The following is a 230686-nucleotide window of genomic DNA, read 5'->3' as shown; positions in this document are numbered from 1 at the left end:
ACTCGCTACAGGCCCTGATCGACTGCATCGGCATCGAAAACGCCTACCAGCTGACCTGCGCCTTTGGCGGCAGGCCCAAGTACATCCCCAAGCACCGCGAGCGTACCAAGCTTGCCGACGTGCTGCCGGCCGATGCGCTCGATGCGCTGATCAAGCGCTTTGCCGGGGTCGCCCTGGAGATCCCCAAGGCTGACCACTTCCTGCGCCAGCTGCGCAACCAGCAAATCCAGAAGGAGAGCGCCAACGGCTTGTCCCGCAGCCTGTTGGCCAACAAGTACGGCCTGAGCCTGCGCCAGATCGGCAACATTCGGCGCCAGGAGCCTTGCGCTCGCTGATGCCACTGCACCGTGGCCGCCATTGGCGGCTTCCTTACCCCACTAGAAAGAGCATCCCGATATGTCGATAGACAACAGCCTTATTGGCTCGGTCATCAACGCCCTGCCGATGGACCGCATGATCGCCGGCCCTCTGCAGGCCATGGTCCAGGCGCAGGTAACCGCCAGCAAATCGTACGCCGACTTCCTGATGCAGGTGTGCGTCCAGGATGGCAAGGCGGTCGCCATCCAGTTCGACTACGACGAAACCATCGTCGATGAACAGGGCGAATACAAAGGCGTGGTCAGCAAGACCATGAAAGTGCCGCTGCTGGCTGCCATTACGCACCCGAACATTTCGATTGAAGAGGGCAACGTAGAGTTCGAACTGGTAATCAACCAGATGTCGGAGGATACATCCAGCAAGGACATGAACGCAGAAGCGACCGGCTCACTGGGCTGGGGGCCGTTCAAGCTGAACGTGAAAGGCAGCGTCAGCCACAAGTCCACGCAAACCCGCAAGACGGATACACGCGCCCGCTATGCCTTCAACACCACCCTGAAGCGCCAGGAGCCGCCCGAAGCGATGATGAGGGTGATCGAGTTCCTGACTGACGCGGCGACAAAGCCAACCGTTGTCAGAACCGCCGCACTGGAAAGCCCGGACGAGATTTCCCAGGCAGATACCCTGAAAGGGCCAAAACCGGAAGGCCCACCGGTGCCGTGAGACGTTTGAGTGCCCCATCCACCCCTCCTGCCCGCATCGGGAGGGGCACCACCTGGCTTGAGGAGTCGAATCGTTGCAAAAGCCCCCCGCCCCCATGACCTCCATCGACCTGCGCGAAATCACCCGTGGCCTGCAAGAAGCCGCCAGCGCCACCAACAGCTTGATTGCACAGCAATACATCAACCTGTTCGACCAGTTTTTCGAGTGCGACACCGAGGCGTTGGGCGCTCCCATGAAGGCCAAGATGGTCGAAGTGGCAATGGACGGCCAGCACATCATGCGCGTTCCCCTGTTTGCGTTGGTGTCGCCCAAAGGCCTGGCCCTGGAGCGTATGCAGGTCGACTTGTCGGTGCGGGTCAAAGGTACTGAAGCGCAGCAGGCCCTGCTGACGGCAGGCGAGAACAAGGCCGCCAGCTTCAAGGTCACCATCGGCGGCCAGGGCCGTCAGGGTGACAGCCGTGACCCTGACGAAGTGCAGATACGCATGCAGTTCCAGGCCAGCGAACCACCCGAAGCCCTGAACCGGCTGATCGAGGAATACACCAGCCTGATTGTCCCGGTACGTGCTCCCGCTGCCCCACCCTCGTCCGACACCAATGAGTTCATCGAGGCAGCCACCGTCCGCTGACGACCGCCCCGTCCCCCTTCAGAAGTCGCGTTTGTAGAAGATGTCCAAAGAGCTGGCCAACCCGCTGGCGGCTTCCAGGTACACCTTTTTGCTCAGTTTGTAGCGCAACGCAATGGTGTTTGCAGGCTCGAACACGCCCACGCCGTAACGCAGGCTCAACTTCTCGGTCAGATTGCCGCTGGCAACCACGCTGGTTGTGTTGCCAGAACCCTCGGTATCCAGCTGGAAATCGTCAATCCCAAGGCTCGAAGCCAGGCTGCCGGTAATGCCGGCGCTACCGGCCAGGCCCAAGCCCAAGGCCGCTTCGGCGAGCATGTTGTTGTCTTCGCCGGACGTGCCCAACGGTCGGCCCAACACCAGGTATGAAAGCGCTTGCTCCTGGCTCATGGCCGGTTCCGAGAACACTTTGGTGGTCGGCTGCTCGGCACTGCCGCTCAGGCGGATACCGGCAATGACATCGTCAACCTTGCGGATGGCTTCGATATCCAGATACGGCTGGTCAATCGGGCCGGCGAACAACAGCCGCGCCCGGCGGATGGTCAAGCGCTGGCCGTAGGCACGGTAGCGTCCATCTGCCAGGCTCAGCTCACCACGGGTGTCGAGGTTATCGCCGATGTGTACATGGCCAAGCAGGTTGGCGGTGAGGCCAAAGCCGCTGAACGACAGCTTGTCGCGGCCCACTTCGACGTCAATGTCCATGGCCATCGCCAAGGGCGGTTTGCCCTCTTCTGTCTGGTGGCCGACGATGACTGTGTCATCCGACACTTTGACGGTAGACGGGGGTAACTCGCGAACAGTGATCTTGCCCTTGGGCACCTGTACCTTGCCGGTAACCGCCAGCTTGTCGTCGATCAGGCGCAGGGTCAGGTCCGGGGCAACTTCCAGCGTGGCATAAGGCTCGACCGTGACCGGCAGTTGCTGGCCTTGCAAGCGCACGTCCATGCCCAGTGCCTGGCCCCAGGTGAGGTTGCCGCTCAACTGGCCACGCCCTGCCTCGCCACTGCGCCAGTTGCCGTCAAGCTGCACGCGCTCGCCGGCAATCAGCGCCTGCAATGACAGGTCCTGAAGGCTGGCCGGAAGTTCGGCGCCGCTGACTTCGCCACCACTGAGCATCAGGTTGCCGTTGACCTGCGGCGCCAGCAACGTACCGGAAAGCCGGCCACTGCCATTGAGCTGCCCGGCCAGCCGCTCGACCATCGGCACGAACGGCCGGGCTACCGACAGGTCCAGCCCGGCCAGGCGGAAATCACCCGACAACGGCTTGTTCTTGCCCAGCGGGTCGAGCCGGGCCGTGACGTTCAACTCACCCAGGCGCTCGCCGCGAAACGCCAGGCGCGTATCGATACGCCGTGGTGCCAGTGTGCTGTCCAGGCGCAGGGCCTGATAAGGGAAGTCGATCCAGCGATCTTTATCCTTCACACGCAGAGTGCCGCCACTGGCATCGACCACGACCGTACCCTTGGGGCCACTGGCCGGGATGTCCAGGTTGACATCAGCATTGAGCAGGCCTTGCCAGGCGAAGTCCTTCGGCAGCCATTGGGCCAGGCTGTCCAGCGGGAACTGCTTGAGGTGGTAGCGCAGACGCGGCTCGGGGGCCAGGCGCTGGTCATCACCACACAGGCTGGCCTGGCCGGAGCGCCAGCAATGGGCACCGAAATCCAGCTGCCCACTGGCCAGGCGCTGAAGCCGTGCCGGCGCCTGCAACTGCCAGTCCTGGCCACCGGCCTGAATACGCCCACTGGCCAGGCGCCCTCGCCAGTCACCCTTGCTCAACTGGCCATCCAGCCCAAGGTCGAGCTTGAGTTGCGGGCCGTCCAGCGCCAGGGTCAAGGCTTGCTGGCGAATGTCACCTTTGCCGTTGGCCTGCAGCGTGCCCAAGGCGGTGTCGCCCAGCTGGATGCCTGTGGCCTTGAGTTCGATTACACCGCGCTGGGCGTTGTCCAGCCGGGCCTCCAGGCCCAGCTGCTGCAGGCGGTTTTCGGCCTGGGCCAACCGTTGGCCCTGCAGAGTCAGCGTACCTTGCGGGGCCTGCAAGGTGCCGGCGACATCAAGCCGGCCCTTGACCTGGCCTTGCAGCCTTGGCCACAACTGGCCCAGGCGCGGCAAATCGAGGTCGATTCGCCCGGCCAGGCGCTGCTGCAGGCTGCCACTGCCGTTGATACGGTTGTCACCCAGCTGGATAGCCAGTACACCGAGCGTCCAGCTATGCCCTGCCCCCTGCGCCTCGGCCTTGAGCACTGCCGGCTGGCCACGCAGACGGCCTTTCAGGTCAAGTTGCGCGTCAAGGGTGAGCGCCTCGCCTTTCAGCTCGCCTTTGCTGCGTAGGGGCCCTGCCAGCGTGCCCGGCAGTTCGGCCAGCCAGTAGGCAGGGTCGAGCGCCGAAAGCTGCAAGTCGACATCCCAGGCCAGTGTGTCGGCAAAACGCACGGCGACACGCCCGGCAGCCTTGCCCTGCCCGGCGGTCAGCGCCAGCTGCGGCAACTTCACCTGGCTCAGGTCGCCTTCGAACGGGCTGGCCACGCTGAATGCACCCGCAGGGCCGTCAAGGTCGCCCTTGAAGCTACCCTTATAGTTGCCATCGCGATAATGCACTTGGGTATTGAAGGCCTTGAGCGTAACCTGGGGCGGCGTCTCCAATGGATACAGGCGCAACCACGGGAAGTCCTGCCAGTCCAGTTGCGCATCGGCGCTCAAACCTTGCTGCCAGTCGGCCGTGGCTTGCAGCTTGAGCCGTTGGGTGTCGCTGGCGGTCAGATCCAGGGCATCGACCCTGGCACCTTTACTGTCGACCAGGCCGGACAAGGCCAAGGCGATCGGCGACTGTTCAGCCGGCAGGCTGGCCGTACCCGACAGCAGATACCCCTTGAGCAAGTCGCCTTTTGCATCGAGCTTGAGCTGGTTCAACTGCAAAGTGTCAGGCAACGCGCCCGCTGGTTTGAATGCCTCGGAACGGATCTGCAAGGTCGCTGGCAGGTGCTCGGCCAACGCCTGCAACTGCCCGTTCAACGTGGCGTCGAGGTAACCGCTGCTGGTGCCTGCCAGCTTCAGGGTCTTCTGCAAATCACCCGTGGCGGTCAGCGCCAGCTGCCAGGGTTTGCCCTCTACGGCCGGTAATTGCAGTTGAGCCTGCAGTTGCAGCGGCCAGTCACCCTCGGGCTGCAGGTCACCCTGCACGGTCAGTTTCAGGTCATCGCGCTGCAGGTGCAGGCTGTCGATGCGCATGCCGGTGCTGGTCCAGTGCGCCGCCAGTTGCAAGTCGCCCAGCAGGTCACTGCCGTCCAGCCGCAGTTGGCCGACCTTGACCTCACCCAGTTCGATGGCCAACGGCAAGCGCAGCGCAGGCAGCTGCAGCGGGCCGCTGTCGGCCGGCTCGGCACTGGGTGCAAAGGCCATGTCGATACGCTGCGCCTGCAACTGGTCAATGCACAAGGTGGAACGCATCAGGCACGCAGGCGACCAGGCCAACAGCGGTGCCTGTACCTCTACTGTGCTGCCACCATCGGCCCAGCGCAGCCTGCTGGCCTGCCAACTGCCCGCCAGGCGCCCCTGAAAATCGGTCACTTCAAGCCCGGGCACCTTGCCCAGCACCCAGCGGCTGCCAGCCTCGGTGCCCACCAGCAGACCCAGTGCCAGGCCCAGGCTCGCGACAACCCCGAACAGGCCCAGCAGAATGTATTTGGTCACACGTTTCAAAGCTCAGGCCCCATGGAAAAGTGCAGGCGAATGCCCCCTTCGTCATCCAGCGCCTTGGCCAGGTCCAGGCGCAGCGGCCCGACCGGCGACACCCAGCGCACACCAAAGCCCACCCCGGTCTTGAGGCTGGGCAACTCCAGGTTGTTGAACGAGTTGCCTTGGTCAACGAACGTTGCAAGCCGCCACTTCTCGGTCAGCGAATACTGGTACTCGACACTGCCGGCCACCAGGTAGCGCCCGCCAATACGGTCACCGTCGCTGTTCTTGGGCGACAGGGTCTGGTAGTCGTAGCCACGCACGCTCTGGTCACCACCGGCGAAGAAGCGCAACGATGGCGGGATGTTGTTCTTGAAGCCATTGGTCGCACTGCCGCCGAACTGTACGCGACCGAGCAAGCGGTGGTTGTGGCCGAGCGTGGTCAGGCCCTTGAGCAGCACGTTGCCGTGCAACAGGTTGGTATCGGAAACCAGCCCTTCCTTGGCCGCCTGTACATCGAACTGCAGGCGGTAGCCGTTATGCGGGTCGATACGGTTGTCACTGCGCAGGAAGGAATAGCTGACGCCCGGCATCAGCAAGTTGCTCAGCCCGGAGTCGTCACCCAGCCGATACTCCTCGCGCTGGTACTTGAGCGATATCACCCGCTGCCAGCCACTGGGCAGCTTGCTGTGCCACTCGGGGCCGACCGTCAACAGTTTGCTGAGGGTGTCGGTACCGGCAATTTCCTCGTTCTGGTAGCCACCCGCGAAGCGCAGCTTGTCGGTCAGGGGCGGGTCGAGGGGAATGTCGTACCACAGGCCGACGTTCTGCCGCGGCGCCGACAGCTCGGTTTCCCAGCCGTAGCTGTGGCCCTGTGGGTTAACCCAGTGGCGAGTCCAGTTGGCCTTGCCGCGTGGCCCGACGTCGGTCGAGAAGCCCAAACCCAGGCCCATGGTGCGGGGTTTGCGGGTTTCCAGGCGCACATCCACAGGGACTTCATCGCCCACCGCGGCGGTGGGTGCTGCATCCACGCGCACACCTTCAAAATAGCCGCTCGACTGCAAGTCATTGTTCAGTTCGGCGATCAGCTCAGAATCGTAGGGAGTCCCCGGTTTGAACGACACCATGCGGTGCAGCAGGTCGTCGTCCAGTGGCGTGTCGCCACCGAAGGTGACGGCCCCCAGGCGATAACGCGGGCCACTTTGGTAGACCAGTTCGATATCGGCCACGCCGGCCTGCGGGTCGACCGCCAGGCGCTGGCGGGTAAAGCGGCCGCTGAAGAAGCCGTAGCGTGATGCCTGGTTCTGGATCAGGCGCTTGGCATCCTCGTAGTGGCCATGGTTGAGTTGTTCCCCGGCACGCAACGCCTTGCTGTCGGGAACGCGGAAGGCCTTCATTTCGCTGGCCGGGCCGTCGATGCGCACGGTCACGTTACGCAGGCGAATCGGCTCGCCGGGGCTAATGCGGATGATCAGTTGTGGGGAATGGTCAGCGTCACTGGCGGGCTTGACCTCGGTATCGATCTGCGCCTGATAGTAGCCAAGTGCCTGCGCCGCTTTGCGCGCCTGCTCCTCTGCCCCGCGACTGAAGCGTAAAAGCGCTTCTTCATCGCGGTCACCCAAAGTGCCTATATAGCCTTCGACATTGGCCTTGAGCGCCTTGTTGGCCGGTTTTACCTTCACCAGCAACTCGCTCTGGCCCCATGCTGCGAAACTGGCGGCCCAGAAAACCAGGCCCCAGGTCAATCTTCCTGAATACGTCATGCGGCGAATGCTACCAGAGCCAGGCGCTCAAGTGAGCCGCCTGGCAGCCTGTTCAGGCAAAAGCGGAATTTGAAGAGACCGGATTCGGATGGAAGAACACCCTTTCCCGGATGGGGCCTACAGCCACCTCGCCAATTTCCTCATAACCCTGACGCTGGTAAAACGCCAGGTAATGCTCGTTGCCGGTGTCCAGCACCACACCCTGGGTGCCAGGGTCGTCCGCGCACCAGTCGTGCACAGCTTGTAATAATTGCTCACCGTAGTGCTTGCCCTGGAACTGCGGGTGTACGCCCAACAACGGCAGTACATGCACCTGGTCAGTGGGCAGGCAGGTAGCCAGCGCGGCCTGATAGTCCATGTAGCGCCGGGTGCAGCGCGGGCCCGTACCCAGGATCATGCGCAGGCGCCAGGCCCAGCTGTCGGCCACGCCCAGCCGGCGCAGCGGCGGCACGATCAGTGCCAGGGCGATCAGGCGGTCCTCCACCAGCAGGCCGATGGCAGGCAGTTGCAGGTAGAAATGCTGGCGCACCCATTCGCGCACCATCACCCGAAGACGCCGCTCATACCCTGGGCGCTGGGCCTCGAAAATATAGGCAAAGGTGGGTTCATGGCGGTAGGCGTTGTACAGCAGCGAACGCGCCTCGCGGCTGTAACCATCATCGAGCAGGCAGACACGGGCCGGGGCGGCGTTGGTATCGGGCATTGCGGGCAGACCTCCTGGAATGGGCATACTGTGCCTTGGAGGTGCCCCTGCGCGCTTCGTTCACCCCCACCAGCACGTTAGCAGCAGGTTCGCCTGGCCGCCACGCTGGTGATGACGGGCGATGTCGGCTAGCATCGCGCCTTTTACCGGGATTATCTTTCCATGAAGATCGTCTGTTTCAACATCAACGGCCTGCGGGCCCGCCCGCACCAGCTGGCGGCGCTGATCGAAAAGCACCAGCCGGACGTGATCGGCCTGCAGGAAACCAAGGTCAGCGACGATCAGTTCCCGCTGGCCGACGTGCAGGCACTGGGTTACCACGTGCACTACCATGGCCAGAAAGGCCACTACGGCGTGGCCCTGCTGTCGCGCCAGGCACCGCTTAGCGTGCACAAAGGCTTTTCAACCGATGAAGAAGACGCCCAGCGCCGCTTTATCTGGGGCACCTTCACCGATGCCGATGGCAACCCGATCACCATCATGAATGGCTATTTCCCCCAGGGCGAAAGCCGCGACCACCCCACCAAGTTCCCGGCCAAGCAGCGCTTCTACAGCGACCTGCAGGCACTGCTGGAGGGCCAGTTCCGCAACGACCAGCCGCTGCTGGTGATGGGCGACATGAACATTTCGCCGCAGGACTGCGATATCGGCATCGGCCCGGACAACGCCAAGCGCTGGCTGAAGACCGGCAAGTGCAGCTTCCTGCCGGAAGAGCGTGAGTGGATGGAGCGGTTGAAAGGCTGGGGGCTGGTCGACAGCTTCCGTCACCTTTACCCGGATGTCACCGACCGCTTCAGCTGGTTCGACTACCGCAGCCGTGGTTTCGAGGACGATCCCAAGCGTGGGCTGCGCATCGACCTGATCATGGCCTCGCAGCAGCTGGTGCCACGAATCAAGGCAGCGGGCGTGGACTATGAACTGCGCGGGATGGAAAAGCCGTCGGACCATGCGCCGATCTGGCTGGAGCTGGGCTGATCGTCGGGACTATTGTGAGCTTGCCTTGAGGTTTGCGGTGCTTGCGATATCGAGCGCCGCGCGGGCGGCGCTCGATCTCACAAACACTACAAGACCCAGTTCTCACCACTCACAACCCCAGCCGCAACACCTCCCCCACCCCCGCCCCGCGCACATCGTCCGCCGCGCTGACCAGGGCAAAGTTGTAAGCCCCATGCGACCAATACCTCGCCTCCAGCTGCCCATCGACCCGCTGCCCGTCCGGCATGCGCCGATAAAGCTCGCCCGGTGAACGCAGGAACAGGCTGATGCGCTGGCCTTTGCCATCTTCAAACACCAGCAGTGCCGCCGGCCCTTGCTCGTTGCTGAGCAAGCGAGCGCCTACCGGTTTGAAGCCATAGCCCGCCAGATCCGGCAATTGACCCACGCGGCTGAAGTGCCGACCCAGCCAGTCGCGCAACTGCCCCGGGTCGCTGGCCTGGATATCCAGCGCCTGGCTGCCGGCAAACAAGCGGTGTGCCTGGACGGCATCGGCCATGGGCAGCTCGACCCGCGCCAGGGTGGCATCGCGCACTTGCCAGCCGCCCAGCCCTCCCACACCCAATGCCAGCATCACCACCGCCGCCGTCGCCCAACGCCGATGACGACGCTGGCGCAATTGCCGCCGCAACTGCCCAACGTCCAGTTGCGCGGCCCCGGGCATTTCGCCAAACCCGGCCAACGCGGTACGCAACCGACGGGCATCGGCACGCCAGCCCTCCACCCGCTCCGCAGCCTGTGGGTTGGCCGCCAGCCAGGCGTGCACCTCGGCCCGGCGCACAGGCCCAAGGCGCTCATCGACGTAAGCGTGCAATTCGTCTTCGCTGGGGATCAGGCGCGTCATTTCAGTCTCCGCAAGGCCGGGGGCTGCGGGTTGCCCTCGGTCAGTTCGCGCAAGGCATTGCGCGCGCGCGACAGGCGCGACATCACAGTGCCGATGGGGATGCCCAAGGCCTGGGCGGCCTCCTTGTAACTCAAACCTTCGATGCTGACCAGCAACAACAGGGCGCGCTGCTCTGCCGACAGCCGGGCAAACGCCTGCAGGTCGGCCTGGGCCAGGACGATGGCTTCGAGGTTGTCGCCAACCGGCTCCTCGTCACGCTCGGCGCGGCCGAACCAGGACAACCAGCGCGCATGCAGGCGCTCGCGGCGCTTACCGTCGAGAAACTGCCGATAAAGAATGGTGAACAGCCAGGCGCGCAGCGCATCAGCATCGCGTTGCTGGTCACGCCGGCTCAAGGCCCGCTCGACCGTGGCCTGCACCAGGTCGTCGGCGCTGCCCGGCTCGCGGGTCAGCCACACGGCAAAGCGGCGCAGGCGGGCCAGCAGCTCGCGCCACTGGTGGTCGTCCAGATCGTGCATGGCAAAGTCCCGGCCTTTGAAGTTGTCAGTGTAAAAGGCAGACGCCTGGCAGCAAATTCTATTCCCGCCGATGGAATAAGTTTTTCCCTGAGCCGTCGTACCGGCACATTCCCCCAACCGGACGATGACCATGAACTCACCCTTGCACGGCCCGGCCAAAGCGTTGCGCCTGGCTGCCATCGGCGCCGTGATGCTGGCCACAGGCGCCGGCTTTGCCTATGCCGCCGGCTGGCTCGGCGAAAGCCGGCTGACGCCGCAGCGCATCATCGACACCTTCGAAGCCCAGGCCGGGCATTACCCAGGCTACCGCAAGAACCACGCAAAAGGCCTGTGCGTCAGCGGCTACTTCCAGGCCAGCGGGCAAGCCGCCAAGCTGTCCACGGCGCGAGCATTCAGTCAGTCCCGGGTGCCGGTGATCGGCCGTTTCGCCATCGGCGGCGCCAATCCATTTGCCCCGGACACCGGCATTCCGGTACGTAGCCTGGCGATTCAGCTGAGCACCGACGACGGCCAGGTCTGGCGCACCGGCATGAATAACCCGCCAGTGCTGGCGGTCAGCACCCCACAAGCGTTCTACGAGCAAGTGCTGGCAAGCGCACCAGATCCGACCACCCACAAGCCGGACCCCGCCAGGCTACAGGCGTTCTTCGCTGCCCACCCGGAAAGCGCGGCGTTTCGCCGATGGGCGGCCAGCTACAAGCCCAGCGACAGCTTCGCCAGCACGCAATACCACAGCATCAATGCCTTCCGCCTGATCGACTCGGCCGGGGTGGCCCACCCGGTGCGCTGGCAGCTCGAGCCACAAGCCGCGTTTGCCGCGTTGCCTGCCCAAGTAGATGACAAGCAGTTCCTGCAACACGACCTGCAGCAGCGCTTGGCGCAAGCCCCGCTGCGCTGGACGCTGCGCCTGGTGCTGGCCGACCCGGGCGATGCAGTGGACGATCCTGCCCGCCCCTGGCCCACCGAGCGGCGCAGCGTAGACGCCGGCACCCTGGTGCTGGAGCACGTCGATGCCCCGGAACAAGGGGCCTGCCGTGATCTCAACTTCGACCCGCTGATTTTGCCGCACGGCATCGAGGCGTCAGGCGACCCGATTCTCGCCGCCCGCTCCGCCGCCTATTCGGAATCGTTCAATCGCCGCAGCCGTGAATCGCTCAGCACCGGAGCCCAGCCATGAGACCCAAAGCCTTCCACCCGTTCGCCCGTTTGCTGCACTGGTTGATGGCCGTGCTGATCCTGGCCATGTTGTTCATCGGCGTAAGCATGGTCGCCGACCTGTCACCGCACCACCCCGTACTGATCAGCCTGCACAAGGCCACCGGCCTGGCCCTGCTGGTACTGGTCGTGCTGCGCATCGCTGTACGCCTGGCCGTGCCTCACCCGCCGCTGCCGCAGGCGCTGCCGACACTGCAGCGCCGGGCCGCCGGGGCCTCGCACCTGTTGCTCTATGCCCTGATGCTGGCCATGCCGTTGCTGGGCTGGGCCATGCTGTCGGCCGGCGACTACCCTCGCCCGTTGGGCTTGCCCGCCATCGCCCCGCACAACCTGCAGTTGTATGCCGTGCTGCGCCAGGCCCATGGCTGGGCTGGCTACCTGCTGTTCGCCACGGTGCTGGTGCATGTGGCGGCGGCTTTGATGCACGCATGGGTGCGCCGCGACGGCGTGTTGCGTAGCATGTGGCCTGGCCCCCTGCGTCGCAGCGACTGACCGGCAGCAGCCCAGGGGTTCGACAAACGATAACCGTTCTTAATAAGATCGGCTTCACTTGCCGCACTACCCTGGACTGCCCATGAACGTCGCAAAGGATTCTGCAACCTTTCTACCTGCCAGCACGCTGGACTTGCGTCCACTGCTGCTGGCCAACATGGCCTGTACCATGTCGATGATGGCCTTCGTCGCCCTGATCGGCCCGATCGCCCGCCAACTCGGCATGGCCACCTGGCAGGCCGGCGCCGCCGTAACGGTGGCCGGCGTGGTCTGGGTGCTGCTGGCCCGGCCCTGGGGCCGGGCTTCAGACCGCCTGGGCCGCCGGCGCATTCTGTTGCTGGGCACTGCCGGGTTCACCCTGGCGTACTGGCTGTTGTGCCTGTTCGTCGAAGGCGCACTGCGCTTCATGCCGGGGGCAACCCTGGCCTTCTTCGGCCTGATGGTCGCGCGCGGCTGTATCGGCGCTTTCTATGCCGCCATCCCGGTAGGCTGCAACGCACTGATCGCCGACCATGTCGAGCCGCAGCGGCGCGCGCGCGCCATGGCCTCGCTAGGGGCGGCCAACGCCGTCGGCCTGGTGGTGGGGCCAGCGCTGGCTGCGCTACTGGCGCGGCATAGCCTTAGCCTGCCATTCCATATCATGTCACTGCTGCCGGCCAGCGCCTTCCTTGTGCTGCTGTTCGCCCTCAAGCCGCAGGCCCTGCCCCACAGCCACGCCCCCAGCCCGGTGCGGTTAGGCGACCCGCGCCTGCGCCGGCCCTTGCTGGTGGCGTTCAGCGCCATGCTCAGTGTCACCGTGTCGCAGATCGTCGTCGGTTTCTTCGCCCTCGACCGCCTGCACCTGGTCCCGGCAGAAGCGGCCCAGGCCGCCGGCATCGCGCTGACTACCGTAGGCGTGGCGCTGATGCTGTCGCAGATACTGCTGCGCAAGCTGGAATGGCCGCCGCTGAAAATGATCCGGGTAGGCGCCACGGTTTCGGCCATAGGCTTTGCCTGCGGCTCGCTCGCGGCTACCGCACCTTGGCTATGGGCGTGCTACTTCGTCGCGGCAGCCGGCATGGGCTTTGTCTTCCCGTCGTTCTCAGCGCTGGCGGCCAATGCCATGCAGGCGTCTGAACAAGGTGCTACAGCCGGCTCCATTGGCGCGGCACAAGGCATGGGCGCCGTGATCGGGCCGCTGGCCGGTACCTTGGTGTATGCGCTCGATCCGCGCTTGCCATTCCTGGCCGTGGCCGTGCTGTTGTTGCTGGTCGGGTTGTGGCCGATGCCGCGTGAACAGCGGCTTTGACAAGCACAGCGCGCAAGCGAGCAGAGTGTGTTTTAATGCGCATCGCTCATTATTATTGACACCTCTGATTACAAGGCGGCTATGGACACGGGGACGCGACTCAAACTGGTGCGTGAACGCAACAACCTCTCCCAACGGGAACTGGCCCGTCGCAGCGGGCTGACCAATTCGACGATCTCGCAGATCGAGCAGAATCGCGTCAGCCCTTCGGTCAGCTCCCTGAAAAAACTGCTTGAAGGCATTCCCATGAGCCTGGCGGAGTTTTTCAGCTTTGACGAGCCGGTGCGTGAAGAGCGCTACGTGTTCCGGGGTGGCGAACAGCCCGACCTGGGCCGCAACGGCCTGCGCATGTTGCTGGTCGGTGCAAGTGTCGAAGGCCGACAGATGCGCATGCTGCGCGAACTGTATGCCCCCGGCGCCGACTCGGGCGAGCCGATCGTGCATGCCGAGGGCGAAGAATGTGGCCTGGTCACTCGCGGCACCGTGGAGCTGTGGGTCGATGGCCAGGTCAGCGTCCTCAACTCGGGCGATGGCTACTACATTCCCACTACCCTGCCGCACAGTTTCAAGAACATTGGCCCGGACGAGGCCGAGATCATCAGCGCAAACACCCCGGCGAATTTCTGACCTTGCCGCAACGGGCCTCGCTGAACACGCGCGACATTTATCAATGCCTGCGCAACGCAGCCTTGGGCGTGCACACACTTGAAGTGTGTGCACGCCACGCTGATAGCCTGGTCGATGTGAGCATTCAAGGTTGGCGATTGATGTTGGCCCTGGATGCCGAAGGCCTTGCACACTGCGTCCACTGCCATACCCCGGGCGGCCAGCAAGCCGGGCTAGAAGATTGGCAGCGCTACGGCACCAACCTGGTCGACCTGCTCAGCCTCCGGGAGCTGACTTGCCTGCAATAGGGCCGGCGATCTCACGCAAAACCTTGCTCTCGCAGCCAGTGCCGCACCATCACTCGCTGTTCATCCAGAAGACCTGGCAACACTACCTCAAGTGCTTGCCCGCCATGTAGCCTCTGCACGATAGGCGCCAACTCCACCCCCTGCAAATGCCAAACCCCCAACGGCTGATCCGCCGTCACTACCACCTCAGCCTCATCCACCCACCCGTCACGCAATACAGGCCGCCGCTCGACCCGCACTGCGCTCCAATCTGCAGGCGCATGCAACGGCTGCGCATCCGGCCAACCTTGCCGCCGAGCCCAGAACGGCTGCCCTGCACGCCCCTGCTCCTGCCCATAGAAATCCCGCCCGATCCGGGCAAAGCGCAAGAACAGCTGCTCGACCCGCTGCTGGTGAAACTGCCGCGCCAATGCAGCCCGCTCGGGTTTGCGCAACAAGGTGTTGATCACGACCGGCGCCTGTAACGCCGAAGACAGTGACTGGAAAATCCCGTTCCCCGACAGCGGGTCAACGGCCATCGCCGCATCGCCGACCCGAATCCAGTCCTGCCCGACACATTCGCCGGCCAGAATTGCAGTGCTGCTGCGTGCATGCACCTGTGCCGGAACCCGCGCCCGGGCATCGAACAACTCGGCAACCAGCGCGCTGCAGGCTCGCCGCGCCACGCAGTAATCCCCCAAGGCAGCCTTGCCCGGCAGCCCGGCCGCGTCAAGGGTGACTTGCCAGTAACAGCGGCCATCCTCCAACCGCGCCATCCACGCCCAGCCATCCTCCAGGCTTTCCACCGCCGACGCAGGCGCCCCCGGGCTACCCTGCCACACATTGAGCAGGCTGACCGTTTCCGGTCCACGCAGCCGGTCCGGTGCCAGTGGTGCCTGACGGCCTCGGGCTTCGACGAGGAAGTCAGCCATCAGCACCTGCCCATCATCCAGGCGTACGTGATGACTGCCCTCGTGCACAACCTCGCGCACCCGCCCTTCGACCACACTCACGCCGGCACGCTGAAGGCCGTCGCGTAGCGCCCGGTCAAAACGCTGTCGATCCAGCAAGAACTCCTGGTTCATTTGCAGGTGCTGGCCATTCCAGTGCACCTGCCGGGTAGCCGGCATGGCCGCCCGGCTCAAGGCCCCGCCAAGGCCTGCATGGCGCAAGCCCTCCAGCACCCGCTGCGAAACCCCTTCAACTGCCGCGAAACGGCGCCACTCCGACACCACCGTCACTGAGTAGCCCAGCCGGCGCAGGCCGATGGCCGTGGCAGCACCCGCTGGGCCAGCACCCAGCACCACAATCCGCGGTTCAGGCATGGCCAACACCTCGTCGCTCGGGGCCGGTATACGCCGCATTGCTGCGCAGCCTGTCATAAACCTGCTGGCGATCCATGCCCGGTTCGTCACGCAACAACGCTGCAATCCTCCCGCTCAAGGCCGCGCAGCCCAGGCTCGCGCCCGCCCTGCCGCCCATGCCCACGTAACCGCCAAAGTCCGCCTGCCGGGTACCCAGCCACGACCACTCGCCCGGAGCGCAGCGGGCATCGCCGGTCACCCGAATCACCCCGCTGTAGCTGGCCGGATACACCGCCCCGCCTTGCGCCGGGCTGGATGCGCACAACAGCACACCCGCTGCCAACGCTTCGGCGCAAGCCTGGTGCAGCACAGGGCGGTCCTGCTGCAGGCCAAGGCTAAGGTTGACCAAGGTAGCCCCCGCCTCCACCAGCCACAGCAGCGCGGCCGCCACCTGCAAGGCACTGGTACTGGCCTGGGCACTGAACACCTGGGCCACCAACAGCGGCACCGGCCCAGCCTCACGCTGCACACCGGCAAGCACCGCGCTGCCATGCCCCAACTGGTCGGGCAGCACCTCTCCTTCACGCAACTGGCCGTCTTCCAGCCAGAAACGGCGCGCAGCCAGCAAACCGTTGGCCTGCTCCGGCGAGCAGCCGCTGTCGATGATGCCAACACGCACGTCAGTGCGCATGTTTGATTGCCTCCTGCGCCAGCACCTGCAACTGGCCATCATGCAGTTGCAAGTGCAGGTCGGCATCGGCCAGTGTCGAAGCTCGGTGGCTGATCAGGATGCGCGTGCGGCCAGCGAAAAGCTGGTCGATGGCCGCGATCACTTCGCGCTCGGTGGCTTCGTCCACTGCTGACGTTGCTTCGTCCAGTACCAATATCGCCGGGGCCTGCAACACTGCGCGGGCGATGGCGATGCGTTGTTTCTGCCCGCCGGACAACTGCTGGCCACGTTCGCCCAGCAGGCCGTCCAAGCCCAGTGGCAGGCTTTCGACCAGGCTGTCCAGCCGCGCCAGGCGCACGACCCGTTCCAGCTCTGCACGGCTGGCTTCAGGTACGCCGTAGGCCAGGTTCTGCGCCAAGGTGCCACGGAACAGCACGATGTCCTGGCTGACCACCGCAATGCGCCGGCGCAGCGCGGCCAGGTCCAGGTCACGCAGGTCAGTCCCATCCAGCAGGATACGCCCGGCGTCCGGGTCGTAGAAGCGCTGCAACAGGTCGATCAGGGTCGACTTCCCCACCCCCGAGGCACCGCTGATGGCCACCTTCAGCCCGCCCGGCACACACACCTGCACGTTCTTCAATACCGCACCTTGGCGCCCTTCATGAGCAAAATTCAGGCCTTCAAGGCGCAGCTCACCGGGGCCATCGGGCATCGGTTTCGGGTTGCTCGCCGGGCGCACGGCCACAACCTCCTGCTTCAGTTCCATCACCCGCCCCAGGCTCACGGCCATGCGCTGGACCGCTACGTACAGGCCCAGCAGGCTCTGCACCGGCCCTACTGCCATGCCCATGTAGGTGGAAAAAGCGATCAGCGCGCCCAACTGCCAAGTACCCTGGATCACCCACCAGCCGCCGACCAGGAACGCACAAGCGCGGCACCAGGAGGTGAGCGTACCGGGGATGGCCTGGGTGAAGAACTCGGTCACCTGCACGTTCAGCAACTGGCGCATGTAGCCTTGCCCAAGCTGGTCCAGGCGCCCTGCCTCGCGGCCTTGCTGCCCGGACGCCTGAATGAACTTCATCGCCGGCAAGGTCTCGACCAGGAACGACGACACATCCGCCGAACGCTCACGCAGGTTGCGCACTTCGCGCTCCACCTTGCGCCGCATCCAGCGCAGCCACAGCACTTCGATCGGTACCAACAGCGCCAACAGCAACGACAGTTGCCACGACAGCATCAGCATCAGCGCCACCGCGCCCACCAGGCCGATTACCGCCGACACCGCCGAGAACAGTGAGTCCACGGCAAAGCGCTGGATCTCCGCCACGTCGCCGTCCAGCCGCGAAAGGATGTCGCCCATGCGCCGCCGCCCGTAGAACGTTGGCGACAATTGTTGCAGGTGGCGGTAAAGGTCATCGCGCAGGGCGAACAGAATGCGCCCCGACAGGCGCGTGTGCAGGTAGCGGTTGACCCCGGCCAGCACCGTGCCCAGCAGGCCTGCGCCGATCATGATCGCCGCCATGTGCCAGAGGGTCTGGTAATTCTTGGCCAGCAGCCCCTCGTCGATCAGCATCTTGACCAGCCAGGGCTGCGCCAACGCCAGCAGCGAGGCGCCCAGCGACAGGCCCAGCAACAGGCCGATGGCGCGCCGGTGCGGGCGCACGAAACCATACAGCCAGGCCAATGCCTGGCGCATGAGTACAGGGTCGCTGGACTCCACCAGCCTTGCGAACAGGGGGCCCATGGTTCAGCCGCGCAACTGTTTGAGCTTGCGGTACAGCGTCGCCCGGCTGATCCCCAGCGCCTCGGCCGCAGCCGAAACGTTGCCTTGGTGGCGCGCCAGCGCGCTGCGGATCTGCTCCAGCTCGTTGTCCTTGAGGCTACCAGAGGGCGCGGTGCTGCTGGCCAGTTCGTCCAGCAGGCAATCGGTAAGGTGATCCAGGGTCAGTACCTGCTCGCCGTTCTCGCGCATGGCCAACGCCGTGCGCACCACCATCTCCAGCTGGCGGATGTTGCCCGGCCAGTCGAAGCCTTCCAGCAAGGCAGCCAATGCCGGGTCCAGCGTAACGCCACGGGCATCGGACTTGTCCAGCAACCCCTGAATGATCGCGGCCAGGTCATCCCGCTCGCGCAGGGCCGGCAAGCGCAGCGACACGCCGTTAACCCGGTAGTACAGGTCTTCGCGGAAGTGTTGCTCTTGTACCAGGCGCTTGAGATCACGGTGAGTGGCGCAGATCAGCGCCACATCGATGTCCTGTTCGTCGCCCGCCCCCAACGGCGCCACCCGGCGCTCCTGCAATACCCGTAACAGGCGCGCTTGCAAGGCCAGCGGCATGTCGCCGATTTCGTCCAGGAACAGCGTGCCGCCATGGGCCTGCATCAACCGCCCGACCATGCCGCCCCGGCGGGAACCGGTGAAGGCGCCCTCGCGGTAGCCGAACAGTTCTGACTCGATCAAGCCTTCGGGGATGGCTGCGCAGTTGACGGCCACAAACGGTTTGTCGGCGCGCGGGCTGGCCTGGTGCAAGGCCCGGGCGACCACTTCCTTGCCGGTACCGGTCTCGCCCAGCAGCAGCACTGGCAGGCCATTGCCCAGCCCCTGTCGGGCCATGCGCAGGTTGCGCGCCAGGCGCGGGTCGCCACCCGCCAATGCGTCGAGTGCGGGCGACTGCTTGCCCAGCGTCGGTTTGCTTGCCGGCGCGCTGCCATTGACCCGGCCATGCCGTGGCAGCTGCAAGGCGCGGAAGTAGAACTCGCCCTTGGCCGTCTGCACACTGCTCACCCCGCCCTGCCACAGGCGTGCAATAAACGCTGGTGAACGCTCGCCCAGCAGGTCTGCGCTGCGCCGGCCGATCAGTTCATGGCGTGGCATCTGCAACAGCTGGCAGGCACCGTCGTTGGCTGCCAGTACTTCACCGTCCAGGCTCAGTGCCAGCAGGCCGTGCCAGGCGCTGTTGAGGTATTGCGGGCGACTGTGGAAGGCCAGCACCAGTTGCTCGGGGTGGCACAGACCGAACATGCGGCTTTCGATGTTGCCGGCGGCCAGCATCAGCGTTGTCAGGCTGTCCTGTGGCTGCGCCATTACCCCTTCGCGGGTGATGTCGAGCACACCGATCACCTCGCCACGCGGGTCGCGCAGGGGCACCGATGTGCAGGAGAACGGGCTCAGGCGGTCGAGGTAGTGCTCGCCGCAGTTGATCAGCGTTGGCCGGCCTTCAACCACGGCCGTGCCGATGGCATTGGTGCCACGCAGCGATTCGCTCCAGCAACTGCCCGGGTGCAGATCACGCAGGCCCTCGCGGCCGAGCACGTGGGTCTGGCCTTCGATGGCCAGCACATTGGCCTTGGCATCGCCAAGGATGACGATGCCAGACTTGCCCTGGCGTGCGACCAGGTAGTCCAGTTCGGGGGTAACGGCGTCGACCAGCAACCGGTTGCGCTCCAGCAGCATGCGCAGGTCATGGCCCTGCTCCAGGCCCAGGCCGACTTGCTCGCCTTGCAGGCAATCCAGGCCATGGCCCAGGCTGCGGCGCCAGGACGCGTCAATCTCGTCGCGCAGCATGCCCAGCGGCAGCTCGCCCTCGCTGGCCAGCTTCAGGCGTGCCTGTCGGGATTCGTGCAGCGGGTCTTGGGCGTTTGTTATGAGTTGTCGCGCCATTTTCTACTCCGGCTGTACCCCGCGAAGGTGGCGGGGAACGGGCTTGGGAATTTTCCGCAGTGTGCGGGAGAAATCCCTGGCCGTCATCAGGCTGCGGTAGAAGGTGGCATATGGTGACGTTTACGTAAAGGGATGAAGCCGCGTGGGCTATTACGTTGCCTGCACCGGCCTCTTCGCGGGTAAACCCGCTCAATAGGAGCGGGTTTACCCGCGAAGAGGCCTCCAAACCCGATCACGGCTGCTGATTCTGGCTCAGGTACTTGTCCACCGTCGCCTTACCCTCCCCCACATCCCCCGCCACCTGCCACAACCGCCGCTCGATCCCCTGTGCCAGCAAATGCCCCACCGCCGCCTCGATCGCCGACAGCACGCACAGCTGCGCCGGTTCGTTGGTGGTGTACCCCACCTCGGCCTCCAGCAGCTTCTTGAACTCGATGAACTTGAACACCCCGGCACTGCGGCCAACCGAGTAGATGGTCTTGCTGGTCATCACATTGGCCAGCACCTGCCCGGTGCGCACGTCCACCGCACGCAGGTTGACGGTTACCTGGTCCACCCGGTATTCGCGTGAGATGTCTATCCCCAGGTAACGGGCGCCCTCGCCGCCGCTGCGCACGTTGGTGTCGTAGGCGATGATGCCGCCCTCCAGCATCAGGTTGGCGGCCTGCAGCGGTGGCAGCTCGCCCATGATGTTTTCCGGTACATCCGGTTTTTTCTGCGAAGCACGGATGATCTTGCGCTCGGTCAGCAGGTTCTGCAGCCCTTCACGCTCCAGCACCACGAACCAGCCGCTGGCGCTCAGGGCGTCCATCAGCATGCTGGCTGCGCCCTGGGTGACACTGGTGGAGAACGAGCTGGCCGGGGTGGGCTTGTACTGGCCGGTCTGGTCGCGGAAGCCGTACACCACGGCCATCAGCCGGCCTTTGGGCCGTGGCATGTTGATCAGGTCGTAGTAGGTCGAGGCGCGCGGCGTCAGGGTCGGGGTTTCCGAGTCCTGTTCAGCCGACATGGGTTCGCGCAGGCTGCAACCACTTTGCAGGCCCAGGGCGGTGAGGATCAGCAGCGTGCTCAGCAGACGTTTCATGGTGTTCTCTCCCCAACATAAAAGCCCTTCCCTCTCAGGGGTTCAGGCCGCTGACCTCAATGATCGAAATTTCTCCTGTGGCGCGATCGGTGACCTTGATACTCAAGGCCCCGGAATCGTCGATGACGTCGATGAGAAACGCATCGGTCGCCATGCTGCCGGTGCTGCCATTGCTGATGTTGTCCAGCAACTGCGACAACATCCGCGACTCCAGCTGGTTGCTGAAACGCTCCAGGGCCGTGGTGCCGGTAAAGGCCGAGGCACGGTCCTTGAGGTCGGGGTCGTCGTAGTCGTTCTGCGCCTGGGCGTTGTTCAGCAGCCAGGTGCCGTTGAGCGGGTTGCCGCCAAAGGCCGGGTTGACCGGGGTGTACACCAGCTCGGTGGCCTGGGCAGCACAGGCGCTGGCCAGCAGGCAGGCGGCGATGCAGCGGGGTATGCGGTGGTTCATAGCTCGTCCCTCTCCAAGTCGGTGGTGTCCTGTAGCAGGCGTTGCAGCTTGCGTTGAATGATCTGCTGCTTGACCAGGTCGGCGGCTGCAACGGCCTCGTCTTTGAGCTCGGTGGTGTTCGGGGGCAGGAAGCGGCGGTACATGACCTCACGTTCGAACTCCACGGTGACCAGGCTGCCCCAGCGCGCATCCGGGCGTTCGCGTACCACCAGGTTGAAGTCCAGGCGGCTGGTGGCCCGCAGGCGGTCGGCGAAGTAGTAGTAAAAGTCGTGGCCGATGTGCGAGATGGTGTTGTCGACGATGAAGCCCTGCATCTCGTCCTCGCTCGAGGCCTTGGCCGAAGTGGCCAACACCAGCAGCATGCTCAGGCAGAGTGCGGCCAGGGTATTCATGGCGTGTCTCCCGGGCCGCTGTGGGTTTGCACACCATCGGCGCCTTCGCTGAAGGCCTGCTCGGCGACGAACTGCCAGTCGCTGTAGTGTTCCAGCCCTTCGAAACCGGTCCACTCGGCGCTGAAGCCACTGCGCTTGAACGGGGTGGCGTCCGAGCGGCTGTGCACTCCCGTGATGCGGCCGTCGATCGAGCGCAGCAGGCCCCACTCGTCGCTGTTGGTAATGGGGTCGGGGTACAGCCTGCGAATGTGCCGCTTGGCCTGCGGAAAGCGGTTGTCCTGCAGCAAGTCGACCAGGTCTTGCGGGTACTGGGCCAGGCCCGGCGAGGCGCGGTAGTAGCTGCGCAGGGCCTGGGCGTACTGGCTGCCCACCCACAGCAGTTGGCGTTCACGGTCGCGCTGGGCGGCGCTGGCCCAGAGCGTGCCGGTGGCGGCCAAGGCCACACTGCTGACTGCAATCAGCAAGAGCACGCCCAGGTAGGTAAAGCCGCCGTTGGCCTTACCATTCAGCGAAGAGGCTGCCATCGCGCGCCCTCCCTGTGGCACCGCTCTTGATATCGCCCACGCCGCCAGCCACGCCTTCAGGCGGTGGCACCAGCTGCCAGGCGTCGCTGCGCTCGGTGATCGGGTCGACCGGGGTGTTGCGCAGGTAGCGCTGTTCTACCAACTGCTCCAGCGAATCCGGGTAATGGCCGGTGTCGCCGTAGTAGTGGTCCAGCGCCTCGCGCAGCACCGCCAGGCTCTGGCGCAGGGTGGCCTCGCGGGAGCTTTCCAGGCTGTTGAAGTAGCGCGGCATGGCGATGGTCAGCAGCGTGGCGATGATTGCCATCACCACCAGCAGCTCGATCAGGGTGAAGCCTTTGCTGCGTTTCATGGCTGTCACCATTGCCCGTAAGGGATGTTGTTGAGGCCTTTGCCGCGGGCCTTGGAGTACACATCGAACACATCTTCGCCTTCGCGGGGGTTGTCGGGGCTGCTGTCGTATGCGCGCAGCCCCCAAGCGCCTTCGTCCCTGTCCTTGGCCGCCACCAGCGGGTCGTGCGGGATGCGCCGCAGGAAGTAGAACTTCGCGCCCTTGGCACTGCGCACGTCACGCACGCCGTCAACCAGCACCTGCAGGTTTGGCGGGTAACCACTGGCGTCCAGGCGCTTCTCGATGTAGCCCGCGTCAAAAGCCCGCTTGTACGCGTCGATGGCATCGCGAATCTGGTACAGCGCTTCACGCAGTTGCTGCTCCTTGCCGCGGCGCACCACGGTTTCGGTCAGCGGCGCGGCCATGCTGGCCAGCAGCCCGAGCAGTGCCAGGGTCAGCACCACCTCGATCAGGCTGAAACCCTGCATGCGGCGCTGCGCTTTCATGGGCGTGGGCTCCCGTTGGCCGGGACGACCGCCATCTGGCTGTCCACCACTGGCGCGTCGGTGGTCGGCGCATTGCCGGGTACGTCCATGGGTGGCAGCGGTGCCATCTGGCGTACCTGCATGGCCGACTCGGTACCGGTGGAAAATTCCATGTCCGACGGGCTCTGGTAGGGCAGGTTGCGCACAATGCGGGGGGTAATGGCCAGCACCAGCTCGCTTTTGCTCATGTCGTCCTTGTTGCTGCCGAACAGCCGGCCCAGGCCCGGGATATCGCCGAGCCCCGGGATCTTGTTGCCGCTGGCGTTGTGGTCGTTGCGCACCAGGCCGGCCAGTACCTGGGTCTCGCCATCGTGCAGGCGCAGGCTGGTCTGGGCGTTACGGGTGTCGACCTGGACCGGGATGGTGCCTTGGCGGGTGGCCTCCAGCGGGGTAGCGTTGCTCACTTCCAGCGCCACCTTGATCGCCACCTCGTTGTTCAGGTGCACGGTGGGCTGTACTTCGAGCTTCAGGCCGACGTCCAGGTAGGTGACGCTTTCGGTGATCACCGGGCCCTGAGTGGACGGTACCGAGGTGGCGCTGATGATCGGTACGCGCTGGCCAATGTGGATACGTGCCTGCTCGCGGTTGCTGACGCGGATCACCGGGCTGGCCAGGGTGTTGATGTCCTTGTCCTGGGCGTTGATCTTGGCCTGCGGCGCCGGCGAAATGCTGATGCGGCTGGAATCGATGCCACGCAACTGGTCGAGCACGCTCACCGGCTTGCCATCGTTGCTCAACACGCCGAAGGTATTGGGCCATTGCAGGCCGAGGTCGAGGATGCGCGAGGTGGCCACTTCCATCACCTCCACTTCCAGCACCACCTCGGGGTTCGACTGGTCCTGCGACTGCAGCAGCTTCTCGGCCATGCGCACGGCGTCCGGGGTGTCGCGCATGGTCAGGGTGTTGAGGCGCTCGTCAACGAACACGTCGCGGGTCTTGAGCATGGTCTTGACCATGTTCAGCGCGGTGTTGGCATCGATACTGGTCAGGTAGAAGGTGCGCATGACCAGTTCCTGGTAGTCCTTGGTCTTTTGCGGCGAGTCGGGGTACACCATCACGGTGTTGTCGTTGACGATCTTCTGGCGCAGCTGGTTCTGCTCCAGCAGCAGCGCCACGGCATCCTCGATGCGCACCTCACGCACGAAGATGGTGGCCTTCATGTCCGGGCGCATGTCCTTGTCGAAGATGAAGTTGATGCCAGCGACCTGGGACAGCACTTCGAAGATGGTCTTCAGGTTGGCATCGCGAAATTCCAGGGTGACTGGCCGCTCCAGCTTGCTGCGCAGCTGCGGGTACGGCTGTGCGGTGCGCGCCTGGACGTTCTCGATGTCGCTGCGCAGGGTAATGCCCTTCTGGTTTTGCGGGTCCAGGCGCAGCACTTCACGCATGTAGCGCTCGGCGCCAAACAGGTCGCCCTGGCGCAACGCCGCCTGGCCCAAGGCCACGCGCTCGTCGAGGGTGCGGATCAGCTCCAGCTGGCGGATGCCTTCCTGGGCGCGGCGGTTGTTCGGTTCCAGGGTCAGCACCCGACCGTAGCCCATGCGGGCATTGGCAAAGTCATGGCGGATACGGTCGGCATCGGCCTGGGTGATCAGCGCCTCGACTGCGGCCTGCCGGCTATGGGCCAAGGCGATGTTCAGCTCGGTGTCGCGCGGGTCATCGCGCAAGGCCTCTTCCAGGCGGGCGATGCCGGCTTCGTACTGGCCCTCCTTCATCAACTGGTCGCTGTCCTTGCGTACCGCACTGGAACCGCAACCGGCTATGGCCACGCACAACGCCAAAAGCAGGAACGGAGCAGGCTTGCACAGCTTTGACGACTTCATGGTGCGCTCCCTACAGACAAAGTCTGCGACTGATGCAAAGGCAGGTAGACCAGGCTCAGCTCTTCGGCCGATACCCGATCGAGGCGGTAGGTGTCTTCGATCACGTCGCCCTGGCGCACGACGTAGAGTTTTTCGCCGCTCTGCAAAAAGATTTGCAGGTCGTCGTTGGTCCCCATGCGGCCGATGAACTGGAACGGCAGCTCAGGGGCGGTCGGGGCTGCCGCCACGACCGGCGCGGCGACCACAGGTTGTTCGGTGACGGTGGCCACGGCCTGGGGTTTGGTCCACTGCTGCTTAGGGAACAGGTCTCTGGAGGCCTGTTCCGGCCCTTTCGCGGCTAAAGCCGCGCCCACAGGTTCGGCGGCGCCCACAGTCCCTGTGGGAACGGGTTTACCCGAGAAGGCCGCGACGCCGTCGTCCTGGCCAAACCAGTGTCCCGGTGCCCAGGCCAACGCCGCGCTCACCCCGAGGAAGCCGGCCCAGATGACTGCACGTAGTGTGTTCATCACGACCTCGACAGATAAAGGGTCATGCGCAGGCGGGCATTCAGCTCGCTATCGCCGATACGTTTGCGTTGCAGCTCGAGGTCCTCCAGCACCAGGGTCGGCAGTTGCTTGAGCAGGCCCTTGAGAAAACCACGAATCTGCGGGTAGCTACCACGCACCGGCAGCACGATCTGGTAGCGCGCCAGCTGGGTCTTGGGGTCGATGCCCAAGGCATACTCGCCACGGGCCAGGCTGATGTGCTCGGCACTGGCCAGGTGGTAGAGGCGCTCGATCAGCTCGCTGGCCTGGGGCTGGCCCGGCAGCTGCTGGCGCAGGCTGTCGAGCGCCTGCTGCTCGGGCTTGACGGCGATTTTCAGCTCGCCACGCTTGACCCGCTCCACCTGTACGCTGGCATCCGCCTCGGTTGCACGCAGCTCGCGCACGTTCTGCCACTGCGGCAGCACCCCGGCGCACCCCACGCCCAAGGCCAGCAGGCCTACCGCCACCGCCGCCAAGCCGACCGGGCCAACGCGACGCAGACGCTCCTGGAGGATCAGGCTGTTCAGCTCAAGGGCGCGCATGGCCGGTCTCCCAGGTGGCGGTGAGGGTGAAGCGCACCGGGTGCTCAGGCTGCGCGGCCAACACCTCGTGGTTGAGCAGCGACACATCGCTGAGCTCGTCGCTGGCTTCCAGGCGCTGGTGGTACTGCAGCATCGCCTCAAGGTTGCGTGCCTCGGCGGCAATGCGGACCTGGCCCTTGCGTGCGTCCGGGGTCAGGCCCAGTAGTGCGACATCGTCCTGCGGCATGGCTTCGAGCATGGCGAACAACTGCTGCCACGGGCGTTGCAATTGCTGCGACACACTGCGCATCTGCGCCAGGCGCTCGGCCTGCTCACGGCTGGCAGCCGTGCTTTGCGCAGCGGCAGTGGCCGGGCGGCGCCCCAGTTGCAGCTCCAGACTGTGCACGCTGTCTTCCAGCTCGACCTGCTCGTTCTGCAAGGTGTACTGAAGCAGTACCAGGCCTGCGACCAGGGCACTGCCCAAGGCCAGCAGCGACCAGGCCAACGGGCCGCTGCGCCGGGGTTGGAATTCCAGTTCGAGGCGGCGCATGTCAGGCCACCGCCCGCCACATGGCGCACAACGGGTCGGCTTCGCTGGCCGGCTGGCACAGCTGCACCGCCGCCAGTTGCGGCACGTCGCCCCGGCCTGGGGCATGCAGGTACACCCGGGGCAGGTGCTCGCCATACAGCTCGCAGGTGCGCTCGATCAGCGCTTGCAGGGCTTGGTCACTGTCAGCGCAACCTTGCGCCAGCACTTGCTGCCAGGCGCCACCCGCAGCCAGCAGCAGCACGCTGCGGCGCGGCTCGGCCAGCACGAACAGGAAGTCACCCTGCGCCAGTTGTGACGAGCAGCGGTTGTAGGCGGCCATCAGGTACGGTTGCACCGAGCGCAGGCTCAGGCGACTTTCCCGGCCCAGCCCCTGCAACCGTTGCAGCAGGGCATCAGGCAGCGCCGTGGCGATGCGGGCGGCACCGGCAGGCTCGGGCGACAACACGATGCGCCAGTCGTCCAGCGGCTGCCCGTAGAGGTTTTCGAAGCAGGCCCGGGCATAGGCGTCCAGCTCGCGTGGATGGCCGATGGCGTCACTCCAGGGCACCAAGCAGAAGCGGCTGTAGCGGGCCGACAGCAGCACCCGCAGTTGAGCGCCACGTACAGCATGCTCGGCCAGCAGCGCGGCCAATGCGTCGACGGCAGCTTCCCAGGCCGGTTGGGCGCCGTCGCAGCTGAACTCGCGGCTGCCCAGCCACTGGTGTTGGTGTTTGTGCCAGCAACCCAAGCCGACACCCTCGGCGCCGAGCACGGCGCAGAAACGATCAGATGAATGTGACACGGTTGATCTCCTCGAGGGTGGTGCGGCCATCGCGGACCAGGTCCAGGGCCGAAGCGCGCAGCAGGCGCAGGCCGCGCTGGCAGGCGAGTGTCTTGATTTGCGACAGGGGGCGGCGCTCGACGATCATCTGGCGCAGGTCGTCGTCCAGGTGCAGCAGTTCGGCGATGGCGCTGCGGCCGCGGTAGCCACTGCCACGGCACTGGCCACAGCCCTGCACGCGGACGAACTTCCAGCCGGCCACGCCTTCGCGGGTCAGGCCCGAGCCATACAGGGTATCGTCATCGTGTTCGCAGGGCGTGGCGCAGTGCGGGCAGGCCAGGCGGATCAGGCGCTGGGCCAGCACGGCGTTCAGCGCGGAAACGAAGCTGTAGGGGTCGACCTGCATCTGGCTGAAGCGGCCAATCACATCGAACACGTTGTTGGCGTGGATGGTGGTGAAAACCAGGTGGCCGGTGAGTGCCGACTGCACAGCGATCTGGGCAGTGTCCGGGTCGCGGATTTCACCCACCAGTATCTTGTCCGGGTCGTGGCGCAGGATCGAGCGCAGGCCACGGGCGAAGGTCAGGCCCTTCTTTTCGTTCACCGGAATCTGCAACACGCCGGGCAACTGGTACTCGACCGGGTCTTCGATGGTGATGATCTTGTCCACACCGTGGTTGATCTCGCTGATCATGGCGTACAGGGTGGTGGTCTTGCCGCTCCCGGTGGGGCCGGTGACCAGGATCATGCCGTAGGGTTCGGCGGCCAGCCGGCGCAGGGCGCGCAGGGTCTCGTCGGCAAAGCCCAGGGCCTGCAACTGCACGCCGCTGACCCGGTCGGACAAGTCCTGCTTGTCGAGCACCCGCAGCACGGCGTCTTCGCCAAAGATGCTGGGCATGATCGATACGCGGAAGTCGATTTGCCGGTCACCCACGGCGACCTTGAAGCGGCCGTCCTGGGGGACGCGCTTTTCACCGATGTCCAGTTCGGCCATGACCTTGATGCGCGAGATCACCTGGTCGGCAAACGCGCTGCCACTGGCCTTGCCAGCGCCGTTGAGCACACCGTCGATGCGGTACTTGATGGTCAGGCCCTGGCCGGTCATGCTCAGGTGGATGTCGCTGGCGTGCAGCTTCAGGGCGTCGTACAGGGTGGAGTTGACCAGCTTGACCACGCGGCTCTGGTCTTCGCTGATGCTGGCCAGCGACAGGCGTTGCAGCGGGTCGCCTTCGCTGCTGGCCTCGGCGTCATGGTCGAGGGCATCGACGGCGTGGAAGCTTTCTTCGTGGCGGGCCAGGAAGGTGGCCAGTTCGGCGGCGTGGGCCAGGTAGAGTGGCGCGCCTTGCAGCACATCGTCGATCCAGGCCAGGCGGGCGGGGTCGAAGGGGTCGGCGAACACGCCCAGCAGTTGGCCGCCCTGCTCGATCAGCACGAATTCGCGTTTCAGGCACTGGGCCAGGGCCACCTTGTCGAAGCGCGGGGTGCTGGCCAGCAGGCTGTGGCTGTCCAGCACCGGGTAGTGCAGGGTCAGGCCGAGGCGCTGGGTGAAGGTGGCCGGGGTGTCGCAGGCCAGGCGTTCCAGGCAGTTGAGCAGGCGCTCGTCGCTGGCTTGCAGGCGGGCCTGGGCCAGCAGGTCGCGGGGGTAGGCTGAGACTGTTGCATCACGTGCTTGCGGCATGGCCTGCGACTCCGCTCAGGGGCGCGTCGCAGGCTGGCTCGGCCAGGGGTGCGGGCGCCGCTATTCCCCTGCGAGCAGTTGTTCGTCGTCGGGCCCTGGGGGCTTGGCGCCATTACGGCGGCGGTCGGCCAACACCCAGCTTCCATCGTACAACTGCAGGGGGAACGATTCGTTCCTGTTCTGGCGTCGTTCGACGAACCCTTCAGCCGGGTTGTCCGTGGCCCTGCGCCGGCGCTCGATGCCCATCAGGTCGAAGATCGCACGCGCCAGCTCCACCAATGGGAACGGCTTGAACAGGACATGGCTCACACCGAGTTCGGCGGCCCGCTCACGCACTTCGACAGTGGGGTGGGCGGTGATCAGCACGAAGTGGCACTGCCTGTTCTTGCGTACGGCCTCCAGAACCTGAAAACCCTCCATATCGGGCAAGCGGTAATCCAGCACGATCACTTGCGGTGCCAGGCTTGCAGCCTGTTGGATACCACTGGCACCGTCGTGGGCAACATGAGCTTCCAGGCCTTGCGCCTGCAGGTACGCTTGCAGGTTTTGCGCAAGGGTCTGTTCGTCATCGACTACCAATACTCTGTTCACCAAGGTCGACTCCCAAGTACTGCCCGGTTACCCGGTCTGCGAAGTGCGCCCTTGTACAGGCTTGAGCAGGCTTCGTGCCAGGCGTGAATAGTCATGTTGCACCGCTGTAAGTGTCTGATTTGCCAAGGGTGCCGGCCAACACCCGAAACGCGCCGGGCAGGCACACCCGCCCGGTTCCCCACATGCGGGGGAACTGATAGCACATTGCCAAACCTTAATTCCCCAGCATTGGGGGAAACGCCATCAGGGGCCTCAGTCTGCAACCTCCACGTTGGCGGCGTCGCGCAAACGTTGGCGCACGGACCGGCGCGCATCGGCCTCTCGCTTGCCGATAAGCGCCGCCCTGGCCAAGACCAGGCCCTGTTCACGTATGACCGAAGGGTTATCACTTTGGTTCTGCGCTCCTTGCAGTGTTTCCCGGTTGGCAGCATAGAAAGCCTCCACTTCGACCTGGCTCGGCGCGTCGACTGCACTGAGCTGGGCATACACCTGCTGGGCCGCCATGTCTTGCCGGGTGTACTCAGTGTACTGTGCCCTATCGAAACCCGCCTCCGCCAGACGCCGCTCGAAAATTGCCGGGCTGCCGAACGCCGCTTCGACCTCGCCCACATGCGCCGACACCTGCGCGTCACTGATGGCGATGCCTTGGCGCCGGGCTTCCTGCCATAGCAGCTCTTTGTCGATCAGCTCGTCCAGCGCTTGATCGCGCAGGCGCTTGTACAGGCCCGGGTTGCGAATGCTGGTCAACGCACGGCCCTGGGCGGTCAGGTATTCGCTGAAGTAACGCTCCAGGCGCGTCACGCCGATTTCCACGCCATTGACCCGCGCCGCAGGCACATCGGCCCAGCTCGCCTTGGCCAGCACCAACAGCAGGCACAGCAACACGATACGCATGGCAGCCTCCGCTCAAGGGGTATCCGGCACCGGCCGGTACGGGGTAACCGAGGTGAAACGCGGCCCAGGTAGCGCCACTGCTACCACATGGGCGCCCGCCATGCCCTGGCGGCGGCCTGGGCCAAAGCCCAAGGCGGGGGTCAGGCCGGTGGCCACATCGTGCAGGCCTTCCAGCGCGGCAATCAGTTGCTCGCGGCTGGCGTCACGGCCTATCTGCTTCAGCGCGTCGCTCAGCAACCGTAGCGCGCACAGGGTGTTGACCTGCAACGATGCCTGGCGTGGGTCGAGGCCCTGGCGCTGCTGCAGGCCGGCCAAGGTCGCCAACCCCTGCTCGGTCCAGTCTTCCGGCACATAGGGATAGGCCAGGAACACCCGTTGCGACCACTGCTCGGGCAAGCGCGCCATCGCACCGGCCACCTGGCTGGAGGCGGCGAACAGGTAGGGCTGACGGCCTGCCGCCTGCAACGCGGCGGCCAATTCGGCAAAGGCCTGGGCACGGCCAAGGAAGACGATGCCCCGCCCGTCCACGGCCTGGCCGTCGAAGGCTTGGATGGCAGGCGTCCAGCCTTGCTGCTGCAGGCGCTCGCGAACCTGTTCAGCCAATACGGCCTGCTCGTTGCCGGCATACACCACACGCAGGTCACCCGGGGCCAGGCCCAGCGCAGCACGGGCATGGGCGGCCAGGCTAAGCAATTGCACGGGCAGGCCGGGCAGCGGGTCGAAGATCTGTGGGCTGCCGCCGCTGCGTGGGGTGCTGCCGATCAGGGGCACATTCTGTGGCGCCAGCAAGGTTGCCAGGCGTTGGTCGAGCATGGGTGCCAGGGGCGAGATCAACGCGAACACGCGCGCCTGCTGCAGCAACTGCTGCAAGGCTTGCTCGGCGCTGGCGGGGTCTAAGCCCGGATCAAGCACGACCAGCTCCAGGCGGCGCCCGTGTATGCCGCCTTGCTGGTTGAGTTGAGCCATGCCGTCTTCCAGCACCGCACGCACCACCTGCCCGGCTTCGGCCAAGGGGCCGCTCGCGGGCAGCAAGGTGCCCAAGCGCAACACGCCCTCCTCTACACCGGGGTCGCGTTCCTCGGCCAGGCGCTTGAGGTAGGCGGTGAGGTTGCGCTGGTCGGCCAGGGTCAGCTCGAAGCGTGGCATGGCCGGGTCCAGGCGGTTGCCGGCCGGGTCCACGCCATGCTGAATGGCCCGGGCCAGGCTGCTGTCGGTATAAGCCGGGTAGCTGCGGCCGTTGGCCTCGCGCGTGCCTTGGCCGAGTGCCAGGCGTTGCCAGTCGAGGCTGGGCGGGCGCACCCCACCTTCCGCGCGACCACGGCCGTCGTTGCCGTGGCAACTGGCACAGGGCAACACGCTGGCGGGCACCGTCATGTCGCTGGCTCCAACCCGGGCTTGCAGTTGGGCGTCACTGCTGGAGACGCCCTCGCGGAAGAGGCGTTTGCCAGCAAGCTCGTGGTCGGTCAGGTCCAGCGCAAAGGCCGAAGTACCGCATGCCAAACCAATAAGCAAAACCGCCCAGGTCTTCATCATGCTCACCGGCCTGCCAGTGGCTGGGTCAGCAGCTGCATGCGCTGGGCAATGGCCATGGCTGGCGCATCCGGGCGAATCTTGCTCCAGCGTTTGCCCGCTACATCACCGGCAATCAACTGCGTCGAATGCTGCTCGGGGCTGGGCAGGAACTGGCCGATACGCCCGAGCACCAGGTCGACATTGGCCTTGTCACCGGTCAGGAACAACCAGTTCGGCCCATCCACCCCCTGTTTCTCGGCAAACGCCTTGAGCGCCTGCGGGGTATCGTTCAGCGGGTCGCTGCTGATCGAGACGAAGGTCACCTGGCTGGCCAGCTGCGGCCCCATGGCTTCGCGCACTTCACGCAGTTTGCGGGTGATCAGCGGGCAGGCGTCGGTACAGTGGGTGAAGATCACGTTGAGCATCACTACCTTGTCCTTGAGCACATCGCTGTAAAAGCGCAGTTGGCGGCCGTTCTGGTCCTTCAGCACGGTGTCGGTGAACCAGGCCTGGGCATCGCGGGTGCCGCCGCCGCTGGTCATCGCCTGGGGCGCCGGCTGTGGCGCTGGCGCCCCAGGCGCATGGCCCTCGTGGGCGAACGCCACCGAGGCGAGGATCCACAGGCAGCCGCCCAGTACCAGCCAGTCGAACGCGCGCATGCCAGCGCGGCGGGAAGTGACAGTGCTCATGGTTGCACCTCGTGATGGTCGGCGATGGCCGTGCTCTTGGCATGCACCCGGCGGGCGCTGAGGCGGTTGATTTCTTCGATCAGTACCGCCGGGTCGGTGAAGCCGTAATAACGCGTCCAGTGCCCGCTACGCCCGTCACCGACCAGAATCAGCGGCGGATGCTGGCTGAGGTCGGCGCTGAAGCTGCCCAGGCCCTTGAGGGTTTCGGTGATGGCGTACGGGGTGCCGGTCAGCCAGCTCCAGCCTGGCCCCTTCTGGAAGGCCTTGGCGTAATCTTGCAGGCGCTTGGCGTCGTCACGCTGCGGGTCCACGCTGATCGACACCATGTGGATTTCCTCGCCTATCCGGCCACCCAGTTGTTGCTGGACCTTGCCCATGATCGACGACACCACCGGGCACACCGTGGTGCAGCTGGTGTAGATGAAGCCCATGACCACCAGGTGGTCGCCTACCAGGTCTTTCTCCAGCCGTACCGGCATGCCGTCCTGGTTCAGCAGCGAAACGTCGGCAAAGCGCACGCTGGTCTTTTCCTGGCTCGCCGCCGGAGGCTGCTCGGCATGGCCTTTGTGATCGTGTCCGGCGTGGGCAAGGGCCAGGTTGCTGGCCAGTGCCAGGCTCAGGGCCAACAGTGTGAAAGCATGCTGGGTGTTCATCGCACATTCCTCACATCAGTCTGGGAAGCGTTGGTCGCTGCAGCCGGCAGGACGCGCAGGCTGGTGTAGTTTTCTTCGGCAAACTTGCGCCCCAGCGAGGGCGACTGCACATGCAGGTACCAAGCGCCAGCCTCGGGCAGGGCCAGGGCCGCCTGGTACACGCCCTCGCCCACCTCCTGCAGTTGCAGGTTGCGTGGCATCGACGACGGTGCCAGGAAGTAGCGCAAGCTCAAGTCGTTCAGGCCCAGGCGTGGCTGGCCGTCGTCACCGACGATGCGCACGCGCGCGTTGATGGCGCTGTGCTGCGACATCGGCTGGTCCAGGCCAATGAACTCGGCGTGCGCGCCCTTGCGCTTGCGGGTATTGGGGGCTTCGGCCACGTCGGTACTGAAGCAGTGGATGATTTGCGGCTGGTTGAGCAGGAAGGCCACGTCGAACTTGCCGGCGGCGGGCAACTTCACCGTCGAGCCGTACACCCCAGGCGCCACCTCACGCAGGCTGCGGTCGACGACGAGGGCGGCGCGGGCCTGGTGGCCACGGTTGTTGTAACCGGACATCGGCGCGTTCATGCCTTCGGCGTAGAAGTAGGTGGTGTTGTCCACCGGGTTGACCACGAACACCGAATTGTCGTCACGCGATACCGACAACCCCTGGGCCAGCGGCAGGTCACCGGCCTGGCGCGGCGCCGCTGGGCCGGCCTCGAAGCTCTGGACAATGGGCGAGCGCCCCTCACCGAGGCTGGACAGGTTGATCATGGTCACCTTCGGCGAAGCCAGGCCACGGACGTAGGCATAGCCCTTGGTGAAGGTGAGCTGGTACGGTTCGGCCGCCACCGGGATGTGGTGGATCAGCTTGTCGGTACTGGCGTCGATCACCAGCGCCTGGTTTTCCAGGGTGTTGAGCACGATGCCGTAACGGCCATCGCTGCTGAAGCGCATGGGGCCCAGGCCCTGCTCGGCCTTGACCGTATGGCGCAACTGGTGGCTACGGGCATCGAACACCCGCACACTGCCCTCCTCGCCATCGACCACGTACACCGCCTGGGACAGCGCCGAATAGCTGACCGACAGCGGGTGCGGGCCCACCTTGATGGTTGTGGCCAGGCGCATTTCCGGGATATCGATCACGCTCAGGGTGCCACTGTCACGGTTGCTGACGTAGGCAAAGCGCGAGTCGGCGCTGAAGGCGATTTCATGGTGCCCGGTGCCGGTGTTGAAGCTTTTCAGGGTGGTGCGCCCCGGTACGTCGATCACCGTAACCCCACCCTTGGCCGGGTCACGGCTGTTGTTGCCCACCCACAGCCGGTGCTGATCGGGTTGCAGGGCCACACGCAACGGCTGGTCCCCAGCGTCCAGATCGGCCACGCGGGTAAAGGTCTCGGTATCGATCACCGCCACCTTGCCGCGCTCGGGGATCGACACGAATACCTGCTTATCGTCGCTGGTGGCCGCCCAGTCCATGGGGCGCCCGGGCAGGTCGATGCGCGCCATGGTGCTGGTCACGCCGCCCACCGAGACGGTGGGGTCGATCACCGTCAGGCTGGCGTCGTTGTTCAGCATCAACAGGAAGTAGCTGTTCAGGTCGAGCAGCGGTCGGGCACCGATGCTGCTCTTGAGAAACAGCGCAACCCGCGCCTTGCAGCTCTGGTCACGGTCGCCCACCGGGGCCGACTGCGCCGGGTCGATCCACGCCCCCGGCGCCATGCCCGATAGCGGTTGGCCACTGGCCTGGTCGCTGAGTTTGAAGCGGATGTTGGCGAAGCCGCCTTCCTTCAGCTCGCCCCCGGCCAGCGACCGGGCCTCGAACTCAACGGTTACGCCATCACGAATGAGCCGGTGCGGCGCCTGCGGTTCGGCAGTTTCCTGCAACAGCTCGCGAGGATCGCACCAGAGCTTTTCATACGCCACGCCCAGGCCGATCAGCACCACGCCCAGCACTACCCCCAAGTAAGCAGGGCGAGTCTTCTTGTTCATGCTCGCGCTCCCCTTCCGTCACTGCGCCGGGGCCGTAGCCGGCGGCGCTTCGTTGGTCACTCGCAAAATCCCCCACAGCCCCGAGAGGTTGCCGTAGGCGGCGTAGTCGCGGAACAGGTAGTCACCCGCCACCGCGTTGGCACCGCCGGCACTGGGCAGCATGAAGCTGAAGTGTGCCGCTGGCAGTACGCTTTCCTGGGCGCCGATGTACATGGCCATCGGGTTGTAGCCGAAACGCACCGAGCCGATGCCGGGCAGGCTCATCGGGTAGCCATCCGCGTCACTCTTTTCGGCCTGGTAGTTGTGCAACGGCCACAGGTGCCCATCGAGCTGGTAGGTGATACCGCGGCTGCCACCACTGGGCATCAGCACATGGCTGCGCACAGGCTGGCCGGGCTTGGCATACAGCACCGGGGTTTGCGGGTCACCGCCGACCAGGGCGTTGCTGTAGGCCATGTGCGCGTTCGACACATCGGCGAAGCCAAAGCCATCGGCATGGCCGAAGGGGGCATCCGGTGCCAGGCCAAAGCGCAGCCACAGCGGTTCGGTCTTGTAGTTCATGGCCATGTTGCCGTTGTCTTTCGGGTCGCCCGGCACGCCATTGCCTTCGGTGGCGATGCCTTCGACCGGGCGGCCGTCAGCCCAGCGCATGTTCATCGAGCGCTGCCACACCGTGACGAGGTCGCGGTAGTCGGGCTGGCCGGTGACCTTGACCGTGGCCTGGGCCCGGCTGGCGGTGTCCTCGGTCCAGGTTGCGGTTTGCGGCAGGATGCTCATGGCGCCCACCAGGCCTTTCTGCGGCTGCTTGATGAAGTCTGACGGCGCCAGGTTCAGGCCACCGAACTCGATGGCGGTGGTGTTGATGTTGTCGACCGTGCGGCCCAGTTGCAGCACCGGCTTGCCTTCGCGCTCCAGGTGCCCGGCGTAGTACTGGTACACCCGGCTTGGGTAGGCCCCACTGTTGCCCGCCCGGGGTGGCACGGTTTGCACCGGGTTGGCGCCCACGTTGACACCGTCGGACTTGGTGATGTCGTAGGCCAGCAACTGGGCATGCAGGCCCACATGGCTGGAAGGCCGCATCAGGTTGTTGTTGAAAGCGGTGGAGCCTTCGCTGTCGAAGCGGTCACGCTTGACCACGTTCTGCATCACGGCAGTACTGGGCAGGTCTGGCATGACCGACGGCAGGCGGTTCTCAAGGGTGATGCTGATGCAGTCGCCAGCGTTGGCGCGCAGCACCAGCGGCTCCACTGGCACACCAGCCTTGAGCTTGCCGGTGGTGGCGTCCAGGTCGGCCTTGCGCACGTACAGCACGGCGGTCGGGTCATGCAGCGGTGCGCTGTGGCCGCCGACGGTGAAGGTGGTGCCATCCTCTTCGTCCACCACCGTGACCTGCGGGATGCTGGTCTTGCGGCTGTTGAACACCAGGGTGCCGCCATTGGCTTTTAGTGGCCCGCCGACATGCTGGCCCGCGCCGGCCGGGTCGTTGATGCTGACACCGTTGCGGTTTTCGAGGATGTCGTTGGCCAGGGCCGCGACAATCTCGTAGCTGCGTTTGACCGTGGTGCGGGTACCGATGCCGTTGGGGTTGGCTGTGGTTTTCGGGCAAATGCCCTCAAAGTTCACGGTATTGCGCATGGCCACTGGCTGGGTGTTGTTCGGCAGCGGGAACAGGTCGGCGCGTTGAGCGGTGTAGTTGCGCATCACCCCCCAGATACCGTTCCAGTAGCCTTCCAGGGCGGCGTCCATGGAGTACAGGTAATCACCATTGGTAGCGGCGGAACTGGAAATCATCGACACCGGTGCCATGAAGCCCATCTGTTCGGAGATACCGATCATCTGCGAGGCCTTCCAGCCCGAGTTGGAACTGTTACCGAAGCCCGAGCCATTCTGCAGCCACTTCACACCGTGCAGGGTGACGTTGTGCTCCTCTTCGTGGCCACCGGCGTGCAGGCGCAGGCGCACGTTGTCGCCAGAGTAGGTGCGCAGCATGGGTGTGAACGGGTCGCCCGGCTCGCTGCCGGCCTTGTTGATGTGCGGTGGGAACAGCGTGGTCCCGCCGGTTGGGCCAACGGCCGAGGTGATTGCCGACGGCGCCATGTTCATGGCCGGGATTGCACGGTCGGTACGGCTTTGCAAGGCGTAGCTCAGGTCGCCGGCCAGGCCGTCCGCCTGCATGCCGCGTTTGCCGTCGGGGCCGACCTTGTTCGGGTCGAACACGCGCAGGGCCAGCGGCTCGTTGCGGTAGTTGACGACGAACATGCCCGGGTCATCCACCGAAATCGCCTGTGGGCAAGGCCGGCTTGGGCAGCCAGGGGCCAGGCCACCGCGGGACTCGACCACCGATTCCAGCAGGTTGGATGCCTTCTGCCGGACCGGCGGGTTGATGGCATAGCGGAAGCTGTCGGCCGTGGCCGGGTAGGACTGGCCATTGGGGATGCCGTCTGGGCCTGCGCCCACATACACGCCGGCTTCATAGGCATGCTGGAAGTCGCTGTACTCCAGGAAGAACTCACGGTAGCTGTCGTTCTTGCCGTCGCCATCGTGGTCGCCGGTCTTGATCACCGCCTGCCACGAAGTCGGCCCGCCGTCCTGGCGTGTGGCCGGGTTGTACAGTTGTTCGCCGGTTTCGGCATGGTACCAGGTGGAGCCGGCAGGCTCGGCCAGCACGGTGGCATACAGCCCGAGCTGCTGGTGGGTCGATGGGCCGAGGTGGTCGTGGGTAAAGATGGTGCCCAGGCCACGGTCGACGTTGTTCACGTTTACCAGCGGGTCCGCAAACCAACGCTGCATGGCCGTGCGCGCGCCCAGCCAGTCAGCCCGGCCAAAGCGGCCGAAGTACGGGTGCTGCTTGGCTTTCGGGCAGGCAGCAGTGCCGTCGCGGCTGTCGCCTTCGGTGCAACCGTTGTAGGCACGAATGGCATGCACACGTTCCACCACGCTGCCGGGCGAGAGAATGCCGTCTTCGTAGTTCCAGCCGTTGGCCGAGCCGTCAGCGGCGGTCAGGTCCCACTTGGGCAGGTGAATGTGCTGGCCGATCACGTCGGTGGGGGTACGCACCTGGTAGTCGTCCATTTCGTAGTACGACGGGATCAGGTTGGTGTGGGTGTACATGGTGCAGTCAAACGTGTTCATGCGCATCACCAGCGGCTCTGGCGGGCGCTGCTTGGTGATCACCGGCCAGGCGTCTTCCCACAGCGCCAGAATGCGCGCCTGCGGGAAGTGGTAGCCAACCTTGTTGTACACCGCGTCGAACTGGATGTTGGCGCCTTTGTAGATGCGCGGCCGATCGGCGGTGAAGGTGGACGAACCCCGGAAGTTCATGCCGGTGAGGCTCTCGCCGCTGACGTACTCGCCTACCCCTGAGGTTTGGGTCAGGCGTTTGCCACGGTCATCCATGCAAGGCTCGTAGAACGGCGCACCGGCCGTGGGCAAGGCACCGTTGGTGCGGAACGCCTTGGCAACGGGTTGGCTGCCGGGCACCAGGGCAAAGCTTGGGTGCTCGGCCTTGGCGTGGAACTGCATGGCGGCCTGCTCGACATCGGTGCCTTCTTCAGGCAGGTAGATGGGCTTGGCCTTGTGCACCACCTTGGAGAAGTCCAGCTTGGTGGTGGTGGTCACCGCTTCGCCGCCTGCAGACACGCCGTCCAGCGCATGCCGGCCCAGGCCGCCATCCCAGCCATCGACCTGGTTGGGGTCCAGGTTTGCCCACAGGGCTTTGCCGCTGTCTTTCAGCTGCCGGGCCAGGGCCGGGTCGAGCATGTCCAGTGGCGGGGTTGGCGGGCGGTTGCCCACGCTGCTCTCCATGCCGCCGATCCAGAACGGGTAGCCCGGGTTTTTCAGGGTGCCATCAGCGTTGCGGTTGGCATCGGTGCGGTCGACCAGTGCCAGCGAACCCACGGCCTTGCGCGCTGGCATTTCGTTGGCGTGATCGTCGTCGCCCTCTTCTTCGTCGTCATCGTCATTGGCAGCGACCAGTTCTTCGGACAGCTTGGGCACCACCACCACCTTGCCCGGCATCGGCGCCATGGCCTTGCCAGGCAGCGGCACGATGGCGGGGATCGGCGTACCGGCAACGATTTCGCCATCAGGCAATGCCCGGGCGCCAACGGCTGGCTTGCCGCTGCGCAGGGCGAACGGCGTACTGTGGAAGCCATTTTCGCCCTGGCCGCTCACTTCCAGCCGGGTGCCTTCTTCGAACACGTCATGTACCCGCCACATGGCCCACATGCCTTGGGCGAAGTGCGGGTAGAAGTGGCAGTGGTAAATCGCATCGCCCGCCACGCGGTTGCGGTTGCCCGAGCCGCCGTTGGCGATTTCGTAGGTGTAGCCGATGCCAGGGCCGATGCCTTGGGCGTCAATGTAGTCGGAGTTGTCGTCGTTGGGGTTGAACAGCCACTGGTGGCCGTGCAGGTGGAAGATGTGCTGTTCGTGGCCATTGTGGGTGTTGCGGAACTTGGTGAAGTCGCCAATGTAACTGTGGTGCACGTTGGCGGGTTCTGCCGGGTACAGGGCCATGTTGGCCTTGACGCCCACGGCGCTGGCCGGCGGCGTTTCGCCTGGGCGAATGTTTTCAAGGCCGACGTTGGCTGGCACGTCCACGAGGGTGCCGATATCGCCTACGGTGTGGGCACTGAGGAAAAACTCCTCGTACGCGCACGACAGGCAATCATGCATCGGCCCCACGCCCAGGCGGTTGGCGACCACTTCAGCGCCCATACCGCCAGAGCCGTAGTTGATCATGAACGAGTCGCGGGTCGGCTCCAGCACATGGCCCATCACCGGGTCCGCCCAATAGCCCGGGAAGGCTTGGGTGGCAGCCACTTCATCGGCAAACTGCGAGGCGAAGTCGCGGAACGCTTCAAGCCGGTTGGGCAGTGCCGGGTTGCGCTTGTTGACGCTTTCCAGCGGGTAGGTCGAGCGCGGGAAGCTGCCGTCGGGGTTCGGCCCCATGACGATGGCGTCGGTTTCACTGTTGAGGATTTCATTGCCGTCGACCATGGCAATGATCGGCTTGCCTGCTTTGCCCTCGGTGAGCCACGGTTCGGCCTGCGGGTAGCGGGCCTGGTAGTCGATCACCGGCTGGCCGGTGGCGGTACGGCCGGTGGTGGCCAGGCGCATTTCTTCTTCGGTCAGGGTGTTGCGGTAGGTTCGCCCACCTTTGGGTACCACCACCACCTGGCCGAACAGGCCGTTGGCAACGTTGCCCGCCCCGCCCTGGCCACCAAAGGTGGCGCCTTGGCTGGTGGCCGCAAAAGCCCCCTCGCGCTCAGCGTACAGGGTGTAACTGCGGGTATTGCCGGGCGACACCAGGAAGTTGCCATTGCGGCCCGTGTTGGCGGCGATGTCGCCAATGCTGTTGACCGCCTGCATGCCGTTCACCTGGAAGCCGACATGCCGGTCATTGACTTGCTCGTCGGCAACGAAATGTTCACCGCCTTCGTTTTCGACCTCGGTTTCCGGGCCTTCCTCCTCGCCTTCGGCCTCGTTTTCTTCGGGGTCGATACCGTGTTTGTTGGGGTTGGCCTGGTACGCCAGCAGGTTGGTCAGGTTGACCGTGAGGCAGTCACCGGCGGCCACCCGCAGCACGATCGGCCTTGGGCGCTTGTCCGGGCGCAAGGTGACCTTGCCCGGGACAGCGGCCCCGCCCTTGCTGAGAGGGACCTGCTTGTCGTCCACCACATCTTCACGAAGGGCGAACATCATGCCGTTGGCATTTTGCGCGCCAAGGCGGTTGAACATCAGTGGCTGGTCCAGCGCCACCACATTGGCGACCAAGGTGCGCTGGCACTGCACGGCCGCCTCGCTGGTCGTTTCCCAGCCGAGCAGGGCCAGAACGAGTGATGACAGAAGGGGGCCTTTGCGTGGCGTAGACATGCTGCACCTCCGGGGCACGGGGACTCTGCGGAGGTGTGGAGCAAGGTGTGTGCCAGAAGAATATTTATATTCTTTTCAGTTAGTTACGGTAGCAACCGAAACAGATTGGGGAGGATCACCCGGCAGCATTCCCCCGAAGTGGGGGTACCTCGCTGGATTTCTTGAAGACGACGTGATCACTGTGGGAACGGGCATGCCCGAATTCCCAAACCGCCGCACCTTCGACCAGGAAATGCTTAACCCGCTCTCTATCTCTGCGCCACAGGTTGTCCCCGCTCATTGGGCCTCTGCGTCAGACGGTGCAGTACGGGATTCACGGTCGATGTCCGCTGGCCATTCAACCTTTGGTGCCAGGCAATGCATGTGGCTCAGGCCATCGTCGTCGTTCCAGTCGCGGGGTGGGTGCACGAATTTGGGCAGGGCTTCAGGGCCTTGTTGCATGAACAGACGGGCAATGGCCCAGTAGGCCTCGCCCTGACGCAGGGTATGCGTGAAGAAGACACGGTCAATGACTTCGTTTGTCTCAGGATTACGGACTGACAGCATGACGTTTTCGATCAGGCCTCCGTGGCCGGGGGCGTAGATACGGTAGACCTCGGCAGTGACGTCGTCCCAGTTATGGGCGACGGGTCGGACGCCCCAGCGTTTGCGACTGAAAATGAATATGCGGTCGTACCTGAACTCGTAGATGTAGATTTTTCTACGTAGGCGATTGAAACGAATGGGTTCGTCTCTGGGAAAGACAAAATCCTGCTTTATGTAAGGGATGAGTACCCATAGAGCTAACGGTGGACCGAGTATAAACAACACATTCTCTAACCAGTCGCGCTGCCAGCCATAAACCAACAAACTCCAGTACAAAAATAGTGTCATTCCGACCCCAAAGCACAAACTCGGGATCCCCACTAGCGCTGAAAAACCTCGAAGACTTATGGTTTTTCTTGGCAGCTCGAGGTAAACATCATTAATATAATTAGGCGAAGGGTTGACCTTCTCTACCCAGCAGAGGCCATCTGGTGCCTTTCCCGTTGGAGGCAGATCATAGCTCCAACCTATAGCACGCTCCCATAAAACCTTGGGCTTAAGCGTCATTCATTCATCTCCCGAGAGCAAACTTCAATATAGGCGTCCGGCAAATTGCGGTCGGGCCAATACATAATCAGCAGAGTGGCGGCGAGCAAGCTGTGGGTCCCAATCATAGGAACCAGGGGCACAACCCCAGAAATTTCAAGCTGAACACTGCCGTCTTCGACGGCATAGGGTCTCTGGTTTTCATCAATGGAAAAATCACTCGCATAGTCCGGGTGGCGCGGGGGTGAAAATTTAGAAAATGACGATGATGGTGAAAGTGATTTCGTTGCGTGTGCCAGGTAATCGCCCGAGGCAATAGTCTCTCCACCTACGAAATCCGGAAACGTTCCATCACCGAAACGATGCGCTATCAGTTTCAAGCGATAGGCGGACTTCGCTTTAGTAAACCTGGGTAATGCGGCGAGAAACCTGAGCTGCTGCACCGTGTTCAAGCTGACCAAACCTCCTATCTTGGGGAGGGTAGGGTCCGTAGCCAAACTCGACTCAAAGTGTAGCTTTGCCTGAACGCCCAACGTTGCAGCATTGAGCTCAGCGAAGGCTATGTCTGAAAATTCCGGAGCATTCCAGTGTATGGAAGGGGTTTCATTAGCAAGCCCAAAATAGCATCTACGCACCCAGCGCTCGAGATCAGTTGAATCATTGGGTTCCGCTCGCTTGCTCAACTCATAAGCAATCAAAGTTAATGTGACTGCAAGGCCCAACGGACCAAATACGAAAGGTTTGAAAACTGTAACTGCAAATGCCACGGCACCCAAACCATAAGCAAAAGCCACAACAACATATTTCTTAGCAGCTAGAGTATCACCGGCGGCCATAGTTCGCTTGATTGCCAAAATCGCTTGTACCGTGTCAAAAACCCCTGCAACTGCACTCAATACCGCACCAATTTTTATTATGGCCTCTCCAGTGATAGCAGCTCCTTCAGCCCATGGCCTACGTATGGCGCTGGCGCTGGAGCGCATTACGAGCCCAATCAACTCAATCTGTCCGCCCAATATTCCTAATTGGGACCCATGCAATGCGAGCTTGGCCTCATGCGCCTTGGGCCCAATCTCGGTTTCTGCTTTATCCTGGTTTCTGCTCAGGCTGTCGTGTTGCAAATACAACCCGCCTATCGCGAGCAATACTTCCCAACTGCCTGCCACACCCCGCAAGCCGCTAAAGCCAGTTCGCACCAACTGCGCCGCCTGCTGCGAAGTAATGCGCACTTCCTCCAACACCTTGCGCGCATTCGCCTCCAGCGTCCCCGCCGCCACCGAGATATCCACCAAGGCAATCTGTGCCGCACTGCTCGCCTGGGTCACCTTCATGCTGGCTCCCTCAAGCAGCCGACCACGCACCTCTTCAGCCGTACCCTCCACCCACACCGTTACGCTGATCATGGTGTGGGTAAACCGTGGATCAAGCACGGCCAGGCTCATCAGCCCGTGCTGCATGATCGGCCGCACCTTGTTCCAGGCCTTGGTTGAATAGAGGTCGAAGTCTTCGACATTGCGATGCATCCGATCCCTGGGTCGGTGAACACCGGTGGTCCGTCGCCGGTCATGGGCTCCAGCGACGGCACCTTCTGCGCCGCCCACTCCCGGTGCGTGGCGCGAATGACTTGCAGGATCTGCGACGTCTGCAGCTGGTAGGCCCGCATGGGGTCTTCGCGCCAGACCTGGCGCTTCACCACCCAGTTCAAGCGCTGATGGTTGAACTCCTGAATAAAACCCACGGTATCGTCCAGCACCACCGCCAGCACACCCTTCTCCAGCGTGTGCCGGTTCATCGCGTTGACCAGGTATCCCTTCAGGGCAAACCTTCGCAACCAGCGGGTGTGGAAGCCATGCGCACTGTCGAATGGCGAACACCCATGCTGCGCGTACTCGAACACTTCCTTGTCGACCCGCAGGTTGTCGGGCGTCATGGCGATGCCCAGCAACTCGGGGTTGTTGCGCGCCTGAGTCAGGTCCAGCCCTTCGAAGCGATGGGCAGGCGCCTGGCCCTTCTTGTAGGCATTCAACACGCTGACCGGCCAAGGGTCGCTGGAGAAGGCCAGCCAGGCGCTGCCATAGCGGTCGGTGTCGATATTGAGGAAGGACGAAGGAATGTCGTGGTTTTCATTCACGCATTTTTCGGGCAGTGATGCGGGGAGGCCCTCCGACGGCTCGTAGGGGTTGAAGCGGCGCAGGTGGCCCTGCTCGCTCACTTCGTAGGCATGCCAGACCTGCTGGTCGAGCAGCACGTACAGGTAGCCCATGCGCAAGGTGCGCACCCCTAGCTTCGCCGAGACATGCAGGCTGCCGGCCACGGTGCTGAGGCCCTGCGGGCGTGTGTCCGGCACCAGGGCGCGGCGCAGGGGCAGGATCGGCAGGCCTTGGCGTTCACAGGCCATGCACTGGTCGGAAGGGAGCCCGGCTTCGGCTGTCGCAATGGCGATACGTTGACTAAGGGTCATGAGCGCCTCCCGATTTTTCGAAGGGAATCGATCAGGCAGCCCCAGTTCGCCTCGAAATAGAGAGCAAGCAACGGAGAGGTATTGGTTGGGCCGGGCATGAAGTGGTCCTTGTCTTCCAGCAGGCTGAAGACACGAACACTATCGGGGAATCAATTCTTCAAGGAGTCTGGGGCTTCCTAAACAGCTGTAGGATCTGTCTCTTCGAAAAATTACCAGACATTTCCTGGGCAATTGATAAATACTGGCCTCGTGCAGTGGCCGTCAGCAAGTTACACCCCCTTTGGGAGCAACTGTCTTGCACAAAACCTGTAAGCTGGCGCGATCGCTGTGGGAGGGTCGTACCCGCTTCCCAAGCGATCGCGCCAGCTTCCTTCAGCCGACCAGACCGCGTATGCAGAAGTACAGGATCGAAGGCCCCATCAGGCACCCCAACCCCGTATGGAAGGTGGCCGTCAACGCCCCATACGGCACCAACCGCCGATCCGTCGCCGCCAGCCCCGCCGTCACCCCCGACACGGTCCCCGCCAAACCACCAAACACCATCGCCGAACGCGGGTTGTCCAGCGCCAACAGGCGCGCCGACACAGGTGTGAACACCATCACCAGGATCGCCTTGATCAGCCCGGTAGCGATCGAAAGCGCCATCACATCCGAGCTCGCACCGAGCGCCGCCCCGGTCACCGGCCCGACGATGTAAGTCACCGCGCCCGCACCGATGGTGGTCATGCTCACGGCATCGCGGTAGCCGAAGGCATAGGCCACCGCCGCGCCGACAATGAATGGCAGCACTGTGCCCAACAGCAGCGCGACTGCGCCAATCATGCCGGCTTTGCGCGCTTCGGTGGCCTGCACCTCGAAGGCCGTGGCAACGATGGCGAAGTCGCGCAGCATGGCCCCGCCCATCAGGCCGATACCGGAGAACAGCGCCATGTCGGCCAGGCCCTTCTGCCCTCCGGTGACAGTGCCACCTACCCAGGCCAGCACCAGGCCGATGACGATGGCGATGGCCGAGCCATGCACCCGGCCGAAGGTGAGGTATTTAGACAGCAACACCGACAACCACATGATGGCGCCCACCACGGCAAAAGCGGTGATCAGGCCGTTGTGTTCGAGGGCATTTTCAATGATCGGCCACATGTTCAACGACCTCCTGCAGGGGCAACCTGCGCCTGGGTTTCGGGGCTGGGCTCAAGCGCGGGCAGTGGCTCACCCCGGTGGCTGCGGCTGATCAGGGCGATGGTCAAGCCGCACACCAATACCGCACCTACCGCGGCCAGCAGCGCAACCGGCCCACCGTGCAGGGCGGTGACCACGTTCTGCTGGGCAGCCATGGCCACCACGACCGGGATGTACATCGCACCCCAGAAGCCCACCCCGAATTCACATTCCTTGCTCATGCCGCCGTTGCGGTGCATGTACAGCCGTGCGCAGATCAGCAGGATCATGGCAATGCCGACCCCGCCCACATTGGATTTGACGCCCAGCAGCACGCCCAGGAAGTCGCCGACGATAACGCCGGCCAGCGTGCAGACCGCCAGCAGTGCCACACCATAGATGATCATTGTTGTTGTCCTCAGGTAGTGTCGAAGTTGCTTGTTGTTGTTCTTCGCCATCCGCAAACCCGCCATCATCGGTCGCCGGCCACCTCCTGGCGCAACAGCGCATCCAGGGTGTCCCAACGGGTACCCTCCACCGCCACCACCCTGCCCTGTTCGAACACGGGCCGGGCCAGCCCCCCGAGCACGCTGCCGGGTGGCATTTCAAGGTGCAGGCGCACGCCGCGTTCATAGGCGTTGCGCAACGTAGCACGCCAGTCGACCACCCTTGCCATGTTGCCGGCCAGGTCGTCGCGCAGGTGCTGCGGGTCGAACACCGGTCGTGCGCTGCTGCCGCTGAGGTAGGTAATGCGTGGCCGCTGAAGCTCGACCGACGCGAATGCACTGGCCAATTGCGCAGCCGGGCCGTCGAGCAACCGGCAATGCGACGGCACGCTGACCGCCAAGCGCCTTGCCACACCTTGGCCCAGGCGACGAGCCTTGGCCGCCACCTCAGCCATCGCCGTATCGCTACCGGCAATCACAATCTGCTTATCACTGTTGAGGTTGGCGACGTATACCTCACCGCCCACCTCAATCAGCAGGCGCTCGACACTGGCCAGGTCCAGGCCACTGAGCGCGGTCATGCCGTAACCTTGCGGATAAGCACCTTGCATCAGCTCGCCACGCAAGGCGACCAGGCGCACGGCATCGGCAAAGCCCAAGGCGCCCGCCACGACCGCTGCCGGATAAGCACCAATCGACAAGCCCGCCACATAATCCGGTGCCGGGCTGCGTTGCATCAGCCAGCGCGCCCAGGCCACGCCGCTCAGCAGCAGGCACAGCTGCACGGCGCGGGTGTTTTGCAGGGCTTGCTGGCTGTCCATCTCAAGCACCTGCTGGCCGAGGACATCGCTGGCCTCTTCCAGCAGTTGCCCGCAACCTTCAGGCAGGCGTTGCAGCATGCCCACCTGCTGGGCACCTTGGCCGGGGAAGGCGAACAGGCTGCTCATGCGGCACGCTCCATCACGGCCCAAGGGTCGCTGACCAGACGCGGGCCGTGGGGCGACTTGAGCAGCACGCGCAGGGCAAAGCTCGCCCACTCGCGCAGGGCAACCGCACCCGACGGGGTTTCCAGTTGCACATCGATACGGCACGGCGCGCAGTCGAGAATATCCAGCAGCTCCCGCGCCTGGGCGCGGGCCAGCGGTCGTGGCGTGCGCAGCAGCAGGTCCAGGTCACTGCCGGCGTGCACCACTTCCATACCGGTCGCAAGCTGGTACCCCACCCCACCCGTCGGCCCCCAGGCCAAGCCACGGGCCTGCAATACCGGGGTGACCGAAGCCAGTGCCTGCAATGCAGGCCATGGGCTTTGCCCATGCACGCGCAGGGCTTCAGGGCCTTGCTGACGCTGGATATCGGTCAGGCGCATCAAGGCACCCAACCGCTGCGCCCGGCCGTGACCGCGAAGCCCCACCGCCACCCAGCCCGCTTCACAGGTGGCACGGCGCACCACCACCGGCTGACCGCTTGCCAACACCTCCAGCGCCCACTGAGGCGCGTCCGTGGGCAAACCCGACACGGGCATCCCCCACAGCAGGTCGTGCGGCCTTGGCGCGTTCATCTCAAGCGCCCTGCCACTGGCGGCGCAGCTGTTCACGTACCTGACGCGAGGCACTGCGGTTTTCACCCGCCAGCCGCGACGACAGGTCGGTCGAACTGCCAATGTCGCGCACGGCTTCGGTCAGGCAGGCACGTACTTGGGCAATGTCGGCGCTGCTCGGGGCTTCGGCGTTGTCCACGGTCAAGCGGCGCCACAGCAGGCCCAGCGAGGCATAATTATCCAGGTCGTAGGCCATGGGCGGCACTTCGGCGGCCAGGGCCTCCAGTTGCTCGACGCTGCGCAGGGTAATCCGCGCCGCCGCCGCCTTGCCCATGGCGTGCACCATCACCCCGGCATCGTCCAGAGCGATCAAACGCTGGGCCTGATAGCCATGAGCCAGGAAGGCACCGGACATGGCCTTGCCAACCAGCAAGCCGATCACCGGGTGCCCGGCCAGCCGCGCCTGGGCATAGGCCTGCACGGCACCGGCCAAGGCCTGGTGGATACCCAAGGCCTCCTCACGGCGGCCATAGGCCTGGCTGGGTACATCGATCACCGCGACAATGGCCCGCTTCTGTCCGTTGCGGTCAGCCGCCACCGCCTCGCTCACGGCCTTGGCCAGGCCCCAGCCTTCCAGCAGACCGACCTCGCCCGAGCGTGCGCGGGGGAACGGGTTTTCAGCATCAGGCACCACGGCGATGAAGCGCACCAGGCGGTTGTCCAGTTCGCCGTCGATCACCAGCAACGATGCGGGATAGCCCGGCAAGGCTTGCCCGCCGGCCAGGCCCGACAGCCAGTTCAAGGCACGGTTCATTGGGCTTCTCCTTGATAAAGGGCGCGTACGGCAGCGGCATCCAGTTGCGGGCAGTCATCCCCCAGCCGGGCCAGCCTGTCCAGGAACCAGGCATGCTGGCTGGCGCGATCTCTGGAAGGTGCGTCCAGCAATTGCAGCAAGCGTTCGCGCAGCGCGTCGATGTCGTCGGCCACATAGCCGTCCACCAATCCGCTGGCATGGCGCTGCTCACCACCGCTCAGGCTCCAGATGAAGGGGCGATCCTTGGCGTCGTACTCGCCAATGCCGGCTTCCTGCTCGATCACTTGCGGGCCGTTGAGGCCCAGGCGGGCTTCGCGGGTGACCAGCAAGTGGCTGCACAGGCCGGCGGCGATGGACATGCCGCCAAAGCAGCCGACCGAACCTGCGATCACGCCGATCACAGGTTGCCAAGCCCGCAGTTCGACAATAGCGGCCTGAATCTCGGCAATGGCTGCCAGGCCCAGGTTGGCCTCTTGCAGGCGCACCCCGCCCGTTTCCAGTAGCAACACGGCGCACGTGGGGATGCCGTTGCGGTTGTCTTCGATGGCCAGCTCCAGCGCACCGGCGATCTTTGCACCGCCCACCTCACCCATGCTGCCACCCTGGAAGCCACCTTCGATGGCAGCAACCACAGCATTGCGCCCGTTCAGCCGACCTTTGGCGATCACCACGCCATCATCAGCCTGGGGCACGATGCCTTGGCGCGGCAGCCAGGGTGACATCAGCCGGTCGAACGGCCCCAGCAGTTCACGGAAGCTGCCCGGATCGAGCATGGCGCGCGCACGTTGGCGGGCGCCCAGTTCGACAAAGCTGCGGCTCTGCAGCAAGCGTTCGGTGTCAGTCATGGGCAATCTCCTCGAAGCCTTGCTCAAGGCGTAGGCGCACCACACCAGGGGTGGCGCCAAAGTCATGGATGTCGATGTTCACAGCCGGCCAGGCGCGACCCTCGAACAGGCGCTGGAACAGTTGCGCCCAGCGGGCAGCGCTGCCGTTGACCGAGGTGACCACCTGGATCTGCAGGCTGCCGGCAGTGCCAGGTTCGATCAGCACCTCCAGATCGCCGGAGCTGACGCAGCCCACCAGCGTGCGGCCACGGCCCGGTTCAGCGGCGGGGAATTGAAAATTCAGGGTCTCCATGTCACAGGCTCCCGGCTTTATCGAGGAACAGGCAGGCGGCCAGCAAATCGGCGGCGCCGCCCGGTGAGGCGTTCAGGTGCAGCAGGTGCTGGTCCAGCTCGCGCAGTTGCCGGCGCCCGGCCAAGGTGGCGCTGCCGCCTTCGGCCAGTACGGCCAGCGCGCCTTGCTGCACGGTGGCCAGACCGGATGGACCGCTGCGCCAGAGCACGCAGGTGTCGCTGAGTACGGCCATGATCGCCAGCAGCGCGTCGAGCCGGGCGTGCTGCTCACTGGCACCGGCGGCGCGGCTACGTTGCAGTTGTGGCAGGCCGTGGCCGATGACGGCGGGGAAGCCTTGTTGCGCCTGCTCGCGGGCGCCGCCGGTGCCGTAGCGGCGGCGGACCTGCTGGCCGTGGCTGTCTTTCGGGACCATGGCCGGGTCGTCCAGCAAGGCGAGGCGCCCGGCGCGGACGGCAAGGGTGTTGGCGTTCGCAAGGGGATCGAGGGCCGTGACCGCTACCAGCAGGCCGAGGGCCCAGATTGCGCCGCGATGGGTGTTTACCCCCCCGGTGGTGGCGAGCATGGCGACCTCGCCTTCACGACCGAGCTGACCGAGCGAGGCACGCAGGGGTTGGCAGATTTCACCGAAGGATTGCGCGGCTTCGGCCATTTGGCGCAGGCAGGGCCACAGTGACAGCGCCGAAGCGTGCATCAGAGGCAGCGACATGTCGGGGTGGGCGCCGTTGCTGCGGCGGTCCACCAGGCCGGGTTTGGGGGACAGGTCGGCTTCGTCGATCAGGGCTTCTACGGCCAGGTCGGCCAGGTGGTCATGCAGCGGGATTTGGGTTGCCTGGGCTGGCCTCTTCGCGGGCATGCCCGCTCCCACAGGGATCGCACCAGTATCAAGTTCAGCAGTGACCCTGTGGGAGCGAGCGTGCTCGCGAAGCTGCACATGCGGTTGCAAGTCGTGTGCATTCATCACCAGCTCCTGAACCGTGCAGGCGGGTTGTAGAGGCCGCCGGACCACTCGACCAGGTCGGCGATGCTGCGCGCGGCCAGCAGTTCGCGGCTGGCGTCGGTGCGCTGGATGCCGAGGTCTTCGGGCAAGGCGATCAGGCCCTGTTGGCGCATGCGCAAGGTATCTTTCGGGTCATGCCGCAGGCCGATGGCGGTGACCCCGGCCACGGCGGCGATCATCTGCTGGCGTTCTTCCAGGCTGCGGGCCTTGTACAGGTAGGCAATGCCCTCCTCGGTCAGCAAGTGGGTGACGTCGTCGCCATAGATCATTACCGGTGCCAACGGCATCCCCGCCTTCTTGGCCACTTCCACGGCATCGAGGGTTTCCACGAAGGTAGGCTTGCCGCCTTCCTGATAGGTCTCGACCATTTGCACCACCAGCTTGCGGCCGCGTTCGAGCATGGTGTCCGGCACCGTCATGTCGAGCCAGGCCGGGGTAGCGTGGCGTCGGCCGCGCGGGTCGTGGCCCATGTTCGGTGCACCGCCAAAACCGGCCAGGCGGCCGCGGGTGACGGTGGAGGAATGGCCATCGCCATCCACCTGCAAGGTGGCGCCGATGAACAGGTCGACAGCGTACTGCCCCGCCAGCTGGCACATCATGCGGTTGGAGCGCATCGAGCCATCGCGGCCTGTGAAGAACACGTCCGGGCGTTGGGCGATGTAATCCTCCATGCCCAGCTCGGTGCCGAAGCAATGCACGCTTTGGACCCAGCCGGCCTCGATAGCCGGAATCAAGGTTGGGTGCGGGTTGAGCGTCCAGTTGCGGCAAATCTTGCCCTTCAGGCCCAGCGACTCGCCGTAGGTGGGCAGGATCAGTTCGATGGCGGCGGTGTTGAAGCCAATGCCATGGTTCAGCGACTGCACCTGGTGTTTTTCGTAAATGCCACGAATGGCCATCATCGCCATCAGCACATGCACCGGCTTGATATGGCGCGGGTCGCGGGTGAACAGCGGTTCTATGTAGAAGGGCTGGTCGGCGACCACCACGAAATCGACCCAGGAGGCCGGGATGTCCACCCGTGGCAGGTCGTCCACGCGGTCCACCAACTGGTTGACCTGGGCAATGACGATGCCGTCGCTGAAGGCGGCCGGCTCTACCAGTGCCGGCGTGTCTTCGGTGCTGGGGCCGGTGTACAGGTTACCGTCACGGTCGGCCATGAAGCCGGCCACCAGGGTGACGTTGGGAATCAGGTCGACCAGCAGCCGCGAGTAAAGCTCGATGTAGGTGTGGATGGCGCCGACCTCGAGCAGGCCATCTTCCAGCAATTGGCCGATGCGCAGGCTCTGCGGGCCGGCAAAGGAAAAGTCGAGCTTGCGGGCGATACCGCGTTCGAACAGGTCCAGGTGCTCGGCGCGGCTAACGCTGGGCATGATCATGTGCAGGTCGTGCAGGCGCCCGGGGTCGACCTTGGCCAGCGAGCGTGAGAGGAAGTCTGCCTGCTTCTGGTTGTTACCTTCCAGCACCACCCGGTCACCGGGCGCCAGCAACAGTTCCAAGGCTTCGACCATACGTTCGGTGGGCAGCACCACGCCGTCGGCGAGGTGGCGTACCCGATCGAGGCGGCGCTGCTTTTCGGCACGCCGCCGCGACCATTGCGGCGGTGGATTCTGCGTTATTGTCATGGTGACTCCACGGGTTCGCTGTCGTGGGGTCACCATAGGGCTGTGCTGCCTGACGGATCAATCAAGCTAACGGCGGGTTTGTTACGCTCAGATTAATGATTTGCCTGGCTGGGGGACTGGCTAGCAGCAAAAATGCACGATGCCCCTGCATAATTGTCGATTGTGCAAGGCAAATTCGCATGACAGGATCCTGCGATCCTCCAGCGAACTCCAGACTTCACTTGGAAAATCAATAACAAAGCAGGGAGAACGCAATGACTGCGCACGCTCAAGCCTCGGTAACCGAGCATGTACTGGCCGAGGTCCGTAACCAGATCGGCCACCTGACTCTGAACCGCCCCGCCGGCCTCAATGCCCTGACCCTGGATATGGTCCGTAGCCTGCGCCAGCACCTGGACCAGTGGGCCGAAGACCCGCACGTGCGCGCGGTGGTGCTGCGCGGCGAAGGCCCAAAGGGCTTCTGTGCCGGTGGTGACATCCGCTCGCTGCACGACAGCTTCAAAGCTGGCGACACGCTGCATGAAACCTTCTTCGTCGAAGAATACGCCCTCGACCTGGTCATCCACCGCTACCGCAAGCCGGTGCTGGTGCTGATGGACGGGTTTACCCTGGGTGGCGGCATGGGCCTGGCCCAGGGCTGCGACCTGCGCGTGGTTACCGAGCGCAGCCGTCTGGGCATGCCCGAAGTCGGCATCGGTTATTTCCCGGATGTGGGTGGCAGCTACTTCCTGTCGCGTATCCCTGGCGAGCTGGGCACCTACCTGGGCGTCAGCGGCGCACAAATCCAGGCGGCCGACGCGTTGTACTGCGGCCTGGCCGACTGGTACCTGGCCAGCGACCAACTCGCCGCCCTTGACCAAGGCCTGGACCAGCTGAGCTTTGGCGACAACCCGCTCAAGGACCTGCAAAACCTGCTGGCCAGGCTGGGCACGCAGGTGCTGGACGATGCGCCACTGGAAAAACTGCGCCCGGCCATCGACCACTTCTTCGCCCAGCCTACCGTGCAGGCCATCGTCGAGCAGCTGCGTGCCGTCAGCATCGCCGACAGCCATGCCTGGGCCGTCGCCACTGCCGACCAGCTGGAAAGCCGCTCGCCGCTGGCCATGGCGGTTACGCTGGAGATGCTGCGCCGTGGCCGCCACCTGGGCCTGGACGACTGCTTCGCCATGGAACTGCACCTGGACCGTCAGTGGTTCCGGCACGGCGACATCATTGAAGGCGTGCGCGCGCTGATCATCGACAAGGACAAGCAGCCCCGCTGGAACCCGCCGACCCTGGCCGCGCTGCAGCAACAGCGGGTCGACCAATTCTTCGAAGGCCTGTGAGCCCGGGAGTACACAGATGCAAGACCTGGAACTGAGCGAAGAACAAATCATGATCCGCGACATGGCCCGGGACTTTGCCCGTGGCGAGATCGCCCCGCATGCCCAGGCCTGGGAAAAGGCCGGCTGGATCGATGATGGCGTGGTGCGCAAAATGGGCGAACTGGGCCTGCTGGGCATGGTGGTGCCAGAGGACTTCGGTGGCAGTTACACCGACTACGTGGCCTACGCCCTGGCCGTGGAAGAAATTGCCGCAGGCTGCGGCGCCACCGGGGCGATGATGAGCATTCATAACTCGGTAGGCTGCGGCCCGCTGCTGGCTTACGGTACTGCCGACCAGCAACAGCAATGGCTGCCCCGCCTGGCCAGTGGCGAAGTGATCGGCTGCTTCTGCCTGACCGAACCGCAAGCAGGTTCCGAGGCACACAACCTGCGCACTCGCGCCGAGCTGGTCGATGGCGAGTGGGTCATCAATGGCGCCAAGCAGTTCGTCAGCAATGCCCGCCGCGCCGGCCTGGCCATCGTCTTCGCAGTCACCGACCCGGAGCTGGGCAAGAAAGGTTTGTCGGCGTTCCTGGTGCCCACCGACAACCCGGGGTTCAAGGTTGACCGCAGCGAGCACAAGATGGGCATCCGTGCCTCGGATACCTGCGCAGTTACCTTCGACAACTGTCGCATTCCTGCCGCCAATATCCTGGGCGAGCGTGGCAAGGGCCTGGCCATCGCCCTGTCCAACCTGGAAGGCGGCCGTATCGGTATCGCCGCCCAGGCCTTGGGCATCGCCCGCGCCGCGTTCGAAGCGGCACTGGTGTACTCACGTGACCGCGTGCAGTTCGGCAAGCCGATCAACGAACACCAGAGCATCGCCAACCTGCTGGCCGACATGCAGGTGCAGGTGAACGCCGCACGCTTGCTGATCCTGCATGCCGCCCGCCTGCGCAGCGCCGGCAAGCCGTGCCTGTCGGAGGCATCACAGGCCAAGCTGTTCGCGTCCGAAATGGCCGAGCGGGTGTGCTCGATGGCGATCCAGGTGCATGGTGGGTATGGCTACCTGGAGGACTACCCGGTGGAGCGCTACTACCGGGATGCGCGGATTACGCAGATTTATGAAGGGTCGAGCGAGATTCAGCGCATGCTGATTGCGCGGGAGTTGAAGCACTATCCCCTGTAATTGAACTGCAACAGGCCCTTTGTGGGAGCGGGCGTGCCCGCGAAGCAGGCGATGCGGTGGATGGCACCGGCTTCGTCGGTGTTCGCGGGCACGCCCGCTCCCACAGGATTGGCGAGTGGCTCAAGAAAGCGTCAGTCGCCTACCGCCAATACCGCGCATCATCCACCACCTTCGCATGCCCTTCGAACAGCGCCGGCAGTTGCTCCTTGAGGTAGTCGATCCAGGTCCGCACCTTGGCATCCAGGTAATGCCGTGACGGGTACATCGCATACAGCGCACTTTCGCGCAGGCGGTACGGCGCCAGCAGCCGGCACAAGCGCCCCTGCTCGATGGCCTGGCTGGCGGTATAGAACGGCAGCAGGCCGATCCCCATGCCCAGCTCACTGGCCACCAGCATGGCATCGGCCACATTGGTGGAAAAATTGTCACGCGGTGCGATCACGCACTGATCCACACCCTGGGGGAATACCCAGTCGCCTTCATACATGGGATAAGCCATGCGCAGGCAGCGATGCGCATGCAGGTCCTCGGGGCGTTCAGGCACGCCATGTCGCTCCAGATAGCTGGGTGCTGCGCAGGGGATACTGAAGATATCGCCAAGCGGTACAGCGATCAGCTGTGAGTCCGGCAGCGCACCGTCCACGGTGATCACCACGTCATGGCCTTCGGCCAACGGGTCAGGGTTGCGCTGGGACAGCGTCAGCTCGATCACCACTTCCGGGCACAACGCGTTGTAGCCGGCCACCAGCGGCATCAGCAACAGCCCAAGGCCGTGCGGGCAATGCAAACGCAGGTGGCCGCGAGGCGTGAGGTGCGCGCCACGCGCCTCACCCACCGCTTCTTCGGTCAGCAGCATGATCTGACGCGCCCGCTCCAGAAACCGCTCGCCGGCCTCGCTCATGCGCAGGCGCCGGGTGGTGCGGTGCAGCAGGCGGGTCTGCAGCTGGTTTTCCAGCTCGGCAACAATGCGCGAAACCTGCGCCGCAGAGATGTCCAGGGCATTGGCGGCTGCAGCGAAGCTGCCGCATTCCACCACACGGGCGAAGGTACGCATGGCATGCAGCATGTCCATGACAGTGTGCTCCTTGTTCAGTCTTATTCTTGCGTTACAGGCAGGAATCTATCACGACTTAGCCCATTTATTGTGGATCACCAATGAATACATCATTAGCCATACATTGAACACAAGGAGCCTGTCATGAAACGTTCGATCGCTGTAATTGCCGTTGCCGCTGCCCTCAGCACGTTCGGTGCCTTCGCCGATAGCGCCAAAAACCAGCCTGTGAGCAGCAATTACGAGTACGGCATGCCGCTGGATGTGGCCAAAGTGATCTCCATCACCCCGGCCAGCAATGCCGCCGACTGCCAGGTTGGCACGGCGCACATGGTGTACGTCGACCATCAAGGCCAGAAACACGAAGTGGACTACCGCGAAATGGGCAACTGCTCGCAGCAGTGAGTCAGGCCAGCACCTGGGTGATCCAGCCCACCTGCCGATTGAAGTCGTCGATCTTTACCTGAGGCACCGCATCGCGGGCACGTTCGAAGTTGGCCAGGGTTTGCTGCTTCTGTTTCAGCATACGCCGCCACTTCACCCGAAATGCCTCGCTTTTCTCCTGCAACAGCACCGGGCCGAAGTACAGCTGTTCAGCGGTGTACGCAGCCTCGCCGGGCTCGGCAACGATGATTTCGTAGTCGAAGCGGTTTTCGCGCAGCAGTTCTTCGTTGACGATACGGTAACCGTTACCCGCCAGCCACTCGCGCAGCTCGCGCTCAGCGCCATTGGGCTGCAACACCAGGCGCATGACGCCAGCAAGGCGCTGCTTGCCGGCCTGCAGAATGTCGCACATGGTGTCGCCCCCCATGCCGCAGATGCTGATCACCGAAATACGGTCGTTTGCCTCCACTGCGGCCAGGCCATCGGCCAGGCGCACGGTGATGCAGTCTTCCAGGCCGTTCCTGCGCACGTTGCGCTGGGCCGAGGCGAACGGCGTTTGCGCCACCTCCCCCGCTACCCCGGCCTCGATCACACCCCGCAGCATCAAGGCCACCGGCAGGTAGCCGTGGTCCGAGCCAATGTCGGCCAGGCGCGCGCCCTGTGGTACATGGGCAGCCACGCGCTCCAGGCGCCTGGACAAAGTCTGTTCGTTCACCGTAAACCCCCGGTTTTGCAATGGGCGCGATTCTGACGGTGAACGCCGCGCATTTCAAACACCGGGGTACCCTCGACCCGCCCGCCCTGCTCGCGTAGGCTTGCCGCTTTCCTTCCGTTGCAAGGCAAGACACCATGGCTAACGCAGAAATCATCTACACCCCGGACCCGGACGCCGAGTCGATTTCGTCCGACGTCGCCGAATACAACGGCGTACTGGTCACCACCCAGATCCCGACCCACGCCGATGGCAGCCTGGAACTGGGCGGTATCGTCGAACAAAGCGAATGCACCCTGCAGGCGCTGAAAGTGGCGCTGGAGAAAGCCGGCAGCGGCATGGACCGCGTGCTGCACCTGACCATCTACCTGACCGACATGGCCGACCGTGCCGCGTTCAACGAGGTGTATCAGCGTTTCTTCAGCAAGCCCTGGCCGGTGCGTGCCGCCGTGGGTGTCGCATCCCTGGCGTTCGAAGGTATGCGCGTTGAAGTGACCGCAATGGCCGCCAAGCGCTGATATACCTGTAAGGGCCCTATCGCCGGCTTGCCGGCGATAGGGCCGGTACAAGCAATACACCTCCCGGCACCCCGATGATGCCGCCAGCCCGTTTCGCCGCTACAATGCCCGCCTAAACCGTGACAGCCCGAAAATATAACGACATGTCCCTTCCAAAGAATCACCTGGAACTGCTCAGCCCTGCCCGTGACGTGGCCATCGCCCGTGAAGCGATCCTGCACGGCGCTGATGCCATCTACATCGGCGGCCCGAGCTTTGGCGCGCGCCATAACGCCTGCAACGAAGTCAGCGATATCGCCGAACTGGTCGAGTTCGCCCATCGCTACCACGCACGCGTGTTCACCACCATCAACACCATCCTCCACGACAACGAGCTGGAGCCGGCGCGCAAGCTGATCCACCAGCTGTACGACGCCGGTGTCGACGCACTGATCGTGCAGGACCTGGGGGTGATGGAGCTGGACATTCCGCCGATCGAGCTGCACGCCAGTACGCAGACCGACATCCGTACCCTGGAGCGGGCCAAGTTTCTCGACCAGGCCGGTTTCTCGCAACTGGTACTGGCCCGTGAGCTGAACCTGCAGCAAATCCGCGCCATTGCCGCCGAAACCGACGCCGCCATCGAGTTCTTCATCCACGGCGCGCTGTGCGTGGCCTTCTCCGGCCAGTGCAACATTTCCCACGCGCAAACCGGCCGCAGCGCCAACCGGGGCGATTGCTCACAGGCCTGCCGCCTGCCGTACACCCTGAAAGATGACCAAGGCCGCGTGGTGGCGTTCGAAAAACACCTGCTGTCGATGAAGGACAACAACCAGACTGCCAACCTGGCCGACCTGGTCGATGCTGGCGTGCGCTCGTTCAAGATCGAGGGCCGCTACAAGGACATGGGTTATGTGAAGAACATCACGGCCCACTACCGCAAAGAGCTCGACGCCATCCTCGAAGGCCGCCCGGCTTATGCCCGTGCATCCAGCGGCCGCACCGAGCACTTCTTCCTGCCCGACCCGGACAAGACCTTCCACCGTGGCAGTACCGACTACTTCGTCACCGACCGCAAAGTCGACATCGGCGCCTTCGACTCGCCAACCTTCACCGGCCTGCCGGTGGGCGTGGTGGAAAAGGTGGGCAAGCGTGACATGCAAGTGGTTACCGACGTACCGCTGACCAACGGCGACGGCCTCAACGTGTTGGTCAAGCGCGAAGTGGTGGGCTTCCGTGCCAACATCGCCGAGCCTCGCGGCGAATTCGTGGAAGACGGCCACACGCGCTACCGCTACCGTGTCGAGCCCAACGAAATGCCTGAGGGCCTCTACAAGCTGCGGCCCAACCACCCGCTGTCGCGCAACCTCGACCACAACTGGCAGCAGGCCCTGCAACGCACCTCGTCCGAGCGCCGGGTTGGCGTGGAGTGGCACGCGGTACTGCGCGAGCAGCGCCTGATGCTGACCCTGAGCAGCGAAGAAGGCGTGAGCGTGCAGGTGGCCCTGGATGGCCCGTTCGGCGTGGCCAACAAACCGCAGCAGGCACTGGACCAGTTGCATGACCTGCTCGGCCAGCTGGGTACCACGATGTACCACGCCGACAGCATCCAGCTGGACGCCCCGCAGGCGTACTTCATCCCAAACTCGCAGCTCAAGGCCCTGCGCCGCGAAGCCATCGAGGCACTGACCGAAGCGCGTATCAAGGCGCACCCGCGTGGCGCGCGCAAGGCCGAGACGACGCCGCCACCGGTGTACCCCGAGTCGCACCTGTCGTTCCTGGCCAACGTGTACAACCAGAAGGCCCGAGACTTCTACCACCGCCACGGCGTGCAACTGATCGACGCGGCCTACGAGGCCCATGAAGAGCACGGCGAAGTGCCGGTGATGATCACCAAGCATTGCCTGCGCTTCTCCTTCAACCTGTGCCCCAAGCAGGCCAAGGGCGTGACCGGCGTGCGCACCAAGGTGGCCCCCATGCAGCTGATCCAGGGTGACGAAGTGCTGACCCTGAAGTTCGACTGCAAACCGTGCGAAATGCATGTGATCGGCAAGATGAAGAGCCACATCATCGACCTGCCGACCCCAGGCAGCGCGGTGGCCCAGGTGGTGGGGCACATCAGCCCGGAAGACCTGCTGAAAACCATCCCGCGCGGGCCGCATTGATCTTCAATCTGTACGGGCCTCCTCGCGGCTTAAGCCGCTCCCACAGGGAAATCACAGCATTCGAAGCGGTGAAAATCCCTGTAGGAGCGGCTTAAGCCGCGAACACCGGCGTAGCCGGTGCCAGCCAACAAAATCCTCGGTTCCAATCAGCGAATCTGATGCTTGTGCAGCAGCCGGTAAAACGTCGGCCGTGAAATCCCCAGCACCTTGGCCGCCACACTCAGGTTGTCACTGTGCCGGTTCAGCACGTCGCACAGTGCCTGGTGCTCGGCCCGGTGCTTGTACTCTTCCAGCGTACCCAGCGGCTGTTGCTCCTGGTCGAGCAGCTGCAGCCCCAGGTCCTGCGCCTCGATCTGCCGCCCTTCGGCCAGCACCAGGCCACGGCGCACGCGGTTGGCCAGCTCGCGCACATTGCCCGGCCAGTCATGCCGACCCATCGCCGCCAAGGCATGGTCGCTGAACGAGCGCGGCCGGCGCCCGGTTTCCAGGCTGTAGAAATGAGCAAAGTGGCTGGCCAGCATCGAGAGGTCGCCATGCCGGTCGCGCAACGGCGCGGTCACTACCTGCAACACATTCAGGCGGTAATACAGGTCTTCGCGAAATCGCCCTTGCTCGATGGCCCGTTCCAGGTCCACGTGGGTGGCGGCTAGCACACGCACATCCACCGGGATTGGCTGGCTACCGCCCACCCGCTCAATGTGCTTTTCCTGCAGAAAGCGCAGCAGGTTGGCCTGCAACTCCAACGGCAAGTCACCGATTTCATCAAGAAACAACGTGCCCCCATGGGCCGCTTCGATGCGCCCGGCCTTGCGCTGGTGCGCACCGGTGAAGGCGCCCTTCTCATGGCCGAACAGTTCGGACTGGATCAGGTGCTCGGGAATAGCCCCGCAGTTGATGGCAACGAAGGGCTGCTCGCTGCGTTGCGACTGGCGGTGCAGGGTGCGCGCCACCAGCTCCTTGCCGGTACCGCTTTCGCCTCGGATCAGCACCGGCGACTCGGTGGGCGCCAGTTTGCCCAGCAACTTGCGCAACTCACGGATGGGCCGGCTTTCACCGAGCAGTTCGTGGGTGGCTTCATCCACCTTCACCGCCCCTTTGCCACGCAAGCGCGCCATGCCGAACGCCCGGCCAAGGGTGACCTGTACGCGGGAGACGTCGAATGGCAGGGTGTGGAAGTCGAAGAACCATTCACAGACAAAATCGCCGACGGCAGGCATGCGCAGTTGTTCGGCACTGAGCACGGCAATCCATTCGGTATTGCTGCGTTTGATCATGTCCTTGACTGCATCAGGGTGCCTGAGGTGCGAAGCCTGCAAGCGCAGCAGGCCTACATCACAAGGGTGGTCCAGCGCCCCGCCGAGCGCGCAGGTGTCTACATCCCAGCCTGCGCTGCGCAGGCCCGGTAACAATCGGTGGCAGTCGTCGCAGGGGTCGACGATAAGCAAACGGCGTTGGGCGGCAAGCTGTTGCATAACCGATCCTTGGCGCCAGTTTTTGGTTTTATGAAGTAAAACAGCAAGTTGTGGCGCCCGTTTAACAGTAGCAACGAAGTTGACGGTTCCCAGTACCGTCTGTCTGCCGACGCATTTTTTTACAAAGCATCACGGGAATTTTCGCGTTTTATCGACATCACATGGCGGCGCAGGCAAGAACGGATTCGGCCCTGACAAAAAATTTTACATCCATTGTGTGACTTGCCGCCGGACAACGAGCATCAGTACACATAACCCCGCGCTGCACTTCGCGATGATTGAGGCGACTTTGAAGCAACGCGGACTTAACTTCGCTGTTTGGGACCATAGAGAGACCGAACCATGAATGCCCCGCTCCGTGTCAACGAAGCACTGCTGATTGCCGACCACGCCTTCGAACCTTTCCAGTGCGTAGCCTGGGATGCACCCAACGGTACTGGTGAACTGAGCCTGGCAGTGATCGACCGGACCAGCACCCGCATCGGCAGCAAACAAGTGTCTTCGCGCATCTATTCCGACCCGGCCCAATGGGCCAGCCTGATCGAGGAAGTGCGCGCCGAACTGTGCGAAAAAGGGTACGACCTGCAACCGTGGTCGATGCCGAAGTAATAACGCCCGGCAATCAAGTGCGTGCAACGTCACGCACTTGATTGCATGCAAAGTTGCTGTTCTGGCAACTTTTTCTATGGCGACATAGTGTCGCGCCAATCAGTCCAAGATTTTGAAGTGCTGCAAGTGCTGGTAATCGGCCTGCAATTGCTCAGCCAGACGCTGTGCGCGCCCAAGACGAACGGGGGCAAGTTCCATATCCACCAATAACGTTGCACAAGGCATGGGCTGCACGGCGTTGCAGTGCTGCAGGCGACCGTCGGTAAAGACCAGGCAGCGCATGGCTTCAGTCGGATGGGCGCGCTGGCGCGCCAGAAGCCAGTGCCGAGCCTGTTCCAACGCGGCGATCAGCGGCGTACCGCCACCGGCACCCAAGGCTTGCAGCCAGGGCTGCAAGGCCGCCGAGGCCTTCAGGCCGTGGCGTTGCCATTGTGGCGTTTGCCCGCTGGCGGTGAGCAGGGCCAACCGGGCGCGCTGGCGGTAAGCCTGGTCGAACAGGGCTGCCAGCAGCCCTTTGGTTTGCGCCAGCGCCTGATGACGACGGGTGGAGGCCGAGGCATCGACAATCACCAGCCACAGCTCTGCGGGCCTGGCTTGGCGCTGCTGCCAGCACAGGTCCTGGAGCAACCGTGGCCGCCCCTTGAGCAAAGTCGGCAGCCAGGCCACCCGACCGGTCGCCGCACTGCGTGCCCGGCCACGGCTGGCCCCGCCCTGCTTGCCCGCGCCAGGTCTGGCATCCGCCCCTTTGGCAGGTGGCTGGCGAATGCTCAGGGCTTTTTTGCCCAGTTCGGCACCTCGCGGCGGGCACCGCTGGCCACCGGCTGCGCCGGCAACGCCCCCCAGTCACCCTGCCCGCCCTGTTCGCCAGGGTGACTGGCACCCGGCTGATCGGGCTGCGGCGGTGCCGACGGCGCAGGGGCCTGGGGCGCCACTTGGCGACGATGGCGCAAGGCAAACTCGGCCACCGCGTCGACATCCGCCTCTTCAATAGCCGCCCCCCCGCGCCAGGCGCAGTGGGCGCGTGCAGCGCGCAGCCACACCAGGTCGGCGCGCAGGCCGTCGACGCCAGCGGCATAGCAGCGCTCGGTGATCCACGACAGCGCCTGGTCGTCCAGCGCTATGCCGGTCAAGGCCCGGCGCGCCGCCTGGCAGCGTTCGCGCAACTGCGCCTGGGCCGCAGCCCAGTGGGCACAGAAGGCGTACGGGTCGCTGTCGAAGGCCAGACGACGCCGAATGATCTGCTGACGCGCCTCAGGCTCGGGCGAACCTTCCAGGGCCACGTTGAGGCCAAAACGGTCGAGCAGTTGCGGGCGCAGCTCGCCTTCCTCCGGGTTCATGGTGCCGATCAGTACGAAACGGGCACTGTGCCGGTGCGAGATGCCGTCACGCTCGATACGGTTGGTGCCACTGGCCGCCACGTCGAGCAACAGGTCGACCAGGGTGTCGGGCAGCAGGTTGACCTCATCGACATACAGCACGCCACCGTCAGCCTGGGCCAGCACGCCCGGGGAGAACTGCGCCTTGCCCTGCCCCAGCGCCGCGCTCAGGTCCAGGGTGCCGACCAGCCGTTCCTCGCTGGCACCCAGCGGCAGGGTGACGAATGGCCCCTCGCCCAGCAGGTCGGCCAGGCCACGGGCCAGCGTACTCTTGGCCATGCCGCGCGGCCCTTCGATCAGCACACCGCCGATTTTCGGGTCGATGGCCGTCAGGCACAGCGCCAGCTTCAGGTCGTCGGCACCGACCACCGCGGCCAGCGGAAATTGTACGGGTTCACTCATTTCAAGCCTGTTCCTCGCCGTCGAGCAATTGCGCCTCAAGGGCCTCTCGGTAGTCGCCTGGTGCCTGCCACAGCCCGCGCTGCTGGGCCTCCAGCAGGCGCTCGGTCAGGTCGCGCAGGGCCTCGGGGTTGTGCTCGCGCATGAAGTCGCGGGTCGCCGGGTCGAGCACGTAGGCATCGGCGAGCCCCTGGTAATGATGGTCGTCGATCAGGTGCGTGGTGGCGTCGAAGGCGAACAGGTTGTCGACCGTCGCCGCCATCTCGAAGGCGCCTTTGTAACCGTGGCGCTTCACCCCGTCGATCCACTTGGGGTTCAGCGCACGGGCGCGGATAACCCGGTTCAACTCTTCCTTGAGGGTACGGATGCGCGGCCGGTCGGCCTGGCTGTGGTCGCCGTGGTAGCTGGCCACGGTAGCACCGGACAGGGTTTCCGATGCGGCCAGCATGCCGCCCTGAAACTGGTAGTAATCGTTGGAGTCGAGCAAATCGTGCTCGTGGTTGTCCTGGTTCTGCAGCACCGCCTGCACCTTGGCCAGACGCTGGGCGAACTGGGCGCGGGCCGGGGTGCCTTCGTCACGGGCGCCGTAAGCGTAACCGCCGTGGTTGAGGTACACCTCGGCCAGGTCGTCGCGGCTGTGCCACAGGCGCCCGTCGATGGCGTTCTGCACTCCGGCGCCGTAGGCGCCAGGCTTTGCCCCGAACACCCGCCAGCCCGCCTGGCGCGAAGCCTGCTCGGCGTCCACGCCTTGCGCTTGCAGCGTGGCACGCTCGCTGCGTACACGGGCGGCCAAAGGGTTGAGGTCGTCGGGTTCATCCAGCGCAGCGACGGCCTGCACCGCCGCATCGAACAGGCGGATAAGGTTACCGAAGGCATCGCGGAAAAAGCCCGAAACGCGCAACGTCACATCCACCCGAGGGCGGTCGAGCAGGCTCAACGGCAGGATTTCGAAGTCGTCGACACGCTGGCTGCCAGTGGCCCACACCGGCCGCACGCCCATCAATGCCATGGCCTGGGCGATGTCGTCGCCGCCCGTGCGCATGGTCGCCGTGCCCCACACCGACAGGCCGAGCTGGCGCAGGTGGTCGCCGTGGTCCTGCAGGTGCCGCTCAAGGATCAGGTTGGCCGAGGCGAAGCCCAGGCGCCAGGCCGTGGTAGTGGGCAGGTTGCGCACGTCCACGGTGTAGAAGTTGCGGCCGGTGGGCAGCACGTCGAGGCGCCCACGGCTCGGCGCACCGCTGGGGCCTGCGGGCACGAAGCGCCCGGCCAGCGCTGCCAGCAGGCCATTCATTTCGGCTGCACCGCACGCGTCCAGGCTAGGCGCTACCGCTTCGCGCAAGGCCTGCACCACATCGTGCACAGGCTGCCATTCGTTCTGCTCGGGTAGCGGCACCGTGCCGGCCAAGGCCTGACCGATCACCTGAAGTGCCAACAGCTCAAGGCGCTCGCGGGTATCTCCACAGGTGCGCCACGGTTCGCTGCTCATGGCCTGCAATTGCGCTGGGCGTGCGCCCTGCCAAGGCTGCCCAAGCTCACAATCGAGCGGATCGAAGCCCGGCACCAAGGCCTTGGCCAGGGCACGCAACAAGCTGGCATTGCCGCCGCGCCCGTCGCCCCGTTCAACCCGCAACAGCGCCAACAGGGTATCCAGCCGCAAGCGGCCTTCGGGCGACTGGCCGAACACGTGCAGGCCATCGCGAATCTGCGATTCCTTCAGATCGCACAGGTAGGTGTCCAGGCGCGGCAGCCATATGGCGGCATCGTCCAGCTGCCCTTCCAGCTGCAGCTCGCGGTCGATGTGGTTGGCCTTGACCAACTCCAGGATGTCGCGCTGCAACTCGCGGGCACGCCGTGGGTCGAGCATCTGCGCTTCATAGAACTCGTCGGCCAGCTGTTCCAGGTGGCGCAACGGGCCATAGGTCTCGGCGCGGGTCAGCGGCGGCATCAGGTGGTCGATGATCACCGCCTGGGTACGGCGTTTGGCCTGGGCGCCCTCGCCAGGGTCATTGACGATGAACGGGTAGATGTTCGGCAGCGGGCCGAGCAAGGCGTCTGGCCAGCACTGCGCCGACAAGCCGACGCCCTTGCCGGGCAGCCATTCGAGGTTGCCGTGCTTGCCGACGTGGATCACTGCATCGGCCGCAAAGGCATGGCGTAGCCAGAAGTGAAACGCCAGGTAGCCATGCGGCGGCACCAGGTCGGGGTCGTGGTAGACCGCGCTCGGGTCTACCTGGTAGCCCCGGGCCGGCTGAATGCCGACAAAGGTCAGGCCATAACGCAGGCCGGCCACCATCAGCCGTCCGCTGCGGTACATCGGGTCCTGCTCGGGCGGCCCCCAGCGGTCCAGCACGGCCTGGCGGTTGGCGTCGGGCAGGCGCTCGAAGGCGGCCTGGTAGTCGGCCAGGCTCAGACTTTGGGCGCAGGGGCGCAGGTCCAGGTGGTCGAGGTCGTTGGTTACGCCGCCAAGCAGTTGGTGGATCAGTTGTGTGCCGCTGCCCGGCAATTCGGCCAGCGGATAGCCCTCGGCCTGCAGTGCCTTGAGAATGTTCAAGGCAGCGGCAGGAGTGTCCAGGCCGACGCCATTGCCAATGCGACCATCGCGGGTTGGGTAGTTGGCCAGCACCAGGGCCACGCGCTTCTGCGCATTGGGCAGGCGCGCCAGTTCAACCCAGCGGCGGGCCAGCTCGGCAACGAAGTCCATGCGTTCGGGGTGGGCGCGGTAGCACACCACATCGGACTGGCTGCGCTCGCTGCGCCAGGCCATGTCCTTGAAACTGACCGGCCGGGTGATAATGCGCCCGTCCAGCTCAGGCAAGGCAATGTGCATGGCCAGATCGCGCGCGCCCAGCCCCTGTTCGCTGGCTTCCCAGCCAGGCTGGTTGTCCTGTGCGCAGATGGCCTGCAATACCGGGATGTCGCGGCGGAACGGGCGCAGGTTGGGGCGTTCGGGGCTGGACAGGGCAAAGCCTGTGGTATTGACCAGCACTTCGGCGCCGACCTCGTCCAGCCAGGCTTCGACCTGCTCCAGGCAGGCGCTTTCCTTGAGGCTGGCCACCGCGATCGGTAACGGGTTCAGCCCGGCAGCCTGCAGGCGCTGGCAGAACACGTCGATGAATGCGGTGTTGGCCGCCTGCAAGTGCGAGCGATAAAACAGCAGCGGCGCTACCGGGTGCTCGGGGTGCCAATGCGGGTACCAGTCTTCCAGCGTGGTGCTGCCCTTGGCCGGGTGATACACCGCCGTGCGCGGCAAGGGCTGCGGCTCCTCCCAGGCATAGTCACGGCCCAGCCACTGGCTGGCCAGGCAGTTGAACAGGTTGATGGCGTTGGCCTTGCCGCCTTGGCGCAAGTAGTGCCAGAGGCGCTCGGCCTGCTCGCCACCGACAGTACCCAGGGAGGTCAGCTCCGGGTCCGGGCGGTCATCGCCCGGCACCATAATCAGCTGCACGCCACGGGCGGCCAGCTCGACCAGTTGCTCGACGCCATAGCGCCAGTAACCGACACCGCCGTGCAGCGACACCAGGATGACTTTGGCATGGCGCAGCACCTGGTCGATATACAGGTCGACCGACGCGTGGTTTTGCACCTGCATCGGGTTGGCCAGACGCAGGCTGGGGAAGTCGTCTGGCAATTGCTCGGCGGTATCGGCGAGCAGTGCCAGGTGCGAATCGCCGCTGCAGAGAATCACCAGCTCGGCGGGGGTCTGGCCGAGGTCGGCAATGCTGTCATCCGGCACGAAGCCGCCGGGCTGGGTCCGCAGCAGGTGCATGGGTCAGGCGCCCAGGGCCTGGCGCAGGCGCGCTTCCAGCTGGGCAGCGTCAAGGTCCTGGCCAATCAGCACCAAGCGGGTAATGCGCGGCTCGTCAGCACGCCAGGCGCGGTCGAAGTGTTTGTCGAAACGGGTACCCACGCCTTGCACCAGCAGGCGCATCGGCTTGCCCGGGATGGCGGCGAAGCCTTTGGCGCGCAGGATGCCGAACTCCACCACCAGCTGGGTCAGGGCATCGAGCAACAGGCTTTCGTCGGCTTCTGGCAGGTCGATGGAGATGGAGTCGAAGGCATCGTGGTCATGATCATCATGGTCGTCACCGTCGTGGTGCGAGTCATGGTGGGTACGGCGGCCATCGATGTGCGCCTCGGACTCGGCGCCCACGCCCAGCAGCACCTCCAGCGGCAGCTTGCCGCTGCTGGCTTCGATCACCTTGACGGCTGGCGGAAGCTCTTCGGCCACTTCGGCACGGACCTTGGCCAGGCCTTCGGCGTCGATCAGGTCAGCCTTGTTCAGTACCACCAGGTCGGCGCTGGCCAGTTGGTCGGCGAACAGTTCGTGCAGGGGCGATTCGTGGTCCAGGTTAGGGTCGAGCTTGCGCTGGGCATCGACCTGGTCCGGGTAGGCAGCGAAAGTACCGGCCGCCACGGCCGGGCTGTCGACTACGGTGATGACCGCATCGACGGTGCAGGCATTGCGGATTTCCGGCCACTGGAAGGCTTGCACCAGCGGTTTGGGCAGGGCCAGGCCGCTGGTTTCGATCAGGATGTGGTCCAGGTCGCCACGGCGTGCCACCAGCTCGCGCATCACCGGGAAGAATTCTTCCTGCACGGTGCAGCACAGGCAGCCGTTGGCCAACTCGTAGACACGGCCACTGGCTTCTTCTTCGGTGCAGCCGATGCTGCACTGCTTGAGGATTTCGCCGTCGATCCCCAGTTCGCCGAATTCGTTGACGATGACCGCAATGCGACGGCCCTGGGCGTTGTCGAGCATGTGGCGCAGCAAGGTGGTCTTGCCCGAGCCGAGGAAGCCGGTGACGATGGTGACGGGGAGCTTGGCCAGTGTTTTCATGTCGCAGTGCCCTTGGCAGTGTGGCGCGGGCATGCAGGACGACAGCCACGGGCCAGGCCGGCCGGGCTTGTTCGCCACCGGATCACCCCGCCCGGTTTAAAGTCGAAAACGTGACGAGGCAGGTCTCCTGGCTCGCACCGTTCCATAGGCCTGACAAACAGCAGGCGGTGGCGGGATGACGCCTTCCCGCGCGCGGGCGCAGTGGCTGTGTCGATCCGTTATCGGTGCTTACAGTTGCGGGGGCAGCCGCGGCTTGTACCGCGTTCCCGTCTTAGCTTCGGCGTGGCCGAAGAACCTCGAAGTGGCAAGGCTACGCAGTGGTTGGCGGGTGGTCAACCGTTGCGCAGCGCTGGCTGACCACAAGGCACCCAAGTGCGTTACAGTGGCGCCTTCATCCACGGTCAAGGACGCCCCATGCAGCTCGCCCCCGCCATACCGGTACTGCGCATCTTCTCGGTCGACAAGGCCAAGGCGTTCTACCTCGATTTCCTCGGTTTCAGCGTGGACCGGGGCCTGCAGATGCAGGTGTATGACCCGTTTGGCAACCGCCTGCGCTTTTGCCAGCAGATCGATGACGAGGCCAACCCTTGAAAGCGTTGGGCAAGCGCGATATGGCCCGGCTGGAGCGGGAACTGGTGGCGTGCCTGACCGAAGCCTGCGAAACCGCCAAGGCGGAAATCGTCGGTTTCAGCTGGCTTACCCACCGGCTCGACCCCGAGGATTTTCCGGGCAGCCTGCGCATTACATGGGTGTTCGAGCAAGAGGCCGACAAAACCGCTGCCGTGGCAGGCCAGGCGAAGGCGCGTATGCTGGCACTGACCAGCCAGGCGTTGGAGCAGGCCGGCATCCCGCTAGACCACCCGGCTTGGCATGTGCGTTTCGACAGTGAAGAGGCCTGCGCACACGGCCAAGGTGGCGACTGGGCCACGCGCTTGCAGAAGCAGCGCTGAAGCCAGCTGGCGGGCGGTGCTTTACCCGCCCCTGCCAGTCCGTTAGGCTTCACGTTCCCCTGCTACGAGGTGTTCGTTCAATGCGCCACTGATGCCGCCGTCCCCTTCGACGGCCAGTCTTCAGCCTCCGGTTCGCTCCGGAGATGTCGCGGCATTTGTGGAGTTGTGCATGACGAACACGTCAATCCTGACGCTGGACAGCGTCTCCCTGACCTTGCCTGATGGCAGGCAGCTGTTTACCGACCTCAACGAAACCTTTGATCGCCGCCGCACTGGCCTGGTCGGGCGCAATGGTGTGGGCAAGAGTTTGCTCGGTCAGATTCTGGCCGGCCAGCGCGAACCGAGCAGCGGCCATTGTCGACGCCTTGGCCGTATTCACCTGCTGAACCAGCAGGTGATCGAACAGAGCGCCACGGTTGCCGACCTGGCCCAGGCCGGCACGCTTTTCGCAGCGCTGGAGCGTATCGAGCAAGGCGGCATCGCCCCCCAGGATTTCGACACCGTTGGCGAGCGCTGGGATATCCGCGAGCAATTGCAGGCGCACCTGCAGCGCCACGGTCTGGGCCAACTCGGCTGGCACCAGCCCGCCAACAGCCTGAGCGGTGGCCAGGCCATGCGCGTGGCGCTGATTGGCGCGTGGCTGAGCAATGCCGACTACCTGATTCTCGACGAACCCAGCAATCACCTGGACAGCGAAGCCCGCGCCCAGCTGCTGGGCATGATCGAAGCCTGGGACCGGGGCCTGCTGGTGATCAGCCACGACCGCAGCCTGCTGGCGCACATGGTGCGTATCGTCGAGCTGTCCGGCCTGGGGTTGCAGGCCTATGGCGGCAATTACAGCTTCTATACAGAGCAAAAGGTCAGCCAGACGACCCAGGCCCAGCAGCAACTCGCCCGATTGAAGCAGGCGCAGCAACGCCAGGCCCGTGAACTGCAACGCCAGCGCGAAGACCTGGAGCGCCATCAGGCCCGGGCCGGGCGCCAGGCCAGGCACGCCAATCAGGCCAAAATTCTGGTCGATCGCCAGCACGAGCGCAGCCAGGCCACGGCGGGCAAGCAGCGCCGCGACCACGGCGAAGCCCGGCAGGCCCTGCATGATCAAGTCCGCGATGCCGCGCGCAAGGTCGAGCAGGACACAGCCATTACCTTGCATGCCCCCACACCTCAGCGCCATGCAGGCCGCGAAGTGCTGGCCCTCCAGGCGCTTCGCCTGCCCCGTGGCACCCGCAAACCGCTCGACCTGCGCGTATGCCTGGGCCAGCGGGTGGGTTTGGTCGGGGCCAATGGCAGCGGCAAGTCCACCCTGCTCAGGCTGCTGAACGGGGAATTACCGGCATCGCCTGACAACGTGCGCCTCACGGGCGAGACGGCCCTGCTCGACCAGCATTGCAGCACGCTATGCGGCCACAGCAGTGTGCTCGACCACCTGGGCAGGGCCAACCCGGCAATGGCCCAGGGTGAATTACGCAGCCGCCTGGCGCAGCTTGGGCTGGATGCGGCCCGTATCGAACTGCCCAGCAGCCTGCTCAGCGGCGGAGAACGGATGAAGGCGGCACTGGCCGCCGTGTTGTACCGCGAACGGCCGCTCGACCTGTTACTGCTGGACGAACCCGGTAACCACCTGGACCTGCCGTCACTGGCCGCACTGGAGCGCATGCTCGGGCAGTTCGGCGGGGCGCTCATGGTGGCATCCCATGATGCAGTACTGCTGCAAAACCTGGCGCTGGATGAGTACCTGCAGTTGTAGATACCGAAAAAAATGCATCGCAGGCTATCAATTCGTGACTGGCCGTTCCCGATCTGCCACGGATGTATTATGGTGGCGTGGTGCGCATATAACAGCAGCCCGAGCGATCGGGCACTTGCAAGACAATGAGGGTGTCATGAGCAACGAAAGCATTAATTGGGACAAGCTGGGTTTCGACTACATCAAGACCGACAAACGCTACCTGTCCGTATGGCGCAATGGCGAGTGGGACAAAGGCACCCTGACCGAAGACAACGTACTGCACATCAGTGAGGGCTCTACTGCCCTGCACTATGGCCAGCAGTGCTTCGAGGGCCTGAAGGCCTACCGTTGCAAGGACGGCTCGATCAACCTGTTCCGCCCGGACCAGAACGCCGCCCGCATGCAGCGCAGCTGCGCCCGCCTGCTGATGCCGCACGTGCCCACCGATGTGTTCATCGAAGCGTGCAAGCAAGTGGTCAAGGCCAACGAAAAGTTCGTGCCACCGCACGGCAAAGGCGCCCTCTACCTGCGCCCGTTCGTGATCGGCACCGGTGACAACATTGGCGTGCGCACCGCCCCCGAGTTCATCTTCTCGGTATTCGCCATCCCGGTTGGCTCGTACTTCAAGGGCGGCATGAAGCCGCACAACTTCCAGATCTCCAGCTTCGACCGCGCCGCCCCACAAGGCACCGGTGCGGCCAAGGTCGGTGGCAACTACGCCGCCAGCCTGCAGCCAGGCGCTGAAGCCAAGAAGGCCAACTTCGCCGACGCCATCTACCTCGACCCGCTGACCCACACCAAGATCGAAGAAGTCGGTTCGGCCAACTTCTTCGGCATCACCGCCAACAACGAGTTCGTGACCCCGAAATCGGCCTCGGTGCTGCCAGGCATCACCCGCCTGTCGCTGATGGAGCTGGCACAATCGCGCCTGGGCCTGACCGTGATCGAAGGTGATGTCGAAATCAACAAGCTGGACCGCTTCATTGAAGCCGGCGCTTGCGGTACTGCGGCGGTGATCACCCCGATCGGCGGTATCGAGTACAACGGCAAGCTGCACGTGTTCCACGACCTGGAAAAGGTCGGCCCGGTTACCCAGAAGCTCTACAACGAGCTGACCGGTATCCAGAGCGGTGACGTTGAAGCACCGGCAGGCTGGATCGTCAAAGTCGCCTGAGGCGCTTTAGCGGTATGAGAAACGGGGCATGCCAGCAATGGCATGCCCCGTTTTTTGTAACTTATGATCGGCGACAATTTGCTGCGGGGAGCCGTCCTCAGGAAGCATGAACCCTGCCATCCACGCCGCCTGTCTACTGGACCGATTCGGGCTCCAGGTTCGCAGGCTTGAAGCCCAAGCTGCGCATCAGATCACGTGCCGCCTCAAAAAACATCTGCCTGAGGCTTTCGGCATATTGTTCCGTCAAACGACTCGCAGGCCCTGAAATGACAAGGGCGCCCATCAACTCGTGCTGCGCACCGTAGATGGGCAGAGCCATCGAAGCAGCATGCGGGTCGGTTGCGCCTTTGGAGTAGTAGGGTTTGTGCAAGGCAATGCCGATCTGATAGGGCGCGCGCAAAGCCTGCGCCCCCGCTGCTTCGTCCATCGGGCGCATGTCACCAGGTTGCAGGTTCAGGCGCAGTGAGTGCGAGGAATTGACCCGGTACTGACACATCCGATACGCACCGTGACGCACATAGAAGGACGCCGTTTCACCCGACTGTTCAGCCAGGTGATGCAAACGTGGCATCACGTGCCGTTCGAGGTCGAGTGTCTCCTGATACACAGCGTTCAAACGCATCACTTCACTGGCCAGCTGATAGCGTCCATCGGCCATACGCGTAATGAACCCATGGTTTTCCAGAGACACCATCAAACGCATGATGGTGCTCTTGATGAGCCCGGTACGCTCAACCAGCTCGACCAGGCTCAGCGCAGAATCGCCTATCCGAAAAGCGGTCAATACGGTCAAAACACGGTCTGCCGATGCCACACCATTCACCGCTGGACGCGGCCGCGCTTTCACCATTTGCAAAACCTCACACGATTGAGGCCCTCCATTCAGCACGAGGGCAGAAAAATCCCATTATCCGACAACGGTCGGCCCCCGCCAACGTCGCATTTACTGTGGCCAGGTAAAAATGCCCCGGCCACTGGCGTTCTGGCGCTGTACGTTCGCTCCTGAGGGTCGCCACCGAATCAGGCAGTACACCTGACCCGCAGTGATGGGCATGGTGCAACATGCTGGGCAACTCCGGTCACTGGACCAGCTCAGAACAGCGGCAGGGTGTAGTTGATGATCAGACGGTTCTGGTCGCCATTGCGCGCTGCCTCGCTGTGCGACTCGCCGTTGCGCCAGGCCACGCCAAGCCCCTTGAAAGTGCCGCCCTGGATCACGTAGTCCAGCGAGAAATCGCGCTCCCATTCCGACTGTTCGGCGCCGCCAACGGTCTGGATATGGTCGCCTTTCAAATACATCACCGAAGCCTTCAGCCCCGGTATGCCCATGGCAGTGAAGTCGTAGCCGTACTGGGCAAACCCGGTACGCTCACCGGCCCGCGTGAAGCTGAGCAGCATCTTGTCGGTCCACAGATACAGGCTGCTGCCGCCAGCACCCTTGTCGATCGAACCCTGGTTGATCTGCACGAAGTTGCTATCGTCGGAAACGCTCTGATAACCCAGGGTCAGCGAATGGCCTCGCAGGCGATAGGTTAACGCCGCACTCCATAGATCATTATTGATTTCGCCATCGCTGCCACTGGTGTAACCACCGACGGTGTATCCCTGGTTACGCCCCGAAGCACTGCCGTTGGCGCCATCCGAACGGGTGCGGAAATAGCGCAGGTCAGTCGTCAACGAGCTGTCATCAGTCAACACCAGTGTGTGATTGAGACCGGCGAACTGTTGCAGGTAATAGTCTTCGAGCTGACCGGCGTAATACTGCATCAGCAGCGAATCGGTGGCGCGATAGTCAGCACCGACAAAGTTGAAACGGTCACTCTCCTGCGTGCCGCCGCTTACGGCCATGCCCGTGAGGTCGGTCGAAGCCCGGCCCCTGGCGCGATTGAGCGCGCCGCCGATCAGCGTGAAGTGATCGATGTCCTTCGATTGCAGGTGCACACCTTGAAAGCTCTGCGGTAGCAACCTGCCATCAGAGGCCACCAGCACCGGCAGCTTGGGCATCAGTTGCCCCACTCGCAGCTCGGTCTGACTCATTTTCATCTTGGCGGTGACACCGGCGCTGCTCCAGTGGTCAGCGGCACCATCGCCATCGGACGGAATCATGCTGCCGCCCTGATGCCGCCCCCTGCCGCTGTCCAGCGTCAGGCCCAGCATGGCCGTGGCGTCCACGCCAAAGCCAACTGCACCCTCGGAATAGCCGGAGCGCACGTCCAGCAGAAAGCCTTGCGCCCACTCCTCGGTTTTGGAGGGCTGGGCCGTGCCGTCACGGTTATCGCTGTGGAAGTAGAAATTGCGCATCGAAAGATTCGCGTGGCTGTCACTGATCAGGTCGGCTTGGGCAGACAGGCCTATGACACTGCCGCCAGTTGCCAGTGCAATGCGGCAGATTGAAGGGAAGGATTTCAAGAAACAGACTCCAAGGGATCGCTATTATTATTTTGAAACATCATTTCTTTTTTATGGAGTCATATTACCTCCGCATCGTCAATAGGTGCCGCCATTCAGCGCATAAATTAAGGAATGCGCGTAAAATTCGCTTCACGCCCTCGTCCGATTGTGGTTTATTTCGCAACGACGTTGCATTAAAACAATAGAAACAATCGGACGCCCTGGCGTCCCCTGGCCCTACAGGAGCACCCATGAGCTTCTTTGCTGCCCCGCCTATCGTCGAAACCACGGTTTTCACCCGCCTGCCCGAGCATTTTCGCGACCCGCGCCCGACGGCCTGGGCCAATGCCAATCGCCAAGGCCGCGCCATCGATTCGTTCCTCGAGGGCCCTTCGCTTGATCGCCAAGGCCGCCTGTACGTAACGGACATCCCCTACGGGCGCATCTTCCGCATCTCGCCTCAGGGCGAATGGGAACTGGTGTGCCAGTACGATGGGTGGCCGAACGGCCTGAAGATTCACCAGGACGGGCGCATCTTCATCACCGACTACAAGCGCGGGATCATGCTGCTCGACCCACAGACCGGCGCCATCGAAGCGTTACTCGACTCGGCCGGCTCGGAAGGTTTCAAAGGCGTCAACGACCTGGTTTTCGCGCCCAATGGCGACTTGTATTTCACCGACCAGGGCCAGACCGGCCTGCAGGATGCCAGCGGCCGTGTCTACAAGCTCGACGCCGCCGGTAACCTGACCTGCCTGCTGGGTACCATCCCCAGCCCCAATGGCATCGTTTACGACCCGCACCTCAATCACCTACTGGTGGCAGTGACCCGCGCCCAGCAGATCTGGCGCATCCCGCTGGGCAATGGCTCGATCGTCGGCAAGGTCGGCGTTTTCGCCCAGCTGCATGGCGGGCTGGGCGGGCCCGACGGCCTGGCCCTCGATGCGCAGAGCAACTTGTACATCGCCCATACCGGTTTCGGCTCGGTATGGAAGCTGTCGAAAGTCGCTGAGCCACTGCAGCGCATCGTCTCCTGCGCCGGCATCAGCAACACCAACCTGGCCTTCGGCGGCGCCGATGGGCAGACCTTGTACATCACCGAATCCGAAACCGGCAGCATTCTGCAGGTTCGCACCACTGCGCCAGGGCTGCCGATGTATTCCCATAGCTGATCCGGCCCCTGTCAGGGCACACAACAACTACAAAAGAGTGACGACATGAACCACGAAAACCTCTCCGCCCAGGCGCCGCTGAGCGACGCCGAGGGTGAACGCCTCATGCGCCGCATCCTGTGGCGCCTGCTGCCGTTCATTTTCTGCTGCTACGTGATCAGCTATCTGGACCGCACCAACGTCGGCTTCGCCGCCCTGAGCATGAACCAGGACCTGGGCCTGACCGCGACGATGTTCGGCTGGGCGGCCGGCCTGTTCTTCTTTGGCTACTTTATTTTCGAGCTGCCCAGCAACCTTTTGCTGCAACGCTTCGGCGCACGGGTGTGGATCGCCCGGATCATGATCACCTGGGGCCTGCTGTCGATGGCCACGGCGTTTGCCACCGGGCCGGTCAGCTTCAGCATCCTGCGTTTCCTGCTGGGCATCGCCGAAGCCGGCTTCACCCCGGGCATCTACCTGTTCTTCACCTACTGGTTCCCGGGCAAATGGCGCGCCAAGGCAACCGCCGCTTTCCTGCTGGGTATCCCTACCGCCAACATCATTGGCTCTCCGCTGTCGGGCTGGCTGATGCAGCAGCACGGTGTGCTGGGCTTGAAGAACTGGCAGCTGCTGCTGGTGACCGAAGCCCTGCCCGCCGTGCTGCTGGGCATCGCCTGCCTGTGGGTGCTGGTTGATACCCCGGCCAAGGCCAAATGGCTGACCAACCGGGAAAAAACCTGGCTGACCGACAAAATCACCAAAGAGCAGTCGGCAATCGGCGCCTCCCACGGCAACACCCTACGGGCCGCCCTGACCAACCCCAAGGTATTCACACTCGCTGCGGTCAACTTCTGCTGCATCGTCGGCTCAATCGGTATCGGCATGTGGCTGCCGCAGATCATCAAAGGCCTGGGCATTCCCGGTGGCACACTGGGCTTCGTAGTTGCCCTGCCCTATGTACTGGGCGCGGTTTCCATGACGCTGTGGGCCCGCCTGGCCAACCGCAGTGAACATCGCCTGCCCTATGTGGTGAGTGCGCTTGGCATGGCCGCGGTGGCGCTGGTGGCCTCTGCACTGATCGCTGACCCCATCATGAAAATCGGCGCATTGTGCATCGCGGTGGCGAGCATCCTGTCATTCCAGGCGACCTTCTGGGCCATCCCGTCGAGCTTCCTAACCGGCCGCGCAGCAGCAGGCGGCCTGGCAATGATCGTGTCGATCGGAAACCTTGGCGGCTTCACCGGCCCGTTCATGATCGGCCTGATCAAAGACGCCTCAAACAGCTTCACTCTGCCGTTCTTTGCGGTGGCGTCAATCTTGATGATAGGCACCTGCCTGATGCTCTGGCTGGGCGACCCGGCCAAGCAGCAGACACCTCAAGGTCAACGTCAAACCGTCTGACCTATCAGCTGCGGCGCCGCATGCCGTACTGACCCAACAACCCCACCACCAATACCCCGCCGGCGATCCCCAAGGTCGCCGGCGCACCCCACCGGGCCGCGATCAGGCCCGCCGCCATGCCGCCCAAGGCCTCGAAGCCAAAACGCATGGCTATATAGAAAGCAATCACACGGCCACGCAAATGGTTTGGCGCGCCGCTTTGCAGCTGCATATTGGTACTGACGTTGCTCAGGGTGATGCCAAAACCCAACACGCCCAGTGCCAATAGGGCCAAGGGCAGCGCCCCTGCCATCCACAGCCCCACCAAGGCGACTGCGCACAGCACCGCGCCGCTATCAGTGAACTGTCGCAGGCGAGGCAATGCACCGCCAACTGCCAGCACCAAGGTTGCCAGAAACGCACCTGCACCCGCCGCACCCCACAACCAGCCAAGCACCCTGGCATCGCCAGCAAACACCGCTCTGGCCAGGATCGGCAGCAGTGCCGCATAGCAGGACGCCAGCAGGTTGACCATGATTACATTGACCAGCAATTGGCGCACATTGCGCGTCTGCCACATGTACGCCAGCCCTTCGCGAAACACTTGCGCAGTGGAACCGCTGGCCTTGGGGCCGGCCGTGCCGCGCACTTTGATCAGCCCCCCAAGCAAGGCCAGGAAAGCAGCTGCTGTAAGGGTGAAACAGGCTGCCTCACCCGCCAGGGCAATGAGCGCGCCAGCCAGCGGAGGCCCAACGAAGCGCGCGGCATTGATCAACATGGCATTGAGCACCAGCGCATTTGGCAGGTCGGCCGGATCGTCGACGAAACTGCCGATCAGCGCCTGGCGAAGGGGGGTTTCCAGGGCATTGAGCAGGCCCAGCAACAATGCCATGCCAGCGATGATCGGACCATCGACCCAGTCGCGCCAGGTCGCAACCGCGAGCACGAGCGACTGCACGATCAGGATCAGTTGCACAACGATCAGCAACCGACGCTTGTCATGCCGGTCGATCCAGGCACCCGCCAATGGGCCGATGAGCAGTTGCGGCGCCAGCGAAAGAAAGGTGATCAGCCCCAGCAGCACGGCGGAGCCGGTCAGGTGATAGGCCAGCCAGGCCAATGCAACCTGCTGCACCCACTTACCCAGAGTGGAAACACCCTGGCCGGCGAAATAGATCTGAAAGTTGCGATGAGCAAGCGCCCGCACTGCGGCGGGCCAGCGTTTGCGATGCGGTGACGACGAATCGGACAAGTCTGCGAATCCTCAATAGACCCGCGACCGACACCGACCCGGCAGCCGCTGCGCACCCCATCGCAAGGTGCGCAGCGCATGCTGGATCAGCCCGGCAGCAGGCAGCCTTTCTTTTTCAATGACTCCAGGACCCAGGAACGGTCGTTGGTGCCTTGGGCAATTTTTTCCATCTGTGCAGTTTCGGCAGTGTGCTTGGCGGTGGCGCCTGCATATACCTCAGCGACGTGGTCGTAAGGCACGCACAGCAGGCCATCGTCATCCCCGATCACCAGGTCACCCGGCTCGATTACCATACCATCAATGGCAATTGGCACATTGATCTCGCCTGGGCCGTCCTTGTAAGGGCCACGGTGCGATACGCCTGCAGCGAACAACGGGAAGTCGCCCGCGCCAATGTTGGCCGCATCGCGGATGGCGCCGTTGATGACGATACCCGCCAGGCCACGCCTGACAGCGTAGGCCACCATCATTTCACCGATCAGTGCGTTGGTCAGGTCGCCGCCGGCATCTACCACGATCACGTCGCCCGGCTGAGCTATGTCGATCGCGTAGTGCAGCATGAGGTTGTCACCTGGACGGGCTTTGACGGTCAAGGCCGGGCCGCACAGCACGCCTTCGCGGTGCATGGGGCGCAGGCGGGCGCCACCGGCAGTCATGCGGTTCATCGAGTCGCTGACGTTAGCGACTGGAACCTCACGGTAACGTGCAACCCATTCATCGCCGACTTTACGTGCGCGCTCAAGCACTTGGAAGCCAATGCTCATGTGACATACCTCTCTTGGTGTTATTCGATGTCATCGGTCACTGCCGAATCTGTTTTTTAGAATGTCATTTCATTAGAACCATGGCAATGAATTTTTTCGCCTTGATAATCAGGTTTTAGAGATGCATTGTTTTATTTTCTTGCAACGGCATTTCATTATGATAGGGTTTAGACCATTGCCGCAGTGGCGCGGCAGAGTCCCCCCCCGAACTGCCCCTGACAAGAACAAGGTATCTACATGTCACGTACCATTCTGCTGACCGGCCCCGCGCTTGCCGCCGAGGCTATGAACCTGGCCGCCGAACAGGGCGTCAAAATCGTCCCGACTACGCCCTACCTGCCGGCCGAAGAGCTGGAGGCCATCATTCGTGCCGAGCAACCCGATGCCATCGTGGTCCGCCAGGGCAAACTGACCCGCGCCATGATCGAGGCTTCCGACAACCTGAAAGTGATCGCAAAGCACGGCGTGGGCTACAACACCATCGATATCCAGGCCGCCGCGGACCGCAGCATCCCGGTCTCGATCGCCGTAGGCGCCAATGCCCAGTCGGTAGCCGAGCTTGCCTTCGCCCTGATGTTCAGCGTGGCCCGCCAAACCGCACTGCTCGATGCACGCATGCGTGACGGGCATTGGGACAAGACCTCGGCCAACGGCATTGAGCTGTCGGGCAAAACCCTGGGCCTGATTGGCCTGGGCTCGATCGGCGGCATCCTCATGGACCTGGTCTCGCCACTGCGCATGAAGGTCAAGGTGTTCGACCCCTACCTCAAGCACCTGCCAGATCGCCCGCACGTTGAACGTGAGGAGGATTTCGATCGCCTGCTGGCTGAAAGCGATATCATTAGCCTGCATTGCCCGCTGACCGAGACGAATCACAACCTGATCGGCGCTGACCAGCTCGAGCGCATGCGCCCAGGCGCCATCCTGATCAACACCGCCCGTGGCGAGTTGATCGACACCAACGCCTTGGTGAAAGCGCTCAGCGAACGCCGCATCGCCGGTGCCGGCCTGGACACCTTCAACCCCGAGCCGCCCCCTGCCGACAGCCCGCTGTGGGGCCTGCCGACGTTGGTCGCCACGCCGCATGTCGGTGCCAACACCACCGAGGCCCGCGACCGTGTAGCCCTGGTAGCGCTGAAACAGATTCTCGATGTCTGGGCTGGCAATGCTCTGGACCCGCGTTGCGTGGTCAACCGCCACCTGTTCGCCAACTGATCACCCCACGCTTCGCGCGCCGGCCTGGTAAAAAGCGGCGCGCTCAGGACGCATCACTCCAGAAAAAAAACAATTGGAGAGCACCATGACTTCAGCAACATCCCTGCCGGATGAACTCGAACGCAGCACCATGCGCCGTGTCGCCTGGCGCCTGCTGCCATTCCTGATCGTCTGCTACCTGATCGCGATCATCGATCGCGGCAACATCGGCATGGCCTCCCTGCAGATGAACGAGGACCTGCAGCTCACGGCCAAGATTTTCGGCTTTGCCAGCAGCCTTTTCTTCTTTGCCTACTTTCTGGTCGAAGTGCCCAGCAACCTCGCCATGCAACGCTACGGCGCACGTATCTGGATCGCCCGCATCATGATCACCTGGGGGCTGATCTCGGCAGGCACTGCATTCGTCCAAGGCGCCAACTCCCTGTACGTGATGCGTTTTCTGCTCGGTGCTGCCGAGGCAGGGTTCTTCCCGGGTGTACTGTTGTACCTCACCTACTGGTTGCCCTCGGCCTACCGTGCACGGATGGTGGCGCTGTTCATGGTGGCGATTCCTGCCGCCAACTTCATCGGTTCACCGCTGTCGGGCCTGCTGCTGAGTCTGGATGGCTGGATGGGCATGCGCGGCTGGCACTGGCTGTTCATTCTCGAAGGCATCCCTGCCGTCCTGCTGGGCATCGCCTGCCTGTTCGTCCTCACCGATCGCCCCGAGCAGGCCAAGTGGCTGACCGACGAGCAGCGCGGCTGGCTCATCCAGCGCCTGGCTGATGAAGCCGCGAAAAAGACCGCCATCGGCCATATCTCCCTGTGGAAGCTACTGCGCCACAAAGACATCTGGGTGCTGGCACTGATCTACTCGGGCGCTTCCGCCGCCGGCAGCACCATGAGCGTATGGGCTCCGCAGCTGCTCAAAACCTTCGGCCTGAGTGCCATGGAAATTGGCCTGGTCAACGCCATCCCTTACGGCATCGCCTCGGTACTGATGATCATCTGGGGCCGCAGCTCCGACCGTACCGGGGAGCGTCGCTGGCACACCGCGATGACCATGCTGCTGATCGCAGCAGGCTTGCTGATGACCTTGTTCACGTCGTCCCTGCCGGCAACGGTCTTGATGCTGACCATGGTCCTGGTGGGCGCCTACTCGATGAAAGGACCGTTCTGGGCACTGGTGTCGGGCTGGCTATCTTCCTCTACCGCTGCAGCGGGGCTGGCAGCCGTGGGCGCCATGGCCAACCTGATCGGCGGAGGCCTGATGGTCAATGCCTACGGCGCTATTCACGATGCCACCGGCAGCTACTCCCTGGCACTGATGCCGTTGGCCGCGCTGTGCACCGTGGCCGGTGTCGCAGTGCTGTTGATTGGCCGCAAGCGCCAGCGCCAGCAAGCTGAAGCAAGCGGCGCCGTCAGCGCAAAATAAGCTGCACAAGCCGCACTTCGATGCCCACTTTCCTGCCACAGGAATGTGGGCATCGTCATTTGGCAGCAAAAAAAGAGGACATCTAACGTCGCGTGCCACGTTTCTTTGCTCATGAAAGCTTGCGCAGTCCCTTGCTGGGGCGGGCTTGTGTCGCAAAAAGGCCGCGTCGGGGAATATTCACACAATGCTGCGTTGCATCAGCAGGTGCCGGGCTTTGTCGAAGGCCCAGTTGTACAGCACGGTGTAGGGCAGGATGATCACGAAGAAGCCCAGTTCCACCATGAACGCCTGCAGCAGCGAGATATCCAGCATCCATGCCGCCACCGGCAAGCACCACACCACCAGCCCGGCCTCGAAGCCCAGACCGTGTACAAAACGCGCACTGGCCTTCCAGTGGATACGCTCGGTGTGTACCCAGCGATCGACCAGCGCGTTGTAGACCATGTTCCACAGCATGGCGATCACCGACAGGGTGACTGCCAATGCTCCCGCCGTCGCCAGCGATTTGCCCATTACCCAGGACAACAACGGCGCGCACAACAACACCGCGAACACTTCGTAACCCACGGCGTGAACCAGGCGTTCGGTGAAAGACACGTTTTTCATTGCAAAATCCATCCATTGCGTAAGTCGTGCTTTCCATTTTCTTTGGTAAAACTGATACTCGCGACATAGCAACCATCGGTTTTATCAATACCATGCGCTATTCACCCGAAGCTCTGGTTGCCTTTGTCGAAGCCGCGTCGCTGGGTTCGTTTTCCGCAGCGGCGCGCAAATTGCGCAAAAGCCAGTCCACCGTCAGCATTGCCATTGCCAATTTCGAGGCGGATATCGGCTGCCCGCTGTTCGACCGGGGTGGCCGCCACCCCACGCTGAATGAGGCGGGTCGACAGGTGCTGAGCCATGTGGAGGCCATTCTCGATGCCAGCGCCCAGCTCGATGCCTTGGCGGTGCGGCTGGCGGAGAACGTGGAGCCGCTGGTGTCGGTAGTGATGTCGGACAGCTACAGCGTCACCTTCCAGGGCGCGGTAATGGCCCGCTTCGCCCAGCAGTACCCGCATACCGAGCTGCGTTGCGGCCCGGCGGAGGACGCTGATGTGATCGACATGGTCCAGCAGGGCCTGGCGCATGTCGGCATCCTTGCCACTCAACCCGGCTACCCCGCCGACGTTGCCGTTGCCCGCTTGCCCGAACAGGCGGAGTTTGGTGTGTACGTGGCCAGCGGGCACCCGCTGGCGGGCCTTGGGAAGGTGCAAACGCAACACCTCGAAAACGCCCGGCAGCTGTACATCAAGACCTATGCCCCCAGCCTGCATCACGGCCGTGGTCAGGCTTGGTCGGCACCGGATTACCTCACGTTGCTGGAGTTCGCCGTGCGCGGGTTTGGCTGGGCCGAGCTGCCGAGGGCGCTGGTGGCACGGTTTGGCACTGAGTTGGTGGAGTTGCAGCTAGCGGGTTACCCGCGCCGGGTGGATATGGATGTGGCCTGGTCGAGCCGACGGGCGTTGGGACCGGCGGGGCAATGGCTGGTACGGCAGATGCTGGGGCGGTAGACCTCCTTTACGCCCCTTGTGCACCAAAACGCAAGATCCAGTACACCCAGCGACAAGCCTTCCCCCCACCCTCCCCCGTAGCCTGTCACCACGCGCCGCCCCGCTGCGGCACGCACCCAAAGTACAAGAACAAACGTTGGTGACCTATGCAGACAGTAGATCCGATCACCCTTGCGGTTGTCCGGGGTGCGCTGGAAACAGCGCAACGCGAAATGACCCTGACCCTGGAAAAGACCGGCCGGTCCAGTGTGTTCAACCTGGCCCACGACTATTCCAACTCGCTGTTCGACCACCTGCCGGAAATGATCCTGCAGGGCCAGGACATCCCCATTCACCTGGGCTCGCTGATCCCGGCCATGAAGTGCGTGGCCGAATTCTTTGGCGACAACATCGCCGAGGGCGATGTGATCTACCACAACGACCCGGCCTACAAGGGCAGCCATATTCTCGACTGCTGCATGTACAAACCGGTGTACTACCAGGGCGAGCTGGTGTTCTGGACCGTGTGCAAGGGCCACCTGACCGACATCGGCGGCCCGGTGCCCGCCGGCTACAACCCCGATGCCAAGGAGATCTACGCCGAGGGCCTGCGCATTCCACCCGTCAAGCTGTGGGAAAAAGGCAAACGCCGCGAAGACGTGATCAACTTCATGCTCACCAACATGCGCGCACGCCCCTATCAGGAAGGCGACCTCAATGCCCAGTACGGCGCCTGCAAAGTGGGCGAGCGGCACTTGCTGGAGCTGCTCGACAAGTACGGCGTGGCCCAGGTGCGTGCCTGCATCGCCGAGCTGAAGAACATGGCCGACCGGCACATGCGCGCGCTGTTGCGCGACGTGCCGGACGGTGATTACAGCGGCACCGCCGTGCTCGAAGATGCCGGCCACGGCCTGGGCGAGCTGGCCATCACCGCCCATGTGCAGATTCGCGGTGACCAGGCCCATGTGCGCATCGACAGCCCGCCACAAGTGCCCTACTTCATCAACTCCTACGAGGGCAACTCGGTGTCAGGCGTGTACTTGGGGCTGATGATGTTCGCTCAGGTAGCGCCGCCCTACAACGAAGGCCTGTACCGCTGCGTCACGGTCGATGTCGGGCCCAAGGGTACCCTGTGCAACGCCGAAGAACCGGCGCCCCACGTCAACTGCACCACCACGCCGATGGAAACCCTGGCCGATGCCGTGCGTACTGCGCTGGAGCAAGCCTCGCCACAACGGGTTACGGCCTCCTGGGGGCATACCAGCGGTATCAACATCGCCGGCCATGACCCGCGCAATGGCAACAGCGAGTATGTGACCATGGTGCTGGCCTCGATCATTGCCGGTGCCGGAGCCAACAAGGTGATGGATGGCTGGCACGCGTGCGGCCCGCTGTGCTGTTTCGGCGCGCTGATGAGTGGCGACATCGAGCTGCTGGAACATGCCTACCCGGTGCTCATCCACCGCTACAGCCTGATGGCCGACAGTGGCGGCGCTGGCGAATTCCGCGGTGGTTCGGGCACCCGGCTGGAGATCGAACCACTGGACCACGCCATGACCGTGGTCGGCTTCGGTGAAGGCCGGCAACTGCCCACCGCCGGTGCCGCCGGGGCACGCAATGCGCTGCTGGAGCCCAAGCTGGGCCGGCTGATCCACCGCCACGCCGATGGCAGCGAAGACCACTACACGCAAAACCCGATGCTCACCCTGCAGCCCGGTGAGCGAATCATCAACATCAACCCCGGTGGCGGTGGCTACGGCGACCCGCTGCGCCGGCCGATTGCCGCAGTCCTGCAAGACTTGCGCAACGGCCTGGTCTCGCCCCAGGGTGCAGCCCTGGAATACGGCGTGGTCGTCGATGCCGATGGCCAGCTCGATGAACCCGCAACCCGCCTTGCCCGCGCCCCGCACTGACCGGAGACCCATCATGCGCAACCAATATCGCCTGGGCATCGACGCCGGCGGCACCTTCACCGATTTCATCCTGGCCGACCGCAACGGCGGCGTGCAGCTGTTCAAGGCCCCGTCCACACCGCAGGACGGCACCCTGGCCATTCGTGCCGGTCTGGCGCAGATCGCCGACGCCACCGGCCGCAGCCCGGCCGAGCTGATCGCCAACTGTGACCTGTGCATCAACGGCACCACCGTAGCGCTCAATGCACTGATCGAGCGTACCGGGGTCAAGGTGGGCCTGCTGTGCACCGAGGGCCATGAAGACAGCCTGGAAATCCGCCTGGGGCACAAGGAAGAAGGCCATCGCTACGACGCCCACTACCCGCCGGCGCACATGCTCGCCCCCCGCCACCTGCGCCGCCCGATTGGTGGCCGCATCCTCGGCGATGGCCGTGAACACAGCCCGCTGGACGAACGCGCCATCCACGCCGCCATCGATTACTTCCGCGCCGAAGGCGTAGAGGCCGTGGCCATTTCCTTCCTGTGGTCGGTGCGCAACCCCAGCCACGAGCAGCGTGCCGCCGAGTTGGTGCGGGCAGCCCTGCCCGGGGTATTCGTCTGCACGGGCTGCGAGGTGTTTCCGCAAATTCGTGAGTACACCCGCACCTCCACCACGGTGGTCAACGCCTACCTCAGCCCGGTGATGGCGCGCTATGTGGCGCGCATCGACAGCCTGTTCCACGAGCTTGGCGTGCAACAACCGGTGCGTTACTTCCAGTCCAACGGTGGCCTGGCGCCCGGGCACCTGATGCGTGAGCGCGCGGTCAATGCCATCAACTCCGGCCCCGCCTCGGCGCCCCAGGCCGGGCTGGCGGTGGCACGGCCGTTCGGTATCGACAACGTCATTACCGTGGACATGGGGGGCACCTCATTCGACATCACCCTGACCAACGCCGGGCGCACCAATTTCAGCAAGGATGTGGACTTCCTGCGCCAGCGCATAGGCGTGCCGATGATCCAGGTGGAGACGCTGGGTGCTGGCGGCGGCTCCATCGCCCACCTGGACGAGTTCGGCATGCTGCAGGTCGGCCCGCGCAGCGCCGGTGCCATGCCGGGGCCCGTGTGCTACGGCAAAGGCGGCAGTGAGCCCACGGTAACCGACGCCAACCTGGCGCTGGGTTACCTCCCGGATGGTGCATTGTTGGGCGGCAGCATCCGCCTGAACCGCCAGGCGGCGCTGGATGCCATACGCAGCAAGATCGCCGAGCCACTGGGCATCAGCGTGGAGCGGGCGGCGTTCGGCATCACCACATTGGTGAACCTGAACATGGTCAACGGTATTCGCCGCGTGTCCATCGAACGCGGCCATGACCCGCGCGACTTCGCCCTGATTGGCGCAGGCGGTGCGGCGGGCATGCACGTGGTGCGCCTGGCCGAGGAAATCGGCATGCAGACCGTGCTGATCCCCAAGGTGGCCTCGGGCCTGTGTGCTTTCGGCCAGATCCTGTCCGATGTACGTTACGACCAGCTCACCAGCCTGTCGATGCGCCTGGACACCGGGCACGTGAACCTGGAGCAACTCAACCAGGCCCTGGCCGAACTGCGCCAGCAAGGCCTGGCCAACTTGCGCGAAGACGGCTTTGGCGACCAGGCCAGCAGTTGCCACTACACCCTGGAAATGCGCTACCAGGGGCAGATCCATGAATGCAGCGTGGAGCTGGCGCAGCATGCCCTGGATGAAGCAGGCCTGGCGGCGCTGATCAGCCGCTTCCACAGCCGCCACCAGACCCTGTACTCGTACAGCGAACCCGACAGCCCGGTGGAACTGGTGAACCTGGAGTGCTCGGTGATCGGCCACCTGCCGCGCCCACCGCAACCTGAGTTGCAGGGCCCGGCCGAACCGCCGGCAGCCACCCCGCAAAGCGTCCGGCCGATGCTGTTCAGCGCCGACGGCGCGTGGCAACCCACGCCCGTGTTCAACGGCAATCGCCTGTTGCCGGGGCAGACCGTGCAGGGCCCCTGCGTGATCGAGGAAGACACCACCAACATCGTCTTGCCGCCAGGCTGGCAGGCGCGCCTGGAGCCCTCGGCCACCTACCGGGTGACACGCGGGGCTTGATCAAACGGTCGGCGTGCGCCGATCATGGGCCTGAAAGCCGCCTGGCAACCTTGCGTTGCCGGGCGTTTTGCACAATAACAAGAGCTGCTTGAGTAGCTTGCCTGCAGTTCCTTTTTTCAATGCTGCCCTCTTTGAAAAAGGACCCACCATGCCCACAGAACTCTCGACCCACGGCTGGGCACAGCCGGAGCGCCAGACGCGCTGGGCCGAAGCCATCAGTGACACCTATTTCCCATTGAGCCTGCAGTTTGCCGCCGAGCAGCCGTTCAATGGCCACCTGCAGCGCTGGAGCACGCCCAGCACGCCGCTCAGCCTGTCGCGCCTGCGCTCCAGCCCGCTGGGCTACTCGCGCAGCAAGGCGCACATCGGCCAGGACCATGAAGCGTTCTACCTGGTGACCGTGCCGCACAGCAGCGAGGTGTACTTCGAACAGGACGGCCACCCGATCAGTTGTCGCCCGGGTGGTTTCATCGTCGAGCGCGGCGACGCCCCCTACCGCTTCCATTACGGTACACAGAACGACCTGTGGGTGCTCAAACTGCCTGAGCAGGCTCTGAAGGCCAACTTGCTGGGGCACAAACGCTATACCCGGCATTGCTTCGATGCCAGCCAGGGCCTGGGGCGCATCTTCGTCGAACAGCTGGACCTGTGCGCCCGCCATTTCGATGCCAGCCCCGTGGCTGCCCGGCATTTGCTGCTGGAGCAGGCCTCGGCCACCCTGTTGCTGGCCCTGCAACAGGACGAACGCGTACTGGGCAGTGAAGGCAGCAACCTCAGCACCCTGCACCTCACCCGGGTGGAGCAGTACGTGCTGCACCATCTGGGCGACCCCGAACTCACGCCACAAAACATCGCCAGCGCTTGCGGGCTGTCGTTGCGTTACCTGCACAAGCTGTTCGCGATCACGCCCTATACCCTTGGCGAGTGGGTGCGCCTGCAACGCCTGGAGGCTGTTCACCGGCAACTGCGCGACCCGTATTGCCACCTGACCATTGGCGAACTGGCGTTTCGCTGGGGCTTTGCCGATCAGGCACAGTTCACCCGCGCGTTTCGCCAGCAATATGGGTGCACGGCACGGGAGGTCAGGGCTGCGCGTACGCACTGAACGGTGCAAGCGGCGGTCACTGCGCGACCGGGATCAGTCTTCGGCCGCCACGTCCACCACCTGCCAACTGTCATCCGGATCGAAGCGTTTCATCGCCTTGGCCAGCCTGTCGCCCTGTGGCCCGAGGTCTTTTTCGAACACCTGGCCGTCATGGCTGATCATGAAGCTCATCACACCGGTATCATCGTACCTGGCCGGCCAGGCGACCATGGCGAAACCACGGCTCATCTGGTTGCCTATCAGGTAGCTGTAGGCGCCGCCAGGGGCGGAGGGGCCTTGTGCATCGAGAATGCGGAAGTGGTAGCCGTACCAGTCATCACCGACCACATGTTGGCCGAACAGCGGGCCCAACGGGCTTACCTCGCCGTCGCCATCCTCGTCCCAGTACAGCCCGTCATGTTTGCCGGGCTCGCTGAAGATTTTCCGCGCGTACTCCAGCGCACCGTTGCCGTTGTGGTCCTCGGTGGCGTAGTCCATTTGCGCATCGTGATAAGCCAGCAGCGACTGCAACACACCCAGTTCGTTGCGGCCGATGCGCCGGGCGCGAATTTCGGCGCTGCCGGCCTTGAGGTCGAACCGCCACCCCTGGCTGCTTTTGGTCAAAGGAATGGGCAAGGTCCAGTGATCGCTGCCCACCGCCAGAATGGCCTTGCCCTCGCCCGTCATGTCGATGGTGTGCTGCGCACGGTACTGCGCCAGGAAGGTGTCCACGTCGCTGCGTTGCACACCGCCGCGCGGTATGTAAGTGCGCCAGTCATCGCCCAGCAAATGGGCCAGGCGGGCTTCATCCGGTTTTTCCGCGCCCAGTGCCGTAACGAAGGACTCCACAGCCTTCTCCGGCGTTGGAAAGGTTTCTTGAGCAGCCGCCAGGCAGGACCAGACCAGGCTTACAATGAACAGCAACCCTGCAAAAGCTGGACGGTTCATCGACGGCCACCTCCGCCGCGACGCATGGGCGCACTGGGTCGGGAGATCGGGTGTCCGGCGGCACGTGAGGTGTTCGGGCGCTGAGCGAAGGACTGGCTGGTGCGACCACGGTTAGCCTGCAGGTTGGTACGCGAAGGCGAGCGTACGCCGTCAAACGCATTGTTACGTGCCCGGCCGGCGGTATTGGCGGGTCGGTTCTGGGCCACTTGCCGGCCTTGGGCTGTGCGGGGTTCCTGCCGACGCTCGGCGCCCCTCGGGTTGTCGACACGCGATTGCATACGGTTACCCGCTGCGTTGCCCGTCTGCGCCTCGCGCATTTGCTGACGCGCCTGGCGATTGCTGGTGGCGGGCCGTTCGATACCGGCCCGGTCCATCGAAGCCCTGGCCTTGTCGCGCGCCTGGGCACGCTGTGCGTCGTCGCCACGGAAGGCCGTGCGCTGGGTGGCACCGTCCAGCTGGCGGCCATACTGCTGGCGGCTGCGGGCGTCACGGTAAGGCACGCCATCGCGGTTGGCCGTGTTGTGCTGCCATTTGTTCTGGTTGTTGGTGATGCGGTTGTTGGCGTTGATGTTGTTGTAACGGTTGACGTCGATATCGATGTCATTGTTGCCCCAGTCACAGTCACCCCAGAGCGAAGCCACGATTGCCACGCCGGTCCCGAAGGCCAGGCCGGCCACCAATGCGGAGCCGGGGTAGTACATCGGCGGTGGCGGGTAGTACACCGGCGGCGAGGCCGGATAGGCCCAGGTGCCATACACCGTGGTCGGGTTGTAGCTGGGCACGTACACCACCTGCGGGTCGGCCGGCTGGATGACGATGGTGGACGGCGCGCTGCTGGCCGCCTGTGTCGACGGGGCGGCCTGCACGGTCACGTTCTGGTACTGGTTGCTTTGCAGGTTGCCGGCAGCCTGTGCCTGGTGGCGCAAGCGCTGCACGGCGCCCATGACATCGTCGGGCTGCGCCAGGAAGGCGTCACCCAGGCGCTGCACCCACACCGGGTCCTGGCCGAGGGTCGCCAGCAGCTGCGGGAAAGCCACCAGCGCTTGCACACTCGGGTCCCAGGGCTGCTTCGCCACTTGTTTGACAGCGTCGTCACCCGAGGCTTTGGGGTTGGCCTTGGACCAGGTCACGGCTTCACTCACCTGCCCCGGGTAAGTGGCCGCCATCAAGACCTGGGCCAGCAGCGCATCGGGGTACAAGGCAACCGGCGCCAGCATCTGGTCCAGTTGCTCCTGGGTGAACACCGGGTCCTTGGCCGTGACCGTGTCAGCTTGCGGGGCTGGGTCGGGCGCGGGTACGTCTTGCGCCAGCGCCGGGCCGGGTGCCGCGTGCAGGCACAGAAGCGCCGACAGCAAAGCAAACAATGGCATACGCATCGCTTTTCCCCATGAGGTCAGACCGCGTGGGTTAAGGGTAGCAATGACGATGCTTTTAACCAGAAGTGGCGCGCAAACTTTTCGCGCTCCAAGGAGGATGAGCTGCTACTTCTGGTTCTATAGCCCAACGTGGGCGGTGAGGGGCTGCTCACCCCCCTAAAGCAATGATCGCCAGGATCAACAACGCCCCGACGCCCGCCAGTACCACACCGGTCAATTGGGTGCGGCCACCGGAGTAGCGTGCCAGCAGCCAGCCCGCCAGGTAAAGCATGGCCAGGGCGACAAGGTGCGACACACGGATCGCTGTGGCGGTGGTGTCGATCAGCAGGAACGGGATGACCATCGGGAACGTCGCCAGCACCACCAGCAGGAACGTGGCCATGGCGGCTTTGAAATCATCCAGGCCCAGTCGTGGCGGCATCGGCCGGGCGACATCGCGCAGCATGCGCGCACGCAGCATTTCCAGCCCGTCTTCATCCAGTGCCAGGCTGACGCGTTCGGGCAGCGCATCGCTAATCAATTTGCGCCCTTGGCTGCTTGGCGCAGCCTGCAGGCGGGTCAACAAGGTACGGCTGCGGGTGCGCTCGGTCCAGGTGCATAACAAGTAGATGACCGCATCGGCCAGGCCCCAGGCCAGGTTGCAGCCGAACGCGGCAACCAACATCAGCCGGGCATCTTCGCGCCCTGACGTAGCAACACTCAGCGAGCCAATGAAAGTCATGGCCATCAGCAAGCCGAAGATGACTTCAGTAATGCGGTCGATCGGCTCCAGAACGCCCCATTTACGCGGTTGTTCATCTCGGCCCATCACGCCTCCCCTCCGTCGATAGTCACTATCGAGAATGGCAATTTCTACCAGGCACCGTGGCCGAATAACCTTGCTCCATCGACTCGCCGCCCACGACCCTGGCCCCTGGAGCTACCCCAATGAACACCTTGGCTCGCCTGCTGACCGCCACGTTTGCCGTTTTATCCATCGCTGTCATCAGCGGCTGTGCCAGCCACCCTGAATTGCGCCCGTATACAGCCGAAGAAACTCGCCAACTGCAGTTGGAATCGTTGCAGCGCCGCGGCCTTTCCCTGGACGACTACGAGCAGCAACGGCGGGTGATTCAGCGTGCCGGCAACCTGCCAGTGGTCACCGAAGCCGCCGATGCAGACCGTTCGACCAAAGGCTGAGTAGTGCAGGCTGCGGTTCCCTGCGCCCACACGCGCAGGTATGCTCTACCGCTCAACCGCAAGCCTTCCAGGACGGAGACCATGACCAGGCCCCTTCTGTTGCTGAGCGCTGTACTGCTGTTTAGCCCTGTTCTACTGGCCCAGCAGATCAAACGCGAACTGGGCAGCTTCGACTTCACACTCGGCACCACGCCCTCGCGCACCATGGCCCAAGGCCTTATCTCACCCAGTGCCGTCGGCGCCTTCCATGGTGGGCTGGACTTAAGCCACCCCAATGGCTGGTACCTGGGCCAGTACGCGCCCAGCATGGGCGTTGCCCCCAACTCGACCCTGCGCCTGGACAGCTACCTGGGCTACAAGCACCATTTCGACAGCACCTTGGGCTACGAGATGGGGTTGATCCATTATAGTCAGCCGAATATCGCAGGGCCCGACAGTTATGCCCTGTACGGTGGCATCTCGGTGTTCGGCAGCCGCTTCGGCGGCGCGTTGCGCGATAACCCCGACAACCGCACCGGCACGCTGTTCGCCGATTTTGGCCAATTGCCGCTGTTCGATGTCGACCTGACCGTAAAGCTTGCCCACCACCAACTGGGTACGCCGTTCACCATTGGCGACGGCAGCCAGGTGAATGCCTTTTCCGATTGGTCGCTGGAGCTGTCGCGGCCCTGGCTTGGCATCGACCTGAACCTGGTCTACAGCAACTCCAACCTCAGTGGCGGCGGTTGCGATGCGTATTCGGGCATGAACACCTATTGCGACAGCGTGGTCACGCTCAAGGCACAGCGCAGTTTCTTCTAGCGCTGTGGCGCCAGCGCCAAGGCTATGCCGCCCAGCACCACCACCACGCACGCAATCAGCAAGCGCAGCGTCAACGTCTCACCAATCAGAGCAACACCGCCCAGAGCGGCAATCACGGGCACACCGAGTCGCAAGGTTGCAGCCCAACGTTCGCTGGCGCGTCATTGCAGTGCTGCCACAGCCTCGATTTCCACCAGCATGCCGTCCAGTGCCAGTCGTGGCACCGGGATCAGGGTGCAGGTCGGTTTCATATGCGGCCCCCATGCCCTGTCAGCCTCCGCTACCCATTGGCGCAGGCGCGCTTCGGAATGTTCGACAATCAGCAAGGTCAGCTTGAACACCTGGGCCAGGCCAGCGCCTTTCGATGCCAACGCCAGCTCCAGGTTGGCCAGCGCCTGGCGGGCCTGTTCGGCGAACAGGGGCGACAGCTGGCCATCGCTGCCCTCCCCGCCTTGGCCGGCGATGAACAACAGCCGGCTGTCGGCGCGTACCTCGGCGACGTGGGAATAGGCATTGCCACTGGGATCGTACAGGCCCTCAGGGTTGCTCGACTGGAACACGGCTGGATGGGTCACGACATGCCCTCGCTCGGATGGAAGAGTGGCGGAGTATCGGACCTCAAGTAAACTCTAGGTCAAGCGCAGCGTAGGACGTTTCGCACAGAAGGCGAACTTATGTGAACCACGCGTCTGTTTGCGCGGCGCTCGTCACGCGCTAGATTCCCAGACCCGGCACGGAGGCCTGTATCCAACAAGGAAAAGCGCATGAGTAATTTTGATTTCCAGCTGGCCTATACCATCAAGCCGCACACCGCACGCGATGATGGCGACGCCGCCTTGGCACGCGTACATATAAGGGAAAATCTCGGCCTGGGCACCGTTGAGCACATTGAAACCACCTTGCTGGGAACGGTCGAACTCAAGGGTTCCACCCTCGCAGAGCGCAAGCTCGAGGCTGAGAAACTGATTCACGAATACATTCATAAAGCGCTCAAGCAGCTGCGTGTGCTGTCGACCGTGAAGTTCTACGGCTGCCTGATGGTGAACGGGCTAGGCCCCGCCATACGCTTCGACATCCTGCCCAAGTGAGCCTCGCCGGCATCAGGCGCCCCTGCGCCTGATGCCGGCCACCGTCACTTTTCCTGCAATACCGCCCTGCCCTTCACCACCCGGGGCCCGCGCCATGCCCAGAACAGCAACCCGGGGAATGGCGCGTACACCACGAACACGACCCACAGCATCTTGCGTTCGGCGCGCCGATCACTGCCGATGATGTGCCAGATCGCCCAGACCTCCAGCAGGATGACGAAGGCCGCGACGATGATCCAGATCGTTCCGATTTCCATGAGCGCTCTCCCATTTGGCATGTAATGGGTTGGGTTTCAGCAAGCGCCGAGGGTTCAGATTGTTTTGTCTGGCGCCAGGGCAGCCCATTCAGTGCGGTGCTTTTTCCAGCGCCGACTTCAGCGCCGCCGCATCGGTAAACGCCCGCTGGCCCACCAGCACTCCCTGCTCCAGTTGCAACCACTGTACCAGGCCATCCTGCCCGGAATAGCGGCTGGCCACGCGCCCTTCACGGTCAAGCAGCACGCGGTAGTTGTATGCGCGCATGGCGGGGATGGCGAACAGCTGGCTGATGATCGCCGGCATGCGCTGGATGTCGGCAACGAACACGGCATGACGCGCCTCGAGGTAGCCCTTGGGCTGCTCGGCCAGCGCAGCCTTTACCATCTTTGCGCCGTCCATGTCGCGCGCTACCAGCAGGATCTGCGTGCCAGTATCAAGGCTGTAGGCGTGGTCATACTGGTCAAGCAGCGTGAACGGTGCCAGCTTGTCGCCCGGCTCCAGGGCATTGGCCAGCAACGGTAACAGGCTGCACAACAGGGCAATGGCGTACTTCATCAAGGATGTCCTCGGTAACAGGGGGCGGCATGGCGGCGAAGGGCCAAGCCAGGCAGGTTGCCTGAACACGACCTGAAATACGACACACCCACCCGGGAGATTGTCTTTCCCCCAGCCAGCCGCCACACTCTGCGGGCCAGCCAGGAAGCGGAGACCAGAGTGCCCACGCCACGACAGTTCAGCAAGAAGACCGGTACCAGCAACATGCTGCGGCTGAAATCCACCAGCGCCAATGCCCAGGCCCCGTACAGGGTCGACTTCGTCCTGCTTGAACATTTCTCGATGGCCAGCTTTACCGTTGCCATGGATGTGCTGGTCACCGCCAACCTGCTGCGCGCGGACAGTTTCCGGTTCACCCCGCTGTCGATGGATGGCGACCGGGTGCTCAGCGACCTGGGACTGGAGCTGGTGGCCACCGAGCTGTCCGCCGAGGCGCTGAAGGAGCTGGACTTGCTGGTGATCTGCGGCGGCCTGCGCACGCCCCTGAAGTACCCGGAACTCGACCGCCTGCTGGACGACTGCGCGGCCCACGGCATGGCCCTGGGTGGCCTGTGGAACGGCGCCTGGTTCCTTGGCCGCGCCGGGGTGCTGGACGACTACGGTTGCAGCATCCACCCCGAACAGCGCGCCAGCCTGTCCGAACGCAGCCCGCAAACGCGCATCACCCCGGCCAGTTTTACCCTCGACCGAGACCGCCTCAGCGCCGCCAGCCCCAATGGCGCCATGGAGCTGATGCTGGGCCTGGTGCGCCGGCTGTATGGAGATGGCCTGGCCGAAGGCGTGGAGGAAATCCTGTCATTCTCCGGAGCGCGTTACCGTCAGGTTGGGCCGGGGGCGAAGAAGTCCATGAGCCTGCACCTGCGCACCATCGTCGAACTGATGGAAAACAACCTGGAGGAAACCCTCAGCCTCGACCAGCTGGCCGCCTACAGCGGGCGCTCGCGACGGCAGATCGACCGGCTGTTCCAGGCCCAGCTGGGCACATCACCGCGGCGTTACTACATGGAGCTGCGCATCACCAAAAGCCGCCGCCTGCTGCAGTACTCCGACCTGTCGGTGATGGAAGTGGCAGTGGCCTGCGGGTTTGTTTCGGTGTCGCATTTCAGCAAGTGCTATGCAGCCTACTTCGGCTACCCACCTTCGCGGGAACAGCGGCTGGGCGAGTGAGCGCCGTTCAGGCGCGTATGTAACGCAGCACGGCGTCACAGATCATGGCTTTGTGGCGCAGCTTGATCTCGTCATCTAACAGGTCGATCTGGAAGATCTCGCCAAAGGTGTGGCGGTTCGACACCCGGTAGAAGCAGAACGAGCTCATCAGCATGTGCAGGTCGATCACTTCGATGCCGCCACGGAAAACCCCTTCCTGCACACCACGGCGCAGGGTGTTGCCCAACGCTTCGAGCACCAGGCTGCTCATTTCACGAATGGCCGGCGACTGCTTGACGTACTCGCCATAGTGGATGTTTTCAGTGCAGATGATGCGCACGAAATCGACGTTGCGATCGTGGTGATCGAAGGTGAACTCCACCAGACGACGAATCGCCTGCTCAGCCGGCAGCGACTCCAGGTCCAGGCTTTGCTCGGTCTTGCGGATGTCGCCATACAGCTTGATCAGGCACTCGCAGTACAACTGCTCCTTGCTGCCAAAGTAGTAGTAGATCATGCGCTTGGAGGTGGCAGTGCGTTCGGCGATGGCGTCGACGCGGGCGCCGGCCAGCCCTTGCTGGACGAACTCGTTGATGGCCGCCTGGAGGATATCCTCGCGCGTTTTCTCGGGGTTGTTCTTGCGCGTTCTGCGCCCCCCTTCGGTTTCAGGCTGGCCGAGGCCAACTACGGAATCACTCATACCCACTCACAGGCTATTTATTGGAATGAGGGGATTATCCGTGAGCGCGGCCATGCAGGGAAGCGCGCTGTTGGTCGGGTAGCCATAAAGCCTCACGGGTGGCTGGCCGTGAAGTCATTCACGGCAAGCCGCTGGCATCACTCGCGCTGGGCAGTATCGCGCTCCAGCGGCGGGGTCAGGTGCAGCACGCGATTGCGCCCGCCTTCGGCCAGCAAGTAACCGCCTTTGCCATCCGCCACGATCGACTGTGGCGCCTTGAGGAAGGTCAGCACGGTGTGCTGAACGCCATCGGCGTCAACACGCAGTAGCCGGGCACGGTGGGTGTTGTCTTCGCTGATCCACAGGCCGCGCTGGTCACAGTACAGGAACGTCGGGTTGCGCAGGCCTTCGACCACCACCGGGTCGCTGCCATCGTCGGACAAGGCGCGGACCTTGCCATTGGCCTTTTCGGTGTACAGCAAACGGCCTGCGCAGCGGGTGAGCCCTTCGGTTTCGATCAGGCCGGAACGCAGCACATCGAGCTGGCGGCTGTTCCAGTCGTAACGCATCAAGCGACCATTGCCTTTGCGGTCTTCGATGGCATACAGGTGGTCGCCGTCATTCCACAAGCCTTGCACGCTGTCGCCGTCGAAAAGGGGGGTCACCTGGCCATCGCGGGCCAGGCTGACAGGTGCCCGGCCGCCCTCCTGACTGAACACCCACCCCCCGTGAGCCGCCACCATGCCGTCGGGCTTGGACAGGTTGTCGACCACCACGACGCGGTCGCCGGTCGCGGTGATCTTGAGGATGCTGCCACGGCCATCATCCAGCTCGCGGCTGACCAGCAGGCTGCCATCGGCTTGCGGCAGCAGCGAGGCGGCTTTGGTCACATCGCGGTGCAGTACCTCGACATCCCAGCCTGAGGCTGCCTGAACCGGGTAAAAGCTCTGCCAGGCGAAAAAGCCCAAGGTGGCGCTAATCAGGCCGGTGGTGGCAGTCAGGGCGATGCGGGTGCTGCGCTTGCGCAGGATGTGCGGCATGTAGGGGCTCCTCGGGATTGCCGCGATGCTAACAAGCGAATGTGAAAAAAATGTCGAAGGTTGCAGAGCATTACAAAGAAACAAAAGGATATAAAAATAACTAAACATTCTAACAAACAGGAATATAAAAATTGAAAGCCAAACGCCACCTCCTTAGGCTGGGCACATCGTTTCCCACTCGGTTTCAAGGAGCAAACCCATGCCAACCCGTGCTTTCTCTCCCCTGCGCCGGCTGCTGATCGGCGGCCTGCTGGCCAGTGTCGCCAGCGCCCTGCTGCCTTGGTCCGAAGCTCTGGCCGACGATGCCAAGACCCTGCGCATCGGCTACCAGAAGTTCAACAGCATCAACATCCTCAAAGGCAGCGGCGCCCTGGAAAAAGCGCTGGCACCCCAAGGTGTAACCGTAAGCTGGCACGAATTTGCCGCCGGCCCGCAGTTGCTCGAAGCGTTGAGCACGGGCGCCATCGACCTGGGTCATGCCGCCGATGCACCGTCCGTGTTCGCCCAGGCCGCCGGTAAACCGGTGGTGTACCTGGCCGCCGAACAACCCTACCCGCGCGGCATCGGCCTGGTAGTGCGCGAGCAGGACCACCTGGCCAGCGTGCAAGACCTGAAAGGCAAGCGCGTGGCCACCGGCCGCGGCTGGAACGCCCAGTACCTGCTGGCCGTAGCGCTGGAGCAAGCTGGCCTTACCTACAAGGACATCACCCCCGCCTACGTCAACAACGCCGCCGACGCCGTGGCTGCCCTGCAGTCCGGCAGTGTCCAGGCCGTCACCCTGTGGGACCCGTTCCTCGCCGCAGCAGAAAGCCAGCCTGGCCTGAAGAACCTGCGTGACGGCAGCGGCCTGTCCAACAACCGGACGTTCTACCTGTCCACCGCCAGCTATGCCGATCAGCACCGTGCACTGCTGAAAACCTTCTTCAGCGAACTGCGCAAGGTCAGCCAGTGGGCCAACGCCAAGCCTGCCGAGGTTGCCGCGCTACTGGCGCCGCAACTGGGCATCAGCGCCAACGTGCTGGAAGTGGCCAGCGAACGGCGTAACTACAATGCCGTGGCCATCACCCCGCAGATCATTGCCGAACAACAGAAACTGGCCGATACCTTCCAGGGCCTGGGCCTGATTCCACGCAAGCTGCAGGTGGCCGACGCGGTCTACCCGGCTTCCGTGTTGCCTTGAGCGGAGCGCAGCCACCATGCCCCGCCCGATCCGCTTCAACGCCTTCAGCATGAACGCCGCCAGCCACCAGTCCCCCGGCCTGTGGCGTCACCCGCGCAACACCAGCGTGGCATTCAACCGCCTGAGCTACTGGACCGACCTGGCTCGCCTGCTCGAGCGCGGCCTGTTCGACGCCGTGTTCATCGCCGATGTCCTGGGCATCTACGATGTCTACCAAGGCGGGCCCGACGCCGCCTTGCGCGGCGGTGTGCAGGTGCCGGTCAACGACCCACTGCTGCTGGTACCGGCCATGGCCGGGGTCACCGAGCACCTCGGTTTCGGCGTTACCTTTTCGCTGACCTACGAACACCCCTACCCCTTCGCCCGGCGCATGTCCACGCTCGACCACCTGAGCAATGGCCGGGTTGGCTGGAACATCGTCACCGGCTACCTCGACAGCGCCGCACGCAACCTCGGCCTGGCGCGCCAGCTGGGCCACGACCAGCGCTACGACCTTGCCGAAGAGTACCTGCAGGTGCTGTACAAACTATGGGAAAAAAGCTGGGACGACGACGCCGTGCTGCTGGAACGTGACAGTGGGCGCTATATCGAACCTTCGCGGGTGCACCCTATCAACCATGTGGGCGAGCACTTCCAGGTGCCCGGCATGCACCTGTGCCAGCCCTCGCCCCAACGCACGCCGGTGCTGTTCCAGGCCGGCGCTTCGGCACGTGGCCAGCAGTTCGCCGCGCAGCATGCCGAATGCGTGTTCATCAGCGGCCCGACGCCCACGGTATTGCGCCGCTACGCCGACGGCATCCGCCAGGCCAGCGAGGCCGCCGGGCGGGGGCGTGATGAGGTGCTGATCTACGCCCAGGCGCTGTTGATCGTCGCCCCCACCCGGGAAGAAGCCGAGGCCCGCTTCGCCGAATACCGTCGCTACGTCGACCTGGACGCTGCCCTGGCACTGCTGTCGGGCTGGACCGGCATCGACTTTGCCGGCCTCGACCCCGACGCGCCGATCGAGTATGTCGAAAACGATGCCGGTCGCGCCGCCCTGGCCGCGTTCACCGCCGCCGACCCCAAGCGCCGCTGGACCGTGCGCGAGGCCGCCGAATTCGTTGGCCTGGGTGGTCGCGGGCCGGTGCTGGTCGGCTCAGCCAGCGAGGTCGCCGACCAGTTGGAAAACTGGCTGGACCAGACCGGCATCGACGGCTTCAACCTGACCTATGCCGTGCAACCGGACGACCTTACCCATGTCGTCGATTTGCTGGTGCCAGAACTGCAACGCCGTGGCCGCTACCCTTCGCGCTACACCGAGGGCACCCTGCGCCACAAGCTGTTCGGCCAAGGCGACCAGTTGCCGGCACAGCACATTGGGCGTCAGGTTGACATTCAGCGATCAAATACCGGGTATTCCAACATTTAATTTGTGGATGCCACGCGCTCGACCCTATTCTGTCGCCACATCCCCTGCGCCGCACCGGCCGGTGCGGTTCACGGCATGGGGAGAGAACAACAAGTCGAGACCGTCCATGTCGAACCATTCGTACTTCGCCCCCCACGGTGGGCACCCGGCTCAAACCGAGCTGCTGACTGACCGTGCCATGTTCACCGAAGCCTATGCCGTTATCCCTAAAGGCGTGATGCGTGACATCGTCACCAGCCACCTGCCGTTCTGGGACAAGATGCGCATGTGGGTCATTGCCCGCCCACTGACCGGTTTTGCCGAGACCTTCTCCCAGTACATCGTCGAAGTGGCCCCGGAAGGCGGCAGCGAGCGCCCAGAGCTGGACCCGAACGCCGAAGCCGTGGTGTTTATCGTCGAAGGCGAGCTGGACATCACCGTCGAAGGCAAGCATCACACCTTGGTACCGGGCGGCTACGCCTTCCTGGCCCCGGGCGCCGAGTGGAGCCTGCGCAACAACAGCAAGTCCAACGTCACCTTCCACTGGCTGCGCAAGCACTACCAGAAGGTTGAAGGCCTGGACGTACCTGAGTCGTTCGTTACCCACCGCGACAACGCCACCGTCATCGAAATGCCGGGCACCGAAGGCCGCTGGGTCACCACCCGCTTCGTCGACATGGCCGACATGCGCCACGACATGCACGTGAACATCGTCACCTTCCAGCCGGGCGGCGTCATCCCGTTCGCGGAAACCCACGTGATGGAACACGGCCTGTACGTGCTGGAAGGCAAGGCAGTGTACCGCCTGAACCAGGACTGGGTCGAAGTGGAAGCCGGCGACTTCATGTGGCTGCGCGCCTTCTGCCCGCAAGCCTGCTACGCCGGCGGCCCAGGCAAGTTCAGCTACCTGCTGTACAAGGACGTGAACCGTCATGTGCATTTGACGCTGAACCCTAAGCGCTAAGCTCAGGCTGATGCTCTAAGCCCGCCAATCTGGCGGGCTTTCTGTTTGCCGCGCATACTGAAACACCCATCCCCCGCACGGTACCGGCCATGCCCCGCTGCCTGCTGCTTACCCTCCTGTTGCTCTGCACCCCTGCCCTGGCCGCCGATGCCTGGACCCTCGCCTACGACCGCGAGGGCATCCGCGTGTACCTCAGTGGCGTGCCCGACTCGCCCTACCAGCAGTTTCGTGGTGTGAGCACCATGAAAGCCAGCGTGCGCACGCTCACCGACCTGCAGGAGAACCTGCGGGTGGCCTGCAAGTGGCTATATGCCTGTGACCAGATGCGCCTGCTGGATGTGGACGGTGCCAATACCTGGGTGTACCTGACCACCAACCTGCCCTGGCCGACCATGCCACGGGACATTGTGTTGAAGGTGAGCAGCGAACGCCTGGATGACGGTACGCTGTTGCGGCACCTGAGCGCTGAGCCCGACAGGATTCCCAAGGTTGACGGGTTGATCCGTGTGCAGCGCCTGAGTGGTGAGTGGCGAATGAAACCGTTGGGTGATCGGTTGACCGAAGTGACGTACCAGTTGCAAGCCGACCCGGCCGGAGATGTGCCGGGCTGGCTTGCCAATCGGTTCGTGGTGGATGCGCCGTTGGTGACGTTGCGTACGTTGCGGGCTGTTGCCGAGCGCCAGCCCTGAGATGTCACCTAGCCTGAGCGAGCCCTTGTAGGAGCGCGTTAACGCTTGAGCACTCGGCCCTCTTCCGGCGCAGTGCTTTACGCGTTGCACGTTTGATGCATCGTCAACCTCTTATTCTTTTTTTCTGTAAAACTTCCACGCCCCACAGCGCACCAACAAGTGGGTGCCAAGGTGCAGGTTTCATGTCATTTAAATGATGAGAGCGCAGGCAGTAACAAAAAATCAAACTAACGCCCGATGCAACTTCGCAGCGGACTTTCTTAGTGTTTGAACGCACCTTCAGAACGTGCGCCTGAAACCGTCCCGCGAAAGCCGTTTCATTCTGCCATCGGCCCAGGTCAAGCGGAACGCTACAGAATGCACACCGGCAAAGGGATTTTTTGCAGAGTGAAAAGCTTGGGTGACAGTTTGCGCAATGCGCCTGTCAAAAGGCCTGACCCAGCGGTCACATCTTGTAGGTCGAGAGCAGGATGCTGGTCTCGGTATTCTCGATGTGCGGGATTGACCGAATGGTGTTGAGCGCCCGGTCGAAGGCTTCGAGGGTGTCGGCGCGCAGCTCTGCCATCAGGTCCCAGCGGCCATTGGTGGTATGGATGGCCACCACGTTGGGATGCCCGCGCAGCGCGTGCTTGACCTCTGCAGCGTGGTGGCCACTGATGCCGATGCTGGTGATTGCCCGCACGCCCTGCTCCAGCGCGTCGGAGCGCAGGCGTACTGTGTAGCCAATGATCACGCCCTGCTCTTCGAGCCGGGTAATGCGGTTTTGCACGGTTGCCCTGGCCACCTTGAGCTTCTTCGCCAGGGTCAACACAGGGGTACGTGAATTGTCCCGCAACAGCGCAATCAGTTCCCGATCGATCGTATCCATAACGCCTGCCAATAATCAGATTGCTACTTGGGGGTGGCAGATTGTCTAGAAAGCTGATGAAACTGGCAACCTGCATTCTTCCGATTGACGCAACCTTTCATCAAAATGTTCATGCCACTCCAACAATCTTAAGCGTGCCGCCTGCCGTGATCAGGGCGACCGCGCAATAACAAGGTGCAAGAGCATGACGTATTTCATTGATGTTCCAACCATGTCGGACTTGGTACATGACATTGGCGTAGCGCCGTTCATAGGCGAACTGGCTGAGGCCATCCGCGAAGACTTCAAACGCTGGCAGGAGTTTGACAAGTCTGCGCGTGTTGCCAGCCATTCGGAAGTGGGTGTTATCGAATTGATGCCAGTTGCCGACAACAGCCGCTATGCCTTCAAATACGTTAACGGCCACCCGGCCAATACTGCCCGTGACCTGCATACGGTAATGGCCTTTGGCGTGCTGGCCGATGTCGACACCGGCTACCCGGTGTTGCTGTCCGAACTGACCATCGCCACCGCCTTGCGCACCGCCGCCACCTCGTTGATGGCCGCGCAGGCCCTGGCTCGGCCGAACGCGCGCAAGATGGCGCTGATCGGCAACGGCGCACAAAGCGAATTCCAGGCGCTGGCCTTCCATAAGCACCTGGGCATCGAAGAAATCGTTGCGTACGACACCGACCCGCTGGCCACCGCCAAGCTGATTGCCAACCTCAAGGAATACAGCGGCCTCACGATCCGCCGGGCCGGCTCGGTAGCCGAAGCCGTGAAAGGCGCGGATATCATCACCACTGTTACCGCCGACAAGGCCTACGCGACCATTATCACCCCCGACATGCTCGAACCCGGCATGCACCTGAATGCCGTGGGTGGCGACTGCCCGGGCAAGACCGAGCTGCACGCTGATGTACTGCGCAAGGCCCGCGTGTTCGTCGAGTACGAACCACAAACCCGTGTTGAAGGCGACATCCAGCAACTGCCGGCGGACTTCCCTGTCGTCGACCTGTGGCGTGTCCTGCGCGGCGAAACCGAGGGGCGCCAGAGTGACAGCCAGGTCACCGTATTCGATTCGGTGGGCTTCGCCCTGGAGGATTACACCGTACTACGGTACGTACTACAGCAAGCTGAAAAACGCGGCATGGGCTCGAAGATCGACCTGGTGCCGTGGGTGGAAGACGACCCGAAAGACCTGTTCAGCCACACCCGTGGCCGCGCCGGCAAAAACCGCATCCGACGCGTTGCCTAACCCAGACTCGGTATTCCCCAACAACGGGTTCTCCACCCACCCCGGAGGGCACATCGTGATTTACTCAGCAGATCTGTCAGTTTGCCGGTAACGCCATCGAGCTGGCCGGGCGTGACGGGCGTATTGTGGCGCTATCACGCAAGGCCGTCGACAGGATGATCGCGGGCATTCACCTGTCGCCGAGAATGGCTGCGGCCTGACCACTGACGCGGTCGGTGTAGGAGCGCCATGTCGTCAGACACGCTATATCCCACCGCCCGCCAGCAGTTGCGTCATCACCTCGGCCAACGCCTTGACCATCACATCCGCCGTCGGCCGATGCACGATGACGATTTCATAACTGTCGACCTCCGGCAGCCCCTGCCCCAACCCCAGCACCCGATGCTCGCCAGTGGCCGCCCTTGGCGGTAGCAGGCTGACGCCCATGCCATCGGCCACTGCCGCCTGGATACCACTGAGACTGGAACTGGTGAAACTGATGCGCCAGCGCCGCCCCATGCCTTCGATGGCGTTGATCATGTCCTCGCGGTACAGCCCACGCGGCGGGAAGGTCACCAAAGGGATCGGGTCCAGCTCGAAGGCGGGGGTGCGCGCACTGTCGATCCATTGCAGGCGCTCGGGCCAGCAGGCCACGCCCTCGCGGGTGTTGCGCCGCTGCTTGAGCAACACCAAGTCGAGCTCACCGTTGTCGTAGGCCTGGCTGAGGTCGCGGCACAGACCACTGGTCACTTCCAGCTTCACCTGCGGGTGCAGGCGGCTGAAGGCCGACAGCGCATTGGTGGTGCGCCCGCCAACGAAGTCCTCGGGCACACCAAGGCGCACGGTGGTGCCCACCATCGCCCCGGCCAGGGCTTCGAGCATCTGGTCGTTCAAGGCCAGCATGTGCCGGGCGTAGCCGAGCAAGGTTTGCCCGGCATCGGTGGGCAGCACATCGCGGTTGCCCCGCACCAGCAAACGGTGGCCGACCATGTCTTCCAGGCGGCGTACCTTCTGGCTGATGGTCGACTGTGTCGAGTGCAGGCGAGCGGCAGCGGTGGTGAAGCTGCCGCAATCGGCCACCACCACAATGGCGCGTAGCAGGTCGAGGTCGAACAGCGCCCTATTCGATTTCACGCTAATGGACATCTGGGTATTCAACTACTGAATGGCAAGACTGCGTTCTATCACGGCTAGTCGCCAAGGGCCACACCTTCACGCCGCGGGTCAGCCCCGCCCGACCAACCCTCGCCACTGCGCTGGATGATCTGCATACCGCTGGTCATGGTCATGGGCGTTACCTCGTGCCCCCAGGCTGCCAACTGCCGGATCAGCGCCGGGCTGCTCAGCCCCGCTTCCACCTCGGTGCCAGCATTGCGGCTGCCAAAGTTGGGCAAGCCTGCGGCCTGTTGCGGATCGAGCTGCCAATCCAGCAAGCCAACCAACGCCTTGTTCACATAGCCGATGATCTGCGAGCCGCCCGGTGACCCCAGGCTGGCCACCAGATCGCCCGATGCTCGCGAGAACACCAGCGTTGGTGCCATGGCCGACAGCGGCCGCTTGCCCGGCTGTACCCGGTTGGCCACGGGTTTGCCGTGCTCCTGCGCAATGAACGAGAAGTCAGTGAGGTGGTTGTTGAGCAGGAAGCCCTTGACCATCAGGTGCGAGCCGAACGCCGCCTCCACCGAGGTGGTCATGGCCAGGGCCTGGCCGCTGTCATCCACCGCGCTGAGGTGCGAGGTGGAAATGCGCAATGGCGAGCGATCCGGGGCCAGGGCCAAGTCGGCGCCCTGGGGTTGGCCCGGGCGAGCCCGCTTCATGCTGTGTTCGCCAATCTGCGCTGCACGGCTGGCCAGGTAGTTGGCGTCGGTAAGCGCCTTGACCGGGACCGGCACGTAATCGCTGTCGGCCAGGTACTGTGCGCGGTCGGCATAGGCCAAACGCTCAGCCTCGGCGATCAGGTGCACGGCCAGCGGTGATGCCTCCAGGCCAGCCGGGGATGCATTCGCAAGCGGGCGCAACACTGCCAGATCGCGCTGCGGCGTGGCGCGTTGTACGGCTTCGAGAATGCCCAGGGTCTGCAACACCGTCACCCCGCCCGAGGACGGCGGCGGCATGCCGCAGATGCGCCAGACCTTATAGGGGCCGCACACGGGCTCGCGCTCTTTGGCCTGGTACTGCTGCAAGTCCTGCAACGAGAGGTAACCGGCATTGGCATGGCTGCGCACCGTGGCCACGATGGCTTCGGCAATCTCGCCGGTATAGAACGCGTCAGGGCCTTGCGCGGCAATCTGATCGAAGGCCTGCGCAAGCTCGGGGTTGCGCAGGATCGCTCCCACCGCCAGCGGCCTGCCCTGCTCATCCAGGAAGTAGCGGGCCATGGACGGTGACCGGGCAATGAACGGGTCAGCGGACAACAAGGTGTGAAGGCGCTCGGACACCGGGAAACCGTTGCGTGCCAGCGCGATGGCCGGCGCGAACAGATCGCGCCAGGGCAGCTTGCCGTGCTGATCGTGTGCCAGTTTCAAAGCACGCAGAACACCCGGCACGCCCACCGAGCGCCCGCCAATCTGCGCCGCCCTGAATGGCATCGGTGTGCCGTCGGCTTGCAGGAACAACGTTTGCGTCACAGCCGCCGGTGCGGCCTCGCGGCCATCGAACGCCTGCACGCGCTTCCCGTCCCAATAGAGGATGAATGCCCCGCCGCCAATACCGCTGGATTGCGGCTCGACCAAGGTCAGCACCATCTGCATCGCAATGGCCGCATCGATGGCGCTGCCACCGGCACGCAACATTGCCCGCCCCGCTTCGCTGGCCAACGGGTTGGCTGCAGCAACCATATGGCGGCTGGCCTGCACGGGCTGCAAGCCTGTGCGGTAGCCAGAGGCCAGCTCGGGAGGTGCGGGCAGCACCTGGTCGGCACAGGCCAGGCCACTGGCGGCTACCAGGCAAAGGGCGCTGATCAGGGGTGGAAAGAAGTACATCGGCATGCTTCCTGCGAACTTCAAAAGCCCCGAAGATACCCTGTCGTACCCCTGAAAAAAACTAAGCCACTTCCTCGAACGGCAAGCCCACGTAGTTCTCGGCAATGTTCACCAGCCCGGCTGGCGACGTCAGGAAGTACTCGCGGTCGGCCTCTTGCATCTTCTGGTCCCAGGCGTCTTTGTGGCTGCCGAAGTCGTGCAACAACTGGGTCATGAACCAGCTGAAGCGCTCGCCTTTCCACACCCGGCGCAGGGCCAGCGGGGAGTATTGCTGCAGCAGGTCGGTGCGCCCTTCGCGGTAAACCTTGACCAGAATGCGATACAGGTAATTCACGTCCGACGCTGCCAGGTTCAAGCCCTTGGCACCGGTAGGCGGGACGATGTGCGCCGCGTCACCCACCAGGAACAGGTGACCATACTGCATCGGTTCTACCACCAGGCTGCGCAGCGGGGCGATGCTTTTTTCCAAAGCCGGGCCTGTGACCAGGTCAGCCGCTACGTCGGCGGGCAAACGGGCTTTCAGCTCGTTCCAGAAACGCTCGTCCGACCACGCTTCGACCCGGTCCTGCAAAGGTACCTGCAGGTAGTAGCGGCTGCGTGTTTGCGAGCGCTGGCTACACAACGCGAAACCACGCTCGTGGTGGGCATAGATCAACTCGTGATTGACCGGCGGCGTGTCCGAAAGCAGGCCCAGCCAGCCAAACGGATAGACCCGCTCGTACTGCTTCAACACACCTTCGGGAATGCTCTGGCGCGATACACCGTGGAAGCCGTCACACCCGGCGATGTAGTCGCAATCCACCCGGTGCAACTGGCCGTCCTTCTCAAACGTGAGGTAGGGCTTTTCGCCCTTCAGCTCATGTGGCTGGACATTGCTGGCGGAATAGATGATCGGCGCGCCACTGGCTTCACGGGCCTGCATCAAGTCACGGGTGACTTCGGTCTGGCCGTATACCATGACGGTCTTGCCGCCGGTCAGGGCTTTCAGGTCCAGGCGTTGGCGGCGCCCGCCGACCAGCAACTCGACCCCTTCGTGCACCAGGCCCTCACGGTCCATGCGCTCGGCCACACCGGCTTCGCGCAGCAGGTCGACAGTGCCTTGCTCCAACACCCCGGCACGGATGCGGCCAAGTACGTATTCAGGCGTCTGGCGCTCGACGATGACGTTATCGATGCCGGCCTTGTGCAGCAGTTGGCCCAGCAGCAGGCCAGACGGACCTGCACCAATAATTGCAACCTGAGTTTTCATTGTTGTTGTCTCTGTTCGGACGATGCCGGCCCTGGACTGGCAGTGGGGCGGCATCTGCTGTTAGGGTTTGCCCTTGCATTTTTACTGGCAAAAAATGCTACCGAAGTGTGCTATTCCATCTAAAACCTGCACTTTTATAAAAAACGTTCGATTAACGGACAGGCTACCCCTGATGAAATCCACCCTCCCCGGCGTTCCGTTGTTCAAGCTGTATGGCGAAAACCAGGCCTGGCCCGGCACCGACCTGCTGCACTGCGAATCGATCCCTGCGCGCAGCCGCCTGCACCACTGGGAGATCAAGCCACACCAGCATGCCGAGCTGTTCCAGTTGCTGTATGTACAGCGCGGCCAGGCCCAGGTGGAGATCGAAGGGTTGCGCAGCGCCATCGGCGAAGCGGCGATCCAGGTGGTGCCGCCGATGACCGTGCATGGCTTTCGCTTCAGCGCCGATATCCAGGGCTATGTGCTCACCTTCGGCACCGCGCTGGTGGCGAACCTGGAACAGCGCCTGGGCATGCCGCTGGCGGTGCTGGCGCAACCTGCGTGCTACCCGCTTGGGCATGACCGTGTGCACCTGCGCAGCCTGATCGACACCTTGCAGCAGGAGTACCAGGGCAATGCCCCGGCGCGTGCGGCCATGCTTGAAGCGCTGGTGACCGCGCTGATGGTGTGGATCAACCGCCGCCAGCAACTGGGGCAGGCACCGCGTAACCGCGACGAACGCGACCGGCAGTTACTGGGGCAGTACCTGCGGCTGGTCGAGGCGCATTACCGCGAGCATCTGTCAGTAGAGGCCTTTGCCGCACGGTTGAACGTTCCAAGCCTGCAACTGAACCAGCTGTGCAGGGCTTTGAGCGGGCAGACTGCGTTGCAGGTGGTGCACCAACGGTTGCTGCTGGAGGCGCGGCGTAACCTGATTTATACGCGGATGAGTATCGGGCAGTTGTCGGATAGCCTCGGATTCACCGACCCGACGTACTTTGCCCGGTGGTTCAAGCGGTTGACCGGGGAGACCCCTAACGGGTACCGACGCGCGGCGCAGCCGGACTGATTGCGGCAGGCTGCTTGACGTATACGTCAACCTGCCCTCAGGATACCCGCATACCCCACGCCGAGCCCCAGCATGAGCACCCAGACCTACAGCATCTCCGACCTGTCCCGCGAGCTGGACATCACCACCCGGGCCATCCGCTTCTATGAAGAGCAGGGCCTGTTGAGCCCCGAACGCCGTGGCCTGGAGAGAATCTATTCGGCCCGCGACAAGGTCAGCCTCAAGCTCATCCTGCGCGGCAAGCGCATCGGCTTTTCACTGGCCGAGTGCCGCGAGCTGATCGAGCTGTACGACCCCACCAGCGGCAACCTCAAGCAGCTCAACAGCATGCTGGCAAAAATCGCCGAGCGCCGCGCCCAGCTGGAGCAGCAGATGCTCGATATCCACCAGATGCAACTGGAACTGGACACCGCCCAGGAGCGTTGCGAACAAGCCCTGGCCGCCACCCTGAACAACAAAGACAACCGTTGAACCCCACAGGAAACCCGCCATGTCCTTGCCCCAACACGTCCGCCTGGTCGAAGTCGGCCCCCGCGACGGCCTGCAGAACGAAGCCCAGCCCATCAGCGTTGCCGACAAGGTGCGCCTGGTCAACGACCTTACCGAAGCGGGCCTTGCCTATATAGAAGTGGGCAGCTTCGTCTCGCCCAAGTGGGTGCCGCAAATGGCCGGCTCTGCCGAGGTGTTCGCCGGTATCGACCAGCGCCCCGGTGTTACTTATGCAGCGCTGGCACCCAACCTGCGCGGTTTCGAGGACGCGCTGGCTGCCGGGGTGAAGGAAGTGGCAGTGTTCGCGGCCGCCTCCGAAGCGTTTTCGCAGCGCAACATCAACTGCTCTATCAGCGACAGCCTCAAGCGCTTCGAGCCGATCATGGAAGCTGCGCGCAACCACGGTGTACGCGTGCGTGGCTATGTGTCATGCGTACTCGGCTGCCCTTATGAAGGCAAGGTCAGCGCTGAACAGGTGGCCCCGGTGGCCCACGCACTGCACGACATGGGCTGCTACGAAGTATCGCTGGGTGACACCATCGGCACCGGCACTGCCGGCGATACCCGGCGCCTGTTCGAGGTGGTCTCTGCCCAGGTGCCGCGCGAGCAACTGGCCGGGCACTTCCACGACACCTATGGCCAGGCCCTGGCCAACGTCTATGCCAGCCTGCTCGAAGGCATCAGCGTATTCGACAGCTCGGTGGCCGGGCTGGGCGGCTGCCCTTACGCCAAAGGGGCTACCGGCAACATCGCCAGCGAAGATGTGGTGTACCTGCTGCAAGGGCTGGGCATTGAAACCGGCATCGACCTCGACCGGCTGATCGCCGCCGGCCAACGCATCAGTAGCGTGCTGGGCCGCGGCAATGGGTCGCGGGTAGCGCGGGCGCGCAGCGCGCAGTAAGTCATACGGGTGTCACACAGGTGTGGGTGAAGTGTTACCGACCCCACATTTCACAGCAAAAAATCGGGTAACAGGGAAACAAATCGGCAGAATCTCAGGCCAAGCACTTTTGACGAAAACCGCTAAGCCACTGATTTTAAAAGACTTTCAAAAGTTGGCACGCACCCTGCTATATCTTTGGTACAAGAACAAAAAAAATGTGACACCCAATAAAAACAACAGGTAACGGCTCTGACATAACAAGAACAACACGGCAGAGGCGTAGCAAGCAGATTTTTTTGGAGTAGACACGCTTTTCAGGGGTACGCCCCGCGGTCTGGCACAGAACAATAAAACTACCTCAAGGTAGCGGCAGCCAGGTTCGGATCAGCCATGATGAAAGCAGGTCAGCGCTCAAAAAAATACGTTTGCTCTTGACCCCGCATGGGGGTCGCCCGCAACACCAGGACAGGCTGACAAAAACAACAAAAGGCCGGTCCCAATAATAAAAAAAGAGCAAGCAACAACGCTTTGAGGGGAGCTTCGGCTCCCCTCAGTGCTTCCCGCCCTCCTCCTTTCTTCTCCTTTCAGCCCCCTGATGCAGCAACCCGCCTTGCATTGTGGTCCACCCTGTAACCCTACAAGGAGGACAACGCCATGCCCGTTGAAATCGACGAAAACACCCGCCGCTGCACCCTGATCGGCGAGAACCTGCGCATCGAAGGCGATGGCCCTGCTATCGAAATCGTCACCGACGAACACCTGCGCATGTCAGTGGCACTGCTGGCAGGCCAGCGCGTCCCCATTACCGAAGCCGAGGCCGATGCGTTGACCGTAGCGGGTGCGGTGGATAGCCGCAGGCATCTGAAGGCCAGCGTGCCAGGCTCGGTAATTTAAGGCCTGGCGGTCGAAGCCGGGTAATCTGATATGGTTTTTATCGCAAAATCTGAGCCTGTGCTGATAACAGCCTCAGGGCCATAGTGCTCATGCCTGATCGAGGCCTGATGAGCACCGAGCCATGAACAATAGAATCCCTTTCACAGAGATCGCCCCCACCCCAGCCAGCCCCCGACCGCGACACACCGACAGCGGCATTCACACCCGCAGCTTCAGCGGGCTGTACCGCAACCTGCGCATCGGCTTTGCCGGTGCCCTGTTCGTGCTGTTCTTCGGCACCGCCTGGCTGAACTGGAACGGACGCCAGGCCGTGTTGTGGGACCTGGCCAACAGCAAATTCCACATCTTTGGCGCGACCTTCTGGCCACAGGACTTCATCCTGTTGTCAGCGCTGCTGATCATTTGCGCCTTCGGCCTGTTCGCCATCACCGTGTACGCCGGCCGCGTGTGGTGTGGCTACAGCTGCCCGCAGAGCACCTGGACGTGGCTGTTCATGTGGTGCGAAAAGGTCACCGAAGGTGACCGCAACCAGCGCATCAAACTGGCCGCCGCGCCCTGGAGCCTGAACAAACTGGGGCGCCGCACCCTGAAACACAGCCTGTGGCTGGTCATCGGTCTCCTCACTGGGCTGACCTTCGTCGGCTATTTCACACCGATTCGCCCTCTGGCCGCAGAACTGTTCACCTTGCAACTGGGCGGCGTGGCGCTGTTCTGGGTGCTGTTCTTCACCGCCGCCACTTACATCAATGCCGGCCTGCTGCGTGAAGCGGTGTGCCTGCACATTTGCCCGTATGCGCGCTTCCAGAGTGTGATGTTCGACAAGGACACCCTGGCCGTCGCCTATGACCCACGGCGCGGTGAGGCCCGTGGCCCGCGCAAGAAGGGCAGCGACGTCCAGGCCCAAGGCCTGGGCGACTGCATCGACTGCACGCTGTGTGTGCAGGTGTGCCCCACCGGCATTGATATCCGCGATGGCTTGCAAATGGCCTGCATCGGTTGCGCAGCGTGCATCGACGCCTGCGACGGGGTGATGGACAAGATGGGTTACGCTCGCGGGCTGATTGGCTACAAGTCCGAACACAGCCTGCAGGGCGGAACTACTCACTGGCTGCGCCCACGCCTGCTCGGCTATGCCGCTGCGCTGGTGGTGATGATCGCGGCGCTGGTGGTGGCCTTGCAACTGCGCCCGATGGTGTCGCTGGATGTGATCAAGGACCGTGGCCTGTTCCGTGAAAATGCCTTGGGCCAGATCGAGAACATCTACCTGCTCAAGGTCATCAACAAGACCGAGCGCACCCAGCACTATGCGTTGCGCCTGCTGGACGCCGACGGCTTCACCTTGCAGGGCAACACCGCGTTGGTCATCCCGGCGGGCGAAATGAGTGAACTGCCGGTGTCGGTGGCGATGCTCGCCGAGCGCCCGACCAGCAGCTCGCAAACACTCAGCTTCGAAATCAGCGAGCGTGACGACCCCGCCATCCGCAGCGTGGCCCACAGCCGCTTCGTCGCCCCCATGAACCGTTGATCCCTTACACTGACGCCACCTTGCCTGCCAGGCTTCGACAGAAGGCCAGAATGAAACGCTACGAACGCTTTGCCGACGACATTGCCGAACTGATCCGCTCCGGGGTACTGGGCCCCGGCCAGCGCGTGCCCTCGGTGCGCTACGCCAGCCAGACCCACGGGGTCAGCCCTTCTACCGTTTTCCAGGCCTATTACCTGCTGGAGCGGCGCGGGCTGATCCGCGCCCGGCCGCGCTCGGGGTATTTTGTCAACGCCCACGCCCCACGCCAGTTCAGCGAACCTCAAGCGCTGCAGCCGGTCAGCGAGTCTACCGATGTCGACGTCAGCGCCTTGGTGTTTTCGATCCTCGACTCGATCAAGGACCCCAACACCATACCGTTCGGTTCGGCCTTCCCCAGCCCCGAACTGTTCCCGCTGCAACGCCTGTCGCGCTCGCTGGCCAGCGCCAGCCGCAGCATGGACCCGCGCATGGTGGTCACCGACCTGTCGCCCGGCAACCCGCAACTACGCCGGCAGATTGCCCTGCGCTACATGGTTGGCGGGCTGATGCTGCCCATGGAAGAACTGCTGATCACCAACGGCGCACTGGAGGCCCTGAACCTGTGCCTGCAGGCAGTGACTCAGCCCGGCGACCTGGTAGCCATCGAGGCCCCGGCCTTCTATGCCTGCCTGCAGGTACTGGAGCGGCTCAAGCTCAAGGCGGTGGAAATCCCGGTGCACCCGCGCGAAGGCATGGACCTGGGCGTGCTGGCACAAACCCTGGAGAAGCACCCGGTCAAGGCCGTGTGGTGCATGACCAACTTCCAGAACCCGGTGGGCGCCAGCATGCCGGAAGCCAAGAAACAGGCCCTGGTGGAGTTGCTGGCGCGCCATGAGGTGCCGTTGATCGAAGACGACGTGTACGCCGAGCTGTACTACTCGCAACAGGCGCCCAAACCGGCCAAGGCCTTCGACACCCAGGGCCTGGTGATGCACTGCGGCTCGTTCGCCAAAAGCCTGGCACCGGGCTACCGCATCGGCTGGGTCGCGGCCGGGCGCTTTGCGCAGAAGATCGAACGGCTGAAACTGATGACCTCGCTGTGTGCCTCGATGCCGGCCCAGGCGGCAATTGCCGACTACCTGCAGCACGGCGGCTACGACCGCCACCTGCGCAAGCTGCGTTACGCGCTGGAAGGCCAGCAGGCCAACATGCTGGCGGCCATCGCTCGCCACTTTCCGGCGCAGACGCGGGTCAGCCAGCCTTCCGGTGGCTACTTCCTGTGGCTGGAACTGCCCGAACAAATGGACGCCCTCAAGCTGTTCCATATGGCCTTGGCGCAAGGCATCAGCATCGCCCCCGGGCCGATTTTCTCGCCCACCCGGCGCTTCGGCAATTGCATCCGCCTGAACTACGGAAGCCCTTGGCATGACGGCGCCGAACGGGCCATGGAAACCCTCGGGCGGATCATCCGCTCCTTCTGACCATCGAGCACCCGGCGGCCGAACGACGGCTGCCGGGCATCGCCCGCCAACTGTACTGACCCGCTATTCGCATGCAGATGAACACGCTAAAGTCAGAGCCTCCCCTTTTGTCGGACGTCGGCATGCCCTCCCGCGACCTGCGCTCACTGCGCCAACACGTCGAAGCCCTTCAGCGGCAGAACGCGCAACTGGAATCCCAGCTTGCCAGCCTCCAGGACCACGATCAGAACTTCTACCGTTCGTTGTTCGACACCATGGACGAAGGCTTCTGCATCATCGAGTTCTTCGACGGCCCGCACGGCCCGCTCAGTGATTACGTGCATGTACTGGCCAACGCGGCCTACGCCAAGCACGCCGGCATCCCCAACGTGGTCGGGCAAAAGCTGCGCGAGATGGTGCCCGATGAAGCCGATGACTGGGTAGCCCGCTATGGCGCAGTGCTGCGCACTGGCGAGCCCCTGCATTTCGAGCAGGAACTGGTCGCTACCGGCCGTGTGCTGTCCGTTACCACCTTCCGCGTGGAGCCTGCCGAGAAACGCCAGGTAGCGGTGTTGTTCAAGGACGTTACCGAACGCCGTCGGGCAGAGCAGGCCCTGCAACGCCTGAACGAAGAATTGGAGCAACGGGTAAGCGCTGCACTGGCAGAGCGACGACTGTTCGCCGAGCTGGTCGACCACAGCGTGGTCAATGTGCATGTGGTCGACAAAGACATGCGTTGGCTGGCCATCAATCGCCAGGCGAAACATGACTTTCAACGGTTGTTCGGGCGTACGCCTGAAACTGGCGATTACTTGCCAGACCTGATCGACGATGAGCCAAACGTTCGGACATTGAGCTTGTCCATGTGGCAGCGTGCCTTGGCAGGCGAGCAATTCGTCGAGATCGGGACATTCGGCAAGGCGCCCGAGCAATACCATTACGAACTGCGTTTCAATGCCTTGCGCGACCAGGATGGCGAAATACAAGGCGCTTTTCTGTTCGCCTATGACATCAGCGAGCGCGTACAGGAGCAGAAGCGCCTGGCCAAAGCCGAGGAAGCCCTGCGCCAGGCGCAGAAGATGGAAGCCGTGGGCCAGCTCAGTGGTGGCATCGCCCACGATTTCAACAACCTGCTGGGCGGTATTCTGGGCGCGCAAGAGCTGATGCGCCAACGCCTGAACCAGTCACGCTTCGACGCCATCGAGCCATTGCTGGAGCTCTCCAGCGGCTCGGCTCAACGGGCTTCTTCGCTGGTGCACCGTTTGCTGGCGTTCTCACGCCAGCAGACCCTGCAGCCCTGCTCAACGCAAGTGGCAACATTGGTGGCTGGCATGGAAGAGCTGTTACGCCGCACCATTGGCCCGGCCATCACCCTGAGCAGCCGGTTTGCCTGCGAGCTATGGCCAACGTTCATCGACCCACCCCAACTGGAAAGCGCCCTGCTCAACGTGTGCATCAACGCGCGCGACGCCATGCCAGGGGGCGGCGTTATCGATATCGTCGGCGACAACCTGCTGCTTGACGCGGTACAGGCCCAGGCGCTGGAACTGCCCGCCGGCGAATACGTGCGGCTGAGCATCATCGACAACGGCAAGGGCATGTCGGCGGAGGTGGCCAAGCGTGCCGTAGACCCCTTCTTCACCACCAAGCCCATGGGCCAGGGCACTGGCCTGGGTTTGTCGATGACTTACGGGTTCGTGCGCCAATCGGGTGGGCAACTGCGCGTACTTTCGACGCTGGGTGAAGGCACGCGCATCGAGCTGCTTTTGCCCCGCCACTATGAGCAACCCAAGCCGCCTGCCCCCAAACCGCAGCGCAAGGTACTGGAAAAAGAGAGTGCAGTGGCGCGGCGTATCCTGTTGATCGAAGATCAGACGGCCTTGCGCCTGGTGGTTTGCGAAGTGCTGGAAGAGCTGGGTTACCGGGTTGATGCATTCGAGGACGGCCCAACTGCCTTGGCCTACCTGCAAAACGGCGAACGGCCAGACCTGTTACTGAGCGATATCGGCTTGCCCGGCGGCCTGAATGGCCGCCAGGTGGCTGAGCGCTGCCGCGAGCGCTACCCGGACCTCAAGGTGCTGTTCATCACCGGCTACGATGAAAGCGCGGCGCTCAGTGACGGCCAGTTGCTACAAGGCACGCTGGTGCTGACCAAGCCGTTTGAACTGGAGGTGCTGGCCGAGCGGGTCCGCACCCTGCTTGAGGATTGACGGGCGCGCTCAGCGCCCGCCACCCAGGTCGATGAAGCTGCCCGTGGAGTAGGATGCCTTGTCAGACAGCAACCAGAGAATGGCTTCGGCCACTTCTTCAGGGCGCCCGCCCCGGCCCATGGGCAAGCCGGGTTTCAGCTTGCTGACGCGGTCCGGATCACCGGACAGCGCATGGAAGCCGGTGTGAATGTAGCCCGGGCGAACGCCATTGACCCGCACGCCCTCGCCAGCCACCTCTTTGGACAGACCAATGGTGAAGGTATCGAGTGCGCCCTTGGAGGCGGCATAGTCGACATATTCGTTGGGCGAACCCAGGCGTGCAGCCACCGATGACACGTTGACGATGGCCCCGCCCTGCCCGCCATGCCGACGTGCCATGCGCAGCAGGGCGTGCTTGGCGCAGAGCATGGGGCCGACGACATTGGTTTTCATGACCTTGAGCAGGCGAAACTCGGACATATTTTCCACCCGGCTTTGCTGGCCGATGGTGCCGGCGTTGTTGACCAATGCGGTGACCGGGCCGAGTTCATCATCAACGCGCTGGAACAGCTGGATGATTTCATCCTCGACGCTGACGTCGGCGCGCACGGCAATGGCCTCGGCGCCCAAGGCGCGGACCTGGCCCAGGATATCTTCGGCGGCCTGCTCGTCGGTGTGGTAGTTGATGCAGATGCGGTAGCCCTGACGGGCGGCCAGCAACGCCGTGGCGGCGCCGATGCCACGGCTGCCGCCGGTGATGACGATGACTTTTTCCATGGATCTGCCATTCGTTCCGGGGAGGGAGAGCCGACAATAGGCGAAATAGCTGTGCGTGGGAATGACCAAGGTCAGGTCAACCCACTCCTATGTTCGCAGCCGTCTTCGGCACCAAGCACTAGAAAGCGAAGCCCTGCCCCAACTCGCTCTCCATCCACTCCAGAAACCGCCGCACTCGCGGGAAGCTGGAATGAGCCCTTGGGAAAACGAGATGGTGCGCTGCCACAGGGACTCGCAACGCATCGGGTGCGACTTCGACCAGCGCGCCAGAGAGAAGATACTTGTGAGCGAGAATTGAACTTTCGAGCGCGAAACCAAGGCCGTGGCTCGCGGCCTCCAAGGTCATGTAAGAGCGGTCAAAACTCAATGCATAAGGTTTCTCAGGGCGCTCCAACCCATGTTGAGCGAACCATTGCGGCCATTTGAGCAGGGTGGCCTCAGACAGAATAAGGTCTTGGCTCAGCAGGTCGCGTGGATGTGAGACAGCACGCTTGGCAAGCAGGCCCGGTGACGCCAGAACAGTGAACGTCTCATCGCGTATCGTGCGGACTTCATAACTTGGCCAGTTCGGTGTGCCGTGGCGGATATCAACATCAATCTTGTCCCGGCTGAAGTGCAAGGACTCGTACGAACAGGAGAGGTTGATCTGGATATCAGGATGCGCCAGTCGAAACGCCTCCAGCCTCGGCATGATCCACAAAAGACCAAAACTGGGTGACGAGTGCAGCCGCAGGCAATCAAGGCTGACGTCGCTCGCTGCACGCTCGGTGGCAATTGCCAGGCTATGGAGCACACCCGAAATTTCTTTCAAGTACTGCTCGCCTACCGGTGTAAGCCTCACACCGCGAGCCTCTCGAATGAACAACTGGCGACCGATCATTCCCTCTAGATTGGCGAGTTGATGGCTGACAGCTGAAGGCGTCAAGTCGAGTGTCTCGGCAGCGCGCGCTACATTGCCGAAACGTGCGGTCTGTTCAAAGCACTGAATTGCCCTCAACGGTGGAATGACGGGTATCGCATCGGCAGTGACTTTCATGCATCGGCTTCCGCTGTAGATATTGACCTTGCTTGGAAGACGCATTCAATCATTGGCCATCGCGCAATGCGAGCCATGAATTTTCTTCAGCAACGAGTGATTTTTACCTTATTGCTCGGCCTGCACCTGAAGAACAAGCTGCGCCTATCGATTCAGGTGAATCGAACCCATAAAAATAATCAGAGGTTTCACTCATGCTTCTTCAAGGAAAAGTCGCCATCATCACAGGCGCAGCATCGGCACGTGGTATCGGACGAGCCACTGCCACCACGTTCGCACAACAGGGTGCCCGCGTGGTTATCCTGGACCTGGATGAATCCGCCGCTCGCGACGCTGCCGCCGCGCTTGGCGAAGGGCATCTGGGGCTCGCTGCCAACGTCGCCGACGAAGCTCAAGTGCAGCATGCCGTAGCGCAAATCATTGAGCACTTCGGCCGTATCGACGTGCTGGTCAACAACGCAGGCATCACTCAACCGTTGAAGATTCTGGACATCAAGCACAGCGACTATGACAAAGTGCTGGACGTAAGCCTGCGCGGCACATTGCTGATGTCGCAGGCAGTGATCCCGCACATGCGCCAACAGCAATCCGGCAGCATCATTTGCATGTCGTCGGTATCGGCGCAGCGCGGCGGTGGCATCTTCGGTGGCCCACACTACAGCGCAGCGAAAGCCGGCGTGCTGGGGCTGGGTAAAGCCATGGCCCGTGAGCTGGGCCCTGACAACGTGCGGGTAAACTCGATTGCACCCGGCCTGATCCACACCGACATCACAGGCGGCCTGATGCAGGACGAGCGCCGCCACGCGATCATCGATGGCATCCCGCTGGGTCGCCTGGGTGAAGCACAGGACGTTGCCAACGCTGCGCTGTTTCTGGCCAGCGACCTGTCCTCCTACCTGACAGGCATTACCCTGGATGTGAACGGCGGCATGTTGATCCACTGATGACCGGCCGGATGTAGTTGCGCTGGCCTGTCGGCTGGCGCTGTTCTGAATCGACGTTACAGCCGTTAGCTGTCAATAAAAACAAGAGATCAGACCATCATGACAACCCTGTCTCTGGAGGCGGTCGTCAGCGTCCGCGCCAACGCGTATCGCAAAACTGCCTGGCGATTGATGCCGTTCCTGATGCTGTGCTACCTGTGTGCTTATCTGGACCGCGTCAACGTTGGCTTCGCCAAGCTGCAAATGATGAACGACCTGTCATTGAGCGAGGCCGTCTACGGCCTTGGTGCGGGCATGTTCTTCCTGGGTTATTTTCTCTGCGAGGTGCCCAGCAACCTGATCCTGCATCGGGTTGGCGCTCGGCGTTGGATCGCTCGTATCATGATTTCCTGGGGCATCATCTCTGCCCTGTTCGCCTTCGTCGAAACGGCCTGGCAGTTCTATGCGTTGCGCTTTTTGCTCGGCATTGCCGAAGCGGGCTTGGCACCAGGGCTGTTGCTGTACCTGACCTACTGGTTTCCCTCCTACCGCCGCGCAAGAATGACGGTGCTGTGGTTCGTGGCGATCCCCCTGTCGGGCATGGTTGGGGGGCCGATCTCCGGCTGGATCATGAACAGCTTTGCAGGCTTCCATGGCTGGGCCGGCTGGCAGTGGATGTTCGTTCTCGAAGCCATTCCGACTGTCATCGTTGGCCTGTTGGTGCTGGCCTATCTGAAGGACGGCGTGCATCAGGCAACCTGGCTCACGGATGATGAAAAGGCGCTGGTCAACAAAGAGTTGGCCGAAGACAACAGCTGCAAGGTCACCCACGCCTCACCTCGTGAGTTCATCCGGGATCGCCGCTTGTGGCTGCTGGCGTGCATCTACTTCTGTGTCGTGATGGGCCAGTACGCTATCACCTTCTGGCTGCCGACACTGGTGCGCAACGCAGGCGTATCCGACCCCTTGCACATCGGCCTTCTGACCAGCCTGCCGTACATCTGTGCAATTGCTGCCATGTTGCTCATGGGCCGCAGTGGCGACAAACACCGCGAGCGCCGCTGGCACCTCGTCGTACCGATGATCGCCGGTGCAATCGGCCTGACGCTGGCAACACTGATGGGCGGCAACCTGTTGCTTTCGATACTGAGCCTGTGCCTGGCGGCTTCAGGCGTGCTGTCGGCTTCCTCGCTGTTCTGGATGCTGCCCACCACGCTGCTGGGCGGCGTGTCGGCGGCGGCCGGTATTGCCGGAATCAACAGCTTCGCCAACCTCGCCGGGTTCTGCTCGCCTTACCTGATCGGCTGGATTACGACCACAACCGGGTCCAGTGCCATCGGCATGTACCTCATCACCGCCGTACTGCTGGTAGGTGCCTGCCTGGTGTTGCGCATCCCTGCCGCTTCGGTCAATCGCTGAGTTAATTGGAGTTTCCCGAATGACTGCTCAACCCTCACCCACCACACTGGCGGCGCTGACAGAGCGCGCCTACAACATTCGTCACCATGCCCTGCGCATGGGCCAGGTTCAGGGCCAGGGCTATGTCGGCCAGGCGCTAGGCGCGGCCGATCTGCTTGCGGTGTCTTACTTTCACGCACTGCGCTACCAGCCTCATAACCCGGAATGGGAACAGCGTGATCGCTTCTATCTATCCATTGGTCACTACGCGATAGCCTTGTACGCGGCGTTGATCGAAGCCGAAGTTATCCCGCTCGAAGAGCTGGAAACCTACGGCTCCGACGACAGCCGCTTGCCGATGTCGGGCATGGCGGCCTACACACCGGGAATGGAAATCACCGGCGGCTCTTTGGGCCACGGGCTGGGCATCGCGGTCGGCGCTTGCCTGGGCCTCAAGCGCAAGAAGTCGGATTCATTCGTCTACAACCTGTTGTCCGACGGAGAGTTGAACGAGGGTTCGACCTGGGAGGCAGCGATGTCGGCCTCGCACTGGAAGCTCGACAACCTGATCGCAATCATCGACGTCAACAACCAACAGGCTGACGGCCACTCAAGCGAAGTACTGGCTTTTGAACCCATCGTGGATCGCTGGCAGGCCTTCGGCTGGTTCACGCAGCGTGTAGACGGCAATGATCTGCAAGCGCTGGTCACCGCATTCGACGCTGCCCGACAACACCAAGGGGAGCAACCAAGAGTGATCATCTGCGACACCAAGATGGGCAAGGGCGTGGACTTCCTGGAGGGTCGCGAGAAAACTCACTTCATCCGCGTTGATGAACACGAATGGGATCTGGCGCTTGAAAACCTTCAGCTCGGGAGCAGCAAATGAGTAGTGTAAATAACCCGGCAACGGGCAAAAAACGTTTGACCACTTCGGCGATGATTGCCTCGATCGCTTCTGAAGGTCAGACGACACGCCCTGCGCCGTTTGGGCATGCACTGGCGACACTGGCCGAGCAACGTCAGGACATCGTCGGGCTGTCTGCAGACCTCTCGAAGTACACAGACCTGCACATCTTCGCCAAGGCCCACCCGGATCGTTTCTATCAGATGGGCATGGCCGAACAGTTGCTGATGAGCGCAGCTGCCGGTATGGCCCGGGAAGGCTTCACGCCGTTCGCGACCACCTATGCGGTATTCGCCTCACGCCGCGCGTACGACTTCATCTGCATGGCGATTGCAGAGGAAAACCTCAACGTCAAGATCGTATGCGGCCTGCCAGGGCTGACTACCGGCTACGGCCCGAGCCACCAGGCGACGGACGACCTTGCGATCTTCCGCGCCATGCCAAATCTGATGATCGTAGACCCCTGCGATGCGCTGGAAATCGAACAAGCCGTTCCAGCGATTGCAGCGCACCAAGGGCCAGTGTACATGCGCCTGCTCCGGGGCAATGTGCCAGTAGTGCTTGACGAATACGGCTACAAGTTTGAAATCGGCAAAGCCAAGAACCTGCGCACGGGCAACGATGTACTGATCATTTCCACAGGCCTGATGACCATGCGCGCCCTCGAAGCTGCCGAGAAACTGAAGGCGGATGGTGTCGACGTTGCGGTGCTGCACGTACCGACCGTCAAGCCGCTGGACGAGCAAACGATTCTGGCTGAAGCGCGCAAACCCGGACGCCTGGTGGTCACGGCAGAAAACGCTTCGATCATTGGCGGCTTGGGTGAAGCTGTGGCCGGGTTGTTGATGCGCAATAGCGTAACGCCGACATTCCGCCAGATCGCGCTGCCAGATGCCTTCCTGGATGCCGGCGCTTTGCCGACTTTGCACGACCGCTATGGCATCTCAACGCAAGCCGTCAGCGCTCAAATCAAGGCTTGGCTTTAAAAGTAGGCCTGACACGGCCACAGCACTGGGGGTAACCCAGGGTTGTGGCCGTGATACTGCGGCTTCAATGCCCTGCCGAAGCCGGTCCCGCCTTGGCGATGAACGGTGGCTTGGCAAACCACACCAGCAAGATCAACCCGGCAAACACCCAGGTCATCAAGGTGAAGTAATCCACCGTCGACATCATGTACGCCTGCCCGTTGAGTATCTGCTCCAGCTGCGCATAGCTTTGCGGGTTGGCCCCGCCCAACTGCTCAAGCGTATGACGCGTTGCCGGGTCGAACTGGCTGATATTCTCGCTCAGGTAAGCATGGTGCTGATCCGCCCGACGAATCCAGATCCAGGTCGTCAACGACGCGGCAAAACTCCCCCCCAGCGTACGCAGGAAGGTCGCCAGCCCCGACCCGTCAGCGATCTGGTGCGGCGGCAGATCAGACAGCAGGATGCTCAAGGTCGGCATGAAGAACAGCGCCACACCAATACCCATGAACAACTGCACCAGGGCCACATGCTGGAAGTCCACCTCACTGGTGAAGCCCGCACGCATATAGCAGCTGGTACCGATCGCCAGGAACGCCAGCCCCGCCAGCACCCGCAGGTCGAACCGGTGCGCATACTTGCCCACGAACGGCGACATGATCACCGGCAGCAAGCCGATTGGCGCCACCGCCAGGCCCGCCCAGGTCGCGGTGTAGCCCATCTGCGTCTGCAACCATTGCGGCAGGATCAGGTTGATGCCGAAGAACCCCGCATACCCCCCGACCAGCACAAGGGTGCCAACCCGGAAGTTGCGGTGCACGAACAGGCGCAAGTTCACCACAGGGTGGCGGTCGGTCAGTTCCCAGATCACGAACACGGCCAGAAACACCACCGAAATCAGGCTGCCGACGATGATGAACGAAGACTCGAACCAATCCAGGTCATTGCCTTTGTCCAACACCACCTGCAACGCGCCGACACCGATGATCAACGTGAGCAAACCGATGTAATCCATCGGCTGGCGGCTGGTGACCACAGGCCACGAACGCATCTGCTGACGCACGACGGCGGCGGCGAACAGGCCGATGGGCACGTTGATGAAGAAGATCCATGGCCAACTGTAGCTGTCGGTAATCCAGCCCCCCAGAATCGGCCCGGCAATCGGCGCCACCACCGTGACCATCGCCAGCAGCGCCAACGCCATCCCCCGCTTGGCCGGGGGGTACACGGCAATCAGCAAAGTCTGGGTCATCGGGTACAACGGCCCGGCAACCACCCCTTGCAACACGCGAAAGCCGACCAGCTCCGGCATCGACTGGGCGATACCGCACAGGAACGAGGCCAGCACGAACAGCAGCGTGGCCCAGATGAACAGTTTCACTTCACCAAACCGCCGGCTCAGCCAGCCGGTCAGCGGCAAGGCGATGGCGTTGCTCACCGCGAACGACGTGATGACCCAGGTGCCCTGCTCGTAACTCACCCCCAGGTTGCCGGAAATGGTCGGCAACGCCACGTTGGCGATGGTGGTGTCGAGCACCTGCATGAACGTCGCCAGCGACAGGCCGATGGTGGTCAGCAGCAGGCTCGGCGGCGTGAACTGGGCAGCGGCGTTGTTGCTCATCGCTGGGCCGTCTTGCCGGTTGCGCTGTTTTCGTGAATCAGCCGGGCAATCAGGTCGTCTGCCTCGACCAGTTGGCGGTCGTACACCTGGGTGGTGTAGCTGGCCTGCTGCGGCGGCTGCTGGGCCAGGGCCGGGCCACTCTGGTCGTGCAGGTCGACTTCCACCACCGTGGACAGGCCGATGCGCAACGGGTGGTCCTTGAGCTGGTCAGGACTGAGGTGAATACGCACCGGCACCCGCTGCACGATCTTGATCCAGTTGCCAGTGGCGTTTTGTGCAGGCAACAGCGCGAATGCGCTACCGGTACCGGCCCCCAGGCTGTCCACCGTGCCGCTGTACTTGACCTCGCTGCCGTACAGGTCGGCGCTGATCTGCACCGGCTGGCCGATGCGCATGTCACGCAGCTGGGTTTCCTTGAAGTTGGCATCGATCCACACCTGGTCCAGCGGGATCACCGCCATGGTCGCAGTGCCCGGTTGCAGGCGCTGGCCCAATTGCACGGTGCGCTTGGCAACGTAGCCGGTTACCGGTGCCACCAAGGTGGTACGGGCATGATCGAGGTAGGCCTGACGCAGGTCGGCAGCAGCAGCCATCACCTCGGGATGCGAAGACACCACGGTGTCATCGACCAGCGCGCTGCTGGTGCTGAGTTGCTGGCGGGCACTGTTGACAGCAGCCTGTGCCACACTCAGGTCGTCGCGGGCATGAGACAGCTCTTCTGCGGCAATGGCACCGCTGTCGGCGAGCACCTTGCGCCGGTTGAAGTCCTGCTGTGCCTTGCGCAATTCGGCCTGGCGGGTTTCCAGCTGAGCCTTGAGCGAGTCGACGTTGCTGTACAGCCCGCGTACCTGCCGCACACTGCGCGCCAGCTTGGCCTCGGCGGACTGCAAGGCCACCTCGCTGTCGGCCGGGTCGAATTGCAGCAACACCTGGCCGGCGTGGACCAGGTCGCCGTCATCGGCACCAATGCTGGTGACGGTGCCGGTGACCAGCGGGGTGATCTCCACCACGTTGCCGTTGACGTAGGCATCGTCGGTGCTTTCGTGCCAGCGCCCGACCAGGCTGTACCAGGCCCAGGTGCCGATACCGGTAAGGATCAGCAACAACACCAGGCCAAGCAGCCAGGCCTTGCGCTTGCGCGACGGCTCGGGCGCGGCGGAGGGAGTCGGGGTGTCTGCGGGAGTGGCCATGACAATACCTTGAATAATTCGTGACAGGGTTCAACGGTCGCCAAAACGGCGGATCGTCAACGGGTCGCCAGCACTGAGCAGCACCTTGGCCAGCAGGCCTTCCAGGGCCTTGAGCTCGTCAGGTGCCAGCACGCCGCACAACTCGTTCATGGCGGCGGCGCCAATTTCCGGCAGGCGGTCGGCCAGGCGCTGGCCGTCGGCGGTGAGCGCCAGGCGCACCTGGCGGCGGTCGTCGGCGCAGCGGTTGCGCACGATCAGGTCCTTCTGTTCGAGGCGGTCGAGCATGCGGGTCATCGAACCGCTGTCCAGGCCTAGGTAGCGGCAAAGCTCGGCCGGGGTGTCTACCTGGTACTGGGTGACGATGATCAGCACCTTGAACTGCGCGGCGGTGACGCCCTCTGATTCAAGGTGCCAGTCGAGAATGCGATCCTTCAGGATCGCTGCGCGGCCGAGCAACATGCCGATGGCGCAGGTCTGGAAGTTTTCGGGGGAAAAATGGGCCATCGGGGGATTGCTCGGGTAATTGTGTGAAAATATTACTGCCTAGGCAGTGAATGTCAAAGCCTTGATTAGGTAGCTATGCAAAATTTCATATTTCTGGCTGAAATGCCGCTTCTGTTGGGGGGCGCCAAGGCGGCTAGCGCGCTCGCAAGCCCAATGCCTCCACAGCCCCGCAGGCAATCGCCATACCCACCAGTTCTGCCAGGCTGCCCGCCTGCAAACGCTTCATCACCCGCCCCCGGTACAGGTCCACGGTCTTTACGCTGATGCCCAGTTGCTCGGCAATCTCTCGGTTGTTCAACCCCTGGGCCAGCGGCACGAACACATCACGCTCACGCGGCGTCAGGCCGTCGATACGCACCTGCACCTGAGCCAATGCCTGATCGCCCTGCCGCGCACGCGTGGCATGCTCCAGCGCGGCCTGCACGCTGTCGAGCAGCAACTGGTCGTTGTAAGGCTTTTCGATGAAGTCGCAGGCGCCAGCCTTGAACGCGCGCACCACGATCGGCACATCGGCATGGCCACTGACGAAGATCACCGGCAGCGCCAGGCCGCGCTCGCGCATCGCCTGCTGTACCGCAAGCCCGCCCAGCCCCGGCATGCGCACATCCAGCAGCACACAGGCAGGCCCATCGTCGACGCAGGCATCGAGAAATGCCTGCCCACTGGCAAACGGCAACGCCTGCAAACCCACCGACTCCAGCAGCCACACCGTCGAGTCGCGCATCCCTTGGTCGTCATCGACCACATACACCTTCGCTTGCACCCTCAACTCCCCCTTATCCCCTGCTGACCGCCAGGCGGCAGCACAATACCAGACCGCCGTTGTCACCCGCCCGCGCCCACAGGCTGCCACCAAAGCCTTCGATCAGGCTGCGGCTCATGCTCAAACCCAGTCCCAGGCCGTCGGCCTTGCTGGTGGTGAACGGCGTGAATATTTCGTCCAGGCGCTCGGGGTCCACACCCGGGCCCTGGTCAGCCACCTCCACCAGCACGCCGTCGCCATCACGCACAGCGCCGAGCAGGATACGTGACGGCCGCTCGCCCTGCTGCTCGCGGTTGGCATCGATGGCATTGCGCAACAGGTTGAGCAGGACCTGTTCCAGCAACACCCGGTCGGCGTACACCAAGGGCAGTTGCGTACTCATGCGCAGCTCCACCGTCACTTGGTCGCGCGCGGCCTCCCAAGCGCACAAGCGCATGGCCTCCTCGGCGACCTCGGTCACGTCCAGCGCCTGCAGGTTTCGTGGCCCCTTGCGCAGGAAAGCGCGCAAGCGGCGGATCACTTCAGCGGCGTGGGTGGCCTGTTCGCTGATGCGTTGCAACCCCTGCCCTACACGCTCACGGGCCTGCGGGTCGCGCTCGATGCTCGACAGGTAGCGCAAGCTGGCGTTGGCGTAATTGACCACCGCAGCCAACGGCTGATTGATCTCGTGGGCAATGCCCGAGGCCAGTTCGCCGAGGGTGGCCAGCCGGGCACTGTGCGCCAGGCTTTCCTGGGCTTCGATGCGCAAGGTGATGTCGCGGGACACGCTGACCACCTCCACCACCGTGCCGGTGTAGGTTTCGCGGATGGCCCGGCTGGCGATTTCGAACCAACGGTAACCGCCCGCAGCCTGGCGTACCCGGCAGGTCATGGTGTGGTAGCCATCCTGGTCCAGCGCCGCTGCCGCCTGGCGCAGCACCTGGCGCCGCTCGCGTGGGTGCAGCAGGCTGTGCACGGGCATGCCGCGTAGTTGCTCGGGCCACAACCCGAGCAGGCGGAATGCGGCCGGAGAAGCATCGAGAAAGCGGCCATCGGGGCTGTGCCGGGAGATCAGGTCGGTGGTGTTCTCGATGATCAGCCGATACAAGCGCCGTGCGCGGCTGGCCTCTCGCGCCCCCTGGCGCTCTTCGCTGGCGTCACGGCAGCGCCCTAGCACCTGCTGCCCCTGGTCATCAGGAATGAACGTCCACAGCACGATGCGCTCACCCACCTGCACCTCGACATCGGCAATCGCCCGATGCTGGCGCAGGCAGGCACGTACCAGCGCGGCGCAGTTGGCCGGCAGCCAGCTGGCCAACCCCGGGCCTGCATCTACCCAGGCTTGCAGCGCGGGGTTGAGCGCCAGCGGCCTGGCGTCATCGGCCAGCAGCAGGCTGGGTTGAGGGTCCTTGGCGAGCAAGGGATAAGCGGTCTTGTCCACGGTAGGCGGCTCGTTGTTATAGTAGTTTTACTATATTGCTATAGTCGATATTCCTACTACCATAGCGGTTCGCGTAAAACTGCGACAGAGGAAGGCGGCCTACCGTACGCCTCCCCGCACCCTGAACAGAGCTAACAATCAGCCACCGGGGGCCAAGCGCACAGGCTGCGCATGCCTCCCTTACAGGATTACCGCATGTCGATCTATGCCCAGGGCCTGATGCCCGCTGCCGTCAACCATGTCGCCCTCACCCCGCTGAGTTTCATCGAACGCACCGCTGCGGTATACGGCCAGTATCCAGCCGTGATTCACGGCGCCATCCGCCGTAACTGGCAAGACACCTACCAACGCTGCCGCCGCCTGGCCAGTGCCCTGGTGGGCCGCGGCATCGGCCGTGGCGACACCGTGGCAGTGATGCTGCCCAACACCCCGGCCATGCTCGAAGCCCACTTTGGCGTGCCCATGACCGGTGCCGTGCTCAATACCCTGAACGTACGCCTGGACGCCGAGGCCATCGCCTTCATGCTGCAACACGGCGAGGCCAAGGTGCTGATTACCGACCGCGAGTTCCATGCGGTGATTGAAGCCGCCCTGGCGCTGCTCGAACATCCGCCATTGGTAGTGGACGTGGATGACCCCGAGTACGGTGAAGGCCGTGCGGTCAGCGAACTGGACTACGAGGCCCTGCTCGCCGAGGGCGACCCGGAATATGCCTGGGAGTGGCCGGATGACGAGTGGCAGGCCATTTCGCTCAACTACACCTCCGGCACCACCGGCAACCCAAAGGGCGTGGTCTACCATCACCGCGGCGCCTACCTGAACGCCTTGGGTAACCAGATGACCTGGGCCATGGGGCATCGCCCGGTGTACCTGTGGACCTTGCCGATGTTCCACTGCAACGGCTGGTGCTACCCCTGGACCATCACCGCCCTGGCCGGCACGCATGTTTTCCTGCGCCGGGTCGACCCGCAGAAGATTCTTAACCTTATCCGCGAACACCGGGTCAGCCACCTGTGCGGCGCACCGATCGTGCTCAACGCCTTGGTCAACATGCCGGAAGCCGCCAAGGCCGCCATCGAGCACCCGGTACAGGCCATGGTGGCCGGCGCCGCACCACCGGCCAAGGTGATCGGTGCCGTGGAAGAAATGGGTATCCAGGTCACCCACACCTACGGCCTGACCGAAGTCTACGGCCCGGTGACCGTGTGTGCCTGGCATGACGCGTGGGACGAACTGACGCTGGAAGAACGCGCGCGCATCAAGTCACGCCAAGGTGTGCGTTACCCGACCCTCGACGGCCTGATGGTCGCCGACCCGCAAACCCTCGAGCCGGTGCCGCGCGATGGCAACACGCTGGGCGAGATTTTCATGCGCGGCAACACGGTGATGAAGGGCTACCTGAAAAACCCCGAGGCCACCGCCGAAGCCTTCCGTGGCGGCTGGTTCCACACCGGCGACCTGGCCGTGTGGCATGCGGACGGTTATGTGGAGATCAAGGACCGGCTCAAGGACATCATCATTTCCGGTGGCGAGAACATTTCCACCATCGAGGTCGAGGACGCCCTGTACAAACACCCGGCGGTGCTCGAGGCCGCCGTGGTGGCGCGCCCGGATGAAAAATGGGGAGAAACCCCATGCGCCTTCGTAGCCCTGAAGCCTGGCAGGGAAGACACCCGCGAAGCCGACATCACCAGCTGGTGCCGCGAGCACCTGGCCGGGTTCAAGGTGCCCAAGACCGTGGTGTTTGGCGAGCTGCCCAAAACCTCCACCGGCAAGATCCAGAAGTACGTGCTGCGCGACCGGGCCAAAGCCCTCTGATCCCGTAGCGGCCTATTCGCGGGCATGCCCGCGAAGAGGCCGCACCTGATTTCTCCCCTTCAAGAGCCAACGATGACTACCTATTCAGCCCCACTGCGCGACATGCGCTTCGTCCTGCATGACGTATTCAACGCCCCGGCCCTGTGGGCCCGCCTGCCCGCCCTGGCCGAGCGCATCGACGCCGACACCGCCGACGCCATCCTCGAAGAAGCCGCCAAAGTCACCGGCCAGCTGATCGCTCCGCTCAGCCGCAACGGCGACGAACAAGGCGTGCACTTCGAAGCAGGCCAGGTCACCACACCAGACGGTTTCCGCGAAGCCTGGCACACCTACCGCGAAGGCGGCTGGGTCGGCTTGGGCGGCAACCCGGCGTATGGCGGCATGGGCATGCCGAAAATGCTGGGCGTGCTGTTCGAAGAAATGCTCTACGCCGCCGATTGCAGCTTCAGCCTGTATTCGGCCTTGAGTGCTGGCAGCTGCCTGGCCATCGATGCCCACGCCAGCGAAACGCTCAAGGCCACTTACTTGCCGCCCCTGTACGAAGGCCGCTGGGCGGGCACCATGTGCCTCACCGAACCCCATGCCGGCACCGATCTGGGGCTGATCCGCACGCGTGCCGAACCCCAGGCCGATGGCAGCTATCACATCAGTGGCAGCAAGATTTTCATTACCGGTGGCGAGCAGGACCTGACCGAGAACATCGTCCACCTGGTCCTGGCCAAGCTGCCGGATGCACCTGCTGGCGCCAAAGGCATCTCGCTGTTTCTGGTGCCCAAGTACCTGGTCGAGGCCGACGGCAGCCTGGGCGCACGCAACGCCGCCCATTGCGGCTCGATCGAGCACAAGATGGGCATCAAGGCATCGGCCACCTGTGTGATGAACTTCGATGGCGCCATCGGTTACCTGGTGGGCGAGCCGAACAAGGGCCTGGCAGCCATGTTCACCATGATGAACTACGAGCGCCTGTCCATCGGTATCCAGGGCATCGGCTGCGCCGAAGCCTCTTACCAAAGCGCCGCCCGTTACGCCAACGAGCGCCTGCAAAGCCGCGCCGCCAGCGGCCCGCAGGCGCAGGACAAGGCGGCCGATCCCATCATCCACCACGGCGATGTCCGGCGCATGCTGCTGACCATGCGCACCCTCACCGAAGGTGGCCGGGCGTTTGCCGCCTACGTGGGCCAGCAGCTGGACCTGGCCCGTTACGCTGAAGACACCGGCGAACGCGAACATGCCCAGCGCCTGGTGGCACTGTTGACGCCAGTGGCCAAGGCGTTCTTCACCGACAACGGTCTGGAAAGCTGCGTGCTTGGCCAGCAGGTGTATGGCGGCCATGGTTATATCCGCGAGTGGGGGCAAGAGCAGCGGGTGCGTGACGTGCGCATTGCGCAGATTTATGAGGGTACCAACGGTATTCAGGCCCTGGACCTGCTCGGCCGCAAGGTACTGGCCGACGGCGGCCAGGCGCTGGCCAGCTTTGCCGCCGAAGTGCGGAGTTTCAGCGTGGATGCCCCATTGCACCGCGAAGCCCTGCAGGCAAGCCTGGCGCGGTTGGAGGCGACCAGTGGGTGGCTGCGGGCACGTGTCGGCGAGGATGCCAATCTGGTCAGCTCGGTGGCGGTAGAGTACCTGCAGCTGTTCGGGCTGACGGCATATGCCTACATGTGGGCGCGGATGGCCGCGGCGGCGTTGGCCAGGCAGGACGAGGACGCTGACTTTTACGGTGCCAAGCTGGCGTGTGCGGCGTTCTTCTTCCAACGTATTTTGCCGCGCGGGTTGGGGCTTGAGGCCAGTATTCGGGCCGGTAGTGACAGCCTTTATGGGCTGGAGGCGGCGCAATTCTGATAGGACGTTGGGGGCGCTTTGCGCCCCTTGTGTCGCGATGGGCTGCGCAGCAGCCCCAAGGATCTCAGCCTGCATTTACTTGCGCGAAGGGTTCTCAAACGCTGAAAAACCGTTGCAAATCCGACGAAAAAACGGCACAACTGATAGTCATTCGCCATTACATCGGTTCTCGGGAGCCCTCTGGCAAGGGTAGAATGCGCAAAACCCGGAGCCGCAATGAACCACGACCGCCTCAATCCCAGCCCAGACGATGCCATCACCGACGCTGCCGCGCATTGGTGCATGCGCCTGCACGCCGAAGACTGCACGGCTGGCGAGCGCGAGGCTTTTGCCCGCTGGCTGGCGGCAGATCCGCGGCATGCCGAGGAATACGAGGCAATGCTGGAAATCTGGCAAACCGCCGACCTGTTGCCACGCACCGCCACTGTCGTCGAGTTCAACCCGCCAGCCCCACATGCCGCGCGTTCACGCAGCTGGCGCCCGCTGGCGTCTGCCGCAGCCATCGCCCTGGCGGTACTGCCGCTGGCCGGTTGGGTGGGCTGGGAACAAGGTTGGCTGCCCAACCACTACCAGCACTTCGAAGCCAGTGACCGCATGCAGACCGTGGAGCTGAGCGACGGCAGCACGGTGCAGCTCAACCTCAATACCGAGCTCACCTACCTCAACTACAAGGACCAGCGCCAGGTCACGCTCAAGCGCGGCGAGGCATTCTTCAAGGTTCAGCACGACAGCAACCACCCGTTCATCGTGCACGCCGGTCGCGGCCAGACACGGGTCACCGGCACCCAGTTCAACGTGTGGAAGTACCAGGACCAGGTCAAGGTCACGCTGGTGGAAGGCTCGGTACTGGTGTCCAGCGATGGCAGCACCGGCGGCTATCGCCTTGGGCCTGGCATGCAGGCCAGCTACCACCAGGGCGATTTCGAGCCCCAACTGGAGCAGAGCGACGACTACGGCAACAGCCTGGCCTGGCGCAGCGGCAAGCTGGTGCTCGACAACCTGAGCCTGGAACAGGCGCTGCCGGTGATCAACCGCTACCTCGACGCGCCGCTGCTGCTGGCCGATGCCAGCACCGGTCGCATCCGCATCAGCGGCATTTACAACACCCGTGAAGTGGGCCGCCTGGTCAACAACCTGCCCAAGGTGCTGCCGGTCTACCTGACCCGCAGCAAGGACGGCAGCACCGTGCTCAACCGCATCTCGCCGCCGCCCGACAAGGGCTGACGCCCTCCCCGCCTTACAAGGTCATCGCAGCCAACCAGCCGAACGCCAGCAACGGCAGGTTGTAGTGGATGAAGGTCGGCACCACGGTGTCCCAGATATGGTGATGCTGGCCGTCGACGTTCAGGCCCGAGGTTGGGCCCAGGGTCGAGTCCGAAGCCGGCGAGCCCGCATCTCCCAAGGCACCGGCAGTACCAACGATGCACACCGTGGCTACCGGGTCGAAGCCCAGTTGCACGCACAGCGGCACGAAGATCGCGGCCAGGATCGGCACAGTGGAGAACGACGAGCCGATACCCATGGTCACCAGCAGGCCCACCAGCAGCATCAGCAAGGCGCCGATGCCTTTGCTGTGGTCGATCCACTGGGCCGAGGTTTCCACCAGGCTTTTAACCTCACCGGTAGCCTTCATCACATCGGCAAACCCCGAGGCGGCAATCATGATGAAGCCGATCATGGCCATCATCTTCATACCCTCGGTGAACAGGTCATCGGTGTCCTTCCATTTGACGATGCCCGACAGCGAGAAAATCAGGAAGCCGACCATGGCCCCGATGATCATCGAATCCAGCAACAACTGGACGATGAACGCTGCGGCAATTGCCAGCCCGGCCACCAGCAGTGTCAGCGGGTTGTACTGCACGCTCACCTGTTCCACCTGCTCGATGCGGGCCAGGTCGTAGTCACGCTTCTTTCGGTAGCTGATGAAGACCGCCAGCAACAGGCCTGCGAGCATGCCTGCCGCCGGGATGGCCATGGCCTGGGTCACATTGACGCCACTCACATCGACACCGGCATGGGCAACGTTGGCCAGCAGGATTTCGTTGAGGAAGATGTTGCCAAACCCCACCGGCAGGAACATGTACGGGGTAATCAGACCGAAGGTGATGACGCAGGCGATCAGCCGACGGTCGATGCGCAAACGGGTCAGCACATACAAAAGCGGCGGCACCAGCAGCGGGATGAAGGCAATGTGGATGGGCAGGATATTCTGCGACGACACCGCCACCACCAGCATCAGGCCAATCATCAGCCATTTGACCTTGCCGCCATTGGCGTGGCCCTGGCGATCGATCATGGCCAGTGCACGGTCAGCCAAGGCATGGGCCAGGCCGGACTTGGCGATGGCCACGGCAAAAGCGCCCAACAGTGCATAGGACAAGGCCACCGTGGCACCCCCGCCCAGGCCGCCGTTGAAGGCCTTGAGCGTGCCTTCGACGCCCAGGCCGCCCACCAGCCCACCGACCAGGGCGCCAATGATCAGGGCGATGACCACGTGCACGCGGGACAGGCTGAGTATCAGCATGATGCCGACCGCGGCGATCACTGCATTCATGGTTGGCTTACCTCATTACGACAGAAAAAAGCGCGAACTCTGAAGCAGTGGGCGGCAGATGTCAAAAGCGCCATGTTGCGGCGCATTAGCAACTCCTAAAGGATCACGCTCCCACAGGGGGTCGCAAGCGACCTCAACAATTAAATTGAACGTTTGAATAAAGAAAAAACGGCGCCCGCCGACACAGTCGCTAGCCACACTCTTATTACAAGGGATCCGACCCCATGCCTTTGCGACAACTTTCCATCCAGTGGAAAATCACCCTGCTCGCCGGTCTCTGCCTGGCCGGCATCGTCACCTTGCTCGTTGGCCTGTCGCTGTACCGCATGGACCACAGCTCGGACCTGGTCAAGGCCAGCAGCATGCAGATGCTGACCGAGGCGGCGCAATCGCGCATCGAGTCGCAGGGTGAGGTGCAAGCCCTGAATATCCGCCGCCAGTTCATGGACGCCTACCAGTACGGTGCCGGCTTCGCCCGCCAGGTGCTGTTCCTGCGTGAGCAGGCGGAAAAACGCTATCTAGATGCCTTCGACCTGCGCGAGGACATGACCCGCCAAGTGCGCGCCGCGCTGCAGGCCAACCCCGACCTGCTTGGCCTCTCGCTGGTGTTCGAACCCAACGCACTGGACAACAAGGACAGCCTGTTTGCCGGCAAGGCGGAGCTGGGCAGCAACGAAACCGGGCGTTTTGCCCTGTACTGGTCGCAACCGCGCGCCGGCCAGCTGACCGCCATGGCGCTGCCCGAGCATGACATGGCCAACACCGAGATCGGCCCCAGCGGCCAGCCGGCCAACACCTGGTGGGTGTGCCCGCGCACCACCGGCAAGGTGTGCGTCGTGGAGCCTTACTTTTACGACATCAATGGCCAGCAGGTGCTGATGACCAGCATCGTCTTCCCGCTGGCGGTCAACGGCAAGATCATTGCCACCCTGTCCATCGACATCAACCTCAACAGCCTCCAGGCCCTCAGCCAGGACGCCAGCCGCAGCCTGTACGAAGGCCGCACCACGGTCGGCATCCTCAGCCCGGTCGGCCTGCTGGCCGGCTACAGCGCCGATGCCAGCAAGCTGGCCCAGCGCTTCGATCAGGTGGACCCGACCAACGGCGCCGAACTGGTGCGCAAGCTGGCCGATGGCAAGATGACCATCCTGCACGACCAACAGCGCCTGAAAGTGCTGGCCGCGTTCCGACCGATCCCCGACGCCCAACCTTGGGGCGTGCTGCTGGATGTACCGGAAAACGCCCTGACAGGGCCAGCCGAAAAACTGAAGCAGGAACTGGACACGCTGAATACCAGCGGCACCTTGCTTGAGCTGGGCCTGGGTTTGGCTGCAGCCATTGCCGGCCTGCTGATGGTGTGGCTGATGGCCCGTGGCGTTACCCGGCCCATCCTTGGCGTGGCCGCCATGCTCAAGGACATTGCCAGTGGTGAGGGCGACCTGACCCGGCGCCTGGCCTACCAGAAACAGGACGAACTGGGCGAACTGGCCGGCTGGTTCAACCGCTTCCTCGACAAGCTGCAGCCGACCATCGCCGAGGTCAAACGCTCGGTGCAGGCCGCCCGAGGTACCGCCGACCAGTCCTCGGCCATTGCCAGTGAAACCAGCGCCGGCATGGAACAGCAGTACCGCCAGGTCGACCAGGTGGCCACCGCCTCGCACGAAATGAGCGCCACCGCCCAGGACGTGGCCCGCAGCGCGGCCCAGGCCGCGCAGGCTGCCCGTGATGCCGACCAGGCCACCCGTGAAGGCCTGGCGGTGATCGACCACACCACCACCAGCATCGATGCCCTGGCCGCCAACATGAGCGACGCCATGGCCGAGGTCCAGGGCCTGGCGCAAAACAGCGAGAAGATCGGCTCGGTGCTGGAGGTGATCCGCTCGATTGCCGAGCAGACCAACCTGCTGGCCCTCAACGCGGCCATCGAGGCTGCCCGCGCCGGTGAAGCCGGCCGTGGCTTTGCCGTGGTGGCCGATGAAGTGCGCAACCTGGCCCGGCGTACCCAGGAGTCGGTGGAAGAAACCCGCCAGGTGATCGAAGCCTTGCAGGCAGGCACCCGCGAAGTGGTCGACGCCATGGACAACAGCCATCGCCAGGCCCAGGGCGGCGTCGAGCAGGTTGGCCAGGCCGTGACGGCATTGCAGCGTATCGGCCAGGCGGTGACCGTGATTACCGACATGAACCTGCAGATCGCCTCGGCCGCCGAAGAGCAAAGCGCGGTGGCTGAAGAAATCAACAGCAATGTGGCGACGATCCGCGACGTCACGGAGTCGCTGTCGGGCCAGGCCAACGAGTCGGCGCGGGTCAGCCAGTCGCTGAACAGCCTGGCCAACCAGCAGCAGGCGCTGATGGACCAGTTCCGCGTCTGAGGCAGATAGGGCCGCCTCGTGCGGCCCTGAATACCGCTCAAACCTCGTCGTCTACACTTGCCTGCACCCAAGGCGCGGCAAACGACGAGGTCTGGATGAAGAAGCTTTCAACACTGCTGGCCGGCCTGCTGCTGGCCGTAGGCCTGGCAAGTACTGACAGTGCCGCTTCGGCAGAACAACGCCCACCCATCCATTTTGGTGCCATCGGCTGGGAAAGCGGCGCCCTCACTACCGAAATCCTGCGGCTGATCGTGGAACGCGGTTATGGCTACCCTACAGACACCCTGCCCGGCAGCACGGTCAGCATGGAGGTGGCCCTGGCCCGCAACGACCTGCAAGTGATCGCCGAAGAGTGGGCCGGACGCAGCCCGGCGTGGGTCAAAGCCGAGCAGGCAGGCCAGGTATTCGCACTGGGTGATACGGTGAAGAACGCCGAAGAAGGCTGGTGGGTGCCTGCGTATGTGATCGAGGGCGACGCCGCTCGCAAACTGAAGCCCATGGCGCCCGAATTGCGCCATGTCGACGACCTCAAGCGTTACCCGCAGGTATTTCGTGACCCCGAGTCGCCCGACAAAGGTCGCTTCCTGAACAGCCCCACTGGCTGGACATCGGAAACGGTCAACAGCCAGAAGCTCAAGGCATACGGCCTGGACAACCTGTACACCAACTTCCGCAGTGGCTCCGGTGCTGCGATGGATGCCGAAATCGGCTCAGCCATCCGCCGTGGCCAGCCGGTGTTGTTCTACTACTGGAACCCGACCCCATTGATGGGGCGCTACAAGCTCATACGGCTTGAAGAACCACCGTTCGATGCCCAGGCCTGGGCCACCCTCACCGATGCCAGCAACCCCAACCCGCAGGGCAGCCGTTCGCTGCCGGCAAAGTTGTCGATTGGTGTGTCCAAAGCCTTCCGTGAAGGCTACCCGGACCTGGTGACGGTGTTCGAACAGGTCGACTTGCCGATCGACCGGCTCAACAAGGCGCTGGCCGACATGAGCGAAAAACGCACGCCGCCGCGCGATGCCGCCCTCGCCTTCCTGCGTGACAACCGTGACGTCTGGAAGGCCTGGCTACCCAGTGAAGTCGCCGCCAGGGTCGAGGGCAGCCTGTGAGCAACGGCTTCCCGCAAGCCTTGCAGTTTTCCTTTGCCGACAGCGTCAACCGGTTGGTCGATTGGCTGGTGCTGAACTACGGCGATCATTTGCGTAGTGTTTCCGACCAGTTGCTGCAACTGCTGGTAGGCCTGGAAAACCTGCTGCGCCTGTTGCCGTGGTGGCTGTTGTTGCTGCTGGTAGGCGTGCTGGCCTGGCACGCCAGCCGAAGCCTGCTGCGCAGTGCGGTACTGGTGTCGCTGCTGGCCCTGATCGGCATGCTCGGGCTGTGGGACAAACTGCTGCAAACCTTGGCCTTGGTGCTGGTGAGTACCGGCCTGTGCGTGCTGGTGGGCGTGCCGCTGGGCATTCTGCTGGCTGCCCGGCCACTGGCGAAGCGGCTGTTGTTGCCGGTGCTGGATGTGATGCAGACGCTGCCTGCTTTCGTTTACCTGATCCCGGTGCTGATGCTGTTCGGCCTGGGCAAGGTGCCCGCCGTGTTTGCCACACTGATCTACGCCCTGCCGCCGTTGGTGCGATTGACCGAACTGGGCCTGAGCCAGATCGACCCCTCGCTGCTACAGGCCGCGCACGGTCTGGGGGCCAGCCGCTGGCAACGCTTGCGGCGCATTGCCCTTCCGCTGGCGCTGCCGAGCATCATGGCCGGGCTGAACCAGTCGGTAATGATGGCCCTGTCAATGGTGGTGATGGCTTCGATGATCGGCGCCCGCGGGTTGGGTGAGGATGTACTGATGGGGATCCAGACGCTGAATGTGGGGCAAGGTGTGGAGGCCGGGCTGGCAATTGTCGCGTTGGCCATGGTGATTGACCGGATCAGCCAGGCGTACGGGCGCAACGGGCACTGAAGAGTGTTGCCGGCGATAGGGCCGGGCCTGACAATGCAGCTCTGTCAGCTTGAAACCGGACCTCATCCGCATGTCCCTCAAAGCCCTGCGCACCCTGGTAACCATCGCCCGCCATGGCACCTTCGCCCGCGCCGCCGACCTGCTCAGCCTCACACCTTCGGCAGTGAGCCTGCACATCAAAACCCTTGAAGACGAATTGCAGGTGACCTTGTTCGACCGCAGCCGTCGGCAGGTGGTACTGACCGAGGCCGGCCAGTTGGCCGTGGCGCGTGCCGAAACCATCCTGGGCGCCTATGACGAACTGGCCGACGCCCTGGCCAGTGGCCCTGGCCTGCGTGGCCGCCTGCGCCTGGGGGCCATCCACACGGTGCTGGCGCGGCGCCTGCCCAAGGCGCTGGTCTGGATCAAGACCCACCATCCGCAATTGCATATCAGCGTGGCGTCGGGGATGTCGGCGGAACTGGCGCGGCGCGTGGAGGACGGCGAACTCGATGCAGCGATCACCACCGAGCCGGTCAGCCCCTACCCGCAAAGCCTGGACTTCACACCGTTGTTCGAGGACCGCTTCTGGGCCATCGCCAGCCCGGAACTGGCCGGGCACGGTGTAGCCGAGTTGCTGGCCAGCCAACCGTTCCTGCGCTTCGACAAACGCGCCTGGGCCGGGCGGCAGATCGAGCAGGAACTGCGCCGCCAGCATCTGCAGGTGAGCGAGCAAATGGAGCTGGACAGCCAGGAGGCCCTGGCGCGCATGGCCGTGATGGGCCTGGGCGTGGCGATCATCCCCATGGCGGATGACGACCTGCAACGCCTGCCGCCCGCCACCTGCCTGCCGTTTGGCGAACCGCAACTGACCCGGCGGGTGGTGTTGCTGGAGCATGAGAAAAGCCAGCGGCGGCATTTAAGTGCGGTGCTGAAGACGGCCTTGGAAGCGTGAGCGCCAACGGGCGCCGTCGCCTCAACAATGCATTTTTTCTCAACAGTCAGTGCAGAAAACAACGTTTTTACAAACCCTTTCTCACCCGTAGTCTGTGCGCGTACCCGACCACGGAACGTCGAACATGCTCCCGTTGCTGCTGACCACCCTGCTACCGATCATCCTGCTGATTGCCCTGGGCACCTTCCTGCGCCTTCGCGGCTTTTTGGCCGAAAGCTTCTGGCCGGGTGCCGAACGCCTGAGCTACTACGTATTGCTTCCCTCGTTGTTCCTGCACGGCCTGGCCACGGCTAACCTCGACGGCGTGCCAGTGCTGGGGATGGTCGGTGCGCTGATGCTGTCGACCCTGGCCGGGGCGCTGCTACTGGTGCTGTACCAAGGCGCTGTGAGCCACGATGGCGCCGATTTCACGTCGGTCTTCCAGGGCGGTATCCGCTTCAACAACTACATTGGCGCCACACTGGCCGCCGGCATCTACGGCAGCGCCGGCATCGCCCTGGCCGCAGTGGCCAATGCCGCCATCGTGCCCTTGGTCAACCTACTGTGCGTGCTGGTGTTTGCCCGCTTCAGCGCCCGCCACAGTTCACCGGCCACGGTGCTGAGGGCGATTTTCGCCAACCCGTTGATCGTCGGTTGCGCGGGCGGCTTACTGCTGCGGGTGACGGGGCTGGGCCTGCCGCCCGGCATCGAACCCACGGTCAAGGCGCTGGGCCAGGCCGCCCTGCCGATGGGCCTGCTGTGCGTTGGCGCGGCACTGGGTGGCGCCAGCCTGGGCCAGCAGGTGCGACCGTTGATGGCCGCCTCGGCGTTCAAGTTCCTGGTCATGCCGCTGACCACCTGGGGCTTGTGCCGCCTGGTTGGCCTGAGTGGCCAGGCAGCGGTCGTGGCGGTGCTGTTCCAGGCCCTGCCTACCGCCTCTTCGTCCTACGTGATGGCCCGGCAAATGGGTGGCAACGCCCCGCTGATGGCCACCATCATTGCCCTGCAGACAGTGGCCGCCGCAGCCACCCTGCCTTTGGTACTAATGCTTACGCTTGGCTAGACTTGTATCAGCCCCTCTTTCGGAAGCTTGCCCATGCGCCTTGCCTGGATCCTGATCGGCTTGACCTCGGCCCTGCTCGCAGGCCCCTTGCACGCAGCCGACACCGCCATGGCCGCAGTGGCTGAAGACAAGGCCGAAGTGCTTGAAGAAAAGGTGGTGGAAGACGCCCCTCCTCCCAAGAAAGCAGAAAAACTGACCCCAGGTGAAGCCCAGGCGGTCGATCCCGCCGGCCAGGCACCGCTGGACGACAGCATCACCTGCCTGGCCCGCACCATCTACTGGGAAGCCAAGGGCGCCGACGCCGAAGACATGTCGGCTGTGGCCAGTGTGGTGCTCAACCGCCTGGGCCACGATGGCTTCCCCGATACCATCTGCGGCGTGGTCAAACAGGGCGTGGAAACCAAGGCGTGCCAGTTTTCCTGGTGGTGCGACGGGCGCCCGGACCAGGTCGAGGAAGCGCAACGCTACGGTGTGGCCAAGGAAATCGCGCGCAAGGCGCTTAACCAACAGTTGAAAGACCCCACCGGCGGCGCCCTGTACTTCCACGACCGCACCGTGCATCCCGACTGGGCCAAGACCTACCGCAAGACGGCGCAGACCACGCATTTCCTGTTCTATAAGCCGAATCAGGCGTTGGCCCGTTGATGCGGTACCGAGCAATCAGAAACCGATGCTACCTGAAAACTTGACCAGCCGTGGGTCACCCTGGGCTACCTGGGAGGTTGGGAACAGTTGGGGTTTGAGGATTGTTTCTAGCCAATGTTACGAATGATTACCAAGTAATCGCACTTTTGTGCCGACCAGTGGTCTACTCCCTCTTTTGCCGCCCGCAACGATTGCCGGCGTTTCATTGCTTTGCACCCGCCAGGGGCCAAAAGCCCCGGGCTTGTGTAGGATGAGCAGCGCATACCACGACGCTGCCAGTCATAGGGAGATCCACATGCGCGTCCTGTCATCCGTTGCCGCCTTGTCGCTGGGCCTTGTCGTATCGACCGGGGCACTGGCTGTCACCGGCGAAGAGGCGCAACTGATCGATTCGATCAATGTCTACCGCAGCCAGGCCCAGCCCTGCGGTGGCGAGGCGTCGCTGGAGCTGCCGCCGCTCAACAGCGACACCCGCCTGGCGCTGTCGCCAGAAGGCACCCGTGACCTGCAGCAGGCCATGACCCGCGCCGCCTACCCCATGGTCAACGTTCAGGCCATCAGCCTGTCGGGGCCACGCGATGCGCGCGCTGCCATGCACGCCATCGAAGAAAGCTTTTGCCAGGTGGTGCTCGACCCGCAGTTCGTCGATATCGGCGTCAGCCAGGAGGGCCGCGACTGGCGCATCGTACTGGCCCGCCCACTGCTCAGCGGCCGCCTGGGTGACTGGCAGGCCGAAGGGCAGAAGGTGCTGCAGGAAATCAACGCCGCGCGCAAGGTGCCGCGCCAATGCGGTGGCCACCCCTTCGCCGCCGCCCCCGCCCTGAGCTGGAGCACGGCACTGGCCGGCGTCGCCGCCAGCCACACACGGGCCATGGCCAACCAGAACTTCTTCGACCACATCGACAAGGAAGGCCGTACCCCGGGTGACCGGGCGGAACTGGCGGGTTACCTGTATCAGCAGATTGGAGAGAACATTGCGGCCGGGCGTGATACCGCGCACAAGGTAGTCGAAGGCTGGCTGCAGAGCCCTGGGCATTGCGCCACGCTGATGAACCCGGACTTCCGTGAATTGGGTGCGGCTTATGCGGTGGACCCTAAGAGTGATGCAGGGATCTACTGGACGGGTTTGTTCGGGACACCGCAGTAAGCGCTTCCACAAGGATGTGCACCGAGTTTCATCCTGGATGATTGCCTGCTCGCAACGCCAAGGCCGTACACCCAAATCGCCGCCGCACGCATTTACCCAGGTAACTGGCATCGCCCAGCCCTACTTCATCGGCAATCTGCGCCAGGCTGTGGCTGGAATTGAGCAAGCGCCAGCGCGCCTGCTGCAAGCGCATCTCCAGCCACCAGGCCTTGGCGCTCATGCCATGGCTGGCCTGAAACTGGCGGTCGAGCTGACGCCGGCTGATGCCCAGTTCAGCCGCCAGTTGCTCCAATGCCAGCGGCGTAGCCAGGTGATGGCGCATCAAAGCTTGTGCCCGCTGCACCTGCCGCCCCTGCCCGGCGGCCAGTTCAAGCGAGCGTAGCGCATGGCGGCTGTCGCGGGTTTCGTCCACCAGCATGTCGGCCAGCCCTTTGAGCGCCCGGGTTCGCCCGCAGGCCTGTGACAACAACGCCACCGCCAGGTCGATAGCCGCCGTACCACCTGCGCAGGTGATACGGCTGCCGTCGATGCAATACAGCTGCTCACGCAACACCTGCAACTGCGGGAATGCTGCACGAAACTCGGCTTCGTGGCGCCAGTGCACCACCACCTTGTGCCCTTGCAACAGCCCGCAGGCAGCCAGCAGGAAGGCGCCGTTGTCGACCCCTACCAGCTTGACCCCGGCTTTGCCGGCCCGCCTGAGCAAGGCCTGGTAGCGCGGCGCCAACGCGGCAGTGGCCATGGCATTGCGCCCGCCGAACACGACCAGATAGTCGAAACGGGTCAGATCGACCTGGTCGGCATCGGCCTCGACCTGCACCACCGCGCCACTGCTCGATGGCACCGGGTCGAGGCTGAGCCCTGCCACGGTCCAGCTGCAGTAGCGCTGCTGACTGTAGTCTTCGTCATCGGCGCTGAAGCGCAACTTGTCGAGAAAGGCGCCGAACGGCAACAGGGCAAAATCCGGTAACGGCAGGATCAGCAAACGGATATCAGGCAGCATGGTGTTGCGTCCAGAAACGACTGTTCAATGTCTAGATACTACCCTTCATGGGCGCAGTTCGCGCCATAAACTGGCCCCCTCCACACCAACAAGGCACTTGCGCAAATGGCACTCGACACCTGGCTCATTTACCTGCTGGCCAGCATTGGCCTGTCACTGACCCCAGGCCCCAACAGCTTGCTGGCCCTGACCCATGGTGCCCTGTACGGCGCCCGGCGAACGTTGTTCACGATCGTTGGCGGGGTGTTCGGCTTCAGCGCCCTCATCGCCCTGGCGATGTTTGGCCTCAGTGCCTTGCTGCAAACCTCGGCCTCGGTGCTGAGTGTGTTGAAATGGGTGGGGGGTGCTTATCTGGTCTGGTTGGGTATCCAGCTGTGGCGCAGCCCGGGGCTGCACCTGGAACTGAACGAGCGCAGCGCTCGGCTTGGCAATGCCGGCCTGTTCCGCCAAGGCCTGTTGTCGGCCATGGCCAACCCCAAGGTGCTGCTGTTCTATGGGGCCTTTCTGCCGCAGTTCATCGACCCGCAACGCGGCTTGATGCTGCAGTTCGTGGTGATGGCAACGACCTTCGCCAGCGTCGAGTTCCTGGTCGAGTACCTGCTGGCGCGGTTGGCATTTCGTATTCGGCCTTGGCTGGCCAAGGGGGGGAAGGGTTTCAACCGTTGCTGCGGCAGCCTGTTTGCCCTGATCGGTGTGGCGCTGCCGCTTGGCCGATGACGCCCCTTGTCAGTTGCCCCGGGCCTTGAACAGGAACACCAGCAATGCGAGGCAGGGCAAGCCTGCGCCCACCAGTGCCACCCCCTGCCAGCCGAGCTGGCTGAACAGCGCACTGGCTACCGCCGAACCCAGTGCCCCGCCCAGGAAGATGCTGGTCATGTACACCGCGTTCAACCGCCCCCGGCTGGCCGGGTCCAGGGCATACACTTCGCGCTGGCCAATGACCATGTTCATCTGCACCGCAAAATCCAGCAGCACACCGGTAAGCCCCAGGCCAATCACGCTGTAACCCGGCGCCGTCAGCCCCAGCAACAAGGCCGCCGGTGCCAGCAGCAGGGCCAGCAGCGAGCCGGCCCGAGCGTGCCCGGCATCGGCCAGGCGGCCAGCCAAGGGCGCGGCAACGGCCCCCACCGCCCCCACCAGGGCAAACACGGCAATCTGGCTCTGCGACAGGCCATGCTCACCCGCCAACGCCATCGGCACGGCTGTCCAGTACAGGCTGAACGCTGCAAACATCAGTGCCTGGTACAACGAGCGTTGGCGCAGCAGCGGATAACGGCGCAGCAGGGTAAGCAGCGACAGCATCAGCCCGGCATAGCTGGCCTTGTGCGCAGGCCGACGCTGCGGCAGGGTCAGCGCCAGCAGCAGGATGATCGCCAGCATCACCCCGGCGGCGCCAATGAACACGGCGCGCCAGCCGAAGTGGTCGGCCACCAGGCTGGACAACGGCCGCGCCAGCAGGATACCCAGCAACAGGCCGCCCATGATGTTGCCCACTACCCGGCCACGCTGCGCCTCTGGCGCCAAGTGCGCTGCCAGTGGAATGAGCATCTGCACCGCCACTGAGCTGAACCCGATCAACAGCGCATAGCCCAGGAACAGCTGGCCCTGGCCGCTGCTGCTGGTGCCCGCCAACAGCAGGCTGACGCAAGCCAGCACAGCGGTGCCGACCATCAACCGGCGGTTTTCCAAGAGGTCGGCCAGCGGCACCAGCAACAGCAGGCCCAGGGCGTAACCCAACTGGGTGAGAGACACGATCAGGCTGGCATGTTCGGTGGACAGCCCAAGGTCCGGTGCGATCAAGCCGACAATGGGCTGGGCGTAATAGATGTTGGCAACGATTGCGCCACAGCAGAACGCCAGCAGCACGACCAGGGCCCGGCTCAGGCCGGTGGCTGCGGGCTGCGCGGCGGCAAGGGAGGGATTCATGCGAGGTTCCTCGGCAAGGAGTGGAGTATGCCGGCTACCTTACCCAGACGTCTCAGTGCAGAGAATCCGCTGCTGGCGCAACGCGGCTTTGCACACCGCGCAATGCCGCGCCTACCGCTCCATCAACGCTGCGCAAAAGTCGATGAACGCATTCACCCGCCGCGAGCCACGGTGGTTGGGCAGGTACAGGGCGTTGATGCTGTTGTTGGCCATGCCTGGGCTGACCTGCCAGTCGGGCAACACCCGCTGCAAACGCCCGGCCTGCACATCCTCGTGTACCAGCCAATCGGCCAGCAGTGCGATGCCGCTGCCCGCCAGCGCGGTTTCACGCAACATGTCGGCATTGGCGCTGCGCAACGGCCCGGTTACGTTCAGCTCCAGGCTGTCCTGCCCGCGCGCCAGGCGCCAGGGCCGTGCCTTTTGCCCATAACGGAAGCGCAGGCAGGCGTGCTCCAACAGTTGCCGGGGGTGATGCAGCGGGTCACGCCCGGCCAGGTATGCCGGGCTGGCCACCAGCCACCGCTCGAAGCGGCCAAGTTGGCGACACACCAGTTCGTCATTGGGCGAGGGGTCGCCCAGGCGAATCGACAGGTCATAACGGCCGTCCAGCAGGTCATCCAGCCGGTCGCTGAGGTCGATATCCAGCTCCAACGCCGGGTGCCGCGCCAGAAACGGCCCCAGGTGCGGGGCGATGACCCGCCTGCCGAACTCCACCGGCAGGCACAGCCTCAAGACACCGACAGGCTCCTCGCCACGGTCGGCAACACTGGCATCGGCCTCGTCCAGCGCCTCGAAAATGCTGCGGGCCCGCTCATAGTACCGGGCTCCGGCCTCGGTCAGGCTGACCTGGCGCGTCGAGCGATTGAGCAACGAAGCACCCACGGCCGTTTCCAGGGCATCAACCAGGCGGGTTACCGACGACGTCGCCAACCCAAGCCTGCGTGCAGCCGCAGAAAAGCCCTGAGCATCGACGGTAGCTACGAACATTTTCATCGCCAGGAGTTTGTCCATCTGCTGCACGTCTTCCAAAACTCAGAAAGTTCTTACAAACCGCAGGGCGGGTCAAGAAACGCGCTACGCGGCGATAGCGTCCATAGTGGAACAACTCCCATTCAAGCGAGGCTTCCCATGACACCCGGTAACCTGCTGACTGCCCTGCCACCGTGCGACCCTACCAGCGCCGAATGTATCGATGAACTGCTCAGCCGCCCAGGCCTGCGCGTGGAGCGTATCGTCTCCAGCGGCCAGGCCAGCCCGCCCGGGTTCTGGTACGACCAGGCCGAAGGCGAGTGGATCGTGCTGCTCAGTGGTGCTGCCGGCCTGCGTTTCGAACATGAGCAGCACACCCGCCTGCTGAAGCCGGGCGATTGCCTGGACATCCCGCCGCACTACCGCCACCGCGTGGAGTGGACTGCACCCGGAATGGCGACTGTCTGGCTCGCCGTTTTTTACAGCAGCAGCGTGCCTTGGCCGGTGTGACTATGGCCAAACGCCAACTCGACCAACGTATGAATACAAAATTATTAGCCAACCTGAACATATCGTTTAATGCATTTTTAAGCACATGTTCTAGAATTTTAGCCACATCTTCGCAAACTCAGCCCTGCGACAATCAGCCTCACAAAATTATGTACCAACTTGTTAATTAGCAAGCTAAGGGCTTAGACTGCGCACATTCCACCTGCTGAGATCCCTGGCATGAAAGAAACACCGCGCGCCTCTGGCGCCACAAACATCCTCCTGGTTGGCCTGGGCGTGATCATCGCCCTGCTCGGCCTCCTCCTTGCTGCTGGCGGCGTCAAGCTGGCCGGCCTGGGCGGTTCCTGGTACTTCCTGATCGGCGGCCTGGCCATGGCCATCGCCGGTGTGCTGATTGCCCGGCGCAAGCAGGCCGGTGCCTGGCTGTACGCGGCATTCCTGGTGGGTACCGCCGCCTGGGCGCTGATCGACGCCGGCCTGGTGTTCTGGCCGCTGTTCTCGCGCCTGTTCATGTTCGGCGCAATCGGCATGGTCGTAGCGTTGGTCTACCCGCTGCTGGCGCGTGCCAACGGCGCCAGCGCCGGCCGTGGTGCCTACGGCGTTGCCGGGGTGATGGCCGTGGTGCTGGTGATCGCCGCCGGCAACATGTTCGTTGCCCACCCAAGCGTTGCCCCCACTGGCAACGGCCCGGGCATGACCCCGGTCGAAGATGGCAAGCAGCAGAAAGACTGGGCCCACTACGGCAACACCGAAGGTGGCAGCCGCTTCGCCGCGCTGGACCAGATCAACCGCGACAACGTCAACAAGCTGAAAGTGGCCTGGACCTACCGCACCGGTGACGTGGCCATCAGTGACGGCAACGGTGCCGAAGACCAGCTGACCCCGCTGCAGATCGGCAACAAGGTGTTCATCTGCACCCCGCACAACAACCTGATCGCCCTGGATGCCGACACCGGCAAAGAGCTGTGGAAGAACGCAATCAACGCCCAGTCCAAGGTCTGGCAGCGTTGCCGTGGCATGGCATACTTCGATGCCACGGTCGCCATCGCCCAGCCGACCCAGCCGAACAGCTCGCCGATCACGGTGGCAAGCGTGCCGGCCGGTGCCAACTGCCAGCGTCGCCTGCTGACCAACACCATCGACGGCCGACTGATTGCTGTGGACGCCGACAACGGCGAGTTCTGCCAAGGCTTCGGCAACAACGGCCAGGTGGACCTGAAAGCGGGCCTGGGCAACGTACCGGACTCTTACTACCAGCTGTCCTCGGCACCGCTGATGGCCGGCACTACCGTGGTGGTCGGCGGCCGTGTAGCCGACAACGTCCAGACGGACATGCCAGGCGGCGTGATCCGTGGTTTCGACGTAATCACCGGTGAAATGCGCTGGGCCTTCGACCCGGGCAACCCGGAAGATCGCCAGGCCCCCCAGGGCGACAGCACCTACGTGCGCAGCACCCCGAACAGCTGGGCACCGATGTCCTACGACCCGGCGATGAACACCGTGTTCCTGCCGATGGGCTCGTCGTCCACCGACATCTATGGCGTTGAACGCAGCAAACTGGACCACACCTACGGCGCTTCGGTGCTGGCCCTGGACGCCACCACCGGCAACCAGAAGTGGGTATTCCAGACCGTTCACAACGACCTGTGGGACTTCGACCTGCCCATGCAGCCGAGCTTGATCGACTTCACCAAGGACGACGGCCAGTCGGTACCTGCGGTGGTGATCGGCACCAAGGCCGGGCAGATCTACGTGCTCGACCGCGCCACCGGCAAGCCGCTGACCCAGGTCGACGAAGTACCGGTCAAGCCAAGCAACATTCCGAACGAGCCGTACTCCCCGACCCAGCCAAAATCGGTGGGTATGCCGCAGATCGGCGCACAAACCCTGACCGAGTCGGACATGTGGGGCGCCACCCCGTATGACCAGCTGCTGTGCCGCATCGACTTCAAGAAAATGCGCTATGACGGCCTGTACACCGCGCCAGGCACCGACCTGTCGCTGAGTTTCCCGGGTTCGCTGGGTGGCATGAACTGGGGCAGCATCTCCACCGACCCGGTGCATGGTTTCATCTTCGTCAACGACATGCGCCTGGGCCTGTGGATCCAGATGATCCCGTCGCAGAACAAGGGTGGCGCGGCGTCCGGTGGCGAAGCACTGAACACTGGCATGGGCGCTGTACCGCTCAAGGGCACCCCGTATGCGGTGAACAAGAACCGCTTCCTGTCGGTCGCCGGCATTCCGTGCCAGGCCCCGCCGTTCGGCACCCTGACCGCTATCGACATGAAGACCCGTCAGGTGGCCTGGCAGGTTCCGGTGGGCACTGTTGAAGACACCGGCCCGCTCGGCATCCGCATGCACCTGCCGATCAAGATCGGCCTGCCAACCCTGGGCGGCACCCTGTCGACCCAAGGCGGCCTGGTGTTCATCGCCGGTACCCAGGACTTCTACCTGCGCGCCTACGACAGCAGCAACGGTAACGAAATCTGGAAGGCCCGCCTGCCAGTGGGCAGCCAGGGCGGCCCGATGACCTACGTCTCGCCGAAGACCGGCAAGCAGTACGTGGTGATCACTGCTGGCGGTGCGCGCCAGTCGACTGACCGTGGCGACTACGTGATTTCTTACGCACTGCCGTAAGACCGCGTCGCCTGCATCGCCGGCAAGTCAGCTCCCACAGGATCGCGCCACCTGCAAATAGGGTGGGGACCTGTGGGAGCTGGCTTGCCGGCGATGAGGCCCTGAATAACAACCGAGATTTAGCAATGCCATCCGCAATCCGCATCACCCCCACCCTGCTGCTGGCCCTGGCCAGCACCACCGCCCTGGCCGACGGCGACCTCATGACCCGCAGCACCCTGACCGGTGACTGGGGTGGCCTGCGCCATCAGCTGGAAGACGACGGCGTCAAGTTCACCGGCGACTACAGCGGCGAAACCGCCTACAACGCTCACGGTGGCCTGCACCGCTCGGCGCGTTACTCGCAGAACCTGAAGCTGGGTGTGCAGTTTGACCTGTCCAAATTGTATGGCCTGGACAACGGTGGCAAGGTCCAGCTGACCATCAACGACCGTCGCGGCAACAGCGCCTCGGAAGACCTGGTCGGCAACCGCCTGCCAATCCAGGAAAACTTCGGTGGCCTGTATACCCGCCTGACCGAGCTGAGTTACGAGCGCACCCTGTTCACCCCGGCACTCAACGTCAAACTGGGCTACATGGCCATGGGTAACGACCTGGGCGGCCTGGACAGCGGCATCCTGTGCAACTTCATGAACGCCGGCTTCTGCGGCCACCCGCTGAACATGTCGGGTGGCAGTGGCTGGACCAACTACCCCAATGCCCACCTGGGCGTGCGGGTGAAGTATGACCTTTCGCCTGCCTGGCAACTGCGCGTGGCAGCGTTCAACGTCGACCCCGAGAGCAATGGCAACTCCAGCCGTGCCTGGCACCTTGGCCCCAAGCACACCACGGGCACCGTGGTGCCGGTGGAGCTGGTGTACAAGCTGCAGGGTGAACTGCCGGGCGAGTACAAGCTGGGCTACTACTACGACAGCTCCGACGTGAAACGCATCGGCAGCGATGATGAAGTGTCCGGCCGTGGCGGCCATTACCTGCTGGTTGACCAGGCGGTGTGGAACGACCAAGGCTCGCCAGGGCGCAGCCTGCATGCCTTCGGCCAGTACTCGGCGTCGAGCAAGGCTGCCTCGCCGTTCACCAAGTGGTATGGCGCCGGCGTGGTGCTGTACAAGCCGTTCGAAGGCCGCCCGAAAGACACCCTGGCGCTGGGTTATGGCCGTGCCGTGCCCAACCCGCGCAGCCGCGATGTGCTGGAGGATGCCGCCTTCAATGCCGGCCAGCAGTTCCCCGACATCGACAGCGCCGAGCAACTGATCGAACTGAGCTACGGCTACCAGGCCACACCTTGGCTGAACCTGCGCCCGGATGTGCAATACATCATCGAGCCTGGGGCGTTTTCCGGGAAGGACATCGACAACGCGTTGGTGGTTGGCCTGCAGGTCAAGGCCAGTTTCTAACTTGAAAAGGGCCGCGTTGCGGCCCATTTTCGGTCAATGCTGCCTGAGGTAATCCACCAACCTCAGCAGCATGGCATCACAGCCCTGCAACTGCTCGACACTGACAAACTCATCCGGCTTGTGCCCCTGGTCCATGCTGCCAGGCCCGCACACCACGGTCGGGATACCTGCCTGGTTGAACAACCCGCCTTCGGTACCAAACGCCACCGTACCGAATTCATCGGTACCACTGAGCAACGCCACCAGCTGCGCCGCCTCACTGTCGGCAGGTGTCGCCAGCCCCGGATAGGCGCTCAGGGGCGCCAGGCGAATATCACTGGCCGCATTGACCTTGCGCATACGTGGCAGCAACTCGGCTTCTGCATAAGACTGCAACTGGTCGGCCACTGCCTGCGCCTCGAACCCCGGCAAGGCCCGCACTTCGAAGTCGAACTCGCACTCCGCCGGCACGATGTTCAGTGCCCTGCCCCCTTTGATCACCCCGGTCTGCACCGTCGAGAAAGGCGGGTCGAAGCGCTCGTCGTGATGCTGCGGCAAGGCCAGGGCGTCACCGATGTCAGCCAGTTTGCCAATCAGCTTCGCCGCATACTCGATGGCATTCACGCCATAGGGCGCATAGGCCGAGTGGCAGGCCGCGCCATGGACTTGGCAGCGCATCGCCAACTTGCCCTTGTGCCCCAGTACCGGCTTAAGCTCGGTGGGTTCGCCAATCAGGCACAGCCGTGGGGTGTGCGGGCGCTGCGCCAACGCGGCCAGCATCGAGCGCACCCCCAGGCAGCCCACTTCCTCGTCATAGGAGAATGCCAGGTGCACCGGCATACGCAGAGGCTGGGCGAGGAACGCGGGCACGGCGGCCAGCACCGAAGCGATGAAGCCTTTCATGTCGGCCGTGCCACGGCCATACAGGCGCCCGTCACGTTCGCTCAGGGCAAACGGCTCGACGGTCCAGGCCTGCCCATCCACCGGTACCACATCGGTGTGCCCCGACAACACCACGCCGCCAACGTTTTGGGGGCCGATGGTGGCGAACAGGTTGGCCTTGGTGCCCTCCGGGTTGTGAAACAGCTCGCACTCCACCCCCAGCTCGGCCAGGTAATCGCGGATGAAGCCGATCAACTCAAGGTTGGAGTCCCTGCTGACCGTAGCAAAGCCGATCAGCCGGGCCAGTAGCGCGCGGCTGGCAAATTCACTCATCGCCCGGCACCCCATAGCTGGGTGCAGCGGTCGGGTTAAGGGCACGGGTGACGTAATCCTGCATCTGTGGGCGATAGGCCTGCCAAAGGCCGTCGAGCACGCCGATCGGGTCGGTATCAGCCCAGTCCACGCGCAGGTCCACCAATGGCCAGGTCAACTCGCCGGCAATTTTCAACGCCGCCGAGTGCACCGGCCCGGCTTCACCACCCGCAGCCATCGCCGCGTGCATGGCTGCCAGCAAGCGGTCTGCCAGGTGGCCGCCAGCCTGCTCGAACGCCACGACCATTGCTTCGATCACCTGGGTCGAGGACAGCAGGTTACCCGCCGCCGCGCACTGTTCACCGGCAACGGCGTTGTACGTGCCCAATGCCTCTCGCCCGGTAAACAGCGCCACCTGCCCTTGGCTGTCGATCACGGTGACCTGGCGGTACTCGCTCCAGCCATTGGCGCTGAGCACCCGGTCCAGCGCGGCGGCGGGTGGCAACTGGCCCTGTTCAAGGGCATCGAGAATCTGCGGGCCCAGTGCCGGCAAGGTGATGTTCTGGGTGGAAACGGCGCCAACACCGGCACGCACCCAAGGGCAACGGGCACCCACGGCAATGCTCGACGAACTGATGGCGATGCCGACCTGGCCGGTTTCCTGGCAGCGGCCAATGATGGAGAAGGTCATGGTGATGCTCCTGTTGTCCTGTGCGATGCAGGGCATTCTGGGTGGAACCTTCCGGTAGGCGAAACCAACTTTTTCCGAGGGGTTAGGCAGGAAAAAACTTGGCTGAGGCAGAGATCGAGCGCCGCCCGCGCGGCGCATCGCGAGCTGCGCTCGCTCCTACGTTTGTTTCGGGCCAGTTTCTCCTGTGCGAGGCCACAGAACTCGGGGCCTTCGCCGTTTTATCGGCAAGCACCAGCTAAATACTATTTTCGCCATTTGCATCGCATCCCTAGTCTGGCCCCAGGCAACGGCGGTCCTCCAAACCGACCTGACAAAAACCGCCTGAACAAGGGCTCGGACATGACACTGAACAACCTCGAAATCGACACCCTCGTCGTCGGCGCCGGCCAGGCCGGCGTGGCCATGAGCGAACACCTGAACAAGCTTGGCGTGCCGCACCTGGTGCTGGAGCGTAACCGCATCGCCGAAGCGTGGCGCACTGGCCGCTGGGACTCGCTGGTCGCCAACGGCCCGGTCTGGCACGACCGCTTCCCGGGCCTTGAATTCAACCTCGACGCTGACGCCTTCGCCGGCAAGGACCAGGTGGCTGACTACTTCGAGCAGTACGTACGCAAGTACAACCTGCCTGTGCGCACCGGTATTGAAGTAAAGCGCGTGGTGCGCAACAGCGACCGCCCTGGCTTTACCATCGAAACCAATGAAGGCGTGATTCGCGCCAACCGTGTGGTTGCTGCAACCGGCCCGTTCCAGAAGCCGGTGATCCCCGCCATTGCGCCAAAGGACAGCAACCTGCACCAGATCCATTCCGCCGCCTACTACAACCCTCAGCAACTGCCAGAAGGCGCAGTGCTGGTGGTAGGGGCCGGCTCCTCTGGCGTGCAAATCGCCGAAGAGCTGATGCGTGCGGGCCGTCAGGTGTACCTGTCGGTCGGTGCCCACGACCGCCCACCGCGTGCCTACCGCAACCGCGACTTCTGCTGGTGGCTGGGCGTGCTGGGTGAGTGGGACGCAGAAATCGCCAAGCCCGGCCGCGAGCACGTGACCATTGCCGTCAGCGGCGCCCGTGGCGGCCACACCGTAGACTTCCGCGCCCTCGCCCATCAAGGCATGACCCTGGTCGGCCTGACCCAGTCGTTCGAAAACGGCGTGGCACGCTTCCAGGACAACCTGGTCGAGAACATCAACCGTGGCGACGAAAACTACCTGGCCCTGCTGGATGCCGCCGATGCCTACATCGAACGCAACGGCCTCGACCTGCCGCAAGAGCCCGAAGCCCGCCAGCGCCTGGCCGACCCGGAATGCATGGTCAACCCGCTGCAGCAGCTGGACCTGGCCAAGGCCGGTGTCAGCAGCATCATCTGGGCCACCGGTTACGGTGTGGATTTCAGCTGGCTGCAGGTAGACACCTTCGACGCCAACGGAAAACCCCAGCACCAGCGCGGCGTAGCCCGTGAGCCCGGCGTGTACTTCCTGGGCCTGCCGTGGCTGTCGCGCCGTGGCTCGTCGTTCATCTGGGGCGTGTGGCACGACGCCAAGCACGTCGCCGGCCACATCGCCACGCAACGCACCTACCTGGCCTACCGCGACCGCGAACAGCGCGACGCGGATGAGCAGCAAGACAACACCATCAGCAACGTCAGCAACGTCAGCACCCTCGGAGCCCACTGATGCCTACTCATACCCGCATCCGCATGTTCAACACCAAGGAAACCTACCCCAACCAGACCCTGGACAACGACCTGTGCCAGGCCGTGCGGGCCGGTAACACCATTTATGTGCGCGGCCAGGTCGGTACCGACTTCGAAGGCAAGCTGGTGGGCCTGGGCGACCCTCGGGCGCAGACCGAGCAGGCGATGAAAAACGTCAAGCAACTGCTTGAAGAAGCCGGCTCGGACCTGTCGCATATCGTCAAGACCACCACTTACATCACCGACCCGCGCTTCCGCGAGCCGGTGTACAAGGAAGTGGGCAAGTGGCTCAAGGGGGTGTTCCCGATTTCCACCGGGCTGGTGGTGGCCGGGTTGGCCCAGGCCGAGTGGCTGATGGAAATCGATGTGATCGCCGTGGTGCCGGATCAGGCGTGACCGGCAACCTGCACGGCAGGTAACCCACGCCTGTCATGCAACCAGGCGTGGGTTACCTGTGCCGCCGCTTGCAGCCGCTGTGTTGCGGGCAAGCCGGCGGACGGCACCTCCACGCTGATACACAGGTCGCCGGGCAACGCCGCGAGCAACTGCGCCAGCGGCAGTTGCCCCTCCCCCGGCAACAGGCGGCCCTCACGCGCTTCCTGAATGATCAGATCGTCCGCAGGCCCCAGCAGCGGTGCATCGCACAATTGCAGCGCCCGCAGCAGGTGTGGGTTGACCCGCATGATGTCAGCCACCTGGCCACCCGAGCGGAACAGGTGCAAGGCATCGACCAGCACGCCTCCGTTGTCCTGCCCCGCCCCCATCACCACCGCGCACGCCTGTTGCAAGGTCGCCACCGGCCGCCAGCGCATGAACTCCAGGTCCACCCGCAGGCCGTGGTCACGTGCCAATTGGCACAGCGCTGCAAAGTTGCCGGTCAGGCGTGCAACATCCCGGTCGTCCCCCGACACCGTCAGGCTCGTCGCCCCCAGTTCGGCACCGGCGGCCAACAGCGCCTGGTAATCGGCAACCCGGGTTTGCGCCGTCAGCGAGACGAACTCGATGTCCGTCACACGCACGCCTTCCCCTGCCATCACTGCCCGCAGTTCACGCATGGCCTGGCTACCGGCCGCAACCGGATAAGCCTGCGCCCCCGGCATCACCGGGTGCAGGCGCAGGCCCACGGCACTGAAGCCAGCGCGCCGCGCCTCGCGCACCAAACTCACTGGCGCCAGCTCCAGCGCCGTCAGGTGCGCCACGCCCAGGCCATTCAATAGGTCGCCCTCCCACCACTGAGGTCGAACACGAAGCCGGTGGTAAAGCTGCATTCGGGGCCGGCGATCCAGCTGACCATGTTGGCAATCTCCTCCGCCTTGAGGAAGCGCCCCATGGGGATTTTGGCCTTGCTCGCGGCAATGTGCTCCGCTGTCATTTCGGCCATCAGTGGTGTCTCGACCATGGCCGGTGCCACACAGTTGAGCAGTACGCCGTCCTGCGCCAGCTCCTTGGCCGCCGCCTTGGTGAAGGCGATGACCCCGGCCTTGGCTGCCGAATAGGCCGAGATGTACTGCACGCCATCCTTCCCGGCCATGGAGGCAATGTTGACGATGCGTCCGTAGCGGTTTTCACGCATGTGCGCGATAGCGGTGCGGCAGCAATAGAACACGCCGTTCAGGTCGATGGCGATGACTTTGTCCCAGGCCTCTGGCGGGTACTCCCATGACGCCACCACCGGGCCGTTGATGCCGGCATTGTTGACCAGAATCTGCACCTGCCCCAAGCGTGCCAGCGTCTCGGCGAACGCTGCCTCTACCGAGGCCAGCGATGACACATCCACCGCCTGGCGCAGCACCGGCTCAAAGCCCTTTTCAAGGCTGTTCCAGCCATCGACAGCGAGGTCCCAGATCACCACCTGGGCGCCCGCTGCATGCAAGCGCTGGGCGATCGCCAGGCCGATGCCACGCATGCCGCCGGTGACGATTGCGGTCTGGCCTTGCAGGTACTGGCTCATTGTTTTGCTCCATTTTCGACAGTTGGAATATCCAGCAAGCGACGCAGGTCGCTGACCATGAACAGGTAGCACAGCGCCCCCAGCACGGTGATCGACGACACGAACGCCAAAGCCCAGACGAACGAGCCGGTGAGCGAAACGATGATGCCGATGGTCAGGGGCGTAACGATGCCCGCCGCGTTGGCGAACAAGTTGAACAAGCCACCACTGAGGCCCAGCAGGCCTTTCGGGGCGATATCGGAAACGATCATCCAGGCCAGCGCAGACATCCCTTGGGCGAAGTAGGCGATGCACAGAATGGTGATCACCAGTGCATCCGACTCGACGTAGTTGGCCAACACGATCACCGACGCGGTGAGCAGCCCGGCGATCACCGGCAGCTTGCGCGCCACATTCAGCGAATAGCCACGGCGCAGCAAGGCGTCGGACAGCCAGCCGCCGACCAGCGTGCCCAGCGAGGCAGCAATGAACGGCAGCACCGCTACCCAGCCGACCTTGAGCCAGGGCATGTGCCGCTCGGTCACCAGGTAAGTGGGGAACCAGGTGAGGAAAAACACGTTGGTGGAGTTGCAGGCGAACTGCCCCAGGCAGATGCCCAGCATGTTGCGGTGCTTGAGCAGCGCCGGAATCTGCGACCAGCGGAACACTGTGGCTTTCTGCCCGCCATCGACTACCCCGCCACCCGCGGCGATGTAGTCCAGCTCGGCCTGGTTGGCCGTGGTGGACTGGTGCGGCTCATGGTATTTGCGCCACCACACCAGGCCATAGAGGATGCCCATCAGGCCCACGGCCATCAGCAGAAAGCGCCAGCCATAGGCATGCAGCACCCAGAACAGCAACGGCGTCAGGAACGCCAGACCGGTGTACTCGGCAAAGGTGTAGATACCCGTTGCCCTGGCCCGCTCGCTCTGCGGGAACCAAGTGGCCACTACCCGGCTGTTGGTAGGGAAGCACGGTGCTTCGGTTACTCCCACCAGAAAGCGCATGCCCAGCAAAGACAGAAATCCCTGCGCCAGCCCTTGCAGGCCGGTGAACAGCGACCACAGCGTCAGCGCCAGCCAGTAGGTGAGTTTGGTGCCCAACCGGTCGATGAGGATGCCACCCGGGATCTGCGCGGCGGCGTAAGTCCACGAAAAGGCGGAAAAGATCACCCCCATCATCGCTGCGTTCAAGCCCAGGTCGGCACTGATGCTGGGCGCCGCAATGCCCATCACGCTACGGTCGAGGTAGTTGATCATGGTGCCGCCGGAGATCAGCGCCAGGATCGTGAAGCGGGTGCGGGTGCGTTGCTGCGCGCGCGCCGGGGTGTCGAACACCCCGAGGCTGGCGTTCTGTTCAGTGTTCATGACGGTTGCTCTCTTGTTATTGGAATGGCAAAACCCGGGTTCTAGGCGAACCCGAACAGACGGCGGGGTGTGTCCCACATCACAGCACGGCGCATGCGGGCATCCGGCATCAGGCATTCGGCCAGTTTCAGCAACGGGCCGTAGTCCACCCGCGAGCGCTGGCGAATGAACGGCCAGTCCGAACCCCATACGCAGGCCTCGGGGCCAAAGGCTTCGAGCAGGGCATGGACGTAGGCACTGCTCTGCTCCAGCAAGGCATCGGCGGCGGCGAATTTCTGCATGCCCGACAGTTTCACGCTGGTCCGGCCACTGTCGGCCAGCCGCAGCAAGGCCTGGAAGCCAGCTTGTTGCACCCCGGCGGCGACATCCGGGCGGCCACAGTGATCGATCAACAGACGCGCTCGGGAGCCTTGCAGCAGGCCATGCAGGTCCAGCAACTGGTCTTCGCACACCTGCACCTGGGCGAACAGGTCAAGCTCGGCGACCTTGCCGAACAGCCCGTTAACATCCTTGAGGCTGGCCACCCCGTACAACGCGGGGTTGAAGGCGATACCGACCACCCCTTGCGCCCGCAGCGCCGCCAACTGGTCGAGCGCGATATTCGCCTCGACCACCGCCACGCCCTTGAACCGCCCCTGCCCGGTGGCCAAGGCGTGCAGCAAGCAGCGGTTGTCGGTGTGGTAGCCGCTGTTGGGGCCGACGAGCAAGGCATGCTGTACGCCGTAGGCGTCCATCACCCGGGTGAACTGCTCCTGGGTCGCCACCTCCTGGCCAGAGGGCGCATAGGGTGCGTCGGGGTGGTAAGGGAAACGGGCGGGATCAAACAAATGGTTATGGCAATCGATCTTCGGTTCGTCAAAGATGTTCACGCAGCACTCCCGGCAAGCACCGCTGCGCTTGCCTGCAGATCTTGTTATTGTGCGCCACAAGGGCGATTTGGCTGTGTTCAAGATACTGCGTGGGCGGGTTTGACGCTCATACCCAGATGGCGAAAACCATAACCGAAGGTAATACACATGCTGCTTGGCAACGAAGGCGCAGACGCAAGCCCCATGGTGTTCAAACTGCGGCACATGGAAGTGTTCCGTGCGGTGATGCTGACCGGCTCGATCAGCGCGGCGGCCAAGCTGCTGTACGTGTCGCAGCCGGCCGTGAGCAAGCTGATCCAGTACATCGAGGGGCGCCTGGCCTATCGCTTGTTCGAGCGCATCAACAACCGCCTGGTGCCCACCGCCGAGGCGCAGGTGCTGTTCCGTGAAGTCGAGCGGGTGTACCAGGCGGCGCTGGAGGTGAATGAATGTGCGCTGTCATTGGGTGCCGGCGGCCACCGCAAGCTGCGTATCTCCTGCAGCGCCTCGCTGTCGACGGTGGTCATCCCGATTGCCCTGGCGCAGCTCAAGCGCGAGGCGCCTTCGCTGGACATCGAGTGGCAAACCTCGCTGATGGGCGAAATGCCCAACCAGATCCTGTCGAAAAAGGTCGACCTGTCGATTGCCGCCCTGCCCGTGGTGCACGATCACCTGCATTCGCAGGCCTTCATGCGCGGGCGCATGGTGGTGGTGATGCCACCCGACCACGCCTTGGCCGGGCATGGCTCGCTGACCTTGCAGCAGCTGGAAGGCCATGCGCTGTTGCTGTTCAGGCCCGACATGCCGTTTGGCAAACTGCTGGCCGGGCACATCGAGCGGCGCGGGCTGCAATTGAAATCACTGTTGTCGTTCACCAACGCCAACGAAGCAGTGGCCCTGGTGAAGCAAGGCATGGGCATCAGTGTGATCGACGAATTCGTGGCGCAGGACAGTGGGTTGGCGGCGGTGCCGCTGGCCGATGAAATTCACTTTGATATCAGCTTTGTCTATTCGCGGTTCGAGCCGCCGTCGCATGCGGCGATGCATTTGATGCGGGTGTTGCAGGGGCAGGCGCAGAAACTGGGCCGGGCGATTGCGCCAGCATGATTCAACAGGCCGGCGCAATCCCGTGTAGGAGCGCACGGGTTAGAAGCCTATGGTTGCCGACAACAAGTAAGTACGCGGCGTGGAAAGGGTCAACCCCGGCTCACTGTCATCCGAAGCCCCCGCCGAGCTCCAGTAACGATCATCCAGCACATTCTCGACACTGGCCCGCAAGGTAACCTCGGTAGCATCTACCTTGAAGGCATAGCGCGCGCCCAGATCGTAACGCTCCCAGCCATCGATCTGCTTGCTGTTGTTCTGGTCCAGGTACTGCGAGCTGGAATGAATGCCTCGCGCTGTCAGGGTCAGCCCGTTCACACCCGGCACGTCCCATTCAGCGCCGAGGTTGACGTTGTACTCGGGCGTGGCCGGCGCGCGATTGCCATCGTAGGCGCCACCCACGGTATCGGTCAGCTCGCTGTCGATGTACATGACCCCACCCAGCACCCGCACGCCTTGCACGGGTTCGCCGAATACGCTCAACTCGATACCACGGTTGTCACGCTTGCCATTGGGCCCGAACACCCGCGAGGTGGCGTTCGTCTCGTAGGCCGGCTGGCGAATGCGAAATGCGCTGGCCGTGAACGCTACCTGGCCCAGGTCGTACTTGGCCCCTACCTCAACCTGGCGGCTGGTGAACGGCGGGAAAATCTGGTCTTCGTTGATCGACGTCGACGGCGCGATCTTGCCCTGGCTCAGGCCTTCCATGTAGTTGGCGTACAACGACAGCTGGTCAGTGACCTTGAGCAGCACGCCGCCCGAGGGCGAGACCTTTTCTTCGTCGTAGGCGGTCTCGCCTTTGACGCCGTCGCTCCAGTCATCCACCTGCACCCGCTGCCAGCGCGCGCCCAAGGTCAGCAGCAGGCGGTCGTCGAAAAACCCGAGGGTGTCGGCCAGGGCCACACCGGAGAAGCGGTTTTCTGTGTAGACCTCGGGATCGATGCGGGTGGGTGTGCCCGGGGTCGGGGTCGCTACCGGGTTGTAGAGGTTGCTGGGCGCCGAAGCATAGCGGGCGCCGCCGTTGGTGAAGTCCATGTAGAAGTAGGTGGCGGCCAGGTTCAACTCGTGGCTGACCGGCCCGGTGTGAAACCAGTTGCGAAGGCCTGCCATGGCGGTACGCACCGACTCGTCGCGGGTGAAGTCCCGCGGCTGCACGGTGAAGTCGCCGGCATCGTTGGTGATGGACACGTTGTGCCGCAGGAAATCATGGTTGCTTTCACGCGCACCGACCGCGCCATAGGCCAGCAGCGACTCACTGACGTCGTATTCGGCATGCAACGCACCAAAGGTGTCGTTGGTGCGCGCCTTGCTCCAGGCCTGGGCATAGTTGTGGCGAACATCATTGGCATCCGGCACCTTGGCGTTGGCGCCGATCAGCACACGCTCCTGCGGTGCATCGGTGTCACGCTCGGTGTGGCCGAGGTCTGCCGACAGGCGCAGGCGCTCGCCGCGAAAATCCAGGCCCAGTACCGCCATTTCACGCTCGACACGCTGGTGGTCCCATTCGGTATCGCCGGCCTGCTTCACAGCATTCAAACGCACGCCGAACTGCTGGCCTTCGCCAAAACGCCGGCCAACATCCACCGCGCCACCTGCCTGGCCCGCCGACGCATAGCTGCCGGTAAACTCGGTGATCGGCTTGTCTGTGGCCCGCTTGGGCTGCACGTTGATACCGCCGCCCACGCTACCACGCGGCGAAATGCCATTAATCAACTGGCTGGGGCCTTTGATGATATCGACCCGGTCGGCCATTTCCATGTCGATCGAGTAAGTCGGCAAGATACCGTACAGGCCGTTGTAGGCCACATCGCTGTTGAACAGGCTGAAGCCGCGAATGGTGAACTGCTCGAAACGCCCGCCTGCCGGATTGGTGGCCCGGACTGAAGGGTCGGTGGCGATCAGTTCGCCCAAGGTTCGCGCCTGCTGGTTCTTCACCAGTTCGCTGGTGTAGCTGGTGATGCTGAATGGGGTTTCCATGAAATCACGCGACCCCAGCAGGCCTTGCGCGCCCCGCCGGGCCACTTGGCCGCCAGCATAGGGCTGCGTTTCGTTGCTTGCGACCAGCCCGCCGACGATGCTGGTCGGGGCGATTTCCAAAGCGCCACCGGCCTCGGGTGCCGGCATCAGGGTGAAGGCCCCCTCACCCACCGGCAGCAACTGCAAGCCGCTGCCACGCAGCAGCTGCATGAAACCTTCTTCGACACTGTAGCTACCAGACAGGCCATTACTCTGCCGGCCTTGGACCAGTGCCGGGTCCAGCGAAAGGCTGACGCCGGCCTGGTCGGCAAACCGGGTGAGCACGGCGCCCAGGCTGGCGGCCGGCACCTGATAGGCACGGCGCGCCGGCTCATCAGCCCAGGCGGGTGCGGACAACAACAGGCTCATGGCGAACAACGGGCGCACTGCGCGCACCAGTGGGCGCAGGCGGCAAGACATTACTGCTGACATTGAAAATGGCTCCCCTTTATTTTCTTCTACCGGTAATGACCGGCGAGTGAAAAAAAGGGGACAGCCTCAAGCACGATTTTCTCGTGCAGCAAGGCTGACCCAGTAGCGCGTGCGTGCTTGTACCTGCAACGGCAGGCTGGCGGCGAGCAAGGCAAGAACCCGGTCGGTATCATCAAGGCGGAAAGTGCCAGTTACCCGCAGGCGCTCCAGTTCCGGCGCCCAACGCAGCACGCCGGGGCGGTACCTGCGCAGCTCGTGCAACAAGTCGCCCAAGGGGCGGTCATCCAGCCGCAGTACGCCCTCACGCCAGCCCAGCCGCCATTCATCCAGGCCTGTCACCGGACCGACTCCTGCCACCTGCAAGCTGGCCTGCTGCCCGGCGTGCAGTACGTGTGCCGGGCCGCGCAGTGGCTTCAGGCTGGCTACGCCATCGGCCACCAATACCCGGCAGGCCTCATCGACCAGCCGCAGGCAAACTTCACCACCGCCGAGCACCACCTGGCCATAAGGCACCTGCAACGTCAGGTTCAGGTTGGCGGGCACCTTCACTGCCACTTCGCCGCGAAGCAACGTCAGGCGGCGTGCATTCATGTCGATATCCACCGCACTGTCGGTGTTCATCTGCACGAATGTGCCATCGCTCAACAGCACCTGCCGACGTTCGCCTACCGAGGTGTGCATGTCGGCAGTCCAGGCATCCAGAGGCAGCTCACGGCTGACCAGCCAGGCTGTCGGCAACAGCGCGGCGATAGCCAAGGCTTGCTTGAGCAGTGCGCGTCGGCCGGCGTCCGGGCGGTCCAGAGTTGCCATGGCCAAAGCGCCGGGTAAAGCGGTAAAGCGCTGACGCAACAATGATGCCTTTTGCCAGGCGTCTTCATGCAAGCTGCTGCTGGCCCGCCATTGCGCCAGGCGCAGCAAGTCGCCCTCACTGGCGTCGCCAGAATCCAGCAGCGCCAGCCAGCGGGCGGCAGCACGCACAGCTTCGCGGATTTCGGGGGAATGGGGGGTCATTGCAATTCGGCCAGCAGGCAATGTTCGTAAGCCTGCGCCATGTAGCGTTTCACCGAGCGCTCGCAAACGCCCAGGCGCTTGCCGATTTCGGCGTAACCCACACCTTCGAGCTGGCTCCAGAGAAAGGCCTTGCGCACTGGTGCCTTCAGGCCATCGAGCAATTCGTCGAGTACTTGCAGGGTTTCCAGCAATATCCAGCGTTTTTCTGGCGAGGGCACATGCTGCTCGGGCAAGGTGGCCAAAGCATCGAGATAAGCCTGTTCCAGGCTACGTCGCTGGTGGAAGTTGCTCAGCAGGCGCTTGCCGACTGTCAGCAGGTAGGCCCTTGGCTCACGTATGTCTGCCAATGGTTGGGCACTGGTCAGTACCCGCAGAAAAGTATCCTGGCTGAGATCGGCGGCATCCCAGGCATTGCCCAGGCGCCGGCGTAGCCAGGTTTCGAGCCAGCTGCGGTGCTCCCGGTACAGGGCAGGCAGGCTAGGTTCCGTTGGCGGCGCGGCGTCGATCATGAGGATGGCCCTGCGGCGGCGTAAATAGGATTAATTCTAATTTACGTTGCGGCGCAGGGCCAAGCGGTTTGTTACCGGTCAGGCAATCGCTGCATCCACCAGCACCTGCGCTTCCTGCACCAGGCGCTGCAGGTGCGCCTCGTCGATGAAGCTTTCGGCGTAGATCTTGTAGATGTCCTCGGTGCCCGACGGCCGTGCGGCGAACCATCCGTTGGCGGTCATCACCTTCAGCCCGCCAATCGCCTGGCCATTGCCCGGCGCGTGGCTGAGGATCTGCACGATAGGCTCACCGGCCAGTTCGGTCGACTTGACCTGCTCCGGCGCCAGCTTGCTCAGCAGCGCTTTCTGCCGCGCATCGGCCTTGGCTTCGACCCGGGTAGCGTACGGTTTGCCCAAGGCTTCGGTCAGGTCCGCGTAGGCCTGGCTCGGGTTACGACCGGTGCGGGCGGTCATCTCGGCAGCCAGCAAGGCCGGGATCAGCCCGTCTTTGTCGGTCGCCCACACGGAGCCATCGCGGCGCAGGAACGACGCACCGGCACTCTCTTCGCCGCCAAAGCCCAGCGAGCCGTCGAACAACCCTTGGGCAAAGAACTTGAAGCCCACCGGCACTTCGTACAGCTCACGGCCCAGACGCTGGGTGACGCGGTCGATCAGGCCGCTGGACACCACGGTTTTGCCAACGGCAGCATCGCTACGCCATTGCGGGCGGTGGCGGTACAGGTAGTCGATGGCCACAGCCAGGTAGTTGTTCGGTTGCAGCAGGCCTTCCGGGGTAACGATGCCGTGGCGGTCGTGGTCCGGATCGCAGGCGAAGGCCACATCGAAGCGCTCGCGAAGGCCGATCAGGCCCTGCATGGCGTATGGCGAGGACGGGTCCATGCGGATCTGGCCGTCCCAGTCGACGGTCATGAAGCGGAAGGTGGGGTCTACCTCGGTGTTCACCACTTCCAGGTCCAGCTTGTAGTGTTCGGCAATGGCCGACCAGTAGCGCACCCCTGCCCCGCCCAGCGGGTCGACGCCCAGGCGCAGTTTGGCGCCACGGATGACATCGAAGTCGATGACGTTTTCCAGGTCCGCCACATAGCTGCTCACGTAATCGTGGCGCTGGGTGGTCGGGGCCTGCAGCGCCTGGGCATGGTCCATGCGCTTGACGCCTGCCAGGTTCGCCGCCAGCAGTTCGTTGGCCTTGGCCTCGACCCACTTGGTCACATCGCTGTCGGCCGGGCCGCCATTGGGCGGGTTGTACTTGAAGCCACCGCTTTGCGGCGGGTTGTGCGACGGGGTGATGACGATGCCGTCGGCCAGGCCCTGCTGGCGGCCACGGTTGTGGCAGAGGATGGCGTGGGACACAGCCGGCGTGGGCGTGTATTCGTCGTCCTTCGACAACCTGACTTGCACGCCGTTGGCCGCCAGCACTTCCAGCGCGCTGGCCGTGGCCGGGGCCGACAGGGCGTGAGTGTCGGCGCCGATGAACAGCGGGCCATCGATACCCTTTTCCTGGCGGTACAGGCAGATGGCCTGGGTGATGGCCAGCACGTGGTATTCGTTGAAACTCAATTCAAGCGAAGTGCCCCGGTGCCCCGAGGTGCCGAAGGCCACCCGCTGGGCCGCCACGGCAGCGTCTGGGCGGCCGGTGTAATAGGCGGTGAGCAGTCGGGGAATATCGACCAGCACGCTGGCCGGAGCCGGCTTGCCTGCCAAAGGACTGAGCGTCATGCAAAAACCTCGAGTTCAACAGATGTTGGTGTTGGAACGTGCAGTGTACTGAGAGTTGCAAGGGTGTGCGATGGGTGCCGGCAAAGAACAAGCTAGAGTAGAGACCACACCCACCGTGAATGAGGCCCCATGGCTTTCCACCGCCTGACCCGTACCCACCCCCGCCTGAGCTTCGCCGCAGCGGCAGGCCTGATTGGCGCCTGGCTGATCCCTGCCGATGACGCCGTGCAACACATCCTCGCTGGCTGGAACCTGGGCGTCTGGCTTTACCTGTTGCTGGTGCTGTACCTGAGCTGGGGCGCCGGCCCGGAAAAGGTCCGCAAGGTTGCCCGCGTCGAAGACGAAAACGCAGGCCTGGTCCTGCTCACCGTGTGCATTGCCGCCATCGCCAGCCTCGCCGCAGTCACCCTGCAACTGGTGTCCAGCCGTGGGCTGCAAGGCGCAGACCTGGCCCTGCACTACCTCTACACCGGCCTGACCGTGGCCGGTTCCTGGCTGCTGATTGGCTGCATCTTCAGCCTGCATTACGCCCGGCTGTTCTATACCGGGCAGAATCACGAGCCACCGCTGCGCTTCGCCGATGGCGAGCGCAACCCGGACTATTGGGACTTTCACTACTTCTCGTTCACCATCAGCGTGGCCGTGCAAACGTCAGATGTGGGGGTTGCCGGCAGGCGGCTGCGGCGGATCGTGCTGGCGCATTCCATCGTAGGTTTCGTGTTCAATACCGCAATTCTGGGGTTCACCATCAACATTGCCGCCGGGTTGCTGGGCTGAGCGCACCACTCGTCTGAAAAACTGTGTGCCAAACAGCTCTGAAACCGGACTTAACAGAGCGGAAAACCGTTCCTATCACGCCTGGAAAACGTTTGCCCTGCCGACTGCAGCGCCAAGGATTTCGTGACGCGTATGTGACCGCTGTCATGCATTGGCACATTTGTCGTATTTGCAACCGAGAATCACGCGTGGCAGCTGCTATGTTTACATTCCCGGCAGCCGCATCGATGTGGCCATCCGCTCACCACGTCCAGGCACGGACAAGGAGGCAGGCATGAACAAGATGACGTTCCCCAACGCCTGCCAGGTGATGCGCTGGCATTTTCACCCGCTGGGCTTCGAGGCCATCATGGATGCGCCACGCAGCATGGTGGCGCGACTCTTCGACCGCGCTACCGGCGAAACGCTACTGGCCATAGCCGGTATCCCCTGCACGGCAGTCATGGCTGCCGCCGACGTTGAACGCATCATCGAGGCCGTCGAAGCGGAGATGGACGCGTTCATCCCCAGCTTCACCTTGCGCGATGCCGTCTAGCCCGCTGCGGTATCTTGCGGCCGCAATGCTTGCAACTTGCTCATGAACTGTTCGGCGGGCACGGGCTGGCCCAGCAGGTAGCCTTGCAGCGAATCACACCCAAGTCGGGTCAGGAAGTCTTGCTGCTTGTCGGTCTCCACCCCTTCGGCAACGATGCGCAGGCCCAGCGCCTGGCCCAGTGCGACGATGGCCGAGACAATCGCTGCATCGTCGCTGTCCTGTTCCAGGTCACGCACGAAGCCACGGTCGATCTTCAGCTCGTTGGCCGGCAGGCGTTTGAGGTACATCAGGCTGGAGTAGCCGGTGCCAAAATCATCGATGGACAGGTCCACACCCATGTCGGACAGGCGTTGCAGCACGGTCAGGCTGGCATCGGCATCGTGCATGGCGGTGGTTTCGGTAATTTCCAGTGTCAGGCAGTTGGCCGGCAGGCCGTTCTGTTGCAGGGCCCGGGCCACGCTCTCGACCAGCCCGGCATGGCAGAACTGGATGGCCGACAGGTTCACGGCCATGCGCCAGCCTTGATGCCCTTGGTCCAGCCACTGGCGCATCTGCCGGCAGGCTTCGTCCAGCACCCATTCACCGATAGGAATGATCAGGCCGGTTTTCTCTGCCAGGCCAATGAAGCGGTCAGGCAGCAGTAGCCCTTGCTGCGGGTGTTCCCAGCGCAGCAAGGCCTCGGCACCGATCGGCTGACAAGCCTGGGCGTCGAACTTGGGCTGGTAGTGCAACCGGAACTGGCGCTGCTCCAGCGCCTGGCGCAGGTCCTGCAGCAGTTGCAGTTGCTGGCGGGCGTTGCTGTTCATCGACACGTCGAAGAAGCTGTAGCCGTTCTTGCCGGCGCTCTTGGCGTGGTACATGGCAGCGTCGGCATTGCGCAACAGCTCGTGCTGGTCCTGGCCGTTGCCCGGATACAGGACAATGCCCAGGCTCGCCGACAGTTGCAGGTCGTGTTCGGCCACGCGGAATGGTCGCGACACCAGGTTGACCTGCTTGACCGCCACGTCCATGGCATCGTTCGGCTCCTGCAATTCCACCAGCAGCACGAACTCGTCACCGCCGATGCGCGCCAACGTGTCCTGGCTGTGCAAGTGGCCGCGCAGCCGCCCCGCCACGGCCTTGAGCAGCAGGTCGCCAATGTGGTGACCGAAGGCATCGTTGACCGGTTTGAAACCGTCCAGATCAATGAACATCAGGGCAAAACAGCCGCCCTGCTCCGCCACCCTGGCAATGGCCTGCTCGATGCGGTCGGCCAGCAACGTGCGGTTGGGCAGATCGGTCAGGGTATCGTGCAGGGCCAGCTGGGTGAGCTCCTGGTTGGCCAGGGTCAGCGAACGGGCCAGTTCGGCGGTGCGCGCCTCCAGGCGCGCGTCCAGCACCGAGGTGAGCAAGGCCACGGCCAACACCGCCAAGGTAGTGATCAACACCAGGTAAACCAGGCTGTCGCCCTGCAACCCACCTGCCAGCGCACCGCAGAAACTGCCTTCGGGGAAGTTCGCCGCCGCCATGCCGGTGTAATGCATGCCGACGATGGCAAACCCCATGACCACTGCCGCCAGCCCGCGGATCTGCCGCACGTAGGGGGTGTGTTTGCGCAGACGGAAGGCGATCCATAACGCCGCCGCAGACGCACCCACGGCAATCAGCAGCGAAGCGCCAAACAGCGTCGGGTCATAGTCGATGCCCGGCAGCATGCGCAGCGCGGCCATGCCGGTGTAGTGCATGCAGGCGATGCCGGCGCCCATGATCAGCGCGCCGAAGCCCAGTTGCAGGCACGGCAGGCTCGGCTGGCTAACCAGCCACAGGGCAAAGCCCGAGGACAGCACGGCGATCAGCAGCGAGAACGCGGTAAGCGCCAGGTCATAACCCAGGTCGATAGGCAGGCTGAACGCGAGCATGCCGATAAAGTGCATCGACCACACGCCGATGCCCATGGCCAACGCGCCGCCCCCCATCCACAAGTAGGCAGCCCGGCCCTTGGCCGTGGCGATGCGGCCGGTCAGGTCAAGGGCGGTATAAGACGCCAGAATCGCCACGCACAGCGAAATCAGCACCAGCGAAGAGGAGTAGCTACCGGTCAGCATTGGAGTTCCAGCGACGGGACAGGGGGCCCGGCAAAAGCTGACGATTGTACTCAAGCTTAGGCGAAACGCACGGGGTTTCTGCGAATGGGAATGGATCCAATGCACTCTCTGCGGGAGAATGTCCAGCCCCTTTGGAACGCAGAGAGCAGGTCAATCCTGCTCGGCAAATGCCTGTTCTGCATCCCAGCCGCCACCCAGCGCAGCCACCAGCTGCACACTGGCCACCAAGCGACCTTGCAACAGGTTCAACACACTGCGCTCGTTGCTCAATGCCGTGGTCTGCACGTTCACCACATCCAGGTAGCCGATCAACCCTGCGCGGTACTGGTTCTCGGTCAGGCGCAGCGACTCGCGGGCGGCATCCAGCGCTTCCTGGCGCACCACCGCTTCATCGCCGTACACCTTCAACTGCACCAGCAGGTTCTCCACTTCCTTGAAGCCGTCGAGCACGGTCTGGCGGTATTGCGCCACGGTCTGGTCATACGCGGCCACCGTGCGGTCCACCTCGGCGCTGCGCTTGCCAGCGTCGAACAGGGTCAGCGCCAGTTGCGGGCCTACCGACCAGTAGCGGTTGGGCAGCTCGATCCAGTTGCTGAAGCTGCTGCTGGAATAGCCGCCGCTCATGCTCAGGCTCAGATCGGGGAAATACGCCGCCCGTGACACGCCGATGTTGGCATTGGCGGCCATCACGTTACGCTCGGCAGCAGCAATATCCGGGCGCCGCTCCAGCAGCTGCGAAGGCAGGGATACCGGGATTTGCGGCAGCGCAGGAATGTCCTTGCTGTCGGCCAGAGCAAAGTCGGCCGGGGTTTTGCCCAACAGCACGGCAATGGCGTTTTCGAACTGCGCACGCTGCCAGATCAGGTCGATCAGGTCAGCCTGGGTGCTCTTGAGCTGGGTGCGTGCCTGGGCCACCGCATCCGGCCCCGCAACGCCGGCGCGATACTGGTTTTCGTTCATCCGCAACGAGCGCTCGTAGGCCGCCACAGTGGCTTCCAGCAGACGCTTTTGCTCGTCTATTACCCGCAGTTGCAGGTAGTTCTGCACCAGCTCGGATTGCTGGCTCAAGCGGATCGACGCGAGGTCGGCGAAGCTGGCTTCGGCACTGGCCTCGTTGGCATTCATGGTTTCGCGCAGCTTGCCCCACAGGTCGATTTCCCAGCTCACACCCAACTGCGCGTTGTAGGTGTTGCGAATACCGCTGCTGTTGTTGGACAGGCTCGAACTGGAACTGCCGGTGCCCTGGGCCGAGCGGTTCTTGCTGGTGCTCAGGTCCAGGCTCGGGAACAACGCCGCGCGGCTGCTGCGCACCAGCGCCTGGGCCTGGCGGTACTGGGCTTCTGATTGCGCTACGGTCTGGTTGCTACGGTTCAGTTCCTCAACCAGCGCATTGAGCCCGGCATCGCCGTAGATTTCCCACCAGGCGCCGCGGGCGATGGCGTCGGATGGGGCGGCCTGGGTCCAGCCTTCGGCGTGCTTGAACTGCGCCGCCGAGCTGTTAAGTTCGGGGCGATGGTAGTCCGGGCTCAAGGTACAGGCACTGAGCAGGGCCACGCACAACCCGGCGCCGAGCAGGCGCGAGCCACGCCCACGGGTCAGCGTTTGCAGGGCACGATGAAGTGGGGTCTGGGCAAAAGTCATAGCGGGTTTTCCAGGGCGGCGTCGGTGCGCACGCCGCGCCAACGGTTGAAACGGTGGCGCAGGCGGTCCAGGTACAGGTAGACCACCGGCGTCGTGTAAAGGGTGAGGATCTGGCTGAACACCAGGCCACCAATGATGGTCAGGCCCAGCGGCTGGCGCATTTCTGCACCTTCTGCATGGCTCAACAGCAGCGGCAAGGCGCCAAGAATGGCCGCCAGGGTGGTCATCAGGATCGGCCGCAGGCGCAGCAGGCACGCCCGGCGAATCGACTCCTCCGGCGACAGCCCTTGGTGACGCTCCAGTTGCAAGGCCAGGTCGATCATCAGGATGGCGTTTTTCTTCACCACGCCAATCAGCAGGAACAGCCCCAGCAGCGAGATCAGGCTGAACTCGCCCCCCGTGACGTACAACGCGAGCAAGGCCCCGACACCGGCTGAAGGCAGTGTCGAAAGAATGGTCAGCGGGTGAATGTAGCTTTCGTACAAGATGCCCAGCACCAGGTACACCAGCACCAGCGCACCGAGGATCATGAACGGTTGGCCCTCCTGCGTCTTGGCAAAGGCGTCGGCAGTGCCACCCAGCTTGGCGATCACTTCCTCAGGCAAGCCCAACTTGGCCACTGCGCGCTCCAGCGCTGCCATGGCCTGGTCGGGGCTGTAGCCTTCCGCGACGTCGAAGGCAATGTCTTCCGAGGCGAACTGGCCTTCGTGGCTGACGCGGTCGTTGGCCAGGCTGTTTTCGTAGTGGGCGATGGTGGACAGCGGCACGCGGGCGCCCTCGGCGGTGATCACCTGCACTTGCTCCAGGGTGCTTGGGTCCCAGGCGTATTTCGGGTTGATCTCCAGCACCACCTGGTACTGGTTGAGGCTGTCGTAGATGGTAGAAATCTGCCGCTGGCTGTAGGCGTTGTTCAACACCGTGGTAACCATGTCCATGTCGATGCCCAGGCGCTTGGCCTGGTCGCGGTCGACCACCAGGGTCACCTGCTGGGTGCCGGCACCGTCACGCGCATCGATAGCAGTGAGTTCCGGCAGTGCACGTACAGCAGCGACCACTTTCGGGAACCACTCACGCAGCGCTGCCAGGTCGCCACTCTGCAGGGTATACAGGTACTGCGACGACGTCTGGTCACGGCCACCGCCGCCCAGTTGCAGGTCCTGGTCGGCCATCAGGAACAGGCGCCCGCCAGGCACTTTGGGCATTTCCTTGCGCAGGCGCTCGATCACCTTCTGCGCATCGATCTTGCGCTCGCTGATCGGTTTCAGCCGCACCAGCACCATGGCGTTGTTGGTACCGCTGTTGCCACCGATGAAACCTGCAACGCTCTGCACTGCCGGGTCGGCGAGCAATGCACGGCGGTAGATTTCCATCTTCGGCTGCATCACGGTGAACGACAGCCCGTCGTCGCCGCGGATAAAGCCCATCAGCTGCCCGGTGTCCTGCTGCGGGATCAACGTCTTGGGCACCACTACGTACAGCGCGATGTTGATGCCGATGGTGGCCAACAGGCTGAGCAGCGTCAGGCGATTGTGGCGCAGGGCCCAGCCCAGGCTGCGGTCGTAGGCGTTGACCATGCGCTGGTGCAGTTTGTCGCTCCAGCGTTGCAGGCGTGTCTGCTCGGCCTGATGCGGTTTGAGCCAGCGGGCGCAGAGCATGGGCGTCAGGGTCAGCGACACCACCAGCGACACGATGATCGCCGCCGCCAAGGTGATGGAGAACTCCTGGAACAGGTTGCGCACGATGCCACCCATGAACAGGATGGAGACGAATACCGCCACCAGCGACACGTTCATCGACAGCAAGGTGAAGCCTACTTCCTTGGCGCCGAGGAAGGCCGCCTTCATCGGCGGCTGGCCGTCCTCGATGTGCCGCGAGATGTTTTCCAGCACCACGATGGCGTCGTCCACCACCAGGCCGGTAGCCAGAATCAGCGCCATCAGCGACAGGTTGTTCAGCGAGAACCCGCACAGATACATGACCGCGAAGGTGCCCACCAGCGACACCGGCACGGCCAGGCTGGGGATCAGCGAGGCGCGCAGGCTGCCGAGGAACAGGTACACCACCAGGATCACCAGCACTACGGCAATCAGCAGGGTGTGCTCGGCCTCTTTCAGGGTGGCCTTGATCACGGGCGAGCGGTCCATGGCCACGTTCAGTTGCACGCTGGCTGGCAGCAACGACTGCAGGGCCGGCAGCTGTGCCTTGATCTGGTCAACCGTTTCGATGATGTTGGCGCCGGTCTGGCGGTTGACCACCAGCAGCACGGCCGCCTGGTCATTGAAGAAGCCGCTGTTGTACCGGTTCTCGACGCCATCGGTGATGGTCGCCACGTCGGACAGGCGCAGGATGGTACCGTTTTGCTGGCGGATCACCACCGGCTCGTAGTCCTTGGCGCTTTCCAGCTGGTCGTTGGCGCGCACCTGCCAGTTGCGCTCGGCGTCCTCGACAAAGCCCATGGGCCTACGCTGGTTGGCGTTGGACACCGCCGTGCGCACTTCGTCCAGCGACAGGTTGTACTGGTTGAGCAGTTGCGGCTCGACGGCGATACGCACCGCCGGCAGCGAGCTGCCGCCGATCTGCACCTCCCCTACCCCCGACACCTGGGCCAGGCTCTGCGACAGGATGGTGTCGGCCAGGTCGTACAGCTGGCCTTTCTGCAGCACATCCGAGGTCAGCGACAGCACCATGATCGGCGCCTGGGACGGGTTGATCTTTTTGTAGGTGGGCATGCTGCGCATGCCGCTGGGCAGCAGGTTACGGGTGGCGTTGATCGCCGCCTGCACCTCGCGCGCCGCACCGTCGATGTCGCGGCCCATCTCGAAGCCGATGATCACCCGTGTGGAGCCTTGGTTGGAGCTGCTGGTCAGGGTGGTCACGCCAGCAATGCTGCCCAGCTTGCGCTCCAGCGGCGTGGCCACAGTGGAGGCCATCACTTCCGGGCTGGCGCCGGACAGGTTGGCCGACACCACGATCACCGGGAAGTCCATCTGCGGCAGCGGCGCCACCGGCAGCAAGCCGAAGCTGACCCCACCCAGCAGCATGATCGCCAGGCTCAACAGCATGGTCGCCACCGGGCGACGGATGAAAGGACCGGACAGGTTCATGCCTCGGCCTGCTTCACATCAGTGGCCGGGCGCCAGCGGCGAGCCAGGCGGTCGAAGTAGAGGTAGATGACCGGGGTGGTGAACAGCGTCAGCACCTGGCTGACCAGCAAACCGCCCACCATCACCAGGCCCAGTGGCTGACGCAGCTCGGCGCCGGAACCGGTGGCGAGCATCAGCGGCACGGCACCGAACAGCGCGGCCAGGGTGGTCATCAGGATCGGCCGGAAGCGCAGCAGCGCGGCCTGGTAGATGGCATCGCGCGGGCTCATGCTTTGGTTACGCTCGGCCTCCAGGGCGAAGTCGATCATCATGATGGCATTCTTCTTGACGATACCGATCAGCAGGATGATACCGATGATGGCGATCATGCCCAGGTCGTTGCCGCTAATGAGCAGCGCCAGCAAAGCGCCCACTGCTGCCGACGGCAAGGTCGAGAGGATGGTCACCGGGTGAATGTAGCTTTCGTACAGCACCCCCAGCACGATGTACATGGTCACCACCGCCGCCAGGATCAGCAGCAAGGTGCTCGACAGCGATGCCTGGAAGGCCTGCGCCGCACCCTGGAAGCGGGTTTGCACGCCCAGCGGCATGCCGATGTCCTTCTGTACCTGCTCGATCACCTGAACGGCTTCGCCCAGCGATGCACCGTGGGCCAGGTTGAACGACAGGGTGACTGCCGGGAACTGGCCGATGTGGGAAATGGCCAACTGGGCCTGGCGCTGCTCAATACGCGCCAGCGCCGACAGGCGCACCTGGCCGCCATCGGTGGCCTTGACGTGAATCGACTCCAGCGCTCGCGGGCCGATAAGTGCCGCGTCCTGCGACTGCAGTACCACACGGTACTGGCTGGCCTGGGTGTAGATGGTGGAGATCTGCCGTTGGCCAAAGGCGTCATACAGGGCGTTGGTGATCTGCGACACCGTGATGCCCAGGCGGCTGGCCATGTCACGGTCAATCACCAGGTAGACCTGCAAGCCTTTGTCCTGCAGGTCGCTGGCCACGTCGGCCAGTTCCGGGCGCTGCTGCAGCGCCTGTACCAGCTTGCTGCTCCATTGGGCCAACAGGTCGGCGTCGGGCGACGACAGGCTGAACTGGTACTGGGTGCGGCTGACACGGTCTTCGATACTCAGGTCTTGCACCGGCTGCATGAACAGGCGGATACCCACCAGCCGGTCGAGTTGCGGCTGCAGGCGGCTGATGACCTCGCTGGCGGTGACATCCCGTTCGCCATGGGGCTTGAGGTTGATCAGCAGGCGGCCACTGTTGAGCGTGGCGTTGTCGCCGTCTACACCGATATAGGACGACAGACTTTGAACCGCCGGGTCCTGCAGGATGACCTTGCTCAGGGCCTGCTGGCGCTCGCTCATGGCGGCAAACGAGGTGGACTGCGGCGCTTCGGAAATGCCCTGGATTACCCCGGTGTCCTGCACCGGGAAGAAGCCCTTGGGCACCACCATGTACAAGAACACCGTCAGCGCCAGGCTGGCCACGGCGACCAGCAGGGTCAGCGGCTGGTGCTTCAGCACCCATTGCAGGGCACTGCCGTAGTGCTTGATCAGCCAGTCGATCCAGGCACCACTGGCACGGTAGAAGCGCCCCTGCTCTTCTTCCTTGGGCTCGCGTTTGAGCAGCCGGGCGCACATCATCGGCGTCAGGGTCAGCGACACCACCAGGGAAATCAGGATGGCCACCGCCAGGGTAATGGCGAACTCGCGGAACAGCCGGCCAACCACGTCAGCCATGAACAGCAGCGGGATCAGTACCGCGATCAGCGAGAAGGTCAGGGAAATCAAGGTGAAGCCGATTTGCCGGGCGCCCTTGAGCGCCGCCTGCATGGGCGTCTCACCCTCTTCGATATGCCGCGAGATGTTTTCCAGCATCACGATGGCATCATCGACCACGAAGCCGGTGGCGATGGTCAGGGCCATCAGCGTCAGGTTGTTGACCGAAAAACCGGCCAGGTACATGACGCCGAAGGTGCCGATCAGCGACAAAGGCACGGCAATCGAAGGGATAATGGTGGCACTGAAGCGGCGCAGAAAGAGGAAGGTGACCATCACCACCAGGGCGATGGCGATCAGCAGTTCGTGCTGTACGTCCTTCACGGCTGCGCGAATGGTCTGGGTACGGTCGGTCAACACCGACACATCCAGCCCAGCCGGCAGGTTGTCGGTGATCGAAGGCAACAAGTCCTTGATGCGGTCGACCACTTCGATCACGTTGGCGCCCGGCTGACGCTGGATATTCAACAGCACTGCATGATTTTCGTTGGCCCAGGCGGCCAGGCGCTCGTTCTCCGCGCCGTCGACAATTTCGGCCACGTCTTTCAAGCGCAGCGGCGCACCGTTGTTGTAGGCCAGGATCAGGTTGGCGTATTCCTCGGGGGAACGCAGCTGGTCGTTGGCATCGAGCATCGACACCCGGGTCGGGCCGTCGAAGTTGCCCTTGGGCTGGTTGACGTTGGACGCGCCAATCAGCGTGCGCACGTCATCCAGGTTCAGGCCGTTGGCGGCCAAGGCATCGACGTTGACCTTGATGCGCACTGCCTGGCGCTGGCCGCCGGCAATGCTGACCATGCCCACGCCACTGATCTGCGCGAGCTTTTGCGCCACGCGGGTGTCGACCAGGTCGTTGAGCTTGGGCAGCGGCATGGTCTTGCTGGAGATGGCCAAGGTCAGCACCGGGGTGTCGGCCGGGTTGACCTTGTTGTACACCGGTGGCGCTGGCAGGTCGCTGGGCAGCAGGTTGCTGGCGGCGTTGATCGCGGCCTGCACCTGTTGCTCGGCAACGTCCATGTTCATGTCGAGGTTGAAGCGCAAGGTCAGCACCGACGCGCCGCCGGAGCTGGTCGAGGCCATTTGCTCAAGGCCAGGCATCTGGCCGAACTGGCGCTCTAGCGGTGCGGTGACTGCACTGGTCATGACCTGCGGGCTGGCGCCGGGGTACAGGGTCATGACGCGGATGGTCGGGTAATCCACCTGCGGCAAGGCAGAAACCGGCAGCAGCTTGTAGGCGATCAGGCCGGCCAGGACGATGGCCAGCATGCTCAGCGTGGTGGCGACCGGCCGCAGAATGAACAGACGCGAGAGGTTCATGCGCCCGCCTTGCCTGCTGCTTTGCCAGGTTGTGCTTCACCGGTTTGCGCCGAACCTTTGGCCTCTTGCCCTTGCAGGTGCTGGCCCGGGGTGGTCGGCACTTGCGAGCTGTCTTCGACCACTTCAACCTTGGTGCCTTCGCGCAGGCGGTCGGTACCTTCCAGCACCAGCCGGTCACCGGCCTTCAGGCCGTCGAGAATGACGCTGTTCTCGCCATCACTGGCGCCCACCTTGACCTTGCGCACGTTAACGGTGTTCTCGGCATTGACCACGTAGGCGAAGCTACCGTCATTGCCGAACTGGATGGCCGCCGCCGGGGCCATGACCACCTGCTTGAGGGTATCGGCCAGCAAACGCACGTTGACGAACTGGTTGGGGAACAGGGCCAGGTCCTTATTCTCGAAGCGGCCTTTGAATTTGAGGGTGCCAGTGGTGGTGTCGATCTGGTTGTCGATGCTGCCCAGCACGCCGGTAGATTGCAATTTGCTGTCACTGCGGTCCCAGGCCTCGACCGGCAGGCTGGCGCCACTGCGATAACGCTCCAGCACGGTGCTCAGCTGGGTTTCCGGCAGGGTGAAGGCGACGTTGATCGGCTCGGTCTGGGTGATGACCACCAGTGCGGTGGTGTCGTTGGTCGCCACCAGGTTGCCCAGGTCAAGCTGACGCAGGCCGACACGGCCGCTGATCGGCGCACGGATCTGGGTGAAGTCGAGGTTCAGGCGGGCATCGTTGACCTGGGCCTGGTTGGTCTTGACCAGCCCCTGGAATTGCGCCACCTGTGCTTCGGCGGTGTCGAGGGTTTGCTTGGCGATGCTGTCTTCGGCGTACAGGCCTTTGTAACGGGCCAGGTCGACCTGGGCGTTCTTCAACTGCGCCTGGTTCTGCGCCAAGGTGCCTTCGGCTTGCTGCAAGGCGATGCGGTACGAGCGCGGGTCGATTTCGGCGAGCAAGTCGCCGGCCTTGACCTGCTGGCCTTCCTTGAAGTGGATTTTCACCAGTTCGCCAGCCACGCGGCTGCGTACGTTGACGGTGTTGGTCGCGGTGACCGTGCCAAGGGCCTTGTAGTACAGCGGGAAATCACCCACTCGCACCGGCTCGACGCGCACGGGTACCGCTTCGCTGGAGCCGCCAAAGCCCGGGCGACCGCCCATCATGCCCATGCCCTTGCCGCCGCGCCCGCCGCCGCCACTGGCTTCTTTATGCGCAGGCGTTGCTGCAGGCCACAGCCACCAGGCCAGTGCAGCCACCAGCAGCAGGATCAGCAGGCCAACGAGCCAGCGACGGGGGGAACGGGAATTGGACGCTTGCATGGGTTGAACGAACCTTGTTCGGAATGGCGACTTGGGGAGGGTGGACGATAAGCAATGGCATCGTTTAAGCAAAGGGCCTTTACCAGAGGTTTACCTTAGGCTGACGTTGCCAAGACGCGGAATTTTAAATGAAAACGGCCCGGAGAGCGTTCCGGGCCGTTACAGGGTGTTGCCTGGAGCGGTGGCGGGCTCAAGGGGTCCGCTGCCTGTGCTGGCCCTATGGCCGGCACAGGACTCCACCGCCCTGCCCCACGCAATCCTTACTTCAGTACAGCAAGGGCTGCATCGTAGTTCGGTTCGTCAGCGATTTCGCCAACCAGCTCGCTGTGCAGCACCTTGTCGTTCTCGTCCAGCACTACCACCGCGCGGGCAGCCAGGCCGGCCAGCGGGCCGTCGGCGATGGCGACGCCGTAGTTTTCGAGGAACTCGCGGCCACGCAGGGTCGACAGGTTCTTCACGTTTTCCAGGCCTTCAGCACCGCAGAAGCGTGCCTGGGCGAACGGCAGGTCGGCGGAGATGCACAGCACGACAGTGTTGGCGACATCGTTGGCCTGGGCGTTGAACTTGCGCACGGAGGTAGCGCAGGTTGGGGTGTCGACGCTCGGGAAAATGTTCAGCACTTTGCGCTTGCCGGCGAAGTCTTTCAGCGACTTGTCAGCCAGGCCTTCACCGACCAGGGAGAAAGCCGGAGCCTGGGCGCCGACCTGTGGCAGGTTGCCGTTAACCTGAACCGGGCCGCCTTTGAGAGTCACTTGAGCCATGACGAAATCCTTATGCTGGGTTTGAAAAGGACACTGAGTTAAGCATGAAGCCGGCCGGGTGCCTATGGGTCAGGTGAAATTGTTCTATTTCCCGACACTTTTTGTGGACAAAAAAATGCCCAGGTTGCGACAAGCAACCCGGGCATTCCTCATTGCAGGGGGCGAATCAGCCCAGCAGGCCGTAAACCACCGAAGTCAACGCAACCAGGCCGACCACCACGACGAACACGTTGGAGGCCGCACCGCTGTACTTGCGCATCGACGGTACGCGGCGAATGGCATACATCGGCATCAGGAACAGCAGCACCGCCAGGATCGGGCCGCCGAGCGACTCGATCATGCCGAGGATGCTCGGGTTGAGGGTGGCAACGATCCAGCACACCACCAGCATCAGTGCAGCAACCACGCGGTCCAGGGTTTTGGCACCCGGGCGCGCGCCAGCCTTGGTGATGATGCCCTTCAGGCCTTCGCTGGCACCGATGTAGTGGCCCAGGAACGACTTGGCGATAGCCACGAAGGCGATCAGCGGTGCAGCGAACGCGATAGTCGGGTTGCTGAAGTGGTTGGCCAGGTACGACAGGATCGACAGGTTCTGTGCCTTGGCTTCGGCCAGCTGGGCGCTGCTGAGGGTGAGCACGCAACTGAACACGAAGAACAGCACCATCACCACCATCAGCAAGTGAGCACGGCGCAGGATCTGGCCGCTGCGCTCATCGGCGTGCTCGCCGTAACGGCGCTTCTGGTCCACCGCGAAGGCCGAGATGATCGGCGAATGGTTGAACGAGAACACCATCACCGGAATGGCCAGCCACAGGGTGTGCAGGAACGCCGAAGCCGGCGGCACCTGGGTGGCGCTGTCGAGGATGCCACCGGTCCAGTGCGGCACCAGGTACAGGCCAAGCAGCGCCAGGGCGACGATGAACGGGTACACCAGCAGGCTCATGACCTTGACCGTGGCCTGCTCGCCGCAACGCACGATGGCCAGCAGGCCGAGGATCAGCACGAACGACAGGATGGCCCGCGGTGGCGGCGCCATGTGCAGCTGGTGCTCCATGAAGCTGGACACGGTGTTGGTCAGCGCCACGCTATAGATAAGCAGGATGGGGAAGATTGCGAAGAAATACAGCACGGTGATCGAGGCACCGGCGGTGCTGCCGAAGTGCTCCTTGACCACCTCGGTGATGTCGCCACCGTTGCGCCCCGACAGGACGAACCGGGTCAGACCACGGTGGGCAAAGTACGTCATCGGGAAGGCCAGGATGGCCAGGATCAGCAGCGGCCAGAAACCGCCAAGGCCAGCGTTGATCGGCAGGAACAGGGTTCCGGCGCCGATGGCTGTGCCGAACAGGCCCAGCATCCAGGTAGTGTCGTGACGCGCCCAGCTGCCAAGGGTGGCGGGGGTCGATTCTGCAAAGCGTTGTTCAACGCTTGGGGCCTGCTCATTCATTCCGGGTGAAGCTCCACTCGCAAGACTGCAACAGGCTGAGAATGGCGAAATAGTGCCTTCGCCCAACTCAACCGGAAAAGAGGGGCGCGATTGTGCACGGAAAGGTTGCACTTGCGAAGCCCCTTTCCGAGGGGCGGTTGCACTTGTCTTTACAAGCGGGTTGTGCCGACAGGAAATGCAAGGGGCCGCGCAGGCCCCTTGGCGGTGTTACTTCTGGACGGCAGCGAACGCTTCGGCAACCCGTTGCAGGTTGGCCGGGCGCAGGCCGGACATGCACACGCGGCCACTGTCGATCAGGTACACCCCGAATTCGTCCCGCAGGCGGCGCACCTGCTCGACGCTGAAGCCGGTGTAGCTGAACATGCCACGCTGGCGCAGGAAGAACTGGAAGTCCTGGCCTGGCAACAGCACCGCCAGGGCATCGACCAGCGCCTGGCGCATGTCGAGGATACGCTTGCGCATCACTTCCACTTCTTCGGCCCATTGGGCATTGAGGCCGGCATCGCTCAGCACGCCAGCGACCAGTTGGGCGCCGAAGTTGGGCGGGCTGGAGTAGTTGCGGCGTACGGTGGCCTTGAGCTGGCCAAGAACGCTCTGGGCGGTGGCGTCATCGTCGCAGACCACCGACAGGCCGCCTACCCGCTCGCCATACAGCGAGAAGATTTTCGAGAACGAGTTGCTGACCAGGCACGGCACACCGGCACGGGCCATTTCGCGGATGGCGTAGGCGTCTTCCACCAGGCCTTCGGCGAAGCCTTGGTAGGCGATGTCGAGGAACGGGATCAGCTGGCGTGCCTTGACCACTTCGACCACTTGCTGCCACTGGTGTTGTTCCAGGTCGGCGCCGGTCGGGTTGTGGCAGCAGGGGTGCAGCAGTACCACGCTGTTGGCCGGCAGGGTCTGCAGGGTGTCCAGCATGCCGTCGAAGTCCACTCCACGGGTGGCCTGGTCGAAGTACGGGTAGGTGTGCACCTTGAAGCCGGCGCCTTCGAAGATGGCGCGGTGGTTGTCCCAGGTTGGGTTGCTGACCCAGACTTCGGACTGCGGGAAATAGCGCTTGAGGAAGTCGGCACCGACTTTCAGGGCGCCGGAGCCACCCACGGTCTGCACGGTGGCCACGCGGCCGCCGGTCACAGCCGGGTGATCGGCACCGAACAGCAGTGCCTGGATCGCCTGGCGGTAGCTGGCCAGGCCTTCCATCGGCAGGTACAGGGAAGCTTCGTGGTCCTGGCCGGCGATGCGTTTTTCCACCGCATCCACAGCCGCCAGTTGCGGCACCACGCCAGCCTCATCGTAGTACAGGCCGATACTCAGGTTGACCTTGTCGGCGCGCGGATCGGCCTTGAAGGTTTCCATCAACGAGAGGATCGGGTCGCCGGCATAGGCATCGACATGTTTGAACACAGCGTGCAGCTCCTTGGATCAGGACAGTACGAAAAGTCAGCGTTGAGCATACCCGGAGTGCGGGTTCAGGAACATCCACTATTGTGCAAGGTTGTCTATGCAACATTGCATGGCTGGGAATTTGTGCTGGATTCTTCGCGGGCACGCCCGCTCCCACAGGTTCAGCGCGTACCTGTGGGAGCGCGCGTGCCCGCGAAAGGGCCGGGTCAGCCAAGCAAGTCTTTCAGGCCCTGCAACTCCTGCTCGGTCACCGCCACCCCCTCCTCCTCAGCCACCTCACGCTTGCGGTATCGCCGCTCACCCGGCATGCGCGTCAACCCCACCGCCTGCATCTGTTCCACCAGCTCGCGGCTGCGCTGGGCAAAGCGCTCGCCCTCGGCCTTGTGCGGGTCGATGACGATGATCAGTTGCCCGGTCCATGGCGTTTTCGCCCCTGGGTACCCCGACCAGTCGAACTCCCAGGAGAAATGCCCACCGGTCAGCGCCGCCGCCAGCAACTCGACCATCATCGAGAGCGCCGAGCCCTTGTGCCCGCCAAACGGTAGCAAGGCGCCACCCTCCAGAATCGCCAGCGGGTCGGTGGTCGGCTCGCCATTGGCATCCACACCCATGCCTTCCGGTAGTTGCTGGCCGGCACGCGCAGCAATCTGCACGTCACCGTGGGCCATGGCGCTGGTGGCCATGTCGAAGACGATCGGGTCGTGTTCGGCGCATGGCGCAGCAAACGCGATGGGGTTGGTGCCGAACAGTGGCTTGCGGGCGCCATGCGGCACCACACAGGTCATGCTGTTGACCACGCTCAGGGCCACCAGGCCCTCTTCGGCAAACGGCTCTACATCCGGCCACAGTGCCGCGAAGTGGTGCGAGTTGTGGATTGCCAATACGGCAATGCCGGCATTGCGCGCCTTGGCCACCAACAACTCGCGGGCCGCAGCCAGCGCCGGCTGGGCGAAGCCGCCGGCTGCATCGACACTGACATAGCCGGCAGCTACATCACTGACCTTAGGTATGGCCTGGCCGTCCACCCAGCCACTGGCCAGGGTCGAAACATACCCGGGCATGCGGAATACCCCATGGCTGTGCGCGCCATCACGCTGGGCACTGGCACAGTTGTAAGCCAGCACCCCAGCCACACGCTCGCTGCAGCCATGGCGCCGGAAGATGGCCTGCAACAGGCCCTGCAGTTCGGTAAAAGGCACACGCACGACAGTGCCGGTAGAAGGTGCGGACATCTGAAGCTCCTTGTTGGTATTGGAATGGCTACAGCGTTGCAACGACAAAAACTTTCCTGCATGTGACAGCAATCTGTCAAATGTTGACTTGATGACAGAAAACATTCATTTTCTTCCCCAAGCCTTACCCTTGGAGCCACAGCATGAGCCAACCGATCAAGCAACGCCTGGAAAACAGCCTCGAAGGAGCCGCTGCCTCGGGCCGCAAGATCGCCACCTACATGCTTGCCAACCTGCACGAACTGCCGTTCCAGACTTCAGCCAGCATCGCGGCCAAGCTGGGCGTCAGTGAATCCAGCGTCGGGCGCTTCTGCCGTTCATTGGGTTATGCCCACCTCAAGGCATTAAAACAAGACCTGCAGAACGACTTGGGCGATGGCCCGTGGCTGGTGGGCGACCGCCTGCAAGATTACCGCCAGAACCAGGACGCCAGCGACAACGCCGGCAGCCTGGAGCTGGAAATCGCCGCCCTGGTGCGCGTGCACGAGTACCGCCAGAGCCCGGCCTGGCACAGCGTGGCGCAGCGCCTGGCCAGCAAGCCACGGGTGTTCATCGCCGGCTTCCAGACCGAGCGCGGCGTGGCCATGTGCATGAGCCACTTGCTGCAATACCTGCGCGATGGCGTACAACTGGTCGATATCAGCGCCGGGCACTTCGGCGAAGTGCTGCTTGGCCGCGCCGAAGACAGCGCCCTGGTGGTGTTCGAAGCGCGCCGTTATTCCCGCCATGCCTTGATGCTGTGCCAGAAGGCGCGCGAGGCGGGCATCGCGGTCACCCTGGTGACCGACACCTTCTGTGACTGGGCCGATGCCAACGCCGACGAGGTGTTCCGCATCCCCACCGAGTTCAACCTGTTCTGGGAATCCACCTCGACGATGCTGTCGTGGGTTCACCTGATGGTCAACGAGGTCTGCAAGAAACTCGGGCCTGATGTTGAAAAACGCTTGGAAGCGACTGCCGCTCTACATAACGAGTTCGTCGGCTACACCTCGTGGTCGGCGGGCAAACAACAATAGCAAGAGTGCAATGAGGTGCGAGATGAACAAGACCATGGCCTTGGTGGGTGCGTGTGCCCTGCTGCTGACGGGTGCCGCCAGTGCCGAAACCCTGCGTTTTGCCACCGAGGGCGCCTACCCGCCCTTCAACTATGTCGATGCCGATAACAAACTGCACGGCTTCGACATCGACATCACCCACGCCCTGTGCGAACAGATGAAAGTCGAGTGCACGCTGGTGGCCCAGGACTGGGAGGGCATCATCCCGGCCCTGATGGCACGCAAGTACGACGCTATTGTCGCCTCGATGATCGACACCGAAGAACGTCGCAAGAAAATCGCCTTCACCGACCATTACTACCGCACCCCGCTGACCGTTGCCGTCGCCAAGGACAGCAAGATCGACAGCGCCCAGACCGACTTTGTCGGCTACACCGTTGGCGCCCAGTCGTCGTCCACCCAGGCCATCTACGCCGAAGACGTGTATGGCAAAGCCGGCGCCGACGTGAAGCTGTACCCGACCATGGACGAAGCCAACGCCGACCTGGCCGCCGGGCGCCTGGACGGGGTGATTGCCGACAAATTCCCGCTGCACGAGTGGATGACCAAGAACGGTGGGGATTGCTGCAAGATCCTCGGCGACGTGGCAAACACCAAAGCCGATGCTGCCATTGCCGTGCGCAAGGAAGACGAGGCCCTGCGCCAGCGCCTGAACGTTGCACTGCAACAGATCGTGGCCAACGGCACCTACCAGAAGATCGCCAGCAAGTACTTCGCCTTCGATATCTACAACTGATCTTCAGGAAGTCTTGCGAAATCTCTATGGGAACGGCGTTGCGTCGCTCCCACAGAGACCGCACTACCCGTCCAAGGGGTTTGTCATGCTCGATCAATTGTCCTTGCTGTCCTTCGCCAGCGGAGGCTGGGGCCAGGCGCTGCTGGCCGGCGCGCTGGTTACGGTTTCCCTCGCCCTGGCCTGCCTGCCCATCGGCCTGCCGCTGGGCCTGGTAGTCGCCCTGGCCGCACGCTCGCGCAAACGCCTGCCACGGGCCTGGGCCACCACGTTCTCTACCGTGTTCCGCGGCCTGCCAGAGCTGCTGACGTTGCTCATCATTTATTATGGCTGCCAGATTGCCGCGCAGAAAATTCTGGCTGCCATGGGCTACGAGGGTGAGTTCCTGATCAACACCTTCCTTGCCGCGATGATTGCCTTCAGCCTGGTGTTCGCCGCGTTTTCCAGCGAGATCTGGCTGGCAGCCTTCAAGACCCTGCCCAAAGGCCAGCTGGAAGCCTGCTCGGCACTGGGCCTGAGCAAGCGCACCGGCTTCTTCAAGGTGCTGTTGCCGCAACTGACCCGCATCGCCCTGCCCGGCTTGTCAAACAACTGGCTGTCGCTGCTCAAGGACACCTCGCTGGTGTCGACCATTTCGCTGGTCGACCTGATGCGCCAGACCAACCTGGCGGTCAGCGTGACCAAGGAGCCGATGTTTTTCTACGGCGTCGCCTGCCTGGGTTATCTGCTGTTCGCGGCACTTTCCGGGCGCGTGTTCGCCTACATCGAACGGCGCAGCAACCGCCACCTGCAAGGAGCACGCGCATGAGCTTCGAACAACTGCTGGCACTGGTGCTCGACCCCGACCTGCTGGAACGTTACGGCCCACGCTTTCTCGATGGCCTGCTGGTAACCGCCAAGCTGGTGGCCATTTCCTTCAGTCTGGGCGCCGTGCTCGGCCTGTTGCTGGCCCTGGCTCGCATGTCGCGCAGCCTGGTGCTGCAGCGTATGGCCGCCGGTTATGTGTACTTCTTCCGTGGCTCGCCGCTGCTGGCCCAACTGTTTCTGCTGTATTACGGCCTGGGCTCGCTCAAGGGCTTCTGGCAGGACGTCGGCCTGTGGTGGTTCTTCCGCGAGGCGTGGTACTGCACCTTGCTGGCATTCACCCTGAACACCGCCGCCTACCAGGCCGAGATCTTCCGCGGCAGCCTGATGGCCGTGGCACCCGGCCAGCATGAGGCAGCCCGGGCGCTGAACCTGAAACGCTCGACCACCTTCTTCAAGGTGATCCTGCCGCAGTCGCTGCTGGTGGCCATAGGCCCACTGGGCAACGAACTGATCCTGATGATCAAGGCCAGCGCGATTGCCTCGCTGGTGACCATCTACGACCTCATGGGCGTGACCAAACTGGCCTTCTCGCGCAGTTTCGACTTCCAGATCTACCTGTGGGCCGCTGTGCTCTACCTGGTGATCGTGGAACTGGTGCGGCGCCTGCTGAAACACCTGGAAGCCCGCCTGGGCCGCCACCTGAACTGACCGAAGGATACGTTCCATGCATTGCCAGACCCTTGTCCTCGGCGCCGGCATCGTCGGCGTCAGCACCGCGCTGCACCTGCAGGCCCGCGGGCGCCAGGTGATCCTGATCGACCGCGACGAACCGGGCAGCGGTACCAGCCACGGCAACGCCGGGTTGATCGAACGCTCCAGCGTCATCCCCTATGCCTTTCCCCGGCAACTGGGCGCATTACTGCGCTACGGCCTGAACCGCCAGCCCGATGTGCGCTACAGCCTGGCGCACCTGCCCAAGGCCGCGCCGTGGCTGTGGCGCTACTGGCGTCATTCAGCCCCTGGCCGGCTGGCCGGCGCCGCCGCTGACATGCTGCCGCTGGTGCAGCGCTGCGTCGAAGAACACGACGCGCTGATCGCTGCTGCCGGCCTTGAAGGGCTGGTGCAGGCCAAAGGCTGGATCGAAGTGTTCCGCGACCCGGCCCTGTTCGAGCAGGCCAAGGCCGATGCCAAAGGCCTGAGCCGCTATGGCTTGCAATTTGAAATCCTTGAATGCGGGCAACTGCAGGCCCGCGAGCACCAGCTGGACGCCACCGTGGTCGGCGGCATCCACTGGCTCGACCCGAAGACCGTGAACAACCCAGGCGCCCTCACCCGTGGCTACGCGGCGCTGTTTCAGCAGCGCGGCGGGCAGTTCCTGCATGGTGATGCGCGCAGCCTGCGCCAAGCCAACGGCCAATGGCGGGTCGAGAGCCGCCGCGGCCCGATTACCGCCGACGAGGTGGTGGCCTGCCTAGGCCCACAGTCGGCCGAACTGTTCAGCGGCCTGGGCTACCAGATCCCGCTGGCGATCAAGCGCGGCTACCACATGCACTACAGCACTCGTGACGGTGCGCAACTGGAGCACTCCATTTGCGATACCCAGGGCGGCTACGTGCTGGCACCGATGGCGCGCGGCGTGCGACTGACGACCGGCATCGAGTTCGACGCAGCCAGCGCGCCCGGCAACCAGATCCAGCTGGGCCGCTGCGAGGCCCTGGCGCGCAAGCTGTTCCCGGCCTTGGGCGAACGCCTGGATGACACGCCGTGGCTGGGCCGTCGCCCGTGCCTGCCCGACATGCGCCCGGTGATCGGCCCTGCACCGCGCCACCCGGGGCTGTGGTTCAACTTCGGCCACGCCCACCACGGCCTCACCCTGGGCCCGGTCAGCGGTCGGCTGGTGGCCGAGCTGATCACCGGCGAACACCCCTTCACCGACCCCGCGCCCTACAGCGCGACCCGTTTCGACTGAACCCACGCGGGAGAAAAACAACATGACCGCACCACTGAGCCTTGCCAGCCTTGCCCCCGAGCCCGACCCACGCCAGGTGCTGATACGCATCGAAGGCCTGAACAAGCACTACGGCGCGTACCACGTGCTGCACGACATCGACCTGCAGGTGCGCGAAGGCGAACGCATCGTGCTGTGCGGGCCGTCCGGCTCGGGAAAATCGACGCTGATCCGCTGCATCAACCGCCTGGAGGTGGCCCAGCAGGGCAGCATAAAGGTCGACGGCATCGACCTGGCCGCCACCACCCGGGAAGCGGCGCAGGTGCGCAGCGATATCGGCATGGTGTTCCAGCATTTCAACCTGTTCCCGCACATGAGCGTACTGGACAACTGCCTGCTCGCCCCTACCAGCGTGCGCGGGCTGTCGCGCAAGGACGCCGAGGAACGGGCGCGCATGTACCTGAAGAAGGTGGGTATCGAAAGCCAGGCGCACAAGTACCCCAGCCAGCTATCCGGTGGCCAGCAGCAGCGCGTGGCGATCGCCCGGGCGCTATGCATGAAGCCGAGGATCATGCTGTTTGACGAGCCAACCTCGGCGCTGGACCCAGAAATGGTTGCCGAGGTGCTGGATGTGCTGGTGCAGCTGGCCGGCACGGGCATGACCATGCTGTGCGTGACCCACGAAATGGGCTTTGCCCGGCAAGTGGCCGAGCGGGTGCTGTTCCTTGAGGGTGGGCAAATCATCGAGGACAGCCCGCCGCAGGTGTTCTTCAACCAGCCGCGTACCGACCGGGCCAAGGCGTTTCTGGCGCAGATACTGCACTGAAGCCTGCTCTGGCCTCTTCGCGGGCTTGCCCGCGAAGAGGCCGGCACAAGCAACACTTTATTGCACCGCTGCAAAGACCCAACTGCATCGTTAAATATTATTGACCGGCATCCCCGCCAAACCCACGCCACAACAGGCCCGCATCGGTTTCAGCCCCCAAAAACCGGTGCATTCCCCGCGTTAAAGCCCTCTTCAGTCGTTTGACATATCGAACGGCTCTGGCAAGCTATCTACATGCCCCGACCGGAATCGTCGCCTCTGACGAGCCGGCAGTGCTCGGGGCTACAGGCTGCACCCAAGGCTCCGCGCCGTGCACCTGCACAACAACGACAGGCCGAACCTGTCCCAAGGTGACATATGTCCAACAGCAACATTGGCAACAAGCAACCTTCCCTGCGCAAACCCGTCGTCCTGATGACCATGGGCAGCCAAGAGCGCAAAGGCCATGACTATCAAGTCATGACCCACAAATACATCACGCCGCTGGTCGAGTTCTCCGATTGCGTTCCGGTACTGGTGCCCACCTGCTGCGGCACTGAAGACCTCGAGACCTACCTGGACATGGCCGACGGCGTGTACCTGACCGGCGCTGGCAGCAACATCGACCCGGCCCTGTATGGCCAGGAAAACCAGACCCCAGGCAAGGGCCAGGACCAGAACCGCGACCTGTTCGACATCCCGCTGGTCAAGGCGGCGATCAAGCGTGGCCTGCCAATCTTCGGCATCTGCCGTGGCATGCAGGAAATCAACGTCGCCCTGGGCGGCGACATCTACCAGAAGGTGTACGCCGAGCCGGGCTTCAACGACCACCGGGAAAACCCGGAAGACCCGGTTGAAGTGCAATACGCTCAGGTTCATGGCGTAAAAATCCAGCCAGGCAGCTGGCTGCAGGACACCCTGGGTACCGACGAGATTCGCGTCAACTCGTTGCATGGCCAAGGCCTGCGCAAGCTCGGCGCTGGCATCGAAGCCATCGCCCACGCCGAAGACGGCCTGGTCGAGGCCATTCACGCCCCGAGCATTTCGCCGTTCCTGTTCGCCGTGCAGTGGCACCCGGAATGGCAAGCGGCGAAAAACCCTGATTCGATCAAGATCTTCCAGGCATTCGGCGATGCTTGCCGCGCCCAGGTACGCAAGGCGCAGATCAAGCGCCAGCACGCTGCCTGACCTACCGTTTCCTCTGCTTTGATCGCGGGGTGGCGCAAGGCCGCCCCCGTTTCCCCGGTCACCCTCTGCTGGTCCCAGAACACTTCCCGTGGATGCGGGCGGCGGGCTTGTGCCTGTCTCCGCGATCGTTTTTCCCTCCCCTCTCAAGAGATACGATGACTGATTGTGATTGGTCTGCCATCGGTGTCTTCGGCTCCTTCTGCTGTAACCCGCGAAGACGCCAGTACAGAATTAACCCTTCCCTCCTGCACCGCCGCAAAAAAATCTCGCAAAGGGACTAGTCATCGCACAAGTTGTACGATAACTTACCTCCAACGCAGAACAACACCCTTCACCCAAGCGCCACAGGATGCCTAGAACAATGACTCCACAAGAACTGAAATCCATCCTCTCCCACGGCCTGCTGTCTTTCCCGGTCACCGACTTCAACGCCCAGGGCGATTTCAACCAGGCTGGCTACATCAAACGCCTGGAATGGCTGGCCCCGTATGGCGCCAGTGCCCTGTTCGCCGCTGGCGGCACCGGTGAGTTCTTCTCCCTGGCTGCCAGCGAATACAGCCAGGTGATCAAGACCGCCGTCGACACCTGTGCTACTTCGGTACCGATTCTCGCCGGCGTGGGTGGCTCCACCCGCCAGGCCATTGAATACGCCCAGGAAGCCGAGCGCCTGGGTGCCAAAGGCCTGCTGCTGCTGCCGCACTACCTGACCGAAGCCAGCCAGGATGGCGTTGCCGCCCACGTAGAAGCGGTGTGCAAATCGGTAAAAATCGGCGTGGTGGTGTACAACCGCAACGTCTGCCGCCTGAACGCCGACCTGCTGGAAAAACTGGCCGAGCGCTGCCCGAACCTGATCGGTTACAAAGACGGCCTGGGTGATATCGAGCTGATGGTGTCGATCCGTCGCCGCCTGGGCGACCGCTTCAGCTACCTGGGTGGGCTGCCGACCGCCGAAGTGTATGCTGCTGCCTACAAGGCCCTGGGCGTACCGGTGTACTCCTCCGCCGTGTTCAACTTCGTGCCGAAGACCGCCATGGACTTCTACAACGCCATCGCCCGTGACGACCACGCCGCCGTGGCCAAGCTGATCGACGATTTCTTCCTGCCGTACCTGGACATCCGTAACCGCAAAGCCGGCTACGCCGTCAGCATCGTCAAGGCCGGCGCCAAAATTGCCGGTTACGACGCAGGCCCGGTGCGCACGCCGCTGACCGACCTGACTGCCGAAGAGTACGAAATGCTCGCAGCCCTGATGGACAAGATGGGTCCGCAATAAGCGCACCCCTGCGGCCTGCCCTTGCCGCACCCGGAGTGGGAAGCCCCACTCCGGTTACAATTCGTGAGCCCGCACAAAAATAACTAGTGGGAGTATTACCAGCATGCAAGCGACTAAGAAGACGCATGTGCGCTACCTGATCCTGTTCATGCTGTTTCTGGTGACCACGATCAACTATGCCGACCGCGCTACCATTGCAATCGCAGGTTCCAGCCTGCAGAAAGACCTCGGCATTGACGCCGTAACCCTCGGTTATATCTTCTCCGCCTTCGGATGGGCTTACGTAGCTGGCCAGATTCCTGGTGGCTGGCTGCTCGATCGTTTCGGTTCCAAGAACGTCTACGCCTTCAGCATCTTCACCTGGTCGCTGTTCACCCTGTTGCAGGGTTTTGTCGGTGGCCTTCCGGTTGCCTGGGCCGTAGTGACCCTCTTCACCCTGCGCTTCCTGGTTGGTTTCGCCGAAGCCCCGTCGTTCCCGGGCAACGCGCGCATCGTCGCCGCCTGGTTCCCCACACAGGAGCGTGGCACGGCCTCGGCCATCTTCAACTCGGCACAGTACTTCGCCACTGCACTGTTCGCGCCGATCATGGGCTGGATCGTGTTCAGCTTCGGCTGGGAGCATGTGTTCGTGGTCATGGGCGCACTGGGCATCGTGTTCTCCATGGTATGGCTGAAGACCATCCACAACCCGCGCCAACACCCCCGCATCAGCCAAAGCGAGCTTGAACACATCGAGCAGAACGGCGGCCTGGTGGACATGGACCAGAAGCGCGGCAACGACGGCCCGAAATGGGGCTACATCAAGCAGCTACTGACCAGCCGCATGCTGCTGGGCGTGTACCTGGGCCAATACTGCATCAACGCCATCACCTATTTCTTCCTCACCTGGTTCCCGGTGTACCTGGTGCAGGAGCGCGGCATGACCATCCTCAAGGCGGGCTTCATCGCCTCGCTGCCGGCGGTCTGCGGCTTCATTGGTGGCGTGCTGGGTGGCGTGATCTCGGACTGGCTGCTGCGCCGTGGCAACTCGCTGACCTTCTCGCGCAAACTGCCGATCGTCTGCGGCCTGTTGCTGTCGACCACCATGGTGTTCTGCAACTATGTAGACGCCGAATGGATGGTGGTCGGCTTCATGACCCTGGCGTTCTTCGGCAAAGGCATTGGCGCGCTGGGCTGGGCGGTGGTGGCAGACACCTCGCCCAAGCAGATCGCCGGACTGTCAGGTGGCCTGTTCAACACCTTCGGCAACATCGCCTCGATCACCACCCCGATCGTGATCGGCTACATCATCAGCGCCACCGGCTCGTTCAAGTGGGCGCTGGTGTATGTAGGTGCCAACGCCTTGGTGGCGGTGTTCAGCTACCTGGTGATCGTTGGCCCGATCAAACGCATCGAGCTGCGCGACGATGCCCCAAAGCCACAGGCTGAGCCTGCCGCCAACAGCGAACTGGCCAGCTCGCGCCACTGAGTGAACACGCCCGCGCCGGTTAACCGGTGCGGGCGGATGTACAAAAAGCCTGAGAACCTGACAAGTAGGGCCCAAACATGCAGTTGATCGAACATTCCGACTCGCCCCGCTACGTCCGCCTGCATGACGACGATAACGTCGTCGTGGTTGTAAACGACGGCGGCCTGGGCGAAGGCGCCCGTTTCGCCGATGGCCTGACCTTGGTCGAAGGCGTGCCACAAAGCCACAAGGTGGCCACCGTGACCATCGCCAAGGGCGAACCCGTGCGCCGCTACGGGCAAATCATCGGCTATGCGCTGGAAGACCTGCGCCAAGGCAGCTGGGTGCAGGAAAGCCAACTGGCCATGCCGTCCGCCCCGGAGCTGGACAGCCTGCCGCGCTGCGACGCTGTCCCGCAGCCCTTGCCGCCGCTGGAAGGCTTCACATTCGAAGGCTACCGCAACGCAGACGGTACCGTCGGTACCCGCAACATCCTCGGCATTACCACCACCGTGCAATGCGTGACCGGCGTGCTCGAACACGCAGTGAAGCGCATCCGCAGCGAACTACTGCCCAAATACCCCAACGTCGATGACGTGGTGGCCATCACCCACAGCTACGGCTGCGGCGTGGCGATCAACGCACGCGACGCCTACATCCCGATCCGCACCGTGCGCAACCTGGCGCGCAACCCCAACCTGGGCGGCGAGGCGCTGGTCATCAGCCTGGGCTGCGAAAAACTGCAGGCCGGCCAGGTGATGCACGACAACGACCCGTCGGTGGACCTCAGCGACCCGTGGCTGTACCGCCTGCAGGACGCCAGCCTGGGCTTTGTGGAAATGATCGAACAGATCATGGCACTGGCCGAAACCCGACTGAAGAAACTCGACCAGCGCCGACGCGAAACCGTACCCGCCAGCGAGCTGATCCTTGGCATGCAGTGCGGCGGCAGCGACGCCTTCTCGGGCATTACCGCCAACCCGGCACTGGGCTACGCGTCCGACCTGCTGGTACGCGCCGGCGCCACCGTGCTGTTCTCGGAGGTGACCGAAGTACGCGACGCCATTTACATGCTGACCTCTCGCGCCGAAAACCAGGATGTCGCCGGTGCCCTGATACGCGAAATGGACTGGTACGACCGCTATCTGGAGCAAGGTGCGGCCGACCGCAGCGCCAACACCACGCCGGGCAACAAGAAAGGCGGCCTGTCCAATATCGTCGAGAAGTCGCTGGGTTCGATCGTCAAGTCCGGCAGCGGCGCCATTCAGGGCGTGCTTGGCCCAGGCGAGCGAGTTACGCGCAAGGGCCTGATTTTCTGCGCCACCCCGGCCAGCGACTTCGTCTGCGGCACCCTGCAACTGGCTGCCGGTATGAACCTGCATGTATTCACTACCGGCCGTGGCACCCCATACGGCCTCGCCATGGCACCAGTGGTCAAGGTGTGCACCCGCAGCGAACTGGCCCAGCGTTGGCCCGACCTGATCGACATCGACGCCGGGCGCATCGCCACAGGCCGCTCGACCATCGAAGAGCTGGGTTGGGAACTGTTCCACTACTACCTGGACGTGGCCAGCGGCCGCAAGCAGACCTGGGCCGAACAGCACCGGTTGCACAACGACATCACCCTGTTCAACCCGGCACCGATTACTTGATGCCCAAGGCAGCAACCTATCAGACATTCTCTTAACCTACAGGAGCACCCCATGCCTGAAATCCTCGGCCACAACTTCATCGCCGGCCAGCGCAGCGCCGCCGGCCAACAGCGCCTGCAGAGCCTGGACGCCAGCACTGGCGAGGCCCTGCCCTACAGCTTCGCCCAAGCTACCGAAGCCGAAGTGGACCAGGCCGCCACCGCTGCCAAGGCCGCTTTCGCCGAATTCCGCCAATTGAGCCCAGCCCGCCGCGCCGACTTCCTCGATGCGATCGCCGCCGAGCTGGACGAACTGGACGACGCCTTCGTCGCCATCGTCTGCCGCGAAACCGCCCTGCCCGCCGCCCGTATTCAAGGCGAGCGTGGCCGCACCAGCGGCCAGATGCGCCTGTTCGCCCAGGTGCTGCGCCGGGGTGACTTCCTCGGTGCCCGTATCGACCTGGCCCTGCCCGAGCGCCAGCCGCTGCCGCGTGTAGACCTGCGCCAGATGCGCATCGGCGTTGGCCCGGTCGCCGTGTTCGGCGCCAGCAACTTCCCGCTGGCCTTCTCCACCGCCGGTGGCGACACCGCGGCCGCTCTGGCTGCCGGTTGCCCGGTGGTGTTCAAGGCGCACAGCGGCCACATGGCCACCGCCGACCTGGTCGGCTGCGCCATCGTGCGCGCCGCCGAACGTACCGGCATGCCCAAGGGTGTGTTCAACATGGTATTCGGTGGCGGCGTGGGCGAGTGGCTGGTCAAGCACCCGGCCATCCAGGCTGTCGGCTTCACCGGTTCGCTCAAAGGTGGCGACGCCCTGTGCCGCATGGCTGCCGAGCGCCCGCAACCCATCCCTGTGTTCGCCGAGATGTCCAGCATCAACCCGGTGATCGTCCTTCCGGGCGCCCTGGCCAAACGTGGCGAGGCCATCGCCCGCGAGCTGGCCGGCTCCGTGTGCATGGGCGCCGGCCAGTTCTGCACCAACCCTGGCATGGTCATCGGCTTGCAATCGCCTCAGTTCAGCCAACTGCTGGCCGACCTTGGCCTGCACCTGAACGCCCAGGCCGGCCAGACCATGCTCAACGCGGGTGGCCTGCGCAGCTACGTCGGCGGTCTGGAGCACCTGCACGCCCACGCGGGTATCCAGCACCTGGCTGGCCAGCCACAGGAAGGCAGCCAGGCCCGCGCCCAGCTGTTCAAGGCCGACGCCAGCCTGCTGGTGAATGCCGACCCGCTGCTGCAGGAAGAAGTGTTCGGCCCAACCACCGTAGCGGTCGAAGTGCAGGACAACGACCAACTGCGCGCCGCCCTGCTCGGCCTGCGTGGCCAGCTGACCGCGACGCTGATCGGTGAGCAGGAGGACTTCGAGGCCTTTGCCTGGCTGGTGCCGCTGCTGGAGGAGAAGGTCGGGCGCATTCTGGTCAACGGTTACCCGACCGGTGTCGAAGTGTGTGATGCGATGGTCCACGGCGGGCCCTACCCGGCCACCTCCGACGCCCGTGGCACCTCGGTTGGCACATTGGCTATCGACCGCTTCCTGCGCCCGGTGTGCTACCAGAACTACCCGCAGGCGTTGCTGCCTGAAGCCTTGCGCGACGGCAACCCATTGGGTCTGCGCCGTTTGGTCAATGGTCAGTGGAGTGACGCGGCGATCTGAGTGATTGCCTGAAACAAGAAAGCCCCGCGCATGGCGGGGCTTTTCTTTTGGCAGTGTCCGCTGGCAAGAGAAACTTCAGGCCCCTTGCGCCTCAGCCTCTTCATGTACCTGACGCAAGCGCTCCCGGCTATTGCTCAGGTGCATGCGCATGGCCATCTTCGCCCCCTCGCTGTCACGCCGGGCGATTGCTTCATAAATCGCCTCGTGCTCATGCATCAACCGGCTCATGTAATGCGCCTGGTCATCATGGGCCAGCCGCGCCGAATTCACCCGGGTGCGAGGGATGATGCTGGTGCCCAGGTGGTTGATGATATCGGCGAAGTAATGGTTGCCACTGGCCTGTGCAATGCGCAGGTGAAACTGGAAGTCCGCCGACACCGCATCGTTGGCATGGGCCGCCCCTTCGTTGAGCTCATCCAGCGCCGCACGCATGCCTGCCAGCTCTTCATCGCTGCGCCGCTGCGCCGCCAGGCCTGCCGACTCGATCTCCAGGGCAATGCGCAATTCCAGAACAGCCAAAACCTCGCGCAACGTAACCACGGTGGCTGGGTCAATGCGAAAGCCCCCGGTGGCCGGCGCGTCCAGCACGAAGGTGCCGATGCCGTGACGGGTCTCGACCTGCCCGGCGGCCTGCAGCCGCGAGATCGCCTCACGCACCACGGTGCGGCTGACGCCCTCCTCAGCCATGATCTGCGATTCGGTCGGAAGCTTGTCGCCACGCTTGAGCTGGCCACTGCGAATGCGCTCGGTCAGCACCGTGACCAGTTCCTGGGCCAGACTACGCGGCTTGCGCCGGGTCCTTGCCTGTACCTGCTGCTCTGTCATTGCCCTGTGTTTCACCTTGAAAGACAGCGCTCATCATAGCGCATGCAGTTGTACGATCACATACACCCGGTGCGGTATTTATTGCACATCCCTGTAGCGCCACCTCGGGAAAAGCTGGCCCAAAGCCAGCGCAAGCCTGTACTGTGCGCCTTTGCGCTCACTCATCCATGGAAGGAAGACCCGGCATGAAACCCCACGACCGCCTGCTGCTCGCCAGCGGCCTGCTGATCCCCCTCTGGCTGCTGGCCGGTGTATGGCTCACTGCCCAAGCCTACCCCGGCTACGACCACCTGCAACAGGCCATGAGCCAACTCGGCGCCGTTGGCTCGCCAACCCATAGCTGGTCGCCACAGGTTAACAACTTCCCCTTGGCCGTACTGTTCGCACTGTTAGCCTGGGGCCTGGCGCGGCGCTGGCGTCACTCCAGACTTGCACTGCTGAGTGCGGGCCTGGTGCTGCTACACGGTGTCGGCAGCCTGGGCACCGGCTGGTTCCCCTGCGACCAGGGGTGCGCTCCGGCGCAGCCGTCTACCTCTCAGCAACTGCATAACCTGTCCGGCCTGCTGATGTTTCTCTCACTGACCTTGGCCAGCGCCTTGTGGGCCTGGCTGGGCAATCGCATTGCGGGTTCACCCGCTCTGTCATTGTTCTCCCTGGCCTGTGTGGTCCTGGCGATCGTTACCGTCGCCCTGATGGGCCAGGCGCTAGAAAACGGCCAGTTGTTCGGCCTGTACCAACGGCTGAACTATGGCGTGTCGGTGATCTGGGTCGCCGGCCTGGCCTGGGCCAGCCTGCGCAAGCCTGCCACCAACCCGCTGCGCATGGCGGTGATCTGACGGCAAATTGCTGGCCCCCGGTCTTGAAAAGCGAAGGCAAACTTCCTTCCTCTTCATATGCTTAGGACAGCAACATGCGAGTATTTCTAGCAACGTTGGCCGGTTGCCTGCTGGCCACGCTCGCTTTCGGCGCCCAAGCCCGGGCGCCAAGCCAGAACGATCGCCACACCTGCACCTGGGGGGCGCAGATAGCCGCCGAAGCCCAACAGGCCAAGCTTTCCGGGGTCACGCTGTATGCCACGCGAAAGAAGCTGCAGGTACGCAAATTCCCCAAACCGTGGATGCGCATGACCGCCTTCGGTATTACCGAGCAGACCTACAACAGCCGCTCGCGGCTAAAACCGTCCGCAATCAGGCAGACTTACTACGAGCAGTGCGTTCAGCACGCTGTAGCAAGAAGATGATTTGTTATTTATCAAATATTTATGCAATAAACTTTAGAGTCAGTCTTGAATAACGACAGGCCACTTCAAGGCCGCCAAGGGGCTCCGGCCTAGAAGCGGTCTTCCAGCCAGGCCTTGAATGCCCCCAGTGCCGCTGTATTCAGGCGCGCGGTCGGCCGCACCAGGTAAATGCCCGCTGCCACTGCGGCAACACCCGCACCAGGCGGTGCTTGCATTTGTTAATCTGATAAAGACATTTGAATAGTGATAAAGCCATTCACCCCATGGATGAACTGCGCAAGATCGACCTCAACCTGCTGCTGGCCCTTCACGCGCTGCTCAGCGAGAAACACGTGACCCGCGCCGCCCTGCGCCTGCACCGCAGCCAGCCGGCGGTAAGCCACGCCCTGGCGCAGTTGCGCAAACACTTCGACGACCCCTTGCTGGTTCGCCAGAACGGCCGCATGGCGCTCACCACACTCGCCCAGTCGCTGGCCAGCCCGCTGCAGGATGCGCTGGGCAGCCTCAACGGCCTGCTCGCCACCCCCCAGTTCGACCCGGCCAAGGCCCAGCGCCGTTTCAGGCTGTCGCTGTCCGACTACTCGTCGCGCATTATCCTGCCACCCCTGATGCGCCATCTGCGCCAGGTCGCACCCGGGGTAGACCTGGCCATCAGCCAGGCCAGCCGCGAAACCATGCTGGCCCAACTGCTCGATGGCGAACTGGACCTGGCCTTGGGCATCTTCCCGGACCGGCCCCAAGGCATCACTACCCAGCCGCTGTTTGCCGACAGCTTCATCAGCGTCGCCGACCGCCAGGTCCTGCCAGCCAGCGGCGGCTTGGCGCTGGAAGACTGGCTGGCGCGCCCGCATGTACTGATGGCCATGCGCCCGGACGCCTTCGATGAGATTGAACGTGCGCTGGCAGCCCAAGGCTTGCGCCGTCGAATTGCCCTGGCCTTGCCGCACTGGAGCGCAGCGGTGGAGGTATTGGCCGGTACCGACCTAATCCTTACCGTGGCCAGCCGCGCCGTAGGCTCGCTGCACCCGCACACGGCGTTACGCCAGTTCGAACCGCCGCTGGCAATCCCCTCGTTCGACTACCAGCAAGCCTGGCACAGCCGCAAGGACAACGACCCCGGGCATCGCTGGCTACGCGAAACCGTGTGGGCCTGCAGCCAACCGGGGTGCTGATCAACCTTCTGGCTGCTTCACCACCGCTGCGGCACTGGCCGGTGTCGCCGTCGCCCAGGTGCCCTGCACCAGCAGCACGCCACATAAAATCAGCACCACGCCCGCCAGCCTGGCCAGGTTGAGTGGCTTGCCAGTCAACCCCATTACCCCAAAATGGTCGGCCAGCACTGCCGTGATGATCTGCCCTGCCACGACCAGTACCAGGAAGCCCGCAGCCCCCAACCTTGGGGTAAGTGCAGCAGCACCGGCCACATACAGTGCCCCCAGAACACCCCCTACCCACAACCACCAGGGCCCCTGCAGCGCCTTGCCCATGTCCGGTGCAGGCACCCTCAGAACCAGCAGGGCAACAATCACCACCAGCGAACTCACCGTCAACGAGGTGAACGCCCCCCATAACCAGTGCCCCAATGCCCGACCTACGGCAGCGTTAGCGGTGGCCTGAAAGGGCAGTACGGCACCGGCAAACAACGCCAGGGCAAGCGGCAGAACCAACAGAAGCATGGATTTACTGAACATGGACGTGCCTTTTCAACGTGTTGATGACCGCCATCATCGTGCAATGCACCAAGCTGATGGAAATCAAAATCATGCACATGAACTATTCGTAACATGTATGAAAAACAGACATGCAACGCACTAATTCAACAGCTGTCGCAGCCCTGTAACACAAGCATTGTTGACTTACTAAGGCACCAAGATAAACTGCGCCTTATGAATATTCTTGAGAACAAGCATCACATCATGCTCGACGCACTGGCAGAGGCCCCTGCCGACGCCAGGCAAAGCGTGCGCCTGTGTTTCGAACTGCTGTCCGCGGCTGCGGCAATCAACCGCGTGTGCGCGGTTCGCCTGGCTCGCCATAACTTGTCGGAGGGGCGTTTCGCCATCTTGCTGACGTTGCAAGCGGCTGGCGGACGCTTGTCGCCACTGGAACTGGCGACGCGTCTGGCGATTACTTCAGGCACCGTCACCGGTCTGCTCGACGGTCTGCAAGGCGACGGCTTCATCAAGCGCCGCAAGGATGCCCACGACCGTCGCAAACTGAGCATCAGCCTTACCCCGGCAGGTGTTGCTGTCCTGGACGCGGTATTCGCCGAACACACCGACTGGATCGGCACGATCATGCACACGCTGGACAACACACAGCGCGAAGCCCTTTCCACCGCGCTGCAGGCACTTTCGGCGAGCCCTGCCTTGGCATTGCCACCCGACAAGGACTGAAGCCAATACACCCGTCAAACCACATGGAGGTGGATGATGTTGCAGAATCAGAGCGTACTGGCACGAATCGGCAGGAAGCCGCGCGTGCACAGCGAGCGCGACCAGGTAAGGCGGCGCCAGGCCTGGCTTGAAGCCTGCCTGCCAGCAGCACTCTACCGGCGGCTGTTCATTCGCCGCCTCTGCAGCCAGCCGCTAGCCATTGAAGGCTTCAGCTTTCGACCGGTGCAGAATCTGTATGAACTCGAGCAGGCCCTGCGCCTGGTCAACGACAGCTATGCCCGTCGCGGCATTGCTACTGTGTGCCGCGCCGGCATGCGCTTCTCACCCTTTCACCTGCTACCTGGCACCACCACGTTCGTGGCACTGAAAGGCGACCAGGTGGTGGGGACCGTGTCACTGATCGAAGACTCGCCGCTCGGTTTGCCGCTCGAAGACGTGCATGTCAACGAAGCGGTGTTGCAACGCCTGGGCGGTGGCCGCCTGGCCGAAGTCGGCACCCTGGCGGTCTGTAGCCACTACAAAGGCAAAGGCGTGCCCCTCATGCTGTACAACGCCATGTTCCGTTGGGCCATGGACCATCGCCGGGTAAATAGCCTGCTGATCGCCGTGCACCCTCGCGCCGCCGGCTTCTACCGCAACGTGCTGTTCTTCTCGCCCATTGGCCCCGTGCAGACCTACACCAAGCTCAACAATGCCCTGTCGCTACCCCTGGCCTTGAACCTGAACCAGGCACGCCAGGTGTTCGCCAAGGTCTACCAGCACCCTGGGCTGGGCTTTACCGTCGAGCAGCAGCACACCGACCTTTTCGACTTTTTCTGCGCACGGCATTTCCCGCACATCCAGTTGCCCGTCGCGCCGCCTCAAACCCACTGGAGCACTGACGAAGTGCTCACCCACATGGCACGTTGCGGCACCTCGCCGCGCCATCTGACGCCGCGGGTACGGCGGGTTCTGCAACTGGATTGAGCAGCCCGCCCCGCGCTCCACACCACACGACTTTCATGGAGGATACGTTCATGGACATGGGATTGCTGCGCGCGATCTACAGGGAAATTACCCTCAGGCACCCCCTGGTGCGCACGCCTGAGCCTGATCTGGTAATGGCTGACGACGCCTGTGTCTCGGCTTACGCCGACAGTGCAGGCCAAGGCCAGGCGCTTTCCGGTACGTACCTGTACCACTGCGCCCAGATGTGCGCGTTGATCAAACCGGGCGATGTCGTGCTGGACATCGGCTGTGGCCCGGCCAGCCTGCTGCTGCAACTGGCCCGCCTGAACCCGAGGGCCGAATTCATCGGCACCGACCTTTCGGCCACCATGCTCGAGGTGGGGCAGGCCTCGATTCGCCAGCAAGGCATCGACAACGTCGAACTGCGCGAGGAAGACATGACTCGCCTGGCCGGTATCGCCGACCGCAGCGTTGACGTGGTGATCTCTTCGATGGCGCTGCATCACTTGGCCGACCTCACTCAACTGGAAGCTACGTTTCGCAACATCGCACGCGTGCTCCGCAATGACCGGGCCATCTACCTGAACGACTTTGGCCGGCTCAAGTCGGTAGAGTCGGTGGACTATTTTGTCAGCCGCGCCAGTGATGGAGCCGACCAGGCCACACTGCTCGACTACCGCAACTCGCTGCTGGCTGCTTTCTCTCTGGAAGAGTTCCAGACCCTTGCCGCCAGTTACCTCGGCCCATGCGCCAAGGTATACAGCACAGCGGTCAGCCCGCTGATGATGGTGATCCGCACCCCCAAGCGGCGCTGTGTGGCAGCGATGAAGGGCGAATTTCGGCGACGCTACCGCGATTTGCCACGCAGCCGCAGGGCCGACGTCGACCAACTGCGCCTGTTCCTTGGCATGGGAGGCCTGGCTAGTGCGTTCTGAGCCGCAGGGGCTACAAGCCGCCTTGGCAGCCTGGCGCGCGGTGCTGGGTGACGCCCATGTCCAGAATGACGCCAGCACGCTGTGCCAGCTGAAGCAGGACACCATGCGCTCGCCCGCCCATGCCAGTGCCAGGCTCAGGCCAGCCAACAGCGAGCAGGTAGCCGCCTGCCTGGCCATTGCACACCTGCACGGTGTCGCGGTGCAGCCGGTAAGCACAGGCCACAACTGGGGCTATGGCGGCGTGGCAACGCTTCACGAGCACTGCGTGCAACTTGACCTGTCGCGCATGGACAAGATCCTTGCCTTCGACGAGGCTCTGGGCGTGGTCACCCTTGAACCAGGCGTTACCCAGGCCGCGCTGGCCGATTACCTGGCCAGTCGCAACCTGCCATTCCTTACGCCAGTCACCGGCGCAGGGCCCACCTGCAGTGTGTTGGCCAACGCGCTGGAGCGCGGCTTTGGCATCACACCGTTAACGGACCACTGGCAAGCCGTCATGGGCCTTGAAGCCATTCTGCCCGATGGCCAACGCTATCGCTCGCCGATGTGGGCAACGGGCACCACCGCCTGCTTCAAGTGGGGCATCGGCCCCTACCTGGACGGCCTGTTCAGCCAGAGCGGGCTGGGGGTGGTGACACAAATGTCGATCGCCTTGGTCAAGCGCCCACAGGTCGTGCAACCGTTCTATTTCTGGGTGGACTCGGCAGCACAGCTCCCGGCCGCCCTCGATGGCATCAAGCGCATTCTGGAACGTTGCGCCAGCCAGGTGGGCGGCATCAACCTGATGAACAGCACGCGTCTGCTAAGCATGGCCTACAACACCCGGCCCCTTACCCAACTGAATCAGGCCGAACGCAACGCCGCCGCGCAATCGCTGGCATTGCCCGCCTGGATGGGGGTAGGTTCGATCTACTGCGAACAGGCGCAGCTGGCTTCGCTCAAGGGCATCATCCGCAGCGAACTGCGGCGGTTCTGCAGCCGTTACCTGTTCCGCAGCCAACGCCAGCTGGTGCTGGCTGAGCGTGCCTTGCGTCTGCTGCCGGGGGCCTGGTCCAGGCGTTGGCAAGTGACCTTGAGCAAACTGCGCATGGGCGTTGAACTGATGGAAGGCCAGCCGAACCAGGTGGCACTGCCGCTGGCTTACGCCGCAGGTGCGCAACCGCAGCAAGGCGCCTTGCTCGACCCGGCCCGGGACAACTGCGGCCTGATCTGGTACGCGCCTATCCTGCCCCTGCGCAGCCAGCAGGTAGCCACCTTCGTCTCGCACATGGAACAGGCTTGCGAAACCCATCGCATGCCCTGCCCGGTTACCCTCACCACCTTGTCGGGCCGCGCAATCGACTGCACCGTGCCGTTACTGTTCGACCGCAACGATGCCCCCGCCAGCAGCCGCGCCGAAGACTGCTACCGGCAGTTGTTCCGCACGGGCAAACAGCAAGGCGTACTGCCCTATCGGCTTCCCCTGGCCTTCATGGGCTTGCTGAGCGAAACACAAGCGCCTGCCTGGCAACTCGGGCAGCGCATCAAGGATGCGCTGGACCCAGAGCACCTGCTCGCGCCAGGGCGTTATTGCCCGTTGGCGCCAGCCCTCCACTGCCAACCTGCTGTGATGGAGCCTCAGCAATGACTGATGATCGCAAGTCCCTGATCGACCTTGGCCAACTGCCAACCCGCAACCTGGCCGAATGCCTGGCCGTGGATCAGGTGACACTGGCCAATGCCCTGGCCACCCGGTTACCTGCGGCGCTGGTCGAGCAACTGGCTGCCTGCGCTGACCAGGTTCAGACGCTGGGCCTTTCAAAAAAGGTTGCAGCCATCGGCCTGGCGCTGGGCCAATGGCTGGAACATGCACCCGCCACCCTGCGCCAGGAGGTGTTCGAGCAATGCTGTGCGCACCCGTCCGACACCGTACGCAGCTGGGCAGCCTTCGCTCAGGCACACCTTTCGCGCACGCTGCCTGCACAAGACGCCCTGCTGGCGCAGTTGCGCTTCGCCCGCGATGAGCATTTCGGTGTACGCGAATGGGCCTGGATTGCCCTGCGCCCACGCCTGGCACAGCAGCTGGACACCGCCATGCAGTTGCTCAGCCGCTACGCAGGCGACGCAGACCCGCTGGTGCGACGCTTTTGTATCGAAATCCTGCGCCCACGTGGCGTCTGGTGTGAGCACATAGCCGCGCTCAAAGAACAACCGGAAGTGGCCGAGCCGTTGCTCGTGCCGCTGTTGGCCGAGGCTGAAAAGTACGCCCAGGACTCGGTCGCCAACTGGCTTAACGATGCCAGCAAAACCCGACCCGATTGGGTGCTCCAGCTGTTCCAGCGCTACCCCCCCGGCTGCAAGGCCTCGCAGCGAATCCACACCCGGGCAACCCGAAGCCTGCCCCAGTGAATCACCACAAGGAGAGAAGCATGTCACTCAAGGAAAAACTCGACGCCATCAAACAGCAGATGGGCCAACTGCCCGCCGACGTGCTGGAAAAATTCAGCACGTCGCTACAGGCCTTGATCGCACGCCACCCCGAAGCCCATGCGCTGAAAGCCGGCGACCGCGCACCACTGGCCGTGTTGGAGGATGCCGATGGCAAGGCGGTAGACCTGCATGCCTTGCTGGCACGCGGCCCATTGGTGCTGGTTTTCTATCGCGGCCTGTGGTGCCCGTTCTGCAATGCCGCGCTTGGCGAGTACCAGCAGATGGTGGGTGACCTGGCCGTCAGCGGTGCCACCTTGGTGGCTGTCTCCGCCCAGAGCCCTGCCGCCACCCAAAAAACCCGCGAAGCCCTGGGGGTGCGCTATCAACTGTTGAGCGACCCCGGCAACCAGCTGGCACGCCAGTACGGCATCGTCTTCGAACTGGAACCGGAGCTCGAGGCGGTGTACCGCTCACTCGGTGCAGACCTCAAGGCCCTCAATGCCAGCGACGACCTCAGTTTGCCGATGGCCAGCGCATTCGTCATCGGCCAGGACGGCCGCATACGCCGGGCGTTCATCAATGTCGACTATTCCGAGCGCGCCGAACCCCAGGCGCTGATCGAAGCCGCCAGCCACTGAGTGCCACCCCCGGCACCGGGTTTCCCGGTGCCCCACCCCATCACGGACTGATGACATGAAACGTATCGCTATCATGGGGGCCGGCGTGGCCGGCCACCTGGCTGCCCTGTACCTGCGCAAGCGCTTGCCTGGCGTAGAAGTGACGCTGATCGGCCGCCCGGACCGCAAGCGGCCGATCGTCGGTGAGTCGACGGTCGAGCTGACCACGCATTTTTTCAAAGGTATCGGCCTGGGCAGCCTGCTTGAAGAAAAGCACTACCACAAATACGGCCTGACCTATTACCTGAAACTGCGCAACAACCCGGAATGCCGTAACTACGTGGTCCATGAAGCACCTGGGGTGATCCGCATGCCCGCCTACAACCTCAACCGCTTCAGCTTCGACAAAGACCTGCGTGCGATCGTGGCCGACCAGCAGGTGCAATTGATCGAGGCCGACGTGGCTGCGGTCGACCTGCACGAAGGCGAGCATACACGTCACCGCCTGACCCTGCGCAGCGAGGCGCAGACCTGGCAAATGGACGCCGACTGGGTGGTCGACGCCACCGGCCGCAACCGTTTCATGGCCAAGAAGCTGAAGCTGCACAAGGAGCCGACCTACCAGCGCAGCACGTTCTGGTTCCGCCTTCGCCAGTTTGACCGCAACATCCTGCACAGCATCAACACCCACAAGGACAAGCATCACTGTTTCGACCCGTATTACGTCACCCATCACTTCTACGGCAAGGGCTACTGGATCTGGCTCATACCCATGCGCAGCGAAGACGGTGCCGACATGATCAGCATCGGCATTACCTACCGCCCGGACATGATCAACGAACGGATTGGCACGCTGGAAGCCTTCAAGGAAAGGGTCATGGCAGACCACCCGGTGATCACCGAGCTGATGGCCTCGGGCGAAGTCATCGACCAGCACGCCATGTACAACTACATGTACGAGGCCAACCAGTATTACTCCACCGATGGCTGGTTCCTGATCGGTGATGCAGCGTTCACCTTCGACCCGGCCAACAGTGCCGGGCTGGCCTATGTAGCCCAGCAGATACCGCAAGTGGCCGCCATGATCGAGAAAGATATCCAGGGCACGTTGACGCCCGCCTATGTCAATTGCCTGGAATCGCACATCCAGGCGCAACTGGCGCTTCAGGACACCTGGAGCAAGTGGTACGAGGTAATGGACGACCCGTTCCTGATGGGCTGGACGCTGCTGTTCGCCAACATGGCGTACTTCCATGTGGTGTTGCCCATGTATGTCAGCGGCGATTTTCTCGACGGCCATCAGGCCCAGCAATTCGCCGATTTGTTGCCACGCTACACGCGGGACCTGCAGCCATCACCGCTACCCTTTGCCTGCCTGTTACGTGAAGTACGCCGTTCCAATCCGGGCATCAGCCCGCAGATGATCCCCAACCTGTATTCGCGCACTATCAACTTCGCCCTGTACAAGGCCGACAACCAGGCCCGGCCGCGATACGCCGCCAGCTACTTCCTGCGCTCGGCGCTGCTGCGCTTACGCTTGATGCGCATGGTGCGCTGGAGCGTGGCGCCTCGCCACCTGAAACTGCTGGCGCGGCATAGCCTGGGCACGCTGCAGGACTTGGGACGCGCTACCAGCCTGCGGCTGATGCCTTCACTGTTCTACAAGTACGGCGAGGCGCCCGAGCTGCTCAAGTCGCCGTTCGGCAGCGACGGCGGCTTCCTCGACCTGGCGCGCCACTGATGGGCATGCCCATGGCCGATGCCGGCAGCGACGCACTGCTGGCTCATAGCGGTGTGCGCCTGGCTGCCGGGGTCCGTGATGGCACGCTGTCGCCGGTAGCACTGGTCGAACACAGCATCCGCCGCTGCCAAACCGTGCAACGGCGCTGCAACGCGGTGGCAGTGGCGCTGTACGACCAGGCGCGGCGGGCCGCCGAAGTTGCCGAACGCCAGCGAGACCAAGGCGCCCCGCTGGGTCGACTGCATGGCGTGCCCTTCAGCTTCAAGGAGGGCCTGGGGCTGGCCGATGCGCCCAAAACGTGCGGCTCACGCCGCCGACAGCACAAGGTTGCCGGGTTTACCGCCACCGCCGCGCAACGCCTGATCGATGCGGGCGCCATTCCGGTCGCGCTGGGTAACCAGGCCGAGATGGCGCTATGGCCAGAAACCGATAACCCGGTCTACGGCCGCACCAGCAGCCCCTACCGGAACGACCGGAGTGCCGGTGGCAGCAGTGGCGGTGATGCCGTGCTGGTAGCCAGCGCTTGCGTGCCATTCGCACTGGGTACCGACGGCGGTGGTTCGGTGCGAATCCCTGCTGCCTGCAACGGCATTTTCGGCCTCAAGCCGTCACGGGGGTTGGTGCCACTGACCGGGCATCTTCCCTTGGACGAACGCGGCCTGGGGCAGCCGAATGCCATGGCCATCGCCAGGCACTTTGCTGCCGGCCCATTGTGTCGGCATGCCGAAGACCTGCCCGTGCTGCTGGAGATCATTGCCGGGCCTGACCCACTGGACCGCAATATCCTCGACAGCTACGTACACCGCCCGCCGCCTGCAGCATTGCAACGCCTGTACCTGTGCCAGCCCGAACGCCTGGGCTGGGGAAGCCGGATTTCGCCCGCCGTGGCTCTGGCGCTGGATGACGTGGCCCACCACTATCAAAGCCAAGGCACCCATGTCGAGCGCTGGCTACCCCACGCACTGAACGATGCGTTCGCCATCTGGTTGGCCGTGCTCAAGCAGGAAACCGGCGTGCGCCTGGCCGACATTCTCGGTGACGGCCAGCCTGTGGCGCATTTGGCTCATGCCTGGCAAGCACTGCTCGGCCAACCGCAGCATGCCACCGGACCTTGGCTGGCAACCGTGCTCGACAGCCTGGGCGAATGCCTGGGTAACCCCGGCCTTGCAAGGCAGCTACCCAAACGCGATGCCCTGTTACACGCGCTGACCGAACGGCTGGATGGCAACAGTGTACTGGCCCTGCCGGCGTTGCCCGGCACCTCGCCCGAGCATGGCCATGCCCTGCGCTACCCGGGGGATATCGGCTACACCGCGTTGTTCAACGTACTGGGCCTGCCGGCCCTGACGGTACCCATGGGGCGCCTCGATCAAGGCTGCCCGGTGGCCGTGCAGGTGGTGGCCGGCCCCGGCCAGGAGCCTGTGCTGCTCGACGCAGCCCGTTCACTGGAGCTCGCATTCGGTGGCTGGATCGCACCGCCCTTCTGACCCAACACATTCGGGACACCATCATGCCCAATACCCTTCACGCCAGTACCGTGCAGCTCGCGCCAACGGCGCCGGCACAGTCAGCCGTTGGCTCCCAGGCCGAACACCTGACCCTGATGTTTCTGCTGCAGCTCATCGTGATCTTCAGTGTTTCGCGGCTGATCGCCTGGTTCAGTACCCGCCGCTTGGGCCAAACGCCAGTCGCCGGCGAAATCCTTGCCGGGCTGGTGCTAGGCCCAAGCCTGCTCGGCTACTTTTTTCCTGAGCAACTGGCTGCGCTGTTCGTACCGCAAACGGCCACTGCCTTCGTGGTAACAGCACAAATCGGCCTTATCCTGCTGATGTTCCAGGTCGGCCTGGAGTTCGAGTTCGGTGCACACCTCAAGGGCCGCAAGCGTTCGGTCATCATCATCAGCATGGGTGGGCTGCTGGTACCCTTTGCCAGCGGCATGCTCACTGCCGAATACTTCTGGCAGCAAATCAGCGGGGACAGACCGCCCCTGCTGGCGTTCCAGCTGTTCTTCGCCACAGCACTGTCGATTACCGCCCTGCCCATCCTCGGGCGCATCTTCATGGAACTGGGCCTTTCGCGCTCGCGAGTCGCCACCCTTACCATCGGTGCGGCGGCAATAGACGATGTCTGCGGCTGGCTCATCCTTGGTGGCGTTACATCGCTGATCGCCTCGCAGTTCAACCCTTGGGCTTCCTTGGCCAGGGTGCTGGCGCTGGGCTTGTTCATTGTGCTGGTGATCGGCCTGGTGCGACCACTGATCATGCGCTGGATCCTCGGCGACCTGGAGCGCCGACCGCTGACGGCTCAAGGCATATCCCTGATGCTGATCATCCTGCTGGCCAGCGCGACCGTGACCAACCTGATCGGCGTGTTCTCGATCATCGGCGGTTTCATTCTCGGCGTTGCCCTGCACACTGAACGCCGCTTCGTCCAGCAGTGGAATGCCAAGGTCAGTGGCGTGGTCAACGCATTCTTCTTGCCGATATTCTTCGCCTACACCGGCCTGCGCACGGATGTGGGTGCCCTGGAAGGCACGACCGCACTGTGGAATTGCCTGCTGATCTGCCTGGTGGCCTTCGCCAGCAAGTTTTTCGGTGCCTACGGAGCCAGCCGCCTGCTTGGCGAAAACCGCCGTGATGCGGCGCTGATAGGCGTGTGCATGAATACCCGGGCGCTGATGGAGCTGGTCGTGCTGAATGTCGGCTATGACCTGGGCGTACTTCCCAAGGAGTACTTTACCCTGCTGGTGATCATGGCCATCATCAGTACCTTCATCGCCTCGCCCTTGATCCGGCTGCTCACAGCACATGCCCGCCCACCACGTTCGACCTCGGAGGCAACCGAGGTCGGCAGCGGCTGAAATCAGCGTGAGGTTTCGACGCGCAGCACTTCGGTGTAGATCGCGTCGACGGTCTGACCGACCTTGAGGTTTTTCATGCGCGCCTGCAGGTCCGGGTTCTCGACCTTGACCACCTGCAGCTTGCCCTCTGGCGGCAGCAGGCTTACTTCATGCTTGGCGAGGTCAATCTTCTTGATCTGCGAGGTGACCCTGACCTGGCGGAAGGCCTCGCCGCCCGGGTTGGGGTTTTGCGCCGTGGCGCGAATGGTGCCGGACTCCTCACTGGCCTTCGGCGCCCCGCCCACATCCGTGTTGAGCACATAGGCCACGGCACGGGTCACGAAGATGTCGACCTGGTCCCCCACCTTGAGGTTGGGTAGGGCCTTGGCCTTCTCAGTCAGCTGGAACGTCACATCCTTCTTGTTATCTGGGCCCTTCACCGTGACCTGGCGGTTGGCCAGGTCGATGGCGGTGACCTGCGTGGTCACGTGACTTTCCAGCGCCTCGCTGGCAATCGGGATATCTGCAGCGTGCACGGTGAGGCTGGTAGCGGATACCAGCGTGGCCAAAGCAACAGCATGCGCAAGTGAGCGGATCGGGTTCATAGGCCTGCTTCCATGTGATCAAGACCGGATAGGGGCGCGAAATGCTCGCGCGCCAACAAGCATAGACCCTGTCCGCCACCCTGCAGGCGCGACGTATTTCGTCCTGTTTTCGTCATGCCAACCCTTGTAATAGCAAATGCGAACTCTTTACACTTGCTTTACATTTACAAATCATTACTATTCGTGACCTTCAAAACAACAAAGAGTCACCTGTAATGGCAAAAAGGTCTGTTGCCCCAGCATCCATTTCCATGCTGGGCCTGCTAGTAGTGCCTGCTGTTCACGCCGCCGTTCAACCCGATGCTCAGGGCTCACTCGCCCTGCCTGCCACTGCCGTCACCAGCGCCTACGAGCAACAAAGCTACAAGGCCAGTGATAGCCGCAGCGCCATGAAGATCGACGCCCCCCTGCGCGACATCCCGCAAACCGTCAACGTCGTACCTGAAAGCGTGATCAAGGACCAAGGCGCGCAATCCATGGAAGACGTGCTGAAAAACGTGCCCGGCATCGGCCTGTCCAACGGCGACGGCCAGCGCGACCAGGTGACCATCCGTGGCTTCAGCGCCATTGGTGACATGTACATCGACGGCGTACGGGATGACCCCCTGTACTTCCGCGACCTGTCCAACATCGAGCGTGTCGAGGTCATCAAGGGGCCTGCTGCCGTGCTGTATGGCCGCGGCTCTTCCGGCGGGCTGATCAACAGCATCAGCAAGAAACCGAGCTTTACGCCCAAGCGCGAAGTCGGCATGAGTTTCGACAGCGAAGGCAAGCGCCGCACGCAGTTCGACACCGGCTGGGCCGACCCGCAGGGCAACCAGGCTTACCGTGTGACCGGCGCCTTCGAAGACAGCGACACCTTCCGCGACGATGGCTACATCGACCGCAAGGCCATTGCGCCGTCGGCCTACTTCCGCCTGTCCGACGACCTGGAACTGAACCTGGGCGCCACCTACCTGTACGACAAGCGCCTGATCGACTTCGGCATCCCGGCGCTGGGCAATCGCCCTGTGGATGTGGACCGCGACAAGCGCTTCGGCTCTGGCGACGCCGACCAGGACTACGCCCGCAGCGAAGTGTTCTCGTTGACGGCGAGCCTGGACTACCGCATCAACGACAACTTCACCCTGACCAACACCAGCCGCTACTACCGCTACGACCTGGACCGCAACAACACCCTGGCTGACAGCAGCCCTACACGCTTCGTCACTGCACCCAACGGCGAACTGCTGGTCAAGCTCAACCGCGGTAACGTAGCCCGTGACGAATACGGCGTATTCAACCAGACCGAGCTCAAACAACAGGCGCAACTGGCCGGCATGCAGCACAACCTGCTGTACGGCGTGGAAGTGGGCTTCCAAGACAAGTACCAGCGCGTGTTGAGCCAGAACAACGTGGCCCAGGTGCCGGTGTACCGCGACGCCCTGGTATCGGTACCCGAGCACGCTGCCAACCTCTCCTCCAAAGGCACCAACTTCCAGCAGACCACCGGCCTGTACCTGCAGGACATGATCGAGCTGAACGAGCACTGGAAGGCCCTGGTCGGCGTGCGTTATGACATCTTTGGCCAGGAGTACGACGACGACCGCGTGCAGAACGTCGACCTCGACCGTACCGACAAGACCTGGAGCCCGCGTGCCGGCCTGGTCTACCAGCCAGACGCCATCCAGTCCTACTACGTGTCGGTCAGCCGCAGCTACCAGCCTTCGGGCGAGGTGTTCGCGGTCAGCCCGACCAACCAGCACCTGGAGCCGGAAGAAACCACCAACTACGAAATCGGCGCCAAGTGGGACCTGCTCGACAGCCGCCTGTCGCTGACAGCGGCGGTGTTCCGCCTGGAACGCACCAACATGAAGACCGCCGACCCGGCAAACCCCAACTTGACCGTGCTGGCCGGCGAACAACGCACCGACGGCTTCGAGGCCACCGTCAGCGGGCAGCTTACGGACAAGTGGCAGGTCTACGCCGGCTACGCCTACCTGGATGCCGAGATCACCAAGTCCAACAGCAAGACCAACGGCGTGGCCAACGAAGGCCAGACCCCTACCCTGACGCCGCGTAACAGCGCCAACGTCTGGCTGGTACGCACCCTGACCCCGGAGTGGCGCGTGGCCGCGGGTGCCAATTACGTGGACGAACGCTACACCGCGCTCGACAACGTGGTGGTGATGCCGGGCTACACCACCTTCGACGCTGCGCTGCTGTACAGCGTGCCGCAGTGGGATGCGGCGCTGCGCCTGAAGAACGCGTTCGACCGGGATTACTATGCCTCGGCACATGGCTCGGTAGACCTGGTTACCCCAGGGGCACCGCGTACGCTTGAGGCAAGCTTCAATTATCGCTTCTGATACCGAACGGGGCGCAAGGCGGCCCCGAAAGGTTCAGCGATTACGCGTCACCCGCCACACCGTATTCGCCAGGTCGTCAGCGATGATCAACGCCCCACGCGGGTCCACCGTTACCCCTACCGGTCGCCCACGGGTCTTGCCATCCTCACCCCGGAAGCCAATGGCGAAGTCGATCGGTTCCCCGGCGGGCTTGCCATCGCGGAACGGCACGAAGATCACCTTGTAGCCCACCGGATTTGGCCGGTTCCAGCTGCCGTGTTCACCCACGAACACACCCTCGGCGAAACGCTCGCCCATGGCCGGTATCGAAAAATCGACACCCAGCGCAGCCACATGCGAGCCAAGGCTGTAATCCGGCTTGATCGCCGCCGCCACTTTGTCCGGGTTCTGCGGCCGTACCCGCTCGTCGACGTTCTGCCCCCAATAGCTGTAAGGCCAACCATAGAAGCCCCCCTCACGCACCGAGGTCAGGTAATCCGGTACCAGATCGGGGCCTAGCTCATCACGCTCGTTGACCACCGCCCACAATTGCCCGGTCTGCGGCTGGATGGTCAAGGCCGTCGGGTTGCGCAAGCCGGTGGCATAAGGACGGTGGGCGCCCGTCTCGGCATCGACCTGCCAGACCATGGCGCGGTCGGCCTCTACCTCCAGGCCACGTTCGGTGATGTTGCTGTTTGAACCAATCCCCACATACAGGTAGCGGCCATCCGGGCTGACCGTCAGCGCCTTGGTCCAATGGTGGTTGATTTCGGCAGGAAGGTCAGTGAGCTTGGTGGGCGCTCCATCAGCCTGGGTCTGGCCGTCCCGGTAGTCGAAGCGCACCAGCGCATCCTGGTTGGCCACGTACAGTTTGCCGTCGGCAAAGGCCAGACCGTAAGGCGCATTGAGGTTTTCCGCAAACACCGTCTGCACCTCATAGGTGCCATCACCGTCGGCATCGCGCAGCAAGGTCAGGCGGTTGCCGCCTTTGACCTGGGTGTTGCCTTTGGCCTTGATCTGGCTGGCGATCACATCCTTGGGCTTGAGCTTGGCTGCACTGCCGCCGCGCCCCTCGGCGATCAGAATGTCACCGTTGGGCAGTACCAGGCTCTGCCGCGGTATCCTCAGGTCGGTAGCGATGGCCGTGATGCTGAAACCTTCCGGCACAGTCGGCTTCTGCTCACCCCAGGCAACCGGCCGGGCAATCTTCATGCTTGGCAGCAAGCTGCGCTCGGGGGCTGGCAACTTCGGGTCCGGGCCCAGCGCCTGGGTCACCTCACCATCGCCGCCGCACGCACTCAACAACAAAGCCACGCCCAACAGGCTCAACGCATGCAAAGGCTTCATGCTGCACCTCCCGAGCGCAGATTGCTCAAGCCGGTCCAGGCAGCGATTACCGCGAGCACCGTGACGATTACCGACAGCACCAGCCCGGATGGCATCACCGCCCAGGCATCCTTGGCATGTTCAAAGGCATTGATCAGGCCCAGCATCCACGTCACCAGCAACAGCACGAAGTACAGTGTGGGTCGCCCACTTTTGCGCTCTGCCCGGATCAGATTGGCCAGCGCGAATAAAAGTGCCAGCCCGCAGAACACCAGCCCACCGGCGATCAACCAGGCGGCGAAGTTGCTCCATTGGATCTGGTAGCTGTTCAGGTAGGCGATGTCGCTTAGCAATGCGCCGAGAAACAGCGGCACACTGCCGGCCAGCAGCAAGGCGTGAAGCGGGCTGGGTGTATGACGACAGAGGGTTTGGTCAGGTGTGGTCACAGTGCCTCCTTTTCATTCAGTGACCCAGGGACTGATGGGCTATTGCCACCAGGCACGCACAGGTTGCGCTAAGCAAAGGAGCCCTGGGGTGGCGCGATAGTTCACCGTTTCGCTGGAATGAAATATCCTGCAAGCTATTTGGCTCGTGCCCCAGGAGCAGACATGATTAGCAAAATGAAAGACGGGCACGCCCCCTTTGCACTGACCACCCTGCTCGCCTTTTGCCTGGCACTCACTGCTGGCTGCTCCAGCAAAAACAGCCAGGCACGCTATGCAGCTTCTACCGTAGGCTCAAACTGCTTTGCCAAAGCAGTCCCCTCAACCGGAGAAGGCGGTTTGGCGTGGGGGAATACCCTGAGCATTGCCCGGCAGAAATCGCTGAACAACTGCGTGCGCTATGCCGCCCGGTCAGGAGGCACGCCTAGAACGTGTCAAGTGGTGATTGCCAAGTGCAAGAACTAAGTGTTTATGCACTACAAATAAAAACGGAAATTTCCTACAAATATAAACAGGCTGCCTTACTGCAATAAGCGCCACAACTACCCGACTCAAAATCCGACGCCACCGCCCCCTGCTGCCTTCGAAGAAGCCCCTGCTAGACTCAACAAAAGGAAGCGCAAAGTCGAGGGTGACCCGGGTTGGCTCATTGACTGACTACGACTACCAGCACGTTAGCCACTCTCTTTTGCACCTCGCAACCGTTCGATAACCGAACAGTAGCCCGTCTCGTGAATTGACGCTGCCATCCTCACTGCGCACCATGCACCGGCCTTGCGTGCCCCCTGCCTGGGAACCGGCCACGTATCTGTCGTACCGCAGCTGAATACAATTTCAAGAAACGAGCAGTTTATGAACCACTCCAAGATCACCCCCGCCGCACCCCGGATGCACCCGGGTTCGATCGGCGACAAGCTTCGCGGCGCGTTCGGCGTCGGCAAAACCCGTTGGGGCATGCTTGCCCTGGTGTTCTTCGCCACCACCCTGAACTACATCGACCGTGCCGCGCTCGGCATCATGCAACCCGTGCTGGCCAAGGAAATGAGCTGGACGGCGATGGACTACGCCAACATCAACTTCTGGTTCCAGGTCGGCTACGCGATCGGCTTTCTGCTGCAGGGCCGGCTGATCGACAAGGTGGGGGTAAAACGCGCCTTCTTCTTCGCCGTGCTGCTGTGGAGCCTGGCCACCGGTGCTCATGGCCTGGCGACCTCGGCCGCCGGCTTCATGGTCTGCCGCTTCATCCTGGGCCTGACCGAGGCCGCCAACTACCCCGCCTGCGTCAAGACTGTACGGCTGTGGTTCCCGGCGGGTGAGCGGGCGATTGCCACCGGGCTGTTCAACGCCGGCACCAACGTCGGCGCCATGGTTACCCCGGCCCTGCTACCGCTGATTCTGGCCGTGTGGGGCTGGCAGGCCGCATTCATCGCCATGGGTAGCCTGGGCCTGGTGTGGGTGGTGCTGTGGCTGCTGAAGTACTACAACCCTGAAGACCACCCCAGCGTGCGCCAGAGCGAGGTGCAGTACATCCAGCAGGATGACGAGCCCGAGCCGACCCGCGTGCCGTTCAGCCGTATCCTGCGCCTGCGCGGGACCTGGGCTTTTGCGGTGGCCTATGCGATTACCGCGCCGGTGTTCTGGTTTTACCTGTATTGGCTGCCGCCGTTTCTTAACCAGCAGTACAGCCTGGGCATCAACGTGACCCAGATGGGTATCCCGCTGATCATCATCTGGCTGACGGCGGACTTTGGCAGCATCGGCGGCGGCATTCTGTCGTCGTGGCTGATCGGACGCGGCGTGCGTGCCACCACGGCGCGGCTGGTATCCATGTTGATCTTTGCCTGCACCATGCTCAGCGTCATCTTTGCCGCCAACGCCAGTGGCCTGTGGGTCGCGGTGGCGGCCATCTCGCTGGCCGTGGGCGCGCACCAGGCGTGGACGGCGAATATCTGGAGCCTGGTGATGGACTATACGCCAAAGCACCTGGTGAGCACGGTGTTCGGCTTTGGCAGCATGTGTGCGGCAATTGGCGGAATGTTCATGACGCAGATCGTCGGTAGCGTGCTGACCGCTACCCACAACAACTATGCCGTGCTGTTTACCATGATTCCGGCCATGTACTTCCTGGCGCTGGTGTGGATGTACTTCATGGCACCGCGCAAGGTCGAAAGCGCCTGAGTGCGCTAGTCACTTTCCTCTACGGGGCCCTTGCGGGCCCTTTTTTTAGTCTTGTGATCAGGCCATGACAGCGCGCCGTCTGTGTGAGCGCGCTGCCCGCTCGGAGTCAGACTGCGGCCAACACCGCCTTGGCCTTCTCCAGTGCCATGCGCGCGCGCTGCTCGCCGCTGATGCCCTGCTCCAGCAACTGCCGCGTGGGAATTTCCAGGCTTAGCGGTACGCTTGACGGCAAGACGCGTAGCAGGCTGACCAGATCGGCATCGCCATCGCCCGGGAAGCGTCGCTCATTACGCGCCTGGCGCAGGATCTCATCCATGTCGGCCGGTACCGGACCGGCAACGTCGCACAGCTGGGCATAACGCATGCGCTGCGGTGCCAACTGCGCCAGGTCATCCAGTGAAGACCGGGAGCGGTTGAAGTGGAAGGCGTCCACCAGCACGCAGCCATTGCCATGGTCGGCGTTGGCCACCACCCGCATAGCCTGGCGCAGGTCACGTACCTCGGTCCAGGGCATGAATTCCAGGTGTGGGTGAATACCATAGCCCGCCGCCAGCTCGCACAGGGCAGCAAAACGCTCGGTCAGGCGTGCTTCATCGGGGTCGTTGCCTGCCACCAGCAGTTCAGTGCCACCCAGTTCGGCGCCCACCGCAAGGATCGGCTCGAAATCAGCCACACAGGTCTCCGGCTTCAGGCGCAGGATTTCCAGGTCGAGCACCTTGATGCCGGTGTCGCGCAGGCGCGCCTGGGTCTGCCGGCGCAGCTCGGCATCAGCCACCAGCGGGAAGTGCTGTTCCTGCTCGGTGGCGGCTACCAGGCGCAGGCCAACGTGGCTGTAACCGGCACGGGCTGCCGCCTCTACCATCTCTGGCGGGGACAGTTCGAGTACCGTCAGGGCTGCAAGGGAGAAAATACGGTCAGTCATTTATCGTCACCAAAAGAGTAGAGGTTGCGTCAGGCGATGTGCTCGGGCGCGCAAGCCCGGCCCGTTTCCGCCGCCTGGCGGATCGCTTCGATCAGCGCCAGCGTGCGGCCACCGTCGGCGGCATCGATCAGCGGCGCCTGTTCACCCCGGGCAACCCGCACGAAGTGCTGCAACTGCAGGGTCAAGGCCTCGCCGGCGGGAATGCTCTCCTCGCTTTGAAGCAGCGGCGTGTGCCAGCCCGAGCCCGCTTCGGCGTAGTGCCAACGCTTGAGCTGGGGAATGCTCAGCGCCCCTTGAGTGCCGGCCAGCAGGTAGCACGGCTGGCCATCCTGGCGCGGGTACACCGGGCTTTCGCCAGCATCCAGCTCCCAGCTCCACGGCGCCGCCACCGCGTCGGAGCCGGTCAGGCTACCCAGCGCGCCGTTGGCGAACTGCAGCAGCACCGCCGCGCTGTCTTCGTTGGCAAAACCACGTACATCGTTACGGGTGAATGCCTGCACCTGTACCACCTCGCCGCACAGATGGCGCAGCAGGTCGAGGTCGTGGATCAGGTTGGTCAGCAGGAAGCCGGCGCCCGGTTCACGGCGCCATGGCGTTTCGAAATAGCTGTCGGGTTTTTGCAGTTGCCACAGCGCGGTGACATTGATCAGCCGGCCCAGCTTGCCGTCGGCAATCACTTGGTGCGCCTTGGCGATCAGCGGGTTGTGCCGCCGGTGATGGCCGACCAATACGGGTACGCCACAACGGCGCGATGCTTCTACCAATGCGCGAACCTCATCCAGGTGCACGCCCACCGGTTTTTCGACCAGCACCGGCACGCCGGCTTCGACGCAATCCAAGGCGGTCGCCACATGCAGGTTGTTCGGGTTGGCAACGATTACTGCCTCGGGGCGTGCGCGCTCCAGCATCTGCCGGTGGTCGGCAAAACAGGGCACGCCGCATTCAGCGGCAAAAGCCTCGGCCTGCGGGCCGGGGTCGGCCACCGCGCACAGCTGGGCGTGCGGCACATTGCGCAGGTGCTGGTAGTGCTGGCGGCCCATGATGCCGGCGCCGATCAAGGCAATACGAAGGGGTTCGTTCAACAGCCTGTCCTCTTGTCATTGTTGTTGTATGAATTATGGAACCCTATTCCAAAACTCATACAGCACAATTTAGAACCAAGTTCAGCCTTTCAGAAGAACCCGCAGGACAAGCTGTTCGGTAATCGACCGGAAATGCGCGTCAGGCAAACAATTCGCTTGCCCGGCTGGCCGCCGACAGCTCTTGTGCTGCAGCCAGCAGTAGTGGCGCCAGCTCTGCCAGGCGGCTTTGCGCCATCCGTGCACTGGGCCCGGCAATGCTCAATACGCCGATCACCTCGTCAGTGTGCGGGCGGCGCACCACGGCAGCCAGGGCCGAGGTGCCGATGGCCGAGGTTTCCTCGACCCAGGCATAACCACGCTCGCGGGCACGGTGCAGATAGGCGAGCAGCTCGTCGGTGGAGCGCGGTGCGTTGGGGCCGAACTGCGCAGGATCGGCAATACCTTGGCGCAACACCATCTGCAGCGCCTGCTCATCGTCCAGGCTGGCCAGCCAGGCATGCCCGGACGCTGTATAGAACAGCGGCGCATCGCGGCCCATGTCGGGGTCGTAGCGCAGCCCGGAACGGGCGCCCTGAGACTTGGCGATCCAGGTCTGGCGGGCACCGTCGATCACGCCAAGGCGCACCAGCTCACCACTGTCCTGGGCCAGGCGGTCGAGAATCGGCTGAATGATGTCGGCACCGTTGCTCGACAGGTAGCGAAACCCCAAGGCCACCAGTTTGGCCGACAGTTGGTAACGGCTGTTGTCGCGGTTCTGCCGCACGTAGCCGAGCCGCACCAGCTCGGTGAGCATGCGGTGGGTGGCGCTTTTGGGAATGTCCAGGCGCTCGGCCAGGGTTTGCAACGGCAGCCCCGAGGGTTCGCCGGTAAGGGTTTCTACAAGACTGAAGGCGCGTTCGATCTGACTACCAGCCATGACTACAGGTCCCTGATTTTTTTGCCGATTCTAGAAGATGATTCCACATGAGCGATACCGGCCGCAGCGAAGTCGCGCTGAAGTGTCCGGTTATCGCCCAGTTGTTGACTGCGCGGGCTGCCATGCCCTTGCGGGTAAAGGCGGCGCCGATAAAAATGTGGAACCTTGTTCTAATAACAACACAGGAACACCGCGATGCCCTCAGCTGCTCTGGATACCGAATACGATGTACTGGTCATAGGCTCCGGCGCCGCCGGGCTGGCTGCGGCCGTGACGGCGGCCTGGCATGGGCAGAGGGTGATCGTGGTAGAGAAGGAGCCCGTGTTTGGCGGTGCCACCGCCTGGTCCGGCGGCTGGGCCTGGGTGCCACGTAACCCGCTGGCACAGCGGGCCGGCATCGTAGAGGACATCGAGCAGCCGCGAACTTACCTGCGCCATGAACTGGGAACCCACTACAACGCCGAGCGCGTCGATGCCTTCCTTGAGGCTTGCCCGCACATGGTGGCGTTCTTCGAGAAACATACGGCGTTGCAGTTTGCCGACGGCAACGGCATCCCGGACATGCATGGCGACACGCCGGGCGCAGCCCAGGGCGGGCACCAGGTGATCGCGGCGCCGTATGATGCCCGCGAGGTGGGTGCCTTGCTGCCACGCCTGCGCAAGACCCTGCGCGAAACCTCGTTCATGGGCATGCCGATCATGGCCGGTGCCGACCTGGCGGCCTTCCTCAACATGACCCGTTCGCCCAAGGCACTGCTGCACGTATGCAAGCGTTTTGGCCGTCACCTGTATCACCTGGCGCGGTATGGTCGGGCGATGCACCTGGTCAACGGCGTGGCACTGGTGGCGCGGCTGGCCAAATCGGCACAGGACCTGGGTGTGCACCTGCAGGAATCGGCGCCGGCCAAAAGCCTGCTGGTCGAAGATGGCCGAGTGTGCGGGGCTCGGGTGGCCTCGCCGCAGGGCGAGCGACAGATACGCGCCAAGGCCGTGGTGCTTGCAGCAGGTGGCTTCCCCAACGACAGCGCCCGGCGCCAGCAGCTGTTCCCGCGCGATGCCAGCGGCCACGACAACCTGGCCCTGCCGCCACAGGGGTGTTCCGGTGACGGGCTGCGCCTTGGCGAGGCGGCCGGCGGCGTGGTGGCCACCAACCTGAAATCGCCGGTGGCCTGGGCGCCGGTTTCGCGCGTGCCGCATCGCGATGGCAGCATCGGCCACTTCCCACACATTATCGAGCGCGGCAAGCCAGGTATCATCGGCGTGCTGGCCAACGGCAAGCGCTTTGTCAATGAAGCGCATGGCTATTACGACTATGTATCAGCCATGGTCGCGGCAGTCCCGCAGGGTGAGGAAGTGTGCTCGTGGCTGGTGTGCGATCATCGCTTCTTGCGCCGCTTTGGCCTGGGCTATGCCCGCCCGGCACCGCTGCCGGTGTGGCCGCATGTGCGCAGCGGTTATCTCAAGCGGGGTGTCACGCTTGAAGCGCTGGCGGACGCCTGTGGCATTGAACCGGCCGGGTTGCGTGCCACGGTCAGCGACTTCAACAAACATGCACGAGATGGCCAGGACCCGGCATTTGGCCGTGGCTCCACGCCGTTCAACCGCAAACAGGGTGACCCGCAGCACAAGGGCCCCAACCCGTGCGTGGCGCCCATCGAACACGGGCCGTTCTATGCAGTGAAGGTGCAACCCGGCTGCTTTGGTACCTTTGCCGGGTTGCGCACCGACGGCAGTGCCCGGGTGCTGAATGAAGCCGGGCAACCCATCGCAGGCCTGTATGCGGCGGGTACCGACATGGCCAGTGTGTTTGGTGGCTGGTACCCGTCGGGCGGCATCAACCTGGGGCCAGCGCTGACCTTTGGCTATGTGGCCGGGCGGCACATTGCCGGGGTGCAGGCGTATGAGTGAGGTGGGCCAACCGGTTCCGGCAAGGAAGTGTTCGCCAAAGCCCTGCATGCCCACTGCTGCCCTCAGGCCCCGTTCGTTGCGATCAACTGCGCGGCCCTGCCCGAAAGCCTGATCGAAGCCGAGCTGTTCGGCTATACCGAAGGCAGCTTCACTGGCGCCCGCAAAGGGGGTGCCATGGGCCTGCTGGAGTCAGCCGGGGACGGTATCCTGCTGCTCGACGAAATTGGCGACATGCTGCTGGCCCTGCAAAGCCGGTTGCTGCGGGCACTGCAGGAACGGCAGGTCACCCGCATTGGCAGCACCACGGCAGCGCCCTTCAAGGCACACATTGTCGCAGCCACCCACAAAGATCTTGGCGCGCTGGTAGCCAACGGAGGTTTTCGCGAAGACCTGTTCTACCGCCTGGACGGCCTGCGTGTCAGCCTGCCCGGTTTGGAACAGCGCCTGGATAAACAACAACTGATCGAAGCCTTTTTCCAGCGTCCGGGCTTTGCGCCGCTGCAGGCCGAGGCCAGGCGCCGGCTGCTGGCCTACCACTGGCCGGGCAACCTGCGGCAACTGGAGAACGTGGCACGGCTGGTCGGGGGGCTGGCCGCGGGTGAGCCCAGCATAGGTGCGCAGCACCTGCCAGAAGACCTGCAAGGCCAGCCGGTCGCGGCGCCGCGCTCGCTTTCAGACGCCACCCAGGACGTGATCGAGCGCGCCTTGCTGGCCCATGAGGGCAATGTCAGTGCTGCCGCCAAGGCGCTGGGTATTTCCCGTACCACCATGTACAAGCGCCTGGGTTCGCGCTAGCACTCAGGCCGGGCAGCGCATCTGCGCCAGCCAGTACGGCACATCCACCTCGTCGATCTGCTCGGCACGCAGGAACAGCTCGGCATACTGGCGGTACACCCCGGTGCTGAGGAACAACTCCAGCAGTTGGCCGTCGATGTGCCGGTCACGGGCCATGAACACCAGGATCTTCACCGATTCGGACAACGTCTTCGGCGGCTTGTAAGGCCGGTCGGCCGCCGTCAGTGCTTCAAATATATCGGCAATGGCCATGACCCGCTCGGCAATGCCCAGGTCATGCTCACCCAGCCGGCGTGGGTAGCCGCTACCATCAAGCTTTTCATGGTGGTTGCCGGCGATGGCCGGTACACGTCTCATCTGACGTGGAAACGGCAGCGAGCTGAGCATGATGATGGTTTGCACGATGTGCTCGTTGATCTTGAAACGCTCCTCGTCATTCAGCGTGCCGCGCCGGATCGACAGGTTATACAGCTCGCCGTGGTTGCTGGCGTGGGCTGGCAGGCGCATGTCGAAGCCCCATCGGTTACACGGGTCGCCCTTGGTCACCGGGGGTTTGCGCTCGCCCCAGGGCACACGATGCTCGGGGCGGTCGGCCAGCAGCAATTCTTCTACCGGCAGCGCGGGTTGCGGTACGTCGGTATAGCGCTGCGCCTCATCGCGGGAGATGCCCAGGCGGTTGTCGAAGTGGCGCTGCCAGCGCTGCTGGCTGATCTGCTGCAGGCGCTCGATATCGGCATCCTGCATGGACTCGCCGCCGATGTTGGCCTGGGCGACAAAGGCGAAGTCATCCTGCAGCTGGGCCTGGCTATGGACTAGCGCGGCTTGCAGCACCTGCGGGTCGGCGCCGCTGGCCAGGCCTCGCCAGTAGGCCAGCTCGGCATCACGCCACAGCACTTCAAAACGCATGCGTACTTCATGAATACGGTTGTACAGGGTCTCCAGCTTGGTCGGCTTGTCCACCACGTACTCAGGGCTGGTAACCTTGCCGCAGTCGTGCAGCCAGGCCGCTACGCGAAATTCGTAGCGTTCGGCTTCAGTCATGCTGAAGCTGGCATAGGGGCCGCTGTCGGCATTCACCACCTGGTCCAGCAGCATCTGCGCCAGTTGCGGCACACGCTCGCAGTGGCCGCCGGTATAGGGGCTCTTGGCATCGATGGCGTCGGCCAGCAACTTGATCATGGCATCCATCAGGCGTTGCTGGGCTTCGGCCAGCTGGCGTGTCTCGATGGCCACTGCCGCCACGCCAGAAAGCTCTTCGACAAATTGCCGGAACGGTTCGCCCAGCTGGTCGCGCGCCTGCGCCTCATCCAGTTGCAGCACCAGAATGCCCAGCAGCGCCTGGCTACGGTCTTTCAGCACCACGGCCTGGCTGCGCTCGTCCAGGCCGAGGGCCTGCGTCACCGCAGCGGCCAGCGTGCACCGGGCACCTTCATCCACGGCAAGCTCGCCGGGGTATTGCTCACCCCGGCAGGCGGCGGCCAGGCGCAGCAGCGTGTGCTCGGCGTCGAACAAGTACACCACACCGGCCTCGACCCCGGCAGCGTGCACCAGGTGAGCCAGGACGCCGTCGAGCATACGCGCCAGGTCGCGCTCGCGGCTGAGCGTGAGGGTAATGGCCTGGAAACCGCGAATGGTGCCAGCCATGCGGCTCAATACCTGGCTCAGCTCTCGTACTTCGGACACCTGCGATTTCACCCCCACTTCGCGGCTGAAATCAAAGCTGGCCAAGCCCTGCACCTGTTCAGCCAGCACCTTCAGCGGGCGGACGATACGCCGACCGAGCACACCGCCAAGCACCAGCAGCACGGCCATCAACGCCAAGGTCCAGAGCAACTGCTCGAACAACACCTTGCGCGCACCGGCCAGCAGCTCATGGCCCGGCACGGCAATCAACACCTGCAGATCCTGCCCGGCCAGGCTGGTCAGCGGAATGCGCATGCCATACCAGGTCTGGCCGTCCACCTGGTATGGCTGTGCCTGCGTGCCTGACGGCAGGTCAGCGTACAGGTGCTGCAGGCTTGCGATGTCCAGCTCGCTGAGTCGCGACAGGCGCACGCCCTGCCCTTCATGCACGATCACCCGCTGCAAGTCCGGGTAGGCCACAACATTGCCCTGGTCGTCGAGCACGGCAATTTCGGTGCCGGGGGTGATGCGCAAGCCCTGGGTTTCGCTGGCCAGGTCGTTGACCGAAACATCCATGCCGATCACCGTTTCTCCGTCAACGCTGCGCTGCGCCAGGGTGACGCCTATTTCGCGGGTAGTGAAGAACACGTACGGCGGCGTCAGCACAGTGGCGGGCTGCGCACTGGCTTCGGCGAACCACGGGCGTGTACGCGGGTCGTAGCGGTATTCGGGTTTGGCCTGGGCCCGCAACAGGTTCAACGCCTGGTCGTAGTAGCGCCACTCGCCCTGCACCACCCCGCCCTCGCCACGGCTGACACGCTGCACCAGAAACGCCGTGCCCGGCGGCGCGGCGAAACGCTGCAGCAGCTGCGGGTCACGCAGCCGGCGCACCAACAGGAAATCGCCGCTGGGGTAGCCCATGTAGGCGGCACTGAGCATGCGGTTGGCATTTAGCGTTTCGACCAGTTGCGGCAGGCTATCCAGGCGCTGCGCCTGGGTATGCGCAGCAGGGTTGTGGGCAAGCAGGCGGATGCTGCTTTGCACCGGGTCGATCAGGCGCCGGGCGCGTTCGTCGATGGTCTTGCCCACCTGCTGGGCTGTATCGCCGGCGGCGGCTACCAGGGTCTGGCGGATACCGCGATAACCCTGCCAGGCCAGGGCGGCACCCAGCAGCAGCATGGCCAGCACGATGGCCAGCGCCACCAGCCATTGCAGTGAAATGCCACGCCCGGTCCTACCGGTATCACGCCCCGTCGACACGCAGCCCATCCCAGGTACTCCATGTGAAGCAGATTGAGGGAGCAGCCAGAACGATCATGCAAGCCGAAGCCATTCGCAGGCAGCGAGAGGGGCCGAATGGTGGCCAATAGCCCTGGTCCATCTTGGCAGGAGTGTAGAGTGCGGCGGGGGGTTCTGCCGGGTTGGCAGAAAAAATTAACGTGGCTGGTCACAATGCCCTCAGGTAGACGCCCGCTGCTCCAGCATCACCAGCGTGCCGACATCACCTTGCAGCGCCTGCGCCGGCCATTTCGCGGGTAAAACCGCGAGGCCGGCACAGTCGCCACCACACGGACGTTAACCCCGACCATCCCGTACTCCAGCGCTTCGGATACGCGCCAGATGCGCCCGACGTCCCGGGCATACAGGTAGCAGGCCAGCCCGAACTCGGTGTCATTGGCCTGGGCAATCACGTCCTGCTCGCTGCTGAAGCGGAAGATCGGCGCTACCGGCCCGAAGATTTTCTCTCGCGCCACACGCATGCCCGGTGTGACATCCGCCAGCAAGGTCGGCATCGTCGAACACGATGAACGGGGCGTTGCCCCAATTCCATGGTCACCTTCTTCTCGGCTCTTTGGTCACGATCAAGCGCCGGTCACCGTTCGGCGAAGGAATCACATCGCCGTAAATGCGCTTGCCTTCCTCGGCATAGAACTCCACATAGGCCGCGGCAAAGGCAATTTCGCCACGGGATTCGGCCAACGGCTTGCCTTGTTCAGCGGTCATGATGCGCGCCAGGTCTTCCTGGTGGGCAAGGATTTCGCGGAACCAGGCTTGCAGCCGGGCTGCGCGCTCCTTGGCGGTCAGCGCCCGCCACGCCGGCAAGGCGCGCTCGGCGGCGGTGATGGCGCGGCGGGTCTCATCTGCGCCCATGCGCGGCACATGGCCGAGCACTTCGCCTGTGGCCGGGTTGGTCACGGCAATGCGCTGGCCGCTGTCAGCGGCCAGCCATTGTCCATCGATATAGCAAACTTCACGCAGCAGATCACGATCGGCAAGGTTCATGTCGATTGGCTCGTTCGAAGAATGAAAAAGGTGGGGCCGGACCGCGCCCCACCTGAGGTGAGTCAGCGTTTGGCCTGCAGGGCCTTTTCGCGGATCTGACTGAGGGTCATGCGCGGGGTCAGGGCTTCAGGGTCGACCTGCACCTCGATCAGCGCCGGCTTGCCGGACGCCTGGCAACGCTCGAAGGCGGCGGCGAAATCCTCAGTGCGAGTGACCGTTTCACCGTGCAGCCCATAGGCGCGGGCCAGGGCGGCAAAGTCCGGGTTATGCAGTTCGGTGCCAGAGACCCGGCCCGGGTAAGTACGCTCCTGGTGCATGCGGATGGTGCCGTACATGCCGTTGTTGACCACCACCGTGATCACCCGGGCGTCGTAGTGCGCCGCCGTGGCCAGCTCCTGGCCATTCATCAGGAAGCAACCGTCGCCGGCAAACGCCACTACCGTGCGCTGCGGGTAGGTCAACTTGGCTGCTACTGCTGCCGGCACGCCGTACCCCATGGAGCCGTTGGTAGGCCCGAGCAGCGTACGGAATACGCGGTGCTGGTAGCCACGGTGCACCCAACCGGTGTAGTTACCGGCACCGCAGGTAAGGATGCTATCGGCCGGCAAGGTCTTGTTCAGCCAGGCGATCACTTCGCTCATCTGCACATCACCCGGCGAACGCGGGGTTTCGAAGTTGCCCCGGTAGCCGCTGTTCAGGCTGGCGACCCAGTCGGTGAACGCCGCCGGGCGCACGGCGGGCAAGGTGGCGGCCTGGTTCAGGAAGCTCGCCGGGCCGGCATTGATGCCCAGGGTCGGTTGGTAGACGCGGCCAATTTCTTCGGCGCTGGCGTGCACATGCACCAGTGCCTGTTTTGGTGTCGGGATGTCGACCAGCGCGTAACCGCCCGTGGTCATTTCGCCCAGACGTGCGCCTACCACGATCAACAAGTCAGATCGCTTCACTGCATCGACCAATACCGGGCCGGCAGCCAGGCCAAGGTCGCCGGCATAGTGCGGGTCGGTGTTGTCGAACAGGTCCTGGCAGCGGAATGACGCTGCCAGCGGCAAATGCTGCGCCTGCACGAAGCGCTTCAGGTCGGCCACCGCCTGGGCGTTCCAACCACCGCCACCGGCAATTACCAGTGGCCGCTTGGCCTTGGCCAGCAGCGCCTGCAGTTCGCCCAGCGCCTGCGGCGCCGGGGCGGCTTCGACACGCTGGGCCGGGCGGGCATCGGCTACCTGTACCACGTCCGTCAGCATGTCTTCCGGCAAGGCGATCACCACAGGCCCGGGGCGGCCGCTGATGGCGCGCTGGAAGGCCTGGTTGACCAGTTCGGGAATGCGTACGGCATCGTCGATCTGTACCACCCACTTGGCCATCTGGCCGAACATGCGCCGGTAGTCCACTTCCTGGAAGGCTTCGCGTTCAATCTGGTCGCGGGCCACCTGGCCGATGAACAGCAGCATCGGCGTGGAGTCCTGGAAGGCGGTGTGCACGCCTACAGAGGCGTTGGTGGCGCCTGGGCCACGGGTAACGAAGCAGATGCCCGGCTTGCCGGTCAACTTGCCGTAGGCCTCGGCCATGTAGGCGGCACCACCCTCCTGGCGACAGACGATGAGGTCGATTTCGTCCTGCACATCATGCAGCGCATCGAGCACCGCCAGGTAGCTTTCACCCGGCACACAGAACGCACGCTCGACACCATTCACCCGTAGGGCATCGACCAGTACCTGGCCGCCACTGCGCTTCACTTCGGAGTTGCTCATTGTTGTTCTCCCTCAGGCGCTGCGGTCAGATAACCGAGTCTTCCAGGAACGGCTTGTTGTCGATCACCCGCTGGTAGCTCAGCGCGCCCAGGTCGAGCGAGCGGTAGCCGCCATAGGTGATCAGCTCGGACAGCCCGCGGCCAATGGCCGGTGCCTGCTGCAGGCCGTGCCCGCTGAAGCCGTTGCAAAACAGGAAGTTGCTCACTTCGTTATGCGGGCCCACGATGGCGTTGTGGTCGAGCACACAGAAGTCGTAGTGCCCGGCCCAATAGTTGACCACTTTGATGCCCTCGAACGCGGGCACCCGCTCGGCAAGAATCGGCCACACCTCTTCGTCAAACTCCTCGTGCAACACGTCGAAGTCTTCAAAGTCCACTTCCGGGTCGTTTTTAGGGTAGGTGCCGCCCAGGTAGAACTTGCCTTCGGGGCGGAAGAACACCCCGGTCGGGTCGATGGTCAGTGGCACGGTGCCTTCCAGCGGGGTACGGCAGTCGAACACGAACAGCGAGCGGCGCCGTGGCTCGACCGGAATATCCAGGCCCGCCATGCGCGCGACCTTGGTGCCGCGAGTACCGGCACAGTTCACCAACAGGCCGCAGCCGATACGCTCGCCGCTGGCCAGTTGAACGCCGGTAATGCGATCACCTTCGCGCTGGATACCCACCACCTCGTTCTCGATGTACTCGATGCCCATGGAACGCGCCTTGCGGCGGAAGCCGTTGAGCATGCCAAGGCTGTCGAACCAGCCTTCTCCACTCTGGCCATAACTGGCGCCAGCGAGGCGGTCGATGTTCACCCAGGGAAACTTGCGCTGGAGCTGCTCGGGATCGAGCAGGTGCACATCCGCGCCGTGAGACACCTGGGTATCGTGCAGGCGGCGCAGCACTTCATAGCCCTTGTCGTCGCCAAGGAACAGGTAGCCATTTTCGTGAAAGGCCAGATCCGGGCGGTCGCCATCCACTTCCATCACGTCGGGGAAGTTGCGCACGAATTCGGCGCCGAACCTGGAGATTTCAATGTTGATCGGGTTGGAAAACTGCTGACGGATCGAACTGCTGGACAACGCGGTGGCCGACTTGTTGTAGGTCCAGTCGCGCTCGATGACCAGCACCGACCCCTTGAAGTCCGGGTTGTTGGCCAGGAAGTAGGCGGTGGCGCTGCCGTTGACCGCGCCGCCGACGATCACCACATCGTAATTCTGTTGTTTAGCGGTGGAAGCCATGGAATTAGCTCTCTTCTGATGTGGGCGTTATTTCGGGTCTTCGAAATGGCCGGCGCCGGCGAAGTTGCCGCCGTGGTAGCGTGCAGCGGGTTCATTCGGGTGCAGTGGCGGGTGCTTGGCCAGGACCTTGTCGCGGTAGTCGTCGGCGCTGTCCTTGGGCACATAGCCGATCGATGAGGCCAGGCGGTTGTCCCACAGGCTTTCGCGGTTGGCCGACATGCCATAGACGATCATGTGTCCGACCCGTGGCGCCAACAGTGAGCGCTCGGTGAGCTGGGCGAAGTCGTCGAACGATAGCCAGGTGGCGAGCATGCGCCGGTCCAGCGGCTCGGGGAACGACGAACCGATGCGCAGGTTGACCGACTCGATGGCGAACTTGTCCCAGTAGTAGCGGCCCAGGTCTTCGGCAAAGCACTTGCTGACGCCATACAGGCTGTCGGGGCGATGCGCGGCGGTGGCATCGATGGTCTCGGTGCGGTCATAGAAGCCGATGGCGTGGTTGGAGCTGGTGTACACCACACGCTTCACACCGTTGCGCCGCGCGGCTTCGTAAATGTTGTAGGTGCCGACGATGTTGCCGTTGAGGATTTTCTCGAAGGTGTCCTCCACCGGTACGCCACCGGCATGAACGATGGCGTCAACCCCTTCGGTCAGCGGCAGCACATCGTCGAAGTTGGCCAGGTCGCAGCGCACTAACTGTTCATGGGGCGCAGCGTGGCCCATGTCGGCGATGTCGGTCAGGCGCAACTCGTCGGCGAAGGCGGCCAGGTGCTTGCGCAGCACGCTGCCCAGGCGTCCGGCGGCGCCGGTGATCAGCAGGCGTTTGAAAGGCTTGCTCATGTGTTACCTCGATTGCTTGATGGGCTCAGGACAGCGCCGCGAACGCGTCGCGCAACTGCCCCAGGGCTTGTTCCAGTTCCTGCCGCGACGTGGCGAACGACAGACGAATGTAGGGTTCCAGGCCAAACGCCGAGCCCGGCACAGTCGCGACTTTGCCGACCCGCAACAGGTAGGCCGACAGGTCGGCATCGTTGCCAATGACCTGGCCATCCGGGGTGCGCTTGCCGATGAAGGCACCTACCTCGGGGAAGGCATAGAACGCGCCCTGCGGCATCTGCAGCTGCAAGCCCGGGATCTGCGCCAAGCCTTGCACCACCAGCGCGCCACGCGCCTGGTATTCACGGTTGGCCTCCCGCACGAAGTCCTGCGGCCCGTTCAGCGCCGCCACGGCGGCCAGTTGCGAAATGCTCGACGGGCAGGTGGTGGTCTGTGACTGGGTCTTGTTCATGGCTACGACCAGGTCTTTCGGCCCGGCGGCGTAACCCAGGCGGTAGCCGGTCATGGCATAGGCCTTGGACACGCCGTTGATCAGCAAGGTGCGCTCACGCAGTTGCGGGCAAGCAGTGACGAACGACACGAACGGCTGATCGCCCAGCACAATGTGCTCGTAGATCTCGTCGGAGATGATCAGCACGTTCGGGTGGCGCGCCAGCACCTTGCCCAACGCGGCGAACTCTTCACGGGTGAAGATCGCCCCGCTCGGGTTGTTCGGCGAGTTGAGCATCACCCAGCGTGTGCGCGGGGTAATGGCCGCTTCCAGCTGCTCGGGCTTGAGCTTGAACCCCTGCTCGGCCCCGCAAGGGATAACCTTGGGCACACCATCGTTGAGCATGGCCATGTCGGTGTACGACACCCAGTACGGCGCCGGGGTGATGACCTCGTCGCCCGGTTCGAGCGTGGCCAGAAAGGCGTTGAACAACAGCTGCTTGGCACCGTTGCCTACGCAGATTTCGTCCAGGCCGTAGACCAGGTCGTTTTCCCGGGCAAACTTGTCGACGATGGCCTGGCGCAACACCTCCAGACCGTTGGGCCCGGTGTAGTGGTTGTTACCCGCAAGCATCGCCTGGTGGGCGGCTTCGATCACGTGGGCCGGTACGTTATAATCCGGCTCGCCGAGTGCCAGGTTGATGACCGGTTCGCCCTTGGCCAGCATCTGCTTGGCCAGTACCGACACGGCCATGCTTGGCGAGCTTTTTACCGCGCGCACGCGGCTGCTTTGCACGTCCATCCTCTAGCGCTCCTGAGCGGCGTCAAAGCCGTAGTCGTTACGTGCCTGCTCGGCGCTGATGTAACCGGCACGTACATCGCGCTCAACCTGCTTGCGGTCGCGCTGGCGCGGGTCGCCATAACCACCGCCCCCGGGCAGGCGCAGCACCAGGCGGCGCTCAGCGGGTACGAATTGCTGGCCTTTGCCGCGCAGCACGCTGCCGTCATCCAGGCCAACGAAG

At 63.6% G+C, this 230686-nt stretch carries 203 protein-coding genes, 5 pseudogenes and 1 riboswitch (2 of these 209 only partly in view); of the genes and pseudogenes, 96 read left to right on the top strand and 112 right to left on the bottom strand.

What is annotated here, in order from left to right:
• From FHW75_RS19355 to FHW75_RS19345, 3 genes are all read left to right on the top strand, one after another.
• Window positions 1-335, top strand: partial view of a Mor transcription activator family protein gene (locus tag FHW75_RS19355; RefSeq protein WP_019097046.1) — the 3' portion only. 46 nt of this gene lie to the left of the window's left edge; the window shows 335 of its 381 coding nt (coding positions 47-381); its start codon lies beyond the left edge, outside the window; its stop codon occupies window positions 333-335.
• A gap of 61 nt (window positions 336-396) precedes the next feature.
• Entirely contained in the window at window positions 397-1041 is a 645-nt protein-coding gene (locus FHW75_RS19350) for a DUF2589 domain-containing protein (protein ID WP_019097047.1), read from the top strand.
• A gap of 73 nt (window positions 1042-1114) precedes the next feature.
• On the top strand, window positions 1115-1669 hold the full coding sequence (locus tag FHW75_RS19345; RefSeq protein ID WP_025754854.1) for a DUF2589 domain-containing protein: 555 nt from the start codon (window positions 1115-1117) through the stop codon (window positions 1667-1669).
• An 18-nt stretch (window positions 1670-1687) separates the two neighbouring features.
• Here the strand turns inward: FHW75_RS19345 and FHW75_RS19340 are convergent, their stop codons facing one another.
• The 3 genes from FHW75_RS19340 to FHW75_RS19330 are packed head-to-tail and all read right to left on the bottom strand — an operon-like array spanning window position 1688 to window position 7804.
• Window positions 1688-5362: a translocation/assembly module TamB domain-containing protein gene (locus FHW75_RS19340; protein ID WP_019097049.1), complete on the bottom strand. Its 3675-nt coding sequence runs from the start codon at window positions 5360-5362 to the stop codon at window positions 1688-1690.
• Window positions 5359-7101 (bottom strand): autotransporter assembly complex family protein, encoded by a 1743-nt coding sequence (locus tag FHW75_RS19335; protein WP_019097050.1) that lies wholly within the window; start codon window positions 7099-7101, stop codon window positions 5359-5361. The genes FHW75_RS19340 and FHW75_RS19335 overlap by 4 nt, the downstream gene beginning before the upstream one ends.
• 52 nt (window positions 7102-7153) lie before the next feature.
• Window positions 7154-7804, bottom strand: a complete 651-nt coding sequence (locus FHW75_RS19330) for an N-acetyltransferase (RefSeq protein ID WP_019097051.1) — start codon at window positions 7802-7804, stop codon at window positions 7154-7156.
• A gap of 162 nt (window positions 7805-7966) precedes the next feature.
• On the opposite strand from FHW75_RS19330, the gene xthA reads away from it, so the two are divergent.
• Window positions 7967-8779, top strand: a complete 813-nt coding sequence (gene xthA / locus FHW75_RS19325) for an exodeoxyribonuclease III (protein WP_019097052.1) — start codon at window positions 7967-7969, stop codon at window positions 8777-8779.
• 109 nt (window positions 8780-8888) lie between these two features.
• Here the strand turns inward: xthA and FHW75_RS19320 are convergent, their stop codons facing one another.
• Both FHW75_RS19320 and FHW75_RS19315 read right to left on the bottom strand, forming a co-directional pair.
• Window positions 8889-9641, bottom strand: coding sequence for an anti-sigma factor (locus FHW75_RS19320; RefSeq protein WP_183674276.1), 753 nt, complete (start codon window positions 9639-9641; stop codon window positions 8889-8891).
• A complete protein-coding gene (locus FHW75_RS19315; RefSeq protein ID WP_019097053.1) occupies window positions 9638-10159 on the bottom strand; it encodes a sigma-70 family RNA polymerase sigma factor in 522 nt (173 codons plus the stop codon). The genes FHW75_RS19320 and FHW75_RS19315 overlap by 4 nt, the downstream gene beginning before the upstream one ends.
• A gap of 124 nt (window positions 10160-10283) precedes the next feature.
• On the opposite strand from FHW75_RS19315, the gene FHW75_RS19310 reads away from it, so the two are divergent.
• The 5 genes from FHW75_RS19310 (at window position 10284) to FHW75_RS19290 (ending at window position 14068) form a co-directional block, all read left to right on the top strand.
• Window positions 10284-11336, top strand: a complete 1053-nt coding sequence (locus FHW75_RS19310) for a catalase family peroxidase (RefSeq protein WP_019097054.1) — start codon at window positions 10284-10286, stop codon at window positions 11334-11336.
• Window positions 11333-11866 carry a cytochrome b gene (locus FHW75_RS19305; protein ID WP_019097055.1) on the top strand — a complete coding sequence of 178 codons (534 nt, stop codon included), beginning with the start codon at window positions 11333-11335 and terminating at the stop codon, window positions 11864-11866. Before FHW75_RS19310 ends, FHW75_RS19305 begins: the two co-directional genes overlap by 4 nt.
• Before the next feature lie 82 nt (window positions 11867-11948).
• Window positions 11949-13154 carry an MFS transporter gene (locus tag FHW75_RS19300; RefSeq protein WP_084297535.1) on the top strand — a complete coding sequence of 402 codons (1206 nt, stop codon included), beginning with the start codon at window positions 11949-11951 and terminating at the stop codon, window positions 13152-13154.
• Window positions 13155-13235: 81 nt separating this feature from the next.
• Window positions 13236-13781: a cupin domain-containing protein gene (locus tag FHW75_RS19295; protein ID WP_003248033.1), complete on the top strand. Its 546-nt coding sequence runs from the start codon at window positions 13236-13238 to the stop codon at window positions 13779-13781.
• Between the two features lie 2 nt (window positions 13782-13783).
• A complete protein-coding gene (locus FHW75_RS19290; protein ID WP_183674273.1) occupies window positions 13784-14068 on the top strand; it encodes a hypothetical protein in 285 nt (94 codons plus the stop codon).
• An 11-nt stretch (window positions 14069-14079) separates the two neighbouring features.
• On the opposite strand, the gene FHW75_RS19285 is transcribed toward FHW75_RS19290, so the two are convergent.
• From FHW75_RS19285 to mdcA, 35 genes are all read right to left on the bottom strand, one after another.
• Window positions 14080-15372: an NAD(P)/FAD-dependent oxidoreductase gene (locus FHW75_RS19285; protein WP_183674270.1), complete on the bottom strand. Its 1293-nt coding sequence runs from the start codon at window positions 15370-15372 to the stop codon at window positions 14080-14082.
• A complete protein-coding gene (locus tag FHW75_RS19280) occupies window positions 15365-16042 on the bottom strand; it encodes a peptidase S8 (RefSeq protein WP_025754863.1) in 678 nt (225 codons plus the stop codon). The genes FHW75_RS19285 and FHW75_RS19280 overlap by 8 nt, the downstream gene beginning before the upstream one ends.
• Entirely contained in the window at window positions 16032-17765 is a 1734-nt protein-coding gene (locus FHW75_RS19275; RefSeq protein WP_183674267.1) for an ABC transporter ATP-binding protein, read from the bottom strand. Before FHW75_RS19275 ends, FHW75_RS19280 begins: the two co-directional genes overlap by 11 nt.
• Before the next feature lie 3 nt (window positions 17766-17768).
• Window positions 17769-19679 (bottom strand): sigma-54-dependent Fis family transcriptional regulator, encoded by a 1911-nt coding sequence (locus FHW75_RS19270; RefSeq protein ID WP_183674264.1) that lies wholly within the window; start codon window positions 19677-19679, stop codon window positions 17769-17771.
• A 232-nt stretch (window positions 19680-19911) separates the two neighbouring features.
• Window positions 19912-20763: a CsgG/HfaB family protein gene (locus FHW75_RS19265; RefSeq protein WP_025754865.1), complete on the bottom strand. Its 852-nt coding sequence runs from the start codon at window positions 20761-20763 to the stop codon at window positions 19912-19914.
• Between the two features lie 34 nt (window positions 20764-20797).
• The gene (locus FHW75_RS19260; RefSeq protein ID WP_016487339.1) at window positions 20798-21211 is read right to left on the bottom strand and encodes a curli assembly protein CsgF; all 414 of its coding nucleotides are present in this window, start codon (window positions 21209-21211) and stop codon (window positions 20798-20800) included.
• Window positions 21208-21603: a curli production assembly/transport protein CsgE gene (csgE, locus tag FHW75_RS19255; protein WP_019097062.1), complete on the bottom strand. Its 396-nt coding sequence runs from the start codon at window positions 21601-21603 to the stop codon at window positions 21208-21210. The genes FHW75_RS19260 and csgE overlap by 4 nt, the downstream gene beginning before the upstream one ends.
• Window positions 21600-22127, bottom strand: coding sequence for a type II secretion system protein (locus FHW75_RS19250; RefSeq protein WP_019097063.1), 528 nt, complete (start codon window positions 22125-22127; stop codon window positions 21600-21602). The genes csgE and FHW75_RS19250 overlap by 4 nt, the downstream gene beginning before the upstream one ends.
• A complete protein-coding gene (locus FHW75_RS19245) occupies window positions 22102-22476 on the bottom strand; it encodes a type II secretion system protein (protein WP_019097064.1) in 375 nt (124 codons plus the stop codon). The genes FHW75_RS19250 and FHW75_RS19245 overlap by 26 nt, the downstream gene beginning before the upstream one ends.
• A gap of 5 nt (window positions 22477-22481) precedes the next feature.
• Window positions 22482-22961 carry a type II secretion system protein gene (locus FHW75_RS19240; protein WP_016713966.1) on the bottom strand — a complete coding sequence of 160 codons (480 nt, stop codon included), beginning with the start codon at window positions 22959-22961 and terminating at the stop codon, window positions 22482-22484.
• Window positions 22958-24823: a secretin N-terminal domain-containing protein gene (locus FHW75_RS19235; protein WP_084297538.1), complete on the bottom strand. Its 1866-nt coding sequence runs from the start codon at window positions 24821-24823 to the stop codon at window positions 22958-22960. Before FHW75_RS19235 ends, FHW75_RS19240 begins: the two co-directional genes overlap by 4 nt.
• On the bottom strand, window positions 24820-25329 hold the full coding sequence (locus tag FHW75_RS19230) for a hypothetical protein (protein ID WP_025754867.1): 510 nt from the start codon (window positions 25327-25329) through the stop codon (window positions 24820-24822). Before FHW75_RS19230 ends, FHW75_RS19235 begins: the two co-directional genes overlap by 4 nt.
• Window positions 25329-25889: a type 4a pilus biogenesis protein PilO gene (gene pilO, locus FHW75_RS19225; protein ID WP_019097067.1), complete on the bottom strand. Its 561-nt coding sequence runs from the start codon at window positions 25887-25889 to the stop codon at window positions 25329-25331. The genes FHW75_RS19230 and pilO overlap by 1 nt, the downstream gene beginning before the upstream one ends.
• Complete coding sequence (locus tag FHW75_RS19220) at window positions 25876-26418, bottom strand: pilus protein (protein WP_019097068.1); 543 nt, start codon at window positions 26416-26418, stop codon at window positions 25876-25878. The genes pilO and FHW75_RS19220 overlap by 14 nt, the downstream gene beginning before the upstream one ends.
• 1 nt (window position 26419) lies before the next feature.
• The gene (locus FHW75_RS19215; protein WP_019097069.1) at window positions 26420-27199 is read right to left on the bottom strand and encodes a hypothetical protein; all 780 of its coding nucleotides are present in this window, start codon (window positions 27197-27199) and stop codon (window positions 26420-26422) included.
• Complete coding sequence (locus FHW75_RS19210) at window positions 27183-28856, bottom strand: GspE/PulE family protein (protein WP_025754868.1); 1674 nt, start codon at window positions 28854-28856, stop codon at window positions 27183-27185. Before FHW75_RS19210 ends, FHW75_RS19215 begins: the two co-directional genes overlap by 17 nt.
• 60 nt (window positions 28857-28916) lie before the next feature.
• Window positions 28917-29450 carry a response regulator gene (locus FHW75_RS19205; RefSeq protein WP_016713959.1) on the bottom strand — a complete coding sequence of 178 codons (534 nt, stop codon included), beginning with the start codon at window positions 29448-29450 and terminating at the stop codon, window positions 28917-28919.
• Between the two features lie 249 nt (window positions 29451-29699).
• Window positions 29700-30341, bottom strand: coding sequence for a SurA N-terminal domain-containing protein (locus FHW75_RS19200; RefSeq protein WP_019098786.1), 642 nt, complete (start codon window positions 30339-30341; stop codon window positions 29700-29702).
• 12 nt (window positions 30342-30353) lie between these two features.
• Window positions 30354-31874 carry an ABC transporter substrate-binding protein gene (locus FHW75_RS19195; RefSeq protein ID WP_256207245.1) on the bottom strand — a complete coding sequence of 507 codons (1521 nt, stop codon included), beginning with the start codon at window positions 31872-31874 and terminating at the stop codon, window positions 30354-30356.
• 2 nt (window positions 31875-31876) lie between these two features.
• The gene (locus FHW75_RS19190; RefSeq protein WP_019098788.1) at window positions 31877-32542 is read right to left on the bottom strand and encodes an SCO family protein; all 666 of its coding nucleotides are present in this window, start codon (window positions 32540-32542) and stop codon (window positions 31877-31879) included.
• Window positions 32539-33195 (bottom strand): SCO family protein, encoded by a 657-nt coding sequence (locus FHW75_RS19185; RefSeq protein ID WP_084297542.1) that lies wholly within the window; start codon window positions 33193-33195, stop codon window positions 32539-32541. Before FHW75_RS19185 ends, FHW75_RS19190 begins: the two co-directional genes overlap by 4 nt.
• Window positions 33192-35168 (bottom strand): cytochrome D1 domain-containing protein, encoded by a 1977-nt coding sequence (locus FHW75_RS19180; protein ID WP_019098790.1) that lies wholly within the window; start codon window positions 35166-35168, stop codon window positions 33192-33194. The genes FHW75_RS19185 and FHW75_RS19180 overlap by 4 nt, the downstream gene beginning before the upstream one ends.
• 18 nt (window positions 35169-35186) lie before the next feature.
• Window positions 35187-41042, bottom strand: coding sequence for a manganese-oxidizing multicopper oxidase MnxG (gene mnxG, locus FHW75_RS19175; protein ID WP_027615828.1), 5856 nt, complete (start codon window positions 41040-41042; stop codon window positions 35187-35189).
• Between the two features lie 276 nt (window positions 41043-41318).
• On the bottom strand, window positions 41319-42134 hold the full coding sequence (locus FHW75_RS19170; RefSeq protein WP_260308791.1) for a DUF6708 domain-containing protein: 816 nt from the start codon (window positions 42132-42134) through the stop codon (window positions 41319-41321).
• Window positions 42131-43636, bottom strand: a complete 1506-nt coding sequence (locus FHW75_RS19165) for an oxidoreductase (protein ID WP_260308790.1) — start codon at window positions 43634-43636, stop codon at window positions 42131-42133. The genes FHW75_RS19170 and FHW75_RS19165 overlap by 4 nt, the downstream gene beginning before the upstream one ends.
• Window positions 43555-44574, bottom strand: coding sequence for a T6SS effector BTH_I2691 family protein (locus FHW75_RS19160; RefSeq protein WP_161751145.1), 1020 nt, complete (start codon window positions 44572-44574; stop codon window positions 43555-43557). Before FHW75_RS19160 ends, FHW75_RS19165 begins: the two co-directional genes overlap by 82 nt.
• Window positions 44575-44946: 372 nt before the next feature.
• Window positions 44947-45711, bottom strand: coding sequence for a malonate transporter subunit MadM (madM, locus tag FHW75_RS19155; RefSeq protein WP_016713951.1), 765 nt, complete (start codon window positions 45709-45711; stop codon window positions 44947-44949).
• Between the two features lie 2 nt (window positions 45712-45713).
• Complete coding sequence (madL, locus tag FHW75_RS19150; protein WP_016713950.1) at window positions 45714-46136, bottom strand: malonate transporter subunit MadL; 423 nt, start codon at window positions 46134-46136, stop codon at window positions 45714-45716.
• A gap of 65 nt (window positions 46137-46201) precedes the next feature.
• Window positions 46202-47122: a malonate decarboxylase subunit epsilon gene (gene mdcH, locus FHW75_RS19145; protein ID WP_084296864.1), complete on the bottom strand. Its 921-nt coding sequence runs from the start codon at window positions 47120-47122 to the stop codon at window positions 46202-46204.
• Entirely contained in the window at window positions 47119-47733 is a 615-nt protein-coding gene (locus FHW75_RS19140) for a malonate decarboxylase holo-ACP synthase (RefSeq protein ID WP_019098518.1), read from the bottom strand. The genes mdcH and FHW75_RS19140 overlap by 4 nt, the downstream gene beginning before the upstream one ends.
• A 1-nt stretch (window position 47734) precedes the next feature.
• A complete protein-coding gene (gene mdcE, locus FHW75_RS19135; RefSeq protein WP_019098519.1) occupies window positions 47735-48526 on the bottom strand; it encodes a biotin-independent malonate decarboxylase subunit gamma in 792 nt (263 codons plus the stop codon).
• Window positions 48523-49371, bottom strand: a complete 849-nt coding sequence (locus tag FHW75_RS19130) for a biotin-independent malonate decarboxylase subunit beta (protein ID WP_019098520.1) — start codon at window positions 49369-49371, stop codon at window positions 48523-48525. The genes mdcE and FHW75_RS19130 overlap by 4 nt, the downstream gene beginning before the upstream one ends.
• Window positions 49364-49663, bottom strand: coding sequence for a malonate decarboxylase subunit delta (locus tag FHW75_RS19125; protein WP_016713945.1), 300 nt, complete (start codon window positions 49661-49663; stop codon window positions 49364-49366). The genes FHW75_RS19130 and FHW75_RS19125 overlap by 8 nt, the downstream gene beginning before the upstream one ends.
• A 1-nt stretch (window position 49664) precedes the next feature.
• Window positions 49665-50621 carry a triphosphoribosyl-dephospho-CoA synthase gene (locus tag FHW75_RS19120; protein ID WP_409347970.1) on the bottom strand — a complete coding sequence of 319 codons (957 nt, stop codon included), beginning with the start codon at window positions 50619-50621 and terminating at the stop codon, window positions 49665-49667.
• A complete protein-coding gene (gene mdcA / locus FHW75_RS19115; RefSeq protein ID WP_183674259.1) occupies window positions 50621-52282 on the bottom strand; it encodes a malonate decarboxylase subunit alpha in 1662 nt (553 codons plus the stop codon). Before mdcA ends, FHW75_RS19120 begins: the two co-directional genes overlap by 1 nt.
• 254 nt (window positions 52283-52536) lie before the next feature.
• Here mdcA and FHW75_RS19110 point away from each other — a divergent pair, with 254 nt between their 5' ends.
• Window positions 52537-53607, top strand: coding sequence for an enoyl-CoA hydratase/isomerase family protein (locus FHW75_RS19110; RefSeq protein ID WP_019098523.1), 1071 nt, complete (start codon window positions 52537-52539; stop codon window positions 53605-53607).
• A gap of 16 nt (window positions 53608-53623) precedes the next feature.
• A complete protein-coding gene (locus FHW75_RS19105; RefSeq protein ID WP_019098524.1) occupies window positions 53624-54775 on the top strand; it encodes an acyl-CoA dehydrogenase family protein in 1152 nt (383 codons plus the stop codon).
• Between the two features lie 139 nt (window positions 54776-54914).
• Here the strand turns inward: FHW75_RS19105 and FHW75_RS19100 are convergent, their stop codons facing one another.
• Window positions 54915-55847: a LysR family transcriptional regulator gene (locus tag FHW75_RS19100; protein ID WP_016713940.1), complete on the bottom strand. Its 933-nt coding sequence runs from the start codon at window positions 55845-55847 to the stop codon at window positions 54915-54917.
• A gap of 126 nt (window positions 55848-55973) precedes the next feature.
• On the opposite strand from FHW75_RS19100, the gene FHW75_RS19095 reads away from it, so the two are divergent.
• Window positions 55974-56234 carry a DUF2790 domain-containing protein gene (locus FHW75_RS19095; RefSeq protein WP_016713939.1) on the top strand — a complete coding sequence of 87 codons (261 nt, stop codon included), beginning with the start codon at window positions 55974-55976 and terminating at the stop codon, window positions 56232-56234.
• Between the two features lies 1 nt (window position 56235).
• Here FHW75_RS19095 and FHW75_RS19090 read toward each other — a convergent pair whose 3' ends face one another.
• Window positions 56236-56928 (bottom strand): tRNA (adenine(22)-N(1))-methyltransferase TrmK, encoded by a 693-nt coding sequence (locus tag FHW75_RS19090; RefSeq protein WP_025752497.1) that lies wholly within the window; start codon window positions 56926-56928, stop codon window positions 56236-56238.
• A gap of 134 nt (window positions 56929-57062) precedes the next feature.
• Here FHW75_RS19090 and FHW75_RS19085 point away from each other — a divergent pair, with 134 nt between their 5' ends.
• Together FHW75_RS19085 and FHW75_RS19080 are read left to right on the top strand one after the other, a co-directional pair.
• A complete protein-coding gene (locus FHW75_RS19085; protein WP_019098525.1) occupies window positions 57063-57443 on the top strand; it encodes a RidA family protein in 381 nt (126 codons plus the stop codon).
• 143 nt (window positions 57444-57586) lie between these two features.
• Complete coding sequence (locus tag FHW75_RS19080) at window positions 57587-59587, top strand: U32 family peptidase (protein WP_019098526.1); 2001 nt, start codon at window positions 57587-57589, stop codon at window positions 59585-59587.
• A 146-nt stretch (window positions 59588-59733) separates the two neighbouring features.
• On the opposite strand, the gene FHW75_RS19075 is transcribed toward FHW75_RS19080, so the two are convergent.
• Window positions 59734-61059 carry a sigma-54 dependent transcriptional regulator gene (locus tag FHW75_RS19075; RefSeq protein ID WP_183674255.1) on the bottom strand — a complete coding sequence of 442 codons (1326 nt, stop codon included), beginning with the start codon at window positions 61057-61059 and terminating at the stop codon, window positions 59734-59736.
• Window positions 61060-61401: 342 nt separating this feature from the next.
• Here FHW75_RS19075 and FHW75_RS19070 point away from each other — a divergent pair, with 342 nt between their 5' ends.
• Window positions 61402-61668, top strand: a complete 267-nt coding sequence (locus FHW75_RS19070) for a hypothetical protein (protein WP_013972506.1) — start codon at window positions 61402-61404, stop codon at window positions 61666-61668.
• A gap of 99 nt (window positions 61669-61767) precedes the next feature.
• Here the strand turns inward: FHW75_RS19070 and FHW75_RS19065 are convergent, their stop codons facing one another.
• The 4 genes from FHW75_RS19065 to cobW all read right to left on the bottom strand — a co-directional run bounded on the left by FHW75_RS19065 (window position 61768) and on the right by cobW (window position 68280).
• On the bottom strand, window positions 61768-62334 hold the full coding sequence (locus FHW75_RS19065) for a VWA domain-containing protein (RefSeq protein WP_026020434.1): 567 nt from the start codon (window positions 62332-62334) through the stop codon (window positions 61768-61770).
• Window positions 62335-62435: 101 nt separating this feature from the next.
• Entirely contained in the window at window positions 62436-63446 is a 1011-nt protein-coding gene (locus FHW75_RS19060; RefSeq protein WP_025752504.1) for an ATP-binding protein, read from the bottom strand.
• Between the two features lies 1 nt (window position 63447).
• Entirely contained in the window at window positions 63448-67209 is a 3762-nt protein-coding gene (cobN, locus tag FHW75_RS19055; RefSeq protein WP_025752506.1) for a cobaltochelatase subunit CobN, read from the bottom strand.
• 3 nt (window positions 67210-67212) lie between these two features.
• A complete protein-coding gene (cobW, locus tag FHW75_RS19050) occupies window positions 67213-68280 on the bottom strand; it encodes a cobalamin biosynthesis protein CobW (protein WP_003247913.1) in 1068 nt (355 codons plus the stop codon).
• 99 nt (window positions 68281-68379) lie between these two features.
• Window positions 68380-68594: riboswitch (cobalamin riboswitch) on the bottom strand.
• 100 nt (window positions 68595-68694) lie between these two features.
• Between cobW and FHW75_RS19045 the strand changes: the two genes are divergently transcribed.
• From FHW75_RS19045 to FHW75_RS19030, 4 genes are all read left to right on the top strand, one after another.
• Window positions 68695-68871 (top strand): glyoxalase superfamily protein, encoded by a 177-nt coding sequence (locus FHW75_RS19045; RefSeq protein WP_019096281.1) that lies wholly within the window; start codon window positions 68695-68697, stop codon window positions 68869-68871.
• Entirely contained in the window at window positions 68868-69230 is a 363-nt protein-coding gene (locus FHW75_RS19040; protein ID WP_025752512.1) for a hypothetical protein, read from the top strand. Before FHW75_RS19045 ends, FHW75_RS19040 begins: the two co-directional genes overlap by 4 nt.
• Before the next feature lie 169 nt (window positions 69231-69399).
• Complete coding sequence (locus FHW75_RS19035; RefSeq protein ID WP_183674252.1) at window positions 69400-70977, top strand: ATP-binding cassette domain-containing protein; 1578 nt, start codon at window positions 69400-69402, stop codon at window positions 70975-70977.
• 136 nt (window positions 70978-71113) lie between these two features.
• On the top strand, window positions 71114-72133 hold the full coding sequence (locus FHW75_RS19030; protein ID WP_012272061.1) for a branched-chain amino acid aminotransferase: 1020 nt from the start codon (window positions 71114-71116) through the stop codon (window positions 72131-72133).
• Between the two features lie 133 nt (window positions 72134-72266).
• On the opposite strand, the gene FHW75_RS19025 is transcribed toward FHW75_RS19030, so the two are convergent.
• Complete coding sequence (locus tag FHW75_RS19025) at window positions 72267-72983, bottom strand: IclR family transcriptional regulator (RefSeq protein ID WP_019096284.1); 717 nt, start codon at window positions 72981-72983, stop codon at window positions 72267-72269.
• Window positions 72984-73225: 242 nt separating this feature from the next.
• Window positions 73226-74542 carry an OprD family porin gene (locus FHW75_RS19020; protein WP_183674250.1) on the bottom strand — a complete coding sequence of 439 codons (1317 nt, stop codon included), beginning with the start codon at window positions 74540-74542 and terminating at the stop codon, window positions 73226-73228.
• Window positions 74543-74775: 233 nt separating this feature from the next.
• Here FHW75_RS19020 and FHW75_RS19015 point away from each other — a divergent pair, with 233 nt between their 5' ends.
• Both FHW75_RS19015 and FHW75_RS19010 read left to right on the top strand, forming a co-directional pair.
• The gene (locus FHW75_RS19015) at window positions 74776-75696 is read left to right on the top strand and encodes an SMP-30/gluconolactonase/LRE family protein (RefSeq protein WP_019096286.1); all 921 of its coding nucleotides are present in this window, start codon (window positions 74776-74778) and stop codon (window positions 75694-75696) included.
• A gap of 45 nt (window positions 75697-75741) precedes the next feature.
• Window positions 75742-77076 carry an MFS transporter gene (locus FHW75_RS19010; protein WP_019096287.1) on the top strand — a complete coding sequence of 445 codons (1335 nt, stop codon included), beginning with the start codon at window positions 75742-75744 and terminating at the stop codon, window positions 77074-77076.
• Window positions 77077-77080: 4 nt separating this feature from the next.
• On the opposite strand, the gene FHW75_RS19005 is transcribed toward FHW75_RS19010, so the two are convergent.
• Together FHW75_RS19005 and FHW75_RS19000 are read right to left on the bottom strand one after the other, a co-directional pair.
• Complete coding sequence (locus tag FHW75_RS19005) at window positions 77081-78307, bottom strand: MFS transporter (RefSeq protein WP_019096288.1); 1227 nt, start codon at window positions 78305-78307, stop codon at window positions 77081-77083.
• A gap of 86 nt (window positions 78308-78393) precedes the next feature.
• Window positions 78394-79071 carry an RraA family protein gene (locus tag FHW75_RS19000; protein WP_019096289.1) on the bottom strand — a complete coding sequence of 226 codons (678 nt, stop codon included), beginning with the start codon at window positions 79069-79071 and terminating at the stop codon, window positions 78394-78396.
• Between the two features lie 237 nt (window positions 79072-79308).
• Here FHW75_RS19000 and FHW75_RS18995 point away from each other — a divergent pair, with 237 nt between their 5' ends.
• Window positions 79309-80286, top strand: coding sequence for a hydroxyacid dehydrogenase (locus tag FHW75_RS18995; RefSeq protein WP_027614936.1), 978 nt, complete (start codon window positions 79309-79311; stop codon window positions 80284-80286).
• Window positions 80287-80371: 85 nt separating this feature from the next.
• Window positions 80372-81700 carry an MFS transporter gene (locus FHW75_RS18990; RefSeq protein WP_183674247.1) on the top strand — a complete coding sequence of 443 codons (1329 nt, stop codon included), beginning with the start codon at window positions 80372-80374 and terminating at the stop codon, window positions 81698-81700.
• A 177-nt stretch (window positions 81701-81877) separates the two neighbouring features.
• Here FHW75_RS18990 and FHW75_RS18985 read toward each other — a convergent pair whose 3' ends face one another.
• Window positions 81878-82306 carry a multidrug/biocide efflux PACE transporter gene (locus FHW75_RS18985; RefSeq protein ID WP_019096292.1) on the bottom strand — a complete coding sequence of 143 codons (429 nt, stop codon included), beginning with the start codon at window positions 82304-82306 and terminating at the stop codon, window positions 81878-81880.
• 92 nt (window positions 82307-82398) lie between these two features.
• On the opposite strand from FHW75_RS18985, the gene FHW75_RS18980 reads away from it, so the two are divergent.
• The 4 genes from FHW75_RS18980 (at window position 82399) to FHW75_RS18965 (ending at window position 88348) form a co-directional block, all read left to right on the top strand.
• A complete protein-coding gene (locus FHW75_RS18980; RefSeq protein ID WP_025752524.1) occupies window positions 82399-83253 on the top strand; it encodes a LysR family transcriptional regulator in 855 nt (284 codons plus the stop codon).
• A 146-nt stretch (window positions 83254-83399) separates the two neighbouring features.
• Window positions 83400-85145 (top strand): hydantoinase B/oxoprolinase family protein, encoded by a 1746-nt coding sequence (locus FHW75_RS18975; RefSeq protein WP_025752526.1) that lies wholly within the window; start codon window positions 83400-83402, stop codon window positions 85143-85145.
• Between the two features lie 13 nt (window positions 85146-85158).
• Entirely contained in the window at window positions 85159-87243 is a 2085-nt protein-coding gene (locus tag FHW75_RS18970; protein ID WP_027608925.1) for a hydantoinase/oxoprolinase family protein, read from the top strand.
• Window positions 87244-87391: 148 nt separating this feature from the next.
• Entirely contained in the window at window positions 87392-88348 is a 957-nt protein-coding gene (locus FHW75_RS18965) for a helix-turn-helix domain-containing protein (RefSeq protein ID WP_025752528.1), read from the top strand.
• A gap of 33 nt (window positions 88349-88381) precedes the next feature.
• On the opposite strand, the gene FHW75_RS18960 is transcribed toward FHW75_RS18965, so the two are convergent.
• The 3 genes from FHW75_RS18960 to FHW75_RS18950 form a co-directional block, all read right to left on the bottom strand.
• Complete coding sequence (locus FHW75_RS18960) at window positions 88382-89275, bottom strand: DUF2950 domain-containing protein (RefSeq protein WP_025752530.1); 894 nt, start codon at window positions 89273-89275, stop codon at window positions 88382-88384.
• On the bottom strand, window positions 89272-90651 hold the full coding sequence (locus FHW75_RS18955) for a DUF3300 domain-containing protein (protein ID WP_026020295.1): 1380 nt from the start codon (window positions 90649-90651) through the stop codon (window positions 89272-89274). The genes FHW75_RS18960 and FHW75_RS18955 overlap by 4 nt, the downstream gene beginning before the upstream one ends.
• Before the next feature lie 148 nt (window positions 90652-90799).
• Complete coding sequence (locus FHW75_RS18950; protein ID WP_183674244.1) at window positions 90800-91459, bottom strand: VIT1/CCC1 transporter family protein; 660 nt, start codon at window positions 91457-91459, stop codon at window positions 90800-90802.
• 119 nt (window positions 91460-91578) lie between these two features.
• On the opposite strand from FHW75_RS18950, the gene FHW75_RS18945 reads away from it, so the two are divergent.
• Window positions 91579-91830 (top strand): hypothetical protein, encoded by a 252-nt coding sequence (locus FHW75_RS18945; protein ID WP_025752536.1) that lies wholly within the window; start codon window positions 91579-91581, stop codon window positions 91828-91830.
• Between the two features lie 81 nt (window positions 91831-91911).
• Window positions 91912-92631 (top strand): TorF family putative porin, encoded by a 720-nt coding sequence (locus FHW75_RS18940; protein WP_019096300.1) that lies wholly within the window; start codon window positions 91912-91914, stop codon window positions 92629-92631.
• Here the strand turns inward: FHW75_RS18940 and FHW75_RS18935 are convergent.
• Window positions 92628-92786, bottom strand: a pseudogene (locus FHW75_RS18935) (EamA family transporter); the annotation flags it as partial. The gene FHW75_RS18940 and the pseudogene FHW75_RS18935 sit on opposite strands and share 4 nt — an antisense overlap.
• Before the next feature lie 6 nt (window positions 92787-92792).
• The gene (locus tag FHW75_RS18930; protein ID WP_025752538.1) at window positions 92793-93206 is read right to left on the bottom strand and encodes a RidA family protein; all 414 of its coding nucleotides are present in this window, start codon (window positions 93204-93206) and stop codon (window positions 92793-92795) included.
• Window positions 93207-93395: 189 nt separating this feature from the next.
• Here FHW75_RS18930 and FHW75_RS18925 point away from each other — a divergent pair, with 189 nt between their 5' ends.
• Window positions 93396-93719, top strand: a complete 324-nt coding sequence (locus tag FHW75_RS18925) for a hypothetical protein (RefSeq protein WP_019096303.1) — start codon at window positions 93396-93398, stop codon at window positions 93717-93719.
• A gap of 44 nt (window positions 93720-93763) precedes the next feature.
• Here FHW75_RS18925 and FHW75_RS18920 read toward each other — a convergent pair whose 3' ends face one another.
• Both FHW75_RS18920 and FHW75_RS18915 read right to left on the bottom strand, forming a co-directional pair.
• Complete coding sequence (locus FHW75_RS18920) at window positions 93764-93976, bottom strand: PLDc N-terminal domain-containing protein (protein ID WP_019096304.1); 213 nt, start codon at window positions 93974-93976, stop codon at window positions 93764-93766.
• Between the two features lie 88 nt (window positions 93977-94064).
• Window positions 94065-94532: a hypothetical protein gene (locus FHW75_RS18915; protein WP_019096305.1), complete on the bottom strand. Its 468-nt coding sequence runs from the start codon at window positions 94530-94532 to the stop codon at window positions 94065-94067.
• 159 nt (window positions 94533-94691) lie between these two features.
• Between FHW75_RS18915 and FHW75_RS18910 the strand changes: the two genes are divergently transcribed.
• Window positions 94692-95699 (top strand): GlxA family transcriptional regulator, encoded by a 1008-nt coding sequence (locus FHW75_RS18910; RefSeq protein WP_183674241.1) that lies wholly within the window; start codon window positions 94692-94694, stop codon window positions 95697-95699.
• 7 nt (window positions 95700-95706) lie between these two features.
• On the opposite strand, the gene FHW75_RS18905 is transcribed toward FHW75_RS18910, so the two are convergent.
• Both FHW75_RS18905 and FHW75_RS18900 read right to left on the bottom strand, forming a co-directional pair.
• Entirely contained in the window at window positions 95707-96378 is a 672-nt protein-coding gene (locus tag FHW75_RS18905) for a TetR/AcrR family transcriptional regulator (protein WP_019096306.1), read from the bottom strand.
• A 137-nt stretch (window positions 96379-96515) separates the two neighbouring features.
• A complete protein-coding gene (locus FHW75_RS18900) occupies window positions 96516-97397 on the bottom strand; it encodes a hypothetical protein (protein WP_183674238.1) in 882 nt (293 codons plus the stop codon).
• Window positions 97398-97596: 199 nt separating this feature from the next.
• Here FHW75_RS18900 and FHW75_RS18895 point away from each other — a divergent pair, with 199 nt between their 5' ends.
• The 4 genes from FHW75_RS18895 to FHW75_RS18880 all read left to right on the top strand — a co-directional run bounded on the left by FHW75_RS18895 (window position 97597) and on the right by FHW75_RS18880 (window position 101617).
• Window positions 97597-98577 carry an aliphatic sulfonate ABC transporter substrate-binding protein gene (locus tag FHW75_RS18895; protein ID WP_019096308.1) on the top strand — a complete coding sequence of 327 codons (981 nt, stop codon included), beginning with the start codon at window positions 97597-97599 and terminating at the stop codon, window positions 98575-98577.
• Between the two features lie 16 nt (window positions 98578-98593).
• Window positions 98594-99985, top strand: coding sequence for an LLM class flavin-dependent oxidoreductase (locus FHW75_RS18890; protein ID WP_025752544.1), 1392 nt, complete (start codon window positions 98594-98596; stop codon window positions 99983-99985).
• Between the two features lie 106 nt (window positions 99986-100091).
• A complete protein-coding gene (locus FHW75_RS18885; RefSeq protein WP_013972924.1) occupies window positions 100092-100928 on the top strand; it encodes a bifunctional allantoicase/(S)-ureidoglycine aminohydrolase in 837 nt (278 codons plus the stop codon).
• An 89-nt stretch (window positions 100929-101017) separates the two neighbouring features.
• Entirely contained in the window at window positions 101018-101617 is a 600-nt protein-coding gene (locus tag FHW75_RS18880) for an START domain-containing protein (RefSeq protein WP_019096309.1), read from the top strand.
• A 445-nt stretch (window positions 101618-102062) separates the two neighbouring features.
• Here FHW75_RS18880 and FHW75_RS18875 read toward each other — a convergent pair whose 3' ends face one another.
• Window positions 102063-102485 carry an Lrp/AsnC family transcriptional regulator gene (locus tag FHW75_RS18875; RefSeq protein ID WP_025752550.1) on the bottom strand — a complete coding sequence of 141 codons (423 nt, stop codon included), beginning with the start codon at window positions 102483-102485 and terminating at the stop codon, window positions 102063-102065.
• A 184-nt stretch (window positions 102486-102669) separates the two neighbouring features.
• On the opposite strand from FHW75_RS18875, the gene FHW75_RS18870 reads away from it, so the two are divergent.
• On the top strand, window positions 102670-103722 hold the full coding sequence (locus FHW75_RS18870) for an ornithine cyclodeaminase (RefSeq protein ID WP_019096311.1): 1053 nt from the start codon (window positions 102670-102672) through the stop codon (window positions 103720-103722).
• A 243-nt stretch (window positions 103723-103965) separates the two neighbouring features.
• Here the strand turns inward: FHW75_RS18870 and FHW75_RS18865 are convergent, their stop codons facing one another.
• From FHW75_RS18865 to pobA, 3 genes are all read right to left on the bottom strand, one after another.
• Window positions 103966-104847 carry a LysR substrate-binding domain-containing protein gene (locus FHW75_RS18865; protein WP_025752552.1) on the bottom strand — a complete coding sequence of 294 codons (882 nt, stop codon included), beginning with the start codon at window positions 104845-104847 and terminating at the stop codon, window positions 103966-103968.
• A gap of 44 nt (window positions 104848-104891) precedes the next feature.
• Entirely contained in the window at window positions 104892-106682 is a 1791-nt protein-coding gene (gene ggt / locus FHW75_RS18860; RefSeq protein WP_089229976.1) for a gamma-glutamyltransferase, read from the bottom strand.
• Between the two features lie 61 nt (window positions 106683-106743).
• The gene (pobA, locus tag FHW75_RS18855; RefSeq protein WP_027614940.1) at window positions 106744-107931 is read right to left on the bottom strand and encodes a 4-hydroxybenzoate 3-monooxygenase; all 1188 of its coding nucleotides are present in this window, start codon (window positions 107929-107931) and stop codon (window positions 106744-106746) included.
• 172 nt (window positions 107932-108103) lie between these two features.
• On the opposite strand from pobA, the gene FHW75_RS18850 reads away from it, so the two are divergent.
• The 7 genes from FHW75_RS18850 to FHW75_RS18820 all read left to right on the top strand — a co-directional run bounded on the left by FHW75_RS18850 (window position 108104) and on the right by FHW75_RS18820 (window position 116422).
• Window positions 108104-108982, top strand: coding sequence for a helix-turn-helix domain-containing protein (locus tag FHW75_RS18850; protein ID WP_016713902.1), 879 nt, complete (start codon window positions 108104-108106; stop codon window positions 108980-108982).
• A gap of 72 nt (window positions 108983-109054) precedes the next feature.
• Window positions 109055-109453: a MerR family DNA-binding transcriptional regulator gene (locus FHW75_RS18845; RefSeq protein WP_019099730.1), complete on the top strand. Its 399-nt coding sequence runs from the start codon at window positions 109055-109057 to the stop codon at window positions 109451-109453.
• A 19-nt stretch (window positions 109454-109472) separates the two neighbouring features.
• Window positions 109473-110372: a hydroxymethylglutaryl-CoA lyase gene (locus FHW75_RS18840; RefSeq protein ID WP_183674235.1), complete on the top strand. Its 900-nt coding sequence runs from the start codon at window positions 109473-109475 to the stop codon at window positions 110370-110372.
• A 636-nt stretch (window positions 110373-111008) separates the two neighbouring features.
• Entirely contained in the window at window positions 111009-111248 is a 240-nt protein-coding gene (locus tag FHW75_RS18835) for a DUF3203 family protein (RefSeq protein ID WP_183674232.1), read from the top strand.
• A 121-nt stretch (window positions 111249-111369) separates the two neighbouring features.
• Complete coding sequence (ccoG, locus tag FHW75_RS18830; protein WP_183674229.1) at window positions 111370-112773, top strand: cytochrome c oxidase accessory protein CcoG; 1404 nt, start codon at window positions 111370-111372, stop codon at window positions 112771-112773.
• Between the two features lie 50 nt (window positions 112774-112823).
• The gene (gene mapR, locus FHW75_RS18825) at window positions 112824-114233 is read left to right on the top strand and encodes a GntR family transcriptional regulator MpaR (protein WP_016713897.1); all 1410 of its coding nucleotides are present in this window, start codon (window positions 112824-112826) and stop codon (window positions 114231-114233) included.
• A 122-nt stretch (window positions 114234-114355) separates the two neighbouring features.
• Window positions 114356-116422 (top strand): PAS domain-containing sensor histidine kinase, encoded by a 2067-nt coding sequence (locus FHW75_RS18820; protein ID WP_183674226.1) that lies wholly within the window; start codon window positions 114356-114358, stop codon window positions 116420-116422.
• A 9-nt stretch (window positions 116423-116431) separates the two neighbouring features.
• Here FHW75_RS18820 and FHW75_RS18815 read toward each other — a convergent pair whose 3' ends face one another.
• Window positions 116432-117178, bottom strand: coding sequence for an SDR family oxidoreductase (locus tag FHW75_RS18815; RefSeq protein ID WP_183674223.1), 747 nt, complete (start codon window positions 117176-117178; stop codon window positions 116432-116434).
• 118 nt (window positions 117179-117296) lie between these two features.
• A complete protein-coding gene (locus FHW75_RS18810) occupies window positions 117297-118214 on the bottom strand; it encodes a LysR substrate-binding domain-containing protein (protein WP_016713894.1) in 918 nt (305 codons plus the stop codon).
• Window positions 118215-118408: 194 nt separating this feature from the next.
• Here FHW75_RS18810 and FHW75_RS18805 point away from each other — a divergent pair, with 194 nt between their 5' ends.
• The 4 genes from FHW75_RS18805 to FHW75_RS18790 all read left to right on the top strand — a co-directional run bounded on the left by FHW75_RS18805 (window position 118409) and on the right by FHW75_RS18790 (window position 122428).
• Window positions 118409-119158 (top strand): SDR family NAD(P)-dependent oxidoreductase, encoded by a 750-nt coding sequence (locus FHW75_RS18805; protein WP_016713893.1) that lies wholly within the window; start codon window positions 118409-118411, stop codon window positions 119156-119158.
• Window positions 119159-119257: 99 nt separating this feature from the next.
• Window positions 119258-120556, top strand: a complete 1299-nt coding sequence (locus FHW75_RS18800) for an MFS transporter (protein ID WP_016713892.1) — start codon at window positions 119258-119260, stop codon at window positions 120554-120556.
• Window positions 120557-120575: 19 nt separating this feature from the next.
• Complete coding sequence (locus FHW75_RS18795) at window positions 120576-121424, top strand: transketolase (RefSeq protein WP_016713891.1); 849 nt, start codon at window positions 120576-120578, stop codon at window positions 121422-121424.
• Window positions 121421-122428: a transketolase family protein gene (locus FHW75_RS18790; RefSeq protein WP_016713890.1), complete on the top strand. Its 1008-nt coding sequence runs from the start codon at window positions 121421-121423 to the stop codon at window positions 122426-122428. Before FHW75_RS18795 ends, FHW75_RS18790 begins: the two co-directional genes overlap by 4 nt.
• Before the next feature lie 64 nt (window positions 122429-122492).
• Here FHW75_RS18790 and FHW75_RS18785 read toward each other — a convergent pair whose 3' ends face one another.
• From FHW75_RS18785 to FHW75_RS18765, 5 genes are all read right to left on the bottom strand, one after another.
• Window positions 122493-124028, bottom strand: coding sequence for a DHA2 family efflux MFS transporter permease subunit (locus FHW75_RS18785; protein ID WP_183674220.1), 1536 nt, complete (start codon window positions 124026-124028; stop codon window positions 122493-122495).
• The gene (locus FHW75_RS18780; protein ID WP_025752571.1) at window positions 124025-125218 is read right to left on the bottom strand and encodes an HlyD family efflux transporter periplasmic adaptor subunit; all 1194 of its coding nucleotides are present in this window, start codon (window positions 125216-125218) and stop codon (window positions 124025-124027) included. Before FHW75_RS18780 ends, FHW75_RS18785 begins: the two co-directional genes overlap by 4 nt.
• A gap of 30 nt (window positions 125219-125248) precedes the next feature.
• Window positions 125249-125722, bottom strand: a complete 474-nt coding sequence (locus FHW75_RS18775; RefSeq protein WP_016713887.1) for a MarR family winged helix-turn-helix transcriptional regulator — start codon at window positions 125720-125722, stop codon at window positions 125249-125251.
• 133 nt (window positions 125723-125855) lie between these two features.
• Window positions 125856-126485: a response regulator transcription factor gene (locus FHW75_RS18770; protein ID WP_019096661.1), complete on the bottom strand. Its 630-nt coding sequence runs from the start codon at window positions 126483-126485 to the stop codon at window positions 125856-125858.
• A gap of 13 nt (window positions 126486-126498) precedes the next feature.
• Entirely contained in the window at window positions 126499-127905 is a 1407-nt protein-coding gene (locus FHW75_RS18765; protein ID WP_019096662.1) for a sensor histidine kinase, read from the bottom strand.
• Window positions 127906-128100: 195 nt separating this feature from the next.
• On the opposite strand from FHW75_RS18765, the gene FHW75_RS18760 reads away from it, so the two are divergent.
• From FHW75_RS18760 to FHW75_RS18750, 3 genes are all read left to right on the top strand, one after another.
• Window positions 128101-129723 carry an acyl-CoA synthetase gene (locus FHW75_RS18760; RefSeq protein WP_019096663.1) on the top strand — a complete coding sequence of 541 codons (1623 nt, stop codon included), beginning with the start codon at window positions 128101-128103 and terminating at the stop codon, window positions 129721-129723.
• A gap of 72 nt (window positions 129724-129795) precedes the next feature.
• Window positions 129796-131565 (top strand): acyl-CoA dehydrogenase C-terminal domain-containing protein, encoded by a 1770-nt coding sequence (locus FHW75_RS18755; RefSeq protein WP_019096664.1) that lies wholly within the window; start codon window positions 129796-129798, stop codon window positions 131563-131565.
• A gap of 216 nt (window positions 131566-131781) precedes the next feature.
• Window positions 131782-132789, top strand: coding sequence for a FecR family protein (locus FHW75_RS18750; protein ID WP_025752573.1), 1008 nt, complete (start codon window positions 131782-131784; stop codon window positions 132787-132789).
• Between the two features lie 13 nt (window positions 132790-132802).
• Here FHW75_RS18750 and FHW75_RS18745 read toward each other — a convergent pair whose 3' ends face one another.
• Entirely contained in the window at window positions 132803-134122 is a 1320-nt protein-coding gene (locus FHW75_RS18745; RefSeq protein ID WP_183674217.1) for a Na+/H+ antiporter family protein, read from the bottom strand.
• 224 nt (window positions 134123-134346) lie between these two features.
• On the opposite strand from FHW75_RS18745, the pseudogene FHW75_RS27245 reads away from it, so the two are divergent.
• The 8 genes and pseudogenes from FHW75_RS27245 to FHW75_RS18710 form a co-directional block, all read left to right on the top strand.
• A pseudogene (locus FHW75_RS27245) lies at window positions 134347-135633 on the top strand (HAMP domain-containing protein); the annotation flags it as partial.
• Window positions 135634-135735: 102 nt separating this feature from the next.
• On the top strand, window positions 135736-136491 hold the full coding sequence (locus FHW75_RS27240) for a methyl-accepting chemotaxis protein (RefSeq protein WP_371104846.1): 756 nt from the start codon (window positions 135736-135738) through the stop codon (window positions 136489-136491).
• Window positions 136492-136586: 95 nt separating this feature from the next.
• Window positions 136587-137603, top strand: coding sequence for an ABC transporter substrate-binding protein (locus FHW75_RS18735; RefSeq protein ID WP_019096667.1), 1017 nt, complete (start codon window positions 136587-136589; stop codon window positions 137601-137603).
• Window positions 137600-138448, top strand: a complete 849-nt coding sequence (locus FHW75_RS18730) for a proline/glycine betaine ABC transporter permease (RefSeq protein ID WP_019096668.1) — start codon at window positions 137600-137602, stop codon at window positions 138446-138448. Before FHW75_RS18735 ends, FHW75_RS18730 begins: the two co-directional genes overlap by 4 nt.
• Before the next feature lie 70 nt (window positions 138449-138518).
• Window positions 138519-139382 carry a LysR family transcriptional regulator gene (locus tag FHW75_RS18725; protein ID WP_016713877.1) on the top strand — a complete coding sequence of 288 codons (864 nt, stop codon included), beginning with the start codon at window positions 138519-138521 and terminating at the stop codon, window positions 139380-139382.
• A 124-nt stretch (window positions 139383-139506) separates the two neighbouring features.
• Entirely contained in the window at window positions 139507-140424 is a 918-nt protein-coding gene (locus tag FHW75_RS18720; RefSeq protein ID WP_183674215.1) for an AEC family transporter, read from the top strand.
• 33 nt (window positions 140425-140457) lie between these two features.
• A complete protein-coding gene (locus FHW75_RS18715; RefSeq protein ID WP_019096670.1) occupies window positions 140458-141069 on the top strand; it encodes a cell wall hydrolase in 612 nt (203 codons plus the stop codon).
• A gap of 295 nt (window positions 141070-141364) precedes the next feature.
• Complete coding sequence (locus FHW75_RS18710) at window positions 141365-142216, top strand: CAP domain-containing protein (protein ID WP_025752580.1); 852 nt, start codon at window positions 141365-141367, stop codon at window positions 142214-142216.
• Window positions 142217-142244: 28 nt separating this feature from the next.
• On the opposite strand, the gene FHW75_RS18705 is transcribed toward FHW75_RS18710, so the two are convergent.
• Window positions 142245-143219, bottom strand: a complete 975-nt coding sequence (locus FHW75_RS18705; protein WP_025752582.1) for a GlxA family transcriptional regulator — start codon at window positions 143217-143219, stop codon at window positions 142245-142247.
• Between the two features lie 105 nt (window positions 143220-143324).
• On the opposite strand from FHW75_RS18705, the gene FHW75_RS18700 reads away from it, so the two are divergent.
• The gene (locus tag FHW75_RS18700; protein ID WP_016713873.1) at window positions 143325-143936 is read left to right on the top strand and encodes a LysE family translocator; all 612 of its coding nucleotides are present in this window, start codon (window positions 143325-143327) and stop codon (window positions 143934-143936) included.
• 9 nt (window positions 143937-143945) lie between these two features.
• On the opposite strand, the gene FHW75_RS18695 is transcribed toward FHW75_RS18700, so the two are convergent.
• Together FHW75_RS18695 and FHW75_RS18690 are read right to left on the bottom strand one after the other, a co-directional pair.
• Window positions 143946-145145, bottom strand: coding sequence for an MFS transporter (locus tag FHW75_RS18695; protein WP_016713872.1), 1200 nt, complete (start codon window positions 145143-145145; stop codon window positions 143946-143948).
• Between the two features lie 111 nt (window positions 145146-145256).
• Window positions 145257-146156 (bottom strand): LysR family transcriptional regulator, encoded by a 900-nt coding sequence (locus tag FHW75_RS18690; RefSeq protein ID WP_025752583.1) that lies wholly within the window; start codon window positions 146154-146156, stop codon window positions 145257-145259.
• A gap of 117 nt (window positions 146157-146273) precedes the next feature.
• Between FHW75_RS18690 and FHW75_RS18685 the strand changes: the two genes are divergently transcribed.
• The 3 genes from FHW75_RS18685 to FHW75_RS18675 all read left to right on the top strand — a co-directional run bounded on the left by FHW75_RS18685 (window position 146274) and on the right by FHW75_RS18675 (window position 150655).
• A complete protein-coding gene (locus FHW75_RS18685; protein ID WP_019098375.1) occupies window positions 146274-146624 on the top strand; it encodes a cupin domain-containing protein in 351 nt (116 codons plus the stop codon).
• A gap of 219 nt (window positions 146625-146843) precedes the next feature.
• A complete protein-coding gene (locus FHW75_RS18680) occupies window positions 146844-149261 on the top strand; it encodes a glucose/quinate/shikimate family membrane-bound PQQ-dependent dehydrogenase (RefSeq protein ID WP_027608914.1) in 2418 nt (805 codons plus the stop codon).
• 125 nt (window positions 149262-149386) lie between these two features.
• On the top strand, window positions 149387-150655 hold the full coding sequence (locus FHW75_RS18675; RefSeq protein ID WP_016713868.1) for a carbohydrate porin: 1269 nt from the start codon (window positions 149387-149389) through the stop codon (window positions 150653-150655).
• Window positions 150656-150688: 33 nt separating this feature from the next.
• Here the strand turns inward: FHW75_RS18675 and argE are convergent, their stop codons facing one another.
• On the bottom strand, window positions 150689-151849 hold the full coding sequence (gene argE / locus FHW75_RS18670) for an acetylornithine deacetylase (RefSeq protein ID WP_019098374.1): 1161 nt from the start codon (window positions 151847-151849) through the stop codon (window positions 150689-150691).
• Window positions 151842-152519: a DUF1028 domain-containing protein gene (locus FHW75_RS18665; protein ID WP_016713866.1), complete on the bottom strand. Its 678-nt coding sequence runs from the start codon at window positions 152517-152519 to the stop codon at window positions 151842-151844. The genes argE and FHW75_RS18665 overlap by 8 nt, the downstream gene beginning before the upstream one ends.
• 339 nt (window positions 152520-152858) lie before the next feature.
• Here FHW75_RS18665 and FHW75_RS18660 point away from each other — a divergent pair, with 339 nt between their 5' ends.
• Together FHW75_RS18660 and FHW75_RS18655 are read left to right on the top strand one after the other, a co-directional pair.
• Window positions 152859-154187: an NAD(P)/FAD-dependent oxidoreductase gene (locus FHW75_RS18660; RefSeq protein ID WP_019098372.1), complete on the top strand. Its 1329-nt coding sequence runs from the start codon at window positions 152859-152861 to the stop codon at window positions 154185-154187.
• A complete protein-coding gene (locus FHW75_RS18655; protein ID WP_016713864.1) occupies window positions 154187-154603 on the top strand; it encodes a RidA family protein in 417 nt (138 codons plus the stop codon). The genes FHW75_RS18660 and FHW75_RS18655 overlap by 1 nt, the downstream gene beginning before the upstream one ends.
• On the opposite strand, the gene FHW75_RS18650 is transcribed toward FHW75_RS18655, so the two are convergent.
• Genes FHW75_RS18650 through FHW75_RS18635 form a run of 4 tightly spaced genes read right to left on the bottom strand, consistent with a single transcriptional unit; the run spans window position 154594 to window position 158373 of the window.
• Window positions 154594-155421: a sugar phosphate isomerase/epimerase gene (locus FHW75_RS18650; RefSeq protein ID WP_025752589.1), complete on the bottom strand. Its 828-nt coding sequence runs from the start codon at window positions 155419-155421 to the stop codon at window positions 154594-154596. The genes FHW75_RS18655 and FHW75_RS18650 overlap by 10 nt on opposite strands.
• The gene (locus FHW75_RS18645; RefSeq protein WP_016713862.1) at window positions 155418-156158 is read right to left on the bottom strand and encodes an SDR family NAD(P)-dependent oxidoreductase; all 741 of its coding nucleotides are present in this window, start codon (window positions 156156-156158) and stop codon (window positions 155418-155420) included. The genes FHW75_RS18650 and FHW75_RS18645 overlap by 4 nt, the downstream gene beginning before the upstream one ends.
• Window positions 156155-157504 carry an MFS transporter gene (locus FHW75_RS18640; protein WP_183674212.1) on the bottom strand — a complete coding sequence of 450 codons (1350 nt, stop codon included), beginning with the start codon at window positions 157502-157504 and terminating at the stop codon, window positions 156155-156157. Before FHW75_RS18640 ends, FHW75_RS18645 begins: the two co-directional genes overlap by 4 nt.
• Window positions 157505-157545: 41 nt before the next feature.
• Window positions 157546-158373 (bottom strand): amidohydrolase, encoded by an 828-nt coding sequence (locus FHW75_RS18635; protein WP_025752591.1) that lies wholly within the window; start codon window positions 158371-158373, stop codon window positions 157546-157548.
• Window positions 158374-158520: 147 nt separating this feature from the next.
• Between FHW75_RS18635 and FHW75_RS18630 the strand changes: the two genes are divergently transcribed.
• Window positions 158521-159459 (top strand): LysR family transcriptional regulator, encoded by a 939-nt coding sequence (locus tag FHW75_RS18630; protein ID WP_016713859.1) that lies wholly within the window; start codon window positions 158521-158523, stop codon window positions 159457-159459.
• A 39-nt stretch (window positions 159460-159498) separates the two neighbouring features.
• Here FHW75_RS18630 and FHW75_RS18625 read toward each other — a convergent pair whose 3' ends face one another.
• The 4 genes from FHW75_RS18625 to pgm all read right to left on the bottom strand — a co-directional run bounded on the left by FHW75_RS18625 (window position 159499) and on the right by pgm (window position 165140).
• A complete protein-coding gene (locus tag FHW75_RS18625) occupies window positions 159499-161904 on the bottom strand; it encodes a TonB-dependent receptor (protein WP_027608911.1) in 2406 nt (801 codons plus the stop codon).
• Between the two features lie 66 nt (window positions 161905-161970).
• Window positions 161971-162915 (bottom strand): FecR domain-containing protein, encoded by a 945-nt coding sequence (locus tag FHW75_RS18620; RefSeq protein WP_025752594.1) that lies wholly within the window; start codon window positions 162913-162915, stop codon window positions 161971-161973.
• Window positions 162912-163424 carry a sigma-70 family RNA polymerase sigma factor gene (locus FHW75_RS18615; RefSeq protein ID WP_019098366.1) on the bottom strand — a complete coding sequence of 171 codons (513 nt, stop codon included), beginning with the start codon at window positions 163422-163424 and terminating at the stop codon, window positions 162912-162914. The genes FHW75_RS18620 and FHW75_RS18615 overlap by 4 nt, the downstream gene beginning before the upstream one ends.
• A gap of 78 nt (window positions 163425-163502) precedes the next feature.
• Complete coding sequence (gene pgm, locus FHW75_RS18610) at window positions 163503-165140, bottom strand: phosphoglucomutase (alpha-D-glucose-1,6-bisphosphate-dependent) (RefSeq protein WP_019098365.1); 1638 nt, start codon at window positions 165138-165140, stop codon at window positions 163503-163505.
• A 129-nt stretch (window positions 165141-165269) separates the two neighbouring features.
• Here pgm and FHW75_RS18605 point away from each other — a divergent pair, with 129 nt between their 5' ends.
• Together FHW75_RS18605 and FHW75_RS18600 are read left to right on the top strand one after the other, a co-directional pair.
• Window positions 165270-165917 (top strand): DUF1345 domain-containing protein, encoded by a 648-nt coding sequence (locus FHW75_RS18605; RefSeq protein WP_019098364.1) that lies wholly within the window; start codon window positions 165270-165272, stop codon window positions 165915-165917.
• A gap of 274 nt (window positions 165918-166191) precedes the next feature.
• A complete protein-coding gene (locus FHW75_RS18600; protein WP_019098363.1) occupies window positions 166192-166452 on the top strand; it encodes a DUF1652 domain-containing protein in 261 nt (86 codons plus the stop codon).
• Here FHW75_RS18600 and FHW75_RS18595 read toward each other — a convergent pair.
• The 9 genes from FHW75_RS18595 to FHW75_RS18555 all read right to left on the bottom strand — a co-directional run bounded on the left by FHW75_RS18595 (window position 166449) and on the right by FHW75_RS18555 (window position 182530).
• The gene (locus FHW75_RS18595) at window positions 166449-168536 is read right to left on the bottom strand and encodes a bifunctional diguanylate cyclase/phosphodiesterase (protein ID WP_019098362.1); all 2088 of its coding nucleotides are present in this window, start codon (window positions 168534-168536) and stop codon (window positions 166449-166451) included. The genes FHW75_RS18600 and FHW75_RS18595 overlap by 4 nt on opposite strands.
• Window positions 168537-168686: 150 nt before the next feature.
• Window positions 168687-170177 (bottom strand): efflux transporter outer membrane subunit, encoded by a 1491-nt coding sequence (locus tag FHW75_RS18590; RefSeq protein WP_016713852.1) that lies wholly within the window; start codon window positions 170175-170177, stop codon window positions 168687-168689.
• A complete protein-coding gene (locus tag FHW75_RS18585; protein WP_019098361.1) occupies window positions 170174-173281 on the bottom strand; it encodes an efflux RND transporter permease subunit in 3108 nt (1035 codons plus the stop codon). The genes FHW75_RS18590 and FHW75_RS18585 overlap by 4 nt, the downstream gene beginning before the upstream one ends.
• Window positions 173278-176376: an MdtB/MuxB family multidrug efflux RND transporter permease subunit gene (locus FHW75_RS18580; protein ID WP_019098360.1), complete on the bottom strand. Its 3099-nt coding sequence runs from the start codon at window positions 176374-176376 to the stop codon at window positions 173278-173280. Before FHW75_RS18580 ends, FHW75_RS18585 begins: the two co-directional genes overlap by 4 nt.
• Window positions 176373-177686 (bottom strand): MdtA/MuxA family multidrug efflux RND transporter periplasmic adaptor subunit, encoded by a 1314-nt coding sequence (locus FHW75_RS18575; RefSeq protein ID WP_025752600.1) that lies wholly within the window; start codon window positions 177684-177686, stop codon window positions 176373-176375. The genes FHW75_RS18580 and FHW75_RS18575 overlap by 4 nt, the downstream gene beginning before the upstream one ends.
• Before the next feature lie 260 nt (window positions 177687-177946).
• Window positions 177947-178447 carry a thiol peroxidase gene (tpx, locus tag FHW75_RS18570; RefSeq protein WP_019098358.1) on the bottom strand — a complete coding sequence of 167 codons (501 nt, stop codon included), beginning with the start codon at window positions 178445-178447 and terminating at the stop codon, window positions 177947-177949.
• Between the two features lie 166 nt (window positions 178448-178613).
• Window positions 178614-179894, bottom strand: coding sequence for a serine/threonine transporter (locus FHW75_RS18565; protein WP_025752601.1), 1281 nt, complete (start codon window positions 179892-179894; stop codon window positions 178614-178616).
• A gap of 207 nt (window positions 179895-180101) precedes the next feature.
• Window positions 180102-181298, bottom strand: coding sequence for an amino acid aminotransferase (locus tag FHW75_RS18560; RefSeq protein WP_019098357.1), 1197 nt, complete (start codon window positions 181296-181298; stop codon window positions 180102-180104).
• Window positions 181299-181504: 206 nt separating this feature from the next.
• Window positions 181505-182530, bottom strand: coding sequence for an Ldh family oxidoreductase (locus tag FHW75_RS18555; RefSeq protein ID WP_183674209.1), 1026 nt, complete (start codon window positions 182528-182530; stop codon window positions 181505-181507).
• Window positions 182531-182673: 143 nt separating this feature from the next.
• Between FHW75_RS18555 and FHW75_RS18550 the strand changes: the two genes are divergently transcribed.
• The 11 genes from FHW75_RS18550 to FHW75_RS18500 all read left to right on the top strand — a co-directional run bounded on the left by FHW75_RS18550 (window position 182674) and on the right by FHW75_RS18500 (window position 195070).
• On the top strand, window positions 182674-183546 hold the full coding sequence (locus FHW75_RS18550; RefSeq protein ID WP_016713843.1) for a MurR/RpiR family transcriptional regulator: 873 nt from the start codon (window positions 182674-182676) through the stop codon (window positions 183544-183546).
• A 22-nt stretch (window positions 183547-183568) separates the two neighbouring features.
• Complete coding sequence (locus FHW75_RS18545) at window positions 183569-184321, top strand: transporter substrate-binding domain-containing protein (RefSeq protein WP_019098355.1); 753 nt, start codon at window positions 183569-183571, stop codon at window positions 184319-184321.
• Window positions 184322-184406: 85 nt separating this feature from the next.
• A complete protein-coding gene (locus FHW75_RS18540) occupies window positions 184407-185126 on the top strand; it encodes an ABC transporter permease (RefSeq protein ID WP_016713841.1) in 720 nt (239 codons plus the stop codon).
• A complete protein-coding gene (locus FHW75_RS18535; RefSeq protein WP_019098354.1) occupies window positions 185123-185833 on the top strand; it encodes an ABC transporter permease in 711 nt (236 codons plus the stop codon). The genes FHW75_RS18540 and FHW75_RS18535 overlap by 4 nt, the downstream gene beginning before the upstream one ends.
• A 16-nt stretch (window positions 185834-185849) precedes the next feature.
• Window positions 185850-187094, top strand: coding sequence for an FAD-binding oxidoreductase (locus tag FHW75_RS18530; protein ID WP_016713839.1), 1245 nt, complete (start codon window positions 185850-185852; stop codon window positions 187092-187094).
• Window positions 187095-187116: 22 nt separating this feature from the next.
• A complete protein-coding gene (locus FHW75_RS18525) occupies window positions 187117-187899 on the top strand; it encodes an amino acid ABC transporter ATP-binding protein (RefSeq protein ID WP_019098353.1) in 783 nt (260 codons plus the stop codon).
• A 357-nt stretch (window positions 187900-188256) separates the two neighbouring features.
• Complete coding sequence (locus FHW75_RS18520; protein ID WP_016713837.1) at window positions 188257-189066, top strand: gamma-glutamyl-gamma-aminobutyrate hydrolase family protein; 810 nt, start codon at window positions 188257-188259, stop codon at window positions 189064-189066.
• A 361-nt stretch (window positions 189067-189427) separates the two neighbouring features.
• Window positions 189428-190339, top strand: coding sequence for a 5-dehydro-4-deoxyglucarate dehydratase (gene kdgD / locus FHW75_RS18515; RefSeq protein ID WP_016713836.1), 912 nt, complete (start codon window positions 189428-189430; stop codon window positions 190337-190339).
• A 103-nt stretch (window positions 190340-190442) separates the two neighbouring features.
• Window positions 190443-191807 carry an MFS transporter gene (locus FHW75_RS18510; protein WP_019098352.1) on the top strand — a complete coding sequence of 455 codons (1365 nt, stop codon included), beginning with the start codon at window positions 190443-190445 and terminating at the stop codon, window positions 191805-191807.
• 77 nt (window positions 191808-191884) lie between these two features.
• Window positions 191885-193438 carry a galactarate dehydratase gene (gene garD, locus FHW75_RS18505; protein ID WP_025752604.1) on the top strand — a complete coding sequence of 518 codons (1554 nt, stop codon included), beginning with the start codon at window positions 191885-191887 and terminating at the stop codon, window positions 193436-193438.
• Between the two features lie 51 nt (window positions 193439-193489).
• The gene (locus FHW75_RS18500) at window positions 193490-195070 is read left to right on the top strand and encodes an aldehyde dehydrogenase (NADP(+)) (RefSeq protein ID WP_025752606.1); all 1581 of its coding nucleotides are present in this window, start codon (window positions 193490-193492) and stop codon (window positions 195068-195070) included.
• A gap of 75 nt (window positions 195071-195145) precedes the next feature.
• On the opposite strand, the gene FHW75_RS18495 is transcribed toward FHW75_RS18500, so the two are convergent.
• Window positions 195146-195895, bottom strand: a complete 750-nt coding sequence (locus FHW75_RS18495) for a FadR/GntR family transcriptional regulator (RefSeq protein WP_019099577.1) — start codon at window positions 195893-195895, stop codon at window positions 195146-195148.
• A gap of 185 nt (window positions 195896-196080) precedes the next feature.
• Between FHW75_RS18495 and FHW75_RS18490 the strand changes: the two genes are divergently transcribed.
• Together FHW75_RS18490 and FHW75_RS18485 are read left to right on the top strand one after the other, a co-directional pair.
• Window positions 196081-196731: a DUF998 domain-containing protein gene (locus tag FHW75_RS18490; protein WP_025752608.1), complete on the top strand. Its 651-nt coding sequence runs from the start codon at window positions 196081-196083 to the stop codon at window positions 196729-196731.
• Between the two features lie 74 nt (window positions 196732-196805).
• Window positions 196806-197135, top strand: coding sequence for a hypothetical protein (locus tag FHW75_RS18485; RefSeq protein WP_025752610.1), 330 nt, complete (start codon window positions 196806-196808; stop codon window positions 197133-197135).
• An 89-nt stretch (window positions 197136-197224) separates the two neighbouring features.
• On the opposite strand, the pseudogene FHW75_RS18480 reads toward FHW75_RS18485, so the two are convergent.
• Window positions 197225-197340, bottom strand: a pseudogene (locus FHW75_RS18480) (LysR family transcriptional regulator); the annotation flags it as partial.
• A 58-nt stretch (window positions 197341-197398) separates the two neighbouring features.
• Here FHW75_RS18480 and FHW75_RS18475 point away from each other — a divergent pair.
• Complete coding sequence (locus FHW75_RS18475) at window positions 197399-198307, top strand: LysR family transcriptional regulator (RefSeq protein WP_025752611.1); 909 nt, start codon at window positions 197399-197401, stop codon at window positions 198305-198307.
• Here FHW75_RS18475 and FHW75_RS18470 read toward each other — a convergent pair whose 3' ends face one another.
• On the bottom strand, window positions 198308-198826 hold the full coding sequence (locus tag FHW75_RS18470) for a DMT family transporter (RefSeq protein WP_027608904.1): 519 nt from the start codon (window positions 198824-198826) through the stop codon (window positions 198308-198310).
• Window positions 198827-199021: 195 nt separating this feature from the next.
• On the opposite strand from FHW75_RS18470, the gene FHW75_RS18465 reads away from it, so the two are divergent.
• The 9 genes from FHW75_RS18465 to FHW75_RS18425 are packed head-to-tail and all read left to right on the top strand — an operon-like array spanning window position 199022 to window position 209041.
• Complete coding sequence (locus FHW75_RS18465) at window positions 199022-199531, top strand: MarR family winged helix-turn-helix transcriptional regulator (RefSeq protein ID WP_019099572.1); 510 nt, start codon at window positions 199022-199024, stop codon at window positions 199529-199531.
• Window positions 199532-199567: 36 nt separating this feature from the next.
• Window positions 199568-200497, top strand: coding sequence for a GNAT family N-acetyltransferase (locus FHW75_RS18460; RefSeq protein ID WP_019099571.1), 930 nt, complete (start codon window positions 199568-199570; stop codon window positions 200495-200497).
• Between the two features lie 50 nt (window positions 200498-200547).
• Window positions 200548-201414, top strand: coding sequence for a class I SAM-dependent methyltransferase (locus tag FHW75_RS18455; protein WP_019099570.1), 867 nt, complete (start codon window positions 200548-200550; stop codon window positions 201412-201414).
• Entirely contained in the window at window positions 201404-203041 is a 1638-nt protein-coding gene (locus FHW75_RS18450) for an FAD-binding oxidoreductase (protein ID WP_159266291.1), read from the top strand. The genes FHW75_RS18455 and FHW75_RS18450 overlap by 11 nt, the downstream gene beginning before the upstream one ends.
• The gene (locus FHW75_RS18445; RefSeq protein WP_159266292.1) at window positions 203038-203802 is read left to right on the top strand and encodes a hypothetical protein; all 765 of its coding nucleotides are present in this window, start codon (window positions 203038-203040) and stop codon (window positions 203800-203802) included. The genes FHW75_RS18450 and FHW75_RS18445 overlap by 4 nt, the downstream gene beginning before the upstream one ends.
• Before the next feature lie 20 nt (window positions 203803-203822).
• Window positions 203823-204461: a peroxiredoxin-like family protein gene (locus FHW75_RS18440; protein WP_016713821.1), complete on the top strand. Its 639-nt coding sequence runs from the start codon at window positions 203823-203825 to the stop codon at window positions 204459-204461.
• A 55-nt stretch (window positions 204462-204516) separates the two neighbouring features.
• Window positions 204517-206181 carry an NAD(P)/FAD-dependent oxidoreductase gene (locus tag FHW75_RS18435; RefSeq protein ID WP_019099566.1) on the top strand — a complete coding sequence of 555 codons (1665 nt, stop codon included), beginning with the start codon at window positions 204517-204519 and terminating at the stop codon, window positions 206179-206181.
• The gene (locus tag FHW75_RS18430) at window positions 206181-207668 is read left to right on the top strand and encodes an amidase (RefSeq protein ID WP_183674207.1); all 1488 of its coding nucleotides are present in this window, start codon (window positions 206181-206183) and stop codon (window positions 207666-207668) included. Before FHW75_RS18435 ends, FHW75_RS18430 begins: the two co-directional genes overlap by 1 nt.
• Before the next feature lie 23 nt (window positions 207669-207691).
• A complete protein-coding gene (locus FHW75_RS18425) occupies window positions 207692-209041 on the top strand; it encodes a cation:proton antiporter (protein WP_016713817.1) in 1350 nt (449 codons plus the stop codon).
• Window positions 209042-209043: 2 nt separating this feature from the next.
• Here FHW75_RS18425 and FHW75_RS18420 read toward each other — a convergent pair whose 3' ends face one another.
• The gene (locus tag FHW75_RS18420; RefSeq protein ID WP_016713816.1) at window positions 209044-209625 is read right to left on the bottom strand and encodes a hypothetical protein; all 582 of its coding nucleotides are present in this window, start codon (window positions 209623-209625) and stop codon (window positions 209044-209046) included.
• Between the two features lie 215 nt (window positions 209626-209840).
• On the opposite strand from FHW75_RS18420, the gene FHW75_RS18415 reads away from it, so the two are divergent.
• Window positions 209841-211973: a TonB-dependent siderophore receptor gene (locus FHW75_RS18415; protein ID WP_183674205.1), complete on the top strand. Its 2133-nt coding sequence runs from the start codon at window positions 209841-209843 to the stop codon at window positions 211971-211973.
• A 33-nt stretch (window positions 211974-212006) separates the two neighbouring features.
• Here FHW75_RS18415 and FHW75_RS18410 read toward each other — a convergent pair whose 3' ends face one another.
• Together FHW75_RS18410 and FHW75_RS18405 are read right to left on the bottom strand one after the other, a co-directional pair.
• A complete protein-coding gene (locus tag FHW75_RS18410; RefSeq protein WP_019099562.1) occupies window positions 212007-213299 on the bottom strand; it encodes a sorbosone dehydrogenase family protein in 1293 nt (430 codons plus the stop codon).
• On the bottom strand, window positions 213296-213724 hold the full coding sequence (locus tag FHW75_RS18405; RefSeq protein ID WP_161989976.1) for a DUF2231 domain-containing protein: 429 nt from the start codon (window positions 213722-213724) through the stop codon (window positions 213296-213298). Before FHW75_RS18405 ends, FHW75_RS18410 begins: the two co-directional genes overlap by 4 nt.
• 162 nt (window positions 213725-213886) lie before the next feature.
• Here FHW75_RS18405 and FHW75_RS18400 point away from each other — a divergent pair, with 162 nt between their 5' ends.
• Both FHW75_RS18400 and FHW75_RS18395 read left to right on the top strand, forming a co-directional pair.
• Window positions 213887-214186 carry a hypothetical protein gene (locus FHW75_RS18400; protein ID WP_409321415.1) on the top strand — a complete coding sequence of 100 codons (300 nt, stop codon included), beginning with the start codon at window positions 213887-213889 and terminating at the stop codon, window positions 214184-214186.
• Window positions 214187-214609: 423 nt separating this feature from the next.
• Complete coding sequence (locus tag FHW75_RS18395; RefSeq protein WP_371059045.1) at window positions 214610-215899, top strand: MFS transporter; 1290 nt, start codon at window positions 214610-214612, stop codon at window positions 215897-215899.
• Between the two features lie 106 nt (window positions 215900-216005).
• Here the strand turns inward: FHW75_RS18395 and FHW75_RS18390 are convergent, their stop codons facing one another.
• From FHW75_RS18390 to FHW75_RS18380, 3 genes are all read right to left on the bottom strand, one after another.
• Window positions 216006-216821 (bottom strand): sugar phosphate isomerase/epimerase, encoded by an 816-nt coding sequence (locus FHW75_RS18390; RefSeq protein ID WP_025752625.1) that lies wholly within the window; start codon window positions 216819-216821, stop codon window positions 216006-216008.
• A gap of 29 nt (window positions 216822-216850) precedes the next feature.
• Entirely contained in the window at window positions 216851-217903 is a 1053-nt protein-coding gene (locus tag FHW75_RS18385; RefSeq protein ID WP_016711092.1) for a Gfo/Idh/MocA family protein, read from the bottom strand.
• 139 nt (window positions 217904-218042) lie between these two features.
• Window positions 218043-218819: an IclR family transcriptional regulator gene (locus tag FHW75_RS18380; RefSeq protein ID WP_016711093.1), complete on the bottom strand. Its 777-nt coding sequence runs from the start codon at window positions 218817-218819 to the stop codon at window positions 218043-218045.
• Window positions 218820-219014: 195 nt separating this feature from the next.
• Between FHW75_RS18380 and FHW75_RS18375 the strand changes: the two genes are divergently transcribed.
• The 3 genes and pseudogenes from FHW75_RS18375 to FHW75_RS27020 all read left to right on the top strand — a co-directional run bounded on the left by FHW75_RS18375 (window position 219015) and on the right by FHW75_RS27020 (window position 221522).
• Entirely contained in the window at window positions 219015-220727 is a 1713-nt protein-coding gene (locus FHW75_RS18375; RefSeq protein ID WP_183674203.1) for an FAD-dependent oxidoreductase, read from the top strand.
• Window positions 220728-220742: 15 nt separating this feature from the next.
• Window positions 220743-221150, top strand: a pseudogene (locus FHW75_RS26855) (sigma 54-interacting transcriptional regulator); the annotation flags it as partial.
• A gap of 144 nt (window positions 221151-221294) precedes the next feature.
• Entirely contained in the window at window positions 221295-221522 is a 228-nt protein-coding gene (locus tag FHW75_RS27020; protein ID WP_311650335.1) for a helix-turn-helix domain-containing protein, read from the top strand.
• Window positions 221523-221525: 3 nt separating this feature from the next.
• Here FHW75_RS27020 and FHW75_RS18365 read toward each other — a convergent pair whose 3' ends face one another.
• The 8 genes and pseudogenes from FHW75_RS18365 to FHW75_RS18335 form a co-directional block, all read right to left on the bottom strand.
• Window positions 221526-224414: an HD domain-containing phosphohydrolase gene (locus FHW75_RS18365; protein WP_027614957.1), complete on the bottom strand. Its 2889-nt coding sequence runs from the start codon at window positions 224412-224414 to the stop codon at window positions 221526-221528.
• A gap of 215 nt (window positions 224415-224629) precedes the next feature.
• On the bottom strand, window positions 224630-224938 hold the full coding sequence (locus FHW75_RS27235) for an aldehyde dehydrogenase family protein (RefSeq protein ID WP_409347969.1): 309 nt from the start codon (window positions 224936-224938) through the stop codon (window positions 224630-224632).
• A gap of 52 nt (window positions 224939-224990) precedes the next feature.
• A pseudogene (locus FHW75_RS27230) lies at window positions 224991-225428 on the bottom strand (aldehyde dehydrogenase family protein); the annotation flags it as partial.
• 62 nt (window positions 225429-225490) lie between these two features.
• Complete coding sequence (locus tag FHW75_RS18355; RefSeq protein ID WP_025752635.1) at window positions 225491-227176, bottom strand: thiamine pyrophosphate-binding protein; 1686 nt, start codon at window positions 227174-227176, stop codon at window positions 225491-225493.
• 25 nt (window positions 227177-227201) lie between these two features.
• Window positions 227202-228398, bottom strand: coding sequence for an FAD-binding oxidoreductase (locus tag FHW75_RS18350; protein WP_019096238.1), 1197 nt, complete (start codon window positions 228396-228398; stop codon window positions 227202-227204).
• Window positions 228399-228425: 27 nt separating this feature from the next.
• Complete coding sequence (locus FHW75_RS18345) at window positions 228426-229238, bottom strand: NAD(P)-dependent oxidoreductase (protein ID WP_019096237.1); 813 nt, start codon at window positions 229236-229238, stop codon at window positions 228426-228428.
• A 25-nt stretch (window positions 229239-229263) separates the two neighbouring features.
• Window positions 229264-230466: an aminotransferase class I/II-fold pyridoxal phosphate-dependent enzyme gene (locus FHW75_RS18340; protein ID WP_019096236.1), complete on the bottom strand. Its 1203-nt coding sequence runs from the start codon at window positions 230464-230466 to the stop codon at window positions 229264-229266.
• 3 nt (window positions 230467-230469) lie between these two features.
• Window positions 230470-230686, bottom strand: the 3' end of a protein-coding gene (locus FHW75_RS18335; protein ID WP_183674201.1) for a hydantoinase B/oxoprolinase family protein. 1448 nt of this gene lie beyond the right edge of the window; only the last 217 of its 1665 coding nucleotides appear in the window; its start codon lies beyond the right edge, outside the window — the gene reads right to left on this strand; it ends in the stop codon at window positions 230470-230472.

It is taken from the genome of Pseudomonas sp. OG7, assembly GCF_014192825.1.
GTDB classification, from domain to species: Bacteria; Pseudomonadota; Gammaproteobacteria; order Pseudomonadales; family Pseudomonadaceae; genus Aquipseudomonas; species Aquipseudomonas monteilii.
Note: the sequence above shows the minus strand (reverse complement) of the source record. Positions and strands in the feature narration are given on the sequence as shown.

Bases quoted from the DNA above. Each gene is read 5' to 3' on its own strand.
- FHW75_RS19350 (WP_019097047.1), top strand. From the start codon at position 397: ATGTCGATAGACAACAGCCTTATTGGCTCGGTCATCAACGCCCTGCCG.
- FHW75_RS19335 (WP_019097050.1), bottom strand. From the start codon at position 7,101: ATGACGTATTCAGGAAGATTGACCTGGGGCCTGGTTTTCTGGGCCGCC.
- FHW75_RS19330 (WP_019097051.1), bottom strand. From the start codon at position 7,804: ATGCCCGATACCAACGCCGCCCCGGCCCGTGTCTGCCTGCTCGATGAT.
- xthA (WP_019097052.1), top strand. From the start codon at position 7,967: ATGAAGATCGTCTGTTTCAACATCAACGGCCTGCGGGCCCGCCCGCAC.
- FHW75_RS19320 (WP_183674276.1), bottom strand. From the start codon at position 9,641: ATGACGCGCCTGATCCCCAGCGAAGACGAATTGCACGCTTACGTCGAT.
- FHW75_RS19315 (WP_019097053.1), bottom strand. From the start codon at position 10,159: ATGCACGATCTGGACGACCACCAGTGGCGCGAGCTGCTGGCCCGCCTG.
- FHW75_RS19310 (WP_019097054.1), top strand. From the start codon at position 10,284: ATGACCATGAACTCACCCTTGCACGGCCCGGCCAAAGCGTTGCGCCTG.
- FHW75_RS19305 (WP_019097055.1), top strand. From the start codon at position 11,333: ATGAGACCCAAAGCCTTCCACCCGTTCGCCCGTTTGCTGCACTGGTTG.
- FHW75_RS19300 (WP_084297535.1), top strand. From the start codon at position 11,949: ATGAACGTCGCAAAGGATTCTGCAACCTTTCTACCTGCCAGCACGCTG.
- FHW75_RS19295 (WP_003248033.1), top strand. From the start codon at position 13,236: ATGGACACGGGGACGCGACTCAAACTGGTGCGTGAACGCAACAACCTC.
- FHW75_RS19285 (WP_183674270.1), bottom strand. From the start codon at position 15,372: ATGCCTGAACCGCGGATTGTGGTGCTGGGTGCTGGCCCAGCGGGTGCT.
- FHW75_RS19280 (WP_025754863.1), bottom strand. From the start codon at position 16,042: ATGCGCACTGACGTGCGTGTTGGCATCATCGACAGCGGCTGCTCGCCG.
- FHW75_RS19275 (WP_183674267.1), bottom strand. From the start codon at position 17,765: ATGGGCCCCCTGTTCGCAAGGCTGGTGGAGTCCAGCGACCCTGTACTC.
- FHW75_RS19270 (WP_183674264.1), bottom strand. From the start codon at position 19,679: ATGGCGCGACAACTCATAACAAACGCCCAAGACCCGCTGCACGAATCC.
- FHW75_RS19265 (WP_025754865.1), bottom strand. From the start codon at position 20,763: ATGAAACGTCTGCTGAGCACGCTGCTGATCCTCACCGCCCTGGGCCTG.
- FHW75_RS19260 (WP_016487339.1), bottom strand. From the start codon at position 21,211: ATGAACCACCGCATACCCCGCTGCATCGCCGCCTGCCTGCTGGCCAGC.
- csgE (WP_019097062.1), bottom strand. From the start codon at position 21,603: ATGAATACCCTGGCCGCACTCTGCCTGAGCATGCTGCTGGTGTTGGCC.
- FHW75_RS19250 (WP_019097063.1), bottom strand. From the start codon at position 22,127: ATGGCAGCCTCTTCGCTGAATGGTAAGGCCAACGGCGGCTTTACCTAC.
- FHW75_RS19245 (WP_019097064.1), bottom strand. From the start codon at position 22,476: ATGAAACGCAGCAAAGGCTTCACCCTGATCGAGCTGCTGGTGGTGATG.
- FHW75_RS19240 (WP_016713966.1), bottom strand. From the start codon at position 22,961: ATGAAAGCGCAGCGCCGCATGCAGGGTTTCAGCCTGATCGAGGTGGTG.
- FHW75_RS19235 (WP_084297538.1), bottom strand. From the start codon at position 24,823: ATGAAGTCGTCAAAGCTGTGCAAGCCTGCTCCGTTCCTGCTTTTGGCG.
- FHW75_RS19230 (WP_025754867.1), bottom strand. From the start codon at position 25,329: ATGAACACACTACGTGCAGTCATCTGGGCCGGCTTCCTCGGGGTGAGC.
- pilO (WP_019097067.1), bottom strand. From the start codon at position 25,889: ATGCGCGCCCTTGAGCTGAACAGCCTGATCCTCCAGGAGCGTCTGCGT.
- FHW75_RS19220 (WP_019097068.1), bottom strand. From the start codon at position 26,418: ATGCGCCGCCTCGAACTGGAATTCCAACCCCGGCGCAGCGGCCCGTTG.
- FHW75_RS19210 (WP_025754868.1), bottom strand. From the start codon at position 28,856: ATGCCGCAAGCACGTGATGCAACAGTCTCAGCCTACCCCCGCGACCTG.
- FHW75_RS19200 (WP_019098786.1), bottom strand. From the start codon at position 30,341: ATGCGTATCGTGTTGCTGTGCCTGCTGTTGGTGCTGGCCAAGGCGAGC.
- FHW75_RS19195 (WP_256207245.1), bottom strand. From the start codon at position 31,874: ATGATGAAGACCTGGGCGGTTTTGCTTATTGGTTTGGCATGCGGTACT.
- FHW75_RS19190 (WP_019098788.1), bottom strand. From the start codon at position 32,542: ATGAGCACTGTCACTTCCCGCCGCGCTGGCATGCGCGCGTTCGACTGG.
- FHW75_RS19185 (WP_084297542.1), bottom strand. From the start codon at position 33,195: ATGAACACCCAGCATGCTTTCACACTGTTGGCCCTGAGCCTGGCACTG.
- FHW75_RS19180 (WP_019098790.1), bottom strand. From the start codon at position 35,168: ATGAACAAGAAGACTCGCCCTGCTTACTTGGGGGTAGTGCTGGGCGTG.
- mnxG (WP_027615828.1), bottom strand. From the start codon at position 41,042: ATGTCTACGCCACGCAAAGGCCCCCTTCTGTCATCACTCGTTCTGGCC.
- FHW75_RS19170 (WP_260308791.1), bottom strand. From the start codon at position 42,134: ATGACGCTTAAGCCCAAGGTTTTATGGGAGCGTGCTATAGGTTGGAGC.
- FHW75_RS19165 (WP_260308790.1), bottom strand. From the start codon at position 43,636: ATGCATCGCAATGTCGAAGACTTCGACCTCTATTCAACCAAGGCCTGG.
- FHW75_RS19160 (WP_161751145.1), bottom strand. From the start codon at position 44,574: ATGACCCTTAGTCAACGTATCGCCATTGCGACAGCCGAAGCCGGGCTC.
- madM (WP_016713951.1), bottom strand. From the start codon at position 45,711: ATGTGGCCGATCATTGAAAATGCCCTCGAACACAACGGCCTGATCACC.
- madL (WP_016713950.1), bottom strand. From the start codon at position 46,136: ATGATCATCTATGGTGTGGCACTGCTGGCGGTCTGCACGCTGGCCGGC.
- mdcH (WP_084296864.1), bottom strand. From the start codon at position 47,122: ATGAGCAGCCTGTTCGCCTTCCCCGGCCAAGGTGCCCAGCAGGTGGGC.
- FHW75_RS19140 (WP_019098518.1), bottom strand. From the start codon at position 47,733: ATGAACGCGCCAAGGCCGCACGACCTGCTGTGGGGGATGCCCGTGTCG.
- mdcE (WP_019098519.1), bottom strand. From the start codon at position 48,526: ATGAACCGTGCCTTGAACTGGCTGTCGGGCCTGGCCGGCGGGCAAGCC.
- FHW75_RS19130 (WP_019098520.1), bottom strand. From the start codon at position 49,371: ATGACTGACACCGAACGCTTGCTGCAGAGCCGCAGCTTTGTCGAACTG.
- FHW75_RS19125 (WP_016713945.1), bottom strand. From the start codon at position 49,663: ATGGAGACCCTGAATTTTCAATTCCCCGCCGCTGAACCGGGCCGTGGC.
- FHW75_RS19120 (WP_409347970.1), bottom strand. From the start codon at position 50,621: ATGAATGCACACGACTTGCAACCGCATGTGCAGCTTCGCGAGCACGCT.
- mdcA (WP_183674259.1), bottom strand. From the start codon at position 52,282: ATGACAATAACGCAGAATCCACCGCCGCAATGGTCGCGGCGGCGTGCC.
- FHW75_RS19110 (WP_019098523.1), top strand. From the start codon at position 52,537: ATGACTGCGCACGCTCAAGCCTCGGTAACCGAGCATGTACTGGCCGAG.
- FHW75_RS19105 (WP_019098524.1), top strand. From the start codon at position 53,624: ATGCAAGACCTGGAACTGAGCGAAGAACAAATCATGATCCGCGACATG.
- FHW75_RS19100 (WP_016713940.1), bottom strand. From the start codon at position 55,847: ATGGACATGCTGCATGCCATGCGTACCTTCGCCCGTGTGGTGGAATGC.
- FHW75_RS19095 (WP_016713939.1), top strand. From the start codon at position 55,974: ATGAAACGTTCGATCGCTGTAATTGCCGTTGCCGCTGCCCTCAGCACG.
- FHW75_RS19085 (WP_019098525.1), top strand. From the start codon at position 57,063: ATGGCTAACGCAGAAATCATCTACACCCCGGACCCGGACGCCGAGTCG.
- FHW75_RS19080 (WP_019098526.1), top strand. From the start codon at position 57,587: ATGTCCCTTCCAAAGAATCACCTGGAACTGCTCAGCCCTGCCCGTGAC.
- FHW75_RS19075 (WP_183674255.1), bottom strand. From the start codon at position 61,059: ATGCAACAGCTTGCCGCCCAACGCCGTTTGCTTATCGTCGACCCCTGC.
- FHW75_RS19070 (WP_013972506.1), top strand. From the start codon at position 61,402: ATGAATGCCCCGCTCCGTGTCAACGAAGCACTGCTGATTGCCGACCAC.
- FHW75_RS19060 (WP_025752504.1), bottom strand. From the start codon at position 63,446: ATGAGTGAACCCGTACAATTTCCGCTGGCCGCGGTGGTCGGTGCCGAC.
- cobN (WP_025752506.1), bottom strand. From the start codon at position 67,209: ATGCACCTGCTGCGGACCCAGCCCGGCGGCTTCGTGCCGGATGACAGC.
- cobW (WP_003247913.1), bottom strand. From the start codon at position 68,280: ATGAAAACACTGGCCAAGCTCCCCGTCACCATCGTCACCGGCTTCCTC.
- FHW75_RS19045 (WP_019096281.1), top strand. From the start codon at position 68,695: ATGCAGCTCGCCCCCGCCATACCGGTACTGCGCATCTTCTCGGTCGAC.
- FHW75_RS19035 (WP_183674252.1), top strand. From the start codon at position 69,400: ATGACGAACACGTCAATCCTGACGCTGGACAGCGTCTCCCTGACCTTG.
- FHW75_RS19030 (WP_012272061.1), top strand. From the start codon at position 71,114: ATGAGCAACGAAAGCATTAATTGGGACAAGCTGGGTTTCGACTACATC.
- FHW75_RS19025 (WP_019096284.1), bottom strand. From the start codon at position 72,983: ATGGTGAAAGCGCGGCCGCGTCCAGCGGTGAATGGTGTGGCATCGGCA.
- FHW75_RS19015 (WP_019096286.1), top strand. From the start codon at position 74,776: ATGAGCTTCTTTGCTGCCCCGCCTATCGTCGAAACCACGGTTTTCACC.
- FHW75_RS19010 (WP_019096287.1), top strand. From the start codon at position 75,742: ATGAACCACGAAAACCTCTCCGCCCAGGCGCCGCTGAGCGACGCCGAG.
- FHW75_RS19000 (WP_019096289.1), bottom strand. From the start codon at position 79,071: ATGAGCATTGGCTTCCAAGTGCTTGAGCGCGCACGTAAAGTCGGCGAT.
- FHW75_RS18995 (WP_027614936.1), top strand. From the start codon at position 79,309: ATGTCACGTACCATTCTGCTGACCGGCCCCGCGCTTGCCGCCGAGGCT.
- FHW75_RS18990 (WP_183674247.1), top strand. From the start codon at position 80,372: ATGACTTCAGCAACATCCCTGCCGGATGAACTCGAACGCAGCACCATG.
- FHW75_RS18985 (WP_019096292.1), bottom strand. From the start codon at position 82,306: ATGAAAAACGTGTCTTTCACCGAACGCCTGGTTCACGCCGTGGGTTAC.
- FHW75_RS18980 (WP_025752524.1), top strand. From the start codon at position 82,399: ATGCGCTATTCACCCGAAGCTCTGGTTGCCTTTGTCGAAGCCGCGTCG.
- FHW75_RS18975 (WP_025752526.1), top strand. From the start codon at position 83,400: ATGCAGACAGTAGATCCGATCACCCTTGCGGTTGTCCGGGGTGCGCTG.
- FHW75_RS18970 (WP_027608925.1), top strand. From the start codon at position 85,159: ATGCGCAACCAATATCGCCTGGGCATCGACGCCGGCGGCACCTTCACC.
- FHW75_RS18965 (WP_025752528.1), top strand. From the start codon at position 87,392: ATGCCCACAGAACTCTCGACCCACGGCTGGGCACAGCCGGAGCGCCAG.
- FHW75_RS18960 (WP_025752530.1), bottom strand. From the start codon at position 89,275: ATGAACCGTCCAGCTTTTGCAGGGTTGCTGTTCATTGTAAGCCTGGTC.
- FHW75_RS18955 (WP_026020295.1), bottom strand. From the start codon at position 90,651: ATGCGTATGCCATTGTTTGCTTTGCTGTCGGCGCTTCTGTGCCTGCAC.
- FHW75_RS18950 (WP_183674244.1), bottom strand. From the start codon at position 91,459: ATGGGCCGAGATGAACAACCGCGTAAATGGGGCGTTCTGGAGCCGATC.
- FHW75_RS18945 (WP_025752536.1), top strand. From the start codon at position 91,579: ATGAACACCTTGGCTCGCCTGCTGACCGCCACGTTTGCCGTTTTATCC.
- FHW75_RS18940 (WP_019096300.1), top strand. From the start codon at position 91,912: ATGACCAGGCCCCTTCTGTTGCTGAGCGCTGTACTGCTGTTTAGCCCT.
- FHW75_RS18925 (WP_019096303.1), top strand. From the start codon at position 93,396: ATGAGTAATTTTGATTTCCAGCTGGCCTATACCATCAAGCCGCACACC.
- FHW75_RS18920 (WP_019096304.1), bottom strand. From the start codon at position 93,976: ATGGAAATCGGAACGATCTGGATCATCGTCGCGGCCTTCGTCATCCTG.
- FHW75_RS18915 (WP_019096305.1), bottom strand. From the start codon at position 94,532: ATGAAGTACGCCATTGCCCTGTTGTGCAGCCTGTTACCGTTGCTGGCC.
- FHW75_RS18905 (WP_019096306.1), bottom strand. From the start codon at position 96,378: ATGAGTGATTCCGTAGTTGGCCTCGGCCAGCCTGAAACCGAAGGGGGG.
- FHW75_RS18900 (WP_183674238.1), bottom strand. From the start codon at position 97,397: ATGCCGCACATCCTGCGCAAGCGCAGCACCCGCATCGCCCTGACTGCC.
- FHW75_RS18895 (WP_019096308.1), top strand. From the start codon at position 97,597: ATGCCAACCCGTGCTTTCTCTCCCCTGCGCCGGCTGCTGATCGGCGGC.
- FHW75_RS18890 (WP_025752544.1), top strand. From the start codon at position 98,594: ATGCCCCGCCCGATCCGCTTCAACGCCTTCAGCATGAACGCCGCCAGC.
- FHW75_RS18885 (WP_013972924.1), top strand. From the start codon at position 100,092: ATGTCGAACCATTCGTACTTCGCCCCCCACGGTGGGCACCCGGCTCAA.
- FHW75_RS18880 (WP_019096309.1), top strand. From the start codon at position 101,018: ATGCCCCGCTGCCTGCTGCTTACCCTCCTGTTGCTCTGCACCCCTGCC.
- FHW75_RS18875 (WP_025752550.1), bottom strand. From the start codon at position 102,485: ATGGATACGATCGATCGGGAACTGATTGCGCTGTTGCGGGACAATTCA.
- FHW75_RS18870 (WP_019096311.1), top strand. From the start codon at position 102,670: ATGACGTATTTCATTGATGTTCCAACCATGTCGGACTTGGTACATGAC.
- FHW75_RS18865 (WP_025752552.1), bottom strand. From the start codon at position 104,847: ATGTCCATTAGCGTGAAATCGAATAGGGCGCTGTTCGACCTCGACCTG.
- ggt (WP_089229976.1), bottom strand. From the start codon at position 106,682: ATGTACTTCTTTCCACCCCTGATCAGCGCCCTTTGCCTGGTAGCCGCC.
- pobA (WP_027614940.1), bottom strand. From the start codon at position 107,931: ATGAAAACTCAGGTTGCAATTATTGGTGCAGGTCCGTCTGGCCTGCTG.
- FHW75_RS18850 (WP_016713902.1), top strand. From the start codon at position 108,104: ATGAAATCCACCCTCCCCGGCGTTCCGTTGTTCAAGCTGTATGGCGAA.
- FHW75_RS18845 (WP_019099730.1), top strand. From the start codon at position 109,055: ATGAGCACCCAGACCTACAGCATCTCCGACCTGTCCCGCGAGCTGGAC.
- FHW75_RS18840 (WP_183674235.1), top strand. From the start codon at position 109,473: ATGTCCTTGCCCCAACACGTCCGCCTGGTCGAAGTCGGCCCCCGCGAC.
- FHW75_RS18835 (WP_183674232.1), top strand. From the start codon at position 111,009: ATGCCCGTTGAAATCGACGAAAACACCCGCCGCTGCACCCTGATCGGC.
- ccoG (WP_183674229.1), top strand. From the start codon at position 111,370: ATGAACAATAGAATCCCTTTCACAGAGATCGCCCCCACCCCAGCCAGC.
- mapR (WP_016713897.1), top strand. From the start codon at position 112,824: ATGAAACGCTACGAACGCTTTGCCGACGACATTGCCGAACTGATCCGC.
- FHW75_RS18820 (WP_183674226.1), top strand. From the start codon at position 114,356: ATGCCCTCCCGCGACCTGCGCTCACTGCGCCAACACGTCGAAGCCCTT.
- FHW75_RS18815 (WP_183674223.1), bottom strand. From the start codon at position 117,178: ATGGAAAAAGTCATCGTCATCACCGGCGGCAGCCGTGGCATCGGCGCC.
- FHW75_RS18810 (WP_016713894.1), bottom strand. From the start codon at position 118,214: ATGAAAGTCACTGCCGATGCGATACCCGTCATTCCACCGTTGAGGGCA.
- FHW75_RS18805 (WP_016713893.1), top strand. From the start codon at position 118,409: ATGCTTCTTCAAGGAAAAGTCGCCATCATCACAGGCGCAGCATCGGCA.
- FHW75_RS18800 (WP_016713892.1), top strand. From the start codon at position 119,258: ATGACAACCCTGTCTCTGGAGGCGGTCGTCAGCGTCCGCGCCAACGCG.
- FHW75_RS18795 (WP_016713891.1), top strand. From the start codon at position 120,576: ATGACTGCTCAACCCTCACCCACCACACTGGCGGCGCTGACAGAGCGC.
- FHW75_RS18790 (WP_016713890.1), top strand. From the start codon at position 121,421: ATGAGTAGTGTAAATAACCCGGCAACGGGCAAAAAACGTTTGACCACT.
- FHW75_RS18785 (WP_183674220.1), bottom strand. From the start codon at position 124,028: ATGAGCAACAACGCCGCTGCCCAGTTCACGCCGCCGAGCCTGCTGCTG.
- FHW75_RS18780 (WP_025752571.1), bottom strand. From the start codon at position 125,218: ATGGCCACTCCCGCAGACACCCCGACTCCCTCCGCCGCGCCCGAGCCG.
- FHW75_RS18775 (WP_016713887.1), bottom strand. From the start codon at position 125,722: ATGGCCCATTTTTCCCCCGAAAACTTCCAGACCTGCGCCATCGGCATG.
- FHW75_RS18760 (WP_019096663.1), top strand. From the start codon at position 128,101: ATGTCGATCTATGCCCAGGGCCTGATGCCCGCTGCCGTCAACCATGTC.
- FHW75_RS18755 (WP_019096664.1), top strand. From the start codon at position 129,796: ATGACTACCTATTCAGCCCCACTGCGCGACATGCGCTTCGTCCTGCAT.
- FHW75_RS18750 (WP_025752573.1), top strand. From the start codon at position 131,782: ATGAACCACGACCGCCTCAATCCCAGCCCAGACGATGCCATCACCGAC.
- FHW75_RS18745 (WP_183674217.1), bottom strand. From the start codon at position 134,122: ATGAATGCAGTGATCGCCGCGGTCGGCATCATGCTGATACTCAGCCTG.
- FHW75_RS27240 (WP_371104846.1), top strand. From the start codon at position 135,736: ATGGAACAGCAGTACCGCCAGGTCGACCAGGTGGCCACCGCCTCGCAC.
- FHW75_RS18735 (WP_019096667.1), top strand. From the start codon at position 136,587: ATGAAGAAGCTTTCAACACTGCTGGCCGGCCTGCTGCTGGCCGTAGGC.
- FHW75_RS18725 (WP_016713877.1), top strand. From the start codon at position 138,519: ATGTCCCTCAAAGCCCTGCGCACCCTGGTAACCATCGCCCGCCATGGC.
- FHW75_RS18720 (WP_183674215.1), top strand. From the start codon at position 139,507: ATGCTCCCGTTGCTGCTGACCACCCTGCTACCGATCATCCTGCTGATT.
- FHW75_RS18715 (WP_019096670.1), top strand. From the start codon at position 140,458: ATGCGCCTTGCCTGGATCCTGATCGGCTTGACCTCGGCCCTGCTCGCA.
- FHW75_RS18710 (WP_025752580.1), top strand. From the start codon at position 141,365: ATGCGCGTCCTGTCATCCGTTGCCGCCTTGTCGCTGGGCCTTGTCGTA.
- FHW75_RS18705 (WP_025752582.1), bottom strand. From the start codon at position 143,219: ATGCTGCCTGATATCCGTTTGCTGATCCTGCCGTTACCGGATTTTGCC.
- FHW75_RS18700 (WP_016713873.1), top strand. From the start codon at position 143,325: ATGGCACTCGACACCTGGCTCATTTACCTGCTGGCCAGCATTGGCCTG.
- FHW75_RS18695 (WP_016713872.1), bottom strand. From the start codon at position 145,145: ATGAATCCCTCCCTTGCCGCCGCGCAGCCCGCAGCCACCGGCCTGAGC.
- FHW75_RS18690 (WP_025752583.1), bottom strand. From the start codon at position 146,156: ATGGACAAACTCCTGGCGATGAAAATGTTCGTAGCTACCGTCGATGCT.
- FHW75_RS18685 (WP_019098375.1), top strand. From the start codon at position 146,274: ATGACACCCGGTAACCTGCTGACTGCCCTGCCACCGTGCGACCCTACC.
- FHW75_RS18680 (WP_027608914.1), top strand. From the start codon at position 146,844: ATGAAAGAAACACCGCGCGCCTCTGGCGCCACAAACATCCTCCTGGTT.
- FHW75_RS18675 (WP_016713868.1), top strand. From the start codon at position 149,387: ATGCCATCCGCAATCCGCATCACCCCCACCCTGCTGCTGGCCCTGGCC.
- argE (WP_019098374.1), bottom strand. From the start codon at position 151,849: ATGAGTGAATTTGCCAGCCGCGCGCTACTGGCCCGGCTGATCGGCTTT.
- FHW75_RS18665 (WP_016713866.1), bottom strand. From the start codon at position 152,519: ATGACCTTCTCCATCATTGGCCGCTGCCAGGAAACCGGCCAGGTCGGC.
- FHW75_RS18660 (WP_019098372.1), top strand. From the start codon at position 152,859: ATGACACTGAACAACCTCGAAATCGACACCCTCGTCGTCGGCGCCGGC.
- FHW75_RS18655 (WP_016713864.1), top strand. From the start codon at position 154,187: ATGCCTACTCATACCCGCATCCGCATGTTCAACACCAAGGAAACCTAC.
- FHW75_RS18645 (WP_016713862.1), bottom strand. From the start codon at position 156,158: ATGAGCCAGTACCTGCAAGGCCAGACCGCAATCGTCACCGGCGGCATG.
- FHW75_RS18640 (WP_183674212.1), bottom strand. From the start codon at position 157,504: ATGAACACTGAACAGAACGCCAGCCTCGGGGTGTTCGACACCCCGGCG.
- FHW75_RS18630 (WP_016713859.1), top strand. From the start codon at position 158,521: ATGCTGCTTGGCAACGAAGGCGCAGACGCAAGCCCCATGGTGTTCAAA.
- FHW75_RS18625 (WP_027608911.1), bottom strand. From the start codon at position 161,904: ATGTCAGCAGTAATGTCTTGCCGCCTGCGCCCACTGGTGCGCGCAGTG.
- FHW75_RS18620 (WP_025752594.1), bottom strand. From the start codon at position 162,915: ATGACCCCCCATTCCCCCGAAATCCGCGAAGCTGTGCGTGCTGCCGCC.
- FHW75_RS18615 (WP_019098366.1), bottom strand. From the start codon at position 163,424: ATGATCGACGCCGCGCCGCCAACGGAACCTAGCCTGCCTGCCCTGTAC.
- pgm (WP_019098365.1), bottom strand. From the start codon at position 165,140: ATGACGCTCAGTCCTTTGGCAGGCAAGCCGGCTCCGGCCAGCGTGCTG.
- FHW75_RS18605 (WP_019098364.1), top strand. From the start codon at position 165,270: ATGGCTTTCCACCGCCTGACCCGTACCCACCCCCGCCTGAGCTTCGCC.
- FHW75_RS18600 (WP_019098363.1), top strand. From the start codon at position 166,192: ATGAACAAGATGACGTTCCCCAACGCCTGCCAGGTGATGCGCTGGCAT.
- FHW75_RS18595 (WP_019098362.1), bottom strand. From the start codon at position 168,536: ATGCTGACCGGTAGCTACTCCTCTTCGCTGGTGCTGATTTCGCTGTGC.
- FHW75_RS18590 (WP_016713852.1), bottom strand. From the start codon at position 170,177: ATGACTTTTGCCCAGACCCCACTTCATCGTGCCCTGCAAACGCTGACC.
- FHW75_RS18585 (WP_019098361.1), bottom strand. From the start codon at position 173,281: ATGAACCTGTCCGGTCCTTTCATCCGTCGCCCGGTGGCGACCATGCTG.
- FHW75_RS18580 (WP_019098360.1), bottom strand. From the start codon at position 176,376: ATGAACCTCTCGCGTCTGTTCATTCTGCGGCCGGTCGCCACCACGCTG.
- FHW75_RS18575 (WP_025752600.1), bottom strand. From the start codon at position 177,686: ATGCAAGCGTCCAATTCCCGTTCCCCCCGTCGCTGGCTCGTTGGCCTG.
- tpx (WP_019098358.1), bottom strand. From the start codon at position 178,447: ATGGCTCAAGTGACTCTCAAAGGCGGCCCGGTTCAGGTTAACGGCAAC.
- FHW75_RS18565 (WP_025752601.1), bottom strand. From the start codon at position 179,894: ATGAATGAGCAGGCCCCAAGCGTTGAACAACGCTTTGCAGAATCGACC.
- FHW75_RS18555 (WP_183674209.1), bottom strand. From the start codon at position 182,530: ATGTCCGCACCTTCTACCGGCACTGTCGTGCGTGTGCCTTTTACCGAA.
- FHW75_RS18550 (WP_016713843.1), top strand. From the start codon at position 182,674: ATGAGCCAACCGATCAAGCAACGCCTGGAAAACAGCCTCGAAGGAGCC.
- FHW75_RS18545 (WP_019098355.1), top strand. From the start codon at position 183,569: ATGAACAAGACCATGGCCTTGGTGGGTGCGTGTGCCCTGCTGCTGACG.
- FHW75_RS18540 (WP_016713841.1), top strand. From the start codon at position 184,407: ATGCTCGATCAATTGTCCTTGCTGTCCTTCGCCAGCGGAGGCTGGGGC.
- FHW75_RS18535 (WP_019098354.1), top strand. From the start codon at position 185,123: ATGAGCTTCGAACAACTGCTGGCACTGGTGCTCGACCCCGACCTGCTG.
- FHW75_RS18530 (WP_016713839.1), top strand. From the start codon at position 185,850: ATGCATTGCCAGACCCTTGTCCTCGGCGCCGGCATCGTCGGCGTCAGC.
- FHW75_RS18525 (WP_019098353.1), top strand. From the start codon at position 187,117: ATGACCGCACCACTGAGCCTTGCCAGCCTTGCCCCCGAGCCCGACCCA.
- FHW75_RS18520 (WP_016713837.1), top strand. From the start codon at position 188,257: ATGTCCAACAGCAACATTGGCAACAAGCAACCTTCCCTGCGCAAACCC.
- kdgD (WP_016713836.1), top strand. From the start codon at position 189,428: ATGACTCCACAAGAACTGAAATCCATCCTCTCCCACGGCCTGCTGTCT.
- FHW75_RS18510 (WP_019098352.1), top strand. From the start codon at position 190,443: ATGCAAGCGACTAAGAAGACGCATGTGCGCTACCTGATCCTGTTCATG.
- garD (WP_025752604.1), top strand. From the start codon at position 191,885: ATGCAGTTGATCGAACATTCCGACTCGCCCCGCTACGTCCGCCTGCAT.
- FHW75_RS18500 (WP_025752606.1), top strand. From the start codon at position 193,490: ATGCCTGAAATCCTCGGCCACAACTTCATCGCCGGCCAGCGCAGCGCC.
- FHW75_RS18495 (WP_019099577.1), bottom strand. From the start codon at position 195,895: ATGACAGAGCAGCAGGTACAGGCAAGGACCCGGCGCAAGCCGCGTAGT.
- FHW75_RS18490 (WP_025752608.1), top strand. From the start codon at position 196,081: ATGAAACCCCACGACCGCCTGCTGCTCGCCAGCGGCCTGCTGATCCCC.
- FHW75_RS18485 (WP_025752610.1), top strand. From the start codon at position 196,806: ATGCGAGTATTTCTAGCAACGTTGGCCGGTTGCCTGCTGGCCACGCTC.
- FHW75_RS18475 (WP_025752611.1), top strand. From the start codon at position 197,399: ATGGATGAACTGCGCAAGATCGACCTCAACCTGCTGCTGGCCCTTCAC.
- FHW75_RS18470 (WP_027608904.1), bottom strand. From the start codon at position 198,826: ATGTTCAGTAAATCCATGCTTCTGTTGGTTCTGCCGCTTGCCCTGGCG.
- FHW75_RS18465 (WP_019099572.1), top strand. From the start codon at position 199,022: ATGAATATTCTTGAGAACAAGCATCACATCATGCTCGACGCACTGGCA.
- FHW75_RS18460 (WP_019099571.1), top strand. From the start codon at position 199,568: ATGTTGCAGAATCAGAGCGTACTGGCACGAATCGGCAGGAAGCCGCGC.
- FHW75_RS18455 (WP_019099570.1), top strand. From the start codon at position 200,548: ATGGACATGGGATTGCTGCGCGCGATCTACAGGGAAATTACCCTCAGG.
- FHW75_RS18445 (WP_159266292.1), top strand. From the start codon at position 203,038: ATGACTGATGATCGCAAGTCCCTGATCGACCTTGGCCAACTGCCAACC.
- FHW75_RS18440 (WP_016713821.1), top strand. From the start codon at position 203,823: ATGTCACTCAAGGAAAAACTCGACGCCATCAAACAGCAGATGGGCCAA.
- FHW75_RS18435 (WP_019099566.1), top strand. From the start codon at position 204,517: ATGAAACGTATCGCTATCATGGGGGCCGGCGTGGCCGGCCACCTGGCT.
- FHW75_RS18430 (WP_183674207.1), top strand. From the start codon at position 206,181: ATGGGCATGCCCATGGCCGATGCCGGCAGCGACGCACTGCTGGCTCAT.
- FHW75_RS18425 (WP_016713817.1), top strand. From the start codon at position 207,692: ATGCCCAATACCCTTCACGCCAGTACCGTGCAGCTCGCGCCAACGGCG.
- FHW75_RS18420 (WP_016713816.1), bottom strand. From the start codon at position 209,625: ATGAACCCGATCCGCTCACTTGCGCATGCTGTTGCTTTGGCCACGCTG.
- FHW75_RS18415 (WP_183674205.1), top strand. From the start codon at position 209,841: ATGGCAAAAAGGTCTGTTGCCCCAGCATCCATTTCCATGCTGGGCCTG.
- FHW75_RS18410 (WP_019099562.1), bottom strand. From the start codon at position 213,299: ATGAAGCCTTTGCATGCGTTGAGCCTGTTGGGCGTGGCTTTGTTGTTG.
- FHW75_RS18400 (WP_409321415.1), top strand. From the start codon at position 213,887: ATGATTAGCAAAATGAAAGACGGGCACGCCCCCTTTGCACTGACCACC.
- FHW75_RS18395 (WP_371059045.1), top strand. From the start codon at position 214,610: ATGCACCCGGGTTCGATCGGCGACAAGCTTCGCGGCGCGTTCGGCGTC.
- FHW75_RS18390 (WP_025752625.1), bottom strand. From the start codon at position 216,821: ATGACTGACCGTATTTTCTCCCTTGCAGCCCTGACGGTACTCGAACTG.
- FHW75_RS18380 (WP_016711093.1), bottom strand. From the start codon at position 218,819: ATGGCTGGTAGTCAGATCGAACGCGCCTTCAGTCTTGTAGAAACCCTT.
- FHW75_RS18375 (WP_183674203.1), top strand. From the start codon at position 219,015: ATGCCCTCAGCTGCTCTGGATACCGAATACGATGTACTGGTCATAGGC.
- FHW75_RS18365 (WP_027614957.1), bottom strand. From the start codon at position 224,414: ATGGGCTGCGTGTCGACGGGGCGTGATACCGGTAGGACCGGGCGTGGC.
- FHW75_RS27235 (WP_409347969.1), bottom strand. From the start codon at position 224,938: ATGCCGACCTTGCTGGCGGATGTCACACCGGGCATGCGTGTGGCGCGA.
- FHW75_RS18355 (WP_025752635.1), bottom strand. From the start codon at position 227,176: ATGAGCAACTCCGAAGTGAAGCGCAGTGGCGGCCAGGTACTGGTCGAT.
- FHW75_RS18350 (WP_019096238.1), bottom strand. From the start codon at position 228,398: ATGGCTTCCACCGCTAAACAACAGAATTACGATGTGGTGATCGTCGGC.
- FHW75_RS18345 (WP_019096237.1), bottom strand. From the start codon at position 229,238: ATGAGCAAGCCTTTCAAACGCCTGCTGATCACCGGCGCCGCCGGACGC.
- FHW75_RS18340 (WP_019096236.1), bottom strand. From the start codon at position 230,466: ATGGACGTGCAAAGCAGCCGCGTGCGCGCGGTAAAAAGCTCGCCAAGC.